We start from the raw sequence: 224362 nt of genomic DNA, 5'->3' as shown, positions 1-224362 counted from the left end.
AACCGTCCTGCCGCGAGTGAGGGCTTCGATGGTGGGGGGCTGGGCCGCCGCCAGGGCGGCGGGCGCCATCAGGCTCGCGGCCACGCCGGACGCCAGAGCGTCACGCCGGCTGATCATCCGTGTTCCCCCCAACCCCGTGGCGAGGTTGGGACAAAGCCGCAGATGGCGTCAACCTTCGTAGGCTGGACAGCTAGCCGAAGCTCTTCGCGATGAAGTCGCCCGCGCGGGTCAGGACCAGCTTCCAGGTCTCGGGCGACCAGTTGGCGTGGCCGGCGTCGGGCAGTTCGGCGAATTCGACGGGCTTGCCGGCGGCCACGAGCGCGGCCTGCATCATCTTCGACTGACGGGGCTGGACCACCTGGTCGTCGGAGCCGTGCAGGAGCAGCACCGGGGCGGCGATGTGGGCGGCCTGCAGGCGGGGGGAGGCGGCGCGCAGGGCGCCGGCGTCCACGTTCGGGTCGCCCACGGTGCGCACCCAGTAGCGGTAGGAGGGGCTGTCGAGCCCGTCCTCGCGTTCGTCCTTCAGCATCTCCAGCAGGTCGGACACCCCGGCGATCGCCACCACCGCCTTGTAGAGGTCCGGCCGGCGCACCGCGCCCTGAAGCGCGGCATAGCCGCCGTAGCTCGCGCCGCAGATGGCGATGCGGCCGGGGTCGGCGAGGCCAAGCGCGACCATCTCGGCCACCGCGTCCTCCACGTCGGCCTGCATCAGGTCGCCCCAGCGCCTGCGGCCGGCGTCGGCGAAGGCCTTGCCGTAGCCGCCCGAGCCGCGGAAGTTCGGCTGCAGGACCAGCCACCCGCGGGCGGCCAGCGCCTGGGTCATCAGGTCGTAGTCGTAGTAGTCGCGGATCTCCGGCCCGCCGTGCGGCAGGACGACCATGGGCACCGGCCGTCCGTCCGGCGCGCCGGCGGGCACGCTGAGGTAGGCGGTCAGCTCGGCGCCGTCACGCGTCCGGATCCGGAAGGTCTCCATCCTGGCGAGCCGGGCGGGCTCCAGCCACGGCCGGGTGGTGGCGATCAGGTGCAGCCGCTTCGTGTCGCGGTCGTAGAGGTGGAAGGCGCCCGGCTCCTGCGGCCCGGTGGCCTTCAGCAGCAGGCGCTGGTGGTCGAGGCTGATGTCGTAGAGCCGGACGTTGGCGACGTTCTTGAGCGCGCCGTTCACCGCCTTGTAATGCGCCGCGAGGTTCGGGTCGGCGAACTGGTAGTCCAGCCGGTCGGCGCGCGACGAGGTGGCGACGAGCTTCAGGTTCTCGTCGATCACCGCGCTCTCCATGTCGTGGGCCGGCCGGTCGCCGACCACCGGTCCGAAGGAGAGCGTCTTGATGTCGAAGGTGCGGATCGCCTTGGTGTCCTCGCCCTCGTCGCGCATGGAGACGAGGAACACGCCGGGCTCGGGCGTCGCGCCGACCACGTCGAAGTCGGGCAGCTTCTTCAGCTCGTCCCTGCGCGACCGCCGGATCAGCTTCCACTCCGTCTCGCCGGGCGCGCGGGCGAACACCGAGACGACCGTGCCGCGCCGGTTGGAGTCCATCCTGAGCATCGGCACGCCGCGCTGGGTCAGCCAGAAGTCGGTGGTGGGCGGCCCGCGCTCCACGACCTCGGCGCGGCCGGAATAGACGTCGACCTTGTAGAGGCTGAAGGCGCCGCGGAAGGCGTCCCAGGTCTGCATCAGGACAAGACGCTCGTCGTCGTGCATCAGGTCGACGATGCGCGCGGCGTCGAACGCCCGGCGCAGCATGGCCTTCTGGTCGGCGAACAGCACGATGGGGTCGCGGCCGTCGACGCCCACCGAGATCACCCGGCGCACGGGCATGGGGATCAGGACGCCGCTGACCCAGACGCCGGTCGGTCGGCCCTTGTCGTCCTCGCGGACGGCGACCCAGATCAGCAGCCGGTCATTGGAGGCCCACTCCACCTGCTCGACCTCGTAGTCGCCGAGGCTGACCGGCGCAGGCGTCGCCTCGAGGTCGTCGAGGCGGCTGATCATCACGATGGCGGTGCGGTGCTCATCACCGCCGCGCTCGCGCAGCACGGCGAGCTGGCGGCCGTCGGGCGAGATGGCGGCGTCGCGGACGACGGGGGCGCGGAGCAGGTCGTCGAGCGTGTGCGGCTTCAGCGGGGCCTGAGCCGGCGTCGCCCACGCCATGCCCGCGCGGCCCAGCAGCGGGGCCATCAGGGCGGCGGCGAGAGCGGACCTGCGGGTGGGCGCCGGCATGGGCCTTCCGGTGACGGTGTTCGGCCAAGCTTTCGCCCTCCGGGCCGGGCGCGTCAATCGTGTGTCACAGGCGAGACGGGCGCAGCCGTGGCGCAGGTCAGAGCATCTGCGGCAGGACGCGGTCGGGGGGCCGGTGGCCGTCCATCCAGGTCTTGATGTTGATGATCACCTTCTCGCCCATGTCCACGCGCGCCTCGACGGTCGCCGAGCCCAGGTGCGGCAGGAGAACGGCGTTGGGCAGGCCCAGCAGCTTGGGGTTCACGGTCGGCTCGAACTCGAAGACGTCGAGGCCGGCGCCGGCGATGGCCCGGGATTTCAGCATCTCGGCCAGGGCGTCCTCGTCGATGATCTCGCCGCGGGCGGTGTTGATGACGATGGCGTGCGGCTGCAGCAGCTTCAGCCGCCGGGCCGACAGCAGGTGGTAGGTGGCCGGGGTGTGCGGGGAATGGACGGTGATGATGTCCATCCGGGCCAGCATCTGGTCGAGGCTCTCCCAGTAGGTGGCCTCCAGTTCGTCGGCGATGCGGGAGCTGACCGGCTTCCTGTTATGGTAGTGGATCTGCAGGCCGAAGGCGCGGGCGCGGCGGGCGACGGCCGTGCCGATCCGGCCCATGCCGATGATCCCCAGCCGCTTGCCGGTCACCCGCCGGCCCAGCATCCAGGTCGGGGTCCAGCCCTTGAAGTCGCCGGCCTGGACGACATTGGCCCCCTCCACGATGCGGCGCGAGACCGACATCATCAGGGCCATGGTCAGGTCGGCGGTGTCCTCGGTCAGCACCCCGGGCGTGTTGGTGACCGTGATCCCCCGGGCGTTGGCGGCGGACACGTCGATGTGGTCCACGCCCGCGCCGAAGTTGGCGATCAGCTTCAGCTTCTCGCCGGCCTTCTCGAGCAGGCCGGCGTCGATCCGGTCGGTGATGGTGGGGGCGATGACGTCGGCGCGGCCGACTGCGTCGATCAGCGCCTCGCGCGACATCGGCTGGTCGGTCAGGTTCAGTTCGGTGTCGAACAGCTCCCGCATCCGGGTCTCGACCGAGTCCGGAAGTTTACGCGTGACGATGACTTTCGGCTTGCGGGCGGCCATGTGCGAACTGAAAAGGGGACGTTTCCTGATGCGCCGCGGGCCGGCGCCTCGTTGAGAACGACCTGTAGCAAAGGGTCCATGGGCGGCCAAGGCGAGGCGGTGCGAATGACGCGTGCGGAAGCGAAGGCGCCGAAATGGGCCGCGCTGGCGCTCGGGCTCGCCTGCCTGGCGGGCGGAACCGCAGAAGCCGCCGAGCGGCAGACGCCGTCCGGCCTGCCGGTGCCGCGCTGGGTGACCCTGAAATTCTCCGAAGTGAACGCCCGCAAGGGGCCCGGCGACGACCACCGTCTGCTGTGGGTCTATCGCACCCGGGGCCTTCCGGTGCAGGTGGTGGCCGAGACCAGCGAGTGGCGCCGGGTCTGCGATCCGGACGGCGGGCTCGCCTGGGTGCACAAGCGCACCACCGACGGGCGCCGCAATCTGATGAACCCGCGCCGCCAGCCGCTGGCCCTGCAGCGGAGCCCGAAGCCGGCCGCCAAGCCGGCGGCCTACCTCGCGCCCCGGGCGTTCGGGCGCCCTCGTCCGCTGCGACAAGGGCTGGTGCAAGGTGAAGGCCGGGGGCGCCTCGGGCTGGGTTCCGGAAGGCGGGGTCTGGGGGACGCAAACCGCCCCGCAATGCCGCTGACCGCGCGCTCGCGTCCCCCTGGGGCAGGGACCTTAAGGGTTCTCTCGCCCGTTGAGCCCCCTGGCGGGCTCTGCTAGGGCCTGACCCTCTCTACGCGACGGGACGAACCAGATGAGCGTCAAGGCCAAGAACCAATACAGTCAGGAAGAGCTGCTGGCCTGCGCGCGCGGCGAGATGTTCGGCCCGGGCAACGCCCAGCTCCCGGCCCCGCCGATGCTGCTGTTCGACCGCATGACCCACATCGACGACACCGGGGGCGACCACGGCCTGGGCTATATCGAGGCCGAGTTCGACATCGACCCGAGCCTCTGGTTCTTCGACTGCCACTTCATCGGCGATCCCGTCATGCCCGGCAGCCTGGGCCTCGATGCGCTCTGGCAGCTCGTCGGCTTCTACCTGGGCTGGATCGGCGGCAAGGGCCGCGGCCGGGCGCTCGGCTGCGGCGAGGTGAAGTTCGCCGGCGAAGTCACGCCCGACATCAAGCTCGTGACCTACAAGATCCACATGAAGCGGGTGATCAACCGCCGCCTCGTGATGGGGATCGGCGACGGGGTGCTCGAAGCCGACGGAAAGCCTATCTACACGGCCAAGGACCTGCGGGTCGGTCTGTACCAGCGGGCGTAGATCCGCGAACCCAACCGGGAAGGAAACATGCGTCGCGTCGTCGTCACGGGGATGGGCATCGTCTCGTCCATCGGCAACAACACCAACGAGGTGCTCGCCTCGCTGCGTGAAGCCAAGTCGGGCGTCATCGCCGCCCCCGAATATGCCGAGCTGGGCTTCCGCTGCCAGGTGCATGCGGCGCCCCAGATCGACTGGGAGGCGATGGTCGACCGCCGCGCCGCCCGCTTCCTCGCCCAGGGCACGGCCTATGGCCACATCGCCATGGAGCAGGCCATCGCCGACGCCGGCCTCACGGAGGCCGAGGTCTCCAACGAGCGCACCGGCCTGGTGGTCGGCTCCGGGCGGGCCGTCGACCCGGGTGATCGTGGAGGCCGCCGAGACCACCCGCACCAAGGGTCCGAAGCGGATCGGCCCGTTCGCGGTGCCCAAGGCGATGAGCTCCGGCCCGTCGGCGGTGCTCGCCACCTGGTTCAAGATCCGCGGCATCAACTATTCGATCAGCTCGGCCTGCGCGACCTCGGCCCACTGCGTGGGCAACGGCTACGAGCAGATCGCCATGGGCAAGCAGGACATCGTCTTCGCCGGCGGCGTCGAGGAGCTGGACTGGACGTTGTCGAACCTGTTCGACGCCATGGGCGCCATGAGCTCGAACTTCAACGACACGCCGGCCAAGGCCAGCCGCGCCTACGACAGGGACCGCGACGGCTTCGTGATCGCCGGCGGTTCGGGGATGCTGGTGCTCGAAGAGTACGAACACGCCAAGGCCCGTGGCGCGAAGATCTACGGCGAGATCGTCGGCTATGCGGCCAATTCCGACGGCTTCGACATGGTCGCGCCCTCGGGCGAGGGCGCGGTGCGCTGCATGAAGCTCGCCATGGCCACCACCGGCGGCCGCACCATCGACTACCTGAACCCGCACGGCACCTCGACGCCGGTGGGCGACATCAAGGAGATGGAGGCGGTGCGCGCCGTGTTCGGCGACAAGGCCCCGCTGATCTCGTCCACCAAGTCGCTGACCGGCCACAGCCTGGGCGCGGCGGGCGTGCAGGAGGCGATCTACAGCCTGCTGATGCTCAACAACGGTTTCGCCTGCGAGAGCGCCAACATCGAGAACCTCGACCCGGCGTTCGAGGACCTGCCGATCGTGCGCCAGCGCATCGACCGCGAGCTGGAGACGGTGATGAGCAACTCCTTCGGCTTCGGCGGGACCAACGGCTGCCTGGTGATGGCGCGGGTCTAGCCTTGGCCGACGTCATCCCCCGGCCACCGGAGGAGCCGACGGACGACATGTGCTGCCACCGCGGCTGCGATCCCTGCATCTTCGACTACTACGAGCGCGCGCTCGAGCGCTGGGAGTCCCGCGTCCGGGCCCTGGGCCACGACCCCGCGGCGCTGCTGGCGAAGTCAGTTGCTCCCCCCATCAGGGGAGCTGTCCCGAAGGGACTGAGGGGGTCGTCCCCACCGCTTCGGCGGACCCCCTCCACCGCTTCGCGGTCCCCCTCCCCCGATGGGGGAGGAACTTTCGCGGCTTGCCCTTCCCCTTCCTCCCCGCCAAAACCACCCCACAGAACCGACGGGAGACGCCACGTGGCCGACGATTACGAGATGCCGAAGGGCGACCTGATGAAGGGCAAGAAGGGGGTCGTCACCGGCGTGGCGAACCACCAGTCCATCGCCTGGGGCATCGCCCGCCAGCTCGCCGCCCAGGGCGCCGAGATCGCCTTCCTCCACCTGCCGGGCATGGAGCGCCGGGTGCAGCCGCTGGCCGACGAGATCGGCGTGAAGGTGGTGGCGCCGGTGGACGTGACCGACGACGCGGCCATGGACGCCGCCTTCGGGACCGTGAAGGCCGCCTTCGGCCAGATCGACTTCTTCGTCCACGCCATCGCCTTCGCCAACAAGGACGAGCTGAAGGGCTCATTCGTGGACAACACCACCCGCGAGGGCTTCCTTCGGGCCATGAACATCTCGGCCTTCAGCTTCGTGGACTGCGCCCGCCGCGCCGCCGAGCTGATGCCGGAGACCGGCGGCTCGATCATCACGCTCACCTACATGGGCTCGGAGCGGGCGATCCCGAACTACAACACCATGGGTGTGGCCAAGGCGGCGCTGGAAGCGGCCGTGCGCTACGCCGCCCGCGACCTGGGGCCGAAGGGCATCCGGGTGAACGCGCTGTCGCCGGGGGCCATGAAGACCCTGTCGCTGGCCGGCATCTCCGGCGGCCGCGGGATGCTGGCCAAGGGCCGGTCGCTCAGCGCCATGAAGGAGGACACCTCCATGGAGGGCGTCGCCGGCGCGGCGCTGTGGCTGGCGTCCGACCTCGGCAAGTCGACCACCGGCGAGGTGATCCACATCGACGCCGGCTTCCACATCATGGGCTTCTCGGACGACGAGGAAGCCTAGGCCGCGTAGGCCTTGAGGAACCGGGCGGCCGCCTCGGTGGCGATGCGGTCGACCTTGGCGGCGTCGAGGCCGCGGTCGACGCCCAGCAGGGCGGCGGTCTGGTAGCTGCCGATCACCATGCCGGCGTAGAACTCCGCCGCCTCCATGGGGTCGGGGCAGGCCAGGCGGCCGGCGCGGGTCTCCAGTTCCAGGAACTCGGCCAGCCGCTGGCGCGACTGCCGGGGCCCGGCCTCGTAGACCGCCTTGGCGACCTCGGGAGCTTCCGCGGCGCCGAGGATCGCGGCCCGGAAGAACCCCCGGCCAAGCGCGCCTTCCAGCAGCTTGGCGAGCAGGATGCGGCCGAAACCGGCCAGGGCAAGCTCCGGATCGGCCTGGCCCTCCGGCGTTTCCAGCGGCGCGACCATCTCGTGGACCCGGCGGTCGACCATGGCGCGGACGAGCTCGGCCTTCGAGCCGTAGTGATTGTAGATCGTCTGCTTCGAGACGCAGGCGCGCCGCGCGATCTCCTCCATGGAGGCGGAGAGCCCGCGTTCGGCCAGCACCTCGACGGCGGCGTCCAGGATGGCCTCGGTCTTGGCCAGGTCGATCTGTCCGGCGACGCGGGGCATCAGTGGCCTCCCGAAGGGCCGGCCGTCGGCTGGCCGGGCTTGGCGAAGAAGGCCAGGAACATGGCCGCCCAGCAGCCGAGCGCCAGGAAGGCGAAGGCGTCGCCGAACGACAGGACGGCGGCCTGCTTGTGCATCATGCCGCCGATCGCCTTGGCCGCGGCGCCCTCGGGGTTCGGCGCGCCGCCGGCGGTCATCATGCCGACGAGGGCGTCATAGAGCGCGCTGCTCTGCGGGTTGGCCACGCTGGCGGCGGCGGTGATGTCGGCATAGTGCACGGCCGTCTGGTGGCTGAGGATGGTGGTCAGGACCGCCAGCCCGATGGCCCCCGCCACGTTGCGGATCAGGTTAATCAGCCCCGACGCGTCCTTCATCATGCTGACCGGCAGGGTCGAGACGCTCATCTGCTGGGCGGCGATCATGGCGACCATGGTGCCGAGGCCGCGGGCGACCTGCAGGGTGAAGAACTCCCAGAAGCCCCATTCGTCGGTCACCCGGACGCCGAGCTGGATGCCCCAGGCGGTCAGCGCGAAGCCCAGCACCATGGCGATCCGCGCGTCGACCATCCGGACCACGCGCCCGGCGATCGGCGCCGACAGGAACATGGTCAGCCCGGACACCAGCATGGTGTTGCCGACCTCGGCCGATGAGAAGCCGCGGATGTTGCCGAGGAAGATCGGCATCAGGAAGGTGCCGCCGAACAGGCTGACGCCCGTCACGAAGGTCATGACGATGCCGAGCGAGAAGTTGCGGTCCCGGAACGGCTTCAGCGAGACGATCGGCTGCCAGTAAGTGAGCTGCCGCCAGATGAAGATCACCCCGGAGAAGCCCGCCAGCACGGTGAGCCAGAGGATCAGGTCGTCGTCGAACCAGCCCTCGCTCGAGCCCTCCTCCAGCACGTACTGCATGGCGAGCAGGAAGACGGTCATCAGCACGAGGCCCGTCCAGTCGATGCCCTTGGAGAGGCTGGGATCGCCCTTGTCGAAGTTGGCGTAGCGGCCGACCAGGAAGACCACGAGCAGGCCCACGGGCACGTTGATGAAGAACAGCCAGCGCCAGGACAGCGCGTCGGTCAGGTGGCCGCCGAGCGTCGGGCCGACGGTGGGGGCCAGGGTGACGATCAGGCCGACGATGACGTTGGCGGTGATCCGGCGCTCGGGGGGAACACCGTCATGGCGGTGGCGAAGATCGGCGGGGATCATTGCGCCGGCGAAGACGCCCTGCGCCGCCCGGAAGAAGATCATCATGCCGACGCTGGACGACAGGCCGACGGCGACGGAGGTGATCATGAAGCCCACCACCGCGATCACGTAGAAGGACCGCGTCCCCCACATCTTGGTCAGGTAGGCCGTGAGCGGCATGATCACCACCTCGGCCAGCAGGTAGATGGTCTGGACCCAGCTGATCTCGTCGGCCGTGGCGCCGATGCCGGCCTGGATCTGGGTCAGCGAGCTCGCCACGATCTGGATGTCGAGCATGGCCATGAACTGGCCGATGACCATGCCGCCGAAGCCGAGGAAGACCTTTCCCCAGTCGACCGGCCGGCCGGCGGCGTCCAGCTCCGGCGCCTTCGCCGCCCCGGCGGGCGGCGGCGTGGATGTGGCGACGGCGTCGCTCACGGAGGCGCCTTCCGCCCCTTACTGGGCCTGGCCGCGGCGGGCGAACCGCGAGGGCAGGATGCCGGCCTCGGCGAAGCTCGGGCCGGTGTTCTCGGTCACCGAGACCTTCACATCGACCGAGAGGCCGGGGCGGAGCGCCCCGGCCAGCGGCTGCGAGCGGTCCACGGCGATCTTCACCGGCAGGCGTTGGGCGATCTTGGTGAAGTTGCCGACCGCGTTCTCCACCGGGATCAGGGCGAATTCTGCGCCGGTCGCGGGGGCGAAGCTGTCGATCCGCCCCTTCAGGGTCTGCTTGCCGAAGGCGTCGGCCCGGATCTCCACCTCCTGGCCGATCCGCAGGCGGGAGACCTGGGTCTCCTTGAAATTGGCGATCACATAGGCGTCGCCCAGCGGCACGACGCTCATCATGGCTCCGCCGGGGCGGACGTACTGGCCGACCCGCACACCGCGCGCGCCGACCACGCCGGCGACGGGGCTGCGCACCTCGGTGCGGGAGAGGTCGATGCGGGTCTGCTCGACGGCGGCGCGGGCCGCGTCGGCCTGGGCCTGGGTCTGGGCGCGGGCCGAGCCCAGGGCGGCGGCGGCGCGCCGCTCGGCCTCCAGCGCCGCCTGGGCCTGGGCGACGGCGGCGGTGGCCTGGTCGTGGGCGGCCCGGGCGGTCTGGGCGCGCTGGTCGGACACCCAACCCTGCCGGGACAGCTGGGCGTAGCGGTTGAGCTCCGCTTGGGCGAGGCCGGCTTCGGCGTGGGCGCTGGCCACCCCGGCCGCCTTCTGGGCGATCATCGCCTGTTCGAGGCGCACCTTGTCGTCCACCTGGGCGACGCCCGCCTGCAGGGCCGCGGCGTTGGCCTCGGCCTGGGCGAGGCGGGCCTTGATCGTGGCGGGATCGATGCGGACCAGGAGCTGGCCCGCCTGCACGGGCTCGTTGTCGCCCACCAGCACCTCGGCGACATAGCCGTCGACGAGCGGGGCCACGGTCACCTTGTCGGCCTGGACAAAGGCGTTGTCGGTCGCCTCGAACCTCTGCTTGTCGATCCACCAGGCGGTCCCGCCCACGGCGAGACCCAAGACGGCCACGCCGCCGACCATCAGAGGAACCAGACGCTTCTTCGGAAGCCCCGCCATCGGCCAAACCCCAGGACTCGGGAAAACTGGACGTGAGAGTCCACCGTTCACCAACGAGCTAGGCCGCGCACCTGTAAAGCGCAAGTGAAGATTGGACGGAGGCGTCCATTTTTTCGTGGATGGCTGGACGAACCCGCCCCGATCGTGGCGTATCCGCCGCATGGCCGAACTCGACCGGGACGTGATCATCGCAGGCGCCGGCATCGCGGGCGCGACCCTGGCGCTGGCGCTGAGCCGCGCGGGCCTGAAGCCGATCCTGATCGATCCCGTGGTGTTCGACGCCCAGGTGGCGCCGACCTTCGATGGGCGGGCCTCGGCCATCGCGTTCGCCGCCTACCGCCAGTGGCGCGCGCTGGGCGTGGGCGAGGCGCTGGATCCGCACGCCCAGCGGATCGAGCAGATCCTGGTCACCGACGGCCGCTCGCCGGGGGCCGCCGTGGGCGCCGCGGGGCCGTTCTGGCTGCGGTTCGACGCCGCCGAGATCGCCGACCGCGTCGAGGGCGAGCCGCTGGGCTACCTGCTGGAGAACCGCCACATCCGGGCGGCCCTGGCCGCTGCGGTCGAGGGCCGCCGGCATCGAGGTGCTGGCTCCGGCGCGGGTGGCCGGCGCGGAATTCTCACCGCGGGCCGCCACGGTGACGCTGGCCGACGGCCGTACGCTGTCCGCCCCGCTGGTGGTCGGCGCAGAGGGCCGCGGCTCGGCCGTGCGCGAGGCGGCGGGGATCGGCACCTTGGGCTGGGACTACGCCCAGGTCGGCGTTGTGGCCACCGTCCGGATGAGCCGGCCGCACGGCGGCGTGGCCCACGAATATTTCCTGCCCGAGGGGCCCTTCGCCATCCTGCCGCTCACCGGCGACCGGGCGAGCCTGGTCTGGACGGAGAGCCGCAAGCGCGCCGAGGCCCTGAAGTCGGCGAGGCCGGAGGTCTTCCACGCCCACCTGCAGCGCCGGTTCGGCGACCACCTGGGCGAGGCCGTGGTGGAGGGCCAGGTGTTCACCTATCCGCTCAGCCTGCAGCTCGCCGAGCGCCTGACCGGACACCGCGTGGCCCTGCTGGGCGATGCGGCCCACGGGGTGCATCCGATCGCGGGACAGGGCCTGAACCTCGGCCTAAAGGGCGCGGCGGCCCTGGCCGAGGTGATCGTCGAGGCTTCCCGGCTGGGCGAGGACTTCGGCTCCGAGGCGGTGCTGGAGCGCTACGCCGCCTGGCGGAGGTTCGATACCGTCAGCCTCTCGGCCGGCATGGACGCCTTCGTCCGCCTGTTCTCGAACGACAATCCGGCGGTGCGGCTGGCCCGCGGCGCGGGCATGGCGGTGGTGAACCGCATCGGCCCTGCCCGGCGGTTCTTCATGCACCAGGCCGGCGGCGCGGTGGGCGACCTGCCGAAGCTGCTGAGGGGCGAGAGGCTGTAGAAACGCCGCTCACCCCGGCGAAAGCCGGGGCCCATTCGGCGTCGCGGTTGCATCGGATTCAGCTTGGGTCCCGGCTTTCGCCGGGATGAGCGGAATTATTCGGACAACTCGCGGGCCTCTTCCGGCAGCATGATCGGCACGCCGTCGCGGATCGGATAGGCGAGCTTGGCGCCCTTGCTGATCAGCTCGCCGCGGGCGCGGTCCAGCTCCAGCGGACCGTGGGTCACCGGGCAGACCAGGACCTCCAGCAGGCGCGGGTCGACGTCGACCTCGAAGGTGGGGACGGCGGTGTCGGGCTTATCGCTCATGGCCGTGGCCTTTACTGCACCGAGTGGGCGCCGTCATCGCCGTCCTCGAGGGCGTCGATCTCCAGCAGGGTCGTGAGCGCGTCGAAGCGGACGTTCAGGTCCTGGGCCTCCAGGAGCGCCTGCTTCTCGGCCGGCTCGAACGGCAGGCCCATGGAGAGGCTGTTGACCAGGGCCTCCAGCGGCGCGGCCGCGGCGGTCTCCCAGTCGATGTCGAGCTCGCGGCGGTTCAGATAGCGCTTCAGCGCCTTGGCGAAGCGGTTGCGGGCCTCCTCCGCGGCGTCCGCCTTCTCCTCCTCGCTGAGGTCGGCCTCGAAGCGGTCGTAGTGGGCGCGGAGTTGCCGGTAGGGTGTCTTGAGGTTCAGCTCCTCGCCGGGCTCGAAGCGGCAGACGCCGGTGAGCGTGATCAGGTAGCGCCCGTCCGAGGTCTCGGCGTAGCTGGTGATCCGGCCGACGCAGCCGACGGCGGCGAGGTTCGGGCGGGAGCGGTCGCCGCCCGGCTTTGTCTGGATCATGCCGATGACCCGGTCGCCGGCCATGACGTCGTCGATCATGTTGAGGTAGCGGGGCTCGAAGATCTGCAGCGGCAGGTCGCCGCCGGGCAGCAGCATGGCCCCATCCAGCGGGAACACCGGGATCACCTGCGGCAGGTCCGCCGCCCGCCGGTAAGGCGCCATGGTCTTCCCCTTGCGGCTCAACTGAACAGGATCGCCGACAGCCTGCGCCGGCCGGTCTTGGCCACCTCGGACGCGTGGCCGGCGGCCTCGAAGATGGTCAGGAGCTGCTTGCGCGCCGCCTGATCGTTCCACTCCCGGTCCTTTTCGATGATCGACAGGAGGTGGTCGACGGCCTCCTCCATCCGGCCCCGGCCGGCCAGCGCCTTGGCGAGCTCGAGCCGGGCCTCATGGTCGTCGGCGTCCGCGGCCAGCCGCTGCTCGAACTCGGCGGTCTCGGCGTCGCCCTCGGCAGCCAGCGCCAGGGCCGCGCGCACGCTGTCGAGCTCGGGATCCTTGGCGCCGGCCGGAACCATGGCCAGCACCTCGTTGGCGCGGTCCATGTCGCCGGACGTCAGGTAGATGCGGGCGAGGCCCGCCATGGCCTTCACGTTCTGCGGGTCGTGGCTCAGCGCTTCCGCAAAGGCCTGGGCCGCCCCGCCGAGGTCGCCGAGCTCCATGGACTCGCGCGCCATGTCGAGCAGGTCGTCCACCGGCGAGGTCCCGCCCTGGGCTTGCTTGGCGAGGCGTTCGACGAACGCCTTCACCTGGCTGTCAGGCAGCGCCCCCATGAAGCCGTCCACCGGCCGGCCGTCCACGAAGGCGAACACCGCCGGGATCGACTGCACACGCAGCTGGCCCGCGTAGGCCGGGTTCTTGTCGATGTCGATCTTGACGAGCTTCACCGCGCCCTTGGCGGCGGCGACCGCCTTCTCGAGCGCCGGGCCGAGCTGGCGGCACGGGCCGCACCAGGTCGCCCAGAAGTCGACGATAACCGGCGTCTCCTTCGAGGCTTCGATCACGTCGGCGACGAAGCTGGCGTCGGTCGCGTCCTTGATGATGTCGCCCGCCGGCTTGCCTGCGGTGTCCCCGATCAGGGTCATGAAAAGTCCCTCGGCTCGTCTGGTCTAACGTCTCGCGGTCCAAGATGGTCCCGCGGGGCCGCGTCTTCAACGCGCAGGCTCAACCACGGCCATGGCCTGGAAGTCCACCACCATCGGCGTGATCCCGATGGCGGCGAGGAAACGGAAGAAGCCGTCGCGGCTGATCGTCGTGGTGGCGGTGTTGGTCAGGGGATGGAAATTCACCGCCTCGGCCTCCGCGAGCGTCCGGTCGAGGACGAACCGGATCCGCCGGCCGGTGTCGTTCACCAGGCCGAGCGCCGTGACCGACCCCGGCGACACGCCGAGCGTCTGGGCCATCAGGATCGGGTTGCCGAACGAGAGGCGCGCGGACCCGATCACATGGTGCAGCTTCTTCAGGTCGATCGTCGCATGGCCCTCGGCCGAGATCAGCCAGAGTTGGTCCTTGGCGTCCTTCAGGAACAGGTTCTTGGTGTGGGCGCCGGGGATCTTCGCCTTGATCTCCTCGCCCTCCTCGACCCGGAACACCGCCGGATGCTCGTGGGTCACGGCGTCCACGCCGATCTCGCGCAGGAGCGAGAGGAGGCTGTCCTTGTCCTTCATGGGCTTCTGATAGCGGAACTGGACGCCGGGGCCACCCGGGCCTTAAGGGTCGGCTGAAGTCAGAATGCGAGCTGGTCCATGGAACTCGAGTGTTTCCCCGTCACCGACCGTCCGCCGGAGCTGGTGCCCGGCCGGCCGCAGCGGGCCTGGATGGACCATTTCTCGGCCCGCCATCCCTACCGCTGCCTGCCGCTGTCCATGGCCAACTCCTCGGGCTGGGAGCTGCTCTCCCCAGTGGGCTTCACCGCCGAGTGGAACGGCGGGAACATGCAGCAGGACATCACGCTCCGCCCCGACAACCCGCACCCGGACTTCCACAAGCTGGCGTCCAGCCACTTCAGCCACGGGGTGCTGACCTTCCACGCGGGCTACCTGTTCCGCACGCCGCCCGGCTGGTCGATGATGGTCATGGGCGCGCCGAACCACATCAAGGACGGCATCCAGCCGCTGGCCGGGGTGGTCGAGACCGACTGGCTGCCCTTCCCCTTCACCATGAACTGGCTCTTCACCCGGCCGGGCCGCGTGCGGTTCGAGAAGGGCGAGCCCTTCTGTTTCATCACGCTCCTGCAGGACAAGACGCTGCACGAGATCCAGCCGGTGATCCGGCGGATGGATTCGGATCCGGAGCTCCGCCACCAGTACGACGTCTGGGAGAAGCACCGCTCGGAGTTCAACCAGAAGATCTTCCGCGGCGACCCGGAGGCCACCAAGGAGGCCTGGCAGCGCTACTACTTCAAGGGCGAGTTCCCCGAGGAGGTCGCCGCCCCGGCTCCGGCCGGCCACGTGAACAAGCGCAGATTGAAGGCGCCGAAATTCGGCTGAAGACCCCGCTTGCAAACCCTTGGGCCGTCTGCCATAAGCCGGCCTCTCGAATTTCGGGGCGGCCCCACGGGCGGTTCCGGAACGGAGTGCGGGCGTAGCTCAGGGGTAGAGCACAACCTTGCCAAGGTTGGGGTCGGGCGTTCGAATCGCCTCGCCCGCTCCATATTCGGGAACCCCACGAAGGCCGCCCTCCGGGGCGGCCTTTTGCGTTTCGGGGCCTAGGGCGTCAGGGCCCGCAGCCGGTCGCGGACCTTCTCCCAGGCGCTGGGCGCAGGCGCGTCGGCGGGTTTGCGGCCCCAGACCTCGTCCTGCCAGTGGGGCACGATCTCGCCGCGGCCCCAGCGGCCGTGACCGATCTCGGCGAGCGTCAGCCCGGCCCTGGGATAGGCCTCGCGCAGAAAGGCCTCCTCGTAGGCGATCGCCGCCTCGGGCACGTCCGGCACGCTGATCCGGCAGCCCGACGGGCCCGGCAGGCCGTAGGGCAGCTCGGGCCGCGCGATCCCGGCCTCGACGTTGGCGCGGCTGACGTCGTCCAGCACGAAGTAGGTGGCGATCACCCGGCCGCCGGGCTTCAGCACCCGGGCGATCTCGCGCAGGTAGTTCTCCAGGCCGTCGGGCAGCATGTGGGTGAAGACCGAGCCCAGGAAGACCACGTCCACCGAGGCGCTCCTCACCGGGAAGCGGTAGCTGGCGGCGCTCGTCCGGGCCTTGGCGTTGTAGCGCGCGCTGAACAGGTCGGCGTGGTGGAAGCGGAAGTTCGGATAGTCGGCGAAGGCCTGGCGGCACCAGGCGATGCAGGCCGCGCCGATGTCGATGCCGATGTAGCCGCCGCCGTCGCGCAGGTAGCGGGTCAGCGGCCGGGCGATCTTCGCGCAGCCGCACCCCAGGTCGAGGATCGTCTGGCCCGGCTGGAGCGCCGCGGCGTAGATCAGGGTGTTGGCGACGATCTCCTCGCCCATCGCCAGGTAGGTCGCCCGGTCGATGCCGCCCGAATGCTCCCGGATCATCTCGTCCGGCGGAACGGGCAGCTCTTTCCCTGACGCGGCGGACATGCAGGCGGCTCCCCCCACAGCGCTGACCTTGCGTGCATAGCAGGTCGTCCACGGATCGTCATTCGGCGAACGCGTTCGCCGGAGTGCGCGCGCCTTGCTTTCCGCCCGCCCGGGGCTAAGGGAAGCGGTCCCGCGTTCCCGGAGTTGGCCATGGCCCTGTTCACCCGCCGCACCCTGATGACCGGCGCGGCCGCGCTGTCGCTGGCAGGTCCCGCCCTGGCCCAGAGCCGCGCGGACCGGCGGAAGGTGGCCCCGATCCTGACGACCGCCGACGCCGTCGACAGCCGGTCCTACGCCCGGCCCCGCGACGCGCGCGTGACCCACGTGGACCTCGACCTGGAGGCCGACTTCGCCCGCAAGGTGATCGGCGGCAAGGCGACGCTGGACATCCTCGCCCGCGACGGCGTCGACGAGGTGGTGCTCGACGCGCTGGACCTGAAGATCGCCTCGGTCACCGACGCCCGGGGCCGGCCCCTGCAATGGATCCTGGGCGAGAAGGACGGCGACAAGGGCTCGCCGCTGAAGATCCGGCTGGGCGGCGCGAAGAGGCTGGTCATCACCTATGAGGCGAGCCCCGGCGCCACCGCGCTCCAGTGGCTGGCGCCCGAGCTCACCGCCGGCAAGGTGAAGCCCTTCCTCTACAGCCAGGGCCAGGCGATCCTGAACCGCAGCTGGTTCCCGACCCAGGACAGCCCGGGCGTGCGCCAGACCTGGAGCGCCCGCCTCGTCGTGCCGGCGGACCTGGTGGCGGTGATGAGCGCCGAGCGGCTGACGCCGAAGGGCGAGCCGGCCGGGCCCGGCAAGCGCGCCTGGCGCTTCCGCATGCCCCATCCGGTGCCGACCTACCTCGTGGCGCTCGGCGTCGGCGACCTGGCCTTCCAGCCGCTCGGCGCGCGGACCGGCGTCTATACCGAGCCCGCGATGATGGCGAAGGCGGCCTATGAACTGGCCGACACCGAGAAGATGGTCGAGGCGGCGGAGCGCCTCTACGGCCCTTACCGCTGGGGCCGCTACGACGTCCTCGTCCTGCCGCCGGCCTTCCCCTACGGCGGCATGGAGAACGCGACGCTGACCTTCCTGACGCCGACCTTCATCACCGGCGACCGGGCCAATGTCAGCCTGGTGGCCCACGAGCTGGCGCACAGCTGGTCGGGCAACCTCGTCACCAACGCCACCTGGCCCGACGTCTGGCTGAACGAGGGCTTCACCTCCTACGTCGAGAACCGGATCATGGAGGCGATCTACGGCCGCGAACGCGCGGTCATGGAGGCCGATCTCGCCTGGGACGGGCTGCAGAGCGACATCAGGGAGCTCGGCGGGCCGGCCGATCCGCGGACAAGGCTCTACGGCGAGCCCGGAGGCCAGATCGACTACTTCAAGGGCGAGACCTTCCTCAGGACGCTCGAGACCCTGCTCGGGCGGGACTGCTGGGACGGCTATCTGCGCGGCTACTTCGACCGCCACGCCTTCCAGCCGCAGACCACGGCGGGCTTCCTCGCCGACCTGCGCCGGGAAGTGGTGAAGGGCGACGCCGCCCTGGAAGCGAAGCTGAAGCTCGACGAATGGGCCTACGGCCCGGGCCTGCCGGCCAATGCGGTGCACAACGCCTCGGCCCGCCTGGCCGAGGTCGACCGCTCCGTGAAGGCCTTCACCGAGGGCCGGCCGGCGGCCTCGCTCCCGGCCAAGGGCTGGACCACCCAGGAGTGGCAGCGGTTCCTGAACAACCTGCCCCGCCAGCTCCAGGCGGCCCAGCTCGCCGACCTCGACCGGACCTTCCAGCTCAACGCGTCCGCCAACGGCTACGTCCGCTCGGCGTGGCTGGAGCTGGCGATCGCCAACCGCTGGGAGCCCGCCCTGCCGTCGCTGCGCGCCTTCCTGACCAGCGTGGGCCGCGGCCTGTTCGTAAACCCGCTCTACACCGGCCTGACCCGCCAGGGTGACTGGGGCAAGGCGCTGGCCCGGCAATACTTCGCGGAGGCCAAGGGCGGATATCACCCGAGCCTCTCGGACGGGATCGCCCGGCGGCTGGCTTCGGCGGGCTGACCGCGCTCGCAGTCATACCGGAGCCCAGTCAATAGAATCTGGTCATACCACCCGAGTCATACTCAGGAATTTGCGCGACGATTTGATGAAGTTCTGTCTATTGCAACTTTGATGATCTAGATAACCATTCTACACATCGTCAATGCTGACAGTTCGTCGCATCTATTCTACGCATTCAGAACTGATTAACCAACGCGACCGAGTTTGCCCCTGCGATATTCACGGGGGAAGTCTGTGCGTGTTCCGAACTGTCTGAGCCGAGTCTGGCTCGCCGGCGCCGTCGCTGCGATGATCACGACCGTCCCGGCGCTCGCCGCCGAGGCCGATGCGCCTCTGGCCACGGCGCCCGACGCACATGTTCTGGCGCAGGCCGCGGCCGCCGACCCCGGCGCGGCGCTCGCCGCCCGGCTCGACGCCCTGGAGGCCCGCAACAGGGCCCTGGAGGCGCAGGTCGAGGCCCTGACGGCGAAGGCGCAGGCCCCCGCGCCCAAGGCCGATCCGGCGGCGACCAAGGTCACTCTCGGCAACGGCCGCCCGAGCATCGCCACCAACGACGGGCGCTTCACGGCGTCCTTCCGGGGCGTCTTCCAGCTGGACGCCGCCCACTACGACCAGCGCGCCCCCGGCCCGCTGGCCACCGACTTCCGCCGCGGGTCCTACGGCGACGCCTCCGAGGCCGACCGCGCCCGCGATCTCGGCGACGGGGCCAACTTCCGCCGCGCCCGCTTCGGTCTCGAGGGCAAGGCGTTCGGCGACTGGGACTACAGCTTCCTCTACGAGTTCGGCGGCACCGGCGTGGAGAACGGCGGCTCGATCAACCAGGCCTGGCTGCAGTATTCCGGCCTGAAGACCGCCAAGCTGCGCGTCGGCGCCTTCGCGCCGCCCGCCAACCTGGACGACGTCACCTCCACCTCGGGCTCGCTCTTCCTGGAGCGCTCGGCGGTCGCCGAGATGGTGCGCGGCCTCGCCGCCGCCGACGCCCGCACGGCGGCGGGGGTGCTGGCAAGCGGCGAGCGCTGGACGGCGTCGGCCGCGGTGACCGGCGCCACGGTCGGCCAGCAGAGTTTCGACGAACAGCTCGGCTTCGTGGCCCGGGCGAGCTTCGTGCCGGTGAAGACCAAGGACACCCTGGTCCACCTGGGCGTCAACACCTCGCAGATCCTCAATCCGCCCGCCTCGGGCCCGGACGTCGCTCCGGCCGGCGCGGTCACCAACGTCCGCTTCCGCGAGCGCCCGGAGAACCGGGTGGACGGCACGCGTCTCGTCGACACCGGCAACATCGACGCCGACAACGCCTCGGTCTGGGGCCTGGAAGCGGCCGCCCAGCACGGCAAGTTCCATGTCCAGGGCGAGTACTTCGGCATGAAGGCCGAGCGGCGGACGGGATCGCTGTCGGACCCGAAGTTCGCCGGCTGGTACGTCCAGGCCGGCTGGACGCTGAACGGCCCGGCGCGCAAGTACAAGGCGGACACCGGGGCCTTCGACGCCCCGAAGGTCGAGAAACCGTTCAACCCGAAGACCGGCGACTGGGGCGTCTGGGAAGTGGGCGCGCGCTATTCCGAGCTCGACCTGAACCACAAGGCCGGCGCCCGCGGGCTCCGCGCCCGTCGCCGACGCGGTGCGGGGCGGCAAGCAGGAGGCGCTGACGCTGGGCGTCAACTGGGCGCCGAACAACACCATCCGCTTCCAGGGCCAGTTCCAGGACGTCAAGGTGGACCGCCTGTCTCCGGGCGGCACGGCCTGGGGCGCGGGCGCGCTGACCCCGCCGGCCGGGGCCCAGGTCGGTCAGAACCTGAAGATCTGGACGGTGCGGGCCCAATACGCCTTCTAGCCTTCTGATCCTGCCGGCGATGCGCTACGGCCCTCCGTCATGACGGGGGGCCGTATGCCGTTGTCGACCAAGCCAGCCACGCTGCTCCTGCCGCTGCTCGCCTGCGTCGCGGCCACCGCCTGCTTCCAGATCGGCGCGGCCCTGGCCAAGGGCCTGTTCCCGCATGTGGGCGCGCCGGGCGCGGCGGCGCTCCGCCTGGTGCTGGGCTCGGCCATGCTGCTGCTCTGGGCCCGGCCCTGGCGGAACTGGCCGGAGAAACCGCAGCTCGGCCTGCTGCTGGCGCTGGGCGCCGGGGTCGGCGGCGCCATCCTCTTCTTCTACCTGGCGATCGCGCGGCTGCCGCTCGGCATGGCCATCGCTCTGCAGTTCCTGGGGCCGCTCGGCGTGGCGGTGCTGGGCTCCAGGCGACCGGTCGACCTTGTCTGGGCGGTGCTGGCGGCGGGCGGCGTCTGGTCGCTGGTCGGGGCGGGCGAGGGGATTGGGGCCCTGGACCCCTGGGGTCTGGCCGCCGCGCTCGCCGCCGCGGCCTGCTGGGCCGGCTACATCCTGGTGGGCCGGGCGGCGGCCAACGCCTTCGGCCGTTCGACCTCCGCGCTGTCGGCCAGCGTCGCGACCATCCTCGTGCTGCCGGTGGGCGTGACGCACGCCGGAACGGCGCTGCTCGACCCGGCGCTCCTGCCGCTGGCCGCGGTGGTCGCCCTGGTGGCGGTGGCGATCCCGTTCTCGCTGGAACTCTACGCCCTGCCGAGGCTGCCGGCCCGGACCTTCGCGGTGCTGACCAGCACCGAGCCGGCCTTCGGCGCGCTGTTCGGCTTCCTGGTGTTGCACGAGCGGCTGGCGATGAGCCAGCTCGGCGGGGTCGCCGCGGTCATCGTGGCGGCGGCCGGCGCCGCCTGGTCGAGCACCCGCGAGCTCCCGAAGGAGATCCCGCCGGCCTGAAACGGAAAAGGGCCCCCGGCGTCGCCGGAGGCCCCTTCGTCGTGTCTGTCGCCGCCGGTCAGGACGTGGGGTACTGGATGCGCGGCCGCAGGTTTTCGATCACCGCCCGGGCGTCGAAGGCCCGCGGGTCGTCGGCCGGCTTCGGGCCCTTGCCGAGGACGATCTCCGCCGAGGCTTCGAAACGGTCGACGGTGCGCACGTCCACCCGGTCGCCCCAGAACGGATCGCCCCAGTAGGGGCTCCAGCCGCGCCAGCCGTAGCCCGCGCCGTAGTAGCGCCAGGACGGCCGCCAGTAGCCGTAGCCCGGGCCGTACCAGGGCGAGTAGAACGGATCCGGGTCCACGTAGGTGCGGACTTCACGGTCGGTCTGGCGATCGAGGATGGAGAACCAGTCGTAGCCGTTCTGCACCGTCAGCTCGGCGGCGCGGTACAGCAGATAGCCTTCGACGGTCTGCCGCGAGGTCAGGGTGTTGCCGGAGAAGGTCACCCGGAACCGGTTTTCCTCGACCCGCAGCTCGGAATATCCGCCGGAAACCTTCTGGCCCGGGATGTTGGGCTGGTATGGCGTGGCGGTGGTGCACGCCGTCAGCCCGGCCGCCAAGGCCAGCGCGGCGGCGATAGCGGCGTATCTCTTTGACATTCTAGGTCCTACGCGAACGGAACGTCCCTCGAACAGACGTCTATCCCTCTGAACTCTCAGCTTCAATCGCGGTTTCCGAAAACCGTATCTGCAAAGTCTGGCGGCTTTCCGACGGATCAGCCGATCGTCAGGTAAATGTAGACCGCCCGGCCAAGCGCTCCGAACAGCAGGACGCCCGCCGCCAGCGCCTGGATCAGGAAGCCGATTTCGCGCTTCTTCGGGTCCGCCATGTAGCCCATGGCGTAGACGATCCGCCCGAGAATCCAGACGACGCCCAGGCCGGCGGCCCAGACGTCGTTCCAGTAGAGGGCGAAGAGCCACAGCGACGGCAGGAAGATCGGCAGCCATTCGAGCGTGTTCGCCTGAACGCGTATGGCGCGCTCCAGCATGGGGTCGCCGGTCATCTGCGGCGCATGGATGCCGGTCTTCGACCGCGCCCGGGCCACGTTCAGGCCGAGCGCGAAATAGACGATGAGGGCGGCGAGCGTGACGATCGCCACGAGCGCGTGGGTCTGCATGGGTGTTCCTCCCCGAACGGCGGAAAGGTTGGCATGCTTTCGGGCGGTTAGGGAACCGGCGCCATAGGGATGCGCGTTGCGGTTGCGAACGTCCACAAGGACTCACCGGCACGTGCCTTCCACCGCGATCCGCGCCATCCACTACGACGTCCGGCAGCAGCGCCTGCAGGTCCGCTTCGTCAGCGGCCAGCGCTATGAGTACGAGGGCGTGCCGCCTCGCGTCCACCAGTCCTTCGTGGCCGCCGGCTCGAAGGGACAGTTCTTCCAGGCGGAGATCCGGGACCACTACCCGTACCGCCGCCTGGAGAGCTGAAGCCGGCTATTCGCCGGCCACCCGCTTGTCGCGCTTGGCGCCGACCCGCAGGCGCAGCGCATTGAGCTTGATGAAGCCCGCCGCGTCGCGGTGGTCGTAGGCGACCTTGCCTTCCTCGAAGGTGACCAGTTCCTGGTCGTAGAGCGAGTAGGGGCTGGTGCGGCCGATGACGGTGACGTTGCCCTTGTAGAGCTTCACGCGGACCTGGCCGGTGACGTTCTTCTGCGACAGGTCGATGGCCGCCTGCAGCATCTCGCGCTCCGGCGCGAACCAGAAGCCGTTGTAGATGAGCGACGCGTACTTCGGCATCAGCTCGTCCTTCAGGTGCATGGCCCCGCGGTCGAGCGTGATGGATTCCATGCCCCGGTGAGCGTGCAGCAGGATCGTGCCGCCCGGGGTCTCGTAGACGCCGCGCGACTTCATGCCGACGTAGCGGTTCTCCACCAGGTCGAGGCGGCCGACGCCGTTGGCGTGGCCGAGCTCGTTGAGCCTGGTCAGCAGGGCGGCCGGCGACAGCTTCTGGCCGTCGATGGCCACCGGATCGCCGTGCTCGAAGTCCAGGGTGAAGACGGTCGGCTTGTCGGGCGCGTCCTCCGGGGCGATCGTGCGCATGTGGACGAACTCGGGCGCCTCCACGGCCGGGTCCTCCAGCACCTTCCCCTCGGACGAGGAGTGCAGGAGGTTGGCGTCGACGCTGAACGGCGCCTCGCCGCGCTTGTCCTTGCTGATCGGGATCTGATGCTTCTCGGCGAAGTCGAGCAGGGCTTCGCGGCTCTTGAAGTCCCACTCGCGCCAGGGGGCCACGACGCGGATGTCGGGCTCCAGGGCATAGTAGGCGACCTCGAAGCGGACCTGGTCATTGCCCTTGCCGGTGGCGCCGTGGGCGACGGCGTCGGCGCCGATGCGCCGCGCGATCTCGATCTGCTTCTTGGCGATCAGCGGCCGGGCGATGGAGGTGCCCAGCAGGTACTGGCCCTCATAGACAGTGTTGGCCCGGAACATCGGGAACACGTAGTCGCGCACGAACTCTTCGCGCACGTCCTCGACGAAGGCGTACTCCGGCTTGACGCCCAGGGTGATGGCCTTGTGCCGCGCCGGCTCGATCTCCTCGCCCTGACCCAGGTCCGCCGTGAAGGTCGCGACCTCGGCGCCCAGCTCCGTCTGGAGCCACTTCACGATGGTGGAGCTGTCGAGGCCGCCGGAATAGGCGAGGACGACCTTCTTGGGCTTGTCGGCCATGTGGGAGGGAGCCTTCGGTAGGAAATGAGAAGTCGCGGGCCTTAAAGGGCCTAAGGCCCGCGGGTTCAAGGTCTAAGCGCGCTTCTGGATCGTGCTGAGGTGCAGGATGGCGAAGAGGGACGCCAGCAGCGCCCGGGCGCCGACCACCACGCCGGCCTCCACCGCGTCGGTGGGCCAGGTGCGCGCCACATAGCCCAGCGGGAAGCTCACCAGGACGGCGATCGCCGGCAGGGCCCAGATGCGCAGGCGGCTCGCGGACGGATCGGCCCGGTGGATCGCCAGCGACAGGCTGAACATGATCGAGAGGGCGAGCACCGACAGGGCGTCGCCCACATAGGCGAGGATGCCGGCCACCTTACACCGTCACCTGGGTGCCCATCTCGACCACGCGGCCGGGAGGGATCTTGTAGAAGTCGGTCGGGTTGGCGGCGTTCTTCATCAGGTAGATGAACAGCCTGTCCTGCCAGAGCGGCATGCCCGACTGAGCGGACGGGACCACCGAGCGGCGGCCCAGGAAGAAGCTCGTGGCCATGATGTCGAACTTCAGGCCGAGCTTCCGGCAGAGCCCGAGCGCCTTGGGCACGTTCGGGCTCTCCATGAAGCCGTAGGTGATGATCAGCTTCTTGAAGTCGTCGTTCACCGGCTCGATGCGCACCCGCTTGTCCTCCTCGACCCGGGGGTCTCCGCCACGGCGATGGTGAGGATGATGTTCTTCTCGTGGAGCACCTTGTTGTGCTTGAGGTTGTGCATCAGGGCGACGGGCGAGGTGTCGGGGTCCGACGTCAGGAAGATCGCCGTCCCGGGCGCGCGGTAGGGCGCGCGGGCCTTGAGGATCTCGGCCAGCTCGGCGAGCGGCACGCTGTCGCGCCGGGTCTTGTCGGTGAGGATCTGCGCGCCACGGTTCCAGGTCCACATGATCACCACCAGGCCGCCGCCGAGCACGACCGGCAGCCAGGCGCCCTGAGGGATCTTCAGCAGGTTCGACGAGATGAACACCACGTCGAGGAAGCCAAAGGCCGCCGAGGCCAGGCCCGCCTGCCACACTGGCCGCTTCCACATGTAGCGGACGATGTAGAAGAACAGCAGGGTGTCGACGAACATCGCGCCCGTGACCGCGATGCCGTAGGCGGCGGCCAGGTTCGACGAGGTCCGGAACATGAACAGCAGGACCAGCACGCCGACCATCAGGAACATGTTCACCTGCGGCACGTAGATCTGGCCAGCCTGGGTCTCGCTCGTGCGCCGGATGTCGATGCGCGGGAAGAGCCCGAGCTGCACCGCCTGCTGGGTCATGGAGAAGGCGCCGGTGATCACGGCTTGACTGGCGATCACCGTGGCCGCGATCGAGAGCAGCCAGACCGGCCAGTAGACCAACTCGGGGACCATCTCGAAGAACGGGTTCCTGGCCGTCTCCGGGTGCGCCAGCACCATGGCCCCCTGACCGAGGTAGTTCAGGACCAGGGAAGGAAGGACGAGGTAGACCCAGGCGGCGCGGATCGGGCCTTTCCCGAAGTGGCCCATGTCGGCGTAGAGGGCTTCCGCCCCCGTCACCGCCAGGAACACGCTGCCCAGGATGACGAACCCCAGGAAGCCGTTGTCGAGCAGGAAGACCACGCCGTAGTGGGGGAGAGCGCGCGGAACACCGAAAGGTCGTCCGCGATGTGGTAGAGTCCGAGGGCGCCCAGCACCAGGAACCAGGCCGCCGTGATCGGGCCGAACAGCTTGGCGACGCTGGCCGTGCCGCGCGCCTGCACGAGGAACAGGGCGACGAGGATGACCGCTGTCGCGGGCACGACCGCCGGCGCCAGGCGCGCGCCCACGCCGGGCAGTTCCTTCATGCCCTCCATGGAGCCGAGGACCGACACCGCCGGCGTGATGATGCCGTCGGCGTAGAACAGCGCGGCGCCGGCCACGCCGAGTGCGAAGATGATCGCCGAGCGCCGACCCGGGCTGACCCGCTGGGCGAGCGCCATGAGCGCCAGCGTGCCGCCTTCGCCCTTGTTGTCGGCGCGCATGAGGAAGATGACGTACTTGACCGTCACGATCAGGACGAGCGCCCAGATCACCAGGGAGACAACCCCCAGCACGGCGAGCTCGCTCGTGCCGCCGCCCCGCGCATGGTGCAGCGCCTCGCGCATGGCGTAGAGCGGGCTGGTCCCGATGTCGCCGAAGACGACGCCCACCGAGCCCAGGGCCAGGGCCCAGAACTTCTCCTTGGGCGCGTGGTGTGCCCCTTCCGCCCCCTCACCAGGGGCGCCGGCCGGATCAGCCATCCATCATCTCCGGGGACATAGAGGCGGCAGGTCCCCTTGGGCGGCCCGATGCCGTCACGCGGGCGGCGCGATACACCCAAACGTGAGGCCGTTCAATGCCGCGGTCCAGCCGGGACATCCCGGAGACGGCGGATGCTTGCAACCCGGGCCGCGGGGCCTAGTTTCGGGCGGTCACAGGGGAAAGACGCTCCATGGATCGCAGACTGGCGCTGGTCACGGGCGCCTCGGCCGGCATCGGGGCGGCCTTCGCCCGGATCCTGGCGGGGCACGGCTACGACGTGGCGCTCACCGCCCGGCGGGCCGACCGCCTGCAGGCGCTGGCCGAGGAAATCCGCCTGCGATCGGGTGTCGAGACGCTCACCGTCGCCGCCGACCTCGCCGACCCCGAGGGTCCCGGCCATATCCTCGACCATCTGACCGCGCACGGCCGCACCGTCGACTTCCTGGTCAACAACGCCGGCTACGGCCTGCCGGGCGCCTATGCCGAGACGACCTGGACCGACCAGGCGGCCTTTCTGCAGGTGATGCTCACCGCGCCCTGCGAGCTGGCGCACCGAGTGCTGCCCGGCATGGTCGCCCGCCGGTTCGGGCGGATCGTCAACGTCGCCTCCCTGGCGGGCCTGATTCCCGGGGCGGCGGGCCATACGCTCTATGGGGCGTCGAAGAGCTTCCTCGTGAAGTTCTCCCAGAGCCTGCACCTGGAGACCCGCGACGAGGGGGTCCATGTCTCGGCGCTCTGCCCGGGCTTCACCTACTCCGAGTTCCACGACGCCAACGGCACCCGGGCGATGGTCAACGCCTCGACCCCACCCTGGGCCTGGATGGGGGCGGACGAGGTGGCCGCCGCGGGCTACGAGGCGGTGGAGGCCAACCGGGCGGTCTGCGTCCCGGGCGCGCCCAACAAGGCGGTGGCGGCCTTCGCCAAGCTGATCCCGGACGACTGGGGCCTGGCGATCCTGTCGAGCCAGAGCTCCCGCTTCCGCCAGGCCTAGGACCTCACTTGCCGTAGGGCGCGGCCGCCTCGGGCTGGATGATGCCGATGGTCGAGTCCGCCAGGCCGGCGAGCAGGAACTGCACGGCGAGCGCGCACAGGATCAGCCCCAGCACGCGGACGACGATGGTCAGGCCGATGCGGCCGAGGATCCGGGTGATCACCGGGGTCGCCAGGAACGCCAGCAGGGTGGCGATGGCCACCAGCACGATCACCGTCACACCCACCGCCGCGCCGGCCAGGCCGTAGCCGCGGGCCTGGTCGGCGTAGATCACCACGGTGGAGATCGCGCCCGGACCGATCAGCAGGGGCATGGCGAAGGGCACGATCATCCGCTCGAAGCGCTTGCGGGCGAAGGTCCGGCCGCCCTTGCGGGCCTCGTCCGGGTCCGCGGCGTCGGCATAGGTGGCGGTGAAGTCGTCGCGGGCCATCTCCAGGCCCAGCATGAACAGGATCACCCCGCCGGCGATCCGGAACGCCGGCTGCGAGATCCCGAAGAAGGTCAGCAGGCTGAGGCCGGTGAAGTAGAAGAAGGTGAGAAAGCCCACCACGAACAGCGAGATGTAGAGGGCGATGCGCGCGCGGTCGCGGCTCAGCACCCCGGCGGTGGCGGCGGCGAACACCGGCACGTTGCCGATCGGATCCAGCAGCGCGAAGAGCGCCACGAAGAAGTTGACCGCGAAGTCCCACTGGCTCATGCGTAGGTCTTAGCCCAAATCGCCCTCGCCGGACCACCCATGGCCCGGCTTGTCCGGAGCCTTTGCCATGGCCGCCGCTGCGCCCGCTCACGTCCTGACCCGCGCCGACCCCCGGCTGATCGTCGCGCTCGACTTGCCGACCGCCGCGGAGGCCCGGGCCATGGTCGAGGCGCTGGGCGACTCGGTCAGCTTCTACAAGGTGGGCCTGGAGCTGTTCGCCAGCGACGGCATGGCGCTGGCGCGCGAGCTGAAGGACCAGGGCAAGCAGGTGTTCCTCGACTGGAAGCTGCACGACATCGGCACGACGGTGCAGCGGGCCGCCGCGGTGCTCGCGGGCTCCGGCTGCGATTTCCTCACCGTGCATGGCGAGCCGCAGGTGATGGCCTCGGCGGTGCGCGGACGTGGCGCTTCCGGCCTGAAGATTCTGGCGGTGACCGTGCTGACCAGCCTGAACGACGAGGATCTGGCGGAGATGGGCTATGCCGAGGGCGCCCGGGCGCTCGTGGAGCGGCGGATCCACCAGGCGATCGCCGCCGGGGTCGATGGCGTCGTCGCCAGCCCGCACGAGGCGGAACTGGCCCGCCGGCTGGGCGGCAGGGACTTCCTGGTCGTCACCCCCGGCGTAAGGCCGTCCTGGTCGGCGAAGAACGACCAGGCCCGCGCCGCGACGCCGCTCGACACCCTGAAGGCCGGCGCCAGCCACATCGTCTGCGGCCGCCCGATCACCGCCGCCAACGACCCGCAGGCCGCGGCGCTCCGCGTGGCCGCGGAGATGGCGGGGGCCTGAGGGAGGGTTCCTCCCCCATCGGGGGAGGGGAACCACGAAGTGGTGGAGGGGGGCCGCTCAAACGGCGGGGATGACCCCCTCAGTCGGCTTCGCCGACAGCTTCCCCGGAGGGGAGCAACTGGACTCTAGAAGTCGACGGCGATCCCTTTCCGCTCCCAGTCGCCGAAACGGGTGGGCTCGGGGCCCTTGGGGCCGCCCTGCTCGGCGGCGCGCTCGGCTTGCGCCGTGGCCAGGCGGCGGGCCTCGGCCTCCTCCAGGGCGCGCCGCGCCTCGGGGCTGAGTTCCTTGCCGGGGGCGGCGTTGGGGGGCAGGTCGGACATGGTCCCCATTTAGTGTGTGACAGGGGTCACGTCCAACCGGCGGTCCCCTCTGGCAAACGCGCCCTCCACTCAAGTCGGAGGGACTAAACATGCCGCGGATCTCCACCGCATTCTTCGCCGCCGCCGTTCTCTATGCCCTGTGCGGCATGCTGATGGGCATGATGATGGGCGCGACCCAGGACTTCACGCTCAGGCCGCTTCACGCCCACATCAACCTGCTCGGCTGGGCGACGCTCGGCCTGATGGGCGCCTATTTCGGCGTCGCCGGCGAACGCGCGCCGAAGCGGCTCGGCTGGACGGTGTTCGCCATGTCCAACATCGGCAACCTGATGCTGCTCTCCATGCTCTACCTGATCGTCACGGGCGGAAAGCCGGTGCTGCCTATCCTCCTGAGTGGCGAGGTCCTGGTGGTCGGCGGCATGGCCCTGTTCGGCGCCACGGTGCTGCTGGCCGGCCGCGGGCCGCGTCCGGTGGCGCTCCGTGAAAACCAACCCTTGCGCCGGGCCGCCTAAGGGGGCATCGCCCCGCGGGTGAACGATATCCGCACCCAAGACCCGGCCGGCGGCGCGCCCGGCCTCCCGGCTCGCGCCGCCGCCCTCGACCTGCTGACCGCGGCCCTCTCCCGCCGCGCCGGCCTCGACGAGGGGCTGGCGCACCCGGCGCTGAAGGCGCTCAGCCCCCGCGACCGCGCCTTCGCCCGGGCGCTGGTCATGGCGACGCTCCGCCGGCTCGGCCCGATCGACGCCGCCCTGCAGGCGAAGCTCGCCAAGCCGCCGCCGGAGCGCGTGGTCAACATCCTGCGGCTCGGCGCGGCCCAGCTCTTCGTGCTCGGCACCCCGGCGCACGCGGCGGTCGGGGCGACCGTCGACCTCGCCGCCGCCGACAAGCAGGTCCGGACCTTCAAGAACCTGGTCAACGCCGTGCTCCGCGGCCTGACCCGGGAGCCGCCGGATCTCTCCGACCCCGAGCTCTTTGCGCCCACCTGGCTCTACGCCCGCTGGCGCGCCGCCTATGGCGAGGCGGAGGCCCGGGCGGTCGCCGCCATGATCGCCGAGGAGCCGGCCACCGACCTGTCGGCGAAGACCGAGGCCGACGCCGCCGCCCTGGCCCCCCGAACTCGAGGCCACGCTCCTGCCGGGCGGGACCCTGCGTTCGGCCCTGAAGGGCGAGGTCTCCGCCTGGCCGGGCTTCAAGGAGGGCCGGTGGTGGGTGCAGGACGCCTCGGCCGCCATCCCGGCCCGCCTCCTGGGCGTCACCGAGGGCCAGACCGCGCTGGACCTCTGCGCCGCGCCGGGCGGCAAGACCCTGCAGCTCGCCGCCCTTGGGGCGCGCGTCACCGCCGTCGACAAGTCGGCGCCCCGCCTGAAGCGCCTGACCGAGAACCTCGCCCGCACCGGCCTCTCCGCCGAGGCGGTCGCCGCCGACGCCGCAGGGTGGAGCGATCGCCGGCGGTTTGACGCCGTGCTCCTCGACGCGCCCTGCTCGGCCACCGGCACCTTCCGCCGCCATCCCGACGTGCTGTGGGCCGCCAAGCCCTCGGACGTGGCCAGCCTCGCGGAAGTTCAGAGCCGGCTGCTCGACGCCGCCGGCCGGCGGGTGAAACCCGGCGGGCTGCTGGTCTATTGCGTCTGCTCGCTCGAGCCCGAGGAGGGCCAGCCGCAGATCGACGGGTTCCTGGAGCGCGCGCCGGAGTTCAGCGTCGAGGCGATCACGCCCGGCGAAGGCGGTTCGCCCGAGGCCAGCCTGACCCCGCAGGGAACGCTCCGCATCCTGCCGCACCACCTGGAAGGCGGCTGCGACGGCTTCTTCATCGCCAGGCTGCGGCGGGCGGGGTGATCGCGGGCGCCTGTTCCAACCGCACCCTCTGGTCGTAAGCGCCGCATCATATTAAGCGGGTTCCATGGCGGGCCCGTCGACCATCATCGCCCCTTCGATCCTTGCGTCGGACTTCTCGAAGCTCGGCGAGGAGGTGCGCGCCATCGAGGCCGCCGGCGCCGACTGGGTGCATGTGGACGTGATGGACGGCCACTTCGTGCCGAACATCACCATCGGCCCGGACGTGGTGAAGGCGCTTCGGCCGCATTCGAAGCTGCCGTTCGACGTCCACCTGATGATCGCCCCCGTCGATCCGTTCCTGGAGGCGTTCCGAGCCGCGGGGGCCGACATCATCAGCGTCCACCCGGAGGCGGGTCCGCACCTCAACCGCACGCTCCGCCGCATCCGCGAGCTGGGGGCCAAGGCGGGCGTGGTGTTCAACCCCTCGACCGACCCCTCGGCGATCCAGTGGATGCTCGACGACGTGGACCTCGTCCTCGTCATGTCGGTGAACCCCGGCTTCGGCGGCCAGAGCTTCCTGTCGTCCCAGCTCCGCAAGGTCGAGGCGCTCCGGAAGATGATCGACGCGTCCGGAAAGGACATCATCCTCGAGGTCGACGGCGGGGTGACGCCGCAGACCGCGCCGCAGTGCATCGCGGCAGGGGCCACGGCGCTGGTGGCGGGCAGCGCGGTCTTCAAGGGCGGGCCAACCGCCTACGCCGGCAATATCTCGGCGCTGCGGGGCGGCTAGCGGGCATGGGGGGTGGGGCCGGGTCGTTCGCCAGCCTGCCCGGCCGCAATGCTGTCGTCGCCGCAGGCGTCGCCGTCCGCCGCCAGCTCGCGGCCGAGTGGCGGGGCTCCCCGCTGCACCGCTGGAACCTCTCCAACCCGAAACCCGAGGGCCTGGCCGCCCAGCCCCGCGACCTGCGCCCGGTCGATGACGAGAACGGCGGCCCGCATCCTCGCCGGCGCCTTCGTGCTGGCCGGCGCGACGCTGACGGTCGGCCCGCGGGGCGATCCCTGGGACCGGCCGAGCCCCGACCGGGCGTTCGCCGTCGCGCTCCACCGGATGGGCTGGCTGAAGGACGTCGTCGCCGCCGGCGCGCCCGGCCCGGCGGAAGCGCTCCGGCTGGTGCTGGAATGGCGCCGCGCCTTTGGCCGGTGGAACGGCTTCTCGTGGAATCCCGAGGTGCTGGAGCGCCGGGTGTTCAACCTCGCCTGCCAGGCCCGCGCCATCTGCGCCCGCGCGTCCGAGGCGGAGGCCGCCCACGTGGCCCTCGACCTCGCCCGCCAGGCCCGCTTCCTGCTCCGGGCGTCGGAAGGTCCGGTGCGCGCCGCCGAGCGGTCCGCGGCCGCCGCGGTGGCGGCGACGGCGCTCGGCGGCCGGCCGGGCGAGCAGTTGCTGAGCGCTGCGCTCCTCAAGCTCGAACGCACCCTGCCGGTCACCGTCCTTCCCGACGGCGGCCACGCCACCCGCAGTCCGCAGGCGGCGCTGGAGCTCCTGTTCGACCTGCTGACCCTCGACGACGCCCTCGTGCAGCGCGGCGTCGCTCCGCCCGATGAGGTGATGCGCGCCATCGACCGCCTGGCCGGCGCGGTGCGCTTCTTCACCCTGGCCGACGGACGGCTGGCCGCCTTCCAGGGCGGCGAGGAGCTGCAGCCGGCCTATGTCGCCGCCGCCCGGGCCCGGGACGAGGGGGAGGCGCGCGCCATTCCGGCGGCGCGGAACGGCTACCAGCGGCTGGAGGCCAGGTCCCTGCAGGTGGTGGCCGACGCCGCGGCCCCCGCCGCCGGCCCCTGGAGCGTGGCGGCCTGCGCCCAGCCGTTGGCCATCGAGGTGCTGGCCGCCGGCCGCCGGCTGATCGTCGGCGCCGGCTGGTCGCCGGACGCCCAGGGTCCCCAGGCCATGCGGCTGGTGGACGCCGCTTCCACCGCCTCGCTCGGCGACGCCCCGATCGGCGAGCCCCTGCGCGGGGTGTCGGCGCGGGTGCTCGGGCCCCGGCTGACCGGCGCCATCGACACGGTCGAGGCGCGCCGCCACGAGGCCGACGGCGCGCTGTGGCTGGAACTGGCGCACGAGGGCTGGTCGAAGCGCTTCGGACTGAGGCACGAGCGCCGGCTCTATATCGACGTCGAGGCCGACGAGCTGCGCGGCGAGGATCGGTTCAGCCCTGTCGGCCGCGGCGCCGGGGGCGCAAGTTCGTGCCCTTCATGGTCCGCTTCCATCTCCACCCTCAGGTCCAGGCCCTGATCGCCCGGGACAGGAAGAGCGTGCTCCTCAAGCCCGAGGGCCTGGAGCAGGGCTGGTGGCTGCGCAACGACGCCATCGAGGTCGCCATCGAGCCCAGCGTCCACTACCAGGACGGCCAGGCGCGGCGCTCCCAGCAGATCGTGCTGCGCGGCCAGGCCCGCTTGGAGCAGGGCGCCCGCATCCGCTGGAAGCTGAGCAAGGCGGAACAGCGCTGAGGCGTCGCGTTGACGCCGCCGCCGGGCGCGCGTAGCAGACCGCCATCTCCGTGTGACTGGCGATCGAGGTGGGTGACCACCGGGGAGCGCGGAGGCCATATCCCGCCGCTCGCCTGGGCATCTCTCAATCTCTCACAAGAGGAGAATGCCGTGCCCGCCGCTCCCGACTTCCCGCCCGCCCCCGATCGCGTCCCGGTCCGCCGCGCCCTGATCTCAGTCTCCGACAAGACCGGCCTGATCGAGGCCGCCCGCACGCTCGCCGAGCTCGGCGTCGAGCTGGTCTCGACGGGCGGCACGCGCAAGGCGATCGCCGACGCCGGCCTGGCGGTGAAGGACGTCTCGGACCTGACCGGCTTCCCGGAGATGATGGACGGGCGCGTGAAGACCCTGCACCCCATCGTCCACGGCGGCCTGCTCGGCGTCCGCGACGCCCCGGAGCACAGGGCGGCCATGGAGGCGCACGGCATCGGCGCCATCGACCTCGTCTATGTGAACCTCTACCCGTTCGAGCAGACCATGGCGTCCGGCGCGGACTACGAGACCTGCGTCGAGAACATCGACATCGGCGGCCCGGCGATGATCCGCTCGGCGGCCAAGAACCACGGCTATGTGGCGGTCTGCACCGAGCCTTCCGACATGGCCGAGGTGCTGGAGGCGCTGAAGGCCGAAGGGGCCACGTCGCTCTCCCTGCGCAAGACCCTGGCGGCCCGGGCCTATGGCCGCACGGCGGCCTATGACGCCGCGATCTCGGCCTGGTTCGCCGCGACCCTGGGCGAGAGCGCCCCGAAGCGCCTCGCCTTCGCCGGCGAGCTCGTCCAGACCATGCGCTACGGCGAGAACCCACACCAGGCGGCCGCCTTCTACCGCTTCCCCCGACCCCCCGCACCGGCGTCGCCACGGCGCGACAGCTGCAGGGCAAGGAGCTCAGCTACAACAACATCAACGACACCGACGCGGCCTTCGAGCTGATCGCCGAGTTCGACCCGGCGCAGGGCCCGGCCTGCGCGATCATCAAGCACGCCAACCCCTGCGGCGTGGCGACGGGCGTCAGCCTCGCCGAGGCCTACGACCGCGCGCTGGCCTGCGACCCGACGAGCGCCTTCGGCGGCATCGTCGCCCTGAACACGCGGCTCGACGCGGCCACCGCCGCCAAGGTGCTGGAGATCTTCACCGAGGTGGTGATCGCCCCCGACGCCGACGAGGACGCCGTCGCCCTGTTCCGCAAGAAGAAGAACGTCCGCCTGCTGGTGACCGGCGGCCTGCCCGATCCCACCGTCATCGGCCCGACCTTCAAGTCGGTGGCCGGCGGCTTCCTGGTCCAGACCCGCGACACCTCGCGGCTGACGCCGGCCGACCTGAAGGTGGTGACCAGGCGCGCGCCCACCGACCACGAGGTCCGCGACATGCTCTTCGCCTTCACCATCGCCAAGCACGTGAAGTCGAACGCCATCGTCTATGCGAAGGCCGGCCAGACCCTGGGTGTGGGCGCGGGCCAGATGAACCGCAAGGACTCGGCCCGCATCGCCGCGCTCCGCGCCGCCGACTTCGGCCTCGACCTGTCGGGCTCGGCCTGCGCGTCCGAGGCCTTCTTCCCGTTCCCGGACGGCCTAATCCAGGCGGCCGACGCCGGCTGCACCGCGGTGATCCAGCCCGGCGGCTCGATCGGCGACGACAAGGTCATCGAGGCCGCCAACGAACGCGGGATCGCCATGGTGTTCACCGGCGTGCGCGTGTTCCGGCACTAGGGCAGAGCCAATTGCTCCCCTTCGGGGGAGCTGTCGGCGAAGCCGACTGAGGGGGGTCCGCTCAAACGTCTGAGCTGGCCCCCTCCACCACTTCGTGGTCCCCCTCCCCCGATGGGGGAGGAACTGCGCGCTACCGTCGCTTGCGCCCGGCCGCCTCGGCGAGCTCGCGGAGCGCCGCATTGGCGATGGTGAGCTTGGCGAAGGTCCAGGCGCCGCCGGCGGCCTCGATCTCCTCGATCACCCGCTTCGCCGCGCCGGCCTGCTCGCGGCGGAGCGCCGCCCACGAGTCCACCGCGTCCTTGGCATGTTCGGCGTCGTCCCCGGCCTGCTGGCCGCCGGCGAAGTCCATCACCGCGCGGGTGAGCTGGGCCTGCTCGGCCAGCATGTCCTCGATCAGGCGGCGGAGCGCCGTCCGTTCGAAGGCGTCGCCGACCCGGTAGGCGCCGGCCGCGGCCCGCACCCGGTCGAAGGCGAAGGCCGCCCCCGCCGCGCTGTAGAGCCTCGCCACGTTGGGCAGCTTCCAGCTCGACGCCTCGGCCAGGTCCACCAGGTCGGCGGCGATGGTCAGCGACTGCAGGATGGCCACCTGGCGGGCGAGGGCCTCGGGCGCGCCCGCCGCGGTCAGGGCGTGGGCCCGCTCCTCGATCGCGGCCCGGTCGACCGGGCTCGCCACCTCGGCGATCAGGCTCTTCAAGGCCTTGAAGCCGGCGCCGTAGCGGGCCACCAGGCCGGCCACGTCCAGCTTCTCGCGGAAGGCGCGCCGGGCCAGCCAGAAGGTGGCGCCGCGCAACGCGGCGACCATCCGCCGGTAGAGCACCATCTGCGCCCGGGCCGGGATCTTTCCGTCGAGCGCGTCGACCGAGTCCCACAGGGGCTCGATCTCCAGCACGGCCTTCGAGGCCTCGTAGGCCGCCATCAGGGCCGCCACGTCGCAGCCGGCCGCGGCCATGATCCGCGAGGGGAAGCTCGGGCCGCAGCGGTTGACCATGTCGTTGGCGACGACGGTGGCGATGATCTCCCGGCGCAGCCGGTGGCGACGCATGGTGTCGGCCCACTTGCGCAGCGGCTTCGGGAAGTAGCCCTCCAGACGGCGCTCGAAGAACGGGTCGTCGGGGCCGTGGCTCGCCACCATCTCGCGCTTGAGTTCGAGCTTGCCGTAGGCCAGCAGCACCGCCAGCTCCGGCCGGGTGAGGCCGAGTCCCGCTGCCTGGCGCTCGGCGATGGCCGCGGCGTCGGGCAGGCCCTCGACGGCCCGGTCGAGGCGGCCGGCCTGTTCGAGCTGCTGCATGAACCGGGCGTGCGGCTCCAGCTCGCCCGGCGCGTCCATCTCCAGGATCGAGAGCGCCAGCGTCTGGTCGTAGTTGTGGGTCAGCACGAGGGCCGCCACGTCGTCGGTCATCGACTTCAGCAGGGTGTCGCGCTTCTTGCGGGTCAGCTCGCCGGCGCGCTCCTGCATGCCGGTGAGGATCTTGATGTTCACCTCGTGGTCGGAGCTGTCGACGCCCGCCGAGTTGTCGATGGCGTCGGTGTTGATCCGGCCGCCGCGGCTGGCGAATTCGATCCGCCCGGCCTGGGTGAGGCCGAGGTTCGCGCCCTCGCCGACCACCTTGACCCGAAGGTCGGCGCCGTTGACGCGCATGGCGTCGTTGGCCTTGTCGCCGACCTCGCTGGCGCCCTCGTGCCGGGCCTTCACATAGGTGCCGATGCCGCCCAGGTAGAGCAGCTCGGCCGGCGCCTTCAGGATGGCGTTGATCAGGTCGGCCGGCGTCATGGTCTCGGCCGCGACCTCCAGCATGGCGCGGACCTGGGTCGAGAGCGGGATCTCCTTCTGGCTGCGCGGGAAGACTCCGCCGCCCTTGGAGATCTTCTTGCGGTCGTAGTCGTCCCACGACGACCGCGGCAGCTCGAACATCCGCTTGCGCTCGTCCCACGACTTCGCCGGATCCGGGTCCGGGTCGAGGAAGATGTGCCGGTGGTCGAAAGCCGCCAGCAGCTTCGTCTGCTTCGACAGCAGCATGCCGTTGCCGAACACGTCGCCCGACATGTCCCCGCAGCCGACCACCGTGAACGGCTCGGCCTGGATATCCTTGCCGAGCTCGCGGAAGTGGCGTTTCACCGCTTCCCAGGCGCCACGGGCGGTGATGCCCATCACCTTGTGGTCGTAGCCGGCCGAGCCGCCGGAGGCGAACGCGTCGCCCAGCCAGAAGCCGTAGGACTCGGCGATGCCGTTGGCGATGTCGGAGAAGGTCGCTGTGCCCTTGTCGGCGGCCACGACGAGGTACGGGTCGTCGCCGTCATGGACGACGACGCCGGCTGGGTGGATCACCTCGCCGTCGGCCGACAGATTGTCTGTGATGTCCAGCAGGCCCGACAGGAAGGTCGTGTAGGCGCGGATCCCCTCGGCGCGGATGGCGTCCGGCGCGCCGCCCTTGGGCAGTTGCTTCGGGAAGAAGCCGCCCTTGGAGCCGACGGGGACGATCACCGCGTTCTTCACCTGCTGGGCCTTCACCAGCCCCAGCACCTCGGTCCGGAAGTCGTCGCGCCGGTCGGACCAGCGCAGGCCGCCCCGGGCCACCGGGCCGAAGCGCAGGTGGACCCCTTCGACGTTCACGCCCCAGACGAAGATCTCGCGGTAGGGCTTGGGCAGCGGCAGGTCGGCGAGCTCGCCGCTCGCCACCTTGAAGGAGATGTACGGCTTCACGCCGCCGTCCGCGGCCGGCTGGTAGTAGTTGGTGCGCTGGATCGCGCCCACCAGCAGCGCCAGGCGCCGCAGCACCCGGTCGTCGTCCAGGCTCTCCACGAGCTGCAGGGCGTCGGTGATCTTCTTCATCACCGCGCCGGCCTGCTCCTTGCGGGCGGCGAGGTCGGCGCGGATCGCCGGGTCGAACTTGGTGCGGAATAGGTCGAGGATCAGCCGGGCGACGCCCGGATGGTTCGACAGGGCCTCCTCCTGCGCCCGCTGCGTCGGGTCCAGGCCCGACTGCTGGCGGTAGCGGGCGAGCGCGCGGATCAGCGCCGCCTCGCGCCAGGGGATCGCCAGCTCCAGGACCAGGCGGTTGAAGCCGTCGTTCTCGGTGAGGCCGCTCCAGACCGCGGCGACGGCGGCCTCGAAGGCCTCCTTCACCTCGGCGAACACCAGGTGGCCGCCGCGCGGGTCCATCAGCCGGAAGTCGTGCACCCAGACCGGCGGCTCGCCGGGCCGCTCGATGTCGAAGCCGGCCTCCTCCATGGCCTTCAGGCCCATGGACTCCAGGATCGGCATGACGTCGGCCAGCGGCGCGGGCTCGCCCGCGCGGTAGAGCTTGAAGCGGAACTCCAGCGGCCCGTCGGCCGGCCGGCGGTAGGCGCGCACGCCGATCGCCGCGTCGCCCAGCCCCTCGATCTCGGCCACGTCCTCCAGCGCCTCGGTCGCGTCGAAGCGGTCGCGGTAGCCGGGCGGGAAGGCGTCGCGGTAGCGGGCGACGGTCTCGGCGACCGCCTCGGGCTCGCGGCCGCTGGTCCGCACCGCGGCGTCGAAGCGGTCCTCCCAGGTGCGCGCCGCCTCGGCGATCTCGGTTTCCAGGGCGCGCAGGTCCGGCCAGGCGTGCTGGCCGGGCGTGAAGCCGATGATGTAGTGCACGCGGGCCAGCGGGGCGTCGGGGAAGCTCGGGTAGTAGGCCGAGAGCCGGCCCCCCGTAGGCCTTCGCCAGAATCTCGCCCGCGCGCCGGCGCAGGTCGGAATCGTAGCGGTCGCGCGGCACGAACAGCAGGACGGAGACGAAGCGGTCGAACGGGTCCCGCCGCTCGAACAGGCGGACGCGCGGCCGGTCGTAGAGGTGCAGCACGCCCAGCGCCTGGGCGAGCAGGTCGTCCTCGGTCATCTGGAAGAGCTCGTCGCGAGGATGGTTCTCGACGATGTTCTTCAGCCGCTTCTCGTTGTGGCTGTTCGGGGCGGCGCCGACGCGTTCCAGCACCTTGGCGAGCTTGGCGCGGATCAGCGGCACGTTGCTGGCGGGCTGGTCGTAGGCCTCGGCGGTGAACAGGCCGACGAAGCGCACCTCGCCCGTCGGGCGGCCGTCGTCGCCGTAGCGCTTGACGCCCACGTAGTCCATGTAGCCGCGGCGGTGCACGCGGCTCTTCACGTTCGACTTGGCGACCGTCAGCGCCGGGTCGGAGACGATCCGGTCCTTGACCGCGGCCATCAGGATCGCCGGCTCGCTGGCCCGGCGCAGCACGGTGCGCTCGGGATCGCGCAGCACGCCCAGGCCGTCCTTCGCCCGGTAGAGCGGCTCCTCCGGGGCGTATTCGCCGTTCGGCAGCTTCGGGTATTCGTAGACCCGGGCGCCCAGGAACACGAAATGCTCCTTGTGCAGCCAGGAGAGGAAGGCGAGCTCCTCGTCGGTGGCGCGGCCCTTGTGGCCCTCCAGTTCCACGATGGTCCGGCCCATCAGCTCGAGCATGGCCGGGAAGTCGTCGACCGCGTCCCGGACGTCGCCCAGCGTCTCCTTCACACCCTTCACCAGGGCCGCCTCGCGGTCGGCGCCGATCGGGTCGAGGATCACCTGGATCATGGATTCCCGGCGCGGCTGCCCCGTCTCGCCGCGCACGCCCGCGCGGTCGCGCTGGACGGTGACGAGCGGGTGGAACATGGCGCGCACCGACAGGCCCTGGTCGGCGATCTCGCCCATGACCGAGTCCACGAGGAACGGCGCGTCGTCCTGGACGATCTCCAGCCGGTCGAGCCCTGCGTGCTGGCCGCCCTCGACGGGGACGATGCGGACCTGCGGGCCCCGGCCGCGGCGGCGTTCGCCGAAGCGCCAGAAGTCGGCCAGGTTGGCGGCGATGTCGGTCGCCGACAGTTCGGGGACCTCGTCGGTCAGGGCGTCGGCGGAGGCCTGTTCGGCGAAGGCGCGGGCCGCGTCGGCCTGGGGCTCCTGGCCGATGGCGGTCAGGATGGCGCGCACGAGGCGGCTGTTCGGCTTCACCGACGGGCTGCGGGCGGGCTTGCTCACGGCTGGATCCCCCGGGATGCGAGGACGCCGCCGGAGGAGAGAATCCGGCGGCGTGTGGCTCCGCCGCGGGGGGGTCGACGAAGCACTTTCTACTCGCGGCGTCCGCGGGCTTGGGGAGCGGACGCACCGGCCGGAGGCGTCTTCGCTCCGGCTCAGCTTAGATAGGAACTGCAAGCTCAAGTTTAAGTCCTCTCGGAACGTTTCCGTCGCTTCGCCGGCTCTTCGGCGGCGATAGCGTGGTCGAGCGCCTTGGGCGGGTGCTTCTCGTGGCGGGCGCGAAGGGGGTCGCCGTCCTCGCTGAGCAGGATCGCGATCCATCGCGAGCTCGGGAACTGCGCAAGGATCACCATCGCCATCACGGTCAGCGGCGTGGACAGGAACGCGCCCGTGACGCCCCAGATCGCGGTCCAGAAGGCCAGCGACAGCAGCACCACCACCGGGTCGACGTTCAGGCTGCGGCCCTGCATCCGCGGATAGATCACGTTGCCGACGACCAGCGTCACGGTCTGCAGAACGGCGAACAGCACGATCGCCTGCCAGAGGGTCTCGAACTGGACGAGGGCCATGATCGGCGGCACGGCCACGCCGATGATCCCGCCGATCACCGGGATGTACGTCGTGATGAAGATCAGGAAGGTCCAGAAGACCGCGTTCTCGAGCCCGACCGCGACCATGGCGACATAGGACACCGCGCAGATCATCAGGCCGGTCACGGTCTGGACCCACAGGTACTGCTCCACCCCGTCCCGGATGCGCAGGAAGGTGGCCATGGCCTCCTGCCGTTCCTCGCGGTGCGGGAAGAGGTTCACCACCTTCCGCTCCCAGCCGTGGCGGGAGGCGATGATGAAGCCGAGGTAGACCAGCACGAAGCCGGCGGTGGCGGTGAAGTTCTGCAGGGAGCGGGCGACGATTCCCAGGAACCGCGTCGGATTGAGCTCCTCGATCAGCTGGTCGACGGTGGGCGGCACCTGCATCCCGGCCATGGCCGCGAACCGCGCGAGCAGGCCGTCCAGCCGCGCCTCGTAGCCGCCGAGCTGGCCGGCGAAGCTGCGCGCGTTCTCGGCCACCACATAGGCCGCGCCGCCGAACAGCAGGATCGAGATGACGACCGCCAGGGGCAGGGCCGCGCGCTTGGTGACCAGCGGCAGGCGGTGGTGCAGCACCCGGCCGAAGCCGTCGATCATCACCGCCAGGAAGACGGCGAGGGCCAGCGGGGTGAGGATGCCGGAAAGCCACTTCAGGGCGGCGCCGGTGGCGATCACCGCCAGGATGGCGAGCGAAACGCGGATGAGCGGCGACTCGGTGGCGCGGACGGGCATCAAGGGAGCTTTCGCGGGTATGCGGAGGCTGACTGTCCCCGGCGGCAGGGCCGCCGTCAATGCGGCGGTCTCTACCCGGCTTCGCCGCGGTTGGGGAGTGAATTTGCCCTCTCCAGGCGAAAAATCGGCACGAACTTGACTTCCCCTGTCGGGAGAGTTCGCCGGCTGGCGCCGCCGGGCCTGGGCGACTAGCTTCGCACCGTACAGCCCCGAGGAGTTCCGCATGGCCGATGACGGCGTCCTGATCGGCAAGGCCGACCATCCCGAAGTCCTCCGGCTCGACCGCGCCAACCGCCACGGTCTGGTGGCCGGCGCCACGGGCACGGGCAAGACGGTGACCCTGCAGATCCTCGCCCAGGGCCTCTCCGACGCCGGCGTGCCGGTCTTCGCCGCCGACGTGAAGGGCGATCTGTCCGGCATCTCCCAGGCCGGGACGCCCAACGAGAAGATGCTGGCCCGGGCCCAGTCCATGGGCCTGACGCTCAACCCCGTCGCCGCGCCCACCATCTTCTGGGACCTGTTCGGCGAGGAGGGCCATCCGATCCGCGCCACGGTCTCGGAGATGGGCCCCCTGTTGATCGCCCGCATGCTCGAGCTGAACGACGTGCAGGAGGGGGTGCTGACGGTGGTGTTCCGGGCCGCCGACGAGGAGGGGCTGCTGCTCCTCGACCTCAAGGACCTGCAGGCGGCCCTGACCTACGCCGCCGAGAACGCCAAGGACCTCGGCCAGCGCTACGGCAACATCTCGCCCGCCACCGTCGCCACCATCCAGCGCAAGCTCCTGATGCTGGAGGAGCAGGGCGGCGCCAACCTGTTCGGCGAGCCGGCGCTGGCGCTCTCCGACATCATGCGCACCGACGGCTCGGGCCGCGGCTACATCTCTCTGCTGGCCGCCGACAAACTGATCGCCGCGCCCCGGCTCTACGCCACCTTCCTGCTCTGGCTGCTCAGCGAACTGTTCGAGGAGTTGCCGGAGGTGGGCGATCCGGAGAAGCCCCGTCTCGCCTTCTTCTTCGACGAGGCCCACCTGCTGTTCCGCGACGCGCCCAAGGCGCTGCTGGAGAAGGTCGAGCAGGTCGTGCGCCTGATCCGCTCCAAAGGCGTCGGCGTCTATTTCGTCACCCAGAACCCGGCGGACATCCCGGAGGTCGTGCTGGGCCAGCTCGGCAACCGCGTGCAGCATGCGCTCCGGGCCTACACGCCGGTCGACCAGAAGGGCCTGCGGGCGGCGGCGCAGAGCTTCCGCCCGAACCCCGCCTTCGACACCGCCGAGACCATCCAGGCGCTGGGCGTGGGCGAAGCCCTGGTCTCGGTGCTGGACGAGCGCGGGGCGCCCACCGTGGTGGCGAAGACCCTGATCCGGCCGCCGGTGTCCCGCCTCGGCCCGGTGACCCCCGCCGAGCGCCAGGCGGTGATGGGCGCGAGCCCCGTGCGCGACCTCTACGACGAGGTGCGCGACCGGGAGAGCGCCTACGAGATGCTGCAGAGGAAGGTCGCGCCGCCCGAGCCCGCGCCGGGGCGCGAGCCTGAGCGCCGGGCGCCGGCGCCCCGCGCCTCGAACCGCCAGGGCATGGGCGAGGCCTTCGCCAAGTCCATGCTGCGGACCCTCGGCAGCCAGGTCGGCCGCGAGATCATGCGCGGGATCCTCGGCGGCTTGGCCGGCAGCACGAGGACGCGGCGGCGGCGGTATTAGAACCCCGAGAAGGCCCAAAGACGCGAAAAGGGCCGCGGGCGGCTGTCGCCCACGGCCCTCGCTGCACATTCGTGCTCGTGTCTTTCGTGGTTCGCTTACCGCGGCGCCATCCGGATCGAGCCGTCCAGGCGGACGTCCTCGCCGTTGAAGTAGCCGCACTCGATCATGGTCATCGCGAGCTGGGCGTACTCGGCCGGCTTGCCGAGGCGCTTGGGGAACGGCACCGAGGCCGCCAGGCCCTGCTTCACCGCCTCCGGCGCGAACTGCATCAGCGGGGTGTCGAAGATGCCCGGCAGGATGGTGTTCACCCGGATGCCGTCGCCCGACAGGTCGCGGGCGATGGGCAGGGTCATGCCGACCACGCCGCCCTTGGACGCCGAATAGGCCGCCTGGCCCATCTGGCCGTCCTCGGCCGCGACCGAGGCGGTGTTGATGATCACGCCGCGCTCGCCGTCTTCCAGCGGCTCCAGGTCCAGCATGCCCTTCGCCGACTTGGCGATGCAGCGGAAGGTGCCGACGAGGTTGATCTGGATGATGAAGTTGAAGGCGTCGAGCGGGAAGTGCTTGGTCTCGCCCGACTGCTTGTCGCGGCTGGCGGTCTTGATGGCGTTGCCGGTGCCGGCGCAGTTCACCAGGATCCGCTCCTGGCCGTGCGCCGCGCGGGCCTTGGCGAACCCGGCGTCGACGTCTTCCTCGGAGGTGACGTTGACCTTGCAGAACACGCCGCCCACGTCGGCGGCGACCTTTTCGCCCTTCTCTTCGTTCATGTCGAAGATGGCGACCTTGACGCCCTTGGCGGCCAGCGCGCGGACCGTGGCCTCGCCGAGGCCGGAGGCCCCGCCCGTGACGACCGCGGCGACGGATGAATTGAGTTCCATGGACGCTTTGCTCCCGCTCCCGTTAGATGGCTTCTCCAGCAAGGCCTTAACCCGATGAGCGCAGGCGCAAAAGACTCACCCGACGTCACCTTCGACCCCCGCACGCCGATCGATCCGAGCCGGGCCCTCGTCCCCTCGGTCGTGAAGCTGAACGAGGAGCGGGTGAACCGCGGCTTCTGGCCGAAGATCCGCCGGACCGTGGCCAAGGTTCCGTTCGCCGCCGAGGCGCTCAGCGTCTGGTACTGCGCCAAGGACGACGAGACGCCGACCGCCGCCAAGGGGATGATGCTGGCGGCGCTGGCCTACTTCGTCCTGCCCACCGACGTGATCCCCGACTTCATCGCTGGCCTCGGCTACACCGACGACGCGGCGGTGTTCGCCGCCCTGATGACCATCGTCGGCAAGAACCTGAAGCCCCGGCATCGGCAGGCGGCGAAGAAGGCCGTGCTCAGGCTGCGCGACAGCTAGGCGTCCGGTTCGGCGGTCAGCCGCGCCGAGCGGGCGAGCTGCTGTTCCCTGAGCGTGATGAAGAGGGTCGAGGCCACCACGATCGCCGCGCCGGCCAGGGTCCAGGCGCCCGGGACCTCGTGGAACACGAAGAAGCCGATGGCCGCGGTGAACACCAGCCGGGTGTAGTCGATCGGGGCCATGGCGCCCGCATCGCCCAGCGACATGCCCTTGATGTAGCAGGCCTGGTTGGCGGTCGCGATCGCGCCCATGGCGGCGAGCAGCAGGAAGTCGGGCAGGGTCGGCAGCCGCCAGGTGAAGATCGCCCCGGGGATCGAGAGCACGAAGCCCAGCACCGCCGACCAGACCAGGATAACGGTCGTCGAGTGATCCCGCGTCAGCACCTTCATGCCGGTCACGGTGAAGGCGAACAGGAAGGCGGACGCGAGCATGGCCAGCGCCGGCAGGCCGATCGCGAAGTCTCCCCCCACGCTCGGCCGGATCATCACCACCACGCCGATGAAGCCGAACACCGCCGCGCCGATCCTCAAAGGTCCGACCTTCTCGCGGACCACCAGGGCGGCCAGGGGCACCAGCCAGAGCGTGCGGGTGAAGGAGAGCGCGTTGGCGTCGGCCAGCGGCATCTTCTGGAAGGCGTAGAACGACAGGATCATCCCGATCGTGCCGGCGAGCGCCCGGAAGATCAGGATGCCCGGCCGGTGGGTCGCGAAGGCCGCGCCGCGGTGGCGGATGATGATCGGCGCCAGCACGACGAGGCCCGCCGCTTGCCGGTAGAAGGTCTGCAGCGCCGCCGGATAGTCGTCGCCCAGGAACTTGATCAGCGTGGTCATGACCGCGAAGGTCGCGGCCGACGCCAGCATCCAGAGCGCGCCCTGGGTGTTGCGCGACAGGCGGGGTTCCCCCGCCCCGGTCACGACTGCGCGGGCTGTGGGATGAACTCGCCCAGCAGTTCGGCGAAGGGCGAGGGGCCGCTGGGGTCCCAGGCATGCCGCCCGCCGACCGTGATGCCGCCGTCGACCACCAGGTGGGTTCCCGACACGAAGGCCGAGGCGTCCGACGCCAGATAGAGCGCCGCCTGGGCGATGTCGTCCGGCAGGCCGGCCTTTGGCACCGGCTGGACCCGGGGCGCGAACTCCACCACGCGGGCGGCCATCTGGTCGGCGACCTCGCGCGGCAGGCCCATGGAGGCGCCGAAGATCGAGGTGGCGATCAGGCCCGGGCAGATGGCGTTGACGCGGATCTTCTGCGGGCTGAGCTGGGCCGCCGCGCACTTCGTCATGTGGATGACCGCGGCCTTGGCCGAGGAGTAGGCGATGGGACCCCAGCCGGCCTGCAGCCCGGCGATGGAGGCGGTGTTGACGATCGCGCCGCCGCCCCGCTCCAGCATCAGCGGAACGGCGTGCTTCATGCCGAGCGCCGGCCCGCGGACGAGGACGTCGTAGATCCAGGTCCAGGTCTCGGCCTCGATCGCCGGGATCTCCCGCATGGCGTCGGAGATGCCGGCGTTGTTGAACAGGATGTCCAGCCCGCCGAACTCGGCCTTGGCCGTCTGCATCATCGCCGCGATGTCCGCCTCCGAGGTCACGTCGCAGTGGGCGTAGGCGACCTTTCCGGGAAAGCGCTGCGCCAGCATCTTCCCCTTCTCGTCCTGGATGTCGGCGGCGACGACGCTCGCGCCCTCGGCCACGAACAGCTCGACGGTCCCGAGCCCGATCCCCGACACGCCGCCGGTGATCACGGCGACCTTGCCCTCCAGACGTCCGGCCATGGCGGCCCTCCCCCGTTATGTTTGGTTATCGCCGATCACTAGAGACCCGGCCGGCGGCGCTGACAACGCCAATCACCGCCGGAGCGAGCGCCGTCAGTCGATGGTGACGACGACCTTGCCCATGGCCTTGCGGCTGGCCAGGTGCTTGATCGCGTCGGCGGCCTTCGCCAGCGGGAAACGCTCGGAGACGTGGGGCTTGATCTTGCCGTCGGCGTACATCTGCAGCAGCTCCTGCACGCTCTCCTGGTGGCGCTTGGGGTTCTTGCCCACCCAGGCGCCCCAGAACACGCCGACGATCTCGCAGCCCTTCAGCAGCGCCAGGTTCAGCGGGATCTTCGGGATCTCGCCGGCCGCGAAGCCGACCACCAGGTACTTGCCCTCCCAGGCGATCGAGCGCAGCGCGGGCTCGGCGTACGCATCCCCGATCGCGTCGTAGATCACGTCCGCGCCGTCGGGGCCGGTGGCTTCCTTGAACGTCGCCCCCAGCGCCTTCTGGCCTTCCTTGTCGAAGGGCCCCTTGGGATAGACGACGCCCGAGTCGGCGCCGCGGCTCAGGCAGAGGTCGACCTTCTCCTGGCTCGAGGCCGCGGCGATCACCCTTGCGCCCATCACCTTGCCGAGCTCGACGGCGGCCAGGCCCACGCCGCCGGCCGCGCCCAGCACCATCAGGCTCTGGCCGGGCTTCAGCTGCGCCCGGTCCTTCAGGGCGTGGTAGCTGGTGCCGTAGGTCATGATGAAGGCCGCCGCGTCGTCGAACGGCATGTTGTCGGGGATCTTCACCAGCCGGGCGGCCTCCAGGGCCAGCTCCTCGGCCATGCCGCCCCAGCCGGTGTTGCCGAGCACCCGGTCGCCCGGCTTCACGTGGGTCACGCCCTCGCCGACGCTCTTCACGATCCCGGCGATCTCGCCGCCCGGCGCGAACGGCCGCTGCGGCTTGAACTGGTACTTGTCCTCGATGATCAGCACGTCGGGGAAGTTCACCCCGACCGCCTTCACCTGCACGACCGCGAAGCCCGGCTTGGCCTCCGGCGAGGGCACGTCCTCCAGCACGAGCGTGTCGGGCCCGCCGACTTCCTTGCTGAGCAGCGCTTTCATGGGGGGGTCCCTCCGGTCGATCTGGAATTTGAGGCGCGACGCTAGCCCACTCGAACGCTTGTTTGAAGACGTGGCGTCGCAGGGATTTGGAAGGCAGCCGCCTCTAACCTATATTCCGCGGCTCTCTGGAAGGATCTCCACTTGGGCGTGACCCTCGACCTCAGCCGCGCGCCGGCCCAGCCGCTTGCGCCCCCCCTGGCCAAGCCGGCGCTCGCCAACCTGACCGGGTTGTCGCGGACCGAGCTCGCCCAGGCCCTGGTCGAGGCCGAGGTCGTGCGGCCGGACAAGGCGAAGATGCGCGCCAGCCAGCTCTGGCGCTGGATGCACCACTACGGCGTCACCGATTTCGCCCAGATGACCGACGTGGCGAAGGAGACCCGCGCCGCGCTGGCCGAGACGTTCACGCTCGCCCGTCCGGAGGTGGTGGAGCGCCAGGTGTCGAAGGACGGCACCCGCAAGTGGCTGATCCGCATGGCCCCGGGCATCGAGGTCGAGACCGTCTACATCCCCGACGTCGGCCGGGCCGGCGCGCTCTGCGTCTCGTCCCAGGTCGGCTGCACGCTGAACTGCACCTTCTGCCACACCGGCACCCAGGCCCTGGTCCGCAACCTGACCGCCGCCGAGATCGTCGCCCAGGTGCAGATCGCCCGCGACGACCTGGAGGAATGGCCCTCGCCCAAGGAGGACCGCCGGCTCTCGAACATCGTGTTCATGGGCATGGGCGAGCCGCTCTACAATCTCGACCACGTGGCCCAGGCGATCGACATCATCGCCGACAACGAGGGCATCGCGATCTCCAGGCGGCGGATCACCGTCTCGACCTCGGGCGTCGTGCCGCAGCTCGAGGCGCTGGGGACCCGGACCCAGACCATGCTGGCGATCTCGCTGCACGCCACCAACGACGAATTGCGCGAAAAGCTCGTGCCGCTGAACCGGAAATACCCGCTGGCCGAGCTGATGGCCGGCATCCGCGCCTATCCGGGCCTGTCCAACGCCCGGCGGGTGACGTTCGAATACGTCATGCTGAAGGGCGTCAACGACAGCCCGGCCGAGGCCAAGGCCCTGGTCCAGCTCCTCAAGGGCATCCCGGCCAAGATCAACCTGATCCCGTTCAACAAGTGGCCGGGGTCGGAATACGAGTGCTCGGACTGGAAGACGATCGAGGCCTTCGCCGCGATCCTCAACCGCGCCGGCTACGCCTCGCCGATCCGAACCCCCCGCGGCCGCGACATCCTCGCCGCCTGCGGCCAGCTCAAGAGCGAGAGCGAGAAGCTCCGCGCCAGCGCGCGCCGGAAGCTGGACGCGCCGCAAGACGCCCCGTAATCCGCTCATCCCGGCGAAAGCCGGGACCCAAGCGGCCTGTCCGCCGATCCGATCTCTGCTTGGGCCCGGCTTTCGCCGGGGCGAGCGGAAGGGGGTAGCTGCGCATCCGGCCTGCCGCATGCTAAGCCACGCGCCTCAACAGGGGGCGCGCCAGATGCCGACACAGATCCAGTCGCCGGAGATCCAGGCCTTCGCGCAGGGGTTTCCGATCACCCTGCTGCATGCCGGCGTGACCATCCTCATCCTGTTCGTCGCCGCGACGCTCTACGTGCTGCTGACCCCGCACCGCGAGATCACCCTGATCCGCGAGGGCAACACCGCCGCCGCCGTCTCCATGGGCGGCGTGCTCGTCGGCCTCGCCATCCCGCTGGCGGTGTCACTGAACGCCTCGACCAACCTGATCGAGATCGGCCTGTGGGGCGTCGCCACCGTGGTGCTGCAGCTCCTCGTCTTCCGGCTGGTCGACCTCGTGCTGCGCGGGCTGCCGCGCCGCATCCAGGAGGGCGAGATGAGCGCCGCGGCCATGCTGGTCGGGGCGAAGCTTGCCAGCGCCATCATCATCGGGGCCGCGGTCTCCGGCTGACATGCATTTCCCGCGACTTCCGGACTGGCTGATCTACGCCTGCGTGGTGGTGGCGCTCTTGATCGCCGCCATCGGCCGGCAGGAGCGCGCCGACGCGCCCGAGCCGCCGCCGCCCACGCCGGAGGTGGAGGGCGAGATCCTCGGGCCGTCGTCGCCCTTCGACCCCTCTGTGGTGGTCGACGTGCCGGACGAGACCGGACCCGCCACGGGGACCGCCTTCTCCATCGCCGAGTCCGGCGTCTGGCTGACCGCGCGGCATGTGGTCGAGGGCTGCCGGACGACGGCCATCGTGGTCGGCGAGGGCCAGGGCGTCACCGCCCGGGTGACCATCGACCCGAAGGGCGAGGCGGCGATCCTGACCACCGACGGCGGCGCCCCGCCGCTGCCGCTGGCGCTGGCCGCCGGCCTGCACCGGGGCGAGCGCGCCTACCACCCCGGCTTCCCGCAGGGCGAGCCGGGCGAGGCGACATCGAAGCTGATCGGGCGTGAGAACCTGGTGGTGCGCGGGCGCGGCGCCCGCTCCGAGCCGGTGCTGGTCTGGGCCGAGACCGGCCGCACCGAGGGCCTGGACGGCTCGCTTGGCGGGCTCTCCGGGGCGCCGGCGCTGGACAACCAGGGCCGTGTGATCGGCGTGACCATCGCCGAGAGCCCGCGCCGGGGGCGGATCTACACCACGGCGCCGGAAACCGTGGAGGCGACGCTGGCCTCGACCCGCCGGCGTTTCGTGGCGCCGCCGCTGAACGCCAGCCTCAATCCCGAGAACTACTTCCGGGTCGCCGACAGCCTGCGCCGCGACCTGCGCGTCGCCCAGGTGGTCTGCCTGACGACCTAGGGCGCGGCCGTTTCGGCCGGTTTCGGCTGCCGCGCGGCGACGATGAAGGCCAGGACGATGGCGGCTGCGCCGATCAGCGCCGAATAGAGGAAGAAGACCACATAGCCGGAGCCCAGCGCCGCCGGCGTCACGCCGGACTTCGCCGCCCCGGCCGCATAGGCCTCCGGCGGCAGGCGGCTGAACAGGCCCATCAGCGGCGCGAACGTCCCGCCGGCTTCGGCCGCCGCCGCCGAACTCTCCACGATCCGCCCCGACTGCGAGGCGATCAGCTTGCCGGGCAGGGCGTAGAGCGAGGAGAACAGGGCGTACTGGGTGGCCGTGAATCCCGCCGAGGTCAGGCTCGACATGTAGGCGATCAGGCAGGTGCCGCTGAAGCCGGAGGCCACATTGTCCACCCCGATGGCGATGAACAGGGCCGGCAGGTCGGCGCCCTGCAACGCCAGCCAGGCGAAGACGAGGTTCGACAGCGGGCCCGCGAACGCACCGATCACCAGCGAGCGCATCAGCCCGAGCTGCGCCACCGCCCAGCCGCCGACGCCGACGCCCAGCACGGTCATCACCACGCCGAACACCTTCCGGACCTCGGCGATCTCGGTCTTGGTGTAGCCGAGGTCGGCGTAGAACGGGTTCATGATGTTCAGCACGAAGTCCGACAGCCGGTAGACGCAGATCAGGGCCAGGATCAGCGCTGCGACGCCACGGTAGCGGACGAAGAAGTCGCGAAGGGGTTCGCCGAGCGCAGCGCCGAGATAGACGCCGGGCCGGGTCTTCGCGCCGGGGATCGGGCAGGCGGCGAGCACGATCACCGTCAGGCCGACCGCGACCGCGGCGAGCTGGGCATAGACGCCCTGCGGCCGCATCTCCCAGAGTGCGGTCACCGCCTCAGCGGCGCCGTGGAGGCCAAGGCCGTTCAGCCCGGCGGCCAGGATGGAGGCGTTGGCGGCGAGGCCCGAGCCGAGGATCAGGGGCGCCCAGGGCGAAGAGCGCCAGCCTGGCCAGCCATTCCGGCAGCTCCAGCGCGGGGCGCGACGGGGTCCCCTCCGCATGGATCGGCCGGATCGCGTGCTCCCGCTCCTTCGGCGCGGCCAGCGCCCCGCCGAGGCCCACCGCCATCAGGCCGGCCATCACGGCGTAGGAGATGTTCCAGTTGAACTGTTCGGCGAGCAGCAGCGGGGCGGCGCCTGCCGTGATCATGGCGATCCGGTAGCCCCACTGGTAGGCGGCGGCCATGGCGCCCTGCTTCTCGACCTCGGCGGCCTCGATCCGCCAGGCGTCGATGACGATGTCCTGGGTGGCGGCGGTGAAGCCGACGAACACCGCGAAGGCGGCCATCAGGCCGAGGCTCGCGGCCGGATTGGTGCCGGAGATCAGCCACAGGCCGAGCATGACCAGCAGTTGGGTGACCACCATCCAGGAGCGCCGGTGGCCCAGCCAGCCGGTCAGCAGCGGCACCTTGGTGCGGTCGACCAGCGGCGCCCACAGGAACTTCATGGAGTAGGCGAGGGTGGCGAGCGCGAACACCGAGATCACGCTCAGCGACAGCCCGGCCTCGCGCAGCCAGAGCGACAGGGTGTCGAAGATCAGCAGGTTCGGCAGGCCTGACGCGAAGCCCAGGGCCAGCATGACCAGCGCCCGCCGCTCGAAGAAGACCTTGATGCCCGCCAGGGCGCCTTTGCGCGGCTCGGCGGCTTCGGCGGTCATTCAAGTCTCCGGTGGTTGGCCCCTAAGCCTTCCGGACCTTGGCGCGCGCCGCGAATTCCGTCCAGTCGCCGCGGGTCCAGCGGGCGAGCGCGGCGCGCAGCGCGTCCGGCGACAGCGGCTTGACCAGGAAGTCGTCCATGCCGGCGGCCAGGCAGGCCTGCCGGTCGTCGTCGAAGGCGTTGGCGGTCAGCGCGACGATCGGCGTGCGCAGGCCCTCGGCGCGGAGCTGGCGGGCGGTGTCCTCGCCGGAGAGGCCGGGCATCCGCATGTCCATCAGGATCAGGTCGTAGGCGGCGACCTTCACCGCGGCGATCGCCTCAGTGCCGTCGTTGGCGTGGTCCACCTCGCAGCCTTCGCGGCCCAGCAGGGCCTTGGCCAGCAGGGCGTTGATCGGGTTGTCCTCGACCAGCAGGATGCGCGCGCCGGGCGCGACGGCCGCGGCGATGCGCTCGTCCTCGGGCGCGGCGGCCGCCCGGTTGGCGGCGCCGGCGGCGATCAGCACGCGCTCGGCAAGCGAGGCGCGGCGCAGCGGCTTGATCACATAGCCGGCGAAGCCCGCACGCTTGTAGCGGTCGATCCGGTCGCGCTCCTCCGGCGCCAGCAGGACGATCCAGGGCTGCTTGTCGCGCTTGCGGACGATGCCGCCCTCGGGTGCGAGCGCGTGGTCGACCAGCAGGACGTCGCCGGGATCCGTGCGCTCCACCAGGCTCTGAAGGTCGGGCGCGCTGACCGCCCGGCCGCCGGAGGCCTGGATCTGTCGGCGCGCCGCCTCGCGGATGATCGGACTTGGCGAGGCGACGCCTACCGTGCGGCCCTCGAGCGGCAGGTCTGCGTCGACCGGGGCGACTTTCGCGAAGCTGGCCTCGAACCAGAAGGCCGCGCCGCCGAGCCTCGCGCCCGCCACGCCGACCTCGCCGTCCATGGCCTGGGCGAGCCGCCGCGCGATGGCGAGGCCGAGGCCCGCGCCGCCGAGCTCAGCCCGGGCGACCTCGGTCTGGGCGAAGGCTTCGAAGATCCGGTCGCGGTCGCCGGTCTTCACGCCGGGACCGGTGTCCTCGACGGTGAAGCGCAGGCGTCCTTCGCCCGTCTCCTCCACGCTGAGCAGGACGCCGCCGGACGGCGTGAACTTCACGGCGTTGCCGGCGAAGTTCAGCAGCACCTGGCGCAGCCGGCTCTCATCGGCGCGGATCCGGCCCATACCGGCCGGCGCGGCGCAGGCGATCTCGAGGCCCTTCTCGCGGGCCCTCGGTGACAGCAGCTCGCAGACGCCCTGCAGCAGGGCCTCCACGTCGACGGGGTGCGGATGCAGCTCGATGGCGCCCTCTCCCAGCTTGGCGAAGTCCAGGACGTCGTTGACGAGGTTGAGCAGGTGCTCGCCGCTCTCGCGCAGCGCCGACGCATAGGCGCGCTGCTCCGCCGTCAGACGCGTGCCCTCCAGCAGGCGCGCCATGCCCAGCACGCCGTTCAGGGGCGTACGGAACTCATGGCTCAGGGACGCCAGCTGCTCGGCGCTGATCTGCGCCCGCTTGGGACGCCGTGTCGAAAGAGGTCGGAGCGGTCGACGCATGGGACGCGGACTATGGCCGCTATCGTTTAACGCGAGGTCAAACGCCGATTCAGCGATCGGTGACCATTTCCTTGGCGAGCGCGACGAGGGCGGCGCGGGCCCGGGCGTCGGCGATGCCGTCGAAGGCCTTCAGCAGTTCCAGGGCGCCCGGCCGGGCCAGCGCCCGGAAGATCTCGTCGTCGCCACTGTCGCGGCCGCTCGGGTCTTCGCCGACCAGCGAACTCACTGTGGCGCCCAGCGCCTCGGCGGCGGCGATCAGGGTGGAGGCCGCCACGCGGTTGGCGCCGCGCTCGTACTTCTGCACCTGCTGGAACGACACGCCGAGCTTCTCCGCGAGGTCCGTCTGGGACAGCCCGAGCTGCCGCCGGCGCGTGCGGATTCGGGCCCCGATGGCCAATTCCAGCGCGGCTGTCCGCCCGGCGTCCTTGGGTTGCATGGAAATGCCTCCCTTGAAGGGAGAATAATCTTAACGGCAAAAGGGTTTCGCCTTAAAGTAGACGCCGGCCCAATCTGGTCGTTTACTCAGCTAACCATGCCCACGCGCGCTGACCTCGCCAACGACCCGCTCGAGCTGCTGACGCAGCGCGAACGCGAATGCCTGCGCCTCGTGGACCAGCACCTCAGCTCGAAGCAGATCGCCCGCGAGCTGGGGATGTCGAAGACGTCCGTCGACACCTACTGCGACCGCGCCCGGCGGAAACTGGGCGTCCCCGATCGGTACGAGGCCGCCCGCCTGCTCCGTCGCGGCGACGTTAACCCTGTCCCGATTGGATCAGGACAGGACGCGATCAGGACAGACGTCCGCCCCGAACCTTGGCTCGATGAGCCGGTCATTCGGGAGGAGCAGTTCCATGGGCGACTGGCAGAACTTCGACAATCGCGCGGTGATCGGCAGGGCGCTCCGGCTTCGTCGGGAGATCGACGACTTCCAGGCTCGCTGGCCGACGCCGGAGACCCGGGAAGAGGCGATCCCGCACTTCACCTGGGATCAGCTGGAACGACAGCTCGTCGATCTGGCGGCTACCCCGCAACAGGCCTCCATGGCGAAGCACCTGGTTTCCGCGACGCGGAAGCTGGCGCCTTTCAAGCCTTCGGAGATGGTGCTGAGGGAGATCCTCTGCATGACCTGGGTGCTGCTCGACGAGAACTTCAAACCCGATCCCGAGGGCTCGGCAGAAATGATCTGAGTCCCGTCGCCCGGCTTGGGGCGATTGTTGGGGTCGCGGTCATCACCGCCCTGGCTTTCGGGGCAATGCTGGCGGGCCTCCACGCGCTCCAGGATCTGGCGACGAATTTCGTCCGGGCCTGAACGGTCCCGAAACCATAACCCTGTTATTTGCGATGCGGGCCGCCCGAAGAAGCGGCCTGCAGGAGACAACTCATGCTTAAGCAACGTCGGATGGTGGCGGAACAAATCGCCGGTGCGCTCTTCGAGGCCGAGGCGGCCATCGATGCGGCCATCAGCAAGACCGCGATACTCACAAGCGTCATGCCGGCGCTCCGCAAGGACGCCGGCGCCTCGGCCCTGATCGGCCAGGATGCGGTGGAACGCGCCAGCCAGGCCATCATGGCCCTGGCGGAAGCCCGCCGGGCGATCGTCGAGACCCACAAGGAGCTCAGCGTCGCCCAGGAACAGATCGGCCTCGGCGCCGTGATGGTGGGCGACCCGGGCGAGAAACCGTCCCCGGCGGTCGGCGCCCTCGTTCGCGGCCGCCGACTTCGCGAGGTCGCAGCCGCCTAACGCGGCTAGGAACGTCCACGCGTCTTTGGCATGTTGGCCCTCGGCAACCCCGGGGGCCTTCGTCTTGGACCATGCGTGGGAATTCCCGTCGATCCTCTGGGCGGCCACCGTCGTCGGGGTGTGCGCCTTGGCGCTCTGGCGCGGCGGCCCCGACGAGAAGCTTGCCGCAGGCGGGCTCCTTGTCGGCTGGACGCTCACGCGCACGGTGTACCAATTCAAGGGCGAGCAAACCGAATGGGGTATCGCCGGGGTCGACCTCGCGCTCCTGGCGCTGCTCGTCTACATCGCCCTTCGCAGCCGCCGGTACTGGCCTCTCTTCGCTGCCGGCTTCCATCTGCTGGCCGTGGTGACACATCTCGCCCGCGGCCTTGATCCCAGGGTCGGCGGCTGGGCCTACATCACCGCCGAGATCATCTGGGGCTATCTACTCGCCATCACGATCGGACTCGGCGCCTGGAAGGCGCGGGAGCGTCAGCTCGCCGCCGAGACGCCCGCCATCGCCGATCCCGGCGCCACGCGGCGGTAGATCAGCGCCTCGGCCACGTGCACGCGGCGGACCGCGTCGGCGTCCTCCAGATCGGCGATGGTGCGGGCGAGGCGGAGCGTTCGGGTCCAGCCGCGGGCGGTGATCCCGCCGGTCTCCGCCGCCCGGCTGAGCAGGGCGCGGCCCTGGGCGTCCAGGGCGCAGATCTCCTCCAGCCAGTCGCCGTCCGCCTGGGCGTTCAGCGTCGCGACGTCGCGTCCCGCCGCCCGCGCCTGCTGGCGCGCGCGGGCCCGCAGCACCCGCGCCGCGGCGTCCGCCGTGCCCTCGGCCGGCGGCGGCAAGGCCAGGTCGGCCGGCGTCACCGGCGGCACCTCCACCTGCAGGTCGATGCGGTCGATCAGCGGGCCGGAGATCTTCGACTGATAGGTGGTCTGGCAGAGCGGGGCGCGCCCGCAGGCCCTCGTCCCGCACCGCCGTGGCCGCAGCGGCAGGGGTTCATGGCCGCCACCAGCTGCACCCGCGCCGGATAGCGCACATGGGCGTTGGCCCGGGCGACGATCACCTCGCCGGTCTCCAGCGGCTGGCGCAGGCTGTCCAGGGCCTGGGCGCCGAACTCCGGCAGCTCGTCGAGGAACAGGACGCCGTTGTGCGCCAGGCTGACCTCGCCCGGCTTGGCCTTGAGCCCGCCGCCGGTCAGCGCCGCCATGCTCGCCGAATGGTGCGGCGCGCGGAACGGCCGCGCGCGGCTGAGCTCGCCCCGGGCGATCAGGCCGGCCACCGAATGGACCATGGACGTCTCGAGCAGCTCCTCGGACGTCAGCGGCGGCAGGAGGCCCGGCAGCCGCTGGGCCATCATCGACTTGCCCGAGCCCGGCGGGCCGACGAACAGCAGGTTGTGGCCGCCGGCCGCGGCGATCTCCAGCGCCCGCTTGGCGTTCTCCTGGCCCTTCACGTCGCGCAGGTCGGGGACGCGCTCGGCCCCGAGCATCCGGCCCGGCTTCGGCGGGGACAGCACCTGCGTCCCGCGGAAATGGTTGACGATGGCGATCAGCGACGGCGCGGCGAGGATGCGGGTGTCGCCGGCCCAGGCGGCCTCCGCCCCGCAGGCTTCCGGGCAGATCAGGCCGAGCCCCAGGCCGCCGGCCGCCACCGCCGCCGGCAGCGCCCCGGCCACCGGCGTGACCCGTCCGTCCAGCGACAGCTCGCCGACCGCCGCCCAGTCGGCCAGGGAGTCGGGCGGGATCACCCCCCATGGCCGCCATGATCGCGAGCGCGATCGGCAGGTCGTAGTGGCTGCCCTCCTTGGGCAGGTCGGCGGGGGCCAGGTTGGCGATGATCCGCCGGGCCGGCAGCGACAACCCCAGGCCCGAGAAGGCGGCGCGCACGCGCTCCCGGCTCTCCGAGATCGCCTTGTCGCCCATGCCGACGAGGAAGAACTTCTGCTCGCCGCCGGTGAACTGCACCTCGACGTCGACGCGCACCGCCTCGACGCCCCGGAACGCCACGGTCACCACCCGCGCGGCCATGCTCAAGCCCTTGTGCTCAAACCCGTGTTATCCACAAGGCGTCGCACATGGCGAAGGCTGGATCAAGAACATTCGGGGAACAGAGCGGGAAAGCATGAACCTGCCGTGTCACCCGCTGTGGGCGGTCACGCCGCCCGGATCGCCTCGATCCGGTCCCACAGCGCCTCGGTGGCGTCGATCCCGGTGAAGGCCTTGAGCGCCACCGCGCCGGTCGGCGAGGTGACGTTGATCTCGGTCAGCCACTCGCCGATCACGTCGATGCCGACGAACAGCAGGCCGCGCGCCTTCAGCTCCGGACCGATGGTGGCGCAGATCTCCCGGTCGCGGGCCGTCAGCTCGACGGCCTCGGCCTTGCCGCCGACCGCCAGGTTGGAGCGGATCTGGCCCTTGGCCGGCACCCGGTTGATGGCGCCCACCGGCTCGCCGTCGACCAGCAGGATGCGCTTGTCGCCCTTCACCACCCCCGGCAGGAACTTCTGGACGATCACCGGCTCGCGGTCGATCTGGGCGTGCAGCTCCAGCATGGCGTCGATGTTCGGGTCGTCGGCCAGGTGGCGGGTGACGCCGGAGCCGCCCCGGCCGTTCAGCGGCTTCATGACGATGTCGCCGTGCCTGGCGCGGAACTCGTAGATCGCGTCGCGGTCGGCGGTGATCAGGGTCGGCGGCTGCAGGCCCGGGAACTGGGTGACGAACAGCTTCTCCGGCGCGTTCCTGACCTCGCGCGGATTGTTCACCACCAGCGTCTGCGGGTGCACCTTCTCCAGGAAGAAGGTGGTGTCGATGTAGTGCATGTCGAACGGCGGGTCCTGGCGCAGCAGGACGACGTCGAAGTCCGAGAGCTCCGCCTTCCGGTATTCGCCGAGCGTGGCGTGCCCGCCCTTCACCCGCTGCACGGCGACGTCGCGGCCGCGGACGAAGACGCGCCCGTCCTCCATGGCCAGGGTGTCGGTGGTGTAGACGAAGAGGCTGTGCCCGCGGGCTTGCGCGCTCTCCATCATCAGGAAGGTGGTGTCGCCCTCGATGTTGATCCCCTCGATGGGGTCCATCTGCACCGCGACCTTCAAGCCCATCCGCCCGCTCCCGACTGCTCAGGCAAGCGACATAGGCCGCACTCTCACCGAGCGCCAGCCTTCCGCCGTATTGCGGCGCCGGCCCAAACGAAAGTCGTGAGAATCTCCGAGCCGCGAGCGTTCCACGGCCCGCGGAGGCGCAGGACCTCCTCCTCGGTTCTGATCACAATAATCTCCATGCACCACCAATTGGCGGCAAACAGCTCCGCAGAGAGGATCTTCTCCACCGGGAGGTGCCTGCGTCGGCGGCCAAGCAGCGTGATCTCGCCCTTAACTACATCAATCTCTTCGGCGTCGAAGGCTAGCCAGTAGATGAAAACAACGCATCCAACGAGGCCGGCGAAGACAAGCCACACGACGGAAGGGTCGCCGAGGATCCCGAATACAAAAGCTGAAAGGTGGGAGAAGATCGTCACGCCCAGGGCGAAGACAAGCCACTTCCGTACGCCCGTAAGTCGGGCGAAACGAAAGCCAAGGTCCCAGAGCTCCGGCGTCAATTGAGCCTCAGCCTCACCCGCTCGCGCTGGGCCCGCGCCGCCAGCGCCGCGCCGCCATCCAGGGTCGTCGCCCGCGCCAGGGCCTCCAGGGGCGCCGGCGAGCGCGCCCTGGCCTTCGCGGGCGGCGGCGACGTCCAGCCAGGGGCGGTGGTCGGTAGGGTCGAGCAGGGCGCGGCGCAGGGCGGCGCGCTCGGCGCGGGGAAGTCCCGGACCGCCGAGGCCCGGGCATAGATGGTGTTCTGCAGGCGCACGAGGACGGCGCGGTCGGTGACCGGGGCCATCAGCCGGTCCAGCCGGTCGGCGACGTTGGGCGTCAGGCCGGCGTGCAGCGCCCGGCGGGTCAGCTCCGAGGGCAGCACCACCCGGCCTTCCGAGAACGGATCGAGCGCCAGCGGCCCCTCCTCGGTCTCGATGCGCAGCAGGAAGTGGCCCGGGAAGTCGACGCCCTGGACGGTGAGCCCGCACTTGCGCGCCACGTGCAGGTAGAAGACGCCGAGCGCCGCGGCGATGCCCTTCCGCCGCTCGCTGACCGAGATGATGTCGGCGTTCTCGGGGTCCTCGGCGGTGAAGAGGTCCCCGCCGAGCCGAAGGTCGCCGGCCATGCTCTCGGCCAGCGCCTCCTCGGCGCTCTCGCGCTTCAGCCGCTGGGACAGGCGCTCCACGCCGTTGGCGGCCAGGTCCCGGGCCGGCTGCGGGTCGCGGCTGGGATCCTCGTGGATCGCGCACGCCACCGCCGCCTCCAGCAGCGGGAAGCTCCCGTCCTCGGCCGCACCGGCCTCGAGCAGGAAATCCTCGGCGTCCTCGCGCGTCATCGCAACCCCAGTGGGCGCCCCCGTCAGGCGCCTTTCCAAGCGTCGGGAATATGCATGGGAAGCCGGCGGGGTGCGAGCGCCACCAGATCGAGACGAACCGTCGCATCCCTCAAGGCCGGCCGGCTGGCGGCCAGTTGAGCGCCGGCGCGCCGCAGACGGTCGCGCTGGTCGAAGGTCACGGTCTCCAGGGCGTCGGCGAGATTGGCGCGGCGCTTCACCTCGACGATCGCCAGCGTCCGCCCCCGGAGCGCCACGAGGTCCATCTCGGCGATGCGGGTCCGCAGCCGGAAGCCCAGGATGCGGTAGCCCTTGAGCATCAGCCAGCCGGCGGCGATCACCTCGCTGCGGCGGCCGGAGAGCCGGGCTGCAGCCCCTCGCGCCTGGCGGGCTCCGCTCACGCCTCGACCCTCACCGGGCCCGAAGCTCCATGGCGCGCCGGTAGAGGTCGCGGCGCGGCAGGCCCAGGGCCTTGGCCACCTCCCCGGCGGCGTCGGCGGGCTTCAGCCGCTTCAGGGCGTCGACCAGCGCCGCGTCGGCGTCCGCCGCCGTCGCCTCGGTCTCGCGGCCGGGCCCGACCAGCACCACCAGCTCGCCCTTCGGAGCCTCGAAGGCGGGGTTGGCGGCCAGCTCGGACAGGCTGCCCCGCGTCACCGTCTCGTAGAGCTTGGTCAGCTCCCGGCAGATCACCGCCTCCCCGGTCGCCCAGCACCGCGGCCATGTCGGCGAGGCTGTCGGCGAGCCTGGAGCCGCCCTCGAAGAAGACGAGCGTGGCCCGAATGCCGGCCAGCTCCTCCAGGAAGGTCCGCCGGGCGGCGCTCTTCGGCGGCGGGAAGCCCGCGAACAGGAAGCGGTCGGTGGGCAGGCCCGCGACGCTCAGGCCGGCCAGCAGGGCCGAGGCCCCGGGGATCGGGAACACCTTGTGCCCCGCCGCCGCCGCCTCGCGGACCAGCCGGAAGCCCGGGTCGGAGACCAGCGGCGTGCCCGCGTCTGACACGATCGCCACCCGCTGGCCCTCGGCCAGCGCCGCCAGGACGCGCGGCCCCGCCTGGTCGGCCACATGTTCGTCGTAGCGGAGGAGCTGCGCCTTCAGCCCGAAGGCCGAGAGCAGCTTGCCGGAGACCCGGGTGTCCTCGGCCAGCACCAGGTCGGCGGCGTTCAGCACGTCGAGGGCGCGCAGCGTGATGTCGCGCAGGTTGCCGATCGGCGTGGCCACCACATAGAGCCCCGGCGCCAGCGGCGCGTCGTCCAGTTGCGGCGTCGGAAGATGGCGGCCCATGGGCGGAGGGTTCGCCGGTCGGCGAGGCAAACGCAAGCCCCTGGCCCTCTCCCTCTCCGCTTCGCGGGGGAGAGGCGTGGAGCTGAGGCGCTCGGGCCATCACCTCCTCTCCCCCGGGCGAAGCCCGAGAGGGAGAGGGTAGGGAGAGGGCCCTGGGCCTTAGGTGAGGAGCTCCCGCGTCACCGCATCCAGCACCAGCCGGCCGGCCCGCGTGGCCCGGATGCGCTCGGGATCGTCGGCCAGCAGGCCCAGCTCCACGAGCCCCGCGATCTTCGCCGGGTCGAGGTCCAGCACCGCGACCTCGTCCCGCCCGACGCCGGCGTCGATCCGCAGGCCCGACAGCAGCCGCTCCGCCGCCGCGTCCTCCGGGCTCAGCATCTCCCGCGTCGCGAACCCGAACCCCGTCTCGCCCACCGTTCGGATGTAGTCCCCGGGCCGCATGGCCCCGACCGTCGCCTCGCGGGCGCCCGCCCGCGTGATCCGCCCGTGCGCGCCGGGGCCGACGCCGACGTAGTCCTGGCCCCGCCAGTAGACGAGGTTGTGCCGCGAGCGGGCCGCCTCGCCGCGGGCGTGGTTGGAGACCTCGTAGGCGTCGAAGCCCAGGCCCTCCAGCGTGCCTTGCGTGGTCTCGAACAGCGCCGCGCCCGCGTCCTCGCCGGCCGGCGCGATCCGCCCGCGCTTCACCGCCCGGTCGAAGGCGGTGCCTTCCTCGACGGTGAGCTGGTAGGGCGAGACGTGCTCGGCGCCCAGGCCGACGGCCCGGGCCAGCTCCTCGGCCCAGGCGTCGGGCGCCTGGCCGGGCCGGGCATAGATCAGGTCCACCGAGAGACGGGGAAACAGCCGGGCCGCGGTCTCCGCCGCCCGGATCGCCTGGCCGGCGTCGTGGTTGCGGCCGAGGAAGCCCAGCGCCGCGTCGTCGAGCGCCTGCAGGCCGAGCGAGAGGCGGTTCACGCCGGCGGCCGCGAAGCCTGAGAACCGCTCGGTCTCCGCGTCGGTCGGATTGGCCTCCAGGCTGACCTCCAGGTCGGCGGCCGGCGTCCAGAGCCGTTTCGCCGCCGCGACGATCTCCGCCGCCCAGGGGGCCATCAGCGACGGCGTGCCGCCGCCGAAGAACACCGAGACCAGGTCCCGCGGCCCGGTCAGCGCCCTTTGCGCCTCGAGGTCGGCGACGATGGCGCGGGCGAGCTGCGCCTGCTCGTCCGTCCGACCGCGGTCGCGATAGACGTTGAAGTCGCAGTAGGGGCAGATCTTCGCGCAGTAGGGCCAGTGGACATAGACCCCGAGCGGCGCGGGCGTCGGTGTCACAAGAGCGCCGCCTTCAGCTTGGCGAAGGCGCGGGCCCGGTGGCTCATGCCGTCCTTCTGCAGGGCCTCCATCTCGCCGAAGGTTTGCCCGTGGCCCTCCGGCTGGAAGATCGGGTCATAGCCGAAGCCCTTGTCGCCCCGGGGCGGGAAGACCAGCGTCCCGTCGATCCGGCCCTCGACCACCACCGCCGGCCCGTTCGGCCAGGCCACCGCCAGGGCGCTGGTGAACCAGGCCGAGAAGTCCTCGGCGCCGGCCTCCTCCAGCCGCTCCTCGACCTTCTTCATGGCGACGGTGAAGTCCTTGTCGGGTCCGGCCCAGCGGGCTGAATAGATCCCCGGCTGGCCGTCGAGGGCGGCCACCGAGATTCCGCTGTCGTCGGCGATGGCGACGAACCCCGTGGCGTCCGCCGCCGCGCGCGCCTTCAGCAGCGCATTGCCGACGAAGGTGCTCTCGGTCTCGTCGGGTTCGCTCAAGCCCATCTCGCCCGCCGTCACCAGCTCGAAACGGTTCTCCAGGATCTCGGCCAGTTCGCGCACCTTGCCGGGGTTGTGAGTGGCGACCACCAGCCGCTGGCCGGGCTCGAGGGTCAGGGGGCATGGGCTGTGGCTCCTTCAGCTTGCAGGCGGGCGGACCATAAGCGCCGCGCCCGGCTGTTGCATTGCGAAAGTTTAATATCGTTACTCGATATTCATTTGATCGAGAAACGATGCGGCCATATCGTTATTCACATCGGGACGCGGAATTGTCCGGCCCGCCACGCTGCACCGCAGCAAGACCGGAGATGTGAAATGCTTGCCTCGATGATGTCGACCTTCGACCGCTACGCCCTGGTGTTCTTCATGGCGCTGGCCGTCACCCCGCTCGCGGCTGTCGCCGCCGGCGCCCGCGATCTAATAGGGTCGCGGAAGACATGGGGTTCGCCCGACCCGCGCCGGACCGAAGAGCCCGGCCGGGTTTCGGCGTCGGAGGGGTGCAGATGCGCGCGTTGGGTCCAGGCTCGGTCTCGAGCTTCCTGAAGATCATCCTGGATGTCGTCTACGCCGCGCTCTGGGTCGGCGTGGCCGCGGTGGTCGTGCTGGCGTTCCTGGCGCTCCTGATGGGCTTCAACCCCGAGTTCCTGCGCAGCCTGAAACTGAACGGCGACTACGGCGCCATCGACGACCCCGTGCCCGTGGTGGCCGGAGGTCTGGCCGCCGGCGCGCTCTACCTTTCCGGCATCCTGGCGATCGTCTGGTCGCTGCGCCGGATCTTCGCCACCCTCACCGCGGGCGACCCGTTCCATCCCGACAACGTGCCGCGGCTGCGGTTCATCGGCCTGATCCTGGCGGGCCTCGAGCTCGGCCGCTACGCCGTCTGGGGCGTCTCCCAGTGGCTGCTGGCCGACGTCATCCGCAACGAGCCCAACTTCAGCCTCACCGCCTGGTTCTCCGTCCTCGTCGTCTTCGTGCTCGCCGAGGTGTTCCGCGAGGGCGCACGCCTGCGCCGCGAAGCCGAGCTGACGATCTAGGACGCCTTTCCAAATGCCGATCCGCGTACATCTGGACCGCGTCCTGCTCGAACGGCGCATGTCCCTCACCGAGCTCGCCGACCGCGTCGGCGTGACCATCGCCAACCTGTCGATCCTCAAGACCGGCAAGGCCCGCGCCGTCCGCTTCTCCACCCTGGCCGCCCTCTGCCGCGAGCTCGACTGCCAGCCCGGCGACCTGCTGCTCTACGAGCCGGGACCCGACGACGGCCCGGACGAGGAGGAGGGGTAGCGCTCCACCCCGGCAAGAGGTCTCATCCCTCCCCTTCAGGGGAGGGAAAGATCGCGCAGCGATCCGGGTGGGGGAGTCGCGTTCAAATCCTGAGGCCGGGTCTGGCCCACACTTCCCCACCCTGGCCGCCTTCGCGGCCTGCCCCTCCCCTGAAGGGGAGGGATGGGTGAGGGAATGCTGCACCGCACCCGCCCCTAGTGCGACGCTTCGCCCCTCGGCAGCGCAATTCCTTGCGCGATGAATTCGCCATTCCTATATGCACTGCAGCATCGCGGGCTCGCCGCTTTGCAGCAAGAGGAGTGTCGACGCCATGCTGGCCAAGATCGAACGCTTCCTGGACGCCATGTTCGCGCCGCTGGCGCGCGAGCTCGGCCGCCTTCCGCCCCAGGCGGTCCGCGGCCTGTTCGGCGGCTTCTAAGGCAAAGCTGAACGCGGGCGGCTGGGTTCAGCCGCCCGTCGCTTCCTTCTGCATCACGACAAGTTCGCCGATCCCCTTGCGGGCCAGGCTGAACAGCGCCTCGAATTCGCCTTCCGAGAAACCCCGCTTCTCGCCGGTCGCCTGGATCTCGACGATGTCGCCCCGGCCGGTCAGCACGAAGTTGGAATCCGCCTCCGCATTGCTGTCCTCCTCGTAGTCGAGGTCCAGCACCGGCACGCCCTTGAACACCCCGCACGAGATCGCCGCCACCTGGTCGAGGATCGGGTCCTGGGTGATCAGCCCTTCCTCCAGCAGGTAGCGGGTGGCCAGCCTGAGCGCGACCCAGGCGCCGGTGATCGCCGCCGTGCGCGTGCCGCCATCGGCCTGGATCACGTCGCAGTCGAGGCTGATCTGCCGCTCGCCCAGCGCCTTCATGTCCACCACGGCGCGCATCGAGCGGCCGATCAGTCGCTGGATCTCCTGGGTGCGGCCCGACTGCTTGCCCTGCGCCGCCTCGCGCCGGCCGCGGGTGTGGGTGGCGCGCGGCAGCATCCCGTACTCCGCCGTCACCCAGCCCTGGCCCCGGCCGCGCAGGAACGGCGGCACGCTCTCCTCCAGGCTGGCGGTGATCAGCACCCTGGTGTGGCCGAAGCTGATCAGGCACGAGCCTTCCGCATAGCGGTTCACCCCCGTTTCGATGGTGACGGGCCGCAGCAGGTCGGGGGCGCGCTCGGACGGACGCATGGGCGGGGGAACTCCGGAGGGTTTGGGCGCCTTGCGCCGACAGAGGCCGCGCTTATCCTAGATCGGCAAGGCTCCGTCCATGGTGCGTCCAGAGACCCGGTGACAAGCTAAGGTGAGTAGTCCCTTCCTGGCCCGCGGCCCCTCCCTCGCCGAACTGGACGAGCGCGCGCGGGATATCTTCCGCCGTATCGTCGAGAGCTATCTGGAGACCGGGGAACCGGTCGGCTCGCGCACCCTCTCCAAGAGCGGCGTCACCCTGTCGCCCGCCTCGATCCGCAACACCATGCAGGACCTGACCCAGCTCGGCCTGCTGGGCGCGCCGCACATCAGCGCCGGGCGGCTGCCGACCCATGCGGGCCTGCGCCTCTTCGTCGACGGCCTGATGGAGATCGGCGACGTCGCCGCGGAGGAGCGCCGCTCCATCGAGGCCCGCCTGCGGGCGCACGGCCGCAACTACGAGGAGGCGCTGAACGAGGCGTCCGCCATCCTCTCGGGCCTGGCCGGCGGGGCGGGCGTGGTCGTCACCCCGATCCGCGACGCGGGCGTCAAGCACGTGGAGTTCGTCTCGCTGGGCGTCGAGCGGACCCTGGCCATCATGGTCTTCGAGGACGGCACGGTGGAGAACCGGCTGATCCGCCTGCCGGCCGGGGTCACCCCTTCGGCGCTGACCGAGGCCGCCAACTTCCTGAACGCCCGCCTGCGCGGCCGCACCCTCGTGGAGGCCAAGGCCGACCTGCGCCAGGACCTCGACCGCGCGCGCCGCGAGCTCGATGTGACCGCCGCCCGCCTGGTGGAGGACGGCCTGGCCGCCTGGGGCGGCGGGGAGGGCGACGACCGGGCCCTGATCGTGCGCGGCCGCGCCAACCTGCTGGAAGCCCGCGAGGCGGCCGACGACCTGGAGCGCGTCCGTTCGCTCTTCGAGGACCTGGAGCACAAGGAACAGCTCATCCAGCTCCTCGACGGGGTGCGCGACGGCCAGGGCGTGCGCATCTTCATCGGCGCGGAGACGCGTCTGTTCTCGCTTTCGGGTTCCGCCGTGATCGCGGCGCCCTATATGACGGGCTCCCAGCGCGTGGTCGGCGCCATCGGCGTCATCGGCCCCGCGCGACTGAACTATGCCCGGGTCATTCCGTTGGTGGACTACACCGCCCGCGTGCTTGGCCAGGTGATGAACGCTTAAGGGTCGAATTCGAGAGATGTCCGAAGACAACAAGCCGGCCGACGAGAACGCAGCCTTCGACTTCGCCGACGGGGACGCCGCCGAGCTGGCCGCCCTCAAGGCCGAGGCCGCGGGCCTGCGCGAGCAGGTGCTGCGCTACGCCGCCGACATGGAGAACACCCGGCGCCGGGTCGAGCGCGAGGCCAACGACGCGCGCGCCTACGCCATCCAGAAGTTCGCGGGCGACCTGCTGAAGGTCGCCGACTACCTGGCCATGGCCACCAACCATGCGCCGGCCGACCAGTCCGACAGCGTGGTGAAGAACTTCGTGGTCGGCGTGCAGATGACCGAGAAGGAGCTGCTGGGCGCCTTCGAGCGGAACGGGCTGAAGCAGATCGCGCCGAAGCCGGGCGACAAGTTCGACCCGCACAAGCACCAGGCCGTTTCCGAAGGCCCCGCCGAGGGCGGCGTGGCGCCGGGCGCGGTGCTGACCCTGATGCAGCCGGGCTACGAACTGCTGGGCCGCCTGGTCCGTCCGGCCACCGTCGTCGTGGCGGCCAAGGGCGCGGCCGCCGGCCCGGCGCCGTCCGGCGGCGCCTATGCGGCGGGCGAGGACCCCGCCCAGGGCGGCGGCGCGGTGGATACGCGGGCCTGATCCCTCCCTTAATGGGGAGGGTCGACTCGCCGGAGGCGAGCGGGGTGGGGGGAGTCACGCTCCAGCGCTGAATCAGTGTCTGACCCACGCTTCCCCACCCGTCCGGCGCTGCGCGCCGTCCACCCTCCCCATTAAGGGAGGGAGGACCTTTGCGCAGCACATCCAAAAGACCCGCGCCGACCCGCGCCGGCCCTCTTCCCCGGCCAACGAAAATGGCTAATGTCGCAGGTCCCTTCCTAATCGGGGGCGCGGGGCGTCGGTTCGCCCTTGGCGCAATGAGGTCCGGGACCAAGGCATGAAGCTGACGATCGAGCGCGCGGCGCTCCTAAAGGCGCTGGGGCATGTGCAGAGCGCCGTGGAGCGGCGCAACACCATCCCCATCCTGTCGAACGTGCTGCTGTCGGCCGAACGCGACCGGCTGACCTTCTCGGCCACCGACCTCGACATGGAGATCATCGACGAGGCCCTCGCCCAGGTGGACCAGCCGGGCCAGATCACCGCACCGGCCCATACACTTTACGAGATTGTACGGAAGCTGCCCGAGGGCGCCGACGTCTCCCTGTCGTTCACCGGCGAGGATCCCCGCCTGACGGTGGCCGCCGGCCGCTCGCGCTTCAACCTGCCCGTCCTGCCGGCCGGCGACTTCCCGGTGATGAGCTCCGACGGGCTGTCGGCCCAGATGACCGTCGACGTCACCGACCTGATCCGCCTGATCGACAAGACCCGGTTCGCGATTTCCGCCGAGGAGACGCGCTACTACCTGAACGGCCTCTACGTCCACACGGTCACCGAGGGCGGGGTCCAGAAGCTGCGCGCCGTGGCCACCGACGGCTCGCGCCTGGCGCTCGCCGAGATGCCGGCTCCGGAAGGCGCCGCGGGCATGCCGGGCGTCATCGTGCCCCGCAAGACGATCAACGAGGCCCGGCGCCTGCTCGACGACGCCGGCGAGAACGTCGACCTGCAGCTCAGCCCCCCAGAAGGTGCGTTTCGAGCTGAACGGCGCGGCCCTGACCTCCAAGGTCATCGACGGCAACTTCCCCGACTACGCGCGCGTCATCCCCAAGGACAACAATCGCACGGTCATGGTCGACGCCAAGCTGTTCGCCCAGGCGGTCGACCGCGTGGCGACCATCTCGGCCGAGAAGAGCCGCTCGGTCCGCATGGCCATCGAGAGCGGCCGCGTGGTGCTGACCGTCCGCAACATGGAAGCCGGCCAGGCGGTCGAGGAGCTGGAGATCGAGTACGACGGCGAGCCCTTCGAGCTCTCCTTCAACGCCCGCTACCTGCTGGACATCACCGACCAGATCTCGGGCGACACCGCCGAGCTCCGGTTCGGCGGCCCGAACGACCCGGCCCTGGTGCTCGACCCGGGCGACGCCGACGTCCGCTACATCCTGATGCCGCTGCGCGTCTAAGGGTCCGGGCGTGGCGACCGTCTTCGTCGTCACCCACCCGGAGGTCGTGCAGGACCCGGCCGTCCCCGTGCCGCTCTGGGGCCTGAGCGAGGTCGGCGTCGACCGGATGCAGGCCTTCGCCGGCTCGCCCGCGGTGGCGAAGCTCGCCGCCCTGTGGAGCAGCGGCGAGACCAAGGCCCTGGAGTCCGCCGCCATCCTCTCGGCGGCGCTGTCGCTCATCGCCCGCGTCGACGCGGACCTGCACGAGAACGACCGCAGCGCCACCGGCTACCTGCCGCCGCCCGAGTTCGAGGCCACGGCCGACGCCTTCTTCGCCGCGCCTGAGGTCAGCATCCGCGGGTGGGAGCGGGCGGTGGACGCGCAAGCCCGGATGGCCGCGGCGGTCGAGCGCTGCCTCGCCGCCTCGCCGCCCGGCGACGTGGCCATCGTCGGCCACGGCGGGGTGAGCGCGCTCCTGCTCTGCAAGCTCTCCGGCGCGCCGATCAGCCGGACCTACGACCAGCCGTTCGCCGGCTGCTACTGGACCTTCGACCGCGAGACCCGCGCGGTCACGTCAGGCTGGAAGCCGATCGCGCCCCGGTAGCCTCAGTGCCCGTGGGAGCCTTCGTAGACGCCGGGGGCGAGCTGTTCGCTCTCCAGGCCCTCGACGCCGGCCGCGAGCTGGAAGCGGCGGTCGCAGTAGGGGCACTCCACGAAGTCGGCCTCGCCCATCTCCAGATAGACCCGCGGATGGCCCAGCGCACCGCCGACGCCGTCGCAGGCGACGCGCTTGGACCGCACCGTGATCACCTCCGGCGCGGGGCCGGGCGGGGTCAGGGCGGGCTTGGCCGGCGCGGGCTCGACCCGCTTCTGGGCGCGGGCGGCTTTCGGCTTCGACGGGATGCGGGCCATGGAACGGAGAACCTCTCATTGCCGCGAGCGCGGCGCGCGCTTAGCTACTGGACCACGGCTTTCGCCGTCAATCGACTGGATGGTTATGGATCTCCCCGAGTACGCGATCGAGGCGAAAGGCCTCATCAAGACCTATGCCGCCACCAAGACGACGCCCGAGATGCGGGCGCTGAAGGGGATCGACCTCGCCATTCCGCGCGGCTCGATCTTCGGCCTGCTGGGGCCGAACGGGGCCGGCAAGTCGACCTTCATCAACATCCTGGCCGGCCTGACCAAGAAGACCTCGGGGACCGTGAAGATCTGGGGCCGCGACATCGACGAGCGCCCGCGCGACGCCCGCGCCGCCATCGGGGTGGTGCCGCAGGAGATCGCCGCCGACCCGTTCTTCACCCCGTTCGAGGCGCTGGAGGTGGCGGCCGGCATGTACGCGGTGCCGCCGAAGGAGCGCCGCACCGTCGAGCTGCTGACCGCGCTCGGCCTCGCCGACAAGCAGAAGGCCTACGTCCGCCAACTCTCCGGCGGGATGAAGCGCCGGCTGATGGTCGCCAAGGCCATGGTCCACAATCCGCCGGTGCTGATCCTCGACGAGCCCACCGCCGGCGTCGACGTGGAGCTGCGCCGCCAGCTCTGGAACTACGTCGTCGAGCTGAACCGCCAGGGCGTGACCATCGTGCTCACCACCCACTACCTGGAAGAGGCCCAGGAGCTCTGCGACCAGATCGCCATCGTCAACCGCGGCCTGGTCGTCGCCTGCGAGCCGACGCCGAAGCTGCTCAGCCGCATGGACACCCGCCACGTCCTGGTGACGCCCGAGGAGCCGGTGACGGCGGCCCCGGATCTCCCGGGGTTCGAAACGAAGCTCATCAAGGCCGGCGGCTTCTCGGTCAGCTATCGCACCGGCCAGTCGAGCGTGGAACAGGTCCTGGCCGCGATCCGCCAGTCCGGCCTGCACATCAAGGACATCTCGACGGAAGACCCCGACCTGGAGGACGTGTTCGTCAGCCTGACCTACGCCGCCCCCCGAGGCGGCGGAGGTCTAGGCCTACCCCGTCACATCCCGGATATCCGCCCACCGGTACGCGACCTCCCAGAGCAGCGTTCCCCCGGGACCCGGCTCGCGCCGGGCGGGCTCGGCCTCGCCGCCGAGGTGCTCGTAGAAGCCACGCGCGTGGAAGTTCTCGCGCAGCACGGAGATCACCAGGGACGTCGCGCCCTGGTCGCGCAGCGCCCGCGCCGTGCGGGTCAGGAGTTCGCGGCCCACGCCCCGGCCCTGGGACGACGCCAGCACATAGAGCACCGAGATTTCGGCCTCGTCGGCGACGGCCCGCCGCGAGGGTCCGCCCGAGGCATAGCCGACCACGCCGAAGCGGTCGGCGGCCACCAGCGTCAGGGGCCCGTCCGGCCTGGTCAGGTCCCGGCGGAAGCGCCGGGTGAAGCCGGGCACGCTCATCCGGGCCAGGAAGGCGTCCGGCAGCAGTCCCCTGTAGGTCTCGCGCCAGCTCGTCACATGTACGTGGGCCAGGGCCTCCGCGTCGGCGGGGCCGGGCGGGAAGATCAGGACGGAAGACGACGCGCCGCGGGCCTGTGACATCCATCCACAGCTTGGCGCTCGCCTGCGACGGTTCAAGGGCTCCCGATTAGTGATTCGTTAAGTTAGCGTCGCCCGTTCCATGAACGCCCCATCGCCCACCGCCGTCCCAGATCCCGCCGCCGGCGCTTCGCCGGTGATGGCGCAGTTCTTCGAGGCCAAGGCCCGCCAGCCGGACGCGCTGGTGTTCTTCCGCATGGGCGACTTCTACGAGCTGTTCTTCGAGGACGCCCAGAAGGCCTCGGCCGCGCTCGGCATCACGCTCACCGCCCGCGGCCAGCACGCCGGCCAGCCAATCCCCATGGCCGGGGTCCCGGCGCACGCCATGGAGGCCTATCTGGCCAAGCTGGTCCGCGCCGGCTTCAAGGTGGCGCTCTGCGAACAGCTCGAGGACCCGGCCGAGGCCAAGAAGCGCGGGTCGAAGTCCGTGGTCCGCCGCGACGTGGTGCGGGTCGTCACGCCGGGCACCCTCACCGAGGACGGTCTGCTCGACGCCCGCGGCGCCAACCGCCTGGCCGCCGTCGCCGTCCGCGCGGGTTCCGCCGCCGTGGCGTCCGTCGAGCTCTCCACCGGCGAGGTGGAGGTGCTGGCGACGGGCGTCTCCGGCCTCGCCTCGGCGCTCGCCGCCCTGGGCCCCTCCGAGGTCCTGGTCCCCGACCGCCTGTTCTCCGACGAGGCGGTGAATGCGGCCCTGAAGTTGGCCGGCGGCTTCGTCCAGCCGCTGCCGCAGGCGCTCGCCGAGCCCTCGGCCTCGGAGGCCCGGCTGAAGCGGCTTTACGGCGTCGACACCCTGGACGGCTTCGGCCAGCTCTCCGGCGCCGAGATCTCCGCCCTCGGCCTGATCGCCGCCCACCTGGAGACCACCCAGGCCGGCAAGCTGCCGGCGCTGTCGGCTCCGCGCCGCGCCGGCGAGGCCGACGTCATGGCCATCGACCCGGCCACCCGCGCCAGCCTTGAGATCGAGAAGGCCCAGTCGGGCGCCCGCGACGGTTCGCTGCTCTCCGCCATCGACAGGACTGTGACGGCGCCCGGCGCGCGCCTGCTCGCCGCCCGCCTCGCCCGTCCGCTGCTCGACCCCGCCGCCATCGACGCCCGGCTCGACGCGGTCGCCTGGTTCTGCGAGCAGCGCGGCCAGCGTCAGCGCCTGCGCGAACAGCTCAAGGGCCTGGGCGACATGGCCCGGGCGCTCTCCCGCCTGGCGCTCGGCCGCGGCGGTCCGCGCGACCTCGGCTGCCTGCGCGACGGCCTGGTCGCCGCCGAGGCGGTCGTGGCGCTCTTCGCCCAGACCCGCGATCCGCTGATCAACCCGCCGGCCGAGATCGCGGGCGCCCTGGCCGCCCTGAACCCCGACCTGCACGCCGACCTCCTGGCCTACCGCGACCTGCTCTGCGCCGGCCTTGGCGCCGACCTGCCGGCGCTCGCCCGCGACGGGGGCTATGTGGCGCCCGGGGTCCGGCCCGAGCTCGACCAGGCCCGGGCGCTCCGCGACGACAGCCGCCGCGTCATCGCCCAGCTCGAGGCCCGCCTCGCCGAGGAGAGCGGCGTGGCCCTGAAGGTCCGCCACAACGCCGTCCTCGGCTACTTCGTCGAGTGCACGGCCAAGGCCGCCGAGCCGCTGATGCAGGCGCCGCTGAACGCCACCTTCATCCACCGCCAGACGCTCGCCAATCAGGTCCGCTTCACCACCGTCGAGCTCGCCGAGCTGGACGCGAAGATCGCCCAGGCCGCCGAGCGGGCGCTCGCCATCGAGGTCGAGACCTTCGAGGCCTGGCGCGAGGCCGCCTGCCGGATCGCCGCCGACATCCAGGCCGCCGCCGCCGCCGCAGCGTCGCTCGACGTGGCCGCGGCCAACGCCGAATGGGCCGACGACGTGGGCGCGAGCCGTCCGGTGGTCGACCGCTCGACCGCCTTCGAGGCCGAAGCGGCCCGCCATCCGGTCGTCGAGATGGCCGTCCGCCGCGCCGGCGAGCCCTTCACCCCCAACGACTGCCGCCTGGACGGCGCGGGCGCGGTGGCGGCCCGGCTCTCCATCGTCACCGGCCCGAACATGGCCGGTAAGTCGACCTTCCTGCGCCAGAACGCGATCCTCGCTGTGCTCGCCCAGTCCGGCTGCTTCGTGCCGGCGAAGAAGCTCCGCCTGGGCGTCGTCGACCGGCTGTTTAGCCGCGTGGGCGCCGGCGACGACCTGGCCCGCGGCCGCTCGACCTTCATGCTGGAGATGGTGGAAACCGCCGCCATCCTCACCCAGGCGACGCCGCGCAGCCTCGTCATCCTCGACGAGATCGGCCGCGGCACCGCCACCTACGACGGCCTGGCCATCGCCTGGGCCTGCGCGGAGGCCCTGCACGAGGTGAACCGCTGCCGGGCGCTGTTCGCCACCCACTACCACGAGCTCGCCGTGCTCGAAGGCCGCCTCGCCTATGTCGCCAACCTCAGCCTGAAGGCCAAGGAGTGGAACGGCGACCTGATCTTCCTGCACGAGGCCGGCCCGGGCCCCGCCGACCGCTCCTACGGCGTGCAGGTCGCGAAGCTGGCCGGCGTGCCGCCCGCCGTGGTCTCCCGGGCGAAGGACGTTCTGGAGCGCCTCGAACGCGAGGCGGCTGGCCCCGCCAAACTCGACGACCTGCCGCTCTTCGCCGCCGTCGCCGAGCCGGAGGCCACGGGCCGCTTCGGCCCCAGCGCGGTCGAGGATGCGCTGAAGGCTCTGGACGTCGACGGCATGAGCCCGCGCGAGGCGATGGACGCCCTCTACCGGCTCAAGGGGCTGCTGTAGTTTCTCAACATAGGGCCTATATCCTCAGGCCATGCCCCCCGCCTTCGCCCGACCCGCCTGGAGTATGTCGTCGACGGCGTGAAGCTGCGCTCGCAGCTCTCGGCCGCCGCCCTCGAGCAGGCCGGCAACGAGGCCGCCCAGCGCAAGGCGGCGCTGGAGATCCTGAAGGCCGCGCTGTTCCGGGGCCGGATGATCGCCAAGGAGCGGCTGGAGAACGGAGCCGGCGGCATCGAGACCGCCCGCCTGCTTTCCGGCGTCACCGACGAGGTGGTCTCCGCGCTCTGGGACTTCACCACCGTCCACGTGTTCCGCGCCCGTAACCCCACCGAGGGCGAGCGCCTGGCGCTGATGGCGGTCGGCGGCTACGGGCGGGGCACGCTGGCGCCCTTCTCCGACATCGATCTGCTGTTCGTGCGGCCCTACAAACAGACGGCGCACGCCGAGAGCGTCATCGAGTACATGCTCTACGCGCTCTGGGACCTCGGCTTCAAAGTCGGCCACGCGTCCAGGACCATCGACGAGTGCGTGAAACTCGCCCGCGAGGACTTCACCATCCGCACCTCGATCCTCGAGGCCCGGCGGCTGGCCGGCGACGAGCAGCTCGCCGCCGACCTGATCCGGCGCTTCCAGGCCGAGGTGGTGAAGGGGACGGGCGCCGAGTTCGTCGCCGCCAAGCTCCGCGAACGCGACGAGCGCCACGCCCGGGCCGGCGCCAGCCGCTACATGGTCGAGCCCAACGTCAAGGAGGGGAAGGGGGGCCTGCGCGACCTCAACACCCTCTTCTGGATCGCCCAGTACCTGCACCCCGGCGAGAGCATCGAGCGCGTCCTGCAGCTCGAGATGTTCGAGGGCCGCGACGTGCGCAGCTTCGTCCGCGCCTTCGACTTCCTGTGGGCGGTGCGCAGCCACCTGCACTTCACCACCGGCCGGCCCGAGGAGCGGCTCTCCTTCGACCTGCAGCCGGAGATCGCCCGGCGGATGGGCTACGGCGACCGGGCCGACAACCCCGCCGTCGAGCGGTTCATGCGGCGCTACTTCCTGATCGCCAAGGAGGTCGGCGCGCTCACCCGGGTGTTCGCCGCCAAGCTGGAGGCCGAGAAGGTGAAGAGCCGGCCGACCGGCATCTCGCGCCTGCTCCCCAACCGCCCGCCGAAGCGCAAGCCCCTCGACGAGCCCGGCTTCCACGAGATCGGCGGGCGCCTCGCCATCGACGGGATCGGGACCTTCGAGGCCGACCCGATCAACCTCCTGCGGCTGTTCCGCATCGCCGACCAGCGCAACCTCGACCTGCACCCGGACGCCTTCACCGCCGCGTCGCGCTCGGCGGGCCTGATCACCTCGGCCGTCCGCCGCGACCGCCATGCCGCCAAGGTGTTCCTGGACATCCTGGCCCGCGGCCGCGACCCGCAGCGCACGCTGGGCCTGATGACCGAGGCGGGCGTGCTCGGCCGGTTCATTCCCGAATACGGGCGGATCGTCGCCCAGATGCAGTTCAACATGTACCACTCGTACACGGTGGACGAGCACACGCTCCGGGCCGTCGGGGTGATCGCCGACATCGCCGCCGGCCGCCTCGCCGAGGATCACCCCTTGTCGGCGCAGATCATGCCGCTGATCGACGATCGCGAGGCCCTGTTCCTGGCGATGCTGCTGCACGACACCGGCAAGGGCGGTGTCGGCGGCCAGGAGAAGGCCGGCGCCCGCGCCGCCCGGCAGGCCTGCGAGCGCCTGGGCTTGGAGCGCAGCAAGATCGAGCTCGTGGCCTGGCTGGTCGAGCACCACCTCGTGATGAGCGACTACGCCCAGAAGCGCGACGTCTCCGACCCGCGCACCGTCGCCGACTTCGCGCGCATCGTGGAGAACCCGGAGCGCCTGCGCCTGCTGCTGGTGCTGACCGTCGCCGACATCCGCGCCGTCGGCCCCGGCGTCTGGAACGGCTGGAAGGGCCAGCTCATGCGCGAGCTCTACGGCGCGACGGAAGCCGTCTTCCGCGGCGGCCGTGGCTCCGACGCCGCCGCGGCGCTGAAGCGCCACTACGAGAACGCCGCCTACGACGCCCGCGTGGCGCTGGCCAAGGCCGACCCGGCCGCCGAGCCCTGGGCCGACGCCATGGAGGACGCCTATTTCTCGGCCTTCACCGAGGATGAGGTCCGCCGCCACGCCGCGCTCGCGAGGCGCGCGTCGAACGGCGCCGCCGCCGAAGGCCGGATCCGCGCCGACCGCAACGCCGCCGAGGTCGCCGTGGCCGCCGCCGACCGGCCGCGCCTGTTCGTCGACCTGGCCGAAGCCATCACCGCCGCGGGCGCCAACGTGGTCGGCGCCCGCGTCTTCACCTCGCGCACCGGCCAGGCGCTGGACGTCTTCTCGGTGCAGGACGTCACCGGCCAGCCGTTCGGCGCCGACAACGCCCGCGCGCTGACCCGCCTCGCCGAGAGCCTGGAGGCCGCCGCGCGCGGCGAGCCCCTGCCGCGCGAGCCCACCCGCAAGGCCGACCTCGGCCGCGCCGCCGCCTTCGCCATCACGCCCACCGTCATGCTCGACAACGACGCGTCGGAGACCTCGACGGTGGTGGAGGCGTCGGGCCGCGACCGGCCGGGCCTGCTGGCCGCGCTCGCCCGCACGCTCTCGGACTCGGGCCTCTCGATCGTCTCGGCCCACATCGACAGCTACGGCGAGCGCGCCGTCGACGCCTTCTATGTGACCGACGCCGAGGGGCGGAAGCTCACCGATGGTAGGAAGCGCAATGCGCTCAAGGCCGCGCTCACCACGGCCCTGACCGCCGGTGAGGACGAGGGCGCCGCCCGCCGCGGCAACCTCCAGCGCGCCCGGGCCAGCGTGGCGCGGTAATCCACCGCCTGTCCCCCGGACCTCCACCGCCGCGGCGCCTGGACCGCTTGACGCCGGCCCCGACCCAGCCGACCAAGCAGGCGTGACCGACAACCCCGCCACCAATCCGACACCCAAGCGCGGCGGGCTGATCCGGTCGTCCGCGATCTTCGCAGGCCTGACCCTGGTCAGCCGGGTCATGGGCCTGGCCCGCGACCTGGTGATCACCGCCCGCCTGGGCGCCAGCCAGACCATCGCGGCCGACGCCTACTATACGGCGCTGGCCTTCCCGAACCTGTTCCGGCGGATCTTCGCCGAGGGCGCCTTCGCCGCCGCCTTCGTGCCGAGCTATTCGCGCAAGCTCGCCGCCGAGGGCGAGGCCGAGGCCGACCGCTACGCCGCCGACGCGCTGGCCACCGTCGCCGCCGCCACCGTGGCCCTGACCATCGTCTGCCAGCTCGCCATGCCGTGGCTGATGTACGTCATCAACCCCGGCTTCGCGGACGATCCGGCCAAGTTCAAGCTGGCCGTCATCCTCACCCAGATCACCATGCCCTATCTGCCGTGCATGGCGATCGCCGCCCTGTTCTCGGGCGTGCTGAACGCCCATGGCCGGTTCATCGTCTCGGGCTTCTACCCGACCATCCTCAACGTGGTGATGCTGGCCGCGGTGATCCCGCAGCACGATCCGGTCGCCGCCGCCTATGCGGCGTCCTTCGGGGTGATCGTCGCCGGCATGGGCCAGGCCGCGCTCTGCTGGTGGGGCGCGCGACGCGTCGGCGGGCGCGTCCGCCTCGTGCGGCCGCGGCTCACGCCCGAGATGAAGGCGATGATCAAGCTGGCCGTTCCCGCCGCCATCGCCAACAGCGCCACCCAGATCAACATCTTCATCTCGGGCATCCTGGCGTCCCAGGTGGACGGCCTGCGGGTCTGGATGAACGTCGCCGACCGGCTCTATCAGCTCCCCATGAGCCTGGTGGGCGTGGCCATCGGCGTGGCCCTGCTGCCGAGGCTCTCGGCGGCGCTCCAGAAGGACGACCACGCCGACGCGCGAACCGCCATGGACCAGGGCCTGGTCTGGGCGCTGGCGCTCAGCCTGCCCGCCGCCGCCGCGCTCATGGCCATGCCCGTCTATCTGATCGACGGCTTCTTCACCCGCGCCGAGTTCGTGAAGGCCGACGCCGTCGCCACCGGGCAGCTCCTCTTCCACTACGCCTGGGGCGTCCCGGCCTTCGTCCTGCTGCGCATCCTGCAGCCAGCCTTCTTCGCGAGGCAGGACACCAAGACGCCCATGCGCTTCTCGCTGATCAGCGTCGGCGTGAACATCGTGCTCGGCGTCGCCCTCTTCTACCTCGTGGGCTTCTGGGGGATCGCCGCGGCCACCTCCATCGCCGCCTGGGTGACGGTGGTCCAGATGTGGTTCGCGCTCCGCCGGCAGGGGGGTCTACGAGCCGAGCGCCACCGCCCTCTTCAAGATCGGCCGTGTCGCCGCCGCCAGCCTGGTGCTGGGCGCCATGCTCGCCGTCGCCGCCCATTTCCGCCCCGAGCTGGAGGCGCCGCTGATCGCCGCCCGCCTGCCGGCCAAGGAGATCATGATCTTCGTCCTGAGCGGCGTCGGCCTGGCGATCTACCCGGTCCTGCTGTTCGCCTTCGGCGGCGTCACCCCCTCCGAGGCGAAGGCCCTGCTCCGCCGTCGCAAGGGCGACCCGGCGCCCCCGGTGGACCTGCTCTAGACCGAGGCCCTCTCCCTACCCTCTCCCTCTCTTCGCTACGCTCGGGGGAGAGGAGTGAGGCAGGGAGCCGAGGCATACCCCCTCTCCCCCGCGAAGCGGAGAGGGAGAGGGTAGGGAGAGGGCCAGCGGCAGACGCCACCCCAAGCTTGCCTCGCGCAAATTGAAGCTCTATCCCGCTCCCATGCTTCGGACGACCGACACCTGGCGATGGCGCTGATCCGCTGACCCGCGAAACCGGGGCCCCCTTGCGCCCGCCCGTTCCTTCCGTTCAGAAGCCTCCCATCATGACCGACCAGCCTCCTGCCCAGTACGCGGGCCCCAAGCGCGTGCTCTCCGGCGTGCAGCCGTCCGGCGACCTGCATCTCGGCAACTATCTCGGCGCGCTCGTGAAGTTCGCCAAGCTGCAGCACGAGACGCCGACCCTGATCTTCGTCGCCGATATGCACGCGATCACCGTGTGGCAGGACCCGAAGAAGCTGAAGACCCAGGTCCGCGAGATCGCCGCGGCCTACCTGGCCACCGGCCTCGATCCGAAGATCGCCACCATCTTCCCGCAGTCGGCCGTGCCCGAGCACGCCGAGCTCGCCTGGGTGTTGAACTGCGTCGCCCGCCTCGGCTGGCTCGACCGGATGACCCAGTTCAAGGACAAGGCCGGCAAGCACAAGGAGCGCGAGAGCGTCGGGCTCTACACCTATCCGGTGCTCCAGGCCGCCGACATCCTGGCCTACAAGGCGACCCACGTGCCGGTGGGCGACGACCAGAAGCAGCACCTCGAGCTGACCCGTGACATCGCCCAGAAGTTCAACAACGACTTCGACGCGGCTGGCTTCTTCCCGCTGCCGGAGGCGCTGACCCAGGGGCCGGGCGCGCGGGTGATGAGCCTGCGCGACGGCTCGGCGAAGATGTCGAAGTCCGATCCGTCGGACAATTCGCGGATCAACCTCACCGACGACGCCGACGCCATCGCCAGCAAGATCCGCAAGGCCAAGACCGACCCCGAACCGTTGCCCGAGACCATGGAGGCCCTGGCCGAGCGGCCCGAGGCGAAGAACCTGGTGGCGATCTACGCCGCGCTGGCGGGCCGTCCGGAGGCCGAGGTGCTGGGCGAGTTCGCCGGCCAGGGCTTCGGCGCCTTCAAGCCGAAGCTCGCCGACCTCGCCGTCTCGGTGATGGGCCCGATCGGCGGCGAGATGCGCCGCCTGCTGGCCGATCCGGCGGAGATCGACCGCATCCTCGGCGATGGCGCCGCCCGCGCCCGGGAGATCGCGGCGCCGACCATGGCCGAGGTGAAGCGGCTGGTCGGCTACTGGGCCGGCTAGGGCCGCCTTGCGCGGGGAGCCGCTTGGCTCCACCGTTCCGGCCATGACAGCGTCGCAGCGCAAGTTCCTCGTCGTCTCGGACGATACGCCGGAGTTCCAGGCGGCGCTGAAGTTCGCCTGCCGCCGGGCCCGCTCCACCGGCGGCCACGTGGCGATCCTGCGGGTCATCGAGCCGGCGGTCTTCGAGCACTGGAGCGGCGTGCGCGAGGAGATCGAACGCCAGACGCGCGACGAGGCCGAGGCCGTGCTGCAGGAAGTCGCCGGCTTCGTCCAGGACGAGACCGGCTTCCCGCCGGAGTTCCTGATCGTAAATGCCGACAGCCCCCGGGCGGGCCTGAAGAAGGTCATCTCCGAGGACCCGGCGATCAAGATCCTGGTGCTCGCCGCCGCGGTTGGCGGCCGCGGCCCCGGCCCGCTGGTCGCCTCGCTGGCCAAGGACGGCGTCAAGGGGGCGCCCGGAAGGTCCCCGTCACCCTCGTCCCCGGCGACCTCACCGACGACGAGATCCTCGATCTGGCGTGAGGTCACGATCATCCCTCCCCTTCAGGGGAGGGATTGCCATCGCACTTCGCCAGGCCCACATCTCGCCCATGTTCATACAGACCGAGCCGACCCCGAACCCCGAGGTCCTGAAGTTCCTGCCCGGCCGCGCGGTCATGGGTGAGGGCACGCGCGACTTCCGCGAGGCGGGCGAAGCCGCCGTCTCGCCGCTGGCCGCCGATCTCTTCGACATCGAGGGCGTCCAGCGCGTCTTCTTCGGCCCGGACTTCGTGACGGTGGGCAAGCATCCCTCCTCGGACTGGCCGCACCTGAAGGCGCCGATCCTCGCCGCCATCATGGACCACTTCACCTCCGGCCGGCCGCTCTTCGCCGACCAGGGCGACGCGGCCGCCGGCGGCCATGACGAAGGCGTCTACGAGGGCGAGACCGCCCAGATCGTCGCCGAGATCAAGGACCTGCTCGACACCCGCATCCGCCCGGCCGTGGCCCAGGACGGCGGCGACATCCTGTTCTCGAAGTTCGACGAGAAGACCGGCGTGGTCTGGCTCAATATGCGCGGCGCCTGCTCGGGCTGCCCGTCCTCGACCGCCACGCTCAAGGCCGGCGTCGAGAACATGCTGAAGCACTACGTCCCGGAAGTGACCGCGGTCGAGCAGACACTCGGCTGATGGGCGGCTAGCCCTATGCGCGCCGCCCGGGATCGTCTAACCGGCGCGGCGTGATCGTCCTTGCCCTCGACACCTGCCTGAACGCCTGCTCGGTCGCCGTCTCGGACGGGGATCGCGTGCTCGCCCATGCCTCCGAGGTCATGGCCCGCGGCCACCAGGAGCGCCTGGCGCCCATGGCCCAGGCGGTGATGGCCGAGGCGGGGCTCGGCTTCGACCGGCTGGACCGCATCGGCGTCACCGTCGGCCCGGGCTCGTTCACCGGCCTGCGCGTCGGCGTCGCCTTCGCCAAGGGGCTCGGCCAGGCCCTGGGCGTCCCCGTCGTCAGCGTCGGCACGCTGGAGGCGCTGGGCGGGGAGGGCGACAGCCTGGTCTTCGCCGCCATCGACGCCCGCCGCGACCAAATCTACCTCCAGGGCTTCGAGGGCGGCCGGGCGCTGATGGCCCCCGACGTCCTGCCCGTCCCGACCGCCGTCGCCCGCCTGGTGGAACTGGCCCAGGGCCGGCCGCTGACCCTCGTGGGCTCGGGGGGCCTCTGTTGGCGGACGCCGCGCCCGGCGCGACCCTCATTCCGGCGGAGGGCGCCGACGCCCGGATCGTGGCCCGGATCGCCGCGGCCAGGCCGCTGACGCCCGTGAAGCCCCTCTACCTGCGCGCGCCCGATGCGCGCCTGCCGTCTTGAGGCTGGATTGGGCCACCGCGGACGACGCGGAAGCGCTCGCCGCGGCCCACGCCTTCGGCTTTCCCCATCGGTGGGACGCGAAGGCCTTCGCCGATCTTTTCGACGGCCCCGGCGTCTTCGGCCTCATGATCCGGGACGGCGAGGATCTCGCCGGCATGGCGCTCTGCCGCACCGTGCTTGGCGAGATGGAGGTCCTGACCATCGCCGTCGATCCCCAGCGCCGCCGCCGGGGGCTCGCCCGCGCCCTGATGACCGCCGCTCTCGGGGCCGCCCGAGAGGCCGGCGCCGAGGCCTGCTTCCTGGAGGTCGCCGCCGACAACGCGGCCGCCGAGGCGCTTTACCGGGCGCTCGGGTTCCGCGATGCGGGATTGCGCAGGGCCTATTACGACCGCGGGCCGGCGGGACGTGTGGACGCCCGCGTCATGCGCCTCGACCTTACATCCGACGCCGCTTAGACCTATCCTCTAGTCGACCAGGGAGAGCTGGAGCCTTGTCAGTGCCGGACCGCATCGAGAAGCTGTGCATCGAAAAGGGCATGCGCATGACCGAGCAGCGCCGGATCATCGCGCGCGTGCTCTCCGAGGCCCATGACCACCCGGATGTCGAGGAGCTGCACCGCCGGGCGCACGCCATCGACCCGCACATCTCCATCGCCACGGTCTACCGGACGGTCCGCCTGTTCGAGGAAGCCGGCATCATCACCCGCCACGACTTCCGCGACGGCCGCTCCCGCTACGAGGAGCATCCGGACCAGCACCACGACCACCTGATCGACATGAAGACCGGCAAGGTCGTGGAGTTCATGGACCCCGAGATCGAGGCCCTGCAGGAAGCCATCGCCAAGAAGCTCGGCTACAAGCTCGTGGACCACCGCCTCGAGCTCTACGGGATGCCCATAGAAGAGTAGTCGGCGAAGCCATCCCTCCCCCTTCAGGGGAGGGACAGGCCGCTTCGCGGCCGGGGTGGGGAAGTCGCGTTCAGGCGTTGAGCCTACGGTCTGGCCCAGACACCCCCCACCCGGCGGCGCTTCGCGCCGACCACCCTCCCCTGAAGGGGAGGGATTGCACCGCCCCCTCCGGACCCCCCATAAACCCGACCCATGTCCGGGACCGCGCCTCAGAAGCGCCTCTACATCAAGACCTACGGCTGTCAGATGAACGTCTATGACAGCGAGCGCATGGCCGACGTGCTGGGCGCCGCTGGGCTATGGCGTCACCGACACGCCCGAGGGCGCGGACCTGGTGGTGCTGAACACCTGCCACATCCGCGAGAAGGCCACAGAGAAGGTCTATTCCGAGCTCGGCAAGCTCCGCGAGCAGCGCGAGACCCAGGCCGAGGCCGGCGGCCCGCGCCTCGGCATCGTCGTCGCCGGCTGCGTCGCCCAGGCCGAGGGCGAGGAGATCATGCGCCGCCAGCCGGCCGTGGACCTGGTGGTCGGACCGCAGGCCTATCACCAGCTCCCCGAGCTGATCGCCCGCGCACACCGGGCCCGCGGCGAGCGGCTGGCCGCGGACTTCGCGCCCGAGGAGAAGTTCGACGCGCTCACCGCCGCGCGAAATCCGACCGGGGTCACCGCCTTCCTCACCGTGCAGGAGGGCTGCGACAAGTTCTGCACCTTCTGCGTGGTGCCCTACACCCGCGGCGGCGAGTGGAGCCGGCCGGCGGACGCCATCGAGGCCGAGGCCCGGGCGCTCGCCGAGAAGGGCGTGCGCGAGGTCACCCTGCTCGGCCAGAACGTCAACGCCTATGAGGGCCAGGGCGGGCTCGCCGGCCTCGTGAAGCGCCTGGCCAGGATCGAGGGCCTCGACCGCATCCGCTATACCACCAGCCACCCGCGCGACATGGACGACGCCCTGATCGCCGCGCATGGCGAGGTGCCGGAGCTGATGCCCTACCTCCACCTGCCGGTGCAGGCCGGCTCGGACAAGGTGCTGAAGGCCATGAACCGGGCCCACACCGCCGAGAGCTACGTCAGGCTGATCGAGAAAATCCGCGCCGCCCGGCCCGACATCGCCATCTCCGGCGACTTCATCGTCGGCTTCCCGGGCGAGCGCGACGCCGACTTCGAGGCGACCCTGCAGCTCGTCCGCGAGGTCGGCTATGCGGCGGCCTTCTCGTTCAAGTATTCGCGCCGTCCGGGGACGCCGGCGTCCGCCATGCCGGCCCAGGTCGCCGAGGAGGTGAAGGACGAGCGCCTCGCCCGCCTGAACGCACTGCTCGACGAACAGGCCCGCGCGTTCAACGACGCCCAGGTCGGCCGCGAGCTGCCGGTGCTGTTCGAGAAGCCCGGCCGCCACCCGGGCCAGCTCGTCGGCCGCAGCCCCTATCTGCAGGGCGTGCACGTGAGCGCCCCGGATCGTCTGCTGGGGCAGATCGTTACGGTGAAGATCGGGGACGCCAGCCGCAACAGCCTGGCGGGGACCCTGGTCGGATCTGGGGAACTGGAGCCCGTTTGAGCCGCGCGCCCGAATTCATCACCCTCTCCGACGCCGCCGCCCGCGCGGTCGCCGGGGCCAACTCACGCCACGCCGCCCTGATCGAGGACGCCTTCGGCGTCCTGGTGGAGACCCCCGGCGGCGGCGTCCAGCTCTCCGGCGACGCCAAGGCGCGGGGCCAGGCGAAGAAGGCCGTCCAGGCCATCGCCGAGCGCGCTGATCAGGGGCTGGAGATCACCGAGGCCGACGTCCGGGTCGCCATCGGCAACGCCCGCACGGGCGTCGGCGGCGCCCAGGGCTCACTGCCGGTCGGCCGCCGGGGCCAGGTGGCGCCGAAGACCGCCACCCAGGCCGAGTACCTGCAGGCCCTGGCCAAGTGCGAGCTGGTCTTCGGCCTCGGCCCCGCCGGCACCGGGAAGACCTTCCTCGCCGTCGCCCATGGCGCGGGCCTGCTGCTGCGCGGCGAGGTCGACCGCCTGGTCGTCTCGCGTCCCGCCGTCGAGGCCGGCGAGCGCCTGGGCTTCCTGCCGGGCGACATGAACGAGAAGGTCGACCCCTACATGGCCCCGGTCTGGGAGGCCCTGACCGACATCCTGGGTGCCGACCAGCTTCGCCGGCGCCGGGAGAAGGGCGAGATCGAGGTCGCCCCCCATCGCCTTTCTGCGCGGCCGCACGCTCAGCCACGCCTTCGTGATCGTCGACGAGGCGCAGAACGCCACCCGCCTGCAGATGAAGATGGTCCTGACCCGCCTGGGCGAGGGCGCCCGCATGGTGGTCACCGGCGACCCCAGCCAGGTCGACCTCGTCAACACGCGCGACTCGGGCCTCGCCCATGCGGTCGGCCTGCTGGAAGGCGTGAAGGGCATCGGCGTCGTCCGCTTCTCCACCGCCGACGTGGTCCGGCATCCGCTCGTGGAGCGCATTGTCCGGGCCTACGACGCCGACGCGGCCCGGAGCCGGGGCGACAAGGGTCCCGACGACCGGTGAGCCCGCCGCTGATCGATATCGAGGTCGAGGACGACGCCTGGACGGCGGCGCAGCCTGACGCCGAGGCCCTCGCCCATCGCGCGGCCGAGGCCGTGCTGCTCTCGGAAGGCGCCGACGGCGAGCACGTCACCCTGCTGTTCACTGACGACGAGACCGTCGGTGACCTCAACGCCCGCTTCCGGGGCCGCGACAGCGCCACCAATGTGCTCAGCTTCCCGGCGCCGCCGAACCCGGAGAAGCACCTTGGCGACGTGGCGCTCGCCTATGGCGTCTGCGCGCGCGAGGCTCGCGAACAAGGCAAGCCGCTCGGCCATCACCTGCAGCATCTGGTGGCGCATGGCGTGCTCCATCTGCTGGGCTATGATCACATGACCGACGCGGAGGCCGAGGCGATGGAAAGCCTCGAACGCGTCGTCCTGGCCGGACTGGGGGTGCCCGATCCCTACGCGGCCGGCGAGGGAGACCATGACCGACCCTGACCCTGCGAGTAGTCCCGAGCCCGGCGGGCTCCTCCGACTCTTCAGCATCTTCAAGAAGCCCCAGCCGCAGGCCGCCCAGGCCTCCGAGCCGGCCACCCAGGCCACCGGCGAGCTGGTCTCCCAGGCCCGGGCCTTCCAGGATCTCCGCGTCGCCGACGTGATGCAGCCCCGCGCCGACATCATCGCCGTCGACCGGTCCTCGACCTTCGCCGAGGTGACGGCGCGCTTCGTGGAGGCCGAGCATTCGCGGATGCCGGTCTTCAAGGAGACCATCGACGACCCCTGTGGCGTGGTCCACGTGAAGGACGTCTTCAAGCTGCTCGCGCGCAAGACCCGCAAGCCGAAGCCCGAGGACCAGATCCTCATGGGCCGCTACAACATGGTCCGCCCGGTGCTCTATGTGCCCGCCTCGATGCGCGCCGCCGAGCTGCTTGCCATGATGCGCAACCGGCACACCCACATGGCCCTGGTGATCGACGAGTTCGGCGGCACCGACGGCCTCGTCACCCTCGAGGACCTGCTGGAGACCCTGGTCGGCGAGATCGAGGACGAGCACGACGAGGAGGGCGACGAGGGCTTCGCGCCCATCGTCCACGACGAGCAGGGCTGGGTGGTCGACGCCCGCACCCCGCTGGAGGAGCTGGAGGAGGCGATCGGCGACGGCGTCGACCTCGCGCCCGAGGAGGTCGACGAGGAGATCGACACAATGGGCGGCCTGGTGAACACCCTGACCGGCCGCGTGCCCCAGCGCGGCGAGCGGATCGAGCATCCCGGCGGCTTCGTCATCGACGTGCTCTCGGCCGACCCGCGCCGGGTGAAGCGGCTGCGCGTGCGCCGCGTCGCCCCCCGCCGCTCCGCTCGTCGACGTGCAGGGCAAGTGATCTCGAAGCTCAATCCGTGGGCCGTGCGGCTGTGGGCGCTCGCCGCCGGCCTGGCCGCGGGCCTCGCCCATCCGCCGTTCGGGGTGCTGCCGGGCCTGCTCGGCTACGCGCTGATCCTGGCGATGCTGGACGCCGAGGCGCCGCGGCCGCTGCGCTCGGCTTTCTTCCGCGGCTGGCTGGCCGGGCTCGGCTATTTCGCCATCGCCGTCTGGTGGGTGGTGGAGGCCTTCCTGGTCGACGCCGCCGCCCACGGATGGATGGCGCCCTTCGCCCTCGTCCTGCTGGCCGGCGGGCTGGCGCTGTTCTGGGGCGCCGCGGCCGTGCTTTACCGCTGGCTGGCCCCGCCCGGCATGCTCCGCGTCCTGGTGTTCGCCGGCGCCTTCGCCGGGGCGGAGTGGGTGCGCGGCCACATCTTCACCGGCTTCCCGTGGAACCTGCCCGGCGAGACCTGGGCGGCGGGCTCCGCCCCGTCGCAGGCCGCCGCGGCGATCGGCGCCTACGGTCTCACCTGGGTGACGCTGGCGCTCGGCGCGGCCCCCGCCGTGCTGTTCGACAAGGCCGACCGGCGCTGGCGCGTGCTGGCCGGCGCGCTCGCCGCCGGCGCCCTGGCCAGCCTCTACGCCTTCGGCCTCGGCCGGCTCTCCCACGCCGTCCCCGTCGCCGCGGACGCGCCGCAGATCCGGGTCGTCCAGGCGATGATCGACCAGAAGGAGAAGTGGCGGCCCGAGAACCTCCGGCTGATCTTCCAGACCTATGTCCGCCTCTCCCAGCGGCCGAGCGTGCGCCCGCCGGAGATCGTGGTCTGGCCCGAAGGCGCGCTGCCGGCGGTGATCGACGACCTGCTGGCGCCCTCGTCCGACTACGGTCCGGCCCTGGTGGCCGCGTTCGGCGACGGCCAGACGCTGCTGATGGGCGCCAACCGCGTGGAGGTCGGCGCGGACGGCGACGTGAAATACTTCAACAGCCTGGTGGCGCTGCGCCGCGAGGCCGCGGGCCTGCGGGTCACCGGGGTCTACGACAAGCACCGGCTCGTCCCCTTCGGCGAGTTCCTGCCGTTCGGCGACCTGGCCACGAAGCTCGGCGTCCGCAGCCTTGTGCACATGCCCGAGGATTTCACCGCCGGCCCGCCGCCGGTCCCGGTCGCGCCCTGGGGCGTGCCGGCCGTCCAGCCGTTGATCTGCTACGAGGCGCTCTTCCCGGGCTTCACCCGCGCCGCGGTGAAGCGTTCCGGCATCCGCCCGGCCTGGATCCTCAATGTCTCCAACGACGCCTGGTTCGGCCAGACCAGCGGCCCGCTCCAGCATCTCAATCTCGCCAGCTACCGGGCGATCGAGGAAGGCCTGCCGATCGTCCGCGCCACTCCCACCGGCGTCTCCGCGGTGATCGACGCCTACGGACGGGTCATGCCCGACGCCAGGCTCGGGCTAGGCCAGCTCGGAGTGGTCGACGCGCCCCTGCCGCCGGCGCTGCGTCCCACCCTCTACGGCCGGGTGGGAGACTTGCCTTTCGCCTTGTTATTGCTAGCTTCCGCGCTCCCAGTTTTGGCGTATCGCGTTCGTCGACCCCGCTGATATCGCGTCGTCGTCGTTCCCATCACCGACAGAAACTTCGGTACGGACACTGCATGGACAAGTTCGCTGACTTCGATCGCGGGCCCAATCCGATCGACCGCCACGTGGGCCTACGCATCCGGATGCGGCGCAAGGAACTGGGCGTCAGCCAGGAGAAGCTCGCCGAGTCCATCGGCCTGACCTTCCAGCAGATCCAGAAGTACGAGCGCGCCGCGAACCGGGTCAGCGCCTCGAAGCTATGGGAGATGGCCCGCGCGCTCTCCACCTCGGTGGCCTATTTCTACGAAGGCCTGGCCGGCGAGACCGCCCAGCCGGCGGCGCCCCGGGAAAGCGCGCGTGATTTTCTCCTGACGCCGGAGGGCATGGAACTGGCCTCCGCCTTCCCGCGGATCGGCGAGGCCCGCGTGCGCCGCAAGATCCTCGAACTGGTCCGCGCCATGGGCGAGGAAGACGGTTCGGCCGCAAGCTGAGCTCCCGGCGGGCCCCGAACCGCGGTCTTGGGTCGCGTCCCGCCACCTCGCGCTTGGCGGGACATAAAGATTTCTTTATAGGCTTTGCGCACTCGTAGCGAAGCGTCCGCCGGGGGCGGCGCCTTTCAGTTCCTGCCGGAGCCCGCCCTTGAGCCGTTCCAACTACATCTTCACGTCCGAAAGCGTTTCGGAAGGCCATCCGGACAAGGTCGCCGACCGGATTTCCGACACCGTCGTCGACGCCTTCCTGAGCGTCGAGCCGGAAGCCCGCGTCGCCTGCGAGACCCTGGTCACCACCAACCGCATCGTGCTGGCCGGCGAAGTCCGCGCCGGGCCCGGGCGCCTCAAGGCCGAGAACAAGGCGCTGACCAAGGAGATCGTCCGCAGCCTGGAGCCGAAGGTGCGCCAGGCGGTGAAGGACATCGGCTACGAGCAGAAGGGCTTCCACTGGCAGAAGGCGAAGTTCGCCTGCCACCTGCATGAGCAGTCCGCGCACATCGCCCAGGGCGTCGACGCCTCCGACAAGAAGGAAGAGGGCGCCGGCGACCAGGGGATCATGTTCGGCTACGCGACCGACGAGACGCCAGAGCTGATGCCGGCGACCCTGCAGTACAGCCACAACATCCTGCGCCGCCTCGCCGAGGCGCGGCACTCCGGTGAATGCGCGGTCCTCGAGCCCGACGCCAAGAGCCAGGTGACCATCCGCTACGAGAACGGCCGTCCGGCCGAGATCCTGCAGATCGTCGTCTCCACCCAGCACAAGAAGCGCATCGGCCTGCACTCGGCCACGCCCAAGCGCATCGAGGCGGAGATCAAGCCGTACATCCTGGGGATCATCCCGGAAGGCCTGATCACCAAGAAGACCAAGTGGCACGTGAACCCGACGGGCCGCTTCGAGATCGGCGGTCCCGACGGCGACGCCGGCCTGACCGGCCGCAAGATCATCGTCGACACCTACGGCGGCGCGTCGCCGCACGGCGGCGGCGCGTTCTCGGGCAAGGACCCGACCAAGGTCGACCGTTCGGCCGCCTATGCCTGCCGCTATCTGGCGAAGAACGTGGTGGCCGCTGGCCTCGCCAAGAAGTGCACCATCCAGATCAGCTACGCGATCGGCGTCGCCGACCCGCTGTCGTTCTACGTCGACCTGCACGAGACCGGCGAGGTCGACCCGGCGAAGCTGGAGCTGGCGCTGCCCGAGCTGATCGGCGGGGCCACGCCGCGCGCGATCCGCGAGCACCTCGGCCTCAACAAGCCGATCTACGCCCGCACCGCGGCCTACGGCCACTTCGGCCGCAAGCCCGACAACGAGGGCGGCTTCTCCTGGGAGCGCACCGACCTCGTCGACGAGCTGAAGAAGCTGGTCTGATGCATCGCCTGCGGTCGTGGGCGCGCACGCTCAAGCGTGACGCCCACGCCGTCTGGCTCTGTGCGCGCGACCCGCGCACGCCGTGGGCGGCCCGCCTTTTCGCCATGGCCGTGGCCGCCTACGCCCTCTCGCCGATCGACCTGATCCCGGATTTCGTGCCGGTGCTCGGCTACCTGGACGACCTCCTCCTCGTGCCGATCGGCCTGTGGATCGCCCTGCGGATGATCCCGCCCGCCCTGCTCGCCGAGCACCGCGCGGCAGCCGAGGCCGCCGCCGACCGGCCCGTCAGCCGCGCCGCCATCGCCGTGATCGTCGCGGTCTGGATCGCTGTCGCGCTCGCCGCGGCGCTCGCGCTCGCCGCCGCACTGCGCTAGAGGGCGCCCCCCATGTCCGACGCCCACCCGCCGCTCCGCTCCTACGGCCGCCTCAAGTCGCGGCCGATCAAGCCGCGCCAGGCGGCGCTGATGGACACCCTGCTGCCCTCGATCCGGGTCCCCGGCGAGCCGTTCGACCCGCGCACGCTGGTGCCGGCGGCGACGGCGGTGTGGGTGGAGATCGGCTTCGGCGGCGGGGAGCACATGGCCGCCCAGGCGGAACGCCATCCCGGGGCCCTGATCCTCGGCGCCGAGCCCTTCCAGAACGGGGTGGCCAGCGCGCTGCGCCATATCGACGAGCGAGGCCTGACGAACGTCCGCGTCAAGGACGGCGACGCCCGCGAGATGCTGGCCCACCTGCCTGCCGCCTCGGTGGACAGGATCTTCGTGCTGTTCCCCGACCCGTGGCAGAAGGCCCGGCACAACAAGCGCCGGCTGGTGCAGACCGACACCGTGGCCGAGTTCGCCCGGGTGCTGAAGCCGGGCGGAACCCTGCGCTTCGCCTCCGACTGGGCGGACTATGTGGACTGGGCGCTGGAGCGCCTCACCGCCAGCCCGGCCTTCCGCTGGACCGCCGACCGGGCCGACGACTGGCGGGTCCCGCCGGCCGACCACGTCACCACCCGCTACGAGGAAAAGCGCCTCGGCGACTGCCCGCCCTCGTTCCTGGATTTCGTGAGAATCTAATTCCTCCCCTTCGGGGGGGGGGACCGCCGAAGGCGGTGGAGGGGGTCCGCCCAACCGGTGAGTGACCCCCTCAGTCAGCTTCGCTGACAGCTCCCCCGGAGGGGAGCAACTTGGCGCCTACCCGTTCTTCGCGGCGTAGGCGTCGATCGAGGCCTTGATCAGTTCGGCGGCTTCGGCGGCGTCGGCCCAGCGGACGATCTCGACGCTCTTGCCCTTCTCCAGGTCCTTGTAGTGCTGGAAGAAGTGGGCGATCTGCTCGGTCAGGATGGTGGGCAGCGAGCGCCAGGAATCCACGCCCAGGTAGAACGGGTGGAGCTTGTCCACCGGCACGGCCAGGATCTTCTCGTCGCCGCCGGCCTCGTCGCGCATGATCAGCGCGCCCACCGGGCGGCAGCGGATGATGGCGCCCGGCACCACGGGCGTCGGGCCGACCACGATCACGTCCATCGGGTCGCCGTCGTCGGCGAGCGTGTGCGGGATGAAGCCGTAGTTGCCCGGGTAGAACATCGCGGTGTGCAGGAAGCGGTCGACGAAGATCGCGCCGGACTCCTTGTCCAGCTCGTACTTCACCGGCTCCCCGCCCTGCGGGATCTCGATGACGGCGTTGACGTCGTACGGCGGGTTCTCGCCGACGGGAATCTTGGAGAGGTCCATGGGGAGTGGCCTTTGGAGGATTGCACGACACACAAAGTCGGCGCGCTCTGTGGACCATCCGGGGCGCTCAGGAAAGAGGGCATGATCCCTGCCTCCCCCGCGAACCAGGTCTCGCCGCCACCCCTGGATCTGCTTCGCCACCGAGGGCAGGCTGAAGCGACACGACTGAGGGGCTGACAAGCCCCTGATCGATCGCTATATTCCCCCAACATCGCTGATCGCGCTGGATAGCGCCTTCAAGCGGCGGGCTGCGGCCCGGCCGCTTTTTTCTTTGCCGGAGGAACGGCCAAGCCATGCGCGGGAAGACCGCAGAAGACGCCAGGCTCCTGGAGCTGCTCGACCCCGTCGCCGAGGCCGCGGGCTACGAGATTGTCCGCATCCGCCTGATGGGCGGGAGCGAGCAGCGGCGGCTTCAGATCATGGCCGAGCGTCCCTCCGACGGCGACATGAACGTCGAGGACTGCGCCCGCCTGTCGCGCGCCATCTCCGAGGTCATGGACGCCGCCGACCCGATCTCCGGCGAATATCTGCTGGAGGTCTCCTCGCCCGGCGTCGATCGGCCGCTCACCCGGCTGAAGGACTTCGAGACCTTCGAGGGCTACGAGGCCCGCCTCGAGCTCGACCGCCTCGCCGAGGGCCGCAAGCGCTTCAAGGGCGTTCTGGCCGGCGTCGAGGGCGACAGCATCGGCATCGATCTGGAGGGCGAGGACGAGACCGCCATGGTCCCGTTCGCCTGGATCACCGACGCCAAGCTCGTGCTCAGCGACGAACTCATGAAGCGGGGCGCCGACATCCGCGCGGCCCGCCTCGCTTCCGAACAACAACAGACATCCGACTAGAGGGATCAGACCCCATGAGCCTGACCGGCATTTCGGCCAACCGGCTTGAACTCCTGCAGATCGCCGAGGCGGTCGCCCGCGAGAAGTCGATCGACAAGGAGATCGTCATCGAGGCGATCGAGGAGGCGATCCAGAAGGGCGCCCGCTCGCGCTACGGCGCCGAGCACGACATCCGGGTCCGCATCGACCCGAAGACCGGCGAGACCATCGTGAAGCGCGTCGTGACCGTCGTCCCCGACGACGCGACGTTCGGCTTCACCGAGGCCGAGGACGGCAGCGAGGTCCCGGCGGAAGAGCCCGCCGGCATCCTGCGCCTCTCCGACGCGCTTCGCACCGACAAGGACGCCGTCGTGGGCAAGACCTACGAGGAGATCCTGCCGCCCTTCGAGTTCGGCCGCGTGCAGACCCAGATGGCCCGCCAGGTCGTCACGGGGAAGGTTCGCGAGGCCGAGCGCGAACGTCAGTACGAAGAGTACAAGGACCGGGTCGGCGAGATCGTCAACGGCACCGTGAAGCGGGTCGAGTACGGCAACGTCGTCGTCGACCTGGGCCGCGGCGAAGGCATCATGCGCCGCGACCAGTCGATCCCGCGCGAGAACTTCAACATCGGCGACCGGATCCGCTGCTACATCTACGACGTCCGCCGCGAGACCAAGGGCCCGCAGATCCTGCTCAGCCGCGCGCACGGCGGCTTCATGGCCAAGCTGTTCGCCCAGGAAGTGCCGGAGGTCTATGACGGGGTCATCGAGATCCGCGCCGTGGCCCGCGACCCGGGCAGCCGCGCCAAGATGGCCGTGGTCTCCAACGACAGCTCCATCGACCCCGTCGGCGCCTGCGTCGGCATGCGCGGGTCGCGCGTGCAGGCCGTCGTGGCCGAGCTGCAGGGCGAGAAGATCGACATCATCCAGTGGAGCCAGGACGAGGCGACCTTCATCGTCAACGCGCTCGCGCCCGCCGAAGTCTCCAAGGTCGTCATGGACGAGGAGGACGAGCGCGTCGAGGTCGTGGTCCCCGACGAGCAGCTGTCGCTGGCCATCGGCCGCCGCGGCCAGAACGTCCGCCTCGCCTCCCAGCTGACCAGCTGGCAGATCGACATCATGACCGAGAGCCAGGAGAGCGAGCGCCGCCAGCGCGAGTTCACCGAGCGCACCGCCCTCTTCCAGGAAGCCCTGGACGTGGACGAGGTCATCGCCCAGCTGCTGGTCACCGAAGGCTTCGCCACCGTCGAGGACGTGGCCTACGTCGACTCCTCGGAAGTGGCCGCCATCGAGGGCTTCGACGAGGACACCGCCGAGGAGATCCAGGCGCGCGCCCGCGACTACCTGGAGAAGGAAGCCGCCGAATACGACGCCAAGCGCCGCGAACTGGGCGTCGAGGACGCCGTGCTCGAGATCGAGGGCGTCACCCTGCCGATGGCCGTCGCGCTCGGCGAGGGCGGCATCAAGACCGTCGAGGATTTCGCCGGCCTGGTGCCCGACGACCTGCGCGGCTGGTTCGAGACCAAGAACGGCGAGCGTGTGCGCGAGGCCGGCATCCTGGAGAGCTTCGGCCTCGACCCGCAGGACGCCGAGACCCTGATCATGCGCGCCCGGATCGCCATGGGCTGGGTGGAAGCCCCGCCCGAGCCGGAGGTCGAGGACGCGCCCATCGAGGACTCGGAAGCCTATGCCGAGGCCGAGATGGAAGGCGAAGCCCGCGACGCGTAAGGACCGCTGATCTTGGCCGCCTCCCCCCGCCACGCTAGCCGAAGCCGCCCGTGAGCGGCGGGACATCGTCTCCGGCGAGGTGATGGAGGAGGCGCGCCTGATCCGCTTCGTGGCCGGGCCGGACGGGACCGTCGTCCCGGACCTGGCCCGCAAGCTGCCGGGCCGCGGCCTCTGGGTCGCGGCCGACCGCGCCTCCGTCGAGACCGCCGCGAAAAAGGGGCTGTTCTCGCGGGCCGCCAAGGCGAAGCTCCAGGCCCCGGCGGACCTCGCCCAGCAGGTCGAAGCCCTGCTGCGGCGGCGGGTTTTGTCGTCGCTCGGCCTTGCACGGAAGGCCGGCGACCTTACATCGGGCTTCGAAAAGGTTTCGGCCGCGATCGTCGCGGGCAAGACCGCGTGGCTGATCGAGGCGTCCGACGGCGCCGCCGACGGCCGGCGGAAGCTCTCGGCCCAGGCCCGCAAGCAGTCCCGACCGCCCCGCATCCTCGGCGTCTTCACGGCGTCCGAATTGGGTTTGGCCTTGGGGCTGGAGAATGTGATACACACCGCCTTCCTTGCGGGGCGAGCCGCCGACCGGTGGACGCAGGACGTCGACCGGCTGGCGGGTTTCAGCCCGCTCCTTCCTGAGAGTTGGCGCGAGGAGCCTTGAGGCGAACGGGGTCTTTCGGGACCCCGGGCGCCTCTATTCGATTATCCGATGGGCCGGATCCGCCGGCCGATGAGTAAAGCGAGCGCATGAGCGACGAGAACAACAACGGCCGCAACTCCGCCCCCCGGCGGACGCCAGCCCCTGACCCTCAAGCCCCGTGGGGCCGGATCGGTCAGCGCCGGCACGGTGAAGCAGAGCTTCAGCCACGGCCGTTCCAAGACGGTGGTCGTCGAGACCAAGCGCCCGCGCACCCATGCGCCGGCGAGCGGCAACCTGGCCGCACCGTCTTCGGCCGAGAAGCGGGTCTTCGACACCCGCCCGCCGCAGTCGGGCGGTCCGTCCGCACCGCGCCCGGCGGCTCCCGCCGGCGGCGCCGGCGACGGCCTTTCCGCCGAGGAGCGCGCCGCCCGCGCCCGCGCCATCGAACTCGCCCGCCAGCAGCAGGCCGCCCAGGACGCCGAGCGCCGCGCCCGCGAGGACCAGGCCCGCGCCGAGCAGGAAGCCGCCGCCCGCGCCCGCGCCGCCGAACAGGCCCCGCCCCCGGCGCCCGCCGCGCCGCCCGCGGCTGCGCCCCCTGCCGCCACTGTTCCGACGGAGCCAACTCCGGCCGCGCCGGCGCCGGTCGCCCAGGCTCCCGTGACGCCGCCTCCGGCCCCAGGCCCCGGTCGCCCGGGCTCCGGCCGCGCCGCCGCCGCAGGCCGCCGCGCCGCCTTCCGCGCCGCGTCCGTCCGCCGACGGCGCGCGCCACGCGGGCGGCCAGACCCGCACCTACCAGCCGTCGCCGGACCGCCGCGACGACCGGCCGAGCACCACCACCTACCGTCCCGAGCGCCCTGCCGGCCGCTTCGAGAACGCCAATTTCGGCCAGCGCGCGCCGCGCAACGACGGCCCCCGGCCGCCGCGCGATGACCGTGGTCCGCCGCGTCAGGGCGCCGATCGCCCGCCGCGTGACGACCGCGCGCCGCGTCCCGAAGGCGGCACCGTCCGCTATTCGGCGCTCGCCCCGCGTCCGGCTCCGGGCGCGCCCCGTGGCCCCGGCGGCCCGGGCGGTCCTCGCGGTCCGCGCGTCGCGCCGAACGCGCCGCCGGCCACGCCGGAAGTCCAGCGCGCCGCCCGCCAGGCGCCGCGTCCGGGCGGCTCGGTCATCGATCGCCGCGACGACGACGATCGCCGCCGCGCCAGCGATCCCGGGAAGGGCGCCATCAGCCGCGCCAAGGGTGCGCCGACGCGCCGCGAAGGCCGCCTGACCATCCAGACCGTGGCCGGGGACGCCGACGGCGCCGAGCGGATGCGCTCGCTGGCCTCGGTGCGCCGCGCCCGCGAACGCGAGCGTGAGAAGCGCAAGGGCGGCGTCCAGGAACAGGCCCGGATCGCCCGTGAAGTGGTCATCCCCGACGTCATCACCGTGGGCGAGCTCGCCAACCGGATGGCGACCCGCGGGGTCGAGGTCATCAAGTTCCTGATGCGTCAGGGCGTGATGCTCAAGATCAACGACGTCATCGACAACGACACCGCCGAACTGGTGGCCACCGAATTCGGCCATACCGTGAAGCGTGTTTCCGAAGCCGACGTCGAAGAAGGCTTCATCGGCGCCGAGGACATCGACGATCACCTGGAGCCGCGGCCCCCGGTGGTCACCGTCATGGGCCACGTCGACCACGGCAAGACCTCGCTGCTCGACGCGCTCCGTTCCACCGACGTGGTGGCCGGCGAGCACGGCGGCATCACCCAGCACATCGGCGCCTATCAGGTGCGGCTGGAAAACGGTCAGGCCGTGACCTTCCTGGACACGCCCGGCCACGCCGCCTTCTCGGCGATGCGGATGCGCGGCGCCAACGTCACCGACATCGTGGTCCTGGTGGTCGCGGCGGACGACGGCGTGATGCCGCAGACCGTCGAAGCCATCAACCACGCCCGCTCGGCCGGCGCGCCGATCATCGTGGCGATCAACAAGATCGATAAGCCGGGAGCCGATCCCACCCGGGTGATCAACGAGCTGCTGCAGCACGAGATCGTCGTCGAAAGCCTCGGTGGCGACACCCAGGCGATCGAGGTCTCCGCGACCCAGAAGCTGGGCCTCGACGACCTGATCGAAGCCATTCTGCTGCAGGCCGAGGTGCTCGACCTGAAGGCCAATCCGGACCGGACGGCCGACGGGGTGGTGATCGAGGCCAAGCTCGACCGCGGTCGCGGCGCGGTGTCCACCGTGCTCGTGAAGCGCGGCACGCTGAAGCGCGGCGACATCGTCGTGGCCGGCGACACCTTCGGCCGGGTCCGTGCGCTGCTCAATGAGCGCGGCGAACAGCTCGACTCGGCGGGTCCGTCGGTGCCGGTGGAGGTCCTTGGCCTCGATGGCACGCCGGCGCCTGGCGAACCCTTCGCCGTGGTGGAGAACGAGGCCCGCGCCCGCGAGCTGACCGCCTACCGCGTCCGCGTGAAGCGCGAGAAGTCCGGCTCGCCGGTCGCCGGCGCGTCGCTGGCCGACATGATGGCGAGGCTCGCCGACAAGAAGGTCTCCGAGCTGCCGCTGGTCATCAAGGCGGACGTGCAGGGTTCGGCGGAAGCCATCGTGGGTTCGCTGGACAAGCTCGCCACCGACGAGGTCCGCGCGCGGATCATCCTGTCGGGCGCTGGCGCGATCAGCGAAAGCGACGTCATGCTGGCCAAGGGCGCCGGCTCGCCGATCATCGGCTTCAACGTCCGCGCCTCCAAGCAGGCGCAGGCGCTGGCCGAACGCGAAGGCGTCGAGATCCGCTACTACGCGATCATCTACGACCTGATCGACGACATCAAAGGCGTGCTCTCGGGCATGCTGGCGCCGATCCAGCGCGAAACCTTCCTCGGCAACGCCGAAGTCCTGCAGGTCTTCGACATCACCAAGGTGGGCCGCGTGGCCGGTTGCCGGGTCACCGAAGGCGTGGTCCGCAAGGGCGCCCGCGTCCGGATCATCCGTCAGGACGTGGTGGTCCTCGAACTCGGCACCCTGCAGACGCTCAAGCGCTTCAAGGACGAGGTCAACGAGGTCAACGCGGGCCAGGAGTGCGGCATGCACTTCGGCTTCCAGGACATCAAGGTCGGCGACACCATCGAGTGCTTCACGCTCGAAGAGGTCAAGCGCAGCCTCTAGGGCCCGCGCCACCGCCAAGACGTTCGAGGCCCCGGAGCGATCCGGGGCCTCTGCTTTTCAGGGCCGCTCCAGGACGTAGAGCGCGCTCATCCCGCCGAGGCCGAGATCCTCGTCGCCGGTGTGGCGCATGCCGATCCGCTCAAGGACACGCCGTGACGGCAGGTTCTCCACCGCGGTGAAGCCGTTCAGATGGCCGGCGTCGCTGAGCTGCCAGAACCGGTCGCGAACCGCCTTCGCCGCCTCCGTCGCCAACCCCTGTCCCCAGGCCGCCCGGCGCAGGCTGTAGCCGATCTCGAACCCGCCGTTCCTGGACCAGAGCGACACGCCGCACCGGCCGACGAAGGTCCCGTCCCTGAGGAACACCTTCCACTTCGAGAAGCCGTACCGCGCCTGCTCGGCGACGTAGGCGTCGAGCCGCCCCTGGATCGCCTCGCGCGTCCAGGCGCCTCCGATATACCGCTGCACCTCCGGATCGGCGTGCAGCTCGGCCAGCAGAGGGTAGTCATCCGGCGTGAAGGGATGGAAGACCAGCCGCTCGGTCTCGAGGATGGGATCGGGCACGGGCGCTCCGCGTCAGGCCGTGAACTCGCCCCCTTTCTCGACTATCTAGGCGGCAAGTCCAACCGGAGCCCGCCCGCATGCGTCTCGCCGTCCCCCGTCTCGCAGTCCTGGGGCTCGCCGCGCTCGCCCTGACCGCCTGCGCCACCGGCCAGAAGCTCGATGCAGCCAACGACGTGCACGCGCTGCTGCTTTCCATCCGCGACAACGACCAGGCCGCCTTCGACGCCCATGTGGACCGCCAGGCGCTGAAGACCGAGATCCAGGCAAGGCTGGTGGCCGAGGGCAGGAAGGACGAGCGCTTCGGCGGGCTCGCCGCGGTGCTCGCGCCGGGTCTGGCGGAGCTCGCCGGCGAGACCCTGGTTCAGCCCCGGGTCTTCCGCCTCGTCGCCGAGCACTATGGCTACACGCCTCAGACCAAGATCCCCGGTCCGATCCTGATCTCCCAGTCTCTGAAGACCCTTCCCGACGGCCGGGTCTGCGCGACCCGGGAGAAGCAGGGCGCCTGCCTCCTGACCTTCACCAAGGTCGATGGAACCTGGAAGCTCACCGGTTTCGAAGGCGGCCTTTCGGAACTGAAGATCTAGGCGCTAGGCTGCCGCCGGGACGGGAGGCGGCCTTGACCTACGAAGCGGCGCTGGCGGCGTACGAGAAGTCCGAGTTCAGCGCCGGCAGGTGGACACGACCGGTCTACCGGCGTGGCGCGGGTCCGGCGGTGATCGTGATCCACGAGATGCCCGGCCTGCATCCGGACGTGATCCGCTTCGCCGACCGCGTGGCCGAAGCCGGCCTGACGGTCTTCTGTCCGAGCCTGTTCGGCGAGCCTGGCCGTTCGGTGACCCCCGGCTACGGGGCCCGGGAGATCCTGAAGGGCATCTGCATCCGCCGCGAGTTCGACGTCTGGGCGACCGACCGCTCCAGCCCGATCGTCGAGTGGCTGCGCGCGCTGGCCCGCAAGGCCCATGCGGAGTGCGGTGGGCGCGGGGTCGGCGCGGTCGGCATGTGCTTCACCGGCGGCTTCGCGCTCGCCATGATGACCGAGCCGGCGGTGGTCGCGCCGGTGGTCTCCCAGCCTTCGCTGCCGCTGCCGATCCTGCCGGGCAAGGCAAAGCGCGCCCGGTCCATCGACCTCTCCGCCGCCGAGATCGCCTGCGCGCGGCGGCGGTTCGCGGAGGAAGATCTCAACGCCATCGGCCTGCGCTTCGAGGGCGACCCCGTCGTGCCGCGCGAACGCTTCGACCGTTACGAGGCCGAGTTCGGCGACCGGTTCGAGCGGTGGGACATCGACCCCGCGGAGGCGAGGCCCGGCGGCGGCCTCCCCCACCCGCACTCGGTCCTGACCATCAACCTGCGCGAGGACGGCGAGACCAAGCGCGCCGAGCAGCGGGTGATCGCCTTCTTCAAGTCGCGCACCGCCGCGGTGTGACCTCGGCGCTGGACTTCGCGGCGTCGCGCGACTAGAAGCCCGCCCTTCCCCTGCGGGAGGCGTCCGATCCGCGCCCCAGGTCCCAGAAGGCTACGAAAATGTCCCGTCATTCCCATCACAACAAAGGGGCGCCCCAGGGGCCGACCCAGCGCCAGCTGCGCGCCGGCGAACTCATGCGACACGCCCTGGTCGAGGTCCTGCGCGAGGAGGACATCACCGACAGCGCCCTTGAAGGCGTCTCGGTGACCGTCACCGAGATCCGCATGAGCCCGGACCTGCGCCACGCCACGGTGTTCGTCGAGCCGCTGGGCGGCGGCCATGCGGAGGAGGTGGTCGCCGGCCTGAACCGTCACGCCAAGTTCCTGCGCGGCCGCCTCGGCAAGCACATCGACATGAAGTTCACGCCGGACCTGCGCTTCCTCCACGACGAGAGCTTCAACGAGGCCGCCCGGATGAACCGCCTGTTCGCCGATCCGCGCGTCGCCCAGGATCTCCGGCCGCAGCCGCCGTCGGACTCCTGGAAGGACGAGGACTGATGGCGCGACGCCGCAAGGGGAGACGCGGTCTCCGGCTGGGTGTGCCTGGACAAGCCCCTACGACCTCACGTCCACCCACGCGGTCGGCCGCATCCGGCGGATCTTCAACGCCCAGAAGGCCGGTCACGCCGGCACCCTCGATCCGCTGGCCACCGGGGTGCTGCCGATCGCGCTCGGCGAGGCGACCAAGACGGTCCCGTTCATGATGGACGCCGACAAGGCCTACCGCTTCACCATCGCCTGGGGGCGGACGACCGCCACCTACGACCGTGAAGGCGAGACGATCGCCTCTTCCGACGTGCGGCCGACGCTGGCCCAGGTCGAGGCCGTCCTGCCGCGGTTCGTCGGCGAGATCAGCCAGATCCCGCCGGCCTATTCGGCCATCAAGGTGGACGGCGAGCGCGCCTACGACCTGGCCCGGGCAGGCGAGACCGTGGAGTTGAAGGCCCGTCCGGTGACGATCCACTCGGCCCGCGTCGCCGACGCCCAGAACGCCGATCACGTGACGCTCGAGATCGAGTGCGGCAAGGGCACCTATGTCCGTGCGCTCGTCCGCGACATCGCCGATGCGCTGGGGGCCTGCGGGCATGTCAGCGAGCTGCGCCGGACGCGCGTGGGGCCGTTTACCGAGCAGTCCGCGGTAACGCTGGAATTGCTTGAGGATTTAGGGCATAAGGCCCGCCAGCTGGAGGCATTGCTTCCGGTCGAGACCGCGCTGGACGACATCCCGGCGCTGGCCGTGACCGATGAAGACGCCTTCAAGCTGAAGCAGGGACGGTCGATCGTTCTCGTTCCCCGACAGGTCGAAGCGGTGAAAGCCGGGCTCAAGCCGGGCTCGCGCACCGTTTCAGCCATGCGGGACGGTTCGGTCGTCGCCCTCTGCGAGATGCGCGCGGGCCGGCTCGAACCCTCGCGGGTCTTCCATCTTGAAAAGAGCGGAGACTAACCCGATGTCGATTACGGCCGAACGCAAAGCCGAAGTCATCAAGACCCATGCCCGCGGTGAAGCGGACACGGGCAGCGCCGAAGTCCAGGTGGCGATCATGTCCGAACGGATCGCGAACCTCACCGAGCACTTCAAGACGCACAAGAAGGACAACCACTCGCGCCGCGGGCTCCTGAAGCTCGTCTCCGCGCGCCGGTCGCTCCTGGATCACCTGAAGAAGTCCGACGCGGCTCGCTATCAGAAGCTGATCGAGACCCTGGGCCTGCGCCGCTAGGTTCACGCCAAGTTGCCCGCCGCCCGGTTGTGAAAACCGGGCAGGCGGGTCTTAAGAAGCTACGCCGCTCCTCCGCAACAGGCCGGGGGACCCGATGCGGCCCCGGAGACCCCGTCGGGACTCCACACACGCCGAGGGTTCGACAGAAATCCTCACCCCGCCTGTTCGAATGGAGAGGATTTCGGAAAGCCGATCCCTGTCCGCCCCCGCCTGGGAATACGCCCGCGGGACGAGAAAGAAGCGAAAATGTTCGATATCAAACGCAAGACCATCGAGTGGGGCGGCAAGACGCTCACGCTCGAAACCGGCCGCATGGCCCGTCAGGCCGACGGCGCCGTCCTGGTCACCTACGGCGAGACCATGGTGCTCGCCACGGCGGTGTTCGCGAAGTCGCCCAAGCCGGGCCAGGACTTCTTCCCGCTGACCGTGAACTATCAGGAGAAGTTCTACGCCGCGGGCAAGATCCCGGGCAGCTTCCCCCGCCGCGAGGGCGCGCCCTCGCAGAAGGAAACCCTCACCAGCCGCCTGATCGACCGTCCGATCCGTCCGCTGTTCGTGAAGGGCTTCAAGAATGAGGTCCAGGTGGTCACGACCGTGCTCGCCCACGACCTCGAGAACGATCCCGACATCGTCGCCATGGTCGGCGCGTCCGCCGCCCTGGTGCTGTCCGGCGCTCCGTTCATGGGCCCGATCGGCGCCGCCCGCGTGGGCTTCATCGACGGCGAATACGTGCTGAACCCGACTCTCGACGAGATGAAGGAAAGCAAGATGGACCTCGTCGTCGCGGGCACGCACGACGCGGTGATGATGGTCGAGTCCGAGATCCAGGAACTGTCCGAAGCGGAAGTCCTGGGCGGCGTGACCTTCGCCCACAAGGGCATGCAGCCGGTGATCGACGCGATCATCGAGCTCGCCGAGCACGCGGCCAAGGAGCCGTTCGACTTCCAGCCGGACGACACCGACGCCATCAAGGAAAAGGTCAAGGCCGCGATCGGAGCCGACCTGCGCGCCGCCTACGAATTGACCAAGAAGTCCGACCGTCACGCGGCGCTGAGCGCGGCCAAGGACAAGGCGATGTCCACCTTCGCCAAGTCGGACGCCAATCCGGACGGCTATGACAGCAACAAGCTGGGCGGCGTCTTCAAGGAGCTCGAGGCCGACATCGTCCGCCGCGCGATCCTCGACACCGGCAAGCGGATCGACGGCCGTTCGGTCGACCAGGTCCGGCAGATCGTCTCGGAAGTGGGCGTGCTGCCCCGGGCCCACGGCTCGGCGCTGTTCACCCGCGGCGAGACCCAGGCGCTGGTCGTGGCCACCCTCGGCACCGGCGATGACGAGCAGCTGATCGACGCCCTCGAAGGCAAGTACTTCGAGAAGTTCATGCTGCACTACAACTTCCCGCCGTTCTCGGTGGGCGAGACCGGCCGCATGGGCGCGCCGGGCCGTCGTGAAGTCGGCCACGGCAAGCTGGCGTGGCGGGCGATCCGCCCGATGCTGCCGAGCGCCGAGGAGTTCCCCTACACGATCCGCCTGGTCTCCGAGATCTTCGAGTCCAACGGCTCGTCCTCGATGGCCTCGGTCTGCGGTTCATCGCTGGCCCTGATGGACGCGGGCGTGCCCCTGACGAAGCCGGTCTCCGGCATCGCCATGGGCCTGATCCTCGAGTCCGACGGCTTCGCCGTGCTCTCCGACATCCTGGGTGACGAAGATCACCTGGGCGACATGGACTTCAAGGTCGCCGGCACCGCTGACGGGATCACCTCCCTGCAGATGGACATCAAGATCGCCGGCATCACCGAGGAGATCATGAAGAAGGCCCTCGAACAGGCGAAGGGCGGTCGTGAGCACATCCTCGAAGAGATGAACAAGGCCATGGAGGCGCCCCGCGCCGAACTGGGCGAGTTCGCGCCGAAGATCGAGACCATCAAGATCCCGGTCGACAAGATCCGGGAAGTGATCGGCTCGGGCGGCAAGGTGATCCGCGAGATCGTCGAGAAGACCGGCGCCAAGATCGACATCGGCGAAGACGGCACGATCAAGATCGCGGCCGCCGAGGCCTCGAAGATCGAGGCCGCCAAGGAGTGGATCAAGTCCATCGCTTCCGAGCCGGAAGTGGGCCAGATCTACAACGGCAAGGTCGTGAAGATCGTCGACTTCGGCGCCTTCGTGAACTTCTTCGGCGCCAAGGACGGCCTGGTTCACGTGAGCCAGATCTCCAGCGAGCGTGTGAACAAGGTCTCGGACGTGCTGCAGGAAGGCCAGACCGTGAAGGTCAAGCTCCTGGGCTTCGACGACCGCGGCAAGACCCGCCTCTCCATGAAGGTCGTCGACCAGGAGACCGGCGAGGACCTGTCGAAGAACGAGAAGGCCGAAGAGACCGCCGACGCCTAAGCGTCGCGCCTCTCAAGGCTCGAAAGATCAGGGCGGCCGGAGCGATCCGGCCGCCCTTTTTCGTTGCGGCGACGAGCGGCCCCGCGAAACTGGGCGCGTGACGGACCCTGCCGATCGCCTGCCCTGGATGGCCGCTGCCCGGCGCGCGGCGCTGGGCCTGCAGGCCACGACGCGGGGCCGCCGGGGGGCGAAGCACGCGCTCTATGTCGTCCTGCTGGAGGATCGCCGTCGGGTGTGCCGCCACGGGCTCTACGTCGGCCAGACCTCGCGGGATCCGGACCTGCGGTTCGACCAGCACAAGAGCGGCTACAAGGCGAGCCGCTACGTGGCGCGGTTCGGCGTGACCCTGCTTCCGGAGCTCACCGCACACCTCAATCCGCTGCGCGCCTGGGAAGCCCTGGAGCTGGAGGCGGCGCTCTTCGAGGAACTGGTGCGGGCTGGCGTTCCCTGGGTTGAGGGCGGGCACTGACGCCAAACGAGAAGAGGCCCGCCGTCGCCGGCGGGCCTCCCGTCTCTCTTTGAGGTGTCGCTTCCGACTAGAAGGCGTAGCGCAGGGTCGCCGACGCGGTGCGCCCGCTATAGGCGCGGCCGAGGACCACGCCGCTCGCCGGGATGCTGGCCTGTTCGACGTCCGCCAGGGCGAGCTTGTTGAACAGGTTGTTGACGTTCAGCATCAGCTGCACCCGCTCCGTCGGGCGGATCTGCAGGAACGCGTTGACCAGGGTGTAGCCGGGCAGCTTCAGCTGGTTCGTGTCCTGGGCGTAGCTGCTGGTCGTGCCGATCACGTTCGCGCCGAAGGTCGCATACTTCAGGTCGACCTGCGGGGTCACGGCGAAGATCAGATCGGCCTGGTGGCGCGGCTTGTTGCCGACCAGCTCGGCGCGGGTCGCGTCGCTGGCGATCTTGGCGTCCGTGTAGGTCGCCCCGCCGCTGACGCTGAACGGACCGTGGCGAACCGCCGCCTCGAGCTCCACGCCCTTGGCTTCGTAGCCCCGGATGATGTTCTCGACGCGGATCGAGCCGTCAGGCGCGCTGTTGACCTGGACGTTCTGTTCGCCGGTCTTGGCCGAGAAGCCGGTCACGTTCACGGTGAGGCCCGAGATCCGGTACTTCAGGCCGAGCTCGGCCTGCTTCACCGTATCGTAGGCGCTGTCGTTGTCGACCAGCTTGCCGGTGTTGTAGTCCACCGCCGGCGTGAAGAGGATCTTGTCGGCCGAGGCGCGACCGCCGCGGCTGTAGCGACCGAACACCGCGAGCTGCTCGGCGATGCGATAGTTCACGCCGGCAGAATAGCTGAGGTACTTGTAGTCATAGTCCACGCGGCCCGGCGCACCGAGCGGCAGCGTCGCGACCTTGGTCTCGGGCAGCGAGATCTGGCCGTTGCCGTTCATGTCGACCGTGGTGACGCCCACGCGCCCGCCGCCGAGCTCAGACCCGTACAGCGTGCCCTTCACATCGCCCATGTCGTAGCGGAGGCTGCCGCCCACCGCGACCTTGCCGAGGTGGTAGTTGATGGACGCATAGGGGGCGGTGACGCCGTAGTTGACGTCGTAGCTGCGGTGATAGAGCCCGCCGCCGATCCCGTAGGACAGATAGCCGCCCTGGGTGGTCGGAACGCCGGCCGCGGTCTTCACGTCGATCAGCGCCGAGTCGCCGTCGCCGCGGACATCGGTCAGCACGTTCAGGAACGACCAGAAGGCGTTGTAGTCCTGGGACGACATGTAGAGGCCGGCCGTCGTCGTCAGATTGCCGCCGCCGACCTTCCAGACCCGGCTGGCGCGCAGGTCGTTGGTCAGGTTGTCCAGGCTGTCGAGATCGGTGTCGATCAGGACGTTCGAGGTGAGCAGACCGTTCCCGTTCAGGGCGGACGGACTGGGTATGGCCTGGCCAGCCTGGGGGCCCGTGGCGTAGCTGAGCGTGCCGCCGGGGCCGCCGTAGGCGAACGCGAGCGCCGCCGCCGGCGCCACCGCGATCGGCCTGATGTTCATGTGGCCGCCGGAGATCGCGGCGAAGCGGAACTTTTCGCTGATCGTCCAGCCGCTGACATCGAACTGGCCCTCGAGGCCCACGGACTTCACGATGGCGTGCTGGCCCTCGCGGATGTCCTCGGTGGTGATGCTGTTGTCGCGGCCGAGCGTCAGGATTCCGCTGTTGTTCGGCGACAGGAGCGAGTCGGACTTCAGGTTGAAGTTGGCCGGGCTCTCGAACGTCGGGTCGGAGTTTGACCCGGTCACACGGATCGGCACGAACTGGTATGACGGCGTACGATCATCCAGCCACTTGCCGTAGATGCGCACGAAGCCGTTATCGAGCTGCTTCGTCAGGTTGGCCTTGATCTGACCGCCCTTGTACGCGGTATAGCCGACGTCCCGCGGACCTTCGCCTTCGCGATAGAAGCCCCCCGACGTGGAAGCGAAGCGTGTCGGTGAGCTTATGGCCGTAGGCCGCATCAACCCGCTTCTCGTCATAGTCGAGGCCATACGTGCCCTGGATGGCGCCGCCTTCGGCGTCGCCCGTCTTGGAGATCAGGTTGATCACGCCGCCCGGCGAGTTCGACGCGAACGTCGAGGCCGAACCGCCGCGGATCGCCTCGATCTGCGAGAGATTGAGGTCGCTGCGCATGAACATGTCGGAGGTGAACTGCGACATGTCCCCAAACTCGAGGACCGGCAGGCCGTCTTCCTGGAGCTGCATGAACTTCGAACCGGTGCCGGAAAGGGGCAGGCCGCGGATCGAGTAGTTCGCGTTGCCTTCGCCGCCGGCATATTCGACGCGGATCCCGGGGATGTTCCGCAGGACCTCGCCCAGCGAGCGGGCGCCGAAGGTCTCCGCGTCCGACGCGCGCAGCGCGCTCGTGGACGTCGCGCTGTCCAGCCGGTCGCGGCCTTTCGCGACGCCGGTCGAGAAGACCGCCTCGCCGCTGGCCTTTGCGCCGACGCTCTGAACCGCCTTGTCCGCGGAAGGCTTGGCCACCTCGGCGGCGGTGGCGTTCGGCGTTTCGGCCATCGCCGGCGAAAACAGCAGCAGCGGCGCAATGGCCGTGGTGAGGAAGAGGCGTGTCATGCGAGGAGCTCTTGTGGATCCTGTGTAATGTGGAGTGTCGGACATCATAATGCGGTGTCGAGTATAGCTAATGCGTAAATACAGATGGGTGTACAGGCGGTCCAAAGTGCGACATTATGTCGTGAATACTTGCTCGGCACATAATTCCGCTCATTCCATTACTGCGCACCCTCAGGTGAGGGCACGCTTCGTCCCGATGCGGGCGACGCGCGTAAACAAAAGCGCGCCGCCCTGATGAGGGCGGCGCGCTGCCTGCCGAAGATGCTGTGGAGAGTGCCGGGGTGCGGGTTAGCGCCCGCCGGCGCCGGCCGCCTTCAACGGGACGACCTCGGACCCGAGGTCCGTCACGGGGCTGCTGTCCGCCTGGCGCAGCCGGAAGCGGGCGACCAGGGTCGCCAGTTCATCGGCTTCCGTGGCCAGGCTTCGCGCGGCCGCGGTCGCTTCCCGGACCATCGCCGCATTCTGCTGGGTCATGCTGTCCATACTGGCGACAGCGCTGCTCACCTGCTTCAGGTTGTCGGCCTGGGTTTCGGTGCTCTGCGCGATTTCGTTGATCAGCGTGTTGGTGTCGCCGATCTTCGTTCCGATGAGGGTGAGCATCTGACCGGTGTCGCCGACGCGGCTCACGCCGCTCTGCACCTGCTCCGAGGATGTGCTTATGAGCGCCTTGATGTCGCGCGCCGCGTCCGAGGAGCGCTGGGCGAGCGCGCGGACTTCCGAGGCGACGACGGCGAAGCCCTTGCCGGCGTCCCCGGCCCGGGCGGCCTCCACCCCGGCGTTCAGCGCGAGCAGGTTGGTCTGGAAGGTGATGGCGTCGATCAGGCTGATGATCTGACTGATTTCTTCCGAGCTCGTCTGGATGGCGTCCATCGCCGTGATGGCCTGGGTGACGATCGCGCCGCCGTCCATGGCGTTGCCGTTGGCGACCTCGATCGCTGTCCTCGCATCGGACGCCCGCTGGGCGGTTTCGCCCACCATCGCGCTGACCTGCTGCGTGGCGGCGCTGGTCTCCTGCAGGCGCGAGGCCTGCTGCTCGGTGCGGCGTGAGAGGTCCTCGGACGCGGCGTAGATGTCGGCCGCTCCCGAATGCACGGTCTTGGCCGAGCGGGCGACGCCGGAAATGCTCTCTTCGAGCCCTTCGACGGCGCTGTTGAAGGATTGCCGAAGGCGTTCGTACTCCGGTTCGAATGGCGTGGTGATCGTGTGGGTCAGGTCGCCCGAGGCCAGGGCGGCCAACGCGGTGTCCAGGGTCTCCACCACCCGCCGCTGCGCCGCCTCGGCGCCCAGCTTCTGGCGGTCAGCCTCGGCCTTGGCCTCGTCTGCGGCCGCCTTGGCGCGATCGGCTTCCGCCTTGGCGATCGCCGCGTCGCGGAAGACGAGGACGGCGCGGGCCATGTCGCCCAATTCGTCGGCGCGCTCCGAGTCGACGGCGATCTCATTGTCCCCCGCGGCCAGTTGATTCATCGCCCCGGTGAGGGTGGTGATGGGCCTTGCGATGGAGCGGCTCAGCATGCGCGACAGGAACATGGCGATCGCGATCAGGGCGATCCCGCCGATCACGAGCGCGGCGACGGCCGTGATGATCGCGGTCTGTTGGCGCGCGCCGTTCTCGGCGATCTTCTCCACTTGAACATCGCGGATCTCGCGGAGCGGCAGCACGGCGTCGCTCACCAACACCCTCTTGCCCGCGTCACGAACCTCCTGCTGGGCTGCATCGCGCTGTCCGGCCTTGACGACCTCGATCAGCCGATCGCCCCAGTCCTTGCGCCAAGCGAGCGTGGCAACGCGAGAATGCTCGATGTGCTGGAGCATGGCGGGGTCGCTGAGGGTCGACTTCAGTCTTTGCGAGACCTCGTCGTACTCGTCGCGACCCTCATAGTAGGACTTCAGGTAGCTCTTATCGCCCGTGACCAGATAGCCGCGGAACTGACTGTTCTGCCGCAGGATCGCGGTCTCGAGCGCGAGCGCGTCTGCGTGGATGGCCTGGCTGCGGTTATTGCTCTCCGTCGAAGCGCGGATCATCAGAATGGTCGCCAGCAGGACGACCATCATGACCGCTGCGGACACGCAGATGCAAACGAATGCCAAGCTAAGCTTTTTCGGAATATTCATTGCAGCCATCATCATTCCATTAGCATACGATCTAGTATCTCGCAGCGCGGGAAGCGACATTCGACCCGTCCGGTATAGTCACCGAACGCGCTGAACCTGGCTCCTGCAGCCGATGACCAGAGCTAGATAACGTTGATTGCCTACGAATTAATGGCGTTTCGGCCCCTGCACCTCCCAGGCGCGACAAATAGTCTCTGTCGGGACTATCCGCGATTTAGATCACCTTAAGGGCCGCCGGCGTTCAGTGCCCCACCGCAGGGCGAGACTATTGTCAGCCGTTACTCAGGCCCCCGCTCCACCCTGCGAGACTACAATCGACCTCTCCCAATTCATGGGACGCGGTGCTCGTTCGGAATGTAGCTTGATGAAGATGCTTGCGAGGTCTGACGCTAGTCATGCGTTTGTGCGTCAGGCCGAAAACTGCCGCTCGACAGGCTCGTCGTTCGTCGCGTCGGTGCTGGAAGCTGTCCACCGCCAGCTATCACTTGCTCCTCGGACCTGCGAGATGGTGCGCACCTGGACGGGCGATCCGGCCGCCGCGGCTGTGGCGCTGCGCGTCAACGGCGCGCTCCACGCCCTCGCCCGACGGGGAAACCTTCAGCATCTGACCGACCTCTATCGCGGCGAGCACGACGACTTCGATGGCTCGATCGCCGAGGCCTTGGCGCAGGAAGACGCCTTCATCGCCGACTGGATGCGCTATCCGACGCAGACCAACGAGGTCGCCCGCGGTGCGGCGATCATCTCGGCGCTGATGGCGATCGCCGAGCTGCGGCCCATGCCTTTCGAGCTCCTAGAGCTCGGCGCCAGCTGCGGGCTCAATCTGAACCTTGGCCGCTACGCCTACCACCTGGGCGGCGTGAGGGCGGGCGACATCTCCTCGGCCGTGCGAATCCGGCCCGAGTGGCGCGGCGAGGACCCGCCCATGGCGCCCGTGGCGATCGCCGCCGCGCGAGGGGTGGATCTCAGTCCGTTGAGCGCGGATGATCCTTCGCATCGCGAACGGCTGCTGTCCTTCACCTGGGCCGACCAACCTGCCCGCTCGCAGCGGCTGGAGGCGGCCCTGGAGATCGCCGTCGCGCATCCTCCCCGGGTGCACAAGGGGGACGCCAGGCTATGGCTCGCCCAACGGCTGGCCGATCGCCAGCCGGAAGGTGTTTGCCGGGCCGTGGTCCACACGATGTTCCTGCAGTACCTGGGTGAACGGGATCGGCGGGACATCGCCACCATGATCGCGGCGGCCGGCGCCGGCGCGACGGCCGAGCGTCCCCTCGTCGAGATCGGTCTCGAGTGGACGGCGGATCGCCGCGAAGTCCAGCTGCGCTGCACCCGTTGGCCAGAGGGCGAGAGCGCGGTGCTGGCGACCTGCCATCCTTACGGCGACTGGGTGGAGTGGCGCGGCTTCGGCGGCCGCGACCGAGCGGGCGATCCTCGCGCCGGCTGACCCGGTTGCGGCCCGGCGTTCCGCTGGGACCAGACGCCCTGCGAGACGGGCTCAAAGGAAGAAGGCCCGCCGTCGCCGGCGGGCCTCCCAAGCCTCGTCTCTCCTCGAAGCTGAACTCTAGCCGCGCAGCTTTGCGCAGCAGGACGTCAAGGTCGCGGGCGATCGCCGCGTCCTCGGCCTTCAGCGCCTCGATGCGACGCACGGCGTGCAGGACGGTGGTGTGGTCGCGCCCGCCGAACCGGCGGCCGATGTCCGGCAGCGACCGGGTGGTGATCTGCTTGGCCAGCCACATGGCCACCTGGCGCGGGCGGGCGACTGCGCGGGCCCGGCGCTCGCTGATCAGGTCGGCCTGCTTCAGGTTGTAGTGCTCGGCGACGGCCTTCTGGATCATGTCCACCGTGACCTTGCGCTCGTTGCAGGACAGGTGGGGCCTAAGGATCGACTGGGCCTCGTCGAGCGTCAGGCGCGCTACGTCGGCCCCCACGCGGGCCACCAGGGTGTTCAGGGCGCCTTCCAGCTCCCGCACGCTGTCGGTGAAGCGGTCGGCGAGGAACTGCAGCACCTCGGGGCGCGCGGACGGCACGAACCTGCCCTGCTGGGCCAGGGTCGCGAGCTTACGCTCGAGGATGCCCATGCGCAGCGACCGGTCGGCCGGCTCGATGCCGCAGACCAAGCCGGCCTGCAGGTGCGAGCGGAGCCGGGGCTCCATCTCGGCCAGCTCGTTGGGCGAGCGGTCGGCGGTCATCACCACCCGGCGGCCGTCCTCGACGAGGGCAATCAGGGTGTGAAACAGCTCCTCCTGGGTGGTCGGCTTGCCGGCGACGAAGTGGACATCGTCGATCAGCAGCAGGTCGGCGTTGCGCAGTTCGTCCTTGAAGGCCTGGGTCTGCCTGTCCTGCAGGGCCTTCACGAAGGTCGTCGTGAACCGCTCGGCCGTCAGGTAGACGACCCGCTTGCTGGGATCGCTGCGCATGGCTTCCCAGGCGAGCGCGTTCAGCAGGTGGGTCTTCCCGAAGCCGTAGGGGCCATGGAAGACGACCGGGTTGAAATGGCCGTCGGCCCAGGACGCCACACGGCGGGCGACGGCGAAGGCGAACTCATTGGCCGGGCCGGGCACAAAGCTCTCGAACGAGAAGCGCTCCTGCAGGCCCTGCATGCGGCCCTGCTTGGCGGCGACCTGGGGAACCGGGGCGTCGACCTCGAACACCTCCGGCGCGGCGGACGGCGCATTGGCCGCCACCGGCGTCACGGCCGGCGGGGGCGAGACCGCGCCGGCGGAATCCATTTCCATGCGGGACTTCAGGTCGAGCCTCCGGCCGAGCGGGTCGTTCTGCGCCCACAGTTCGCCGATACGCCGCCACGCATGGCGGCGGATCCAGTCCCGCGCCACGCCGGTCGCAGCCACAAGGCACACTTCGTCCCCGGTCTCGCGAAGCGCAGCCTGGCCCAGCCACGAGCCGAAGGTCGCTTCACCCAATTCACGCTTCAGGACTTGGCAGGTCTTGGACCAAACCGCACCGACCGGGGCCTCAGCCATAGCTCCCGCAACCCCCCCCGTTCATCATCCTCACGAAACCCCGCCCTCTCGGCCTTGGCCCCACGCCTTGGCCGGCCCATTTCTTCAACACGCACAAGCTCTTACCCGGCGAATGCATGAGCTCCGCCGGCGTCCCGATTAGCCCGAGATCGAGTGGAAGACGCCTGTAAGAACTTTGAGATTAGTCGGGGTCAGACGGGGGTCAACGGCGATTCTTCGCGGTTTCTAGCGATATTTTCGTTGACTCCCGGAGACCCCCTGAACGGCCTAGGGAAACGCGATTTTGGCCCCACCGGCTTGTGCAAATCTGCCGCAGGAGTCGCATAGCCGACCAACTTTTGCGCACGAAAAAGCAGCGCTCCTAAGGAGCGCTGCTGAAGGGAATTCCCATCGGAAAAGTGGGCCGTGCGGAGGGTTCTCCGCCCGGCCCGGAAGCGTGGCCTTAGGCCGACAGCTTCTTCAGCTGGGCGGCGAGGCGCGAGACCTTCCGCGAGCCGGTGTTCTTGTGCACGACGCCCTTGGTGACGGCGCGCATCAGCTCCGACTGGGCCTTCACGAAGGCCGCGGTCGCCGCGGTCTTGTCGCCCGAGGTCAGGGCCTCCTGGAACTTGCGGAGGTAGGTGCGCACGCGCGAACGGCGGGCGGTGTTGACTTCGGTGCGACGGGCGATCTTGCGAACCGCCTTCTTGGCGCCGGGCGTGTTGGCCATTCTAAATGCTCTTCAATACGGATCGCGCCCGGCGGAGGGCCGGGCGGGCAAATTGGAGGCGCGGATATACGGGAGCAGGCTCCCGGGGTCAATGCCGCGCCGGCTGAATCTAAGACATCCCGGTGAACGTCCGCCAGGCCGGGTGCGCGGCGACCAGATCGGCCATCCGCCCGTAGCCGCCGGCCCCCGGATGCGCGCCGTCGATCGTCTCGGCTTCGCGGTTCCAGAGGCCGTCGGCGAACAGCGGCCGGAAGACGTCGATGAAGGGAACCTGCAGCCGTCCGGCCAGGGCCTTGAGGTGCTCGTTGAGGGCCTCCAGCCGGGCGCAGATCCCGGGATCGGGCATGGGCGGCGGCCCGACCAGCAGGACCGGGCCGAGCTTCCCGGCCTCGGTCAGCAGGCTGCGCGCATTGAGCAGCGTCTGCGCCGGCGCCACGCGGGGAGACCCGCCCTCCAGCGCGCTGTCGTTGGCCCCGAACGAGAAGACGAAGGCGCATTCGCCCGGACGAAGGCGCGCCTCGGCCTCCGCCCGCCAGCGGCGTACGATGTCCGCACTGGTGTCGCCCCGGACGCCGAGGTTGTAGAGCGTCACCTCGCTGCGGCCCAGGAGCGCACGGCCGATCCAGCCCAGGTGGTCGGGATCGCCCTGGCCCAGGACGAAGCTGTCGCCGAAGGCGAGGAGCCGCACGAACTACCGGCCCGTGAAGCTCGGCTTCCGCTTCTCGACGAAGGCGGCCATGCCCTCCTTCTGGTCGTCGAAGGCGAAGAGGGAGTGGAAGAGGCGCCGCTCCAGCGCCACGCCGGCGGTCATGGTGGTCTCGTAGGCGGCGTCCACCAGCTCCTTGGCCATGGCCACGGCGAGCGGCGACTGGCCGGCGATCTTCGCCGCGGCGGCCATCGCCTCCTCGACCAGCTTGTCGGCCGGCACGACGCGGCTCACGAGCCCCGCGCGCTCGGCCTCGGCCGCATCCATCATCCGGGCGGTCAGGATCATGTCCATCGCCTTGGACTTGCCGACGAAACGGGTCAGCCGCTGGGTGCCGCCGATGCCGGGCACGACGCCGAGGTTGATCTCCGGCTGGCCGAACTTGGCGGTATCGGCGGCGATGATGAAGTCGCAGAGCATGGCGAGCTCGCAGCCGCCGCCCAGGGCGTAGCCCGCGACGGCCGCGATGATCGGCTTGCGGAAGCCCTCGATCTTCTGGGCCGCGGGCGCCGAAGAAGTTCTGGGTGAACATCTCGGCATAGGACTTGTCGCTCATCTCCTTGATGTCGGCGCCGGCGGCGAAGGCCCGCTCCGAGCCGGTGATCACCACGCACCGCACCGCGTCGTCCGCCGCCGCCGCGTCCAGCGCCTGGCCGAGCTCGCCCAGCAGGGTTGAATTCAGCGCGTTGAGCGCTTCAGGCCGGTTCAGCCGGACGAGCGTCACCCCATCCTTCGTCTCGACGATCAGGGTCTCGTAGCTCATCGGCGCCTCCGCTGGTCCTTGAGCGCGGGCTTAAGGCCCCTTCACGGAATAGCCAAGCGCCCGCAGCCGGGCCGGCACGCCTTCCGGGCCCACCAGGTGACCGAGGCCGACCACGACCACGGTGCGGCCCTCGCCCTTCAGGCGGCCGTCGAGCGTGGCGGCCCAGCGGGCGTTCCTCTCGACGACCAGCCGGCGGTAGAGCGTGGGCGCGGACGTCTTCAGCGGCGCGATCGCCAGCCGGTCGATGGCGGCGAGGTCGCCGTCCATCCACGCCTGAACGAGAAGGGCGAACTCGTCGGGGTCGGTCTCCATCTCCCGGACCGTCTGGTTCAGGGGAGGCGATCTGCTCGTTGAGCGGGACATTGGCGAAGAAGCCGATCTGTTCGGCCGGGGTCTCGAAGGCGCGCCGCTGGGTCTCCGGCCGCGCGGCGGCGGCGAGGGTCTCCTCCACACCGTGAGCGTCCGACGCCTGGGCCCGCCGGTAGGCGGCCCCGGCCAGGGCCTGCTCGGCCATCCAGGGCCGGAAGGCCTCCAGCATGGCCGGATCGACATCGTAGGCCATGGCCACCCTGGCCAGGCGCTGGGCGTCCTCGGGCGTCAGCAGCTTGGACAGCGCCTGGCCCTGCGGCAGCAGGCCGGCGCGGAGCGCGAGCCGCGCGCTCTCGTCGGCCACGCCCGGCGTCATCGGCAGCTCGAACCAGATGTCGTCGGCCCGCTTCACGGCCCGGTCGAGCGCGGCGGACCGCCAGTCCAGACCCGGCGGCAGCACGTGCACCGAGCCGAAGATCACCATCTCGGAGTCGCGGTCGGTGACCGTCCAGACAGGCGGTTCGGCCCGCGCGCAGCCGGCCGCGAGGCCCGCCACGGCGATCAGGAGCGCCGCGATCCGCCTCACTTCTGGCAGACCGGGCAGAAGAAGGTGGAGCGGCCGGCCTGAACCTTCCGGGAGATCACGCCTCCGCAGCCTTCGTTCGGGCAGGGCCGGCCTTCGCGGTCGTAGACCCGGAACCGGTGCTGGAAATAGCCGAGCGCGCCGTCGGTGGAGGCGAAGTCCTTCAGCGAGGAGCCGCCGGCCGCGATCGCCTCGGCGAGCACGTCCTTGACCGCCTGCGCTAGCACCTCGAGCCTCGGCCGCGTGATCCGCCCGGCCGGCTTGAACGGAGAGATCCGCGAGCGGTGCAGGGCTTCGCAGACATAGATGTTGCCGAGGCCCGCCACGATCCGCTGATCGAGCAGCAGGGTCTTGGGCCCCTGCCTGCGCCCGGCGAAGGCTTCCTTCAGCCGGCGCGCGTCGAAGGCGTCCGACAGGGGCTCCGGGCCGATCCCGGCGAACCAGGGATGCACGTCCAGCAGGGCGGTGTTGACCAGGCCCATGTAACCAAAGCGGCGCGGGTCATAGTAGGTGACGCGGTCGCCGGCGTCGGTCTCGAAGACGATGTGGGCGTGCTTCGGGTCCGGGTCGGCGGCGTAGTGGAACTCGCCAGGCCGCACGGTCCCCTCGGGCCGGGCGATCTCGAAGCGGCCGCTCATGCCCAGGTGCATGACAAGCGTGTCCTCCCGGTCGAGCCGGGCCATCAGATATTTCGCCCGCCGGGTCAGGGCGACGATGGTCGCGCCGGTGAGCTGCTGGACGAAGTTCTCGGGCAGGGGAAAGCGCAGGTCGGGACGGCGCGCCTCGACGCGGGCGAGCCTGTGGCCCACCAGCACGGGCGCCAATCCTCCGCGCACGGTCTCGACCTCTGGAAGCTCGGGCATGTCGCAGGCTTGGCACGGGCGGAGTGGCGCGCCAAGGCCTGGGCGTCTAATAGGCGTCGCATGACCGGACCCGCCGCCACCTTCGGCTTCCAGGACGTGGACCCCAAGGCCAAGCCCGGCCTGGTCCGCGGCGTCTTCGACCGTGTGGCCCGCCGCTACGACCTGATGAACGACCTGATGAGCGGGGGCGTGCACCGGCTCTGGAAGGACGCCGTCGCCGCCCGCCTCAATCCGCAGCCGGGCGAGACGATCATCGACTGCGCGGGCGGCACCGGCGACATGGCGCGCCGCTTCGCCCGCATGGCCCGCCGCGCCCAGGAACGCCGGGGCGGCGAGGACGCCCGCGTGTTCATCGTCGACTACAACGCCGAGATGATCGCCGCCGGCCGCGAGCGCGGGTTCGAGCCTGAGATCGCCTGGGCGGTCGGGGACGCCCAGGCCCTGCCGCTGCCGGACGCCTGCGCCGACGCCTATGTGATCTCGTTCGGCATCCGCAACGTCACCGACATCTCCCAGGCGCTCCGCGAAGCGCGCCGGGTGCTGAAGCCGGGCGGCCGGTTCCTGTGCCTGGAGTTCTCCCGGCCGACGACCGAGGCGCTGCGCGCGGCCTATGACGCCTGGTCCTTCAAGGTGATCCCGGAGATCGGGGCCCGTGTGGCCAACGACCGGGAGAGCTATCAGTACCTGGTGGAGAGCATCCGCCGCTTCCCGGACCAGAAGCGGTTCGCGGCCATGATCGGCGAGGCCGGGTTCGCCTGCGTCGGCTACACCAACTTCACCGGCGGCGTGGCGGCGCTGCACACCGGCCGGGCGATCTAGCGGATGGGCGGACCCGCGGCCTTCGGGCGGCTGATCGGCGCCGGCTGGAGCCTCATCCGCAACGACGCCCTGCTGCCCCGCGAGCTGGAGCCGCTCTACGGCGGCAGCGTGCTGACGCTCTCCAGGGTCCTGCGTATCTTCGCCGGCCGCGGCGCACGCCAGGGCCGGCCCGGCCAGCGGCTGGCGCATGCGCTCGAGAACCTCGGGCCGGTGGCGATCAAGCTCGGCCAGCTCCTGTCCACCCGGGCCGACATCTTCGGCCGGGAGTTCGCCGAGGACCTCGCCCGGCTGAAGGACCGCCTGCCACCGTTCCCGACCTCGGTGGCGAGGGCCGAGGTGGAGCTGGCGCTCGGGCGGAGCGTGGAGAGCCTGTTCGCTGCGTTCGGCGACCCGGTGGCGGCCGCCTCGCTGGCCCAGGCCCATGACGCCACCCTGCTCGACGGCCGCCGGGTGGCGGTCAAGGTGCTGCGCCCGGCGATCGCCCGACGGGTGGCCGAGGATCCCGAGGTCCTGGCGCTGGCCGCCCGGCTCGTCGACCGCTGGGTCCCGGCGGCCCGGCGGCTGGAGCCCCGGGGCTTCGCGGGCGCCGTGATCCGCGCCACCGAGCTCGAGCTCGACCTCAGGCTCGAGGCCGCCGGCGCCGACGAGCTCGGGGAGGTCATGGCCAAGGACGGCTACATGACCACGCCCAAGGTCGTCTGGGAGGGCGTCGGCAAGCGGGTCTTGACGCTGGAGTGGGCGGAAGGGCATCCGCTGTCGGACGCGGCGGCCCTGACCCAGGACGGCCTCGACCGGCCCGGGCTCGCCGACAACCTGATCCGGGCCTTCCTGGCCCAGGCCCTCGACCACGGCGTGTTCCACGCCGACCTGCACGAGGGAAACCTGTTCGTGGCGGCGCCGGCGAAGATCACCGCGGTGGACTTCGGGATCATCGGCCGGCTGGGCGCGCCCGAGCGGCGCTACCTCGCCCAGATCCTCTGGGGCTTCCTGAACCGCGACTACGACCACGTGGCCCAGGTGCATTTCGACGCCGGCTATGTGCCCCCGCATCACAGCGTCGCCGCCTTCGCCCAGGCGCTCCGGGCGGTGGGCGAGCCGATCTTCGGCCGGGCGGCGGCGGACGTGCCGATGAGCCGGGTGCTGACCCAGCTCTTCGAGATCACCGCCCTCTTCGACATGCGGCTCCGGCCCGAGCTGGTGCTCCTGCAGAAGACCATGATGACCGTCGAGGGCGTCGCCCGGCGGATCGACCCGGACCATGACATCTGGGCCGCGGCCGATCCGGTGGTCCGCCGCTGGATGACCCGGGAGCTGTCGCCGGCGACCCGGGTCCGCCGGCTGGCCGCCGAGGTCGAGACCGCCCTGCGCAACCTCGCCCGGCTGGCGGAGAACCCGCCGGCGCCGACCGCGGTGGCGGTGGTGGAGCAGCGCCGGTCGAGCCCGTTCCTGTGGTTCGCGCTCGGCGCGGTGACGGCGGGCGCGGCCTTCCTCGCGGGCCTGCTGCTCTAGGTCTCGTCATCGTCCGAGGCGCGGCGCTCGCGGCTGGCGACGCGGCGGGCCTCGCGGCTCTTCTGTTCCTCCCAGTAGGCCATGCCCTCGTCGGGCTTGAACATGGTCCGGGGCGCGCCGGCCTTGCTGGCGACCGCGAAGACGTTGCCCTTCGGGTCGTAGAACAGGATGTCGCCGTTGGCGCGGGTCAGCGTCAGCGTCCCGGCCGGCGGATGCTCCACGAAGGCGTGGGCCTTCTTCACGAACTGGTCGAGGTTGCGGGCGCCGAAGGCCTCGCCGTTGCGTTCGAAGGCGCGCCGCGCGTTCTCCTCGGCGGAGTAGCGGCGCGAGGCGGACCACATGGGGCGGCCGTCGACCAGCTTCACCGGATCGTCGCGGTGATCGGCGCGCGGCTCGCGCGCCGAAGTTGGCGCCGTCGGAATAGAGTCCGACCGGGTCGCCATCTGGGTCCCGGCCGCCTGGGGCGCGGTGGCCACCGCCGAGGGGCCGTTGTCGCAGGCGGCGAGCAGGGCGAGCGCCGCGGAGGTCCCGAGCGCCGTCGTCAGCGCCCACTTCAAGCCGGCCATCCTGTTGTCTCCCTGGAAAGGCTTAGCTGGAACAAAGAAAGAACACAGGTCCGCGGGTTTGTCGAGTCCGGCCGCATCGGGTAGAGCGGAGCCTCCTTTCACGGGGGCGCACGCGCCTTGGACGGCAAGAGAATCCTGCTGATCGTCGGCGGCGGCATCGCGGCCTACAAGGCGCTGGAGCTGACCCGGCTGTTCCGCAAGGCGGGCGTCGGCGTGCGGCCGATCCTCACCCAGGCGGGCGCGGAGTTCGTCACGCCGCTGTCCCTCTCGGCGCTGGCCGAGGACAAGGTCTATCGCGACCTCTTCTCGCTGACCGACGAGGCGGAGATGGGCCACATCGAGCTCTCGCGGTCCGCTGACCTTGTCGTCGTGGCCCCGGCCACCGCCGACCTGATGGCCAAGGCGGCGAACGGGCTGGCCAACGACCTGGCGTCCACGACCCTGATGGCCACCGACAAGCGGGTGCTGATGGCGCCGGCGATGAACGTGCGCATGTGGGACCATCCGGCGACCAGGCGGAACCTCGGGCAGCTCCAGGCCGACGGCGTGCTGTTCGTGGGACCGGACGAGGGCGCCATGGCCTGCGGCGAGTTCGGCTTCGGCCGGATGGCGGAACCGGAGGCGATCTTCCAGGCGGCCATGGCGGCGCTGTCGACCGGGCGTGCGCTGGCCGGCAAGCGGGCGATCGTCACGGCCGGGCCGACCGCCGAGCCGATCGATCCGGTGCGCCTGATCACCAACCGGTCCAGCGGCAAGCAGGGCTACGCCATCGCCAAGGCGCTGGCCGACCTGGGCGCCGAGGTGACCCTGGTCAGCGGACCCACGGCCCTTCCGGCCCCGGCCGGCGTGACCCGGGTGGACGTGGAGACGGCGCGCGAGATGCTGGCGGCGTGCGAGGCGGCCCTGCCGGCCGATATCGCCGTCTGCGTGGCGGCCGTCGCGGACTGGCGGCCGGAGACCACGGACGGCCAGAAGATCAAGAAGGGCAAGGAGGGGCCCGCCGCCGATCGCCCTCGTCGAGAACCCCGACATCCTGGCGACGCTGTCGAAGGCGCTTCGGCGCCCCAGGCTGGTGGTCGGCTTCGCCGCCGAGACCAACGACGTGGAGGCCCACGCCAAGGCCAAGCTCGCCCGCAAGGGCTGCGACTGGATCGTCGCCAACGACGTCAGCGTCGAGGGGACCATGGGCGGGGACGAGAACGCCGTGGCCATCGTCAGCGAGGGCGGAATCGAGCGATGGGAGCGCATGGCCAAGGGCGAGGTCGCCCAAAGGCTCGCCCGCCGCATCTCCGAGGAGCTGAAGTGACCGCCGCGCCCGTGATCCCCATCGTCCGCCTGCCCCACGCCGAGGGCCTGCCGCTGCCGGCCTACGAGACCAGCCACGCCGCCGGCATGGACCTGCGCGCCGCCGTGCCGGACGAGGACCCGATCACGCTGAGGCCCGGCGCGCGGTTCGCCGTGCCCACCGGCCTTTCCATGGCCATCCCGGCCGGCTTCGAGGGCCAGGTGCGGCCGCGCTCGGGCTTCGCGCTCAAGCAGGGCGTGACCTGCCTGAACACGCCCGGCACCATCGACGCCGACTACCGCGGCGAGGTGAAGGTCATCCTGATCAACCTCGGCGAGGAGGACGTCCACATCCGCCGCGGCGACCGCATCGCCCAGCTGATCATCGCGCCGGTGGTGCAGGCGGCGTGGGCGGAGGTCGAGAGCCTCGACGAGACCGCGCGCGGCGCGGGCGGTTTCGGAAGCACGGGGCAGTAGGGCCCTCTCCCTACCCTCTCCCTCTCCGCTTCGCGGGGGAGAGGAGTGGAGCTGAGACGTTGAGCCATAGCCTCCTCTCCCCCGACCCCGGCGCAAGCCGGGGGAAGAGAGGGAGAGGGTAGGGAGAGGGCTAGCGGCCCAACCCCAGCACGTCCTGCATGTCGTATTCGCCGGGCTTCTGGCCGGCGACCCACTTCGCGGCGACGGCGGCGCCCCTGGCGAAGAGGCCGCGGTCGCGGGCGGAGTGAAAAGCGTGAGGATCTCGTCCTCGGCGGCGAAGGTGACGCTGTGCTCGCCGACGATGCCGCCGCCGCGCAGGACGGAGAAGCCGATCTCGCCCTCGTCGCGGGGGCCGGTGATCCCGTCGCGGGCGCGGCGTCCGGCGCTGGCCAGGTTGACGCCGCGGCCCTCGGCGGCCGCCTCGCCGAGCATCAGGGCGGTGCCGGACGGCGCGTCGACCTTGCGGCGGTGGTGGGCCTCGAAGATCTCGATGTCGTAGTCGGCGGCCGGCAGCGCCTTCGCCGCCTGGCGGACCAGGCCGATCAGCATGTTCACCCCGAGCGAGAAGTTGCCGGCCCGGACGATGGCGACGGTCTTGGCGGCCTCGGCGATCGTCGCCAGCTCGGCGTCGGAGAAGCCCGTGGAGCCGATCACCAGCGCCGGGCCGCCGCGGGCGGCGCAGGCGGCGGCGAGCTCGGCCGACGCCGCGCCGGTGGTGAAGTCGATGACCACGTCGCAGGCGGCCAGCGCGGCCTCGCGGCCCATGAGGCCGTCGGCCTTGGTCCCCGGGCGGTCGAAGGCGGCGGCGAGGATCAGCTCGTGGTTGGCCTCCACGGCGTCGGCCACGGCGCGGCCCATGCGGCCGTTGGCGCCGGCGATGGCGATCCTGATGGGGCTGGTCAGCGGGGTCTCTCCCGTCTCGATGAGGGCCGCAGTCTCGCCAGACGGCGGCGCCGGTCAATGGCCGGGCCAGATACGCCGAAATCCCGCGCGGTCGTAGTCACCTTCGACTAAAGCGGGCGCGGCGCGGGGCTAAGCTGGGCCGCAAGGGGCGTTTGCTGGAGATTTCGATGCGTCATCTGGTTCTGGCCGCGGCCGCGGCGCTCGTCGTCATGGGTGGCGGCGCGCGGGCCGCCGAGCCCCGGGCAGTGGTCGGCCGCGTGGCCGACCAGATCGCCGCCAACTACTACGATCCGGCCCGGGGGCCGAGATCGCCGCCGGGCTCAAGGCCGACGCCGCCAAGGGGACCTTCGACCGCTACGCCGCGCCCCTCGACCTCGCCGAGGCGCTGACCGCCCGGCTGAAGCCCCTGGACGCCCATTTCCAGGTCCAGTGGTCGGCGGCCCCGCCGGCCCAGGGGGCGGCTCCGATCCTTGGGCCCGTCCGGCAGGCCGGCTACGATTCCGACGCGCGGACCGCCTCGGGCTTCCACCGGGTGGAGATGCTGCCGGGCGCCATAGGCCTGATCGACATGCGCTATTTCGCAGGCTTCCAGGCGGCGGACGCCGCGGCCCGGGCCCGCGCCGACGCGGCCATGACCCTGGTCTCCGGGGCGGACGCGGTGATCGTCGACCTGCGCGACAACGGCGGCGGGTCTCCGGCCATGGTCGGCTACCTGGCGAGCTACTTCGTCCCGAAGGACGCACCGATCTACAACACCTTCAAGAGCCGGGGCCCGGACGCCCACGAGACCCCGCCCTTCGAGGTGCGCGGCGAGCGGATGCTGCGCGCCCCGCTCTACATCCTGACCAGCGGGCGCACGGGATCGGCGGCGGAGGCGTTCGCCTACACCCTGCAGGCCGCCCGGCGCGCGACGATCGTCGGCGAGGCGAGCGGCGGGGCGGCCAATCCCGGCGGCTTCCGCCCGGCCGGCAACGGCTTCCGGGTGTTCGTGTCCGACGGCCGCCCGGTGAACCCGATCACCCGGAGCAACTGGGAAGGGACGGGGGTGCAGCCGGACGTGGCGGTCCCGGCCGGTCAGGCGCTGGTCCGCGCCCAGGCGCTGGCGCTGGCCGAGATCCGCAGGTCGGCGTCGGGCGTCGCCGCCACCGAGGCGGAGTGGGCCCATGCCGCGCTGAGCCCCGGGCGGGCGGGAAGCCCAGGCCCTGGGGGCCTATGTGGGCGACTACGGCTCGCGGAAGGTCGTGCTCGAGGACGGCCGGTTGGTGATCCGCAACGGCCGCCGCCCGCCCGTCGTGCTGCAGCCGCTGGAGGGGGACCTGTTCTTCGTCGACGGCGCGGCGACGCCGGTCAGGATGCGGTTCGAGCGCGACGGCGCGGGCAAGGTCACAGGGATGCTGATGCTGACACCCGGGGGCCAGACCAGCCGGTTCGCACGGGTGGGGTAGGGGCGCTTTCCGCGCTTTCACCTCCCCCAGCGCGGAGCGATGGCGGAGAGGGGGACCGCCGGCCGAGCGCAGCGTAGAGCCGGTGGTGGAGGGGGCAAGCGGCGGGCAGTGCGTGAGGCTTGCCCCTCCACCATCCGCTCTCCAGCCAGCGAGCTGGCTTCGGCGGACGGTCCCCCTCCCGCCGCTGCGCGGGGGAGGTGAAGCGGCAGCTTACGGTTTCCCCCTGCGGAAGTTTCGGGTTCCCGCCAAGGCAAAGGTTGTCCACACCCCCTCGCTTTGTAGGTTGCCGGCCCTTCAAGACGACCCGTTTCCCAAGGACCAGCGCCCCGGATGAGCGACGACCGCCGCACCTTCACCGACGAGGAGGCGCTGAGCTTCCACCGCGATCCCCGCCCCGGGAAGATCGGCATCCAGGCCACCAAGCCGATGGCGACCCAGCGGGACCTGTCCTTGGCCTATTCGCCGGGCGTGGCGGTGCCGGTGCTGAAGATCGCCGAGGATCCGGAAGCCGCCTACGACTACACGTCAAAGGGCAACCTGGTGGCGGTGATCTCCAACGGCACGGCGATCCTGGGCCTCGGCGACCTCGGCGCGCTGGCGTCGAAGCCGGTGATGGAGGGCAAGGGCGTGCTCTTCAAGCGCTTCGCCGACGTGGACGCCATCGACGTGGAGGTGGTCTCCAAGGACGCCGACGAGATCATCACCGTCGTCAAGAACATCGGCGTCACCTACGGCGGCATCAACCTCGAGGACATCAAGAGCCCCGAGTGCTTCCGGATCGAGACCGAGCTGCAGGAGCTGCTCGATATCCCGGTCTTCCACGACGACCAACACGGCACGGCGATCATCACCGCGGCCGGCCTGATCAACGCCTGCGAGATCACCGGGCGGCGGATCGAGGACGTGAAGGTGGTGCTGAACGGCCCGGGCGCGGCGGGCATCGCCACCCTGGAGCTGATCAAGGCCATGGGCGTGCGCCACGACAACGTCATCGCCGTGGACCGCAAGGGCGTCCTCTATCGCGGGCGCGCCGAGGACATGAACCAGTGGAAGTCGGCCCATGCGGTCGACACCGACAAGCGGACGCTGGCCGAGGCGCTGGACGGCGCCGACGTGTTCATCGGCCTGTCGGCAAAGGGCGCGCTGTCGGGCGAGCTCGTGAAGACCATGGCCGACCGGCCGATCATCTTCGCCATGGCCAATCCCGATCCGGAGATCACGCCGGAGGAGGTCCATGCGGTCCGCTCGGACGCCATCGTGGCCACCGGCCGGAGCGACTATCCGAACCAGGTGAACAACGTCCTGGGCTTCCCCTACATCTTCCGCGGCGCGCTCGACGTGCGCGCCCGGCGGGTGAACATGGAAATGAAGATCGCCTGCGCCAACGCCCTGGCCATGCTGGCCCGCGAGGACGTGCCGGACGAGGTGGCCGCGGCCTACCACGGCAAGCAGCTGAAGTTCGGGCCCGAGTACATCATTCCGACGCCGTTCGACCCGCGGCTGATCTGGTACATCCCGCCGTTCGTGGCCCAGGCGGCGATGGACACCGGTGTCGCCCGCAAGCCGATCGACAACATGGACGCCTACCGGGCGTCGCTCGCCCAGCGGCTCGATCCGACGGCGGCCTTCCTGCAGAAGGTGCAGGGCGCGGTGCTCGCCGCGCCGCAGAAGAAGATCGTCTTCGCCGAGGGCGAGGAGCCCAGCGTGATCCGCGCGGCCTACGCCTTCCAGACCGGGGGCCTGGGCCAGGCGATCCTGGTGGGCCGCGAGGAGCTGGTGCACGAGAACATGCGCCTGGTCGGGCTCGACCCGGGCGAGGCCAAGCTGGAGATCGTCAACGCGCGGTCGTCGCATTGGAACGAGGCGTTCGTGGACCATCTCTACGAGCGCCTGCAGCGCGAGGGCTACCTGCGCCGCGACGTCCAGCGGCTGATCAACCAGGACCGCAACTCCTTCGCCGCCTCCATGGTGGCCATGGGCCATGCGGACGGCATGGTCACCGGTGTCACCCGGAACTTCGACCAGGTGCTGGAGGAGGTGCTGCGGGTGATCGACCCGGCCGAGGGCGGCCGGATCATGGGCATGAGCGTGGTGCTGACCAAGGGCCGCACCCTGTTCATCGCCGACACCAACGTCACCGAGATGCCCGAGGCGGAGGACCTGGTGGAGATCGCCGTCGAGGCGGCCAACGCCGTGCGCACCCTGGGCTACACGCCGCGGGTGGCCTTCATGAGCTACTCGACCTTCGGCAACCCGATGGGCGAGCGGAGCGAGAAGGTGCGGGAAGCCGTGGCCATGCTCGACGAGTACGACGGCGTCGACTTCGAGTACGAGGGCGAGATGCCGCCGGAGATCGCCCTGGAGCCGGCCAGGCGGGGCAACTACCCGTTCATGCGGCTCTCGGGCCCGGCCAACGTCCTGATCATGCCGGCCATCCACTCGGCGGCGATCTCCACCCAGCTCCTGAAGTCGCTGGGCGGGGCCACCGTGATCGGGCCGATCCTGCTTGGCATGTCGAAGTCGGTGCAGATCGCCCCGCTCTCGGCCTCGGTGAGCCGGATCCTGCACATGGCGACCATGGCGGCCTACGACCAGCCGCTGGTGGAGGCGGAGTAGGGGCGCTCCGCTTTGCTCCCCCCTCGGGGAGCTGTCGCCGAAGGCGACTGAGGGGGTCAGAACCGCGGTCTGGGCAGACCCCCTCCACCGCTTCGCGGTCCCCCTCCCCCGATGGGGGAGGAACGTGCTATCTGGCGCGCCCCTCCCTGACGCCGCCCCCTGGAGCCTGCGATGACGGCCGCCTTTACGCTCGGCATCGACTTCGGGACGACCAATACGGTGGTGGCGCTCGCCGGGCCGGACGGGCCGGCGCACCTGGTGAAGTTCCCCGCCCCTGAGGGGGAACTCTTCGCCTTCCGCTCCTGCCTGTCGTTCCACGCGCCGCCGGAGCATCCGCAGGACCGGACGATCGCGGCCGGGCCCTGGGCGATCGAGGCCTATGTGGAGGATCCGGCGGAGACCCGGTTCATCCAGAGCTTCAAGAGCTTCGCGGCCCAGGCGAGCTTCACCGAGACCCAGATCGCCGGCCGGCGCTACCGGTTCGAGGACCTGCTCTCGACCTTCCTGCTGAAGGTCCGGGAGTATGCGGGGCCCGAGATGGCCGACCTGCCGGCCCGGGTGATCGTCGGGCGGCCCGTGACCTTCGCCGGCGGCAGCCCCGACGAGGCGCTGGCGCTGTCGCGCTACGAGACGGCGTTCCGGCGCATGGGCTTCGAGGACATCCTCTATTCGTACGAGCCGGTGGGGGCGGCGTTCTTCTTCGCCCGCGAGCTCGACCACGACGCCACGGTGCTGGTGGGCGACTTCGGCGGCGGCACGAGCGACTTCTCGATCATCCGCTTCGAACGGTCGGGCGGGGAGATCACGTCGACGCCGCTCGGCCGCTCGGGCGTGGGCGTGGCCGGCGACGCCTTCGACTACCGGATCATCGACCGGCTGGTGTCGCCGGAGTTGGGCAAGGGATCGAGCTACGAGAGCTTCGGCAAGATCCTGCCGATCCCCAACCGCTACTATTCGGCCTTCGCCCGCTGGGACCAGCTCGCCCTGATGCGGGCGAGCCGCGACATGCGCGAGATCCGCAAGCTGGAGCGCGAGGCGGTCGAGCCCGAGAAGATCGCCCGGCTGATCGAGGTGCTGGACGAAAACTACGGCTATCGCCTCTACCGGGCGGTCTCGGACCTGAAGGTGGCGCTCTCCAGCGCCGAGCGGGCGGAATTCCGCTTCGAGGCCGGGTCGATCTCCATCGTCCGCGAGGTGACGCGGGCCGAGTTCGAGGGCTGGATCGCGCCGGAGCTGGAGGCGATCGAGGCGGCCGTCGACCGGGCGCTGGCCGCCGCCGGCCTGCCGCCGGAGGGGATCGACCGGGTGTTCCTCACCGGCGGCTCGTCCCTGGTGCCGGCGGTGCGCGCGATCTTCCACCGCCGGTTCAACGCGGAGCGGATCGAGACCGGAGCGGAACTGGAATCCATCGCCTCCGGTCTCGCGCTCATCGGCCGCGAGCGGGATCTCGCGCGGTGGACGGGAACCGCCGCCTAGGGCTTCCGCAGGCTCGACGAGTCCGGGTCGAACTTGTCGGCCGGGATCACCTCCAGGTTCGGCAGCCTGACCTTCAGTTCCTTCTCGAAGGCCTTGGCGTCGCCGGCCACGATAACGCTGGCCTGGGCCGGGTCGAGGACGCGCCGGGCGAAGTCCTGCACCTGGGCCGGCTGCACCGCCTCCACCTTGGCCGTGTAGGTGGTGATCTCGTCGAGCGGCAGGTCGTAGAGGGCGAGGTTTCCGAGGATGTCGGCGAGGCCTCCGGAGGTGGCGAGCTCGCGGCCGTAGGCGCCGACCAGCACCGACTTGCGGGCTTTGAGCTCGTCCGCGCCCGCGGGCGCGGCGGCCAGCTTGGTCATCTCGGCGTTGATCAGGTCGAGCACCTCCGGGGCGCTCTCGTTCTTGGTCTGGGCCGTGCCGCGGAACGAGCCGGTGGTGCGGGCCGTCGAGAGGCCGGCGCGGGCGCCGTAGGAGAGGCCGCGCTTGATGCGGATCTCCTGGTTCAGGCGGGCGGAATAGCCGCCGCCCAGAACGGTCGTCGCCACGATGCCCGGATAGTAGTCGGCGTCGGTGCGGGCGATGGCCGGCTTCACGACATTGACCGAGGCCTGGCCGGTGCCGGGGACATCGATGGCGATGGCGCGGGGCTTCGACGAGGGCCGGATCTCCGGGGCGGGCGGGGGTTGGCGCCGCGGCGCCAGCCCCCGAACGCGCGCTCGGCATAGGCGAAGCCCTGCTCCGGGGTGATGTCGCCGGTGAGCACAAGGATGGAATTCTGGGGCTGGAAGTCCCGGGCGTGCAGGGTGGCGAGGTCAGTCCGCTTCAGCTTCGGGAGCGAGTCCGGCGTGCCGCCCGGCGCGTGGCCGAAGGGCGTGCCGGCGTAGACCACCGGGGCGGACGCCATGGCGGCGAGCTGGCCCGGCTGCTGGTAGGCGACCTGCAGGCCGTCGAGGGCCTGCTGGCGCTGGCGCTCCAGCTCCTCGTCGGCGAAGGCCGGGTTCATGGCCACGTCCGCCATGATCGCCAGCGCCTCGGTCAGCTTGTCGGGCATGACGTTGAGGGTGACGGAGGAGGACTCCAGGCCGCCGCCGGAGGCGAGGCTGGCGCCCAGCGCCTCGGTCTGGCTGGCGATCTGCTGGGCGGTACGGGTCTTCGTGCCCTCGGTCAGCATGCCGGCGGTCATCGAGGCGGTGCCCGAGAGGCCGGCGGGGTCGGCCCAGGCGCCGGTCTTCACGGTGAGGTCGGCGGTGACCAGCGGCAGGTCGGACGAGCGGGCGACGATGACCCGCAGGCCGTTCGCCAGCGTCTTCTCCGCCGGCTTCGGCAGGACGGGCTGGACCGGCTCCGAGAGCGGCGGCGGGGCGACGCGCTGGCCCTCGGGGGCCAGGGTGACGATCGGGCCGGTGTAGGTGGCGACGGTCTTCGGCGGGGGCGGCTTCGCCGGGTCCTTCTGGCCGGCGGGACGCTCGCTTTCGGCGCGGTACCGGATGGTCATCCGGGCGTTGTCGGCGAGGTAGGTCCGCGCGACCCGCTGGACCTCGGCGGCGGTCACCGCGGCCAGGTCGGCGAGCTCGGTGTTGGCGCGGGCCGCGTCGCCGGTGAGCATCAGGGCCTGACCCAGCGCGAAGCCCCGGCCGTCGATGGTCTCGCGCTCGCGCAGCCTGTCGGCCAGGAGCTCGTTCTTGGCCTCGGCGAGTTCGGCGGCGGTGGGCGGGGCGTCGCGGAGCTTCTTCACCTCGGCCAGCAGGGCGGCCTCGCCCTCCTCGATGGTGTGGCCGGACGCCATGACCGCGCCGACCATGAACATGCCGTTGTCCTCGGGGAGGTCGGCGTTGGACATGGCCTCGGCGGCGATCTGCTTGTCGTAGACGAGGCTGTTGTAGAGCCTCGACGACTTGCCGCCGGAGAGGATGGCGTCGAGCACGGTCAGCGCGGCGGCGTCCTTGCTGGCGGCGTTCGGGCCCTTCCAGGTGATCGCCAGCGCCGGCAGCGGCACGTTGGGGCCGTAGCCCTCGAAGACGCCGGGCCTGGTCCGCGGCGGCTCCTTCGCCGTGATCACCGGCATGGGCTCGGCAGGCTTCTTCAGGGGACCGAAGTACCGGTCGACCCAGGCGTTCAGCTTGGCCTCGTCGAAATTGCCGACGACGATCAGCGAGGCGTTGTCCGGCCGGTACCAGGCCTGGTGGAAGGCGCGCACGTCGTCGATGGTGGCGGCGTCCAGTTCCTCGATGTTGCCGATCCCGGGGCGCTTGTACGGATGGACGTCGTAGCTGGCCTCCTGGATGTAGAGACCGAAGAGGCGGCCGTAGGGCTGGGAGAGGTAGTTCTGGCGGAACTCCTCTTTCACCACGTCGCGCTCGGACTTGAAGTTGGTCTCGTCGACGACGAGGGAGCCCAGCCGCTCGCTCTCCACCCAGAGCAGGCGCTCCAGGTGATTGGCCGGCACGACCTCGTAGTAGTTGGTGAAGTCGTCCCAGGTGGAGGCGTTGTTGAAGCCGCCCACGTCCTCGGTCATGCGGTCGATGCTCTCGGCCGGCAGGTTCTTCGTGGCCTTGAACATCATGTGCTCGAAGAGGTGGGCGAAGCCCGAACGGCCCTGCGGATCGTCCTTGGAGCCGACGCCGTACCAGACCTGGACCGTGACGTTGGGCGTCGAGCGGTCCAGCGAGGTGAACACCTTCAGGCCGTTGGGAAGCATCCGCTGCTTGAAGGCGATCGGCGGCACGTCCGCCGCCTTCTGGCCCCTGCGCCGCCGCGGGCTGGGCGAGGGCGGCGGGCGCGAGCGCCGAGGTCGCGAGAAAGAACGCGAGGCCGGCAGTCCGGAAGGTACGCAGCATGGGGCTTCCCGAATGATTGAGCCCCACCCTTAGCACCCGCCGGGGGCGGAGGAAGCTTACGGGAATGTCATGGAGCGCTCAGGCTGCGAGGCCCTCGGGGGCCAGGAACTCGGCCATGAAGTCGGCGAGGTCGAGCTGGAGGAGGCACAGCAGGCCCGTGCGGTCGAGGACGTCGGCGCCTTCGGCGGCGGAGATCAGGGTCTCCAGGGCGACCAGGGCCCCGAAGGCCTCGCCGAGGCGGCCGGCCATCTCCTCGAGCCGCTCGCGCAGCTCGGCGAGCACCATGGCGGTGGCGAGCGCGTCGGTTGCGTCCACCGCGCCCAGGCGCGTCATCAGGCGGCGGAGGTCGCGGCCGGACGGACGAGCGGAGGCGGCAGGCGTCATTTCGGGGCTCCTTCCGGCGGCGGGGAGACCGGCGGTTGTGGTTGGGAAGCGCTACCTAAGGAAATCGCGGCCCGGTTGTGGTGACCGCCGTCACGCACCGACGGGGCCTGTGACCTGCGGCACAGTCGGAGCGGGCGCTGATACCGGATGAAGCCCGGCCGAGCCATCAGCGCTCTTGCAGTGCGGTTCTGCATAACCGCAGAATGGGTAACCATGTTCGATTGGAACGACCTCAAGGCCTTCCTGGCCGTGGCGCGCGGCGGCTCGACGCTGGGCGCGGCCAGGGCGCTGGGCGTCAACCAGACCACGGTGGCGCGCCGGATCGAGAGCCTGGAGAGCGCGCTGACGCTGAAGCTTTTCGAGCGCGGCCAGGCGGGCAGCCGGCTGACCGAGGCCGGCCGCGACCTGCTGGCCGAGGCCGAGAAGGTGGAGCGCGCCGCCGAGACCTTCGGCACCCGGGCCCAGGCGCACCGCCGCGGCCTGGCCGGCGCCATCCGCCTGACCGCCACGGAGATCGTCTCCAACACCGTCCTGATGCCGGCGCTGGCCGAGTTCCGGCGGCTCTATCCGGACGTCCAGGTGGACCTGCTGATCAGCGACAAGGCGCTGGACCTCAACGCCGGCGAGGCCGACGTGGCGATCCGCTCGGGCCAGGCCCTGCCGGACTCCGACCTCGTGGCGCGCAAGCTCCACGACTACCACTTCGCCCTCTACTGCAGCCGCGACTACGCGCTCAGGAAGGGCGCCCAAGCCGGGTGGAGGAACTGGCCCAGCACGACCTGATCGGCGGCGACGGCGAGATCGGGACCTGGTCGGGCATGACCTGGATGTTCGAGAAGGCCGGCGGCCGTGCGGCGGTGGCCCGCTCGTCCAGCATGGCCAACCTGCTGCCGGCGGTGCGCGCCGGCCTCGGCATCGCGCCGCTGGCCACCCTGTTGGGCGACGCCCACCGCGAGCTGGTGCGGTGCTCGGACGACATCGCCGAGGCCAGCGGCTCCTCGTGGATCATCACCCGTCGGGAGCTGCGCGACACGCCGCGGATGCGGGCTTTCATCGACTTCCTGGTCCCGCACTTCCAGGCCGAGATGAAGCGCATGGAGGAGATTGCCCGGGCCATGCGCGAGCGCAACGCCGACAACGATCCGACCCCGATCGCGCTGGATACCAGCGCCTAAAAAAACGGCCCGGGATCGCTCCCGGGCCGTTCGGTTTCAGGCGGCTTGCCGACTACTTCTGGAAGAGGTCCGACCAGCGGCGCTTGCGGCGCGCCTTGTGGGCGCCGTGGTGGAAGGCGTTGGAGGCGATCATCGGCACCACGGTGGTGGCTTCCGCGAACACCATCTGCTCCCAGGTCACGTCCACCTTGCCCCAGGAGCAGGCCTCCTTGAGCGTCGAGGACGAGCAGGCGCCGTCACGCACGTCGGCCACCGTGATCTGGATGGCGTACTTGTGCATGTCCACCTCGTGGCCGAGGATCTCGGCGCAGACGACGGTGTCCTGGGCGAAGTTCTTCGGCACCCCGCCGCCGACCATGAAGAGGCCGGTGGCGCCCGCCTTCAGCTTGATCTCGGTGAGCTCGCGGAAGTCGGCCACGGCGTCGATGGTGAGGTAGGGCTTGCCCGCCTTCATCCGCTCCACCTGGTGCTTCACGAGGCCGAAGCCGGCGGACGAGTCCACGAAGGCGGGGCAGAAGATCGGCACGCCCTCGCGGTACGCCACCTCGATCAGGCTGTCCGGCTTCTTGGCGTTGCCGGCGGCCAGCCACTTGCCCATCTCCCAGATGAACTCGCGCGACGAGTACGGACGCGGCTCCAGGATCTCGCAGATGTCGTAGATCGTGGCGTCGCAGGCCTGCAGCTCTTCCTCGTCGATGTAGGTGTCGTAGATGCGGTCGATATACATCTCGCGCAGCTCGCGGTCGTCGACGCTCGAGTCGGCCTGGTAGTGCTTGAAGCCGAGGGCCTCGAAGAAATCCATGTCGACGATGGAGGCGCCGGTGGCGACGATGGCGTCGATCATCCCGTGCTGGACCATGTCGCGGTAGATGTGCATGCAGCCGGCCGCGGACGTGGAGCCCGCGAGCGTCAGCCAGGTGGAGCAGTCGGCGTCCTCCAGGCTCATCTTCCAGATGTCGGCGGCACGGGCCGTGTCGCGGCTCGTGAAGCTCATCCTGCGCATGGAATCGATGATCGGCCGGGCGTCGTACTGGTCGATCGCCACGTGCTCGACGGTGTTGGCCAGCAGCTCGGCCTTGCGGTTGGTGTTCTGAACGGGAGCGTTCATCGTCGGAAGTTTCCCTCTGAAGGTGATCGCCCGTCAGCTTGCGCGGTCAGGCGAAGTGGACACCGGTTCGCCGCTCGGACCGCGCAATCCCTTAGCGGGGCGGGGTTCGGGCGGAAAACCGAAATCACTTTTCCTAACCCCGCCTCGAAAAGGCGCGACCGGGACGGAGCGACCGGCCGCGCCTATAACACTTTCAATGTGTCGGTTTTAGCGCCGACGACCCTTCTTGCCGGCCGCGCCCTTCGGGCGGGACAGGCGGACGACCTTGCGCTCCTCCTGCTGCTGCTCGCGCGGCAGACGGATGTGGCGGCCGGCCAGGCCGTACATGGAGGCCATGGGGGCGTCCGACACCGCCACGGTCTCGGCGTCGCCGAAGCCGTTGAAGCGGGTGTTCATGGCGATCCCGTAGGCGCCCAGCATGCCGATCTCGATGTAGTCGCCCTCGCGGACGTCCTCCGGCAGCCAGAACGGACCCGGCATGTGGTCGATCGAGTCGCAGGTCGGACCGTAGAAACGAAAGGGCTTTAGCGGCCCTTCCACTTCCTCGCCCGCGCCGTCCTCGCCCCGGTAGAGCTTCACCGGGAACGGCCACTTGGAGTGGGCCGCGTCGAACAGCGAGCCGTAGCTGCCGTCGTTGAGGTAGAGCGCGTCGCCCTTGCGGAGCTCGACCTTGGTCAGCACCGAGGAGGCCTCGGCCACCAGCGCCCGGCCGGGTTCGGCCCAGAGCTCGGTGTCCTTGTGGACGCTCATCTCGGCGAAGCCGCGGTGGATCGAGTCCACGTAGTCGCTGAGGTCCGGCGGCACCATGCCCGGGTAGACGGACGGGAAGCCGCCGCCGACGTCGACCACGTCGACCATGACGCCCGCGCGCAGGATCGCGCGGTTGGCCTGGGCCATGGCCGCCTGGAAGGCGGTCGGCCGCATGCACTGGCTGCCCACATGGAAGGAGACGCCCATGCGGTCCTGGGTGGCGCGGCGGGCGGCCAGCAGCAGGGCCGGCGCGTGGTGGCTGTCCACCCCGAACTTGCCCGACAGCGAGTAGGCCGCGCCTTCCGCCGACACCCCGAGCCGCACGATCAGCGAGAGGTCGTCGGCGTTGCCGGTGGCCTCGATGATCTTCTGCAGCTCTTCGTGCGTGTCGAAGGAGAAGGTCTTCACGCCATGGTCGAAGTAGGCCTGCGCGATGGCGCGCCGGCTCTTCACCGGGTGCATGAAAGCCATGCGCGAGCCCGGCGCGTGCTCAGCGACCAGCTCGATCTCGGGGATCGAGGCCACATCGAAGGACGCCACACCATTCGCCGCGAGGGTTTCGATCACCCACGGCGAAGGGTTCGCTTTGACAGCGTAGAAGACGTCGCCTTGAAAACTATCCTGGAACCAGCGCGCCGCTACGGCCACCACGCCCGGCCGCGCAAAGGCGACTGGACGCTCCGGGGACCGCTCACGGACCAGGTCCAGGGGCGTATGGTACGTCTGCACCTCACGCAACCCCCAACGGATTGTTGAACCCAGACCGGCGTTAGCAGCGCTTTTTAGGACTTCGGGTCCGCCGGAAGCCGCGCAAATAGGGTCTTCCGACTCGCATGTAAAGGGGCAATGTCCCCCCCCGCGTCCCGTCTGCACTCGGAACGTTGGCGCCCAAGGTGGGCGCGGTGTGGATCTGCAACAGCCCAAACGCCCGGCCACGCTTTTTCGATCCGGAACCCTACAGCGGCGCTCGCGCGCTCGGACCGGCCGCGGCTTTCGCCGAGGGGTGCAGCGCTCAGGCGCCTGACGCCGCTGGACCTTTTCCCGAACCTCGTGTCATGAAGCGGTCGCAAGGCCCGGCGAATTTCGCCCGCTTGCGCGCGCAACCTTGGGAAATTTCGCCGTTCATGCCTGACGCCGCCGTTCTGTCGATACGGAACGTGTCCAAGACCTTCGGCGCCCGGCGCGCTTTGGACAAGGTTTCCCTCGATGTCGCCAAGGGTGAGATGATCGCCCTCATCGGACCTTCCGGGTCCGGCAAATCGACGCTGCTGCGCTCGATCAGCGCGCTCCAGACCATCGATGGCGGCGAAGGCCGCATCGAGGCCTTTGGCGGGCCCGTGCAGCAGAACGGCAAGATCGCGTCGGACGTGCGCAAGACCCGCACGCGGATCGGCATGATCTTCCAGCAGTTCAACCTGGTGGGCCGGCTCAGCCTGTTCTCCAACGTGGCCCTCGGCTCGCTCGGCCGGATCGATCCGGTCCGTGGTCTGTTCGGCGTCTGGCCGGCCGAGACCAAGGCCGCGGCCATGGCGGCCCTGCAGCGGATGGGCGTCTCCGACTACGCCGCCCAGCGCGCCAACACCCTTTCCGGCGGCCAGCAGCAGCGGGGCGCGATCGCCCGGGCGCTGGTCCAGAAGGCCAAGATCATCCTCGCCGACGAGCCGGTGGCCAGCCTCGATCCCGTCTCCGCGCGCCGGGTGATGGAGAGCCTGCGCACGCTCAACCGGGAGGATGGGCTCACCGTCGTGGTGACCCTCCACCAGGTGGACTATGCGCTGCGCTACTGCGACCGCGTGGTGGCCCTGAAGGCCGGCAAGATCGTCTATGACGGCCCCTCGGGCGGCCTGAAGCGCGAGCAGCTCATCGACATCTACGGGCCGGAGTTCGAGGACGTGTTCTGGGAAGGAGCCCCGCAATGATCGGCCGCCGTATCCTGACCGGTCTGTCGCTGACAGCGATCGCGGGGGCCGCCCTCGTGAGCCTGGCGGCCTGCGGGGACAATCCGAGCACCCAAGCGGGCGACAAGCCCAAGGAGCTGACCTTCTCGATCCTGTCGGCGGAGAACCAGCAGTCGATGGGTCCGCTGTGGCAGCCCCTGCTGGACGACATGTCGAAGCAGATCGGCGTGCCGGTGAAGCCCTACTTCGCCACCAACTACACGTCGCTGATCGAGGCCATGCGCTTCAACCAGGTGCAGGTCGGCTGGTTCTCGGCCCTGCCGGCGCTGGAGGCCACGCGCCGGGCCGACGCCCAGGTCCTGGGCCGCGTGGTCGACGCCGGCGGCGAGGACAGCTACCGCTCGGTGCTGATCGTCCGCAAGGGCTCGGGCATCACGCTCGACAAGGTGCTGGCCTGCGACAAGACCCTGACCTTCGGGATCGGCGACGCCAAGTCGACCTCGGGCACGCTGGCCCCGATGACCTACCTGTTCACGCCGCGGAACATCGAGCCCGCCGCCTGCTTCAAGGCGGTGCGCGCGGCCAACCACCAAGCCAATGTCTTCGCGGTGGCCAACGGCCTTGTGGACGTGGCGACCAACAACACGGTGGGCCTGCTGTTCGCCGGCCGCCAGAACCCGCAGATCGCCGAGAAGGTCGAAGTGATCTGGCGCTCCCCGCCGATCCCGGAAAGCTCCATCGTCGCCCGCAAAGACCTCGATCCGGCGGTGAAGGAGAAGATGCGGCAGTTCTTCCTGACCTACGGCACCGGCCAGGGGCCCGAGGCCGACCGCCAGCGCGAAGTGCTCAAGGGGCTGGCCTACGGCGGCTTCCGCGCCGCCGACGACAGCTACCTCGATCCGATCCGCGAGATGGAGGCCGCCCAGACCCTGGCCGACGCCAAGAAGGGCAAGAACGAGGCGGCGATCGCCAAGGCCCAGGCCGAGTTCGACAAGATCCGCGCGGCCGCGGCCCAGAAGCGCGCCATGGAGCCGGACGTCTGATGTCGATGGTCGATCCGGTCCCGGCGTCGCCGGCGCTGCTGCCGCCCACCCGCTCGCTGGCCCAGCGCGCGCCGGACGTCCTGGTCTGGGGCGCGGTGATCCTGCTCCTGATCCTGGCCTTCGGGCCGGTGGAGATGCGCAACTTCGGCCGGATCTTCACCAACGCCGAGAACATGCGGATCTACGGCCGCCAGCTCCTGCAGCCGGAGTGGGGCAACCTCGGCCTCTACATCAAGCAGATGTGGCTCACGATCCAGATCGCGCTATGGGGGCACCTTCCTCGCGATCATCGTGGCCATTCCGTTCGGCCTGGCCTGCTCGCGCAACATCGCGCCGGCCTGGCTTCAGCAGCCGATGCGGCTCCTGATGAATCTGCTGCGCTCGATCCCGGACCTGGTGATCGGGACCATCTTCCTGGTGGCCGTGGGCCTCGGCCCGTTCGCCGGCGTCATGGCCCTGGCCATCGCCACTACCGGCGTGCTCGCCAAGCTGTTCTCGGAAGCCGTGGAATCCATCGACAAGGGTCCGGTGGAGGGCGTCCGCGCCACGGGCGCCAACCGGCTGCAGGAGATCGTCTGGGGGGTGATCCCGCAGGTCGCGCCCCTGTGGACCAGCTATGCGCTCTACCGGTTCGAGAGCAATTCGCGCTCGGCCACGGTGCTCGGCCTGATCGGGGCCGGCGGCATCGGCCAGGTGCTGTTCGAGAGCCTCAACGCCTTCAACTACGGCGAGCTGTCGGCGATCGTCGTGGTCATCGTGGTGGCGGTGAGCCTGATCGACCTGCTCAGCCAGGCGATGCGCAGCCGGCTGCTGTAGCCGGATCGTCCCTCCCCTGGGGAGGGATCAGGCCGCCTGGGGCCTGCGTCGGACCCGCGCCAGTCGCCTGAGCCTGCGCCAGAACCTCGTCTTCTCAGGCTCGGGGTAGGGCTGGAGGTTCTTCACGAAGTCCTCGGCGCAGGCGCGCCAGGAGAACTTCTCTGCGAAGGCGCGGACCTGCTTGCGGTCGAGCTTCAGGCAGTCGAGGCAGGCCTCGCGCAGACCCTCGGTGGCGCTGGCGGCCAGCGCGCCGGCGCCCGAGTTCGGGATGATGTCGATGGGGCCGGGGGCCGGATAGGCCGCCACCGGCGTGCCGGACGCCATGGCCTCCAGGATCACCAGGCCGAAGGTGTCGGTGAGGGAGGGGAAGACGAAGACGTCGGCGCAGGCATAGGCGTCGGAGAGCTCCTTGCCGGACTTGGAGCCGGTGAACACCGCGCCGGGGTACTTGGCCTTCAGCTCGTCGAGCTGCGGGCCAGGGCCGACCACGACCTTGGTTCCGGGCAGGTCGAGGCCGAGGAAGGCCTCGATGTTCTTCTCCACCGCCACGCGGCCCACATAGAGGAAGACCGGCCGGGCGAGCCCCTCGAACACGTCCGGCTCGTCGGCCAGGCGGGGGCGGAAATGCTCGGTGTCGACGCCGCGCGACCAGGCCGAGATGTTGCGGAAGCCGTGGGCGGTCAGCTCGTCGCGCATGGTCGGCGTGGCGACCATCAGCCGGCCCGACGGCTTGTGGAACCACTTCATGTAGGCGTAGCCGGCGGCCAGCGGCAGAGGCAGTCGCGCCGAGACATATTCCGGGAAGCGGGTGTGGTAGCTGGTGGTGAAGGGCAGCTTCCACTCCACGCAGATGCGCCGCGCCGCCAGGCCGATGGGCCCCTCGGTGGCGATGTGGATAGCCTCGGGCTCGAAGGCCTTGAAGCGCTCCTGCACCGGCTCGTAGACGCCGATCGCCACCTTGATCTCGGAATAGGTGGGAAGCGGGAAGGTCTTGAACTGGCCCGGGTGGATCACCTCCACCGTGTGGCCCATGTCCATGAGCTCCCGGTGGACACGGGTCAGGGTGCGGACCACCCCGTTCACCTGCGGCTCCCAGGCGTCGGTGGCGAGCAGGATGCGCATCGGCCGCTGGGCGTCGCGGGCCGCGGTGATCGCCTCGCGGACGCGGGGCATGGCCCGGGGCCGGGGGCGCTCCGGGGCGGCGGAGACCGCCTGGTTCTGCATCCAGGCCCAGAAGGCGCCCAGCAGCGCCTCCTTGGTCGGGAAATAGCGGTAGACGGTGCGCTCGCCGAGACCTGCGTCGCGGGCGATCTCGGCGAAGCTCAGGTCCTCGAGCGCGGCGCCGCTCTCGAGCTGGCGGCCGACGGCGCGGAGGATCTGCTCGCGCGTCTCCGCCCGCTGCCGGTCGCGCAGGCTTGGGGGCATGGGCGGTTTCATGGCAGCGGCACTGTCATCAATTCGGCTGCGCTGTCAAACCGACCGGCGTTACGCCGCGAGCGGCGGAGCCTGGATCTCCGGCGCGGCGGGCGCGCGGTCGAGCACGGACCAGTGCCGGAGCTTGGCCCATTCGAGGATCTCCAGCCGGCCGTCGGGGTGTTCCACCAGCGCCGTGCAGCTCTCCACCCAGTCGCCGTCGTTGACGTAGGTGATGCCGTCGATCTCGCGCATCTCGGCCTTGTGGATATGACCGCAGATCACCCCGTCGACACCGCGCCGGCGGGCCTCGTCGGCGACCGCCTGCTCGAAGTTCTCGATGAAGTGCAACGCGTTCTTCACCCGGGTCTTCAGGAAGGCCGAGAAGCTCCAGTAGCCGAAGCCGAGCCGCCGCCGGAGCCGGTTGGTCAGCGTGTTGGCGGCGAGGAGCGCGCGGTAGGACCAGTCGCCCAGGAAGGCCAGCCACTTCGCGTGCTGGACGACGCCGTCGAACTCGTCACCGTGGGTGACCAGGAAGCGCCGGCCGTCGGCGGTCTCGTGGATCGCGTCCCGGGCCACCACCACGCCGCCGAAGTGGACGCCGCAAAAGTCCCGGACGCGGTCGTCGTGATTGCCGGGGACGTAAGTCACGGTCACGCCCTTGCGGGCCAGGCGCAGGACCTTCTGGACCACGTCGTTGTGGCTTTGCGGCCAGTACCAGCCGCTCTTCATCTTCCAGCCGTCGACAATATCGCCGACGAGGTAGAGGTGGTCGCACTCCATGTGCCGGATGAAGTCGAGCAGCAGTTCGGCCTGGCAGCCGCGCGTGCCGAGGTGGATGTCGGACAGGAACACCGTCCGATAACGTCGGATTCCAGGATCGCTCACTTTGCGCCCCCAACGCCTGGATTTTGACCAGTCGCTAGGCTGATTGCATGTCGGTTTCGTGAAACCTTCCACCGCGACCTTGAAGCTGTGGCGAGACGTCCCACTGTCCTGATAGGAATTGGCGAGACAGCAGACCCTCCCCAGGTCGCCCGAACATTTGGCCTTGATGGACGCGAGAACCTATCCGGCAAAGGCGACGCCGAAGTCGCAGCGTACGCGCGCGCGGATACTGGATGCGGCCATGCGGCTGTTCGCAGACGTCGGCTACCACGCGGCCACCAACGCCATGATCGCCGACGCCGCCAAGCTGACCCGTGGGGCCATGCTCTACCACTTCGCCAGCCGGGAAGAGCTGGTGGAAGCCGCCGTGGCGCACATCGAGCTGGAGCGGGCGAGGCTGTTCGAGCAGGCCGGCTCCCAGCCGCATCCGCCGGGCGTGGACGCCGCCGAGCACGCCATCGACGCCTACTGGGCCCTGCTGCATGAGACGCCCTTCGTGGCCTTCGCCGAACTGGAGGCTGCGGCCCGCACCGACCCCATGCTGCGCGAGCGGCTGTCGGCGGCGCAGAGCGCCTTCGACCACGCCCAGGTGGGCGCGAGGTTCGGGGCCATGGTCCAGGCCGGCGCCGACCCGCGTTTCCAGACCAGCCGCGACCTCGGCCGCTTCCTGCTGGAGGGCATGGCCCGGGGGGCCATGACCTATGACGAGGTCCAGCGCCGGCAGCGCCTGCTGGCCGTGGTCAAGCGCGCCGTGCGCGCCCTGAACCGCAAGGGCGACATGCAGGACCTGTGGGTGGAGTAGCGGCTAAGCAGGCCCTCTCCCTACCCTCTCCCTCTCTTCCCCCGACTTGCGCCGGGGTCGGGGGAGAGGAGGTTATGGCTCGGACTCCCGGCTACCCTCCTCTCCCCCCGCGAAGCGGAGAGGGAGAGGGTAGGGAGAGGGCGAATTAGCCCGCCAGCACGTCCTTGGGGTCCGCCAGGTTCAGCAGGTCACGACCCTCGACGAACCGCTGCAGGTTCTCCGCGAAGAGGGCGTCGTTGCGGGTGTGCTGGCCGGTGGTGATGCCGGACGAATGCGGGGTGAGCGTCACCCGCGGGTGATCCCAGAACCGGCTCTCGGCGGGCAGCGGCTCCACGGCGAAGACGTCCAGCAGGGCGTGCTCGGGCTTGCCTGCGTCGAGGGCGGCGAGGAGCGCATCCTCGTCCACCAGGCCGCCGCGGCCGACGTTCACCAGCACTGAGGCCGTCTTCATGGCGGCGAAGAAGCCGGCGTCGGCCAGGTGGCGGCTCTCCGGCGTCAGCGGGATCGACAGCACCACCACGTCGGCCTCAGGCAGCAGGTTCGGCAGGTCGGCGATCGGCGCGATCGCGTCGGCGGCCGGATGCGGGGCCTGGTTGCGGCGCACGCCGGTCACCGTGGCGCCGAAGGCCCGGGCCCGCTGGGCGACGTTCTGGCCGATGGCGCCGAAGCCGATCACCAGCCAGTTGGAGCCGTTGATCTCCCGGAAGGGCAGGCGGTCCCACGCGTGCTTCGCCTGGGCGGCGCGCCGTCCCGGCCCGTTCTGGAAGTGGTCGAGCACGCCCCCAGAGGACGTATTCGCTCATGCCCACCGCCTGCCCATGGCTGGTGGAGAGCCGCACGCCCTTCTGCACGAGCTGGCCGAAGACCGGGTTGTCGAAGCCGGCGGCCCCGCTCTGCACCCAGGCAAGGTCCGGCGACTTCAACAGCGCGATCATGTAGGCGCGCGCCGCCGGCGAGAAGAAGACGTCGGCGTTGGCCCAGCCGGCGACGGCGCCGGCGGCCTCTGGCTCCACCTCGCGCCCGTCGAGGCGGAGCTTGCCGTCCTCGCCCATGAGAACGGGCTCGACCCCCTTCGGAATCGAGCCCGCCAGCCTCCGCCAGGAGGGTTCGTAGATCATCAGCCTGGTCATCCCGGCCTTTATGGCCGGGAGCCAGGGGTTCGGCTAGCGCCCGCCCGGAGAAGGGGCCGGCGGCATGGCCGCGTTCTCGGTGCTCGACCGCCGGCGACCGCCCAGCATCTGCTGCACGACCGCGAACTCGGCCTTGTCGATGCCGCCGTCGGCGTTCTTGTCGACCTGGGCGAAGTACTGGCCGATCCGCGCGCCGAGCTCGCCCTTCAGCTCGGCCTTCTGGATCTTGCCGTCGAGGCTGTCGTCGAACATGCCCAGCAGACGGGTCTGGTGGAGCGCCTCGTCATAGTCGACGAAGTTCTTCGAGTTCTCGTCGACCCAGCGATAGCGGATCGCCGTGTAGAACATCTCCTCCCAGGACTGGTCGCCCCAGACGATCTGCTTCGACGGGTCCGGGTTGGCCGGGTTCCGCTTGGAGTTGTCGTAGATGTAGTGGGCGATCAGCTTCGAGCCCGCCGGCACCTTCACCGGCTCGGCGAAGGTGTAGTGCCGCTGCCAGTTGAAGTCGTACCTCGGCAGCGCCAGGAGCAGCTTCTTGGAGCCGTCCGGATACTGGATCCACAGGTCCGAGGCGTAGCCGCGGTAGTGGGCGTGCGGGAAGGCCGAGTAGAGCAGGGCGTCCTTCGGGAAGGTGAGGTAGGCCACCTCCTTGTGGCGCGCCGCACCCGGCGGGATGACGATGGTGTTGTCGACCACCACCGAGTTGCGCATCACCAGGTCGGGGGTCTTGTCCTTGTCGTAGAAGTAGAGGGCGATCTGGCTCTTATCGACCTCCTCCTTGCCGAAGGGGGTGTAGTGGGCCTGGATGCCGATGGCGCCGCCCGGCGGCAGGTAGGTGCCGGCGTTCTCGGGCGCGATCTCGCTCTCCGAACCGACGGCGTAGCCGCCCACGGATGCGCCCCAGCGGCTCTCGTTGGCCGGGCCGGTCGGGATGTCCTTCAGGTAGCCGGTGAGGATGTGGTGCACGCCCTGGCGGGCGGTGACCTTGACGGTCGAGGCGCGGATCCAGCGCCCCTCGGTCAGCGGATTGACGATGTGCGGCCGCTGATAGTCGACGACGCCCGAGGCCGGGATCTTGTAGGCCGGGACGTCGAGGATCAGGTCTGGCTTGCCGAGCGGCCATTCGGGGGCCCTGCGGTCCACGGAGGCCAGCGGGTCCGGCCCGTCGCCGCGCGGCGCGCCGGCTTCGATCCAGTGGACGATGGTCTTGATCTCGGCCGACGTCAGGTTGCGGTTGTCCGCGAACTTGTTGACGTGCGGATCTGCGTTGTAGGGCGGCATCCGGTCGGTGCGCAGCACCTCGCGGATCATCGGCGAGAAGCCCTTCACCATCTCGTAGCTGGTCATCGAGAACGGGCCGATGGAGCCGGGCTGGTGGCAGGCCACGCAGTTCTGCTCGAGGATCGGGGCCACGTCGTGGGCGTAGGAGATCTTGGCGTGCTGGGCCTTCTTCGCCCGCTCGGGGAAGTCGATCAGGCAGCCCTTGGTGTGCATGGACGCCTGCTGCACGGCGCCGCCGGCCAGCACCGCGTCGAGCGCATTGGCTGCGAAGGGCTGGACCTTGGCCTTCTGGGCGCCGCCGTAGTCGATGCGGTCATCCAGCGGGCCGCGGTAGACCACCTGCCAGGTCTTCGGGTTGATCACGTAGACCTCGGCCGTGCGGGTCACGCCCAGGCTCTCGCCGACGAGCTGGTTGGAGTCCATCAGGATCGGGATGTCGATCCCGAACTCCTGGGCCTCCTTCTGGACCGCCTCGCGGCCGTCCTGCAGGGCGGAGTTCAGCAGCAGGAACTCGACGCCCTTGGCCTGGTAGGCGTCGCGGAGCTTCTTGAGCTCCGGCGTCATGGCCCGGGCGATCGGGCAGCCGTTCATGGTGGTGACGATGACGATCGCCTTGGCGTCGGCCAGGCGATACAGCTCGTGGGCCTCCAGGTTCTGGTCGACGAGCATGAAGTTGTCGACCTGGGCCGGGAGGGCGGCGACCTGGGTCGCCGTCTTCGCCGCGGCGTCATTGCCGCTGGCGAGCGCGCTGGGCGCGCCGTCGGTGGTGCAACCGAACAGGAGCATCGAGCCCCCGATGGCCGCGAGCACGGAAATGCGTGCAGATTGCATGATCAAATACCTCCCAATCCCCTCTGGTCCTGTCTCACCGCAAGCGGGGCGGACCTACGCATAACTTAACGTCGTTCATCGGAACGATCCAGCATAGCGACGTTGCGTCAATATTTCGATGACGCGCGCGTCACCTATTTTGTTCGGCGACGATCCAGGCGCCGATCCGGGCTTCGAGGATGTCCATGGGCAGCGGTCCGGCGAGCAGGACGGCGTCGTGGAAGCGGCGAATGTCGAACTTGTCGCCCAGCGCCGTCTTGGCCTTGCCGCGCAGCTCGACGTATTTCCGCTCACCGATCTTGTAGGCGAGCGCCTGACCCGGCCAGGAGACGTAGCGGGCGAGCTCGACCTCGATGTTCAGGGGGCTGAGCGCCGTGTTGTCGGTGAAGCAGGCGCGGGCCTGATCGAGGCTCCAGCCCATCCAGTGGATGCCTGTGTCGGCCACGAGCCGGCAGGCGCGCCACATCTCGTAGGAGAGCTGGCCGAACCGCTCGTAGGGCGTGCGGTAGATGCCCATCTCGCCGGCCAGCCGCTCGGAATAGAGACCCCAGCCCTCGCCGAAAGCGGTGTAGTAGCTCTCGCGCCGGAAGGCCGGGGTCTCCGGCATCTCCTGGGCGAGCGCGATCTGCAGGTGGTGGCCCGGGACCGCCTCGTGGGCGGTGAGCGCCGGCAGCTCGTGCAGGCCGCGCTGGTCCAGCGCATAGGTGTTGACCATGTAGCCGCCGGCGACGCCGTTGGTGGGCGAGCCGCCCCAGTAGCGGCCGGTGGTGTAACCCTGCTCCAGCTCCTTGGGCACAGGACGCACGCCGTACGGCAGCCGCGGCAGGGTCCCGAAATAGCCCGGCAGCTTGTCGTCGAGCCGCTTGGCGATCTCCGACGCCTTCTCCAGCAGGTCCTCACGGCTCGTGGCGTAGAACTTCGGGTCCTTGCGCAGCGTGGCGATGAAGCCCGCCAGGTCGCCGGTCCAGCCGGCCTCCTTCATGGCCACGTCCATCTCGGCGCGGATGCGGGCGACCTCGCTCACGCCCAGCGCGTGGATCTGCTCGGGCGTCATGTTGGTGGTGGTGTGGTCGCGGACCACGAAGCGGTAGTAGGCCTCGCCCCCCGGCGCGGAGCGCACGCCGAGCCCCGGCCGGGCGGCGGGCAGATACTCCGTCTCGAGGAACTTCAGGAAGGCGCGCTGCTCGACGCGGATGGCCTCGACCGCCCTGACGGCGCGGGCGCGGACGGCGGCCCGGTCGGCGGAGCCCATGGCCTCGGGCAGCTTGGCGAGCGGCCGCAGCAGCGGGTCCTGATCCACCGGTACGGCGACCATCCCGCCCACCTGCCTGATCACCGCCTCGACGGTGGACCTCGGCTGTGTGAAGCGGGTCTTCACGCCCCGGCGGGTGTTTTCGGTGTTGTCGCGCCAGTCCTTCGCCCCGGCCTCCAGCCGATCGGCCCAGGCGCGGGCGTCGTCGGCCGTGCGGATCGGGGTCGACGCGGCGAGGTAGCCCAGGGTGTCGAAGAAGCTCCCGTCGCTGGAGATCTGGATGCGGGCCTGATCGAAGCCGAGGTAGCCGAGCCTGCTCTCGAGGGTCCAGGCCAGCAGGTCGCGGTTGAGCTTCGCGGTCTCCGAGAGGCCGGCGTCGGGGATCGCCCTGGCGCGGGCCTGGAATGCGGTCAGAGCGGCCTTGCGGCGGGCGTCGGCGGCGGGGGTGACGTCGGCGAGCTTCGACAGCGCCGCGCGGACGCCGAGGTTGCCGGCGGTCACCGGATCGTCGCCCAGCCACCAGGCCTCGTAGTCGGCGACCAGCTTCCGGACGGCGTCGTCGTCGGCCCAGGCCGGCTGGGGAAGGGCCGGCGCCGCCGCAAGCGCCAGGGCGGCGGCCAGGATCAGGTGACGCATGCGGACAACTCCCCTCCGATCAGCGCGGCCAAGCTGGCGCCTCGACGGGCCGGCGCCAAGGCCATCCGAGCGGCCTTGTCGGGGCCTCCCGGCGCGGGCAATGGTGGCGCTGATCCGGGAGGGCCGACACATGAGTTTCGTCACGCGCAGGAAGCCTGTGGAGGCCGCCGCCCACGCCGAGGGCGCGCATCGCCTGAAGCCCACGCTGGGCTGGCCGCATCTGGTGGCGCTGGGGGTCGGGGCGATCATCGGCACCGGCATCTACACGCTCACCGGCGTCGCGGCGGGCCTCGCCGGGCCGGCGGTGATCCTGTCCTTCGCGGTGGCCGGCGCGGTCTGCGCCTTCGCCGCGCTCTGCTACGCCGAGATGGCGAGCCTGACGCCCCAGGCCGGCAGCGCCTACACCTACGCCTACGTCAGCCTCGGCGAGATGGTGGCCTGGGTGATCGGCTGGAGCCTGATCCTCGAGTACACCTTGGTCTGCAGCGCGGTCTCCGTCGGCTGGGCGGGCTACGCCTCCGGGCTGATCCAGCAGGCCGGCTGGCCGATCCCCGCGGCCCTGCTGGCCGGGCCCGAGAGCGGCGGCATCGTCAACCTGCCGGCGGTGTTCATCGCCCTGGTGGTGACCGGCCTGCTGCTCGTCGGGACCCGCGAGAGCGCGACGGTGAACTTCATCCTGGTGATCGTGAAGCTGGTTGCCCTGGCCGGCTTCGTGGCCCTGACCCTGCCCGCCTTCGACGCCAACCACTTCGAGCCGTTCGCCCCGTTCGGCTTCGGCGCCCTGACCGCCGAGGACGGACGCAAGTACGGGGTGATGGGCGCGGCGGCGATCATCTTCTTCGCCTTCTACGGCTTCGACGCCATCTCCACGGCTGCCGAGGAGGCCAAGGACCCCAAGCGCGACCTGACCATCGGCATCGTCGGCTCCATGGCGCTGTGCACCCTGATCTACATGGTGGTGGCGGCCGCGGCGCTAGGCGCCATGCCCTACGACGTCTTCTCCAAGACCGCCGAGCCCCTGGCCTACATCCTGCGCGAACTGGGTCGGCCGGCCGCGGCCTCGGTCATCGCCGGCGCCGCGGTGATCGCCATGCCGACCGTGATCATGGTCTTCATGTTCGGCCAGAGCCGGGTGTTCTTCGCCATGGCCCGCGACGGCCTGCTGCCCCGCCGGCTGGCGACGGTCAGCGGCCGCGGCGTGCCGACCGCCGTGACCCTGCTCACCGGCCTGATCGCGGCCCTGATCGCCGGCGTCGTGCCGCTGGACGAGATCGCCGCCCTCGCCAATGCGGGCACGCTCGCCGCCTTCATCGCGACGGCGGTGGCGGTGATGGTGCTGCGCCGGGAGCGGCCGGACCTGGCGCGGCCGTTCCGGACCCCCGCGGTCTGGGTGGTCGCCCCGCTGGCGGTGGCCGGCTGCCTCTACCTGTTCACCAGCCTGACGGTGAAGACGATCGTCTTCTTCTTCGCCTGGAATGCGGTGGGCGTGGTGGTCTACCTGGTCTGGAGCCGGAGGCAGAGCCGGCTGGCTTAGGGCAAATGGGTCCCTCCCTTAATGGGGGAGGGACAGCGCGCAAGCGCGCAGGGTGGGGAAGTGCGGGCCTCATGGAGAGTCAGGGTTTGAACCACACCCCCCACCCCGCTCGCCTCGCGGCGAGTCGACCCTCCCCATGAAGGGGAGGGATGATTACTCCGCCGGCTCCTCGCTGCTGGGCGGCTTGTCGGCGAGCTCGCGCAGGTACTTGCCGTACTCGCTCTTGGCCAGGCGCGTGGCGGTGGCCAGCAGCTGGTCGCGGTCGATCCAGCCGTGGTGGTAGGCGATCTCTTCCAGGCAGCCGATGCGGAGGCCCTGGCGCTGCTCGAAGGTGCGGATCAGCTCCCCGGCCTGGATCAGGCTGTCGTGGGTGCCGGCGTCCTCCCAGGCGAAGCCGCGGCCGAGCAGTTCCACATGCAGCTCGCCGGCCTCCAGGTAGAGCTGATTGAGCGCGGTGATCTCCAACTCGCCGCGCGGCGAGCGGCTGAGCGTCTTGGCCATCTCGCTGGCCCGGCCGTCGTAGAAGTAGAGCCCCGTCACCGCATAGTTGGACTTGGGCTCGGCCGGCTTCTCGACGATGGAGAGCGCCCGGCCGTCGGGGCTGAGCTCGACCACGCCGTAGCGCTCCGGGTCGTGCACCGGATAGCCGAACACCGTCGCCCCGTGGGTGCGGGCATGCGCGTTGCGCAGCATGTTTCCGAAATTCTGGCCGAAGAAGATGTTGTCCCCGAGGATCATCACCGAGGGCTCGCCGGCGACGAACGCCTCGCCGAGGATGTAGGCCTCGGCCAGGCCGCCGGGGGTCGGCTGGACCACATATTCGAAGCGCACGCCGAGCTGGGAGCCGTCGCCCAGCAGGCGCTTGAAGCCCTCCTGGTCCTCCGGCGTGGTGATGATCAGGATCTCGCGCACGCCGGCCAGCATCAGGACCGACAGCGGGTAGTAGATCATCGGCTTGTCGTAGACCGGCAGCAACTGCTTGGAGACCGCGATGGTCAGGGGTGCAGCCGGGTGCCGGCGCCGCCGGCGAGGATGATCCCGCGCCTCATGCGACGGCTCCTTCAGTCTTCAATTCTGCGACGATCTCGGCGAGCGCCGCCGGCCAGGGGCGCGGCGTGACGCCGAACACCTGCTCGAGGCGGCCGGTGTCGAGGACGCTGTAGGCCGGCCGGCGCGCGGGCGTCGGGAACTCGGCGGTGGCGATCGGCTCGACGGCCTTGGCGACGCCGGCCTCGGCGAAGATCGCCTCGGCGAACCGCCGCCAGGTGACCTCGCCGGCGTTGGCGAAGTGGAAGACGCCCCACTCCGGCGCCCCTACCGGCGCCGCGGCCAGGCGGGGCGCCTGGGCGAGGATGAGGCCCGCGATGTCGGCGGCGGCGGTGGGCCGGCCGAGCTGGTCGTCCACCACGCGCAGGGGCCGGTCGCCGCCGGCCAGGCGCAGCATGGTCTTCACGAAATTCTTGCCGTGGGCCGAGACGACCCAGGAGGTGCGCAGAACGAGGGCGCGGGCGCCGCTCTCCAGCACCGCCTGCTCGCCGAGCGCCTTGGACCGACCGTAGGCGCCCGCGGGCGCGATGGGGTCGTCCTCGCGGTAGGGCTGGCCCTTGTCGCCCGCGAAGACATAGTCGGTGGAGATGTGCACGACCGCGGCGCCGGCGTCCCGGGCGGCCCTGGCGATCGCGCCCGGCGCCTCGCCGTTGACCACATCGGCCGCGGCGGTGTCGCTCTCGGCCTGGTCGACAGCGGTGTAGGCGGCGGCGATCACCACCAGGTCCGGCGCGGCGGCGCGCACGGCGGCGGCGCAGGCGGCGGGGTCGGCGAGGTCGGCCTGGGCGCGGCTGAGGGCGGTCAGGGCCACGTCGTGGCAGGGCGCCTGCCGCAGGAGCTCGATCCCCACCTGGCCGGTGGTTCCGAACTGCAGGATACGGACGGTCACGACGCCTTCACCAGCCCCAGCCGCTCGGAGTGGAAGCCGCGCTGGCGGATGCCCTCGATCCAGTCGCGGTTGTCCACGTACCAGCGGACGGTCTCGTCGAGGCCGGCCTCCAGCGAGGTCTTCGCCTCCCAGCCCAGCTCGGCCTTCAGCTTCGAGGCGTCGATGGCGTAGCGGAAGTCGTGGCCCGGCCGGTCGGTGACGAAGGTGATCTTCTCGGCGTGCGGCGTGTTGGCCGGAGCGTACTTGTCGAGCGCGGCGCAGAGAATCTGGATGATCTCCAGGTTGCGCCGGTTCGGCGTGCCGCCGATGCAGTAGGTCTCGTCGAGGCGGCCCTTCTGCAGGACCAGCAGCAGGGCGTCGGCATGGTCGTCCACGTGCAGCCAGTCGCGCACCTGGCGGCCATCGCCGTAGACCGGGATCGGCTTCCCTTCCAGCGCCCGGGTGATCACCGTCGGGATCAGCTTCTCGGGAAACTGGTAGGGGCCGTAGTTGTTGGCGCAGTTGGTGATGACGACGGGCAGGCCATAGGTGCGGCCCCAGGCGCGGACCAGGTGGTCGGAGCCGGCCTTCGACGCCGAGTAGGGGAGTTCGGGTCGTAGGGCGTGGTCTCGCTGAAGGCGCCGTCCTCGCCCAGGGCCCCGAACACCTCGTCGGTGGAGACGTGGTGGAAGCGGAAGGCGGACTTCGCGGGCTCGGCCAGACCGTTCCAGTGCTCGCGGGCGGCCTCCAGCAGAACGGCGGTGCCGACGACGTTGGAGCGGACGAAGTCCAGCGGGCCCTCGATGGCGCGGTCGTTGTGGCTCTCGGCGGCCAGGTGCATGACGGCGTCGGGGCGATGCTTCGCGAAGATCTCGCGCATGCGGCCCTGGTCGCAGATGTCGGCCTGCTCGAAGGCGTAGTTCGGGTGGTCCGCCACGGACGCCACGTTCTCGAGGTTGGCGGAGTAGGTCAGGGCGTCGAGGTTCACCACCTCGTGGCCATCGGCGATCGCCCGGCGGACAACGGCGGATCCGATGAACCCGGCTCCGCCCGTAATCAGGATCTTCATGCGGTCTTTCTAGTCTTCTTCGCGGCCCCAGCCGCCACGGCGGTCGACCATCCCCCGCGCCCTCTTACAGCGAAACGCCGCGCGCTCAACCCTGGGGACTGACCGCGCGTTTCGGCCGCACGGGTTGAACGGGGGGCCCGGCGCCTCCTAGAACTGGTATGGGAACCCCCGGCGTGCGGGGACGCGAGGGGAGCGTGGCGTGACGGGGCAGGGAGCGGCGACCGGCGGCCGGCCGGGGGTGAGCCGGAAGGGGCCCGACCTCACCGCCGGGCCGATCGGCAAGACGCTGATCCTGTTCGCGCTTCCGGTGCTGGGCACCAACATCCTGCAGTCTCTGAACGGCTCGGCCAACGCGATCTGGGTCAGCCACGTCCTGGGCGAGACGGCGCTCACCGCCACCGCCAACGCCAACCAGATCATGTTCCTGATGCTGGGCGCGGTGTTCGGCGTCTCGATGGCCTCGAACATCCTGATCGGCCAGGCCGTAGGCGCCGGCGACGAGGCGCTGGCCAGGAAGGTCGTGGGCACGTCCACGGCCTTCTTCATCGTGCTGTCCCTGAGCGTGGGGGCGCTGGGGGTCACGCTCACCCCGCACATCCTCGACGCCATGGGCACGCCGGCCGACGCCCGGGGCGACGCGATCGCCTATCTGCGAGTGATCTTCACGGCGATGCCCTTCATGTACTTCTTCTCGTTCGTGATGATGGCCCAGCGGGGGACGGGCGACAGCCGCACGCCGTTCTACTTCTCCCTGCTCACCGTCGGCCTCGACGTGATCCTGAACCCGCTGCTGATCATCGGGCCCGGACCGCTCCCCACCCTGGGCATCGCCGGCTCGGCCACAGCCACCCTGGTCGCCCAGACCACGACCCTCCTCGCCATGCTGATCCACCTTTATCGCAAGGGCTCGATCCTGGTGATCCGGCCCTCGGAGGCCCGGCTGCTGATCCCGGACCTGGCGATCCTCCGCGCGCTGGTGCTGAAGGGTCTGCCTATGGGCTTCCAGATGATGGTCATCAGCCTGGCGGCGGTGACCATGATGGGTCTGGTCAACCAGTACGGCTCGCATACGGCGGCGGCCTATGGGGCGGCGGCGCAGCTCTGGACCTATGTCCAGATGCCGGCCATGGCGCTGGGCGCCGCGGTCTCGTCCATGGCCGCCCAGAACGTCGGCGCCGGCCGCATGGACCGGGTGGAGCAGGTGGCCCGGCGCGGCGCGCTCTTCGCGCTTCTCTTCACCACCGCGCCGGTGGTCGCGCTCTTCTTCGCCGACCCGTTCGTGCTGCGGCTGTTCCTACCGGGGGATAGCCCGTCCCTGCCGATCGCGCTGCACATCAATTCGATCGTGCTGTGGGGCTTCATCCCGTTCGGCATCGCCTTCATCTTCTCGGGCGTGGTGCGGGCGACCGGCGCGGTCTGGCCGCCGCTGCTGGCGATGATCATCTCGCTGTGGGTCGTGCGGATCCCGCTCGCCAACCTGCTGGAGCCGCACATCGGCGCCGACGCCGTCTGGCTGAGCTTCCCGATCGGCAGCTTCACGACCCTCGCCCTGGCCGGCGGCTACTATCTCTGGGGCGGCTGGCGGAAGGCGAAGATGCTCGACGCGCCGCCCACCTCCGACGCGCCTGATACGGGCTTCGGCCAGCCGGTCATCGAGGAGGCGGAGGCCGTGGCCGGCGCTAGCCGTTCGTCTCCGTCAGCGCCGCATAGGTGAGCGTCCGGAGCTCGCGCCGGATCGGCCAGGTGGAGGACGGGATGAGCTGGGTCATGAAGACCGCGGTGACCTCCTCGACCGGGTCCACCCAGAAGGCGGTGGACGCCATCCCGCCCCAGTAGAATTCGCCCTCAGAGCAGGGGATCAGGGTCTTCGGCGGGTCGAATACCACCGCGAAGCCCAGGCCGAAGCCGACGCCGGCGTTGGTGCTCTCGCTGAACAGCGAGCGGGAGATCTGGGTCAGGTCCTGGCCGCCCGGCAGGTGGTTCGAGGCCATCAGCCGGATGGTCTTGGGCGCCAGGATGCGCGCGCCGTCGAGCTCGCCGCCGCGGACCAGCATGTTGGCGAAGCGCATGTAGTCGGCTGCGGTGGACACGAGGCCGCCGCCGCCGGAGAGCAAGGACGGCGGGGCGAGGTACGGGCTCGTCTGCGGGTCGTCCTGCAGCTTCGGCCGGCCGCCCGGGACGTGCTCGTAGCAGGCGGCGAAACGGCCCCTCTGGTCCTCGCGGACGTGAAAGCCGGTGTCGACCATCTTCAGCGGCCGGAAGATCCGCTCGGCCAGGGCCTCGTCCAGCGGCTTGCCGGAGACCTTCTGCACCAGGTAGCCGACCACGTCGGTGGAGACCGAGTAGTTCCAGGCCTCGCCGGGCGAGAACTCCAGGGGCAGCCTGGCGAGCTGGGCGATCATGCCCTCGAGGTCCGTCCCGCCGTGCATCTGCTCGAGTTTCAGCTTGCGGTAGGCGGCGTCGACGTTGGTGCGGTTCTGGAAGCCGTAGGTCAGCCCGGACGTGTGGCGCATCAGGTCGACGACCTGCATGGGCCGGGCCGGCGTCCGGGTCAGGAACGGATCGATCCCGGCCTCGAAGACGCCGAGCTTGCTCCACGCCGGGATCCACTTGGCGACCGGGTCGTCGAGCGCGATCAGGCCCTCCTCGACGAGGGTCATCAGCGCCACCGAGGCCACCGGCTTGGTCATGGAATAGATGCGGAAGACCGTGTCCTCGGCGAGGGGAACGCCGCGCTCCGGATCCTGCTGGCCGACCACGCTCTGGTGGACCACCTGCCCCTGCCGGGCGAGGAGGAACTGGGCCATGGGATACTTGCCGGCGTCGACGTAGCGCTTCAGGTGGGCGTCGATGCGCGACAGCCGCTCGCCCGAGAATCCTAGGGTCTTGGCGCGGGTGATCTGGTCCATGGGCGGCTCCTTGCGTCGGGGCATTTGCGCCCGGTGACGGGGCGGGGGCAAGGCCGCCTACCGCGCCAGCTCGCTGAAGCTCACGTTGCCGATGCCGTAGTCGCGCCAGTCCTTGTGGTCGAAGTGCCACCACTCCTGCGGATAGACGGCGAAGCCCTCGGCCTCCATGGCGGCGCGCAGCAGGTCGCGGAGCGCGCGCTGGCGCGACGTGCCGCCGACGAAGTCGGGATAGGAGCGCAGGCTCATCTCGTCGTAGCGGCCGGGCATCTCCACCGCCTTGCCGGTCTTGAGGTCGTAGAGCGTCAGGTCGACGGCCGCGCCCCGGTTGTGGCGCGAGCCCTGGGCCGGATCGGCGACAAAGCCCCGGGCCTCGGGCGGGGTGGCCTCCCAGAACATCCAGGTCACCGACCAGGGCCGGTAGGCGTCGTGGATCATCAGGCCGTAGCCTTCGGCCTTCAGGCGTTGCGCGGCGCGGGCCAGCGCCTCGGCGGCGGGCCGCTGCAAATACGCCTCCGCCCGCTCGTAGAGCGGGACGCCCATGAAGTTGTTGGTGGTCGCATAGCGGATGTCGAGCTTCACGCCCGGCAGGCCGCGCAGGCTGACGAGGTCGGCGGCGCGCTTCGGGGTCTCGGCGGGCGGGGTCGCCGCGGCGGCGCGGGCGCGCAGCGCCTTGGGGTCGGCGCGGACCTTCGACTGGATGGCAGCGGCGGTCTCGGCCCCGAAGTCGCGCTTGGCCACCGGGAGGCCGCCCACCTCGGCGCCCTCGCCGAACAGGATGGCGCGGGGATCGCCCGCGTCGGTGACGTAGAAGTCTCCGGTCACCTGCCGCAGCGGCTGGGCCTTCACCCCCGCGCCGTCGGCCCAGAGCCGGCCGTCCTTCTCATAGACCACCAGCGGCGCGTCCGGCGTCCCGTAGAGGCCGATGTGCTGGCGGATCGCCTTGGGCGGCTCGGGCGGCAGGTCGAAGGCCAGGAGCGCGGTGGGGGCCAGGGCGGCCAGGCCGGCAAGCGCGGCGATGAGGCGTCTCGTCATGCGCCCGAGCTTCCGGCGCGCGGCGCGGCCTGACAAGCGCCGTTGCGCTGACCTTACGTCGGCCTAATAGTGTGGACGTACCGGACCTACGAAAAAGAACCGGCCCGCGGGAGGACCATCATGGCGTGGGATTTCGAGACCGACCCCGACTTCCAGAAGAAGCTCGACTGGATCGAGGACTTCATGCGCGAGGAGGTGGAGCCGCTCTCGCACCTGGGCCTCGCGGTCTATTCCTCGGAAGGGCGCAAGCGGTTCATCAAGCCGCTGCAGCAGAAGGTGAAGGACCAGGGCCTGTGGGCCTGCCACCTGGGCCCCGAACTGGGCGGCCAGGGCTATGGCCAGGTGAAGCTCGCCCTGATGAACGAGAAGCTGGGCCGCAACGGCCTCGCCCCCTCGGTGTTCGGCTGCCAGGCGCCGGACTCGGGCAACGCCGAGATCATCGCCCACTACGGCACCGAGAAGCAGAAGGAGCAGTACCTCTGGCCGCTGCTGAACGGCGACATCCGCTCGGCCTTCTCGATGAGCGAGCCCACCGGCGGCTCCGACCCGCTCACCTTCCGCACGACCGCCGTGCTCGACGGGAACGAGTGGGTGATCAACGGCGAGAAGTGGTTCTCCACCAACGCCAAGCACTCGAAGGTGCTGGTGCTCTATGCGGTCACCGACCCGGACGCGAAGGACCCCTACCGCCGGACCTCGATCTTCCTGGTGCCCACCGACACGCCGGGAGTGGAGATCCTCCGCAACGTCGGCGTCGGCGCCGGCGGCGAGATCGGCGGCGGCAACGAGGGCTATGTCCGCTACAATAATGTGCGCCTGCCCTATGACGCCCTGCTGGGCGAGCGGGGCGCCGCCTTCGTCATCGCCCAGGTGCGGCTGGGCGGCGGGCGCGTGCACCACGCCATGCGCACGGTCGGCGCCTGCAAGAACGCGCTCGACCTGATGTGCCGCCGCGCCGTGTCACGCACCACCCGCGACGGCCGGCTCTCGGACCTGCAAATGGTCCAGGAGCAGATCGCGGACTCGTGGATCCAGCTCGAGATGTTCCGCCTGCTGGTGATGCGCACCGCCTGGCTGATCGACAAGCACAAGGACTACCAGAAGGTCCGCAAGGACATCGCCGCGATCAAGGTGGCCATGCCCAAGGTCTACAACGACATCGCCACCAAGGCGGCGCACCTGCACGGGGCGCTGGGCGTCTCCAACGAGATGCCGTTCATGCATATGGTGACCTCGAGCCTGGTCATGGGCATCGCCGACGGGCCGACCGAGGTCCACAAGGTGACGGTCGCCAAGCAGGTCCTGAAGGACTACGCCCCCGACAACGACCTCTTCCCCAGCTACCACATCCCGAAGCTCCGCGAGGAGGCCGAGAAGCGCTACGCCAAGGAGCTCAAGGAGATCCGGGCGCACTACGCGGGCCGGCGGGAAAAGAACGCCGAACCGGCGTGACGAGATAGGCTAATCACTGTCATCCCGGACGGCCGCGAGGCCGATCCGGGACCCAGGGGCGGTGCGCACGGCTCCCGGGTCCCGGCTCTCCGCCGCGCGCCGGCCGCGATGACAATCGTTATTCTGGAGTGGATTCCGTGCCCGAGACCTGGCCCGTGATGTCGATCGCCGAGGCGCACCGCCTGCTCACCCAACCCGGCTCACGCCTGGAGATCGAGGAGAAGGTGATCCGCGGGATCCCGACCAAGGTCTGGAAGAACGCCCCGCCGACCCTGCGCGACGTGTTCCTGAACGCCCGGGCGTTCAAGGACCGCGAGTTCCTGGTCTACGAGCACGACCGGGCGACCTACGAGGCCTTCGCGCGGGCGACCATCGCGCTCGCCCACCAGCTCCAGGCCGACGGCGTGAAGAAGGGCGACCGGGTGGCGGTGATCATGCGCAACCTGCCGGAATGGCCGGTGGCGTTCTTCGCCGGCATCCTCGCGGGCGCCATCGTCACGCCGCTGAACGCCTGGTGGACCGGCGCCGAGCTCGAGTACGGCCTGGCCGATTCCGGGACCAAGGTCGCCATCGTCGACGACGAGCGGCTGGAGCGGCTGGGCCCGCACCTGGACAACCTGCCGGAGCTCTCCCGCATCTATGTCTCGCGGCTGGCGGCCGAGCCGGTGGACGGGCGCGTCCGCCGGCTGGAGGACGTGATCGGCAAGGTGAACCAGTGGGGCGAGCTGCCCGACCGGCCGCTGCCGGACGTGGACCTCGACCCTGAGGACGACGCCACCATCCTCTACACCTCCGGCACCACGGGGAAGCCGAAGGGGGCGCTAGGCACCCACCGCAACATGACGTCCAACATCGGGGCGGGCGGCATCTCGGCGGCGCGCAACTTCCTGCGGGCCGGCGAGCCCCTGCCGGAGAGCGATCCCCACAAGCTGCCGCAGCGGGTGACCCTGCTGGTCGTGCCGCTCTTCCACGCCACCGGCCTCTCGGCGACGCTCGGGCCCACCATGAACGCCGGCGGCAAGCTGGTCTTCATGCGCAAGTGGGAGGCCGAGCCGGCCATGAAGATCATCGAGGCCGAGAAGGTGAACAGCACGGGCGGCGTGCCGACCATCGCCTGGCAGCTCATCGAGCACCCGGCGCGGGCCAGGTACGACCTCTCCTCGTTGCAGGCCGTCACCTATGGCGGCGCGCCCTCGGCGCCGGAGCTGGTGCGGAAGATCGCCGAGACCTTCCCCGGCTCCCAGCCCGGCAACGGCTGGGGGATGACCGAGACCACGGCGACCTTCACCTCGCATCTCGGCCGCGACTACGAGAACCGGCCGGACAGCGCGGGCCCCGCCGCGCCGGTGGGCGAGATGCAGATCCGCGATCCCGCGGACGGCAGGACCGTGCTGCCGCCGAACGCCGTGGGCGAGCTCTGGGTGAAGGGGCCGCAGGTGGTGAAGGGCTACTGGAACAAGCCGGAAGCGACCGCCGAGACCTTCGTCGACGGCTGGCTGCGCACCGGCGACCTGGCCAGGATCGACGAGGAAGGCTTCCTGTTCATCATCGACCGGGCCAAGGACATGCTGATCCGCGGCGGGGAGAACATCTACTGCGTAGAGGTCGAGAACGTCCTCTACGAGCACCCGGACGTGATGGACGCCGCCATCGTCGGCATCCCGCACAAGACGCTGGGCGAGGAGCCCGGGGCGGTGGTGCACCTGAAGCCCGGCGGCCAGGCGACCGAGCAGGAGCTCAAGGACCTAGTGCGGTCCAAGCTGGCGGCCTTCAAGGCGCCAGTGAAGGTGGTGTTCTGGCCGGAGCCCCTGCCGCGCAACGCCAACGGCAAGATCCTCAAGACCGAGCTGAAGAAGGTGTTCGCCGGCGAAGGCGAGACCGCCTGAGGGGTGGCGCGGCCGCGTTTGCGCGCTTACAGCTTCGGCCATGAGCACCTCCCGCCCCCGGATCGTGGGCCTCGGCGGCACGATCCGACCGGGCTCCACAAGCGAGAAGGCCCTCCTCCGATCGCTGCGCACGGCGGAAGCCGCCGGCGCCGACGTCTGCCTGCTGGGCGGCGAGTTCATGAGCCGGCTGCCGGTGTTCGATCCCAGGCCCGGCGAGGTCACCGACGCCCAGCGTGAGCTGGCCGAGGCGGTGCGCGGCGCCGACGGGATCATCGTGGCGACGCCCGGCTACCACGGCTCCATGTCGGGCATCGTCAAGAACGCCCTCGACACCCTGGAGCTGACCCGCAGCGACCCGCAGCCCTACTTCTCCGGCAAGCCGGTGGGCGTGATCGTCACCGCCGACGGCTGGCAGGCGGCGGGCACGACCTTGATGGCGGTTCGGGCGATCATACATGCGCTCAGGGGTTGGCCGACGCCGTTCGGCGCGGCCCTGAACGCCACCACCGGCCTCTTCGACGAGGCCGGCGAATGCCTGGTCGACAAGGACGCCTGGCAACTCGCCACCGTGGCCGAGCAGGTCATGGACTTCGCGCTTATGAAGGCCGCCTCGCGATGAAACGCCCCTATCTCGTCACCCCGGGTCATGGATCGAAGGAGGAGGACTCCGTGTCGTCCGCCATCAGCCCCATCGAGGACATCATCGAGGACGCCCGCAACGGGCGGCCCTACATCCTGGTCGACGCCGAGGACCGGGAGAACGAGGGCGACGTGATCATCCCGGCGCAGTTCGCCACGCCGGACCAGATCAACTTCATGGCCAAGCACGCGCGCGGCCTGATCTGCCTGTCGATCACCAGCGAGCGCGCCCGCCAGCTCCGCCTGCCGCCCATGGCCACCGACAACCAGTCCGGCCACGGCACCGCCTTCACCGTCTCGATCGAGGCCCGCGAGGGGTGACGACCGGCATCTCGGCCCACGACCGGGCGCATACGGTGGCGGTCGCCATCGACCCGACCAAGGGCGCCGACGACGTGGTCTCGCCGGGCCACGTCTTCCCGCTGGTCGCCAAGGACGGCGGCGTGCTCGTCCGCGCCGGCCACACCGAGGCGGCGGTGGACATCAGCCGAATGGCCGGCCTCAACCCGGCCGGCGTGATCTGCGAGGTGATGAACGACGACGGCTCCATGGCCCGCCTGCCGGACCTCGTCGCCTTCGCCCAGCTCCACGGCCTGAAGATCGGCACGATCGCCGACCTGATCGCCTACCGTCGCCGCACGGAACGCCAGGTGGAGCGCGTCCTGGAGACGCCGTTCGACAGCGCCTTCGGCGGCCGCTTCCGGATGATCGTCTACCGCAACGTGCTGGACCAGACCGAGCACGTGGTGCTGACCACCGGCCGGATCGACCCGGACAAGCCGACGCTCGTGCGGATGCACCGGGTGGACATGGCCGCCGACATGCTGGGCGCCTCCGAGGCCCGCCGCGAATACGTGCCCCGCGCGCTGAAGGCGCTCTCCGAATACGACGGCGCCGGGGTGGCAGTGTTCATCCGCGACTCCAACCCCCCACTGGCTGTCCGAGCGCTACGGCCAGCCGCAGGCCGACCACTCCCACAATGTGCTGCGGGACTACGGCATCGGGGCGCAGATCCTGCTGGACCTCGGGGTCCGCGACATGCGGCTGCTGACCTCCTCGGCCACTGTCCTGCCGGGCTCGGCGGGCTACGGCCTGAAGATCGTCGGGCGCGTGCCGCTCGACTGATCTGCCCCCTCTCCGACGTCGGCGCGGAAGCGGCGGGGCTGAGTCCCGCCGCGCGGGAATTGCGAACGCTGGTCCTCATCCGGGCCTGCGGTGACGCGCCGCGGCTCCTGCCGATTGTCGGCGTTAACCTATTCCTCTAAGGAAAAGAAGGGGATGGGTTGGCGAGAGTAGCTTGCGATGCCCGAAACCCACCTCACCGACCGCCTGTCGTTCAAGCTTGAGCACGGCGCGACGGCGCCCGTCGGCGGCGGGGTCGAAGGCCTCGCCCAGGGCTGCCGCTGCCCGGTCTGCGCCGGTCAGGCGGTGGTGGTCGACGACGCCGATCTCCGGCCGCAGTCCTATCTGAACGCCGACCAGCGCGACGGCGTCGCGACCAACGGCAAGCCCAGCTACTCCATCGACGAGGCCGCCTGGCAGCTTGTGCGCGGCGAGCCCGGCTGGTCGTCTTCGCTCGGCCAGGCCTTCACCGTGAGCTACGCCTTCCGTTCGACAGCCCCGACCCGGATGCCCGACGAAACCGGGGGCTTCTCGCGGTTCAACGCCGCCCAGATCACCCAGGCCGAACTGGCCCTGAAGGGTTGGTCGGACGCGGCCAATATCCGCTTCGTGCGCGTGGGCTCCGGTGTCGAGGGCGAGGCGGCCTATTCGAACAGCGCCGCGATCCTGTTCTCGAACTACAGCTCGGGCGCGGCCGGCGCCTCGGCCTTCGCCATGTTCCCCGGCTCGACCTCGTCGGGCAGTGCGGCCGGCGACGTCTGGATCAACTCGACCATCGGCTACAACGTCGGCCCGACCACCGGGAACTACGGCGGCATGGTGCTGGCCCATGAAATCGGCCACGCGCTCGGCCTCGCCCATCCGGCGGACTACGACGCCAGCGACGGCGGCACGATCACCTATTCGGCGAACGCCACCTATTACGAGGACAGCCGCCAGTACACGGTGATGAGCTACTTCGGGGAGTCCAACACGGGGGGGGAACCTCGGCGGCTTGTACTCGGCTGCGCCCCTGCTCGACGACATCGCCGCCATCCAGCTTGAGTACGGGGCCAACATGGCGACGCGGACGGGCGACACCGTCTACGGCTTCAACGCGACCGCCGACCGGCCCTGGTTCGTGGCGTCCACCTACGGCAAGGTGGTGTTCGCGGTCTGGGACGCCGGCGGCAACGACACCTTCGATTTCTCCGGCTATAGCCAGAACCAGGTCATCGACCTGCGCGAGGGCTTCTTCTCCAACGTCGGCGGCCTGGTCGGCAATGTGGCGGTGGCGAAGGGCGCGGTGATCGAGAACGCCATCGGCGGGACCACCGCCGACAAGATCACCGGCAACGCCGCGGCCAACAGCCTGCTCGGCGGTCCCGGCAACGACACCCTCGACGGCGGCTCCGGCGGCCAGGACTTCCTGCGCGGCGAGGCGGGCAACGACTCGCTGTCCGGCGGCACGGAGTTCGACGACCTGCACGGCAACCAGGGCAACGACACCGTGGCCGGCGGCGCCGGTGACGACTGGGTGGTGGGCGGCCAGGACCAGGACCGCCTGTTCGGCGACGACGGCGCCGACATCGTCTACGGCAACATGGGCGAGGACCAGCTGTGGGGCGGGGCCGGCGCCGACCTGATCCGCGGCGGCCAGGGCGACGACGTCATCTACGGCGAGGCCGGCGACGACTGGCTGTCGGGCGACCGGGGGAACGACACCCTGATCGGCGGGGCGGGCGCTGACATCTTCCACGGCTGGGGCCAGTCGGCGATCGACCGGGTGCTCGACTTCAACGCGGCGGAAGGCGACCGCATCCAGCTCGATCCGGGAACCATCTATTCGGTCCGCCAAGTGGGCGCGGACACGGTGGTGGACATGGGCGGCGGCTACATCACGCTCGTGAACACCCAGCTCTCCTCGCTGACCGGGAACTGGCTCTTCGTGGCCTGATCGGCCGCATTGCGGCGCCTGCCGGACGGGCCTTAGACTGACCGTTCCGGGAGCGCGTGGTGATGTCCGAAGGTCTTGTTTCCGCCGATCCGGCGTCGCCGCCCGGCCTGGTCAACGCCGACCAGCGCGGCGAGGGGATGATCGGCGGCAAGCCGAACTTCTCCATCGACCGCGCCGCCCTGCAGATGACCGGCTTCGATGAGGTCCGGCAGCCGGACGGCACGATCGTGCTGCAGGCGGCGCCCGGCTGGTCGGCGCAGGCGGGGCTGCCCTACACGGTGACCTATGCCTTCCGGGCCACCGCGCCCGCGACGATGCCGGACGACGCCGCGGGCTATCAGCGCTTCAACGCCGCCCAGATGGCCCAGGCCGAGCTCGCCATGCGCGCCTGGTCCGACGCCGCCAACATCACCTTCGTGCGGGTGGGGACCGGAACCGAGGGCGAGGCGGCCTATTCGGACGAGGCCTCGATCCTGCTCGCCAACTACCGCTCGGGCGTCGACGGCGCCTCGGCCTTCGCCTACTACCCGGGCAACCCGGCCTTCTCGGCCCGATCGGGCGACGTCTGGGTGAATTCCACCATCAGCTACAACGCCAATCCGACGGCCCTGAACCGCGGCGGCTACGTCCTGGTCCACGAGATCGGCCACGCCATCGGCATGGCGCATCCCGGCGACTACGACGCGGGGGACGAGGGCGGGCCCATCACCTACGAGAAGGACGCCGAGTACTACCAGGACTCGAGCCAGTACACGGTGATGAGCTACTTCCGGGAGACCAACACCGGGGCGGACTATTCGGGACGGTATCCGGCGGTCCCGATGCTCGACGACATCGCCGCCATCCAGGTCGAGTACGGGGCCAACATGACCACCCGCACCGGGGACACGGTCTATGGCTTCAATTCGACGGCCGACCGGCCCTGGTTCGAGGCGACTTCCCCGACCACCCGGCTGATCTTCGCGGTCTGGGACGCCGGGGGCACGGACACCTTCGACTTTTCCGGCTTCTACCAGGACCAGGTGATCGACCTCAGGGAAGGCTTCTTCTCCAATGCCGGGGGCGCGATCGGCAATGTGGCGGTGGCCAAGGGGGCGGTGATCGAGAACGCCATCGGCGGCTCCGGACCCGACCAGATCAACGGCAACGCCCAGGCCAACGCCCTCTATGGCGGCGCCAGCGCCGATACGATCCAGGGCTTCTCCGGCCAGGACTACCTGCGCGGCGACGACGGGGCGGACTCGATCTCCGGCGGCGCGGACTTCGACGACATCAACGGCAACATGGGCGACGACACCGCCGCCGGGGGCGCCGGCGACGACTGGGTGGTGGGCGGCAAGGACCAGGACCGGCTGTTCGGCGACGAGGGCGGCGACATCGTCTACGGCAACCTCGGCGACGACGCGCTGTTCGGCGGGGCCGGCGCCGACCTGATGCGTGGCGGCCAGGGGAACGACGTCCTGGAGGGCGGCGAGGGCGACGACTGGCTCTCGGGCGATCGCGGCGACGACACCATCACCGGCGGGGCCGGGGCGGACATCTTCCACGGTTCGCAGGACGCCGGCCTCGACCGCATCCTCGACTTCGCCTACGCGGCGGGCGACCGGGTGGTGCTGGACCCGGGAACGGCGTTCAACCTGCTGCAGCAGGGGGCCGACGCGGTGCTCGATTTCGGGGCCGGCCACCGCATGGTGCTGGTCGGGGTGCAGCTCACCGACCTGGGCGGCGACTGGCTGCTGGCCTGAGTCTCCACGCGCCCCGCGGATTTCCGTTTTCTCAGGCCCGGAACCGGCCTATATGGGAACCCTCACCGCCCGGCCGAAAGGCCGGGCGCCTTCATTTCCGGACGACCATTTCCGGACGATCCGCAGGACGTGATTATGACCGAAATCCTGATGCCGAAGGCGACCGCCGTCTGGCTGGTGGACAACACCTCCCTGACCTTCGACCAGATCGCCGACTTCTGCGGCCTGCACCCGCTCGAGGTGAAGGGGATCGCCGACGGCGAGGTGGCGCGCGACATCCGCGGCGCCGACCCGATCGCCAACGGCCAGCTGTCGCGCGACGAGCTCGACCGCGCCGAGAAGAACGACAAGTACCGCATGGTCGCCCAGAAGAGCCGCCACGCGGAGCTCCTGAAGCCGGTGAAGAAGGCCCCGCGCTACACGCCCGTGTCGCGCCGCCAGGACCGCCCGGACGCCATCGCCTGGTTCGTGCGCAACCACCCGGAAGTGCCGGACAGCCAGGTCGCCCGCCTGCTGGGCACCACCAAGGCCACCATCGAGCAGGTGCGCAACCGTCAGCACTGGAACTCGGCCAACATCAAGCCGGTGGATCCGGTGACGCTGGGCCTCGCCAGCCAGCTGGAGCTGGACGCCGTGGTGAAGAAGGCCGCCGAGAAGAAGGCCAAGGACGACGCCCGTCGCGGGATCACCGACCCGGACGGCCCGACCCTGCGCCCGGCCTCCGAGACCGGCGTGATCGAGCCCGAAGCCGAGGTCGAGGACGAGGCGCCGGCCCGGCGTTCGGACCTGACCGCCGCCGACGTCTGGGCGAACCAGGGCGACGCGGACCACGACGACGAGGATTGATCGGGACCATCCCTCCCCTTCGGGGGAGGGCGGACGGCGCACCGCGCCGGGACGGATGGGGGGTTGACGTTCAGGCGCGGCGCCTGGTCCCGACATCCCCACCCGGTCGCGTTTCGCGACGATCCCTCCCCTGGAGGGGAGGGATTGCGTGGCGCCCTAGTGCATCTGCTCGCGCAGGGCTTCCATCTCTTCCTTCAGCTTCAGCTTCTGTCGCTTGAGTTCCTTCAGCTTGAGGTCGTCGGAGGCGGGCCTGCGCAGCTCTTCCTGGATCGCGAGCTCCAGGGACTGGTGGCGAGATCCGAGTTCACGGATCCGGGCTTCCACGGCCATGACGGGTGGTCTCCTCGCTGTTGACAGCCTTGAAGTGAACACCCGCTTTGCGCGCCTGTCAGATCACATATGTTTGCTGGCGGCTCAGCTGCATCCTTGCGGCGTGTTCGGGCGTTGGGGGCCCTTCTCATGACGAGAGTTGAACGGCCAAGGCTGGTGGTCGGCGTCTCCGGCGCCTCGGGGATCGTCTACGGTCTGCGCGCGCTCGACGCCTGCCGCGAGCTGGGCGTCGAGAGCCACCTGGTGGTCTCCAAGGCCGCGGCCCTGACGCTCGCTCAGGAGACCGATCTCTCCGTCGCCGACCTCAACGCGAAGGCCGACGTGGTCCACAAGGTCTCCGACGTGGGCGCGGCCATCGCCTCGGGCTCGTTCCAGACGCTCGGCATGATCGTGGCGCCGTGTTCGGTCCGGACCATGAGCGAGATCGCCACCGGCGTGACCTCGTCGCTGCTGACGCGGGCCGCCGACGTGGTGCTAAAGGAGCGCCGGCCGCTGGTGCTGATGGTCCGCGAGACCCCGCTGCACCTCGGTCACCTGCGCACCATGGTCCGGCTGGCCGAGATGGGGGGCGGTGATCGCCCCGCCGATGCCGGCCTTCTACGCGAAGCCCGCCAGTCTCGAGGCCATGGTCGACCAATCGGTGGGCCGGGCGCTGGACCTCTTCGGCCTGTCATGGAGCCCGGTTAAGCGATGGGGCCGGGACGTGGGTCCCGCGCCGGCGGAGGGCTGAGCCTTGGGGATCTGGGACTGGGCGCTGGAGGCCTACGCTCGCGAGGGCGTGCCCGACGCCTGCCTGGCCCTGCAGGACGAGCACGGCCAGAACACGCCCTATCTGCTCTGGGCCGTGTGGGCCGAGGCGCAGGATCCGGAGCTGCTGCGGACCGCGGCGGACGCCGCCCGCCGCTGGGACGCCCAGGCAGTCTCACCGCTCCGCGCCGTGCGACGAGCGATCAAAGCGCCTTGCCCGCCGGTGGACGACGCGGCGCGCGAGGCGCTGCGCGAGGACGTGAAGGCCGCGGAATTGCGCGCCGAGCGTCTTCTTTTGGAAACCTTGGCCGGGTTATCCCGGGGCGAGCTCGGCGGGGCCCCGGCGCTCACCGCGCTGAAGGCCGCCTCCCGGGCCTGGGGAAGACCCGCGCCCGACGCTGCGCTGGCTGCGCTGGCGGCGGCCTTGGGATAGGTTGAGGGCGATGAACGACGACCAGTTCCAGTCGGAGGAAGTGCTCCAGGCCAGGCTCACGGAGCTGCGCCAGGACCACGCCGACTTCGACGCGGCCATCCAGGCGCTGTCGGCCTCGCCGCTGCCCGACATGATGCTGATCGGCCGCCTGAAGCGGAAGAAACTGGCCCTCAAGGACGAGATCGCCCGCCTCGAGGACATGCTGACCCCGGACATCATCGCCTGAGATCAGTTGCTCCCGTCGGGGGAGGAATCAGAACGGCCGCCCCGCTTGCGCGCGTACATCGCCCCGTCAGCCGCAGCCAGCAGGGCCTCCGGGTCGAGGTCCGGGTCGATGCGGCTGACGCCGAAGGTGAGGCGGGGCTGGGCCTGGCCGCCCTCGAAGCTCACCGGCAGGCGCTCGACCGCCGTGGCCAGCGCCTGGGCCTTGGCCTCGGCGGTCGCGGGCTCGGCCTGCACCAGGATCACCGCGAACTCGTCGCCCCCGAGGCGTCCCACGATGTCGCTCTCGCGGACCTGGGCGGCCAGGCGCTCGGCCACCGCCTTCAGGGCGGCGTCGCCCGCCGCGTGGCCGAAGCGGTCGTTGACCGCCTTCAGCCCGTCGAGGTCGAAATAGACCAGGCTGGCGTCGGCGCCGTAGCGCTGGACGAAGGTCTGGATGCGGGAGAGCTCGCGCACGAAGGCCCGGCGGTTCAGGACCGGGGTGAGCGCGTCGCGGTCGGCCAGGCCCTCGGTCTCGGCGAGCCGCGCCTTCAGGCGGGCGATCTCGGCCCGGAGATCGTCGATCTCGGTGAGCAGGGTCCCCATGGCCGCCTGGACCTGGGGCGTCAGGTCCGCCTCGGTCAGGCCCAGGAAGTCGGTGGCGTCGGAACCGCGCCGGGGCGCGGCGCCGCGCGGCACGCCAGCCGCCTTGCCGCTCGCGGCCGGGCGGCGCTGGGCGGGCAGGGGTTCGTTGCGCGCGCCGAAGATCTTCATCGCGTCCTCCGCCGGGATGGCAGGCCAGAATCGGCAGGACTCACGGGCACTTAAGCGAAAGCCTAAGCCACTCGGTTGCGGGCGCAAGGCCGGCGCCTATACTCCGCCGCCTTCCGGGCCGGGGCCCGCCCAGGGAATCGACGACACATGAGCGCCGCACCGCCCGTCGCCATCATCATGGGCAGCCGGTCCGACTGGCCGGTGCTCAAGCACGCCGCCGCCATGCTGGACGACCTGGGCGTGACGTACGAAGCCAAGGTGGTCTCCGCCCACCGCACCCCTGACCGGATGTACAGCTTCGCCAAGGGCGCCAAGGCCGCGGGCTTCAAGGTGATCATCGCCGGGGCCGGTGGGGCCGCCCACCTTCCGGGGATGACCGCCTCGCTCACCGAGCTGCCGGTGCTGGGCGTGCCGATCGAATCCAAGGCGCTGAAGGGGATGGATAGCCTCCTCTCCATCGTCCAGATGCCCGGCGGCATCCCGGTGGGCACGCTGGCGATCGGCGAGGCCGGCGCCAAGAACGCCGGCCTGATGGCCGCCAAGATCCTGGCGCTGGCGGACGCGCACCTGGCCGGGCGCCTTGCCGACTTCACCGCCCGCCAGACGGACAGCGTCTCCGAGAGCGTCGAGTAAGGACCGCCCATGCCGAGCTTCCCCTTAGCCCCGGGCTCGACCATCGGCATCCTCGGCGGCGGCCAGCTCGGCCGGATGCTGGCGCTCGCCGCCGCCCGGCTGGGCTTCGACGTGGCGATCCTGGAACGCGACGCCGACAGTCCGGCGGGCCGCTCGGCGACCCAGCTCATCGTCGGCGCCTATGACGACGAGGCGGCGCTGGCCAGGCTCGCGGAGCTGACCGACGTGGTCACCTACGAGTTCGAGAACGTGCCTGCGGCCTCGGTGGAATGGCTGGCGTCGAAGGGTGTCGACGTGGCCCCCGGCGCCCGCGCGCTCGCCGTCGCCCAGGACCGGATCAACGAGAAGACCTTCCTGAACGGCCGGGGCGTCGCCACCGTCGCCTTCGCCGCCGCCGACAATCCGGTGTCCGCCGTGGAGGCCGTGGAGCGGATCGGCGCGCCGGCCCTGATGAAGACCCGCCGGGAGGGCTATGACGGCAAGGGCCAGAAGTGGGTCGAGCACGCCGCCGACGCGGCGCGCATCTTCCAGGAGCTGGGCGGGGTTCCGGTGATCGTCGAGGCGCCGGCCGACTTCGTGCGCGAGCTGTCGGTGATCGCCGCCCGCGGCCGGGACGGCGAGATCGCGGTCTATCCCCTGGGCGAGAACCACCACGAGCACGGCATCCTCCGCCGCACCCTCGCGCCCGCCAACGCCTCCCAGAGCCTGGCCGACCAGGCCGAGAAGATCGCCCGCCAGGTCCTGGACGGCCTGGGCTATGTCGGCGTCATCGGCATCGAGCTCTTCGAGTTGAAGGACGGCCGCCTGCTGGTCAACGAGATCGCGCCGCGCGTGCACAACACCGGCCACTGGACCCAGGACGGCTGCGAGGTCGACCAGTTCGAGCAGCACATCCGCGCCGTCGCCGGCTGGCCGCTCGGGCCGACCGCCGCCCGCTCGCGGGTGGAGATGCTGAACCTGCTGGGCGAAGAGGCGCATGGCTGGCGGAAGCTGGCGTCCGAGCCGGACACCCGCATCCACCTCTACGGCAAGCGCGAGGCCAAGCCCGGCCGCAAGATGGGCCACGTGAACCGCGTCCGGCCGCTCGGGAGCTGAGCGGTGAGCATCGGCTTCTACGACGAGAACGCCGAGGACTTCTTCCAGCGCAGCGCCAGCGCCGACATGGCGCCGGCCTACGGCGACTTCCTGAGCCATGTTCCGCCGGGCGGGCGGATTCTCGACGCCGGCTGCGGCTCGGGACGCGACGCGCTGGCCTTCCACCGGCGCGGCTTCCGGGTCACCGCCATGGAGGCCGCCCCGAACCTCGCCGAGCTGGCCCGCGCCCATACCGGCCTGCCCGTGGAGGTCATGACCTTCGCCGACGTCGCCTGGCGGGAGCAGTTCGACGGAGTCTGGGCCTGCGCCTCCCTGCTCCACGTGCCCGCCGCCGACCTGCCGGACGCCGTCGGCCGGCTGCGCGACGCGCTGAAGCGCGGCGGCGTGTTCTGGATGTCCTTCAAATACGGCCGGGCCGAGCGGGACGCGAACGGGCGCCGCTTCACCGACCTCGACGAGGCGGCCGGACGGGCGCTGGTGGTCGAGACGGGCGGCCTGGATCTGCTGTCCGTGAAAATCACCGAGGACGTCCGGCAGGACCGCCCAGGCGAGCGATGGCTAAGCCTGCTTGCGAAGCGAATGTAAGGTTGACCTTACAGCTCCTTGATGTAAGGTTTTCCTGACATCACGTGGGGAGAGCCGCATGTTCGCCAAGACGCCGGAAGGCCGCTACCACCTCCGCACGACGCTCTTCTTCCTCGGCTATGGCAGCCTGAACGTTGCCGCCATCTTCGGCGCTTTCGACGACATCACGCGGCCAGGCGCCTGGCTTTTCGCGCTGGCGGTGGCTGCCCCAGTGGCCGGCCAGATCTGGGCGGCGCTGGAGCTGATGCGCGAAAGCGACGAGTTCGTGCGCGCGCTGATGGCCAAGCGGTTTATCGTGGCCTCCGGCCTGGCCATGGCGCTTTTCAGCGCGTGGGGCTTCGCGGAGAGCTACGCCGACGCGCCCCACGCGCCGGGCTGGCTCATCTACCCCCTGTTCTGGATCTGCTTCGGCTTCGCGTCCTGCACCGTGCGGACCAGCCGGGCGTGAGGAACCGGCTGCGCGAGCTCAGGTCGGCCCGGGGCTGGACGCAGGAGGAGCTGGGGAGGCGCCTCGGCGTGTCGCGCCAGGCGGTGATCGCGCTGGAGACCGACAAGCACGATCCATCGCTCGACCTCGCCTATCGGATCGCCGCCCTGTTCGGCGAGCCGGTGGAAGCGATCTTCGAGAACCCGCACGCCGCAGGCTAGGGCGCGTCGGTGAAATCCGGCTTGGGCGCGGTGCGGTAGCGCATCTTGCCCAGCGCCTGGGCGACGCCGGTCACGAAGGCCGACGGCCGGAAGGTGGTGGTCGCCTTCCATTTCTCGAAGCGCATGACGTCGTCGATGCGGCGGTCGACGTAGCGGAGCGCCTCGCCGCGGCCCTCGGCGATGCGGATGGCGAGGGCCGAGGTCAGGATGCCGGCCAGGATCGCGCGCTTGGTATAGTGGTTCTCGTCCGTGGCCGCGTCGCCGGCCCAGCGCCACAGCACATCGGCGCTCTCCCAGGCGAGGCGCGCGCCCAGCGCCAGGTTCAGCGGCAGGGCGAGGTAGCCCGCCCAGCGGCGGGTGGCCGGCTCGTCGGCGGCGCCGGCGTCGAGCCTCGCCTCGACCGCGCAGCGGATCCGCTCGCGGATCTTCAGCGCCTCGGGGTCCACGGCCTCGAGCAGGACCAGCGCCCGGGCGTCGTGGCGGCGGGAGAACAGGGCCGCGAGGTCGGCCGGGCCGTGCGGGACCAGGAGTTCGGTCTCGCCCTCGGAAAAGCCGCAGGCCTGGCCCGCCAGCCTGGCCATGCGCGCGGTCCAGCCCTCGCGGGGCGCGAGCTTGATGGCCTGGGCCAGGATCTGCTGCTCGGCGTCGGCCGCCCAGTCGTTCGTCATGGCGGCAACTTAGCGGGCGCGGAACCCAAGAGCCACACCACGCGCTTTGGCGCCTTCATGGCGTGGACATCCCCCTGGGGTTCTGGTATCTGCCCGCCCTCAAACCTGGATGGCTCGCCCGTCCGGGCACGATTTTTTGTTCGCTCGCCGCCGCCCCAACCGGGTTCCGGGCGCCGGGCGGTGTAGCGATCGACAGGAGAGAGACCTCTGGTTCAGATTTTCGTCCGCGACAACAACGTCGACCAGGCCCTCAAGGCGCTGAAGAAAAAGATGCAGCGCGAAGGCTCGTTCCGCGAGATGAAGCGCCACGTCCATTACGAGAAGCCGTCCGAGAAGCGCGCCCGCCAGAAGGCGGAAGCCGTGCGCCGGGCCCGCAAGCTGGCCCGCAAGCGCGCCCAGCGCGAAGGCCTGATCGCGGCGCCGAAGAAGCCTTCCCGGTAAGGGCTGACTTCCGCCACATCGGCATGCTTTACGAAGGCCGCGCCACCAGGCGCGGCCTTCTGCATTTTACGGCCAAGGCGAGGCCATCGGTCGCGTATCGACCGGCTCCGCTGGTGGAACGGTGTTTGGCTGCCTATCTTGACGGGGAAAGCCCGTAATCCTTCTGCGAGACGGTCCTAGCTTATGAATCTGCGCAATCTCGTCATCTGGGGCGTCATCGTCGTCGTCCTGGTCGGCCTCTACAGCATGATGACCGGTGGCGGCCGCGCCGCCGGCCAGAGCGAGATCACCTACTCGCAGCTCCTCAACAAGGTGAACGCCGGCGAGGTGAAGCAGGCGGTGATCCGCGGCGCCGCCGTGGAAATCCGCGACCAGTCCAACAAGACCTTCACCGCGGTGACGCCCAACAACCAGGACGACCTGGTGAAGCGGCTGGAATCCCAGGGGGCCGACATCGCCGTGAAGCCGGCGGCCGGTCCGGGCTGGCTGGGTTTCCTGCTGAACGCCCTGCCGATCCTGCTCCTGATCGGCGTGTGGATCTTCTTCATGCGCCAGATGCAGGGGGCGCGCGCGGCGCCATGGGCTTCGGCAAGTCCAAGGCGCGCCTGCTCACCGAGAACAAGAACCGCGTGACCTTCGACGACGTCGCCGGCGTCGACGAGGCGAAGGAGGAGCTCCAGGAGGTCGTCGACTTCCTGAAGGATCCGCAGAAGTTCCAGCGGCTGGGCGGCAAGATTCCCAAGGGCGCGCTGCTGATCGGCCCGCCCGGCACGGGCAAGACGTTGATCGCCCGCGCCGTGGCCGGCGAGGCCGGCGTGCCGTTCTTCACCATCTCGGGCTCGGACTTCGTGGAGATGTTCGTCGGCGTCGGCGCGAGCCGTGTGCGCGACATGTTCGAACAGGCCAAGAAGAACGCGCCCTGCATCATCTTCATCGACGAAATCGACGCCGTGGGCCGGCACCGGGGCGCGGGCCTCGGCGGCGGCAACGACGAGCGCGAGCAGACCCTGAACCAGCTGCTGGTCGAGATGGACGGGTTCGAGGCGAACGAGGGGATCATCCTGATCGCCGCCACGAACCGGCCGGACGTGCTGGACCCGGCCCTGCTGCGTCCCGGCCGTTTCGACCGCCAGGTCGTGGTGCCGAACCCCGACATCAACGGCCGCGAGCGGATCCTGCGCGTGCACATGAAGAACGTGCCGCTGGCCGCCGACGTGGAAGTGAAGATCGTCGCTCGCGGCACGCCGGGCTTCTCGGGCCGACCTCGCCAACCTGGTCAACGAGGCCGCCCTGATGGCCGCCCGGAAGAACCGCCGCATGGTCACCATGCGCGACTTCGAGGACGCCAAGGACAAGGTCATGATGGGCGCCGAGCGCCGGTCGATGGTCATGACCGAGGACGAGAAGAAGCTCACCGCCTACCACGAGGGCGGCCACGCCCTGGTGGCCCTGAACGTCCCGGCCACCGATCCGGTGCACAAGGCGACGATCATCCCGCGCGGCCGCGCGCTGGGCATGGTGATGCAGCTTCCCGAGCGGGACCGCTTCTCCATGTCCTACGAGCAGATGACGTCGCGGCTGGCGATCCTGTTCGGCGGCCGGGTGGCCGAGGAGATCATCTTCGGCAAGGAGAAGATCACCTCCGGCGCCTCGTCCGACATCAGCCAGGCCACCAAGCTGGCCCGGGCGATGGTCACCAAGTGGGGCTTCTCGGACAAGCTGGGCTCGGTCGAGTACGGCGAGAACCAGGAGGGAGGTCTTCCTGGGCCACTCCGTCGCTCGCAACCAGAACGTCTCCGAGGACACCGCCCGGATCATCGACGAGGAGACCAAGCGACTGGTCACCGCCGGCGAGGCGGAAGCCAAGCGCATCCTGACCGAGAAGATCGAGGACCTGCACGTCCTGGCCAAGGCGCTGCTGGAGTACGAGACCCTGAGCGGCGACGAGATCGTCAACGCCCTGAAGGGCGTGCCGCCGGTGCGCGAGGAGTCCGAGGCCAAGCGCCCGGCCGGCCCCGCGGTCGCCGTGCCGATCTCGCCCCGGCCCGATCCCGAGCCGGCGTGATCGGAGCGACACAGAGTTGAAGAGGGCCGTCCGGGCGACCGGGCGGCCCTTTTTCTAGGCCCCGAAGATCCACTCGCCGGTGAGCGAGCTCATCTGGACGCCGACCAGCAGCATGCGGCCGCCGCCGGGCATGTCGATGTGCACGCCCTCGCTCGCCTGGGTCACGACATAGGTCTGGCCGGGCAGGAGCTGGACGCGGTCGCCCTGGGCGCGGTTGAAGTCCGTCACGCGGTCCAGGCCGGCGTCGCCGAAGGTGTGGAAGATGTCGGCGCCAGCCCCGCCGGCCACGGTGTCGTCGCCGCGGTCGCCGCTGATCCAGTCGTCGCCCTCGCCGCCGGTGATCTGATCGTCCGCCTGGCCGCCGCGCAGGAGGTCCGCGCCCGCGCCGCCGTCGATGGTGTCGGCGCCGAGGTTGCCGTAGCCGATGTCCGCCCCGTCGTCGCCGAACAGGCGATCATTTCCCTGGCCGCCGACCACCCAGTCGTCGCCCTGGCCGCCGTGGACGGTGTCCTGGCCCTGGTTGCCGTGCAGGTCGTCGAAGGCGAGGCCGCCGTAGATCACGTCGTCGCCCTCCTCGCCGCGGATGTAGTCCGAGGCGTCGCCGGCCGAGGCCCGCGGGGTCAGCCGGTGGATGTCGCCGTCGAGGCCCACGATGTAGAGCCGCCCCCTGGCCGTCCACGGCGAAGGAGGCGATCTGGTCGATGTCGCCGCCGCCGTGGACGACGATCTGGGCGTTGCGGTTCAGGAAGTCCTGGGCCTGGCCGTCCCTGACGCTGACGCTCCAGACGTGGCCCCGGGAGAAGTCGCCGAACCAGTAGAGCCCGTTTCCGCCGCCGGGGCCGTGATAGACGTAGCCGCCGGTCACCGCGACGCCGGAGTAGAGCGGGGTCGTGTGGTCGTAGTCGAGCACCGGCGCGGTGAGGCCGGCCGGAGCCTGGCCGCTATAGGGCTGGCTCCCCTCCATGAACCGCCAGCCGAGATTCAGTCCGCTCTGGCCGGCGGGGATGAAGTTCACCTCCTCGCGGGCTTCCCTGACCCACGTCGCCGATCCACAGGTCGCCGGTCGCGGAATCGAAGCTGGCCCGCCAGGGGTTGCGCAGGCCGTAGAGCCACACCTCGTCCGCGCCGGGCACGGCGCCGGCGAAGGGGTTGCCGGCGGGGATCGCGTAGTTGCGCGCAGCGTCGGCCGGGAAGGCGTCGCCACCCACGTCGATCCGCAGGATCTTGCCCAGGAGGCTGTCGAGGTTCTGGGCATTGTTGTTCGGGTCGCCGCCGCCGCCCCCGTCGCCGGTGGCGATGTAAAGGTACCCGTCGGGCCCGAAGGCCAGCCAACCGCCGTTGTGGTTGGTCTGGCCGGGGTGGGGGACGGTCAGGATCGTCCGCCCGGAGTTCGCGTCCGCGTGGCCCGCGTCGAGGCGGGTGTATTCCCTGACCTCGATGTCGCCCGCTGTGTTGGTGAAGTGGATGTAGAAGCGCCCGGTGGCGGCGTAGTCGGGCGCGAACGCCAGGCCCAGCAAGCCCTGTTCGCCGCCGGTGGCGAAGCCGCCGTCCGGCAGGTCGAGAAACGGATCGGCCTGCACCTGGCCGGAATTCAGGTCGAGGATGCGGATGCGGCCGGTCTGCTGCTCGACGATGAACAGCCGGTCCGGGTCGCCGGGCGGCGAGGCGGCGAACAGCGGCGACGACAGGCCCGAGGCGACGCGCTGGGCGTCGATCAGCGTGGTCGCCGGGTCGGGGTCGGAGGCGCCCTGGCCGTAGAGGATGTCGTCGCCGGCTCCGCCGAAGAGGGTGTCGGACCCGTCGCCGCCCGACAGCACGTCGGCGGAGGTGGTCCCATTGAGGGTGTCGCGCGCGCTCGTCCCGACAAGGTCGGCCATGTGCCGCTCCGTGACTGCCCAGCCAGAACTCTCAACGCACGCGCGGAGCAGGCGTTCAGACCCGGCTGCGGAGCAGCTTGATGGCCTCCCCGCAGCACCGCGCGGCCCCAGGTGGTGGTCTGGGCGTCCGTGAGCTTCGCCGCGGCGACCGTCAGGGCCTGGTCGCCGTGCCGCCGGCGCAGGTGCTGCGCCTCGTCGAGCGCGTCCCGTTTGAGGCGGCGCCGACGCCGCCAAAGGCGAACCGGATTCAGGGTCATCCCCGTCCCCATCCAGGAATGCTGGTCGCATCGACGTGCGATCGCTTACTAAGCAACGCAACGCCTACTGGCCCCCCGTCACCCCCTATCAGGAAGGCGACACCAGCTTGACCATAAACCCCGCGGTGCGCGTCATGGGCGTGACAAACGTCACACCTGACAGCTTTTCCGACGGCGGCCGATGGTCGGCGCCTGCGGATGCGCTCGCCCATGCCCGCCGGTTGATCAGCGACGGAGCCGACATGATCGACGTGGGCGGCGAGTCCACGCGGCCGGGCGCCGACCCGGTCCCCGAGGCCGAGGAGATCGCCCGGGTCGTCCCGCTGATCCGGGCGCTGGCCGAGGAGACCGACGTCCCGATCTCGATCGACACCATGAAGCCCGCCGTGGCCCGGGCCGCGATGGCGGCCGGCGCGACCCTGTGGAACGACGTCACGGCCCTGCGCTACGCTCCCGACGCCCTGGATACCGCCGCCGAGCTCGGCTGCGACGTGGTGCTGATGCACATGCAGGGCGACCCCCGGACCATGCAGGCCGAGCCGCACTACGACGACGTGGCGGGCGAGGTGGCGGACTTCCTGGCGGCCCGGGCCGAGGCGGCCGTGGCGGCCGGCGTGGCGCGCGCGCGGATCTGGCTCGATCCCGGCGTCGGCTTCGGCAAGCACATGACCCAGCACAACCTGCCCCTCCTGGCCCGTCTGGACCAAGTCGTCGCCATCGGCTTTCCGGTTCTTCTGGGCGTCAGCCGCAAGAGCTTCATCGGCGCCGTGGACGGCGGCGGCCGGCCGCCGGAGGCGCGGCTGGGCGGCTCGATCGCCGCAGCCCTGGCCGGCGCGGCGGCGGGGGTGGCGGCGGTGCGGGTCCACGACGTGCGCGAGACGGTCCAGGCGCTGCGGGTCTGGACGGCGATCCAGGCCGCGCGCTAAGGCCGGGGCCATGAGCGCCCCCTCCCGTCTGTCCCTGGGCCGAGTCCTGATCATCGCCGGGTCCGACTCCGGCGGCGGGGCGGGCATCCAGGCCGACATCAAGACCGTGACGGCGCTGGGCGGCTACGCGGCCACCGCGATCACCGCGGTGACGGTGCAGAACACCCTGGGCGTCACGGGCGTCCATCCCATCCCGCTGGACGTGGTCGCCGCCCAGGCCCGTGCGGTGCTGGACGACATCGGGGCCGACGCGCTGAAGACCGGCATGCTGGGCGACACCGCAGCCGTGGAGGCCGTCGCGGCCATCCTCGACAGCGCGGCTGGCGTCCCCGCCGTGGTCGATCCGGTGATGGTCGCCAAGGGCGGCGCGGCCCTGCTGGCCGCCGACGCGGTGGAGGCGGTGAAGGCCCTGATGATCCCGCGCGCGGCGCTGCTGACGCCCAACGCGCCGGAGGCCGAGGCCCTGACCGGGATCGCCATCGCCGACGCCGACGACCTGCGCCGGGCGGGCGAGGCGCTGCTGGCCATGGGCGCGGCGGCGGTGCTGATGAAGGGCGGCCACGTGGCCGGCGAGCGGGTCGTCGACGTCCTGATGACCCCGGCGGGCGAGACCGTCTTCGAGGCTGAACGCCGGGCGACCCGCCATACCCACGGGACCGGCTGCACCCTGGCCTCGGCCTGCGCCACGGGGCTCGCCCAGGGGCTGCCGCTGACAGAGGCGGGGGCCCGCGCCTGGGCCTATGTGCAGGAGGCCATGGCGCGGGCGCCGGGACTGGGGAAGGGCCACGGCCCCCTCGACCACGGCTGGACGCTCCGATGAGCCTCGCGGCCCGGCTGGAGGCCATCGTCCGCGCGACGCCCGGCCTGATGCAGGTGCTGGAAACGGCCCGCGAGCTGGCCCTGCCGGACTGGATCGTGTTCTCGGGCGCGGTCTATCAGCCGGTGCTGAACCACCTGACCGGCCGACCGGCCGACTACGGCATCAAGGACTACGACCTCGGCTACCACGACGCCTCGGACATCTCCTACGAGGCCGAGGACGCGGTGATCCGGCGGGTGGCCGAAGCCTTCCAGCCGCCCGTGCGCGAGATGGTCGAGGTGCGCAACCAGGCGCGCGTCCATGTCTGGTTCGAGGACAAGTTCGGCGAGCCCTATGCGCCGCTGCCGGACACCGCCACGGCGCTGGAGCGGTTCGTGAGCCCGCTGTTCGCCGTCGGCGTCCGGCTTGAGCGCGACGACCGGCTGATGGTCGTGGCGCCGTTCGGGCTGGACGACCTCTTCGCCCTTCGCCTGCGACCCAATCCGCTGAGGCCCGGGAACAGGGGCTTCGTCCGCGCCTCGGCGTCGGCCAAGGCCCGCTGGCCCGAACTCGAGATCGTCGAGCCCTAGCGCCGGTAGACGTCCGGGTCGCGGATTTCCATCCAGCGGTCGCCGCCGGTGAGCGGACCGAAGCCGAAGCGGGCGTAGAGCCCGTGGGCGTCGCGGGTCGCCAGGTGCAGCCGCCGGAAGCCCTGCAGGTCCGGATGAGCCTTGAGATAGGCCATCAGCTTCTTGCCGAGGCCCGCGCCGCGGGCCCCTCGTCGACGAAAACGTCGCAGATCCAGCCGAAGGTCGCCCGGTCGGTGACGACCCGCGCCATGGCCACCTGGCATCCGTCGGGATCGTAGGCGCCGACGGTCAGGCTGTTGGCGCAGGCCCTGGCGAAGGTCTCGAGCGGAATGCCCTCGGCCCAGTAGCTCTCCCCGCCGATCCACTGATGCGCGCGGGCCACATCGAAGCGCGCGGGATCGTCGCTGAGCAGGTATCCGTCGGGTTCGCGGGTGTCGTGGGGCATCCGGGCTCCTATCTGGAGCTTCGCCATAGGAGACCTTGCCGACATGCGCCAGTGGACCGTCGATGCGTTCGCCCCGGAGGCCTTCAAGGGCAATCCCGCCTGCGTGGTGGAGCCCTTCGACGCCTGGCCGGACGCCGGCTGGATGCAGAAGCTGGCGGCGGAGAACAACCAGGCCGAGACCGCCTTCCTGCTGAGGACGGACGATCCCGCCCGCTTCGGCCTGCGCTGGTTCACGCCGGCGCTGGAGGTGCCGCTCTGCGGCCACGCCACCCTGGCCTCGGGCCACGTCCTATTCGAGGAACTGGGCCTGGACGCCGACCTTATCACCTTCGACACCCAGTCCGGGCCGCTGACCGTGCGCCGGGCGGGCGAGCTCTACGAGATGGATTTCCCGGCCCAGCCGCCGCAGCGCTGCGAGGTCGCGGGCCTAGCCGAGGCGCTGGGCGTCGCGCCCGTGGAGGTCTGGGCTTCGAACTATGTGATCGCCGTGCTGGCCGACGAGGCGGCGGTCCGCGCGGTCGCGCCGGACCTGATGGCGCTGGAGAAGGTCGCCGGCGCCCATACCGGCAGCCGGGGCAATGTGGGCGTCGCGGCGTTGGCCGACGCCGGCAGGCCCTACGACGTGGTCGACCGGTTCTTCGCGCCCGGCTCAGGCATTCCGGAGGATCCGGCGACGGGCTCGCTGCACTGCATTCTGGCGCCGCTGTTCGCGGAGAAGCTGGGCCGCCCCCGGGTGGTGTTCCACCAGGCCTATCCGGGCCGCGGCGGCGACCTGGACTGTGAGCACCGGGGCGACCGGGTCCTGCTGCGCGGCCGGGCGACGACGGTGGTCGACGCGACCCTGCGGATCCGCCCCTGACATGACGACGCCCCCGGATCGCTCCGGGGGCGCGGACCTTGTTCAGGTCGAGCCGTTAGCGGCGGGGCCCGTAGCCGTAGCCGTAACCGTAGTCGCGGTCGCGGCGCTCGAAGCGGATCTGGGCCGCGAGGCGATCGAAGCGGCGATCGAGGTCGGCGCGCTCCCAGCTCGACAGGCCGTTCACCCGGTAGCGGGCTTCGAGGCGGGAAAGCTGCCGGAACTCGCGGTGGAGCCGGTTGGCCTCCGCGCGGGTCAGGTCGCCGCGGGCCACGCCGCGGTCGATGCGCTGCTCGAGCTGCATCTGGCGCTGGTTGATGTTCTGCCAGCCGCCGTAGGGCTGGGCCGCCGCGGCGCCGGCGGAGACGGCCAGGGCGGTCGCGGCGCCGGCCAGGGTGAGGGTCGTCAGCTTCTTCATGGTGTCAGTCCTTCCGGCTGAGAGGGGTGGTTTTCGTTGGGCGAGGCTCCCCGCCCGCGGCCGGGCGGCCGCAGGCGGGGGCTTTGGGGGCTATCGGCGCCAGTCGCGGCCGTAGCCGTTGTCGTAGCGATCGTCGTAGCGGCTGTAGCGTTGCGACCGCTGGAGCGTGGTCTCGATGCGGTTCATGGCGTTCATGACTCGCTGACGTTCCCAGCCGCTGGCCCGGCCGCTCTCGACGCGCCACGCCAGGGGGCTGGGCGTCACGCCAGATCGAGAGCAGTTGACGGGCCTCGCTGCCGGAGATGCGGCGCTCGCGGGCGGCGTTGTTGATCTGCCACTCCAGGGCGTCGTAGCGGCCGGTGAAGCGCTGGCCTTCGTAGCGGTCGTGACCGCGGTGGTCGTCGCCGCGCCAGGGCTGGGCGGCGGCGGGGATGGCGGTCGCGCCGAGCGCGGCGACGGCGGCCATCGAGAGCAGGATCTTCTTCATCTGGTCCTCCTCGAACCATGTGTTGGGCCGGAGATCCGGCCTTCCATGGTCCGAAGAAACCACACCGCGCCTGACGCCCGTCTGAGCCGGGCGTTGTTTTCGGTTCAGGTTGGTGACCGGCCGTTCAGCGGCCTCAGGGCGCTCAGGCGGCCTGGGTCTTGGTCGCCTGTCCGCCGCCGGTGGCGGCGGCGTTCAGGGCCGAGCTGATCGCCTCGTAGAGCTTGGCGATCTCGATCGGCTTGGCCACGTGGCCGTCCATGCCGGCGGCCAGGTACTCGGCGATCTGGTGGCTCAGCGCATTGGCGGTGAGGGCGACGATCGGGGTGCGGGGCCGCTTCATCTTCTTCTCGGCGGCGCGGATTTCGCGGGCCGCCTCGATGCCGTCCATGACCGGCATCTGGATGTCCATCAGGATCAGGTCGTAGCCGCCGATCCGCCAGGCGTCGACGCAGGCCTTCCCGTCCGGGACGATGTCTATGTCGATGCCGAGCGAGTTCATCACCGCGGTCAGCACCTGGCGGTTGGTCGGGTTGTCCTCGGCGGCCAGCAGGCGGATGCCGCTGTCGTGGTTCGGTCCGGCGGGCTCGGCGGCGTGGCTGGCCTCGCCCTGCTGCAACGGCAGTTCGACGGTGAAGGCCGACCCCTTGCCCTCGCGGCTCTCCACGTCGATGGAGCCGCCCATCATCTGGGTCAGCTCGCGGCAGATGGCGAGACCGAGGCCCGTGCCGCCGAACCGGCGGGTGGCCGAGTTGTCGGCCTGGGTGAACTTCTCGAACAGCGCGGGCAGCTTCTCGGGCGCGATGCCGACACCGGTGTCGCGCACGACCAGGCGCAGCGCGCCGGTGGTCGCGTTGACACCGATGACGGCGTGCACCGAGCCCGCGGGGGTGAACTTCACCGCGTTGGAGAGCAGGTTGCCCAGCACCTGGCGCAGGCGATCGGGGTCGCCGCGCCACCAGCCCGCCGCCGCGGGCTCGATCGCCATCTGGAACTCGAGCCCCTTGGTCCGGGCCTGGACGGCGTAGGTTTCGCGGGTGGCGGCGATGACGCTCTCGAGCTCGAAGTCCTCTTCGACGAGGGTCAGCTTGCCGGCCTCGATCTTGGAGAGGTCGAGCACGTCGTTCAGCACCGCCAGCAGGACGTTGCCCGACTGGCGGATCACGTCGAGGCGGTCGCGCTGGGTGGCCGCGAGTTCGCCCATGGCCATCACCTCGGCCATGGCCAGCACGCCGTTCAGCGGCGTGCGGATTTCGTGGGACATGTTGGCCAGGAACTGGGTCTTCAGCACATTGGCGGCGTTGGCCTCGTCGCGGGCCTTCTCCAGCTCGCGCATGGCGCCCTTCAGGTCGTCCTCCCGTTCGCCGAGCTTGCCCAGCAGGTGGTTGAAGCTGTCGTTCAGGCTCTGGAAGAGCTCGTCCTGGGCCTCTACCTCGACGGGCGCGAAGCTGCCGCCCGCGGCCACCTCGTGCATCGCCTCCGAGAGGCGTTCCACCGGCGAGATCACCCGCTTGGCGAGGCTGCGGGCCAGGAACAGGGCCACGCCGATGCCGCCGAACAGCAGAGCGAAGGTGAGCGCGATGAACTGGGGCAGAAGCGGGGTGAGCGCCGGCGTCTCCACCGTCATCCTGAGCGTGCCGACCCGCCGGCCATGATCGACGACCTCGGCCTCGACCTGTTGCGCGGGGGTCTTCGAGGCGCCTTCCGGGCGCCGATAAACTGCGATCGGCCTGCCGGCCATGTCGGTCAGGTTGGCCGAAACCACGCGCTTGCTGGCTGATAGCGCGGAGAGCGGCGACTGCACGTGCTTCATGTCGCCGTCGGCGATGGCCGCGGCCGCGCTCTGGGCGGTGATCTGAGCCAGCGACTGGTGGATCTGGTGCGACTGCGTCTTCGCCACCGCCCACTGCTGCAGCATGAAGGTCAGGCAGGCGGCCAGCAGGACCACAAGCGTCGTGATGAGGCCCACGCTCGCAACGCGGGCGTGGAAGCTGGCGACGGGGGCCCGGGCATTCTGGCCGGAAACTTGGGTCATGGCGCTCTTCGAGGCCGCGGGGAGGACGTCGGGTTTACCGTGATAATCCTAACGGATCGCTTCCAGCGTGCGCGCGCACCTCACGGTTGCTCGCGCGGCGGCTGAAAAGGCTCGCGCCGGCGGCGCAAGCGCTCCCCTGACGGGCGAATACGTGTCCTGCCGGCCACGATACAGCCCCCGGTGGAGAGAATTATGGTCAACAACTCATGAACAGGCTGGCGATAGCTTCACCGTTTGTTTACCCTGCTACCGTGGGTTTTCTCGCGGAATAGGGGTGCTGGATGGAAAAGGTCTTCGTGGCCCAGAAGGTGGCGAACAAGCTGTTCGCGACCGAGGCGGCGGTCGACGGCGCGCTGGCGGAAGCCGCCGAGCTGATGAGCGTGATGCTCGCGGCCCGCAAGGACGTGAACACCTCCATGGTGTTCGCCGACGACGCCCAGGTGAAGCTGATGGAGGCCATGAAGGCCCTCAGCGAAGCGCGCACCGCCATGGTGGGCGTGCACAACGAGCTGAACGACGCGAAGCTGCGTCTCGGCATCCGCACCAAGATGAGCGGCGCGGACAAGCCGGCGGTCGTGGCCCAAGCCGAAGGCCTGCGCGAGGTCGTCTGACCTCTTAAGGTTGCAAGAAATTAACTGGTGTCGCGCCTCTAGTATCCACTAGGGGCGCGATATCATGTCCAATCTACCCTTCGGCCTGCTCGTCGACGTCTTCCTGATCGTCGGGGCGCTGTTCGCCATCTGGAAAGGTGGCGCGCCCGAGCGGACCGCCGCGGCCGTCGTCCTGCTCAATGTCGCCATCGGCCGGTCCACCAGCTGGTGGATGGTGGAAAACCGGGACCTGATCTGGCTCTGCAACGACGGCCTGGCCGCCCTGATCCTGCTCTTCGTGACCGTCCGCTTCGCCGCCCCCTGGATGGGCGGGATGATGCTGTTCTTCGCAGCCCAGTTCACCCTGCTGGCCTACTACATGGTCACCATGCAGCCGACGTTCGACTACACCTACTCCCTGATCAACAACATCAACTGGTCCGGGATCACCTGGTGCCTGATCCTCGGGACGGCGATGGCCTGGCGGGGCCGGATGCGGGCGCGCCGCCTGGCCGCCGCGACCTAGACCTTGACCCGTTCAGGCGGTCCGCCCGAACGGGAAAGAAGGGTCTATCTTCAAGGTGGGAGCGCGTCGGCCGCTTGAACCGGCGTCCCCTTCAAGCTGACGCGCTCCAGCGCCGCTGAACCCGCCTTCAGAAAACTTTCTCTTGCGCCGCAGCACGAACCCGGGCTTTTGAGCGGCGGGCCACGCCCTCCCAACGGGGCGCTGCCCATCTGCAAGGATGGGAGACATCGCAGTGACCACGACTCCGCCGAAGCCGGCCATGCGCCCGGCTCGTCCCGAATTCTCGTCCGGCCCGTGCGCCAAGCGCCCCGGATGGAATCCCGAAAACCTCTCCAACGCAGTGCTCGGGCGGTCCCACCGTTCGAAGCTCGGCAAGGCGCGCCTCAAGGAGGCGATCGACCGCACGCGCGAGGTGCTGGAGGTTCCCGACGACTATCTGATCGGCATCGTGCCGGGCTCGGACACGGGCGCCGTCGAGATGGCCATGTGGTCGATGCTGGGCCCCAAGCCCGTGCAACTCCTGGCCTTCGAGAGCTTCGGCAAGGACTGGGTCACCGACGTGACCAAGCAGCTCAAGCTGGAGGCCGAGGTGCTGTCGGCGCCTTACGGCCAGCTCCCCGACCTGAGCCGCGTCCGCAAGGACGCCGACCTGGTGTTCACCTGGAACGGCACGACGTCCGGGGTGAAGGTCCCGAACGGCGAATTCATCGCCGCCGACCGTGAGGGCATCACGATCTGCGACGCCACCTCCGCCGCCTTCGCCCAGACGCTGGATTGGGCGAAGCTCGATGTGGTGACCTTCTCCTGGCAGAAGGCGCTGGGCGGCGAGGGCGCGCACGGCGTCCTGATCCTCGGTCCCCGCGCGGTGGCGCGCCTCGAGAGCTACACCCCACCGTGGCCGATGCCGAAGCTCTTCCGCATGACCAAGGGCGGCAAGGTCAGCCTCGACATCTTCGAGGGCGCGACGATCAACACGCCCTCCATGCTGTGCGTCGAGGACTACCTCGACGCGCTCAAGTGGGCGCAGAACATCGGCGGCCTGCAGGAGATGAAGCGCCGGGCCGACGCCAACCTCGCCGTGCTGGAGGCCTGGACGCAACGCGCGCCCTGGGCCGCCTTCCTGGCCGAGGACGAGGCGATCCGCTCCAACACCTCCGTCTGCATCAAGGTGATCGACGCCCGCGTGACGTCGCTGCCCGAGGACGCCCAGGCCGACTTCGCCAAGAAGCTGGCCTCGGTGCTGGAGAAGGAAGGCGTGGCACTCGACGTGGGCGGCTACCGCGACGCCCCGCCGGGGCTCCGGATCTGGTGCGGCGCCACCGTCGACACCGCCGACCTCGACGCCCTGACGCCTTGGCTCGACTGGGCCTTCGCCACCGTCGCCTCCGAGCTGCAAGCCGCGGCCTAAGCGCCGTCCGCCCACCCCCATGACGAGCCTCCCGTGACTGCACGGGAGGACTCCCTCTCCTGAAGGAGATCAGAATATGCCCCGCGTGCTCATCGCCGACAGCCTGTCGCCCGCCGCCGTCGCCATCTTCAAGGAACGCGGCGTCGACGCCGATGTGAAGACCGGCCTCTCCAAGGACGAGCTGCTGAAGATCATCGGCGACTACGACGGCCTGGCCGTCCGCTCCGCCACCAAGGCCGACAAGGACGTGCTCGCCGCCGCGAAGAAGATGAAGGTCATCGGCCGCGCCGGCATCGGCGTGGACAACGTCGACATCCCGGCCGCCACCGCCGCCGGCATCGTCGTGATGAACACCCCCTTCGGCAACTCGATCACCACCGCCGAACACGCCATCGCCATGATGTTCGCGCTCGCCCGCCAGCTCCCCGCCGCCGACGCCTCCACCCAGGCCGGCAAGTGGGAGAAGAACCGCTTCATGGGCGTCGAGCTCTACGGCAAGACGCTGGGTCTGATCGGGGCCGGCAACATCGGCGGCATCGTCGCCGACCGCGCCAACGGCCTGAAGATGCACGTGATCGCCTACGACCCGTTCCTGTCGCCGGAGCGCGCCGTGGAGATCGGGGTCGAGAAGGTCGAGCTCGATGAGCTGCTGAAGCGCGCCGACTTCATCACCCTGCACACGCCGCTGACCGAGAAGACCAAGAACATCCTCTCGGCCGCCAACCTGAAGAAGACCAAGAAGGGCGTGCTGATCGTCAACTGCGCCCGCGGCGGCCTGGTCGACGAGGTGGCGCTGCGCAAGCTGCTGGACGAGGGCCACGTGGGCGGGGCGGCGTTCGATGTCTTCGTCCAGGAACCCGCCAAGGAGAACCCGCTGTTCGGGGCCCCGAACTTCATCGCCACCCCGCACCTCGGCGCCTCGACCAACGAGGCCCAGGAGAACGTGGCCCTGCAGGTCGCCGAGCAGATGAGCGACTACCTGCTCACCGGCGCCGTCACCAATGCGCTGAACAGCCCCTCGGTCACCGCCGAGGAAGCCCCTCGCCTGAAGCCCTTCGTGGCGCTCGCCGAGAAGCTGGGCGCCCTGGCCGGCCAGATGGTCGACTACGGCATCAAGGGCATCGACATCGCCTACGAGGGCCAGGTCGCCAACCTGAACACCAAGCCGATGACCGCCGCGGCGCTCGCCGGGATCATGCGGCCCATGCTGGCCGAGGTGAACATGGTCTCCGCCCCGGCCATCGCCAAGGAGCGCGGCATCTCGGTCTCCGAGAGCAAGCAGGAGGACTCGCCGATCTACGAGAGCCTGATGCGGATCGTCATCGAGACCGAGAAGGGCCGCCGCGGCTTCGCCGGCTCCGTGCTCGCCGGCGCGCCGCGGATCGTCGAGGTCAAGGGCATGGACCTCGACGCGCCGTTCTCGCCGCGGATGCTCTATGTCAACAACGCCGACAAGCCGGGCTTCATCGGCGCGCTGGGCAACCTGCTTGCCGACGCGGGCGTGAACATCGCGACGTTCAACCTCGGCCGCGTCACGGTGGGCCAGGACGCCATCGCCATGGTCGGCGTCGACCAGGACGCGTCGCAGGAGCTGCTGGGCAAGATCCAGGCCCTGCCGCACGTCAAGGAAGCCCGGCTGCTGCGGTTTTAAAGGTCCCGCGGGCCCTCTCCCCTACCCTCTCCCTCTCGCGCTTCGCGGGGGGAGAGGAGGTGATGGCGCCGCCCTCTCTGCTCCACTCCTCTCCCCCGGGCGAAGCCCGCGAGGGAGAGGGCAAGGGAGAGGGCTTTGCGGGCCTAGCCCCCGCTCAGCGCCCCGAAGATCAGCAACTCGTCGCCGGCCCGGAGGGCGGTGCGAATGTCCCGTGTCTCGTCCATGCCGACAAAGAGGCGCATGTGCTTGCGCACCCGGTCCTGCTCGTCGACCACCCGGAACTTCAGGCCGGGAAACTGCCGGTCGACGTCGTCCAGCACGGCGTCGACGGTGGCGCCCATGGCCTCGATCCGTGTCTCGCCGCCGGTGTAGGCGGTGAGCTGCGAGGGGATCATCACCCGGATCATCGAACCGGCGCCGCCACCACGGAATAGATCTCCGGCAGGTGGGCGGCGATCTGGCGCCAGCTCCCGCCCTCGTCGCCGCTCATCCAGATCTCGCCGCCGGTGGTGCCAAGGTAGAGCCCCATGGGGTCGGCGGCGTCGCCGCAGAAGGCCTGGCGTTTGACGGTGAACCAGCCCTGCTCGGCGGGGAATCCCCTGTCCTGCCGCTCCCAGCTCCCGCCGCCGTCGCGGGTGCGGTAGACCGCCGGCTTCCCGCCCGGGCTGACCCTGGGCCAGACGTCCGTCCCGTCCATCGGGAACACCCAGGCGGTGTCGGCGCAGCGGGCGTGCGGCACGATGGAGAACCCGATGTCGCCGACCTCCCTCGGCATGGCGTTTCCGATCCGCTCCCACTCCTCCGACGGCCGGTCCAGGCGGTAGATGCCGCAGTGGTTCTGCTGCCAGATCCGGTCGGGATTGCTGGGGGCGAGTGCGATCTGGTGGGCGTCCTGGCCGTATTCCGGATATGGGTCCGGCAGGAAGCTCGCCTCGACGTTCCTGTTGAGCGGCCGCCAGGTCTCGCCCTGGTCGGTGGTCTCCAGCACGCCGGCGGAGCAGGTGGCCAGGTACATGTGCCGGGCGTCCCGCGGGTCGATGCAGATTCCCGCAACGATGGCCCCGTCGGGCGTGCCGCCGTCGGGCGGCAGCCAGTCCATGATCTTCGGGTGGTCGTTGAGGCCGCTCACGCCCTCCCAGGTCGCGCCGCCGTCGGCGCTGCGGAACAGGGCCGGCGGCGAGGTGGCGGCCCACCAGACGCCGGGCTCGTCGGCGTGGCCGGGTTCAAGCCAGAAGGTGTGGTTCACCGCGCGGCCGTGGGCGTCGCCCTTCGGGAAGGCCGGCGGCTGGGCCGCCTCGGCCCAGGTTTCTCCGCCGTCCGTTGACCGGAAGATCGTCGGTCCCAGATGCCCCGTGGACGCGGCCATGAGCAGGGTCGTCCCGTCGCGCGGATCGAGGACGAGATGGTTGACGATGGTCCCCAGGAAGATCGGGCCCTGCGCCCGCCAGCCGCTCCGGCCGTCGTCGCTGCGGTAGATCCAGGCGCCCCCTTCCGGGTGCCCACGAGAAGTTGGACAGCTTGGGTCATGAGGTCCTCCCACCCCAGGACGTCCGGCGCCCGCCGCTTCCGACATCGCCGTCCGGTGAGGATTCCCTTGCGCAGCAGCCTCGTCAAATCCCGGCGAAAGGTGACCGATCCTTAAGTTGCCCGATCCGCCGTCGGCGGACGAAAAGCTCCGCAAGCTTGACTGCGTCCTTGCCAGGGCGGGCGCGGCAGGCCATCGTATTACAAATGTAGTTTTCAGAGGTCTCGTGAAGAATCATCTGTTCGTCCTGGCCTCGCCCCTCGTGCTGCTCGCGAGCGGGGCGCTGGCCCAGCCCGCGTCCCCGCCGACGGCCAAGCCGGCCCAGGCCGCCCCGCCGGCGGAGGGCAAGACGGTCGGCGAGGTGGTAGTCTCGGGCGCCGCGCCGGACGTGCGGACCTCGATCGACCGGACCAGCTACAACGTCGCCAAGGACCTGCAGGCCACCACCGGCTCGATCGGCGACGCCCTCCGCGGCGTGCCGTCCGTCGAGGTGGATGTGCAGGGCAATGTCGCCCTGCGCGGCGATCCCAACGTCACCATCATGATCGACGGCAAGCCCAGCGGCATGTTCAAGGGCGAGGGCCGCGCCGCCGCCCTTCAGAGCCTGCCCGCCGACCAGATCGAGCGGGTGGAGGTGATCACCAACCCAACGGCGGCTTTCGATCCCGAGGGCGGGGCCGGCGTCATCAACCTGATCACCAAGAAGACCCGCAAGCCCGGCTATTCCGGCTCTCTGCGGGCCAACTACGGGAGCGAGGGCCGCGCCAATGTCGGCGGCAGCGCCGGCTACAACTCCGCCAGGCTCACCGTCACCGCCGACGCCGCCTACCGCACCGATCCGCAGAAGTTCTGGCTGACGAACGAGCGCGAGGTCCTCGACGCGACGGGCGCGACGGTCCTGACCAGCCGCGAACGCGACATCTCCCGCGGCGATGGGCGGATCTACAATGGCCGGCTCAGCGCCGATTACGACGTCACCGCCGCCGACCGGCTTTCGGGCGAGCTGCGCTTCATCGACATGAAGCCATCCGTGGCCACCTACGAGCACTACGAGGCGCAGGACGCAAGCGGCGCCCTGACCCGCGTGTTCGACCGCACCGGCGAGCAGGACTTCCAGCGTCGGAATGGGGAAATCTCCGGGACGTGGCGGCGCAAGCTGGAGGGCCAGGACCACGAGCTGGTGGTGAATGGCAGCCTCGAGCGGACCGACCTCACCGGCGACCGCGACCAGGCGCTCGTCACCAGCCTGCCCGAGCCGCCGCTGCAGGCGAGGGAACGGTTCAGCCAGGACACGCGCCTTGATCAGGTGGAGCTGAAGGTCGACTACACCCGGCCGATGCCGGACGAGGCCAAGCTGAAGGCCGGCTACGTCCTGCAGATCGACGAGAACGACTACCTGAACACCGCCGCGCGCGGCCTGGCGGGCGGGCCGCTCGTCCCCGACCTCAACTTCTCAAACCGCTTCACCTACGACCAGACGGTCCACCAGGCCTACGCCACCTACGAGCGGCCGTTCGGCGACTTCACGGTGCTGGCGGGCCTTCGGGTGGAATCGGTCGAGATCGACATCAACCAGATCACCACCAACATCCAGGCGACCAACGACTACACCGAGGCCTATCCGAGCCTGCACCTGGCCTATCAGCTGGGCGAAGGCGAACGTCTCTCGGCGAGCTACAGCCGGCGCGTCCAGCGACCGAACGCCAACGACCTCAACCCCTTCCTGGTCTATATCGACCCCGCCAACTACCGGCGCGGCAATCCCGACCTGAAGCCGCAGATCACCGACAGCTTCGAGGCCGCCTGGCAGAAGCGCGACGGCGGCACGCTCTACATCGGCACGCTGTTCTACCGGGTGAGCCACGACGGGGTGATCGACGTCACCGAGGACATCGGCCAGGGCATCCTCGTCACCACCCGCGAGAACGCCGGCCAGGTGCGGACCGCGGGCCTGGAGCTGGTCGCCAACGGCCGGCTGAGCAAGACCATCACCTACAATCTCAGCGGCAATGTCGGCTGGCAGGAGTTGGACGCCGGCGACCTCGGCTTCGCGGAGACGCGCGACGGCTTCACGGTGGGCGGCCGGGCCAACCTCAACTGGCAGGTGACGTCGAAGGACTTCATCCAGCTCAACGGCTTCGTGAACGGCGAGCGGCTGACCGCCCAGGGCTACCGCAAGGCCTCCGGCCTCCTGAACCTCGGCTACCGCCACAAGTTCAGCGACAAGGTCTCCGGCGTCGTCACGGTCCAGGACGTGCTCAACACCTTCAAGGACGTGCAGGTGATCGACACCGACACCCTGCGCGACCGCACGGTACGAGACGGCAACTTCCGCGGCGTATTCGTCGGCCTGACCTGGACCTTCGGCGGCCAGGGCAAGGCGGCCCGGGACCCGGGCTTCGACTTCGGCGGCGGGGGCGGCCCGCCGGGCTAGGCCCTTTACGCCGGCGTGCTGACCTGGGTGACCGACTTGATGTCGGTGAACTTGGCCACGTCGGCGAACACCTCGCCGGCGCGCGGGCCGGTGAGCGAGGCCTGCAGGGCGCCGGCGTCGGCGAAGGTCAGGTGAGCGATGCAGACGAAGGGGGCGGGCCCGCCGCCGGCCGCCGAAACACCGTGCAGAACCTGGACGTCGGTCAGTCCCGTGGCGCTGAAGGCGTCCTTCACCAGCGGGATGTGGGTGGCGTCGTAATAGGCCTTGTCGAACTTCGCCCCCTTCGGTGGCGGGGTAGAGGACGCTGAAGATCACGGCCATGGCGGGCTCCCTTGCGGCCGCCTCGACCGGCGGGCGGCGTTCGCGGAAACCAAGCACGGCCGGCTTTGCCGCGCCACGCCGAAGAGGCGCTTTCCTTCCGGTGCGTCAGCGTACGCGGCCCCACGGAACTTGACTCCGGGCCTCATGAGTTCCAGAACAAAACTGGAACGAACGGAGTCCGCAATACCATGTCCGGATCTCGCTCAGGAGCGCTCGCCGCGCTCAAGGCGAAGGTCGCCGCCCTCGAGGCGGGCGGACGGCCGGACTCCGAGTCCCTCCCCTTCGGCGCGCCCGACATCGACCTGTGTCTGCCCGGCGGCGGCCTCCCGCTCGGCCGCTGGCACGAGCTGGTCGCCGACGGGATGGAGCTGGAGACCGCCGCCGCCGCGGCCGCCGTCGCCGCCTTGATGGCCGCGCCCCTGGCCAGGCGGGGCGAGGCGGTCTGGGTGCTGCGCCGCGACGACCTCTGGGCGCCCGGCCTGCTGGGCCTCGGCTTCCCGCCGGAGCGGCTGATCCAGGTCTGCGCCCGCGACGAGGCCGAGGCGCTCTCGGTGATGGAGGACGCGCTGTCCACCGTCGGCGTCTCGGCGGTGTTCGGGGAGGTGGAGGCGGTCGATCTCACCGCCGGGCGCCGGCTGCAGCTCGCCTGCGAGAAGATGGGGGCAACGGGCTTCGTGATCCGTCGCCGGCCCTATGGCGGAACGGCGAAGAAGGAGGCCGCGGGCTCGGCGGCCACGACCCGCTGGCGGGTGGCCTCGGCCCCCTCCGAGCCGGCGATGGGCGAACTTGGTCTCGGCGCCCCGCGCTTCCGGCTGGCCCTGGAACGCTGTCGCGGCGGCCGGACCGGCGCCTGGTTCGTGGAAGCGAGCGGGGCCTATTCCATGGAGGCAGGCGATGTCGCGCATCCTCTGCGCCTGGTCGCCGATGTGGGCGATCTCGGCGTGGCTCCGGCGCCATCCGAACGACGCGCCGCCTGACGACCAGCCCTTCGCCCTGCTGGAGACCGTGCGCGCCGTCCGCCGGCTCTCGGCCGTCAGCGCGGCGGGCCTGCGCCTGGGCCTGCGCCCCGGGCAGAAGGCCACCGACGCCATGGCCATCGCGCCGGAGCTGGTCACCGCCGACGCCGAACCGGAGGCGGACGCCGAGGCGCTGACCGCGCTCGTGGACTGGTGCGTGCGCTTCTCGCCGGCGGTGGCGGCCGACCGGCCCGACGGCCTCTTCCTCGACATCACCGGCGTCGACCACCTGTTCGGCGACGAGGCCGGGATGATGGCCGACCTCCAGGCGCGGCTGGCCCGCAACGGCCTGCCGTTCCGCTGCGCCGTGGCCGACACGCCGGGCGCGGCCTGGGCGCTGGCCCACTTCGGCGAGGACGGGACCATCGCCCCGCCGGGGAGCAGGCCGACCTGCTGGCGCCCCTGCCGCCCGCCGCGCTCAGGCTGGAGCCCGAGGCCGCCGCCCAGATCGAGCGGCTGGGCCTCCGCAACCTCGGCCAGCTCATGGCCCTGCCGCGCGGCCCCTTCACCCGCCGGTTCGGCAAGGCCGCCATGATGCGCCTCGACCAGGCGCTGGGCCGCACGAAGGAGGCGCTCACCTTCCGCCGGCCGCCGACCCCCTGGTTTTCCAGGCTGGCCTTCTTCGAGCCGATCAGCGCGCCCGACGACATGGCGCGCGTCGCCCGCGACGTGCTGGAGACGCTCTGCGCCCGGCTGGAACAGGAGGGCCAGGGCGCCGCCGGTTCGAGGTCTGCTACCACCGCCTCGACGGCCAGGCCCTGCCGGTGGCCGTCGGCCTGTCGTTGCCCGGCCGCGACGCAGGCCGCATCGCCAAGCTGGTGGCGCCCAAGCTGGAAACGGTCGATCCCGGCTTCGGGATCGAGGTGGTCACCGCCACGGCCTGGGACGTGGAGCCGGTCTCCGGCCGCCAGGCGAAGCTCGACGCCCGGCGCGACCCGGCGGTGGAGGACGGGCTCGGTCCGCTGGTCGACCGGCTGGTCAACCGCCTGGGCGAGGACCGGGTCTGGCGCGCCGCGCCGGTGGAGAGCCACGTCCCCGAACTGTCGGTCGGCAAGGCCAAGGCGTTGGGCGGCCCGCCGTCCGAGGCCCGGCCCTGGGATCCGGAGGCGCCCCGGCCCGTACGCCTGTTCCGCCGCCCCGAGCCGCTGGAGGGCGTCATCGCCCTGACCCCCGACGACCCGCCCAACCAGTTCCGCTGGCGCGGCCGCACCCATCGCGTCCGCCGCGCCGAGGGCCCCGAGCGGATCGGCGAGGAATGGTGGAGGGGCCTGATCGAGGACGTCTCGGTCGGCCACGTGCGCGACTACTACCGGGTCGAGGACCAGGACGGCGGCCGCTTCTGGGTGTTCCGCTCGGGCCTCTACGAACCCGGCCAGCCGGCCCAGTGGTGGCTCCACGGGCTGTTCGGATGACCCGCTACGCCGAACTGCAGGCGGCCACCAACTTCTCGTTCCTGCGCGGGGCTTCGCATCCGCACGAGCTGGTGGGGGGAGCCGACGCCCTGGGGATGGCGGCGGTGGGGATCTGCGACCGCAACTCCCTGGCCGGGGTGGTGCGCGCCTGGTCGGCCCAGCAGACGCTCCGGGAAGGGGGCTCGGAGATCCGCGCGCTCACCGGCTGCCGCCTGGACTTCGCGGACGGGACGCCCAGCCTGCTCGTCTATCCCTCGGACCGGGAGGCCTATGGCCGTCTCACCCGCCTGCTCACCGTCGGCCAGCGGCGGGCGGAAAAGGGCGAATGCGAGCTCCATTTCGGCGACTTCCTGGACCACGCCGAGGGCCAGCTCGTGCTTGTGGTCCCGCCCGAGCGGCTGGACGACGGCTTCGAGACCGACCTCCGGCGGATCGCCGGCGAGCTGCCGGACGTCTGGCTGGCGGCGGCCCGGCGCTACGGCGCGCGCGACCTCAAGCGGCTCTCGCGGCTCCAGGCCCTCGGCCAGGCGCATGGCGCGCCCATGGTCGCCACCAACGACGTGCTCTACCACGGCCCCGAGCGGCGGGCCCTGCAGGACGTACTGACCTGCATCCGCGAGGGCTGCACGGTCCACGAGGCGGGGCTGAAGCTCGAGGCCAACGCCGAGCGCCACCTGAAATGGCCGGAGGAGATGGCCCGGCTGTTCGCGAAGTTCCCGGGCGCGGTGGAGCGCAGCGTGGAGATCGCCGGGCGCGTCGGCTTCGACCTCTCCCAGCTCCGCTACGAATACCCCGACGAGCCGGTGCCGCCCGGCAAGACCGCCATCCAGCACCTGCGCGACCTCGCCTGGGCGGGCGCGGCCTGGCGCTATCCGGACGGCGTGCCGGACAAGGTGACGAAGCTGGTCGCCGAGGAGCTCGATCTCATCGAGCGGCTCGACTACCCGAACTACTTCCTGACGGTGCACGACATCGTGCGCTGGGCCCGGGAGGAGCGCGGCATCCTCTGCCAGGGCCGCGGGTCGGCGGCCAATTCCTGCGTCTGCTTCTGCCTGGGCGTCACCGCGGTCGATCCCACCAAGCCGGACCAGGACCTGCTCTTCTCCCGGTTCATCTCGGAGAATCGCAACGAGCCGCCGGACATCGACGTCGACTTCGAGCACGCCCGGCGCGAGGAGGTGATGCAGTACGTCTATGAGCGCTACACCCGCGACAAGGCGGCGATCGTGGCCACCGTCATCCACTACCGGCCGCGCATGGCGATCCGCCAGGTCGGCAAGGCCCTGGGGCTTACCGAGGACATCACCGCGGCGCTCGCCGGCACGGTCTGGGGCTCCTACGGCGATGGGGTGCCCGATGAGCACATCCGCCAGTGTGGCCTCGACCCCGACGCGCCGGAGATCCGCCGGGCGACGGCGCTGGCCCAGGAACTGCTGGGCTTCCCGCGCCACCTGTCGCAGCACGTGGGCGGCTATGTCCTGACCAAGCGCCGGCTCGACGAGACCGTGCCGATCGGCAACGCCGCCATGCCGGAGCGCACCTTCATCGAGTGGGACAAGGACGACATCGACGCGCTCGGCCTGATGAAGGTCGACATCCTGGCGCTCGGCATGCTGACCGCGCTGAAGGAGAGCCTGGACCTCCTGGGCATCCCCGACATCGCCGACATCCCGCAGGAGGACCCGGAAGTCTACGAGATGCTCTGCCACGCCGATTCCGTCGGCGTGTTCCAGGTGGAAAGCCGGGCGCAGATGTCGATGCTGCCAAGGCTGAAGCCCCGGAAGTTCTACGACTTGGTCATCGAGGTGGCGATCGTCCGCCCCGGTCCGATCCAGGGCGACATGGTGCATCCCTACCTGCGCCGGCGGGACGGCCTCGAGCGCGCCGACCTGCCCGGCCCGGGCGAGGGCCACGGCGATCCGAACGAACTGCGCGACATCCTCGGCAAGACCATGGGCGTGCCGCTCTTCCAGGAGCAGGCCATGCGGATCGCCATCGAGGCGGCGCGGTTCACGCCGAGCGAGGCCGACGGCCTGCGCCGCTCAATGGCCACCTTCCGCCACTACGGCACGGTCGGGACCTACGGCGTGAAGTTCGTCGAAGGGATGATCGCCCGCGGCTACGACCCGGCGTTCGCCCAGCGCTGCTTCCACCAGATCGAGGGCTTCGGCTCCTACGGTTTCCCGGAGAGCCACGCGATCAGCTTCGCCCTGCTGGTCTATGCCTCAGCCTGGGTGAAGCATCGCCACCCGGACGTCTTCCTGGTCTCGCTGCTGAACGCCCAACCCATGGGCTTCTACCAGCCGGCCCAGCTCGTCCGTGACGCCCGCGAGCACGGCGTGGAGGTGCGTGCGCCGGACGTGCTGTTCTCCGACTGGAACTCCACCCTGGAAGCCAAGGACGACCCGCGCCTGCCGACGAGCCCGGTCCGACTGGGGCTGCGGCAGATCAAGGGGCTGAAGGAGGACGAGGCGAAGCGCATCCCCAAGGCCCGCGCCGCCGGAGCCCTCACCCTCGAGGACTTCGCGCTCCGGGCCGGGCTCTCGCGCCGGTCGCTGGAGCTGCTGGCCGAGGCCGACGCCTTCCGCTCCCTGGGCCTCGACCGCCGCGCGGCGCTGTGGGCGGTGAAGGGTCTGGCCGACGAGATCGGGGCGGAGACGAAGGCGCCGCTGCTGGCCGGCGGGATCCGCGAGCAGCAGGTGGAGCTGCCGTTCATGAGCCTGCCCCGGCAGGTGGCCGAGGACTACCGGACGACCAGCCTGTCGCTGCGCCAGCACCCGGTCTCGTTCTTCCGCCAGGACCTGGCGCGCCGGCGCGCCGTTCCCTGCGCCGCGCTGAAGACCCTCCCGGACAAGCGCCATGTGGCGGTGGGCGGCCTGGTGCTCGTCCGCCAGCGGCCGGGAACGGCCAAGGGCGTGGTCTTCCTGACGCTGGAGGACGAGACCGGCATCGCCAACATCGTGGTCTGGAAGGACGCCTTCGAGGCCCACCGCCGGACGGTGATGAGCGCCTCCTTCCTGCTGATCGAGGGCCAGCTCCAGAAGGAGGGCGAGGTGGTCCATCTGGTCGCCCGCAAGTTCACCGACCTGTCGCAGAAGCTGGGCGAGATGCGCGACGACGAGGGTGCGCCGCCCGAAGTCCGCAGCCGGGTCACCGGCCGCCTGATCCGCAGCCGGGATTTCCATTGACCCCGGGCGCGCGGCCGTGGCGTCCTCGCGCCACAGCCCTGGGGAGCCCGACCATGCTGCGCCATCTTGCCATCGCTGCGGCCCTGCTGTTCGCCGGTACGGCTCAGGCCCAAGCCGTGAAGGTGAAGGTCGATCAAGGCGTCCTGGTCGGCGAGGCCAACGACCGGGCCAACGTCTTCCGCAACATCCCGTTCGCCGCAGCGCCGGTGGGCCCGCTGCGCTGGAAGCCGCCGCAGCCGGCCGCCGCCTGGAACGGAGATCGCGACGCCGTGAAGGCGGGACCGTCCTGCCCGCAGCCGATGAACGCCGACGGCACGCCCAACAGCGGCGGGGCCAACGGGCCCACGTCCGAGGACTGCCTGCAGCTCAACGTCTTCGCCCCCGCCACGCTGAAAAAGGGGGCGCGAAAGCCGCGCCGGTGATGGTCTGGATCCACGGCGGCGCGCACCGCACGGGGGCCGGCTGGATCTACGACGGCTCGAACTTCGCCCGCGACGGCGTGGTGCTGGTCTCCATTAACTACCGGCTGGGTGCGCTGGGCTACTTCGCCCATCCGGCCCTGACCGCCGGGGCCGGTGCCGAACCCACCGGCAACTTCGGTCTGATGGACCAGATCGCCGCCCTCCAGTGGGTGCAGAGGAACATCGCGGCGTTCGGCGGCGATCCGGCCAACGTCACCGTCTTCGGCGAGAGCGCGGGGGCGTGTCGACCCTCGCCCTGCTGGCCACGCCGAAGGCCAAAGGGCTTTATTCGAAGGCCATCGTCCAGTCGGGCCTCGGCTGGTTCGAGCCGACGACGCTCACCAAGCAGGAGCAGGCGGGTGTCGAGGCGCTGGCCAAGGCCGGGATCACGGCGTCGACGTCCGAGGAACTTCGCGCCGTGCCGGCCGACAGGCTCGCGGCGGTGAACATGAGCTACGGACCCTTCCCCGACGGGCGGCTGATGACCGAGACGGCGACCCAGGCGCTCGCCGCCGGTCGCTTGGCCGACGTGCCGCTGATCATCGGCTCCAACTCCGGCGAGGACTCCCTGATGGGCCCCGGTCCGATCCCGACAGCGCGCCTGCCGCAGGTCCCGGCGGTGGCGCGGGCCATCTACAGGGAAGAGGCCGCCGCCGGCGACGAAGCGCTGGCCCGCGCCCTCTTCACCGACCGCGTCTTCACCGCCCCCGCCCGCTGGGTGGCGGCCAAGGCCGCGCCCGGCCAGCCCGCCTGGCTTTACCACTTCTCTTACGTCGCCACGCGCATGCGCCCGGCGATCACCCGCGCGGCGCATGCCGCCGAGATCCCCTATGTGTTCGAATATTGGGGCCGGCGCACGCCGGTGAGCTTGGTGTCGGACGAGGACCGGGCCATGGCGACCCTGATGCACGCCTGCTGGGTCAGCTTCGCCAAGTCCGGGGCGCCGCGGTGCGGCGAGGCGGCCTGGCCCGCCTACCAGCCGCAGGCCGACCAGCTCATGGAGTTCGGGGCCGAAAGCGGGGTGAGGACGAACTTCAGGAAGGCGCGCCTCGACGGCCAGCAGATGGTCGCCCTCCCGACGCTCGGCCTCGGCGCCGCGAAGTAGGCGGAAGGCACCGAACTGATTCGCTCGGCGGCGCGTTCCGGAGTCTCCAAGGGGATTCCGGAGACCGGCATGGCCACGCGTCCGACATGGCAAGGCTACCTGCGCCTCAGCCTCGTGAGCTGCCCGGTGGCGCTCTACACGGCCACCTCGCGGAGCGTGAGGTGCACTTCAACATGCTCCACAAGGAGACTCACAACCGCATCCGGATGATCCCGACGGATCCGGAAAGCGGCCCGGTCGACCGGTCGGAGATCGTCAAGGGCTACGAGATCGAGAAGGGCCACTACGTCGTCGTCACTGACGAGGAGATCAAGGCGGTCCGTCTCTCCACCACCCGGACGCTCGATATCGAGCGGTTCGTCGGCGAGGACGAGATCGACCGGCTCTACTGGAACGACCCCTATTTCCTCGCCCCGGACGGAGACATGGCCGTCGAGGCCTTCTCGGTGATCCGCGACGCCATGAAGAAGGCTGGCCGGGTGGCGCTCGGCCGCCTGGTGATGCACCAGCGCGAGCGGCTGATGGCGCTGGAGCCCCGCGACCGCGGCATCCTCGCCTACACGATCCGCAACCAGCGCGAGGTCAAGAAGCCCGAGGAGGTGTTCTCGGGCATCCCTGCGTCCAAGCCGCCGGCCGCCATGGTCGAGATCGCCCGCAAGATCATCGATCAGCTGGAAGGATCCTTCGATCCCACCCAGTTCAACGACCGCTACGAGGACGCCCTGCGGAAGCTGATCAAGGAGAAGGAAAAGGGGGCGAAGATCGCCACGCCGAAGGAGCCCAAGGAGGCCGAAGTCGTCGACCTCATGGAGGCGCTGCGCCGCAGCCTCGGCGAGGGCGGCGCGGGCGAGCGGCGCAAGCCGGCCGCCAAGAGCTCGGCCGGCCGGGCGAAGGCCGCGACCCGCAAGACCCCGGCCAAGAAGGCGCCCGCCAAAAAGCGCGCCTGACCGTTTCTTTAGAGTGGAGAGAGACCCCCATGCGTAACGTCCTGATCTTCGCCGCCGGCGCCCTGGCCATGGGCGGCCTGCTGACCGCCTGCGATCAGTCCCCCCAGAACCGCGACGGCGCGACGGCGGCGGGCGATCCCGGGACCGCTGCGGCCACGGGCGGGACCGGCATGGCCGACACCGGCCGCGACACCGGCCAGGGTCCCGGGGTCGGCGCCTCCGGCGAGGTCGGCGCCCCGGTCGCCACGGGCGACCTCGGACCGGGCTCCACCGGCGTCAATGCGGCCGGCACCGCCCCGACGGCGACGCCCGCGCCGGCGAGCGGCGCGCCCAACTAGGCCTCAGGCGGCTTCCGGACTTCGCCGGTCGTGGAGGCGGCCGAGCCGGAAGCCGACCACCGCCCAGCCGGCCGCGATCACCGCGCCGGCCAGCGGCACCGCCGGGCCAGAGCCCAGCGCGGTCAGCGCCGTGTTCAGCCAGGCGCTGGCCACGTCGCCGCCGCGGTAGACCACGGTGTCGATGGCGTTCTTGGCCTTGTACTTGGTCTCGTTGTCGACGGTGGTGAACAGCATCTCGCGGCCCGGCCGCACGAGGGCGTATTCGCCCACCCTGCGGACGACCATGGCCACCGCCAGCACCGGGAAGGTATAGACCGCCGCCAGGGCGCCGAACGCGAACACGGTGGCGATCGGCACCGCGGTCAGCAGCACCGTCACGCCCAGCCGCCTGGCCAGCCGGCCGGTCAGGAAGATCTGCACGCCGATGGTCAGCGCCTGCACCACGGCGTCGATGCCCGCGAACACCTGGGTCTGCTGGGCGCGGTCCTGGAAGGTGGCGTCCACCAGCCTCGCCTGCTCGAAGTAGAGGAAGGTGGTCACCGCCGTGAGCAGCAGCACGAAGAGGGAGATCACCAGCAGGTAGGGCGAGCGGAAGATCAGCGTCAGCCCGGCGATGATGCTGCCGCCGATCGGCTGGCGGGACTCCGCCGACGCAGCCTGGGCCTGGGGCCGCCGGTCGCGCCAGCGGAGCACATAGGCCACGGGCAGCAGGCTGCCGAGCAGCAGGATCGCGGCCAGCAGCAGCAGGCCGCCCTCGCCGATCGGCTCCACCAGGGCGCCGGCCATCAGCGGCCCGGCGAGGCCGCCCAGGCTGGCGCCCGCCGCCATCTGGCCGAAGAGGCGCTTGGCCTGGCCGGGATTGAAGACGTCGGCCATCAGGCTCCAGGCGAGCGAAACGACGAACAGGTTGAAAACCGAGTGCCAGATGTAGAAGGCCCGACCGACCCAGACGTTCTCCGGCGACTGCCAGAGGCTGACCGCGAAGCCCACGAAGCTCAACGCGAAGAAGGCGTAGGCGAAGGGCAGCAGCCGCCGGCGCGCCACCTTGGAGCTCAGCCAGCCGTAGAAGGGCGCCAGCGTCAGGGTGGCGATGAACGTCCCCAGGAACAGCCACTGGAGATTATCGACCCCGCCCGCCACCCCGAAGGTCTCGCGCACCGGCCGCAGCATGAAGTGGGCGGCGAACAGCAGCAGGAAGACGAAGAAGCCCGCGACGACCGCCGGGACCTCGTCCGGCTCGGCGATCACGACGCGGGAAAGGGCGGGCGCCCAGGCCGCCCCGCGGCTTCGCCTCAGAGGCTGTCAATGAACTGCTCCATGCGGGTGCGCATCGCGGCGTCCGGCATCCGGCCGCGCGCGGCGCCCAGGTTGTCGTCCACGTACCTGGCCTGCGCCATGCCGGGGATGGCGGTGGTCACCGCCGGATGGCTCACCACGTACTTCAGGAACACCTGCGCCCAGGTCGTGCAGTCGATCTCCTTGGCCCAGTCCGGCAGGGGCCGCCCTTGCGTCGCCTGGAACAGTCGGCCGCGGCCGAAGGGCAGGTTGACCCAGACCGCCATGCCGCGGTCGCGGGCCAGCGGCAGGATGCGGTCGGCGGAGCCGCGGTTGTCCAGCGCGTAATCCACCTGCACCACGTCCAGGGTCTCGCGGCGCATCATCGCCTCGAAGTCCGCGTACTGGTTGTCGAAGGAGGTGGTGGCCCCGACGTATCGGATGCGGCCGGCCTGCTTCAGCCCCCGCAGCGTGGCCAGGGCGGCGGTGACGTCGCGCAGGTTGTGGACCGCGATCAGGTCGATCCTCTCGGTCTTCAGCTTCTGGAACGAGGCTTCGATCTGCGCCTTGCCGGCCTCGGCGTTGTCGGCGCCGACCTTGGTGGCGAGGAAGAGGCCCGGCCGGATCTTCAGCTCGGAGACCAGATCGCCGACCACGGTCTCGGCCTGGCCGTAGGAGGGCGCGGTGTCGATCACCTTGCCGCCGAGGTCATGGAAGCGCTTCAGCGTCTCGCGCAACGGAGCCTTCTCGGCCTCGGTGGGCGCGGAGTCATAGCGGCGGGCGGTGCCCACGCCGATCAGCGGGAGCTGTTCCCCGCTCGAAGGGATCGACTTGGTGATCAGCTTCGGGGCCTGCGCGAAGGCCGGTAGCGGCAGGGCGCTGGCGGCGGCGGCGGCGAGCAGGCTGCGTCGGGTGGCATTCACGGCGTTTCCTCCAAAGTCAGCGACCCTAGAGCAAAGCCGTTGGAAATCGCGAGCATGTGTCGGACTTTCGCCGCCCTGAAACAGCGTGCGGAGGGTTCGGCATGACCGCCTACATCATCAACGAGATCTGGATCACCGATCTGGAGGACTTCCAGACCTACGCCGTGCAGGTGCCGCCGATCATCGACAAGTACGGCGGCCGCTACGTCGTCCGCGGCGGCCCGGTGGTCATGGTCGACGGCGAGCCGGAGCCGGACCGCGTGGTGGTGCTCGAGTTCCCGTCCGTGGAGCAGGCCAGGGCCTGGCGGACCTCGCCCGAGTACACCGCCGTCCTGCCGATCCGGAACCGGTCGTCCACGTCGCGCGTGTTCATCGTCGAAGGCTACAAGCCCTGACGGTGGGTCAGCCCTTCTTCTTGGCCAGCATCTGGACGCCGAGCACGACGGCGAGCACGACCACCGCGGCCCAGGCGATGGCGCGGATCGCATCGACGAGGAATCCCACCACCACGCAGGCGACGATGACCGCCAGCAGGATCGCGATCCACTTGCTCATTTGGCCCCCAGCTTCTTGATCGCGGGGCCCAGCGGCCGCTCGCTGTCGAAATAGTCAGCCCAGGCGTCGGTCTTCTTCAAGAGGGCCGGGGCTGTACGGATGGTCCACTTCTTCGGATCGAGCTTCGGCGTCACCTGGTCCCAGGTGAGCGGGAAGGACACCGGCGCCCCCGGCCGGCCGCGGGGCGACAGCGGGGCGACCGCCGTGCTCATCCGGTCGTTGCGCAGGTAGTCCAGGAAGATCCGCCCGACGCGCTTGGCCTTGGCCATGTTGACCACGTACTTCTCGGGCTCGTCGCGGGCGATGGCGAGGCAGACGTCCTGGGCGAACTTCTTGGCCGTCGGCCAGTCGATCTTGCCCTTCCCGCCGGCGAGCGGCGTGACCACGTGCAGGCCCTTGCCGCCCGTCGTCTTGCAGAAGGCCACGAGGCCCAGCTCTTCCAGCTTGGCCTTCACCTTCAGGGCGCCTTCGACGACCCGGGCGAACGGGATGCCCTCGTCCGGGTCGAGGTCGAAGACCAGCCGCCCGGGGGTCTCCGGATCGAAGGGCTGGCAGTTCCAGGGGTGGTATTCCAGCGCCCCGATCTGGGCCATGGCGGCGAGCGCCTCGATGCGGTCGAGCTGCAGGTAGGGCTTGTGGTCGCCGAACACCTCCACCTCGGTGACGAGGGCGGACGATCCCTTGCCCGCATGGCGCTGGAAGAACTTCTGTTCGCCGTCAATGCCGTCCGGCATCCGGATGATCGAACAGGGCCGGCCCTCGATGTGGCACATCATCCAGGGCCCCACCTCTTCCAGGTAGCGGGCGAGATCGAGCTTGGTCACCGGCTTGCCGTCGCCGGCGTCCGGCCAGAGCGCCTTGTCGGGACTGGAGAGCCGCACGCCCATGACGATGGGCGGTTCGGTCTTCGCGGCCTTGGCCTTGCCCTTCAGCGCCGCCTTGGGCGCCGGTTCGGCCAGGTCGGTGGACAGCGGCGCGGGCGTCTCGGCCTCGACCTCGGACGCCGGCTTGTCCTCGCGCAGCGCCTTGAAGGCGCCCTGGCGGACCATGCCGGAGCCGGTGAAGCCGGCGAACTCGATCTCGGCGACCAGCTCGGGCCGGGCCCAGTGGATGTCGGCGGCCTTGCGCGGCGCGCCGGGTCCGGTGAACGGGCTCTTCTCCGCCTCGGCGGCCTGGAGCCGCGGCAGCACGCGGGCCACCTTCTCGCGGCCGAAGCCCGTGCCGACCTTGCCGACGTAGACGAGCTTGCCGTCGCGGTGCACTCCGACCAACAGGGAGCGGAGCTGGCCCGTCTCGCCGCGCCAGCCGCCAATCACCACCTCATGGCCGGCCCGGCACTTGGACTTCACCCAGTCCTCGCCGCGGCCCGAGCGGTACGGGCTGTCCAGCTTCTTGGAGACGATCCCTTCCAGGGACATGCGGCAGGCCGATTGCAGGACCGCCTCGCCGGCGGTTTCGAAGTGGTCGACATAGCGGATGCGCCTGGCGACCCGCTTCCCCGCAGACTGCAGCACCTCGGCGAGCCTCGCCTTGCGATCGCTCAAAGGCAGGTTCCGGAGGTCCTCGCCCTCCAGGAAGATGGCGTCGAAGGCGAAGAAGATCAGGTTGCCGGTCTTGCCGTCCGACAGCGCCGCCTGCAGCGCGGGGAAGTCCGGCGAGCCGTGATCGTCCAGCGCGCAGGCTTCGCCGTCGTATAGCCCGTCGGGCAGGTGCGCGGCGTCGGCGGCGATCTCCTTGAACTTCGCCGTCCAGTCGAGGCCCGAGCGGGTCTTGATCACCGCCGCCTTCTTCTCGACGCGGACCTGGAGCCGGTAGCCGTCGAACTTGATCTCGTGGCCCCAGCCGGCGCCCGGCGGGGGCCGGTCGACCGACTTGGCCAGCACCGGCGGCACGAAGGCCGGGAGCGCCGACGCCTTCAGCTTCGGGGCCGGCGCCGTCTTCAGAGCGGCGGACTTCGGCGCGTCCTTGCTGGCGCGGTTCGACTGCCACACGTCCTTGCTGGAGGCGCGCGCGCGGCCGCCCGTCATGAAGGGTTTCGGCCCCTTCCCCTTGCCGGCGGCGATGTCGTCCATGGACCGGCCCGACGCCACCGAGGTCGTCTCGTCCTCCACGGGGCCCACCTCATCCAGCTCCAGACCGTCATGGTGCTTGATGAGCAGCCAGTTGTCCTTCTTCTCGAACTCGCGGCGCTTCATCCGCACGAGCACGAAGCTGCCCTTCAGCCGCTCGCCGTCGAGGGTGAACTTCAGGTCGCCCGTCTTCAGCATGGCGTGCGGATCGCCTTCGGGCTCCCAGTAGCCGCGGTCCCACAGCATCACCGTGCCGCCGCCGTACTGACCCTTGGGGATCGTCCCCTCGAAGTCGCCGTAGTCGAGGGGGTGGTCCTCGACCTCCACCGCCAGGCGCCGGTCGGCGGGGTTCATCGACGGGCCCTTGGTCACCGCCCAGGACCTGAAGACCCCGTCGAGCTCGAGCCGGAGGTCGTAGTGCAGGCGCGTGGCGGCGTGCTTCTGGATCACGAAGCGCAGGCGGTTCGAGGCCTTGACCGGCTCCGCGCCGCTGGGCTCGGCGGTCTTCGAGAAGTCCCGCATCGACTGGTACTTGGCGAGCTTCTTCGCAGCCATGGACAGGTCCTAGCTCGCGAGCGCGGTGCGCCTCGGCTCCACGCCGGCCAGTTCGCTCACGAAGGCGTCGCGCCAGGCGGTGACGTCCTCCTTCTGGACGTTCTCGTTCAGCGCCCGCCAGCGGCGGACACGCTCGGCCTTGTCCATGGCCAGCGCGCGCTTCATGGCGTCGGCCAGCTCCTCGGGACTGTTCGGATTGACGAGCAGCGCCTCCTGGAGCTGGCGCGCGGGCGCCGGCGAAGCGCGAGAGGATCAGCACGCCCGGATCGTCCGGATTCTGGGCGGCCACGAACTCCTTGGCCACCAGGTTCATCCCGTCGCGGAGCGGGGTGACCAGACCGACGCGGGCCACCGAATAGAGCCCCGCCAGCTCGTCGCGGCGGTAGTTTTTGTTCACATAGCGGAACGGCTGCCAGTCCACGTCGGCGAACTCGCCGTTGATCCGGCCCGACAGGGTGTCCAGCCGACCGCGGATCTCCTGGTAGGCCTCGACGCCCTCGCGGCTGACCGGGGCGATCTGCAGCATCAGGATCTCGCGGCGCAGATCGGGATTGTCGGCCAGCAGGCGCTCGAAGCCGAGGAACCGCTCCTCCAGCCCCTTGGAATAGTCCAGGCGGTCGACGCCGACGATGAGCCGCCGGAAGACCGTGCAGGCGGTCATGATGTCCCGCATGCGGCGCGCCTTCGGCGACTGCGCCATCCGGGTGAAGTCGGCGGCGTCGATGCCGATCGGGAACGAGCCGACCTGCAGCGTCCGGCCGAACGCCTTCAGCCGTCCGGGCCCGAGGTGCTCGCCGCCCGCCTCGGCGGTGACGTACTCCTCGAAGGCCTGCTGGTACTCGGGCACCTGGAAGCCGACGAGGTCGTAGTCGAACATCGCCTGCACGAGCTGGCGGTGGCCGGGCAGGGTGGTGACGAGCTGGTGCGCCGGCCAGGGCACATGGGTGAAGAAGCCCATCCGGTTCTTCAGGCCCAGCTTCCGGAGCTCCCGGCCGAGCGGGATCAGGTGGTAGTCGTGGACCCAGATCAGGTCGTCGGGCTCGACCAGCGGCCGCAGCGTCTCGGCGAAGCGGGCGTTCACCCGCGCATAGCCCTCGCCGTAGGCCCGGTCATAGGCGGTCAGGTCGGTGCGGTAGTGGAACAGCGGCCACAGCGTCTTGTTGGCGTAGCCGTTGTAGTACTCGTCGTAGTCGGCCTCCTCGAGGTCGATCGTGGCGGCGGTGACGCCGTCGATCTTCTGCATCGACAGCTGGCCGGTGAACTTCGGCGTCGTCTTGCCGCTCCAGCCGAACCAGAGGCCGGAATATTCACGCAGCGCCGCGGCCAGGGCCATGGCGAGTCCGCCGACGCTCTCGTCGCCCTTGCCGGTGGGCGGCTGGACGCGGTTGGAGATGACGATCAGGCGGCTCATCCTACTTCGCTCCCTGTCGAAGCTTGGAAGGATGGGCGACGGCCCTGCGGAGGATTGGCGAAGCGGGGCTCACAGGGCGGCCTCCAGCCAGGCCAGGACCTCGTCGACGCCCGCCAGGCGGCAGGTCGCGCCGGAGAGCCGCGTGGGGCCCACGAGGACGCCCAGGCCGCCGGCCTCGCGCGCCGCCTCGAACCCGTGCTCGTCGGTGGCGTCGTCGCCGATGAAGATCGGCCGCGAGCCCAGGAACGGCGGCTGGGCCATGAATGCGTTCACGCTGTCGCCCTTGGTGGGGCCCGGCGTACGCAGCTCCTCGACCATGTCGCCGTCCTGGAGGGTGAGCCCCGTCTCCTGGGCGATCTCCTCGGCGAGCCGGCGGGCGGCCTGGGCGTGGTGGCGGGCGAGCCGGAAGTGCAGGGCGAGGCTCAGGCCCTTCTCCTCGACGATCAGCCCGGAATCGCTGGCCGCGAACTCCCGCAACCGGGCGGCGGCCATCGGCAGGGCCGGATGGGGAGCGAGCTCATGGACGGCGCCGTCGGGTTCGCGCCGGACAAGGCCATGGACGGCGGCCACCGCCATCACCTTGCCTTCCAGGATGCGGTCGATGTCGGCCAGGGTTCGTCCGCTGACCACCGCGAGGCGGCCGTCGAGGCGGTCGGCCAGGCGTTCCACCAGTCGCGTTCGACGGGCCTCGGGGCGGACGTCCTGCGGCCGGGCGGCGATCGGCGCCAGCGTGCCGTCGAGATCCAGGAACAGGGACGCATCGCGCAGCAGAAGGGGCTTCGGCGCCGGAAGTGCGATGGTCAGATCCTCGATACTCATAAATTCCCGCCCCGGGTCCGACACGACAACGCACGAAGGCGCCTGCGCGATCCGGCGGATGCGCTTTTGACATGCTCACAACTCGCGAAGGGCCTTGACGTTTCATAGCGCAATCGTCGGTATGCCGCCCCTAATCCCATCCCTTGACCTAACGAGAGGCGCCAGATGCCTGACACCCCGCAGGCCGATGTGATCGTGCTGTTCGGCGGGGCGGGCGACCTCGCCCGGCGGATGCTGCTGCCGTCGCTCTATTTCCTGGACGCCGACGGCTTCCTGCCCGACGGCTTCAAGGTGGTGGCCACCGCGCGCGGCGACATGACGCGCGACGAGTTCCTGGAGATGGTCAAGTCCGACCTCACCGCGCGGCCGGAGGGCCTGGACGCGGCGGTCTGGAAACGGTTCGCCGCGCGGACCGACTATGTCGCCGCCGACGCCACGACCGAGCAGGGCGCCGCGGCGCTGAAGCCGCATCTGGAGAAGGCCAAGGCGCCGATCTTCTACCTGGCGCTGTCGCCCAGCCTCTATGGCCGCGTCTGCGTCGCCCTGGCCGCCGCCGGCCTGGCGACCGACGAGAGCCGGATCGTGCTCGAGAAGCCGATCGGCCGCGACCTGGAAACCTCGCGCCTGATCAACGTGTCGGTCGGTGCGGTGTTCGACGAAGAGCGGATCTTCCGGATCGACCACTACCTGGGCAAGGAAACCGTCCAGAACCTGATCGCGCTGCGGTTCGCCAACACTCTGTTCGAGCCGCTCTGGAACAACCTGACCGTCGACCACGTGCAGATCACCGTCGCCGAGACCGAAGGCGTGGGCGACCGCTGGCCTTACTACGACGAGTACGGCGCGCTCAGGGACATGCTGCAGAACCACATGCTGCAGCTCCTCTGCCTCGTGGCCATGGAGCCGCCGGCCGACATGGAGCCGGACTCGGTGCGCAACGAGAAGGTGAAGGTGCTCCGCTCGCTGCGCCGGTTCACCCGCGCCGACGTGCTGAACAATTCGATCCGCGGCCAGTACACGCCGGGCGTCGTCGGCGGGAAGCAGGCCGACGGCTACGAGCAGGAGCGCGGCCAGGCCTCGAACACCGAGACCTTCGTGGCGCTCCGGGCCGATATCGACAACTGGCGCTGGGCGGGCGTGCCCTTCTTCCTGCGCACCGGCAAGCGGCTGCCCGAGCGGCGGACCCAGATCGCCATCCAGTTCAAGGGCGTGCCGCACTCGATCTTCGGCGGGGCGGCCAAGGACGACCTGATGGCCAACCGGCTGGTCATCGACCTGCAGCCGGACGAGGACATCGAGCTGCTCCTGATGAACAAGGCGCCGGGGCTGAGCCATGGCGGGATCCGGCTGCAGTCGCTGCCGCTCTCGCTGTCGCTCGCCAAAGCCTACGAGGGGCCGGGTTCGCGGCGGCGGATCGCCTATGAGCGTCTGCTGCTGGACGTGATTGCCGGCAATTCCACCCTCTTCGTCCGCCGCGACGAGGTGGAGGAAGCGTGGCGCTGGGTCGACGGCGTCGCCGACGCCTGGCGGGAAGCCGGCCTGACGCCAAAGCCGTATGCCGCCGGCTCCTGGGGCCCGGCCGGGCGCCTTCGCGCTTATCGAGCGCGCGGGGCGCGCCTGGTACGACTGATCAGCCGGTGTGTCCGGGCCGGCTCAGCGGCGTGGGTTCGCCCACCCGGTGCGGATCGCGGCCGAGCGCCATGCGGACGGTGGTGATCTCCGGGGAGGTCTCCAGGAGCTGGACAAGCTCGTAGAAGCCCTCCGCCTCGTCGATCTCGCCGGTCCGCGCGAGCCGGTCGGCGATGGCTTCCTGCAGGCGGCTGATCAGGGCGTCGGCGGCCTCCGTCGCGCGGCGCAGTTCCTCGGGGCTTCCATGCTCGGTCATGCGGATTCGACGCACGGGCCCGGCGGAAGGTTCCCTAGCGCGCGCTGGTCCACGGCCGTGACAGCAGCGACGCGCAGTTGATCAGCCCGACCAGGGAGTAGGTCTGGGGGTAGTTGCCCCAGAGCTCGATGCCGTCGAACGAGATGTCCTCCGACAGCAGGCCCGCCGCCGTGCGGCGGCCGAGCATCTCCTCGAAGAGCTCCCGCGCCTCGTCCGTGCGGCCGGAGAGGTGCAAGGCCTCGATCAGCCAGAAGGTGCAGAAGTTGAAGGCGGTCTTCGGCTCGCCGAAGTCGTCGGGGATGGCGTAGCGCAGCATGAAGGGGCCGCGGCGCAGGCCCGCCTCCACCGCCGCCATGGTCGCCTGCATCTTCGGGTCGTCGGGCGAGGTGAAGCGCACGTCGATGAGCTGGAGCAGGGAGGCGTCGAGCTCGTCGCCGCCGAAGGTCGCCGCATAGCGGCCGAGCTCGGGGTTCCAGGCGCGGGTCTCGATGGCGTTGCGCACCGTCGCGGCCCGGTCGTTCCAGTAGGCGGCGCGGTCGGTCAGGCCGAGCTTGGCCGCGGCGTTGCCCAGTCGGTCGCAGGCCGCCCAGCACATGACGCTGGAATAGGTGTGCACCGCCTCGCGGCCGCGGAATTCCCAGAGGCTGGCGTCGGGCTTGTCGTGCAGCTCGAAGGCCCGCTCGCCGATCGGCTCCAGGGCCTTGAAGTCCTCGACGGTCGCCGGCCGGAACAGCCGCTCGTCGAAGAAGGCCTGGACGGTGGAGAGCACGATCTGGCCATAGACGTCGTGCTGCAGGTGCTCGTGCGCCTGGTTGCCGACCCGCACGGGGCCCATGCCGCGGTAGCCTGGCAGGTGGGGCGCGATCCACTCGGTGAGCACCGGCTCCAGGCCCACGCCATAGACCGGCTGGACGTGGCCGGCCTTGGTGGTGTCGGCGATCGTGGCGGGCCCGAGCCCGCCCGCGCCGGCTGCGCCATAGACCGGCGCCTGGTCGCCCCTTGCGCGCCTGGTCCACCAGGTTGCGAAGATAGACGAGGTAGTTCTCCAGCATGTCCGCCGCGCCAAGCCGGTTCAGCGCCTGGACGACGTAGTAGGCGTCGCGCAGCCAGCAGTAGCGGTAGTCCCAGTTGCGGGCCTTGCCGTCGTCGTCCGCATGTTCGGGGATCGAGGTCGTCAGCGCCGCGACGATGGCGCCGGTCTCCTCGTACTGGCAGAGCTTCAGGGTGATCGCCGCGCGGATCACCGCCTGCTGCCACTCCAGCGGCACCGACAGGGTCCGCACCCAGGTGCGCCAGTAGTCGGTGGTCTCGCGCAGCATGCGAGCGGCGGTGGTGGCGACATCGGCGTCGAACCCCTCGTCGGGGCCCAGGAACATGGCGATCGGCTCTTCCAGCCGGAAGGTCCGTTCCTCCTTGATGTGGCTGACCGGGGCGTCGGTCGTTAGCCGCAGCGTCGTCTCCGCGCCGATGAAGCGCAGGTGGTTCGAGCCCATGGTCGTGGGCATGTCGAACTCGCCGTAGTTGCTGGTCGGCCGAAGGCGGATGCGGATGCGCGGCGCGCCCGCCAGAGGTCGCAGGATCCGGATGAAGGCCAGGGGGCGGTAGACGCGGCCGAACTGCCGGTAGCGCGGGCAGAAGTCGATGATCTCGAAGCGGCCGCCGGCCTTGTCGGACACCTCGGTGCGCAGGATCGGCGTGTTGCGCAGGTAGGCCTGCGTCACCTCGGCCTCGTCCTCCGTCTGGACGTCGAACAGGCCGCGCGCGTTCTCCCGCGCCGGGATCGCGGCCGCCCAGCAGGGCGGAGAAGAACGGGTCCCCGTCGACCCTGGGGGCGCAGGCCCAGACGAAACGGCCCGTGCGGTCGATCAGCGCGCTGGCGGCGCAGTTCCCAATGGGGAACAGGTCAAGGTTCTGGGCCAAGACGTTCCGATCCCTCTGTCGTTGAAGTCGATGTCGGCGCCCGCCCCGTTTCCGCTCGACGTGGGCTTAACGCCGCTTGATAAGCTTGGTGCCGGAAGCTGTGCGAGTCGCTTGTGCGTTCTTGCCGGAAGATCCCGACAGACCAAGACGGAAGAGAGCCCGGATGATCCGCGCCCGCAGAGCCCGCATAGTCGCCACCTTGGGTCCCGCAAGCCGCAACCGGATCGCCGAGCTGGCGCGCGCCGGGGCCGACGTATTCCGCGTGAACTTCAGCCACGGCGCCCACGCCGACCATGCCCGGACGATCCAGCTGGTCCGCGAGGCCGAGGCCGAGGTCGGTCGGCCGCTGGCGGTGCTCGCCGACCTGCAGGGGCCGAAGCTCAGGCTTGGCAAGTTCGCCGACGGGGTGATCCGGCTGAAGGCCGGTCAGGACCTGCGCCTCGATCTCTCCACCGCGCCCGGCGACGCCTCGCGGATCGGCCTGCCGCATCCGGAGATCTTCGCCGCCCTGCGCAGCGGCGCCACGGTGCTGATGGACGACGGCAAGGTCCGTCTGCGGGTCACCAGGCACGGCCCCGACTTCGCCGAAACCATCGTCGAGGCCGGCGACCAGCTCTCGGACAACAAGGGCGTCAATCTTCCCGGCCTGGCCATCCCGATCCCGGCGCTGACCGAGAAGGACCGCAAGGACCTGGCCTTCGCCCTCGACCAGGGCGTCGACTGGGTGGCGCTCTCCTTCGTGCAGCGGGCGTCGGACATGGCCGAGCTTCGCCGGTTGGTGAACGGCCGCGCCGCGGTCCTGGCCAAGATCGAGAAGCCGGCGGCGCTGGAGGTGCTGGATGAGATCCTCGACCTCTGCGAGGCGATCATGGTCGCCCGCGGCGACCTCGGCGTGGAGCTGAACACCGAGGACGTGCCGGTCGTCCAGAAGCAGCTGATCCGCGCCGCGCGCCTGCGCGGCATCCCGGTGATCGTCGCCACCCAGATGCTGGAATCGATGATCCACGCCCCGACGCCGACCCGGGCCGAGGCGTCCGACGTGGCCGGCGCGGTCTATGAGGGCGCCGACGCCGTGATGCTTTCGGCGGAGAGCGCGGTCGGCGACTATCCGCTGGAAGCGGTCTCGATCATGGACCGCATCATCACCCGCGTGGAGCACGACCCGCGCTGGCCCGAGCTGATGCGCGCCGAATATCCGGTGGACGACCACGACGCCGACGCGCTGGTGGCCGCGGCGCGCCGGGCGGCGGAGGCGGCCTCCACCGCCTGCCTCGCGGCCTTCACCACCACGGGCCAGACGGCGCTGCGGCTCGCGCGCGAGCGGCCGCTGCAGCCGACCCTGGCGCTGACCCCGCTGCTCGCCACCGCGCGGAAGCTGGCGCTCGCCTGGGGTGTCGAGAGCGCGGTGATCCCGGAGCTGTTCGATCCCGAGGACCTCGCCCGGGTGGCGGTCGAGCAGGCGGTCCGCAAGGACCTCGCCCCGCCCGGTGACCGGGTGGTGATCCTGGCCGGCCTGCCCATGGGCTCGCCCGGGGCCGCCAACATCCTGCGGCTGGCCCATACGCCGCGGCGCTAGCGGCGCCGGACCCTGATCGTCGGGTCGGCGGTGTGGCTCTTCACGTGCACCAGGCGCCCGGCGCGGTCGAACTTCAGGCTGACGCGCGCGTCGCCCACCGCCAGGTTGTCGATCCGCAGGTGGTCGATGCCGACGGGCAGGTGCGGGTCGCGGATCCTCACCTCGTGCGCCGCGCCGTCGACGGTCACGCCGAGGCAGGCCTGGAGCAGCATGAAGACCGAGCCCGCCGCCCAGGCCTGCGGCATGCAGGCCACCGGGTAGGGCACGGGCGGCTCGCCGGCGCTGCGCGGGAAGCCGCAGAACAGCTCGGGCAGGCGCATGTCCATCTGCACCGCCGCCTCGAACAGCGCCGCGGTGATCCGGGCCGCGCCGTCGCGGTCGCCATAGCGCGACAGGCCCATGGCGCAGAGCGCCGTGTCGTGCGGCCAGACCGAGCCGTTGTGATAGCTCATCGGATTGTAGCGGGCCTGGCCGGTGGCGAGCGTGCGGACGCCCCAGCCGGAGAAAAGTCCGGCGACAGCAGCGCCTCCGCGACCCGGATCGCCCGCTCGGGCGCGGGCAGGCCGGTGAACAGCAGGTGGCCGGGGTTCGAGGCGCGCACGCGGCAGAGGTTCCCCTGGCCGTCGACGGCGATGCCGTAGAAGCCCTCTTCCTCCATCCAGAACATCTTCTCGACCGTCTGACGCATCCGCTCGGCGCGGAAGGTCCAGTGGTCGATGGCCTCCAGGTCGCGGCGCTCGGCGGCGAAGCCGGCCATGGCCCGGTAGGCGGCGTAGGCATAGCCCTGCACCTCCACCAGGCTGATCGGCCCGGGCGGGAACTGGCCATCGGCGTGGAAGACGCTGTCGCCTGAATCCTTCCAGCCCTGGTTGGAGAGGCCGCTCTCGGCGCCGCGAGCATAGTCCAGCAGGCCCCAGCGGTTGTTCTCGGCGCAGCGGACGATCCAGGCCGCGGCGCGGTCCAGCGCCGGCCAGAGGCTGTCGATCAGCTCCCAGTCGCCGGTCCGCTCGAAATAGGCGCCGGCCAGCGCCACGAACAGCGGCGTGGTGTCGACCCCGCCGTAGTAGCGGCCGAACGGCACCTCTCCCAGGGCCGACATCTCGCCCCGCCGGGTCTCGTGCATGATCTTGCCCGGCTGGCTGTCGCGGAAGGCGGAGACCGTCTCGGCCTGATGGGTGGCGAGGTAGGTGAGCACGCCCCGGGCGAGGCTGGGATCGAGCCAGAGCGCCTGCCAGGCGGTGATGATCCCGTCGCGGCCGAAGGCCGTGGAGAACCAGGGGATGCCCGCATAGGGATAGGGGCCGGTCTCCATGGGCGTGGTGAGCAGCGCCAGGTCGGCGCGGCTCTTGTCGATCCAGCTGTTGAACAGCCGCCCCGCGGTCCTGAGACGGGCCCCGCGGCGGCGCGCGCGCATGGCGAAGCGGGCGCGGGCCGCGGCCGCCCGGTAGCGGGCGCGCGAGGGCGGCGGAGCGATCGAGGCGCCGACCTCGATGAACAGGTCGACCTTGCCTTCGCCCTTCAGCGAGAGGGAGAACTCGGCGCGGCGTTCCGTGAGCCTAGCCGGCGCCTCCGTAAAGGCGATGACGCTCGACCGCTCCACCCCGTCCAGGCCCTCGTACCGGAAGCGCACCTCGCGCTCGGCGACCTCGGGCAGGTGGAACCGTCCGCGCCGCCGCCGACGCGCGCCGCGCACCTCGAACATGTCGCGGAAGTCGGCGTCGAACTCGAAGGCCAGCGGCAGCACCACGGGGACGGCGCTGTAGTTCACGACGCTGACCCGGGTGTAGAGGCGGTCCTCCCAGAGGAAGTGGGCGCGCTCGATGTGCAGGACGCCCGGCGGCGGCTCGGTCGGCCCGGGCGCCGGGATCGCCTTGTTCAGGCCGTGGAACGTGAAGACCACGTTGTCCTCGGTGATGGCCCCGGCGAGCAGGGTCGGCGGCCGCGGCCCGAGCGACATCCTCCAGAGGGAGAGGATGCGGGTGTCGTCGTGGAACAGGCCATCCCCCGCGCCCAGGATGTCGCCGTAGGTGTCGGCCACCAGGAAGGTGTCGCGGTCCTTCAGCGGGAACAGGCGCTGCGGGAAACGCGGCTCCTCGACTTCTCCCCACTCGACGGGGGCGTCCAGGTCCGGGGCAAGGTCGTCCGCGGACATCAGGCCAGCGCGTCCGCGGTCGCGGGGAGGATGTCCGAGGGGTTGAGGCGCTCGTAGAGGGTCAGGTAACGGCGGGCCATCGCCGTGGCCGAGAAGCGCTCGACGAACCGGCGCCGCACGGCCGCCCGGTCGAGCCGGCCGATGCGGGTCACCGCCTGGAAGGCCTCCTGATCGGAACGGACGATGAAGCCGGTGACCCCATCCTCCACCACCTCGCGGACCGAGCCGCAGTCGTAGGCCAGCACCGGCGTGCCGCAGGCCATGGCCTCGATCATCACCAGGCCGAAGGGCTCGGGCCAGTCGATGGGGAAGAGCAGGGCCTCTGCGCCGCCCAGGAACGCCGACTTCTCGGCGTCGCCGATCTCGCCCACGAACTCGACGAGCGGGTGGTGCAGCAAAGGCTCGATCTTCTCCTCGAAATAGGTCTGGTCGACCTTGTCCACCTTGGCGGCGATCTTCAGCCGCTTGCCGGCCGCCACGGCGATGCCGATCGCCCGGTCAGGCCGCTTCTCGGGCGAGATCCGGCCGAGGAAGGCGAGATATCCCTCGCTGGACGGGCTGAAGCCGTAGAGGTCGGCGCTCAGGCCGTGATGGACCGTCGCCGCCCAGTTGGCGAACGGCAGGGGGCGGCGCTGCGAGTCGCTGATCGAGACCAGGGGGAACTGCGGCCAGCGGGCGTAGGCCTCGGCCAGATCCTTGAGGTCCAGGCGGCCGTGCAGGGTGGTGACCGTCCGCTCAGCCATCGTCTCGAAGAACGGGAAGTGGAGCATGTCGGTATGGAAGTGGACGACGTCGAACTCCGACGCCCGGCGGCGCACCTCGGCGATCTGGCTGAGGTGGGCGGCGAGATCGGACTTCAGCGGGGCCGGGTCCAGCCGGATCGCCTGGTCGCGGACGGCGGCGAGCCTGCCCTTGGTATGGGCCTCGGCGCTGGCGAACAGGGTCACGTCGTGCCCGAGCTCGACGAGCGCGTCGGTCAGATGAGCGACCACGCGCTCGGTGCCGCCATACAGCTTCGGCGGCACGGCCTCGTACAGAGGCGAAACCTGGGCAATCTTCATGGACCCTACCACTCACTGGCGCGCCGCAAGCTCCGCCTGCGGCGCGATGGGTCCCCGACCTGACGCCTGAGATCACTGACGCCGGAATTCGGGCCGGTCAATGGCGCAACGCGGGTTCCATGGCCTTTGATAAGTTTGCCTTCTTGTTGAGCTTGAGCGCGCGCGCCGGACAGGCATTAAGGAGCCGATGCTGGAAACCTATCCGAACACCCACGCGCTCGCCGAGGCTGCCGCCCACGGGGTCGAGGTCTGCCTGGCTCAGGGGCTGAAGACCCGGGGCCGCGCCTCGCTCGTCGGCACCGGCGGCCGTTCGCCCGGCGAGGTCTATGACCGCCTGCGGGACGCCCGCATCGACTGGGCGCGGGTGATCGTCACCCTGTCGGACGAACGCTGCGTCGCCCCGGACGCGCCGGAGGCCAATGTCCGACTGCTGCGCGAGCGGCTGATGCAGGGTCCGGTGGCCCGCGCCCACGTCCTGCCGCTCTGGCCCGAGCCGGAGGCGGCGGCGCTGAAGGCGCTGCTGCCGTTCGACGCCGTCCTCCTGGGCATGGGGGAGGACGGCCACATCGCCTCCCTGATTCCGGGCGATCCGGACCTGGCCCTCGGGCTCGATCCGGCCGGCGCCGCGCTCACGCGCCCCGTGCCCGCCGGACTCGGAAAACCGCCCGTGGCGCGGATCACCCTGAGCCTTTCCGCGCTTCTCCAGTCGCGCGCCGTCTTCCTTCTGGTCGCCGGGGAGGCTAAGCGCGAGGTGATCGCCCGCGCGCAGGCCGGGGCGGACCTTCCGGTCCGGTCCATCCTGGCCCAGGACCAGGTTCCGGTCCGCGTGCTCTGGGCGCCCAGTCACTGAGGCCGAAGTCACCGAGGTAAGCCGCATGCATCCGGTCACCCACGAGGTCACGCAGCGCATCGTCGAGCGCAGCCGCGCCGACCGCGCCGACTACCTGGAGCGGATGGAGGCCGCCCGCTCGGCTGGGGTGGGCCGGGCCAAGCTGTCCTGCGCCAACTTCGCCCACGCCTTCGCGGCCGAGAGCCCCGCCGACAAGCTGCGGATGCGCGATCCGACCGCGCCCAACGTGGCCATCGTCTCCAGCTACAACGACATGCTCAGCGCCCACCAGCCGCTGGAGCGCTTCCCGGCGATCATCAAGGCGGCGGCCCGCGAGGCCGGGGCGACGGCCCAGTTCGCCGGCGGCGTGCCGGCCATGTGCGACGGGGTCACCCAGGGCCGCCCGGGCATGGAGCTCAGCCTGTTCTCCCGCGACGTGATCGCCATGTCGACCGCGGTGTCCCTGACCCACGACGCCTTCGACGCCGCCCTGATGCTGGGGATCTGCGACAAGATCGTGCCGGGCCTGACCATGGGGGCGCTGAGCTTCGGCCACCTGCCGACCATCTTCGTGCCCGGCGGACCGATGACGTCCGGCATCTCCAACGCCGAGAAGGCCCGCACCCGGGCGCTCTACGCCGAGGGCAAGGCGACCCGCGAGGAACTGCTCGACTCCGAGATGAAGTCCTACCACGGGCCGGGCACCTGCACCTTCTACGGCACGGCCAACTCCAACCAGATGATGATGGAGATGACCGGTCTGCACCTGCCCAACTCGGCCTTCATCACGCCCAACACGCCGCTGCGCGACGCGCTGGTGGCCGCCGCCGCCCGCCGGGCGGTGGAGATCCGCGACGGGACCAACGACTACACGCCGATGGCGCGCGTTTTCGACGAGAAGGCCGTGGTGAACGCCCTGGCCGGACTGCTCGCCACGGGCGGCTCGACGAACCACACCCTCCACCTCGTCGCCATGGCGCGGGCGGCGGGCATCCGCATCACCTGGGAGGACTTCGACGACCTTTCCCGGGTCACGCCGCTGATCGCCCGGGTCTATCCGAACGGAACCGAGGACGTGAACGCCTTCCACGCGGCCGGCGGCATGGCCTTCGTGATCCGGGAGCTGCTGAAGGCGGGGCTGGTCCACGCCGACGTCACGACGGTCGCGGGCCAGGGCCTTGGCCGCTACACCGCCGAGCCCTTCCTGGACGGCGACCGGCTGGTCTGGCGCGAGGGCGCCGAGGTCTCGCTGAACCGCGACCTGCTCCGTCCCGTGGACGACGCGTTCCAGGCCGAAGGCGGCCTGCGGCTGCTCAAGGGTCCGCTCGGCCGGGCGGTGATCAAGACCAGCGCCGTGAAGCCCGAGCATCACGTCATCGAGGCCCCGGCCCGGGTGTTCGATGACCAGGATCAGCTGCTGGCCGCCTACAAGCGCGGCGAGCTCAACCGCGACTTCGTGGCGGTGGTCCGTTTCCAGGGCCCGAAGGCCAACGGCATGCCCGAGCTGCATTCGCTCACGCCGCCCCTGGGCGTTCAGCTGGACAAGGGGTATCAGGTTGCCCTCGTCACCGATGGGCGGATGTCCGGCGCGAGCGGCAAGGTTCCGGCGGCCATCCACGTGACGCCGGAGGCCGCCGACGGCGGTCCGCTGGCGCATGTGCGTGACGGGGACATCATCCGGCTGGACGCCGAGACCGGGGAGCTCGCCATCAAGGTGGAGACGAACGAACTGATGAGCCGGCCGCCGGCTGTCTGCCCGCCTTCGGGCCACGGCTACGGCCGTGAGATGTTCGGCCTGATGCGCCGCGTCGCAGGCCCGGCCGACGCCGGCGCCTGCAGCCTGTTCGAGGCCGCCTAGGTGAAGGTCAACTACGCTGGCCTCGTGGGCGATGTGGGCGGCACCAACGCCCGCTTCGCCGTGGTCGACGCCCAGGGCCATGTCCGCAATCCCAGGATCTTCCCGGCCAAGGACTACGCCAACATCAACGAGGTGATCGGCGAGTACCTGGAGACCACCTGCGGCCGAAAGCATCCGGCCCGGGCGGTGATCGCGGTCGCCGGTCCGGTGGTGGACGGGGCGATCGAGTTCACCAACCTGGACTGGCAGATCTCCGAGGGTGAACTGATCGCCGACTTCAGTTTCGAGGCGGTGAAGCTGCTCAACGACTTCGCGGCCCAGGCGCTGGCGGCGCCGAGGCTTGACCCGGAAGAGCTGAGGCCGATCGGGCCGAAGCTGCGCGGCGCGGAGGACTGCCCGATGGTGGTGCTGGGCGCCGGCACCGGCTTCGGGGTCTCGTGCCTGGCGCGCGGCGACCGCGGCGACATCGCCATCGCCACCGAGGGCGGCCACGCCGCCTTCGCGCCGACCGACGAGGTGGAGGTCGAGGTCTGGAAGCGGCTGAAGGCCGAGTTCGGCCGGGTGTCCATCGAGCGCCTGCTGTCCGGCCCCGGACTGCACGACCTCTACCGGGCGCTCGCCGACATCGAGGGGGTTCCGGCTCCGCTCGCCGATCAGAAGGTGGTGACCGAGGCCGGCAACGCCGGCGATCCGCTGGCGGGCCGCACGCTGGACCGCTTCTGCGCGATCATGGGCTCGGTGGCCGGCGACATCGCCCTGACCATGGGCGCCCGCGGCGGGGTGTTCATCTCGGGCGGCATCGCGCCTCGCCTGGCCGATCGCCTGGAGTCCGGCGGTTTCCGCGCCCGGTTCGAGGACAAGGGCCGGCTGTCGGACTACGTGAAGGAGATCCCCACCTCCCTGGTGCTGCATCCCTATCCGGCGATCATCGGGGCGGCGCGCGAGCTGGAGCAGATGGAACGCCTATGAAGATCGAGGACATCCTCACCCGCGCGCCCGTCATCCCGGTCCTGATCATCGACGAGGTGGCCGACGCCGTGCCGCTCGGACGCGCGCTCGTGGCCGGAGGCCTGCCGGTGCTCGAGATCACCATGCGCACGCCGGTCGCCGCCCAGTGCATGGAGAAGATGGCCGCCGAGGTGGAGGGCGCGATTGTCGGCGCCGGCACGGTGCTGAACGGCAAGATGCGTAAGGCCGCCGCCGACGCGGGCGCCCAGTTCGTGGTCAGCCCCGGCCTGATCGAAGGCGAGACCGCCGAGGGGCCGTGCCCGCTGCTGCCCGGGATCGCCACGGCCACCGAGCTGATGGCGGGCCTCGCCGCCGGCTTCCGCTGCTTCAAGCTGTTCCCGGCCAACATCGTCGGCGGGGCCGGCGCGCTGAAAGCCTACGCCAGCCCCTTCCCGCAGGCGAAATTCTGCCCGACCGGCGGCGTCAGCGCCGCCAACGCCGGCGAATACCTGGCGCTGCCCAATGTGCTCTGCGTGGGCGGCAGCTGGGTCGCCCCCACCGAGGCGGTGAAGGCCGGCGACTGGGGCCGGATCACCGCCCTGGCCCGCGAGGCCGCGGCGCTGGGCCAGCGGGCGGCGGCGCCCGTCGAAGGCTGACGGGGGCGGGAGATGAGCGCCGGCAACGAGCAGCTCCGCTGGCTGGTCACGGCCCGGGCCGAACCCGGCGAGCCCGGCTCGGCGACGGTCAGCGTGCTGGCCCGCAACGCCCTGGTCCCCGAGCTCGCCTTCGACATGTCCGTCGACTGGCACCCGGGCGCCGAGGCCGCCGACGTGGAAGGCCGCGCCCTGATCATCCTCTCGCTGCTCTGCAAGGAGCTGGCGGCGGAGTGCGAACGCGCGGCCGCCGAACGGTTCAGCGAGGGGGTAGGCCCCAAGCCCTCTCCCTACCCTCTCCCTCTCGTCGCTGCGCTCCCGGGGTAGAGGAGGTTCCGGCTCGGCCTCACAACCTCACTCCTCTCCCCCCGCGAAGCGGAGAGGGAGAGCGCCGACAGGCCCTACCGCCCCACGAACACCCCCGGCCGGCGCTCGTTCACCGCCCGAACGCCCTCGGCGAAGTCCGCCGTGGCCCGCAGGATCGTCTGCTGCTCGTGCTCGTGCGCCATCTGCGCCCTCACGGCGGCCAGCAGGCCGTCGCGCGAGGTCTTGCGGGTGGCGAGCACCGCCAGCGGCGCGTTCTCGGCGATCTCGCGGGCAAGGGTCAGGGCGGCGGCCCTGAGCTCGTCGGGCGCCACGATCTGGTCGACCAGGCCCCAGGCCAACGCGTCCTCGGCCTTGATCCGCCGGGCGGTCATGAACATCAGGTGGGCCTTCTGCGCGCCGATCAGGCGGGGCAGGGTGTGGGTCAGGGCGAAGCCCGGGTGGAAGCCCAGCTTCACGAAGTTGGCCGAGAACCGGGCCTCGGGCGTGGCGATCCGGAAATCGCAGGCCACCGCCAGGCCGAGGCCGGCGCCGACGGCCGCGCCCTGCACGGCGGCGACGATCGGCTTCTCCACCGCGAACAGCCGCGCCGCCTGCTTGTAGAGCGCGGAGACGCCGTCCATCCCCGCGGCCACCCGGTCGTCGGAGCGCGCCAGGTCGGCGCCGGCGCAGAACGCCTTGCCCTCGGCCTGCAGCACCATGGCCCGGACGTCGTTCGACACATCCGCCGCCTCCAGCGCGTCGGCCAGGTCGCTGATCAACTCCACCGAGACGAAGTTGGTGGGCGGCCGGTCGATCGTGACCACAGCCACATGCCCGTCCCTCGTCGCCGTCACGTGCTCGCCGAACCCTGACTTCATCACTTGCCCATTCTCACTTTCGGGTGCCCAGAAGATTGCGGGCCACCACCCATTTGTGGACCTCGGTGGGCCCGTCGTAGATCCGCATGGTGCGCAGCTTCGCCTGCATCAGCGAGAGCGGCAGCTCCTTGGTCATGCCCATGGCCCCGAAGGCCTGCATGGCCCGGTCGACCACCTCATAGGCCATCTCCGTAGCGTACCACTTGATCATGCTGATCTCGTTGCGCACGTCGCGGCCCTGGTCGAGCTTCCAGGCGCAGTCGTAGGTCATCAGGCGGGCGGCGTGGATCTTGGTCGCCGCCTCCGCGATCCAGAACTGGATGGCCTGCCGCTCCGAGAGCGGGGTCCCGAAGGTCTTCCGCTGCGGGGCGTACTCGATGACCATCTCCATGGCCCGCTGCGCCATGCCGATGGACCAGGCGGCCATCTGGATGCGCCGGGTGCCGAGCCGGGTCTGCATGGGCGCGAAGCCCTGGCCCTCCTGGCCGAGCAGCTTCCAGCCCTCGACCCGGCAGTCCTCCAGCGCCACCTCGTAAGTGTACTGGCCGCCGACCATCGGGATCTTGCGCAGCACGTTGAAGCCGGGCGCGCCCTTGTCGACCAGGAAGGCGGTGATCCCGCCGCGGGCCTTCTTCTCCGGGTCGGTCACCGCCATCAGGATGGTGAAATCGGCGTCCGCCGCCCGGCTGATCCAGATCTTTCGGCCGTTGATGATCCAGTCGTCGCCGTCGCGGACCGCCCGGGTGGTCATGGCGGCCGGATCGGAGCCGGCGCCCGGTTCGGAGATGCCGATCGCCGAGATGGTCTCGCCGGCCACATAGGGGGCCAGATAGGCCGCCCGCTGCCGTTCGTTCACCGTCTGCATCAGCATCCTGAGGTTCGGGCTGTCCGGCGGCAGGGTGTAGGGCGTGACGCAGCGGCCGATCTCCTCCTCCACGCCGACCATGGCGACCATCGGCAGGTCCGAGCCGCCCACGTCCTCCGGCGCGTCCAGGCCGAACAGGCCGAGTTCGTGGGCCTTCCTGTCCAGGTTGGCGTGCTCTTCGGGCGCGAGGCCCAGCCCCTTGCCCTCGGCCTCGCGGGCCATGACGCCGGCCTCCAGCGGCATCAGCTCGTCGCGGACGAACCGGGCGACGAGGTCCTTGAGCATGCGGTGCTCTTCGGAGAGTTCGAAGTCCACTGGCTTTCCCCCGCGTCCTGTTCTGTCTTATCGACGATCATAGCCGGCGCAGACCGTGAGGGGAGTGGAGACGTGGCGGAAACCCGCAAACTGGAGACCAAGGCCACCGGACCGCTGGCCGGCATCCGCGTGCTGGACCTGACCAGCGTGGTCAACGGCGCCTACGCCACCCAGATCCTCGCCGACCAGGGCGCGGACGTGATCAAGCTGGAGGACCCGGGCTCGGGCCGCGGGCGCCGGCGGCGACATCATGCGCTGGGCCGGCCACGTGCCGGAGGGCGCGCCGCGCGACATGGGTCCCATCTTCCTGACCATCAACCGCAACAAGCGCTCCGTGGTGCTGGACCTCAAGCAGGAGAGCGCCAGGCGGGCGATCCGCCGGCTGATCCGGTCCTGCGACGTGTTCGCCGCCTCGGTCCGCTACGAGGGCCTGAAGCGGCTGGGCCTGGGATACGAGGACGTCGCCGCCATCCGCCCGGACATCGTCTATGTCCACGCTGCCGGCTACGGCTCCGACGGTCCCTATGCCGGGGAGCCGGCCTACGACGACCTGATCCAGTCGGCCTCGGGCTTCGCCGACGTCCTGCCCCGCACCGATGGCAATCCGACGCCGCGGATCCTGCCGACGCTGGTGGCCGACAAGGTTTCCGGCCTCTTCATGGCCCAGGCCGTGACCGCCGCCCTCCTGCACCGCGCGCGGACCGGCGAGGGCCAGTTCGTCGAGGTTCCGATGCTGGAGTGCGTGACGAGCTTCCTGCTGGTCGAGCACCTCTACGACCACACCTGGGAGCCGCCGATCGGCCAGTTCGGCTACCAGCGGGTGATCAACCCGTACCGCAAGCCCTTCGCGACGAAGGACGGCCACATCGGCCTGCTCCCCTACACCGACCGCCAGTGGGACCAGTTCTTCGAGGCCGCCGGTTTCGGGGAGCAGATCAAGTCCGACCCCCGCTTCGCCGACTACGCCACGCGGGCGAAGCATACCCACGAGCTCTACGCCCTGGTCGAGGAGGCCGCCGCCACCAAGACCACCCAGGAATGGCTCGACCTCCTGAAGCCGCTCTCGATCCCAGTTGTGAAGACCAACCGGATGGACGACCTGCATGACGAACCGCACCTGAAGGCCGTGGGCTTCTTCCAGACCTACGAGCATCCGGAGGCCGGGACCTACCGGCTGATGAAGCCGCCGGTGAAGTTCTCAAAGAGCCCCGCCAACATCCGCCGCCATCCGCCAAGGCTCGGCGAGCATACCGACGAGGTGCTCGCGGAGGTGAGCGAGGCCCAGGACGCCTGACGTGCGCGTGGTCGTCATCGGCAGCTCCGGCTCGGGGAAGTCGACGTTCGCGCGCCGGCTGGCGCAGGCCTGCGACCTCGCCCACGTGGAGCTCGACGCCCTGAACTGGGGTCCGGACTGGACGAACCGCTCGGCCGACGACGCCGAGCTCTTCCTGCGCCTGGTGGGCGAGGCGACGGCGGGCCCGCGCTGGGTCACCTGCGGCAACTACCGTGCGGCCATGGCGGCGAACCTCCCTCGGGCGACCCACCTCATCTGGCTGGACTATCCGCGCCCCCTGGTCATGGCCCGGGTGATCCGCCGGTCCTTCGGCCGCGCGGCGGGGCGCAAGGAGCTCTGGCCCGGCACCGGCAACCGCGAGGACTTCCGCCGCTGGCTCGACAGGGACCACCCGATCCGCTGGGCGTGGGACACCTACGCGCGCCGCAAGCTGCAGTATGCGGCGCTGTTCGCCGACCCGCGCACGGGCCATCTCGAAACGCACCGCCTAACCCGGCCCCGCGAGGCCCAGCGCCTGATCGCCAAGCTGGCGGCGGACACGCTGCTTACGCCCCCGCCCCCCTCTGCCGCTCTTCCCGGCGAAGGCCGGGACCCAGGCTGACCGGGACAGGCGAAGCGCTGCATGGGCCCCGGCTTTCGCCGGGGTGAGCGGTCTATTTCAGAGGCGCGAACACCGGGACCGGCGGGCCCCCCCTCGGTGGGCTGGAACTTCACCTTCACCCGCTGGCCGATGGAGAGGTCCTTCGGGCCCACCTCCACGAAGTTGGTCAGCACGGCCGGACCCTCGTCGAGGGTCACGTAGCCGATGGCGTAGGGGCCGGTCGGCGACTTGTACATCACCGAGTAGCTGTAGATCACGCCCTCGCCCGGGCTCTCCTCCCAGACGGTGTCGGCCGACAGGCAGAAGGGGCAGATGGCGCGGGGGGTACCAGTGGGCCTCGCCGCAGGCGGTGCAGCGCTTGATCAGGAAGCGGCCTTCCTTCGCCGCCTCCCGAAGGGCTGGCTTTCGATGGTCACCGGCGGGGCCGGGATCGGGCGGGTCATGACGCCAGAGGACGACTCTTGGGACATGGTTCTCAGGCCTCCCGCTCGAGGATGACGGTCGCGGCGCCGTGGCGGATGCCGAGCGAGCCGCCGGTGCCATGCGCGATGGCGAGGTCGCAGTTCGGCACCTGCACCTTCGGGTGGGCCTCGCCGCGGAGCTGGCGCACCGCCTCGATCACCTTGGTGATGCCGCCGCGGTTGGTGGGGTGGTTGTTGCAGAGTCCGCCGCCGTCGGTGTTGAAAGGCAAACGTCCGACGCCTGAGATCAGATTGCCGTCAGCCACGAACTTGCCGCCCTCGCCCTTCCTGCAGAAACCGAGGTCCTCGAGCTGCATCAGCACGGTGATCGTGAAGCTGTCGTAGATCGAGGCGTACTTGATGTCGGCGGGCGTCACGCCCGCCTCCTCGAAGGCCCGCGGGCCGGACCAGACGGCGCCGGAGTGGGTGAGGTCGAGGCCGCGGCCGCCCATCAGGCCCTTGGGCGCCTCGCCGGCGCCGATCACCTTCACCTTCGGCCGGTTCAGGCTCCTGGCCACTTCCGGCGAGGTGACGATCAGGGCGCCGCCGCCGTCGGTGACCACGCAGCAGTCCAGCCGGTGCAGCGGGTCGGCGATCATCGGGGAATTCAGAACGTCCTCGACGGTCACCACATTCTTGAGGAAGGCGTGCTCGTTCCACTGGGCGTGGTGGCTGGCCGCCACCTTGATCCAGGCGAGCTGCTCCGAGGTGGTGCCGTACTCGTACATGTGGCGCATGGCGCACATGCCGTAGGTGTTCTGGGTCGAGCCGCCGTAGATGTGCTCGTAGCCGGCTTCCGGCGGGCCATCGGTGAGGCCTCCGCCCGAGGGGCCGCCCCGCATGCTGGCGCCCGGCCGGTTGCCGCCGTTGCGCGGCCGGCCGGCGAGCGTGATCAGCGCCACGCTGCACTTGCCCGCCGCGATCGCCTGGGCCGCATGGCCCACGTGGGCGATGTAGGACGAGCCGCCCATCTCGGTGGAGTCCATGTGCCGGACGTTCCTAAGGCCCATGTAGTCGATCATCGACAGGGGCCCGAAGCCCGGCGCGTCGCCGGCGCAGAAGTAGCCGTCCACGTCGTCCGAGGTCAGGCCGGCGTCCTTCAGGGCCCAGGGCGCTCTCGGCGTGGAGCTGCGGCGTCGACTTGTCGGGCGCGTCGCGCGTCGGGTGCTCGAAGGCGCCCATCACATAGGCGCGGCCCTTGATGCTCATGCGGAGTTCCAAACAACTGTTCGAACGGACGTCCGCCTTAGCAGGCGTGACGCGGCGGTAGGAAGGCCGAGTTGGCTCAGGCCGGTTCGCGCGCCTTCAACCGCGCCTCGCGGAGCGCCGAGCGGCGGACCTTGCCGGCGTCGTCACGCAGCGCCTCGTCGACGAACTCGTAGGTCCGGGGCTGCTTGTAGGTGACGAGGCGGTCCTTCAGGTGAGCGCGCAGCTCGTCCTCGCTGACCGGCGAGCGCGCCTGCACGATGGCGTGGACATGGCTGCCGAGGTCCTCGTCCGGCAGGCCGATAACCGCCACGGACTGCACGGCGGGATGCTCCTCCAGCGCGCTCTCGATCTCCGCCGGATAGACGTTGGAGCCGCCCACCAGGATCATGTCGGCGCGCCGGTCGGCCAGGTAGAGGTAGCCGTCCTCGTCGAACCAGCCGAGGTCGCCCAGGCTCTCCCAGCCATCTGGCAGGGTCTTCGCGGTCGCGCCCACGTACTTGTAGGTCGCGGGCGAGCCCGGCGGGCGGCGCATGTAGATCTCGCCGGTCTGGCCGGCAGGCAGGCGTTGGCCGTCCTCGCCGAAGATCGCCATCTCGCCGATCTGCACCTGGCCGACCGAGCCGCGGTGCGCCAGCCACTCGGTGCCGGTGATGATGGTCACGGCCTGGGCCTCGGTGCCGGCGTAGAGCTCCATCACCTCGCCGGGCGCGATCCAGTGGATGAAGGCCTCCTTCAGCCAGGCGGGGCAGGGCGCCGCCATGTGCCAGAGCGTCTCCACGGACGAGAGGTCGTACTTCGCCCGGGTCTCCTCCGGCAGCCGCCAGATCCGGCTCATCATCGTCGGCACCAGATAGACCCAGGTGGCCTTCCGCCGCTCGATCTCGGCCAGGGTCTGTTCGGGATCGAACCGCGGCATGACGACGACGTGGGCGCCCAGCGCGGTCGCCTGCATCATCATGCCGAAGGGGGCGTTGTGGTACATCGGCGCCGGGATCAGCGCCGTCTCCATAGGGCGCAGGCGAAAGCCGCCGGCTTCCGGCGTCTCCGCCGGCGTGACGCCCGGCTGGCCGGCGAGGATCAGCTTCGGCCGGCCGGTGGAGCCGCCA

General features: G+C 70.5%; 187 protein-coding genes, 1 tRNA gene, 43 pseudogenes and 1 riboswitch (2 of these 232 only partly in view). Of the genes and pseudogenes, 133 read left to right on the top strand and 98 right to left on the bottom strand.

Features of this window, described 5'->3' with window-relative positions; all coding sequences use genetic code 11:
• A protein-coding gene (locus LRS04_RS06890; protein ID WP_257815727.1) for a hypothetical protein crosses the window boundary here: on the top strand, positions 1–20 show its 3' end. Its footprint begins 895 nt before the window's first position; 20 of the gene's 915 nt are visible here — the last part of the coding sequence; its start codon lies off the left edge, out of view; the stop codon is at positions 18–20.
• A gap of 170 nt (positions 21–190) precedes the next feature.
• Here the strand turns inward: LRS04_RS06890 and LRS04_RS06885 are convergent, their stop codons facing one another.
• The gene (locus LRS04_RS06885) at positions 191–2215 is read right to left on the bottom strand and encodes a S9 family peptidase (protein WP_257815725.1); all 2025 of its coding nucleotides are present in this window, start codon (positions 2213–2215) and stop codon (positions 191–193) included.
• Positions 2216–2312: 97 nt separating this feature from the next.
• A complete protein-coding gene (locus LRS04_RS06880; RefSeq protein ID WP_257815724.1) occupies positions 2313–3299 on the bottom strand; it encodes a D-glycerate dehydrogenase in 987 nt (328 codons plus the stop codon).
• Positions 3300–3377: 78 nt separating this feature from the next.
• On the opposite strand from LRS04_RS06880, the pseudogene LRS04_RS26655 reads away from it, so the two are divergent.
• The 6 genes and pseudogenes from LRS04_RS26655 to LRS04_RS06860 form a co-directional block, all read left to right on the top strand.
• Positions 3378–3650: pseudogene (locus LRS04_RS26655) on the top strand (SH3 domain-containing protein); the annotation flags it as partial.
• Positions 3651–3846: 196 nt separating this feature from the next.
• Positions 3847–3924, top strand: coding sequence for a hypothetical protein (locus tag LRS04_RS26650; protein ID WP_308238294.1), 78 nt, complete (start codon positions 3847–3849; stop codon positions 3922–3924).
• Positions 3925–4035: 111 nt separating this feature from the next.
• Positions 4036–4548: a 3-hydroxyacyl-[acyl-carrier-protein] dehydratase FabA gene (fabA, locus tag LRS04_RS06870; protein ID WP_257815723.1), complete on the top strand. Its 513-nt coding sequence runs from the start codon at positions 4036–4038 to the stop codon at positions 4546–4548.
• Between the two features lie 27 nt (positions 4549–4575).
• A pseudogene (fabB, locus tag LRS04_RS06865) lies at positions 4576–5788 on the top strand (beta-ketoacyl-ACP synthase I).
• Between the two features lie 2 nt (positions 5789–5790).
• Positions 5791–5904, top strand: a pseudogene (locus tag LRS04_RS27700) (oxidoreductase-like domain-containing protein); the annotation flags it as partial.
• A gap of 231 nt (positions 5905–6135) precedes the next feature.
• Positions 6136–6951, top strand: coding sequence for an enoyl-ACP reductase (locus tag LRS04_RS06860; protein ID WP_257815722.1), 816 nt, complete (start codon positions 6136–6138; stop codon positions 6949–6951).
• Here LRS04_RS06860 and LRS04_RS06855 read toward each other — a convergent pair.
• The 3 genes from LRS04_RS06855 to LRS04_RS06845 are packed head-to-tail and all read right to left on the bottom strand — an operon-like array spanning position 6948 to position 10300.
• The gene (locus LRS04_RS06855) at positions 6948–7559 is read right to left on the bottom strand and encodes a TetR/AcrR family transcriptional regulator (RefSeq protein ID WP_257815721.1); all 612 of its coding nucleotides are present in this window, start codon (positions 7557–7559) and stop codon (positions 6948–6950) included. The two genes, LRS04_RS06860 and LRS04_RS06855, sit on opposite strands and share 4 nt — an antisense overlap.
• Entirely contained in the window at positions 7559–9175 is a 1617-nt protein-coding gene (locus LRS04_RS06850; RefSeq protein WP_257815720.1) for a DHA2 family efflux MFS transporter permease subunit, read from the bottom strand. The genes LRS04_RS06855 and LRS04_RS06850 overlap by 1 nt, the downstream gene beginning before the upstream one ends.
• Before the next feature lie 18 nt (positions 9176–9193).
• Positions 9194–10300, bottom strand: a complete 1107-nt coding sequence (locus LRS04_RS06845; protein WP_257815719.1) for an HlyD family secretion protein — start codon at positions 10298–10300, stop codon at positions 9194–9196.
• A gap of 160 nt (positions 10301–10460) precedes the next feature.
• Between LRS04_RS06845 and LRS04_RS06840 the strand changes: the two are divergent.
• A pseudogene (locus tag LRS04_RS06840) lies at positions 10461–11712 on the top strand (UbiH/UbiF/VisC/COQ6 family ubiquinone biosynthesis hydroxylase).
• 95 nt (positions 11713–11807) lie between these two features.
• On the opposite strand, the gene LRS04_RS06835 reads toward LRS04_RS06840, so the two are convergent.
• The 4 genes from LRS04_RS06835 to LRS04_RS06820 all read right to left on the bottom strand — a co-directional run bounded on the left by LRS04_RS06835 (position 11808) and on the right by LRS04_RS06820 (position 14196).
• The gene (locus LRS04_RS06835) at positions 11808–12020 is read right to left on the bottom strand and encodes a Trm112 family protein (RefSeq protein ID WP_257815718.1); all 213 of its coding nucleotides are present in this window, start codon (positions 12018–12020) and stop codon (positions 11808–11810) included.
• An 11-nt stretch (positions 12021–12031) separates the two neighbouring features.
• Positions 12032–12694: an LON peptidase substrate-binding domain-containing protein gene (locus LRS04_RS06830; RefSeq protein ID WP_257815717.1), complete on the bottom strand. Its 663-nt coding sequence runs from the start codon at positions 12692–12694 to the stop codon at positions 12032–12034.
• A gap of 17 nt (positions 12695–12711) precedes the next feature.
• Positions 12712–13614 carry a co-chaperone YbbN gene (locus LRS04_RS06825; protein WP_257815716.1) on the bottom strand — a complete coding sequence of 301 codons (903 nt, stop codon included), beginning with the start codon at positions 13612–13614 and terminating at the stop codon, positions 12712–12714.
• Positions 13615–13680: 66 nt separating this feature from the next.
• Positions 13681–14196, bottom strand: a complete 516-nt coding sequence (locus LRS04_RS06820; RefSeq protein ID WP_257815715.1) for a prolyl-tRNA synthetase associated domain-containing protein — start codon at positions 14194–14196, stop codon at positions 13681–13683.
• Between the two features lie 78 nt (positions 14197–14274).
• Here LRS04_RS06820 and LRS04_RS06815 point away from each other — a divergent pair, with 78 nt between their 5' ends.
• Entirely contained in the window at positions 14275–15018 is a 744-nt protein-coding gene (locus LRS04_RS06815; protein ID WP_257815714.1) for a DUF6065 family protein, read from the top strand.
• Between the two features lie 88 nt (positions 15019–15106).
• Positions 15107–15181, top strand: a tRNA-Gly gene (locus LRS04_RS06810).
• A gap of 55 nt (positions 15182–15236) precedes the next feature.
• On the opposite strand, the gene LRS04_RS06805 is transcribed toward LRS04_RS06810, so the two are convergent.
• On the bottom strand, positions 15237–16070 hold the full coding sequence (locus LRS04_RS06805) for a class I SAM-dependent methyltransferase (RefSeq protein WP_257815713.1): 834 nt from the start codon (positions 16068–16070) through the stop codon (positions 15237–15239).
• Between the two features lie 150 nt (positions 16071–16220).
• On the opposite strand from LRS04_RS06805, the gene LRS04_RS06800 reads away from it, so the two are divergent.
• The 3 genes from LRS04_RS06800 to LRS04_RS06790 all read left to right on the top strand — a co-directional run bounded on the left by LRS04_RS06800 (position 16221) and on the right by LRS04_RS06790 (position 20883).
• Complete coding sequence (locus tag LRS04_RS06800; RefSeq protein ID WP_257815712.1) at positions 16221–18113, top strand: M1 family metallopeptidase; 1893 nt, start codon at positions 16221–16223, stop codon at positions 18111–18113.
• Between the two features lie 288 nt (positions 18114–18401).
• Entirely contained in the window at positions 18402–19952 is a 1551-nt protein-coding gene (locus LRS04_RS06795; RefSeq protein WP_257815711.1) for an OprO/OprP family phosphate-selective porin, read from the top strand.
• A gap of 52 nt (positions 19953–20004) precedes the next feature.
• Positions 20005–20883 (top strand): DMT family transporter, encoded by an 879-nt coding sequence (locus LRS04_RS06790; protein WP_257815709.1) that lies wholly within the window; start codon positions 20005–20007, stop codon positions 20881–20883.
• Between the two features lie 58 nt (positions 20884–20941).
• Here LRS04_RS06790 and LRS04_RS06785 read toward each other — a convergent pair whose 3' ends face one another.
• The gene (locus LRS04_RS06785; protein ID WP_257815708.1) at positions 20942–21523 is read right to left on the bottom strand and encodes a hypothetical protein; all 582 of its coding nucleotides are present in this window, start codon (positions 21521–21523) and stop codon (positions 20942–20944) included.
• Positions 21524–21639: 116 nt separating this feature from the next.
• A complete protein-coding gene (locus LRS04_RS06780; protein ID WP_257815707.1) occupies positions 21640–22041 on the bottom strand; it encodes an MAPEG family protein in 402 nt (133 codons plus the stop codon).
• Between the two features lie 112 nt (positions 22042–22153).
• On the opposite strand from LRS04_RS06780, the gene LRS04_RS06775 reads away from it, so the two are divergent.
• Positions 22154–22354 (top strand): KTSC domain-containing protein, encoded by a 201-nt coding sequence (locus LRS04_RS06775; RefSeq protein WP_257815706.1) that lies wholly within the window; start codon positions 22154–22156, stop codon positions 22352–22354.
• 6 nt (positions 22355–22360) lie between these two features.
• Here LRS04_RS06775 and LRS04_RS06770 read toward each other — a convergent pair whose 3' ends face one another.
• From LRS04_RS06770 to LRS04_RS06760, 3 genes and pseudogenes are all read right to left on the bottom strand, one after another.
• Positions 22361–23593, bottom strand: a complete 1233-nt coding sequence (locus LRS04_RS06770) for an argininosuccinate synthase (protein WP_257815705.1) — start codon at positions 23591–23593, stop codon at positions 22361–22363.
• 72 nt (positions 23594–23665) lie between these two features.
• Positions 23666–23947, bottom strand: a complete 282-nt coding sequence (locus LRS04_RS06765; protein ID WP_257815704.1) for a hypothetical protein — start codon at positions 23945–23947, stop codon at positions 23666–23668.
• Position 23948: 1 nt separating this feature from the next.
• A pseudogene (locus LRS04_RS06760) lies at positions 23949–25866 on the bottom strand (potassium transporter Kup).
• Positions 25867–26057: 191 nt separating this feature from the next.
• On the opposite strand from LRS04_RS06760, the gene LRS04_RS06755 reads away from it, so the two are divergent.
• Positions 26058–26858: an SDR family oxidoreductase gene (locus tag LRS04_RS06755; RefSeq protein ID WP_257815703.1), complete on the top strand. Its 801-nt coding sequence runs from the start codon at positions 26058–26060 to the stop codon at positions 26856–26858.
• Positions 26859–26862: 4 nt separating this feature from the next.
• Here the strand turns inward: LRS04_RS06755 and LRS04_RS06750 are convergent, their stop codons facing one another.
• Positions 26863–27555 carry a MarC family protein gene (locus LRS04_RS06750; protein WP_257815702.1) on the bottom strand — a complete coding sequence of 231 codons (693 nt, stop codon included), beginning with the start codon at positions 27553–27555 and terminating at the stop codon, positions 26863–26865.
• 67 nt (positions 27556–27622) lie between these two features.
• On the opposite strand from LRS04_RS06750, the gene pyrF reads away from it, so the two are divergent.
• A complete protein-coding gene (pyrF, locus tag LRS04_RS06745; RefSeq protein ID WP_257815701.1) occupies positions 27623–28342 on the top strand; it encodes an orotidine-5'-phosphate decarboxylase in 720 nt (239 codons plus the stop codon).
• 125 nt (positions 28343–28467) lie between these two features.
• Here pyrF and LRS04_RS06740 read toward each other — a convergent pair whose 3' ends face one another.
• A complete protein-coding gene (locus LRS04_RS06740; RefSeq protein ID WP_374574929.1) occupies positions 28468–28662 on the bottom strand; it encodes a DUF1674 domain-containing protein in 195 nt (64 codons plus the stop codon).
• An 89-nt stretch (positions 28663–28751) separates the two neighbouring features.
• On the opposite strand from LRS04_RS06740, the gene LRS04_RS06735 reads away from it, so the two are divergent.
• The 7 genes and pseudogenes from LRS04_RS06735 (at position 28752) to purH (ending at position 34688) form a co-directional block, all read left to right on the top strand.
• Positions 28752–29174: a hypothetical protein gene (locus LRS04_RS06735; protein WP_257815699.1), complete on the top strand. Its 423-nt coding sequence runs from the start codon at positions 28752–28754 to the stop codon at positions 29172–29174.
• Positions 29175–29192: 18 nt separating this feature from the next.
• Positions 29193–29543: pseudogene (locus LRS04_RS06730) on the top strand (transcription antitermination protein NusB); the annotation flags it as partial.
• Between the two features lie 328 nt (positions 29544–29871).
• Positions 29872–30498 (top strand): RsmB/NOP family class I SAM-dependent RNA methyltransferase, encoded by a 627-nt coding sequence (locus LRS04_RS06725; RefSeq protein WP_257815698.1) that lies wholly within the window; start codon positions 29872–29874, stop codon positions 30496–30498.
• A 64-nt stretch (positions 30499–30562) separates the two neighbouring features.
• Positions 30563–31228: a ribulose-phosphate 3-epimerase gene (gene rpe, locus LRS04_RS06720; protein ID WP_257815697.1), complete on the top strand. Its 666-nt coding sequence runs from the start codon at positions 30563–30565 to the stop codon at positions 31226–31228.
• A gap of 186 nt (positions 31229–31414) precedes the next feature.
• Positions 31415–32728 carry a heparinase II/III family protein gene (locus tag LRS04_RS06715; RefSeq protein WP_257815696.1) on the top strand — a complete coding sequence of 438 codons (1314 nt, stop codon included), beginning with the start codon at positions 31415–31417 and terminating at the stop codon, positions 32726–32728.
• Positions 32689–32943: a heparinase II/III family protein gene (locus tag LRS04_RS06710; RefSeq protein WP_257815695.1), complete on the top strand. Its 255-nt coding sequence runs from the start codon at positions 32689–32691 to the stop codon at positions 32941–32943. The genes LRS04_RS06715 and LRS04_RS06710 overlap by 40 nt, the downstream gene beginning before the upstream one ends.
• Positions 32944–32985: 42 nt before the next feature.
• A riboswitch (ZMP/ZTP riboswitch) is annotated at positions 32986–33069 on the top strand.
• Positions 33070–33093: 24 nt separating this feature from the next.
• A pseudogene (gene purH / locus LRS04_RS06705) lies at positions 33094–34688 on the top strand (bifunctional phosphoribosylaminoimidazolecarboxamide formyltransferase/IMP cyclohydrolase).
• A gap of 130 nt (positions 34689–34818) precedes the next feature.
• On the opposite strand, the gene LRS04_RS06700 reads toward purH, so the two are convergent.
• The 3 genes and pseudogenes from LRS04_RS06700 to LRS04_RS06690 all read right to left on the bottom strand — a co-directional run bounded on the left by LRS04_RS06700 (position 34819) and on the right by LRS04_RS06690 (position 40998).
• A complete protein-coding gene (locus LRS04_RS06700) occupies positions 34819–38307 on the bottom strand; it encodes an NAD-glutamate dehydrogenase (RefSeq protein WP_257815694.1) in 3489 nt (1162 codons plus the stop codon).
• Positions 38308–38419: 112 nt separating this feature from the next.
• A pseudogene (locus LRS04_RS06695) lies at positions 38420–39631 on the bottom strand (NAD-glutamate dehydrogenase); the annotation flags it as partial.
• Positions 39632–39861: 230 nt separating this feature from the next.
• On the bottom strand, positions 39862–40998 hold the full coding sequence (locus LRS04_RS06690) for an AI-2E family transporter (protein WP_257815693.1): 1137 nt from the start codon (positions 40996–40998) through the stop codon (positions 39862–39864).
• Positions 40999–41221: 223 nt separating this feature from the next.
• Here LRS04_RS06690 and LRS04_RS06685 point away from each other — a divergent pair, with 223 nt between their 5' ends.
• A complete protein-coding gene (locus tag LRS04_RS06685; RefSeq protein WP_257815692.1) occupies positions 41222–42691 on the top strand; it encodes a DUF853 domain-containing protein in 1470 nt (489 codons plus the stop codon).
• Between the two features lie 95 nt (positions 42692–42786).
• Here the strand turns inward: LRS04_RS06685 and LRS04_RS06680 are convergent, their stop codons facing one another.
• The gene (locus tag LRS04_RS06680; protein WP_257815691.1) at positions 42787–43569 is read right to left on the bottom strand and encodes an SDR family NAD(P)-dependent oxidoreductase; all 783 of its coding nucleotides are present in this window, start codon (positions 43567–43569) and stop codon (positions 42787–42789) included.
• Positions 43570–43623: 54 nt separating this feature from the next.
• On the opposite strand from LRS04_RS06680, the gene LRS04_RS06675 reads away from it, so the two are divergent.
• Positions 43624–44037 carry a YkvA family protein gene (locus LRS04_RS06675; protein WP_257815690.1) on the top strand — a complete coding sequence of 138 codons (414 nt, stop codon included), beginning with the start codon at positions 43624–43626 and terminating at the stop codon, positions 44035–44037.
• Here the strand turns inward: LRS04_RS06675 and LRS04_RS06670 are convergent.
• From LRS04_RS06670 to LRS04_RS06660, 3 genes are all read right to left on the bottom strand, one after another.
• Positions 44034–44897, bottom strand: coding sequence for a DMT family transporter (locus tag LRS04_RS06670; protein WP_257819001.1), 864 nt, complete (start codon positions 44895–44897; stop codon positions 44034–44036). The genes LRS04_RS06675 and LRS04_RS06670 overlap by 4 nt on opposite strands.
• 50 nt (positions 44898–44947) lie before the next feature.
• Positions 44948–45805, bottom strand: a complete 858-nt coding sequence (locus LRS04_RS06665; RefSeq protein ID WP_257815689.1) for an SDR family NAD(P)-dependent oxidoreductase — start codon at positions 45803–45805, stop codon at positions 44948–44950.
• Between the two features lie 93 nt (positions 45806–45898).
• Positions 45899–46900, bottom strand: a complete 1002-nt coding sequence (locus LRS04_RS06660) for an NADPH:quinone oxidoreductase family protein (RefSeq protein WP_257815688.1) — start codon at positions 46898–46900, stop codon at positions 45899–45901.
• Positions 46901–47041: 141 nt separating this feature from the next.
• Here LRS04_RS06660 and rlmN point away from each other — a divergent pair, with 141 nt between their 5' ends.
• The 3 genes from rlmN (at position 47042) to LRS04_RS06645 (ending at position 49638) form a co-directional block, all read left to right on the top strand.
• Positions 47042–48223 carry a 23S rRNA (adenine(2503)-C(2))-methyltransferase RlmN gene (gene rlmN, locus LRS04_RS06655; RefSeq protein WP_257815687.1) on the top strand — a complete coding sequence of 394 codons (1182 nt, stop codon included), beginning with the start codon at positions 47042–47044 and terminating at the stop codon, positions 48221–48223.
• Between the two features lie 154 nt (positions 48224–48377).
• Positions 48378–48806 carry a DUF350 domain-containing protein gene (locus tag LRS04_RS06650; protein WP_257815686.1) on the top strand — a complete coding sequence of 143 codons (429 nt, stop codon included), beginning with the start codon at positions 48378–48380 and terminating at the stop codon, positions 48804–48806.
• A 1-nt stretch (position 48807) separates the two neighbouring features.
• Complete coding sequence (locus tag LRS04_RS06645) at positions 48808–49638, top strand: serine protease (protein WP_257815685.1); 831 nt, start codon at positions 48808–48810, stop codon at positions 49636–49638.
• Here LRS04_RS06645 and LRS04_RS26645 read toward each other — a convergent pair.
• Genes LRS04_RS26645 through LRS04_RS06630 form a run of 4 tightly spaced genes read right to left on the bottom strand, consistent with a single transcriptional unit; the run spans position 49635 to position 53342 of the window.
• Positions 49635–50516, bottom strand: a complete 882-nt coding sequence (locus LRS04_RS26645; protein ID WP_308238087.1) for a hypothetical protein — start codon at positions 50514–50516, stop codon at positions 49635–49637. The two genes, LRS04_RS06645 and LRS04_RS26645, sit on opposite strands and share 4 nt — an antisense overlap.
• A 4-nt stretch (positions 50517–50520) precedes the next feature.
• Positions 50521–51339: an MFS transporter gene (locus LRS04_RS26640; RefSeq protein ID WP_308238086.1), complete on the bottom strand. Its 819-nt coding sequence runs from the start codon at positions 51337–51339 to the stop codon at positions 50521–50523.
• A gap of 22 nt (positions 51340–51361) precedes the next feature.
• Entirely contained in the window at positions 51362–52906 is a 1545-nt protein-coding gene (locus tag LRS04_RS06635) for a response regulator (RefSeq protein ID WP_257815684.1), read from the bottom strand.
• 49 nt (positions 52907–52955) lie between these two features.
• On the bottom strand, positions 52956–53342 hold the full coding sequence (locus LRS04_RS06630) for a helix-turn-helix domain-containing protein (RefSeq protein WP_257815683.1): 387 nt from the start codon (positions 53340–53342) through the stop codon (positions 52956–52958).
• 96 nt (positions 53343–53438) lie between these two features.
• Between LRS04_RS06630 and LRS04_RS27695 the strand changes: the two are divergent.
• The 4 genes and pseudogenes from LRS04_RS27695 to LRS04_RS06615 form a co-directional block, all read left to right on the top strand.
• A pseudogene (locus LRS04_RS27695) lies at positions 53439–53630 on the top strand (response regulator transcription factor); the annotation flags it as partial.
• A 127-nt stretch (positions 53631–53757) separates the two neighbouring features.
• Complete coding sequence (locus LRS04_RS06625) at positions 53758–54093, top strand: hypothetical protein (RefSeq protein ID WP_257815682.1); 336 nt, start codon at positions 53758–53760, stop codon at positions 54091–54093.
• A 194-nt stretch (positions 54094–54287) separates the two neighbouring features.
• Positions 54288–54647, top strand: coding sequence for a hypothetical protein (locus tag LRS04_RS06620; RefSeq protein ID WP_257815681.1), 360 nt, complete (start codon positions 54288–54290; stop codon positions 54645–54647).
• A gap of 64 nt (positions 54648–54711) precedes the next feature.
• Entirely contained in the window at positions 54712–55173 is a 462-nt protein-coding gene (locus tag LRS04_RS06615) for a hypothetical protein (protein ID WP_257815680.1), read from the top strand.
• Here the strand turns inward: LRS04_RS06615 and LRS04_RS06610 are convergent.
• The 8 genes and pseudogenes from LRS04_RS06610 to rdgB form a co-directional block, all read right to left on the bottom strand.
• Positions 55119–56657 (bottom strand): annotated as a pseudogene (locus LRS04_RS06610) (YifB family Mg chelatase-like AAA ATPase). The gene LRS04_RS06615 and the pseudogene LRS04_RS06610 sit on opposite strands and share 55 nt — an antisense overlap.
• Positions 56658–56782: 125 nt before the next feature.
• On the bottom strand, positions 56783–57727 hold the full coding sequence (gene gshB, locus LRS04_RS06605) for a glutathione synthase (protein ID WP_257815679.1): 945 nt from the start codon (positions 57725–57727) through the stop codon (positions 56783–56785).
• Positions 57728–57771: 44 nt separating this feature from the next.
• Positions 57772–58224 carry a hypothetical protein gene (locus tag LRS04_RS06600; protein ID WP_257815678.1) on the bottom strand — a complete coding sequence of 151 codons (453 nt, stop codon included), beginning with the start codon at positions 58222–58224 and terminating at the stop codon, positions 57772–57774.
• Positions 58221–59036: pseudogene (locus tag LRS04_RS06595) on the bottom strand (transglutaminase family protein). The gene LRS04_RS06600 and the pseudogene LRS04_RS06595 overlap by 4 nt, the downstream one beginning before the upstream one ends.
• 23 nt (positions 59037–59059) lie before the next feature.
• On the bottom strand, positions 59060–59434 hold the full coding sequence (locus tag LRS04_RS06590) for a YraN family protein (protein ID WP_257815677.1): 375 nt from the start codon (positions 59432–59434) through the stop codon (positions 59060–59062).
• Positions 59435–59444: 10 nt separating this feature from the next.
• Positions 59445–60312 (bottom strand): annotated as a pseudogene (rsmI, locus tag LRS04_RS06585) (16S rRNA (cytidine(1402)-2'-O)-methyltransferase).
• Positions 60313–60471: 159 nt separating this feature from the next.
• Positions 60472–61617: a radical SAM family heme chaperone HemW gene (gene hemW, locus LRS04_RS06580; RefSeq protein ID WP_257815676.1), complete on the bottom strand. Its 1146-nt coding sequence runs from the start codon at positions 61615–61617 to the stop codon at positions 60472–60474.
• Entirely contained in the window at positions 61614–62207 is a 594-nt protein-coding gene (rdgB, locus tag LRS04_RS06575) for an RdgB/HAM1 family non-canonical purine NTP pyrophosphatase (RefSeq protein ID WP_257818998.1), read from the bottom strand. The genes hemW and rdgB overlap by 4 nt, the downstream gene beginning before the upstream one ends.
• 386 nt (positions 62208–62593) lie before the next feature.
• Here rdgB and LRS04_RS06570 point away from each other — a divergent pair, with 386 nt between their 5' ends.
• Both LRS04_RS06570 and LRS04_RS06565 read left to right on the top strand, forming a co-directional pair.
• Positions 62594–63124: a DUF2975 domain-containing protein gene (locus LRS04_RS06570; RefSeq protein WP_257815674.1), complete on the top strand. Its 531-nt coding sequence runs from the start codon at positions 62594–62596 to the stop codon at positions 63122–63124.
• Between the two features lie 13 nt (positions 63125–63137).
• On the top strand, positions 63138–63374 hold the full coding sequence (locus tag LRS04_RS06565) for a helix-turn-helix transcriptional regulator (protein WP_257815673.1): 237 nt from the start codon (positions 63138–63140) through the stop codon (positions 63372–63374).
• A gap of 445 nt (positions 63375–63819) precedes the next feature.
• Here the strand turns inward: LRS04_RS06565 and rph are convergent, their stop codons facing one another.
• Complete coding sequence (gene rph / locus LRS04_RS06560; RefSeq protein WP_257815672.1) at positions 63820–64536, bottom strand: ribonuclease PH; 717 nt, start codon at positions 64534–64536, stop codon at positions 63820–63822.
• A gap of 112 nt (positions 64537–64648) precedes the next feature.
• On the opposite strand from rph, the gene hrcA reads away from it, so the two are divergent.
• The 4 genes and pseudogenes from hrcA to LRS04_RS06540 all read left to right on the top strand — a co-directional run bounded on the left by hrcA (position 64649) and on the right by LRS04_RS06540 (position 68348).
• A complete protein-coding gene (gene hrcA / locus LRS04_RS06555; protein WP_257815671.1) occupies positions 64649–65716 on the top strand; it encodes a heat-inducible transcriptional repressor HrcA in 1068 nt (355 codons plus the stop codon).
• Between the two features lie 16 nt (positions 65717–65732).
• Complete coding sequence (gene grpE, locus LRS04_RS06550; RefSeq protein WP_257815670.1) at positions 65733–66350, top strand: nucleotide exchange factor GrpE; 618 nt, start codon at positions 65733–65735, stop codon at positions 66348–66350.
• A gap of 295 nt (positions 66351–66645) precedes the next feature.
• Positions 66646–67765: pseudogene (gene dnaN / locus LRS04_RS06545) on the top strand (DNA polymerase III subunit beta).
• 10 nt (positions 67766–67775) lie between these two features.
• Positions 67776–68348 carry a histidine phosphatase family protein gene (locus LRS04_RS06540; RefSeq protein WP_257815669.1) on the top strand — a complete coding sequence of 191 codons (573 nt, stop codon included), beginning with the start codon at positions 67776–67778 and terminating at the stop codon, positions 68346–68348.
• A 2-nt stretch (positions 68349–68350) separates the two neighbouring features.
• Here the strand turns inward: LRS04_RS06540 and LRS04_RS06535 are convergent, their stop codons facing one another.
• Positions 68351–68656 carry a zinc-finger domain-containing protein gene (locus tag LRS04_RS06535; protein ID WP_257815668.1) on the bottom strand — a complete coding sequence of 102 codons (306 nt, stop codon included), beginning with the start codon at positions 68654–68656 and terminating at the stop codon, positions 68351–68353.
• An 85-nt stretch (positions 68657–68741) separates the two neighbouring features.
• Here LRS04_RS06535 and LRS04_RS06530 point away from each other — a divergent pair.
• Positions 68742–69677 (top strand): annotated as a pseudogene (locus tag LRS04_RS06530) (ABC transporter ATP-binding protein); the annotation flags it as partial.
• Between the two features lie 21 nt (positions 69678–69698).
• Here LRS04_RS06530 and LRS04_RS27690 read toward each other — a convergent pair.
• Entirely contained in the window at positions 69699–70106 is a 408-nt protein-coding gene (locus tag LRS04_RS27690; protein WP_374577124.1) for an N-acetyltransferase family protein, read from the bottom strand.
• 220 nt (positions 70107–70326) lie between these two features.
• Between LRS04_RS27690 and mutS the strand changes: the two genes are divergently transcribed.
• From mutS to trmB, 18 genes and pseudogenes are all read left to right on the top strand, one after another.
• Positions 70327–73017, top strand: coding sequence for a DNA mismatch repair protein MutS (mutS, locus tag LRS04_RS06525; RefSeq protein ID WP_257815667.1), 2691 nt, complete (start codon positions 70327–70329; stop codon positions 73015–73017).
• An 18-nt stretch (positions 73018–73035) separates the two neighbouring features.
• Complete coding sequence (locus LRS04_RS06520; RefSeq protein WP_257818997.1) at positions 73036–75864, top strand: [protein-PII] uridylyltransferase; 2829 nt, start codon at positions 73036–73038, stop codon at positions 75862–75864.
• Between the two features lie 82 nt (positions 75865–75946).
• Positions 75947–77740: a murein biosynthesis integral membrane protein MurJ gene (murJ, locus tag LRS04_RS06515; protein WP_308238085.1), complete on the top strand. Its 1794-nt coding sequence runs from the start codon at positions 75947–75949 to the stop codon at positions 77738–77740.
• A 120-nt stretch (positions 77741–77860) separates the two neighbouring features.
• On the top strand, positions 77861–78895 hold the full coding sequence (gene trpS, locus LRS04_RS06510) for a tryptophan--tRNA ligase (RefSeq protein ID WP_257815666.1): 1035 nt from the start codon (positions 77861–77863) through the stop codon (positions 78893–78895).
• A 43-nt stretch (positions 78896–78938) separates the two neighbouring features.
• The gene (locus LRS04_RS06505) at positions 78939–79559 is read left to right on the top strand and encodes a universal stress protein (RefSeq protein ID WP_257815665.1); all 621 of its coding nucleotides are present in this window, start codon (positions 78939–78941) and stop codon (positions 79557–79559) included.
• A complete protein-coding gene (locus tag LRS04_RS06500) occupies positions 79486–80064 on the top strand; it encodes a NifU family protein (RefSeq protein ID WP_257815664.1) in 579 nt (192 codons plus the stop codon). The genes LRS04_RS06505 and LRS04_RS06500 overlap by 74 nt, the downstream gene beginning before the upstream one ends.
• 50 nt (positions 80065–80114) lie before the next feature.
• The gene (gene tsaB / locus LRS04_RS06495) at positions 80115–80690 is read left to right on the top strand and encodes a tRNA (adenosine(37)-N6)-threonylcarbamoyltransferase complex dimerization subunit type 1 TsaB (protein ID WP_308238084.1); all 576 of its coding nucleotides are present in this window, start codon (positions 80115–80117) and stop codon (positions 80688–80690) included.
• Positions 80691–80739: 49 nt separating this feature from the next.
• Positions 80740–81198 (top strand): GNAT family N-acetyltransferase, encoded by a 459-nt coding sequence (locus tag LRS04_RS06490; protein WP_257815663.1) that lies wholly within the window; start codon positions 80740–80742, stop codon positions 81196–81198.
• An 80-nt stretch (positions 81199–81278) separates the two neighbouring features.
• On the top strand, positions 81279–81650 hold the full coding sequence (locus tag LRS04_RS06485) for a Fur family transcriptional regulator (RefSeq protein WP_257818995.1): 372 nt from the start codon (positions 81279–81281) through the stop codon (positions 81648–81650).
• Positions 81651–81842: 192 nt separating this feature from the next.
• Positions 81843–83199: pseudogene (gene miaB, locus LRS04_RS06480) on the top strand (tRNA (N6-isopentenyl adenosine(37)-C2)-methylthiotransferase MiaB).
• A pseudogene (locus tag LRS04_RS06475) lies at positions 83196–84165 on the top strand (PhoH family protein). Before miaB ends, LRS04_RS06475 begins: the two co-directional pseudogenes overlap by 4 nt.
• Before the next feature lie 8 nt (positions 84166–84173).
• Entirely contained in the window at positions 84174–84644 is a 471-nt protein-coding gene (gene ybeY / locus LRS04_RS06470) for an rRNA maturation RNase YbeY (protein ID WP_257818993.1), read from the top strand.
• Positions 84631–85425 (top strand): annotated as a pseudogene (locus tag LRS04_RS06465) (CBS domain-containing protein); the annotation flags it as partial. The gene ybeY and the pseudogene LRS04_RS06465, both read left to right, overlap by 14 nt.
• A 96-nt stretch (positions 85426–85521) precedes the next feature.
• Entirely contained in the window at positions 85522–87096 is a 1575-nt protein-coding gene (lnt, locus tag LRS04_RS06460; RefSeq protein ID WP_257815662.1) for an apolipoprotein N-acyltransferase, read from the top strand.
• Positions 87097–87149: 53 nt separating this feature from the next.
• Complete coding sequence (locus LRS04_RS06455) at positions 87150–87566, top strand: helix-turn-helix domain-containing protein (RefSeq protein WP_257815661.1); 417 nt, start codon at positions 87150–87152, stop codon at positions 87564–87566.
• 148 nt (positions 87567–87714) lie between these two features.
• Complete coding sequence (metK, locus tag LRS04_RS06450) at positions 87715–88932, top strand: methionine adenosyltransferase (RefSeq protein ID WP_257815660.1); 1218 nt, start codon at positions 87715–87717, stop codon at positions 88930–88932.
• Entirely contained in the window at positions 88932–89306 is a 375-nt protein-coding gene (locus LRS04_RS06445) for a YkvA family protein (RefSeq protein WP_257815659.1), read from the top strand. The genes metK and LRS04_RS06445 overlap by 1 nt, the downstream gene beginning before the upstream one ends.
• Before the next feature lie 12 nt (positions 89307–89318).
• Complete coding sequence (gene trmB / locus LRS04_RS06440) at positions 89319–89993, top strand: tRNA (guanosine(46)-N7)-methyltransferase TrmB (protein ID WP_257815658.1); 675 nt, start codon at positions 89319–89321, stop codon at positions 89991–89993.
• 117 nt (positions 89994–90110) lie between these two features.
• Here trmB and ppa read toward each other — a convergent pair whose 3' ends face one another.
• A complete protein-coding gene (ppa, locus tag LRS04_RS06435; RefSeq protein WP_257815657.1) occupies positions 90111–90647 on the bottom strand; it encodes an inorganic diphosphatase in 537 nt (178 codons plus the stop codon).
• A 293-nt stretch (positions 90648–90940) separates the two neighbouring features.
• On the opposite strand from ppa, the gene rimP reads away from it, so the two are divergent.
• The 4 genes and pseudogenes from rimP to infB all read left to right on the top strand — a co-directional run bounded on the left by rimP (position 90941) and on the right by infB (position 96965).
• On the top strand, positions 90941–91486 hold the full coding sequence (rimP, locus tag LRS04_RS06430) for a ribosome maturation factor RimP (RefSeq protein WP_257815656.1): 546 nt from the start codon (positions 90941–90943) through the stop codon (positions 91484–91486).
• Between the two features lie 14 nt (positions 91487–91500).
• On the top strand, positions 91501–93192 hold the full coding sequence (gene nusA, locus LRS04_RS06425) for a transcription termination factor NusA (RefSeq protein ID WP_257815655.1): 1692 nt from the start codon (positions 91501–91503) through the stop codon (positions 93190–93192).
• Between the two features lie 25 nt (positions 93193–93217).
• Positions 93218–93838 (top strand): annotated as a pseudogene (locus LRS04_RS06420) (RNA-binding protein); the annotation flags it as partial.
• 86 nt (positions 93839–93924) lie between these two features.
• Positions 93925–96965: pseudogene (gene infB, locus LRS04_RS06415) on the top strand (translation initiation factor IF-2).
• 57 nt (positions 96966–97022) lie between these two features.
• On the opposite strand, the gene LRS04_RS06410 reads toward infB, so the two are convergent.
• Positions 97023–97526: a GNAT family N-acetyltransferase gene (locus tag LRS04_RS06410; protein ID WP_257815654.1), complete on the bottom strand. Its 504-nt coding sequence runs from the start codon at positions 97524–97526 to the stop codon at positions 97023–97025.
• 77 nt (positions 97527–97603) lie between these two features.
• On the opposite strand from LRS04_RS06410, the gene LRS04_RS06405 reads away from it, so the two are divergent.
• From LRS04_RS06405 to LRS04_RS06375, 7 genes and pseudogenes are all read left to right on the top strand, one after another.
• Entirely contained in the window at positions 97604–98110 is a 507-nt protein-coding gene (locus LRS04_RS06405) for a DUF2939 domain-containing protein (RefSeq protein ID WP_257815653.1), read from the top strand.
• A gap of 32 nt (positions 98111–98142) precedes the next feature.
• The gene (locus tag LRS04_RS06400) at positions 98143–98949 is read left to right on the top strand and encodes a dienelactone hydrolase family protein (RefSeq protein ID WP_257815652.1); all 807 of its coding nucleotides are present in this window, start codon (positions 98143–98145) and stop codon (positions 98947–98949) included.
• Between the two features lie 98 nt (positions 98950–99047).
• Positions 99048–99485 (top strand): 30S ribosome-binding factor RbfA, encoded by a 438-nt coding sequence (rbfA, locus tag LRS04_RS06395; RefSeq protein WP_257815651.1) that lies wholly within the window; start codon positions 99048–99050, stop codon positions 99483–99485.
• A pseudogene (truB, locus tag LRS04_RS06390) lies at positions 99485–100431 on the top strand (tRNA pseudouridine(55) synthase TruB). Before rbfA ends, truB begins: the two are co-directional and overlap by 1 nt.
• 4 nt (positions 100432–100435) lie before the next feature.
• The gene (rpsO, locus tag LRS04_RS06385; protein ID WP_257815650.1) at positions 100436–100705 is read left to right on the top strand and encodes a 30S ribosomal protein S15; all 270 of its coding nucleotides are present in this window, start codon (positions 100436–100438) and stop codon (positions 100703–100705) included.
• 246 nt (positions 100706–100951) lie between these two features.
• Complete coding sequence (gene pnp / locus LRS04_RS06380) at positions 100952–103096, top strand: polyribonucleotide nucleotidyltransferase (protein ID WP_257815649.1); 2145 nt, start codon at positions 100952–100954, stop codon at positions 103094–103096.
• Positions 103097–103193: 97 nt separating this feature from the next.
• Complete coding sequence (locus LRS04_RS06375; protein WP_257815648.1) at positions 103194–103565, top strand: hypothetical protein; 372 nt, start codon at positions 103194–103196, stop codon at positions 103563–103565.
• Positions 103566–103632: 67 nt separating this feature from the next.
• On the opposite strand, the pseudogene LRS04_RS06370 reads toward LRS04_RS06375, so the two are convergent.
• Positions 103633–106159: pseudogene (locus LRS04_RS06370) on the bottom strand (TonB-dependent receptor).
• Positions 106160–106447: 288 nt separating this feature from the next.
• The gene (locus LRS04_RS06365; protein ID WP_374574887.1) at positions 106448–108331 is read right to left on the bottom strand and encodes a methyl-accepting chemotaxis protein; all 1884 of its coding nucleotides are present in this window, start codon (positions 108329–108331) and stop codon (positions 106448–106450) included.
• 304 nt (positions 108332–108635) lie between these two features.
• Here LRS04_RS06365 and LRS04_RS06360 point away from each other — a divergent pair, with 304 nt between their 5' ends.
• Positions 108636–109715, top strand: coding sequence for a DUF2332 domain-containing protein (locus LRS04_RS06360; protein WP_257815647.1), 1080 nt, complete (start codon positions 108636–108638; stop codon positions 109713–109715).
• A 121-nt stretch (positions 109716–109836) separates the two neighbouring features.
• Here LRS04_RS06360 and dnaA read toward each other — a convergent pair.
• The 7 genes and pseudogenes from dnaA to mutM all read right to left on the bottom strand — a co-directional run.
• Positions 109837–111252, bottom strand: a pseudogene (gene dnaA, locus LRS04_RS06355) (chromosomal replication initiator protein DnaA); the annotation flags it as partial.
• A gap of 442 nt (positions 111253–111694) precedes the next feature.
• On the bottom strand, positions 111695–111961 hold the full coding sequence (gene rpsT, locus LRS04_RS06350) for a 30S ribosomal protein S20 (protein ID WP_257815646.1): 267 nt from the start codon (positions 111959–111961) through the stop codon (positions 111695–111697).
• 109 nt (positions 111962–112070) lie between these two features.
• Positions 112071–112649, bottom strand: a complete 579-nt coding sequence (locus tag LRS04_RS06345; RefSeq protein WP_257815645.1) for a GDSL-type esterase/lipase family protein — start codon at positions 112647–112649, stop codon at positions 112071–112073.
• Positions 112650–112652: 3 nt separating this feature from the next.
• Positions 112653–113430, bottom strand: a pseudogene (locus LRS04_RS06340) (enoyl-CoA hydratase).
• A 30-nt stretch (positions 113431–113460) separates the two neighbouring features.
• The gene (locus LRS04_RS27685) at positions 113461–113742 is read right to left on the bottom strand and encodes a TraB/GumN family protein (protein WP_374577118.1); all 282 of its coding nucleotides are present in this window, start codon (positions 113740–113742) and stop codon (positions 113461–113463) included.
• Between the two features lie 37 nt (positions 113743–113779).
• Positions 113780–114295: pseudogene (locus LRS04_RS27680) on the bottom strand (TraB/GumN family protein); the annotation flags it as partial.
• A 26-nt stretch (positions 114296–114321) separates the two neighbouring features.
• On the bottom strand, positions 114322–115185 hold the full coding sequence (mutM, locus tag LRS04_RS06330; RefSeq protein ID WP_257815643.1) for a bifunctional DNA-formamidopyrimidine glycosylase/DNA-(apurinic or apyrimidinic site) lyase: 864 nt from the start codon (positions 115183–115185) through the stop codon (positions 114322–114324).
• 60 nt (positions 115186–115245) lie between these two features.
• Here mutM and LRS04_RS06325 point away from each other — a divergent pair, with 60 nt between their 5' ends.
• Positions 115246–116004, top strand: coding sequence for a class I SAM-dependent methyltransferase (locus tag LRS04_RS06325; protein ID WP_257815642.1), 759 nt, complete (start codon positions 115246–115248; stop codon positions 116002–116004).
• A gap of 3 nt (positions 116005–116007) precedes the next feature.
• Positions 116008–117513, top strand: coding sequence for a 2-polyprenylphenol 6-hydroxylase (gene ubiB / locus LRS04_RS06320; RefSeq protein ID WP_257815641.1), 1506 nt, complete (start codon positions 116008–116010; stop codon positions 117511–117513).
• On the opposite strand, the gene LRS04_RS06315 is transcribed toward ubiB, so the two are convergent.
• Positions 117510–118079: a hypothetical protein gene (locus tag LRS04_RS06315; protein ID WP_257815640.1), complete on the bottom strand. Its 570-nt coding sequence runs from the start codon at positions 118077–118079 to the stop codon at positions 117510–117512. The two genes, ubiB and LRS04_RS06315, sit on opposite strands and share 4 nt — an antisense overlap.
• Before the next feature lie 117 nt (positions 118080–118196).
• Between LRS04_RS06315 and coaBC the strand changes: the two are divergent.
• Together coaBC and dut are read left to right on the top strand one after the other, a co-directional pair.
• Positions 118197–119385: pseudogene (gene coaBC / locus LRS04_RS06310) on the top strand (bifunctional phosphopantothenoylcysteine decarboxylase/phosphopantothenate--cysteine ligase CoaBC).
• Positions 119382–119840, top strand: a complete 459-nt coding sequence (gene dut / locus LRS04_RS06305) for a dUTP diphosphatase (protein ID WP_257815639.1) — start codon at positions 119382–119384, stop codon at positions 119838–119840. Before coaBC ends, dut begins: the two are co-directional and overlap by 4 nt.
• A 130-nt stretch (positions 119841–119970) precedes the next feature.
• Here the strand turns inward: dut and dapB are convergent.
• A pseudogene (gene dapB / locus LRS04_RS06300) lies at positions 119971–120743 on the bottom strand (4-hydroxy-tetrahydrodipicolinate reductase).
• A 167-nt stretch (positions 120744–120910) separates the two neighbouring features.
• Between dapB and LRS04_RS06295 the strand changes: the two are divergent.
• The 4 genes from LRS04_RS06295 to LRS04_RS06280 all read left to right on the top strand — a co-directional run bounded on the left by LRS04_RS06295 (position 120911) and on the right by LRS04_RS06280 (position 126280).
• Positions 120911–121132: a hypothetical protein gene (locus LRS04_RS06295; RefSeq protein ID WP_257815638.1), complete on the top strand. Its 222-nt coding sequence runs from the start codon at positions 120911–120913 to the stop codon at positions 121130–121132.
• Between the two features lie 149 nt (positions 121133–121281).
• Complete coding sequence (locus LRS04_RS06290; RefSeq protein WP_257815637.1) at positions 121282–122265, top strand: S41 family peptidase; 984 nt, start codon at positions 121282–121284, stop codon at positions 122263–122265.
• A gap of 253 nt (positions 122266–122518) precedes the next feature.
• The gene (locus tag LRS04_RS06285; protein WP_257815636.1) at positions 122519–124804 is read left to right on the top strand and encodes an NADP-dependent malic enzyme; all 2286 of its coding nucleotides are present in this window, start codon (positions 122519–122521) and stop codon (positions 124802–124804) included.
• A 171-nt stretch (positions 124805–124975) separates the two neighbouring features.
• On the top strand, positions 124976–126280 hold the full coding sequence (locus LRS04_RS06280) for an Hsp70 family protein (protein WP_257815635.1): 1305 nt from the start codon (positions 124976–124978) through the stop codon (positions 126278–126280).
• Here LRS04_RS06280 and LRS04_RS06270 read toward each other — a convergent pair.
• Together LRS04_RS06270 and LRS04_RS06265 are read right to left on the bottom strand one after the other, a co-directional pair.
• Positions 126277–128978: pseudogene (locus LRS04_RS06270) on the bottom strand (M16 family metallopeptidase). The gene LRS04_RS06280 and the pseudogene LRS04_RS06270 sit on opposite strands and share 4 nt — an antisense overlap.
• A gap of 217 nt (positions 128979–129195) precedes the next feature.
• Positions 129196–129501, bottom strand: a complete 306-nt coding sequence (locus LRS04_RS06265; protein ID WP_257815633.1) for a hypothetical protein — start codon at positions 129499–129501, stop codon at positions 129196–129198.
• 147 nt (positions 129502–129648) lie between these two features.
• On the opposite strand from LRS04_RS06265, the pseudogene LRS04_RS27675 reads away from it, so the two are divergent.
• A pseudogene (locus LRS04_RS27675) lies at positions 129649–130676 on the top strand (LysR family transcriptional regulator).
• Positions 130677–130728: 52 nt separating this feature from the next.
• On the opposite strand, the gene LRS04_RS06250 reads toward LRS04_RS27675, so the two are convergent.
• Both LRS04_RS06250 and LRS04_RS06245 read right to left on the bottom strand, forming a co-directional pair.
• Positions 130729–131784, bottom strand: a complete 1056-nt coding sequence (locus LRS04_RS06250) for a deoxyhypusine synthase (protein ID WP_257815630.1) — start codon at positions 131782–131784, stop codon at positions 130729–130731.
• A gap of 207 nt (positions 131785–131991) precedes the next feature.
• On the bottom strand, positions 131992–133263 hold the full coding sequence (locus LRS04_RS06245; protein WP_257815629.1) for a type III PLP-dependent enzyme: 1272 nt from the start codon (positions 133261–133263) through the stop codon (positions 131992–131994).
• A gap of 395 nt (positions 133264–133658) precedes the next feature.
• Here LRS04_RS06245 and phnC point away from each other — a divergent pair, with 395 nt between their 5' ends.
• From phnC to phnE, 3 genes and pseudogenes are all read left to right on the top strand, one after another.
• Complete coding sequence (gene phnC, locus LRS04_RS06240; RefSeq protein ID WP_257815628.1) at positions 133659–134453, top strand: phosphonate ABC transporter ATP-binding protein; 795 nt, start codon at positions 133659–133661, stop codon at positions 134451–134453.
• On the top strand, positions 134450–135475 hold the full coding sequence (phnD, locus tag LRS04_RS06235) for a phosphate/phosphite/phosphonate ABC transporter substrate-binding protein (RefSeq protein ID WP_257815627.1): 1026 nt from the start codon (positions 134450–134452) through the stop codon (positions 135473–135475). The genes phnC and phnD overlap by 4 nt, the downstream gene beginning before the upstream one ends.
• Before the next feature lie 5 nt (positions 135476–135480).
• A pseudogene (phnE, locus tag LRS04_RS06230) lies at positions 135481–136291 on the top strand (phosphonate ABC transporter, permease protein PhnE).
• A gap of 27 nt (positions 136292–136318) precedes the next feature.
• Here phnE and LRS04_RS06225 read toward each other — a convergent pair.
• The 3 genes and pseudogenes from LRS04_RS06225 to LRS04_RS06215 form a co-directional block, all read right to left on the bottom strand.
• Complete coding sequence (locus tag LRS04_RS06225) at positions 136319–137413, bottom strand: glycosyltransferase family 1 protein (RefSeq protein WP_257818989.1); 1095 nt, start codon at positions 137411–137413, stop codon at positions 136319–136321.
• Between the two features lie 126 nt (positions 137414–137539).
• A pseudogene (locus LRS04_RS06220) lies at positions 137540–137716 on the bottom strand (TetR/AcrR family transcriptional regulator); the annotation flags it as partial.
• 60 nt (positions 137717–137776) lie between these two features.
• A complete protein-coding gene (locus tag LRS04_RS06215; protein ID WP_257815626.1) occupies positions 137777–138592 on the bottom strand; it encodes a UDP-2,3-diacylglucosamine diphosphatase in 816 nt (271 codons plus the stop codon).
• A gap of 166 nt (positions 138593–138758) precedes the next feature.
• Between LRS04_RS06215 and LRS04_RS06210 the strand changes: the two genes are divergently transcribed.
• Complete coding sequence (locus tag LRS04_RS06210) at positions 138759–139394, top strand: TetR/AcrR family transcriptional regulator (RefSeq protein WP_257815625.1); 636 nt, start codon at positions 138759–138761, stop codon at positions 139392–139394.
• A 145-nt stretch (positions 139395–139539) separates the two neighbouring features.
• Here the strand turns inward: LRS04_RS06210 and LRS04_RS06205 are convergent, their stop codons facing one another.
• Entirely contained in the window at positions 139540–140172 is a 633-nt protein-coding gene (locus tag LRS04_RS06205) for an NAD(P)-dependent oxidoreductase (RefSeq protein WP_257815624.1), read from the bottom strand.
• Between the two features lie 23 nt (positions 140173–140195).
• Between LRS04_RS06205 and LRS04_RS06200 the strand changes: the two genes are divergently transcribed.
• The gene (locus LRS04_RS06200; protein ID WP_257815623.1) at positions 140196–140333 is read left to right on the top strand and encodes a hypothetical protein; all 138 of its coding nucleotides are present in this window, start codon (positions 140196–140198) and stop codon (positions 140331–140333) included.
• A 224-nt stretch (positions 140334–140557) separates the two neighbouring features.
• Here the strand turns inward: LRS04_RS06200 and LRS04_RS06195 are convergent, their stop codons facing one another.
• Both LRS04_RS06195 and LRS04_RS06190 read right to left on the bottom strand, forming a co-directional pair.
• Positions 140558–142636, bottom strand: coding sequence for a redoxin family protein (locus tag LRS04_RS06195; protein WP_257815622.1), 2079 nt, complete (start codon positions 142634–142636; stop codon positions 140558–140560).
• A 130-nt stretch (positions 142637–142766) separates the two neighbouring features.
• Positions 142767–144524, bottom strand: coding sequence for a DUF885 family protein (locus LRS04_RS06190; RefSeq protein ID WP_257815621.1), 1758 nt, complete (start codon positions 144522–144524; stop codon positions 142767–142769).
• A gap of 130 nt (positions 144525–144654) precedes the next feature.
• Here LRS04_RS06190 and LRS04_RS06185 point away from each other — a divergent pair, with 130 nt between their 5' ends.
• A complete protein-coding gene (locus LRS04_RS06185) occupies positions 144655–146058 on the top strand; it encodes an amino acid permease (RefSeq protein WP_257815620.1) in 1404 nt (467 codons plus the stop codon).
• A 153-nt stretch (positions 146059–146211) separates the two neighbouring features.
• Here the strand turns inward: LRS04_RS06185 and rfbA are convergent.
• From rfbA to rfbB, 3 genes and pseudogenes are all read right to left on the bottom strand, one after another.
• Positions 146212–147107 (bottom strand): annotated as a pseudogene (gene rfbA / locus LRS04_RS06180) (glucose-1-phosphate thymidylyltransferase RfbA).
• Positions 147104–147994 carry a dTDP-4-dehydrorhamnose reductase gene (gene rfbD / locus LRS04_RS06175; protein WP_257815619.1) on the bottom strand — a complete coding sequence of 297 codons (891 nt, stop codon included), beginning with the start codon at positions 147992–147994 and terminating at the stop codon, positions 147104–147106. The pseudogene rfbA and the gene rfbD overlap by 4 nt, the downstream one beginning before the upstream one ends.
• Positions 147991–149042 (bottom strand): annotated as a pseudogene (gene rfbB, locus LRS04_RS06170) (dTDP-glucose 4,6-dehydratase). The gene rfbD and the pseudogene rfbB overlap by 4 nt, the downstream one beginning before the upstream one ends.
• 199 nt (positions 149043–149241) lie before the next feature.
• Here rfbB and LRS04_RS06165 point away from each other — a divergent pair.
• On the top strand, positions 149242–150756 hold the full coding sequence (locus tag LRS04_RS06165) for an MATE family efflux transporter (protein WP_257815618.1): 1515 nt from the start codon (positions 149242–149244) through the stop codon (positions 150754–150756).
• Here the strand turns inward: LRS04_RS06165 and LRS04_RS06160 are convergent.
• Together LRS04_RS06160 and LRS04_RS06155 are read right to left on the bottom strand one after the other, a co-directional pair.
• The gene (locus LRS04_RS06160) at positions 150722–151951 is read right to left on the bottom strand and encodes a serine hydrolase (protein ID WP_257815617.1); all 1230 of its coding nucleotides are present in this window, start codon (positions 151949–151951) and stop codon (positions 150722–150724) included. The genes LRS04_RS06165 and LRS04_RS06160 overlap by 35 nt on opposite strands.
• A 57-nt stretch (positions 151952–152008) precedes the next feature.
• Complete coding sequence (locus tag LRS04_RS06155; protein WP_257815616.1) at positions 152009–152983, bottom strand: M15 family metallopeptidase; 975 nt, start codon at positions 152981–152983, stop codon at positions 152009–152011.
• Between the two features lie 120 nt (positions 152984–153103).
• Between LRS04_RS06155 and LRS04_RS06150 the strand changes: the two genes are divergently transcribed.
• From LRS04_RS06150 to LRS04_RS06110, 10 genes and pseudogenes are all read left to right on the top strand, one after another.
• Positions 153104–154435 carry an acyl-CoA dehydrogenase family protein gene (locus tag LRS04_RS06150; RefSeq protein WP_257815615.1) on the top strand — a complete coding sequence of 444 codons (1332 nt, stop codon included), beginning with the start codon at positions 153104–153106 and terminating at the stop codon, positions 154433–154435.
• Positions 154436–154593: 158 nt separating this feature from the next.
• Positions 154594–156321 (top strand): class I adenylate-forming enzyme family protein, encoded by a 1728-nt coding sequence (locus tag LRS04_RS06145; RefSeq protein ID WP_257818987.1) that lies wholly within the window; start codon positions 154594–154596, stop codon positions 156319–156321.
• Between the two features lie 40 nt (positions 156322–156361).
• On the top strand, positions 156362–156940 hold the full coding sequence (locus LRS04_RS06140) for an NADPH-dependent FMN reductase (protein ID WP_257815614.1): 579 nt from the start codon (positions 156362–156364) through the stop codon (positions 156938–156940).
• Positions 156941–156990: 50 nt separating this feature from the next.
• Complete coding sequence (locus tag LRS04_RS06135; protein ID WP_257815613.1) at positions 156991–157281, top strand: 3,4-dihydroxy-2-butanone-4-phosphate synthase; 291 nt, start codon at positions 156991–156993, stop codon at positions 157279–157281.
• Positions 157278–157820 (top strand): annotated as a pseudogene (locus LRS04_RS06130) (3,4-dihydroxy-2-butanone-4-phosphate synthase); the annotation flags it as partial. The gene LRS04_RS06135 and the pseudogene LRS04_RS06130, both read left to right, overlap by 4 nt.
• Before the next feature lie 121 nt (positions 157821–157941).
• Positions 157942–158085 carry a hypothetical protein gene (locus tag LRS04_RS06125; RefSeq protein WP_257818985.1) on the top strand — a complete coding sequence of 48 codons (144 nt, stop codon included), beginning with the start codon at positions 157942–157944 and terminating at the stop codon, positions 158083–158085.
• 177 nt (positions 158086–158262) lie between these two features.
• Entirely contained in the window at positions 158263–159126 is an 864-nt protein-coding gene (locus tag LRS04_RS26635) for a M12 family metallo-peptidase (RefSeq protein WP_308238083.1), read from the top strand.
• Complete coding sequence (locus tag LRS04_RS26630) at positions 159077–160018, top strand: M10 family metallopeptidase C-terminal domain-containing protein (protein ID WP_308238082.1); 942 nt, start codon at positions 159077–159079, stop codon at positions 160016–160018. The genes LRS04_RS26635 and LRS04_RS26630 overlap by 50 nt, the downstream gene beginning before the upstream one ends.
• Before the next feature lie 62 nt (positions 160019–160080).
• Positions 160081–161763 (top strand): M10 family metallopeptidase C-terminal domain-containing protein, encoded by a 1683-nt coding sequence (locus LRS04_RS26625; RefSeq protein ID WP_308238081.1) that lies wholly within the window; start codon positions 160081–160083, stop codon positions 161761–161763.
• A gap of 135 nt (positions 161764–161898) precedes the next feature.
• Positions 161899–162609: a DUF1013 domain-containing protein gene (locus tag LRS04_RS06110; protein WP_257815612.1), complete on the top strand. Its 711-nt coding sequence runs from the start codon at positions 161899–161901 to the stop codon at positions 162607–162609.
• Between the two features lie 156 nt (positions 162610–162765).
• On the opposite strand, the gene LRS04_RS06105 is transcribed toward LRS04_RS06110, so the two are convergent.
• A complete protein-coding gene (locus tag LRS04_RS06105; RefSeq protein WP_257815611.1) occupies positions 162766–162939 on the bottom strand; it encodes a YdcH family protein in 174 nt (57 codons plus the stop codon).
• Between the two features lie 129 nt (positions 162940–163068).
• On the opposite strand from LRS04_RS06105, the pseudogene LRS04_RS06100 reads away from it, so the two are divergent.
• The 3 genes and pseudogenes from LRS04_RS06100 (at position 163069) to LRS04_RS06090 (ending at position 164345) form a co-directional block, all read left to right on the top strand.
• Positions 163069–163669: pseudogene (locus LRS04_RS06100) on the top strand (UbiX family flavin prenyltransferase).
• 3 nt (positions 163670–163672) lie between these two features.
• Positions 163673–164119 carry a TIGR02444 family protein gene (locus LRS04_RS06095; RefSeq protein WP_257815610.1) on the top strand — a complete coding sequence of 149 codons (447 nt, stop codon included), beginning with the start codon at positions 163673–163675 and terminating at the stop codon, positions 164117–164119.
• A gap of 10 nt (positions 164120–164129) precedes the next feature.
• Entirely contained in the window at positions 164130–164345 is a 216-nt protein-coding gene (locus LRS04_RS06090; RefSeq protein WP_257815609.1) for a YdcH family protein, read from the top strand.
• 2 nt (positions 164346–164347) lie between these two features.
• Here the strand turns inward: LRS04_RS06090 and LRS04_RS06085 are convergent, their stop codons facing one another.
• Entirely contained in the window at positions 164348–165094 is a 747-nt protein-coding gene (locus tag LRS04_RS06085; RefSeq protein ID WP_257815608.1) for a GGDEF domain-containing protein, read from the bottom strand.
• A 147-nt stretch (positions 165095–165241) separates the two neighbouring features.
• Here LRS04_RS06085 and purE point away from each other — a divergent pair, with 147 nt between their 5' ends.
• From purE to LRS04_RS06060, 5 genes are read left to right on the top strand one after another with little or no spacing between them, the layout of a single operon-like run.
• Entirely contained in the window at positions 165242–165727 is a 486-nt protein-coding gene (gene purE / locus LRS04_RS06080) for a 5-(carboxyamino)imidazole ribonucleotide mutase (protein ID WP_257815607.1), read from the top strand.
• A gap of 9 nt (positions 165728–165736) precedes the next feature.
• Positions 165737–166822 carry a 5-(carboxyamino)imidazole ribonucleotide synthase gene (locus LRS04_RS06075; RefSeq protein ID WP_257815606.1) on the top strand — a complete coding sequence of 362 codons (1086 nt, stop codon included), beginning with the start codon at positions 165737–165739 and terminating at the stop codon, positions 166820–166822.
• A gap of 3 nt (positions 166823–166825) precedes the next feature.
• A complete protein-coding gene (locus LRS04_RS06070) occupies positions 166826–167407 on the top strand; it encodes a bifunctional 2-polyprenyl-6-hydroxyphenol methylase/3-demethylubiquinol 3-O-methyltransferase UbiG (RefSeq protein WP_257815605.1) in 582 nt (193 codons plus the stop codon).
• 58 nt (positions 167408–167465) lie between these two features.
• Positions 167466–167855 (top strand): hypothetical protein, encoded by a 390-nt coding sequence (locus tag LRS04_RS06065; protein ID WP_257815604.1) that lies wholly within the window; start codon positions 167466–167468, stop codon positions 167853–167855.
• Entirely contained in the window at positions 167852–168055 is a 204-nt protein-coding gene (locus tag LRS04_RS06060) for a helix-turn-helix transcriptional regulator (protein WP_257815603.1), read from the top strand. Before LRS04_RS06065 ends, LRS04_RS06060 begins: the two co-directional genes overlap by 4 nt.
• Here LRS04_RS06060 and LRS04_RS06055 read toward each other — a convergent pair.
• Positions 168052–168723, bottom strand: a complete 672-nt coding sequence (locus LRS04_RS06055; RefSeq protein ID WP_257815602.1) for a COQ9 family protein — start codon at positions 168721–168723, stop codon at positions 168052–168054. The genes LRS04_RS06060 and LRS04_RS06055 overlap by 4 nt on opposite strands.
• A 207-nt stretch (positions 168724–168930) precedes the next feature.
• On the opposite strand from LRS04_RS06055, the gene rpsU reads away from it, so the two are divergent.
• Together rpsU and ftsH are read left to right on the top strand one after the other, a co-directional pair.
• The gene (gene rpsU / locus LRS04_RS06050; RefSeq protein ID WP_111275467.1) at positions 168931–169164 is read left to right on the top strand and encodes a 30S ribosomal protein S21; all 234 of its coding nucleotides are present in this window, start codon (positions 168931–168933) and stop codon (positions 169162–169164) included.
• Between the two features lie 183 nt (positions 169165–169347).
• Positions 169348–171229: pseudogene (gene ftsH / locus LRS04_RS27670) on the top strand (ATP-dependent zinc metalloprotease FtsH).
• Positions 171230–171283: 54 nt separating this feature from the next.
• Here the strand turns inward: ftsH and LRS04_RS06025 are convergent.
• Positions 171284–171880, bottom strand: coding sequence for a calcium-binding protein (locus LRS04_RS06025; RefSeq protein WP_374574843.1), 597 nt, complete (start codon positions 171878–171880; stop codon positions 171284–171286).
• A gap of 290 nt (positions 171881–172170) precedes the next feature.
• The gene (locus LRS04_RS06020; RefSeq protein ID WP_257815599.1) at positions 172171–173106 is read right to left on the bottom strand and encodes a PQQ-dependent sugar dehydrogenase; all 936 of its coding nucleotides are present in this window, start codon (positions 173104–173106) and stop codon (positions 172171–172173) included.
• 391 nt (positions 173107–173497) lie between these two features.
• Between LRS04_RS06020 and folP the strand changes: the two genes are divergently transcribed.
• Genes folP through LRS04_RS06005 form a run of 3 tightly spaced genes read left to right on the top strand, consistent with a single transcriptional unit; the run spans position 173498 to position 175678 of the window.
• A complete protein-coding gene (folP, locus tag LRS04_RS06015; RefSeq protein ID WP_257818980.1) occupies positions 173498–174289 on the top strand; it encodes a dihydropteroate synthase in 792 nt (263 codons plus the stop codon).
• A gap of 10 nt (positions 174290–174299) precedes the next feature.
• Positions 174300–175109, top strand: a complete 810-nt coding sequence (gene thiD, locus LRS04_RS06010; RefSeq protein ID WP_257815598.1) for a bifunctional hydroxymethylpyrimidine kinase/phosphomethylpyrimidine kinase — start codon at positions 174300–174302, stop codon at positions 175107–175109.
• On the top strand, positions 175106–175678 hold the full coding sequence (locus LRS04_RS06005; protein WP_257815597.1) for a nucleotidyltransferase family protein: 573 nt from the start codon (positions 175106–175108) through the stop codon (positions 175676–175678). The genes thiD and LRS04_RS06005 overlap by 4 nt, the downstream gene beginning before the upstream one ends.
• Here LRS04_RS06005 and LRS04_RS06000 read toward each other — a convergent pair.
• Together LRS04_RS06000 and LRS04_RS05995 are read right to left on the bottom strand one after the other, a co-directional pair.
• Positions 175675–175833, bottom strand: coding sequence for a hypothetical protein (locus LRS04_RS06000; RefSeq protein ID WP_257815596.1), 159 nt, complete (start codon positions 175831–175833; stop codon positions 175675–175677). The two genes, LRS04_RS06005 and LRS04_RS06000, sit on opposite strands and share 4 nt — an antisense overlap.
• Positions 175833–176123: a hypothetical protein gene (locus LRS04_RS05995; protein ID WP_257815595.1), complete on the bottom strand. Its 291-nt coding sequence runs from the start codon at positions 176121–176123 to the stop codon at positions 175833–175835. The genes LRS04_RS06000 and LRS04_RS05995 overlap by 1 nt, the downstream gene beginning before the upstream one ends.
• Before the next feature lie 43 nt (positions 176124–176166).
• On the opposite strand from LRS04_RS05995, the gene LRS04_RS05990 reads away from it, so the two are divergent.
• Positions 176167–176982, top strand: coding sequence for a PhzF family phenazine biosynthesis protein (locus LRS04_RS05990; RefSeq protein ID WP_257815594.1), 816 nt, complete (start codon positions 176167–176169; stop codon positions 176980–176982).
• Between the two features lie 55 nt (positions 176983–177037).
• On the opposite strand, the gene LRS04_RS05985 is transcribed toward LRS04_RS05990, so the two are convergent.
• From LRS04_RS05985 to LRS04_RS05975, 3 genes are all read right to left on the bottom strand, one after another.
• Positions 177038–177397: a hypothetical protein gene (locus LRS04_RS05985; RefSeq protein ID WP_257815593.1), complete on the bottom strand. Its 360-nt coding sequence runs from the start codon at positions 177395–177397 to the stop codon at positions 177038–177040.
• A gap of 4 nt (positions 177398–177401) precedes the next feature.
• The gene (locus LRS04_RS05980) at positions 177402–177884 is read right to left on the bottom strand and encodes a hypothetical protein (RefSeq protein ID WP_257815592.1); all 483 of its coding nucleotides are present in this window, start codon (positions 177882–177884) and stop codon (positions 177402–177404) included.
• A gap of 142 nt (positions 177885–178026) precedes the next feature.
• The gene (locus tag LRS04_RS05975; protein ID WP_257815591.1) at positions 178027–179916 is read right to left on the bottom strand and encodes an ATP-binding protein; all 1890 of its coding nucleotides are present in this window, start codon (positions 179914–179916) and stop codon (positions 178027–178029) included.
• 281 nt (positions 179917–180197) lie between these two features.
• On the opposite strand from LRS04_RS05975, the gene LRS04_RS05970 reads away from it, so the two are divergent.
• The 4 genes from LRS04_RS05970 (at position 180198) to serA (ending at position 184091) form a co-directional block, all read left to right on the top strand.
• Positions 180198–180527: a hypothetical protein gene (locus LRS04_RS05970; RefSeq protein WP_257815590.1), complete on the top strand. Its 330-nt coding sequence runs from the start codon at positions 180198–180200 to the stop codon at positions 180525–180527.
• Between the two features lie 64 nt (positions 180528–180591).
• Entirely contained in the window at positions 180592–181032 is a 441-nt protein-coding gene (locus LRS04_RS05965; RefSeq protein ID WP_257815589.1) for a hypothetical protein, read from the top strand.
• A 232-nt stretch (positions 181033–181264) separates the two neighbouring features.
• Positions 181265–182440: a phosphoserine transaminase gene (locus LRS04_RS05960; protein ID WP_257815588.1), complete on the top strand. Its 1176-nt coding sequence runs from the start codon at positions 181265–181267 to the stop codon at positions 182438–182440.
• A 76-nt stretch (positions 182441–182516) separates the two neighbouring features.
• Positions 182517–184091: a phosphoglycerate dehydrogenase gene (gene serA / locus LRS04_RS05955; protein WP_257815587.1), complete on the top strand. Its 1575-nt coding sequence runs from the start codon at positions 182517–182519 to the stop codon at positions 184089–184091.
• Positions 184092–184234: 143 nt separating this feature from the next.
• On the opposite strand, the gene LRS04_RS05950 is transcribed toward serA, so the two are convergent.
• Both LRS04_RS05950 and LRS04_RS05945 read right to left on the bottom strand, forming a co-directional pair.
• On the bottom strand, positions 184235–184498 hold the full coding sequence (locus LRS04_RS05950; RefSeq protein WP_257815586.1) for a MoaD/ThiS family protein: 264 nt from the start codon (positions 184496–184498) through the stop codon (positions 184235–184237).
• Positions 184495–185631: a sialidase family protein gene (locus tag LRS04_RS05945; protein WP_257815585.1), complete on the bottom strand. Its 1137-nt coding sequence runs from the start codon at positions 185629–185631 to the stop codon at positions 184495–184497. The genes LRS04_RS05950 and LRS04_RS05945 overlap by 4 nt, the downstream gene beginning before the upstream one ends.
• Positions 185632–185842: 211 nt before the next feature.
• Between LRS04_RS05945 and LRS04_RS05940 the strand changes: the two genes are divergently transcribed.
• The gene (locus LRS04_RS05940) at positions 185843–188050 is read left to right on the top strand and encodes a TonB-dependent receptor domain-containing protein (RefSeq protein WP_257815584.1); all 2208 of its coding nucleotides are present in this window, start codon (positions 185843–185845) and stop codon (positions 188048–188050) included.
• Positions 188051–188055: 5 nt separating this feature from the next.
• Here the strand turns inward: LRS04_RS05940 and LRS04_RS05935 are convergent, their stop codons facing one another.
• Positions 188056–188283 (bottom strand): EthD family reductase, encoded by a 228-nt coding sequence (locus LRS04_RS05935; RefSeq protein ID WP_257815583.1) that lies wholly within the window; start codon positions 188281–188283, stop codon positions 188056–188058.
• Positions 188284–188559: 276 nt separating this feature from the next.
• On the opposite strand from LRS04_RS05935, the gene LRS04_RS05930 reads away from it, so the two are divergent.
• The 8 genes and pseudogenes from LRS04_RS05930 (at position 188560) to LRS04_RS05900 (ending at position 196838) form a co-directional block, all read left to right on the top strand.
• On the top strand, positions 188560–189348 hold the full coding sequence (locus LRS04_RS05930) for an ImuA family protein (protein WP_257815582.1): 789 nt from the start codon (positions 188560–188562) through the stop codon (positions 189346–189348).
• A pseudogene (locus tag LRS04_RS05925) lies at positions 189266–190799 on the top strand (DUF6504 family protein). Before LRS04_RS05930 ends, LRS04_RS05925 begins: the two are co-directional and overlap by 83 nt.
• Complete coding sequence (locus tag LRS04_RS05920) at positions 190796–193987, top strand: error-prone DNA polymerase (protein ID WP_257815581.1); 3192 nt, start codon at positions 190796–190798, stop codon at positions 193985–193987. Before LRS04_RS05925 ends, LRS04_RS05920 begins: the two are co-directional and overlap by 4 nt.
• Positions 193988–194040: 53 nt before the next feature.
• A complete protein-coding gene (locus LRS04_RS05915; protein WP_257815580.1) occupies positions 194041–194409 on the top strand; it encodes a carboxylesterase family protein in 369 nt (122 codons plus the stop codon).
• A pseudogene (locus LRS04_RS27665) lies at positions 194409–194962 on the top strand (carboxylesterase family protein); the annotation flags it as partial. The gene LRS04_RS05915 and the pseudogene LRS04_RS27665, both read left to right, overlap by 1 nt.
• Positions 194963–195019: 57 nt before the next feature.
• Positions 195020–195553 (top strand): carboxylesterase family protein, encoded by a 534-nt coding sequence (locus LRS04_RS27660; protein WP_374577114.1) that lies wholly within the window; start codon positions 195020–195022, stop codon positions 195551–195553.
• A 161-nt stretch (positions 195554–195714) separates the two neighbouring features.
• Positions 195715–196500 (top strand): Ku protein, encoded by a 786-nt coding sequence (locus LRS04_RS05905; protein WP_308238079.1) that lies wholly within the window; start codon positions 195715–195717, stop codon positions 196498–196500.
• 29 nt (positions 196501–196529) lie between these two features.
• Positions 196530–196838: a hypothetical protein gene (locus LRS04_RS05900; RefSeq protein ID WP_257815577.1), complete on the top strand. Its 309-nt coding sequence runs from the start codon at positions 196530–196532 to the stop codon at positions 196836–196838.
• A gap of 3 nt (positions 196839–196841) precedes the next feature.
• Here the strand turns inward: LRS04_RS05900 and LRS04_RS05895 are convergent, their stop codons facing one another.
• Both LRS04_RS05895 and LRS04_RS05890 read right to left on the bottom strand, forming a co-directional pair.
• Positions 196842–198086, bottom strand: a complete 1245-nt coding sequence (locus LRS04_RS05895) for an NTP/NDP exchange transporter (protein ID WP_257815576.1) — start codon at positions 198084–198086, stop codon at positions 196842–196844.
• Between the two features lie 44 nt (positions 198087–198130).
• Entirely contained in the window at positions 198131–199036 is a 906-nt protein-coding gene (locus LRS04_RS05890; RefSeq protein WP_257815574.1) for an aldo/keto reductase, read from the bottom strand.
• 101 nt (positions 199037–199137) lie between these two features.
• On the opposite strand from LRS04_RS05890, the gene LRS04_RS05885 reads away from it, so the two are divergent.
• Entirely contained in the window at positions 199138–199431 is a 294-nt protein-coding gene (locus LRS04_RS05885; RefSeq protein ID WP_257815573.1) for a DUF1330 domain-containing protein, read from the top strand.
• A 7-nt stretch (positions 199432–199438) separates the two neighbouring features.
• On the opposite strand, the gene LRS04_RS05880 is transcribed toward LRS04_RS05885, so the two are convergent.
• The 4 genes and pseudogenes from LRS04_RS05880 to otsB all read right to left on the bottom strand — a co-directional run bounded on the left by LRS04_RS05880 (position 199439) and on the right by otsB (position 204445).
• Positions 199439–199591, bottom strand: a complete 153-nt coding sequence (locus LRS04_RS05880) for a hypothetical protein (protein ID WP_257815572.1) — start codon at positions 199589–199591, stop codon at positions 199439–199441.
• Positions 199588–202215, bottom strand: a complete 2628-nt coding sequence (ligD, locus tag LRS04_RS05875; protein WP_257815571.1) for a DNA ligase D — start codon at positions 202213–202215, stop codon at positions 199588–199590. The genes LRS04_RS05880 and ligD overlap by 4 nt, the downstream gene beginning before the upstream one ends.
• Positions 202216–202224: 9 nt before the next feature.
• Positions 202225–203626 (bottom strand): annotated as a pseudogene (locus tag LRS04_RS05870) (trehalose-6-phosphate synthase).
• 69 nt (positions 203627–203695) lie between these two features.
• Positions 203696–204445 (bottom strand): trehalose-phosphatase, encoded by a 750-nt coding sequence (gene otsB / locus LRS04_RS05865; RefSeq protein WP_257815570.1) that lies wholly within the window; start codon positions 204443–204445, stop codon positions 203696–203698.
• A 165-nt stretch (positions 204446–204610) separates the two neighbouring features.
• Between otsB and zwf the strand changes: the two are divergent.
• Positions 204611–206075, top strand: a pseudogene (gene zwf, locus LRS04_RS05860) (glucose-6-phosphate dehydrogenase).
• On the opposite strand, the gene LRS04_RS05855 reads toward zwf, so the two are convergent.
• Both LRS04_RS05855 and LRS04_RS05850 read right to left on the bottom strand, forming a co-directional pair.
• Positions 206076–206330: a hypothetical protein gene (locus LRS04_RS05855; RefSeq protein WP_257815568.1), complete on the bottom strand. Its 255-nt coding sequence runs from the start codon at positions 206328–206330 to the stop codon at positions 206076–206078.
• A 34-nt stretch (positions 206331–206364) separates the two neighbouring features.
• Positions 206365–208250 (bottom strand): annotated as a pseudogene (locus LRS04_RS05850) (glycoside hydrolase family 15 protein).
• Between the two features lie 163 nt (positions 208251–208413).
• On the opposite strand from LRS04_RS05850, the gene pyk reads away from it, so the two are divergent.
• Positions 208414–209826, top strand: coding sequence for a pyruvate kinase (gene pyk / locus LRS04_RS05845; protein WP_257815567.1), 1413 nt, complete (start codon positions 208414–208416; stop codon positions 209824–209826).
• On the opposite strand, the gene LRS04_RS05840 is transcribed toward pyk, so the two are convergent.
• The 3 genes from LRS04_RS05840 to LRS04_RS05830 are packed head-to-tail and all read right to left on the bottom strand — an operon-like array spanning position 209823 to position 213039.
• Positions 209823–210278: a hypothetical protein gene (locus LRS04_RS05840; protein ID WP_257815566.1), complete on the bottom strand. Its 456-nt coding sequence runs from the start codon at positions 210276–210278 to the stop codon at positions 209823–209825. The genes pyk and LRS04_RS05840 overlap by 4 nt on opposite strands.
• A complete protein-coding gene (locus LRS04_RS05835; RefSeq protein WP_257815565.1) occupies positions 210275–211978 on the bottom strand; it encodes a glycogen debranching N-terminal domain-containing protein in 1704 nt (567 codons plus the stop codon). The genes LRS04_RS05840 and LRS04_RS05835 overlap by 4 nt, the downstream gene beginning before the upstream one ends.
• The gene (locus tag LRS04_RS05830; protein ID WP_257815564.1) at positions 211978–213039 is read right to left on the bottom strand and encodes a glycosyltransferase family 4 protein; all 1062 of its coding nucleotides are present in this window, start codon (positions 213037–213039) and stop codon (positions 211978–211980) included. Before LRS04_RS05830 ends, LRS04_RS05835 begins: the two co-directional genes overlap by 1 nt.
• 187 nt (positions 213040–213226) lie before the next feature.
• Here LRS04_RS05830 and pgl point away from each other — a divergent pair, with 187 nt between their 5' ends.
• Genes pgl through LRS04_RS05805 form a run of 5 tightly spaced genes read left to right on the top strand, consistent with a single transcriptional unit; the run spans position 213227 to position 217654 of the window.
• Positions 213227–213889 (top strand): 6-phosphogluconolactonase, encoded by a 663-nt coding sequence (gene pgl / locus LRS04_RS05825; protein WP_257815563.1) that lies wholly within the window; start codon positions 213227–213229, stop codon positions 213887–213889.
• Between the two features lie 25 nt (positions 213890–213914).
• Positions 213915–215726, top strand: a complete 1812-nt coding sequence (gene edd, locus LRS04_RS05820) for a phosphogluconate dehydratase (RefSeq protein WP_257815562.1) — start codon at positions 213915–213917, stop codon at positions 215724–215726.
• A complete protein-coding gene (gene glk / locus LRS04_RS05815; RefSeq protein ID WP_257815561.1) occupies positions 215727–216695 on the top strand; it encodes a glucokinase in 969 nt (322 codons plus the stop codon).
• Positions 216692–217330, top strand: coding sequence for a bifunctional 4-hydroxy-2-oxoglutarate aldolase/2-dehydro-3-deoxy-phosphogluconate aldolase (gene eda, locus LRS04_RS05810; RefSeq protein ID WP_257815560.1), 639 nt, complete (start codon positions 216692–216694; stop codon positions 217328–217330). The genes glk and eda overlap by 4 nt, the downstream gene beginning before the upstream one ends.
• A 12-nt stretch (positions 217331–217342) precedes the next feature.
• Positions 217343–217654 (top strand): hypothetical protein, encoded by a 312-nt coding sequence (locus LRS04_RS05805; protein ID WP_257815559.1) that lies wholly within the window; start codon positions 217343–217345, stop codon positions 217652–217654.
• A 74-nt stretch (positions 217655–217728) separates the two neighbouring features.
• On the opposite strand, the gene LRS04_RS05800 is transcribed toward LRS04_RS05805, so the two are convergent.
• Positions 217729–218511: an enoyl-CoA hydratase/isomerase family protein gene (locus LRS04_RS05800; protein ID WP_257815558.1), complete on the bottom strand. Its 783-nt coding sequence runs from the start codon at positions 218509–218511 to the stop codon at positions 217729–217731.
• A 13-nt stretch (positions 218512–218524) separates the two neighbouring features.
• On the bottom strand, positions 218525–219691 hold the full coding sequence (locus tag LRS04_RS05795) for an acyl-CoA dehydrogenase family protein (RefSeq protein WP_257815557.1): 1167 nt from the start codon (positions 219689–219691) through the stop codon (positions 218525–218527).
• Here LRS04_RS05795 and LRS04_RS27655 point away from each other — a divergent pair.
• The 3 genes and pseudogenes from LRS04_RS27655 to LRS04_RS05785 all read left to right on the top strand — a co-directional run.
• Positions 219665–219871 (top strand): annotated as a pseudogene (locus LRS04_RS27655) (hypothetical protein); the annotation flags it as partial. The gene LRS04_RS05795 and the pseudogene LRS04_RS27655 overlap by 27 nt on opposite strands.
• A 70-nt stretch (positions 219872–219941) precedes the next feature.
• Positions 219942–220985, top strand: a complete 1044-nt coding sequence (locus tag LRS04_RS05790) for a CaiB/BaiF CoA-transferase family protein (RefSeq protein WP_257815556.1) — start codon at positions 219942–219944, stop codon at positions 220983–220985.
• A 1-nt stretch (position 220986) separates the two neighbouring features.
• The gene (locus LRS04_RS05785) at positions 220987–221586 is read left to right on the top strand and encodes an AAA family ATPase (RefSeq protein ID WP_257815555.1); all 600 of its coding nucleotides are present in this window, start codon (positions 220987–220989) and stop codon (positions 221584–221586) included.
• Positions 221587–221747: 161 nt separating this feature from the next.
• On the opposite strand, the pseudogene LRS04_RS27650 reads toward LRS04_RS05785, so the two are convergent.
• The 5 genes and pseudogenes from LRS04_RS27650 to LRS04_RS05770 form a co-directional block, all read right to left on the bottom strand.
• Positions 221748–221822 (bottom strand): annotated as a pseudogene (locus LRS04_RS27650) (DNA-binding protein); the annotation flags it as partial.
• 112 nt (positions 221823–221934) lie between these two features.
• Positions 221935–222129: pseudogene (locus LRS04_RS27645) on the bottom strand (hypothetical protein); the annotation flags it as partial.
• Positions 222062–223120, bottom strand: a complete 1059-nt coding sequence (locus tag LRS04_RS05780; RefSeq protein ID WP_257815554.1) for a thiolase domain-containing protein — start codon at positions 223118–223120, stop codon at positions 222062–222064. The gene LRS04_RS05780 and the pseudogene LRS04_RS27645, both read right to left, overlap by 68 nt.
• Positions 223047–223256: a hypothetical protein gene (locus LRS04_RS05775; protein WP_257815553.1), complete on the bottom strand. Its 210-nt coding sequence runs from the start codon at positions 223254–223256 to the stop codon at positions 223047–223049. The genes LRS04_RS05780 and LRS04_RS05775 overlap by 74 nt, the downstream gene beginning before the upstream one ends.
• Positions 223257–223332: 76 nt before the next feature.
• Positions 223333–224362 carry the 3' portion of an AMP-binding protein gene (locus LRS04_RS05770; protein WP_257815552.1) on the bottom strand. Its footprint extends 287 nt past the window's final position, so only the last 1030 of its 1317 coding nucleotides appear in the window; its start codon lies beyond the right edge, outside the window; its stop codon occupies positions 223333–223335.

This window comes from Phenylobacterium sp. J367 (genome assembly GCF_024699985.1).
Classification (GTDB): Bacteria; Pseudomonadota; Alphaproteobacteria; order Caulobacterales; family Caulobacteraceae; genus Phenylobacterium.
This window is presented reverse-complemented; position numbering and strand designations above follow the sequence as displayed.

Bases quoted from the DNA above. Each gene is read 5' to 3' on its own strand.
- LRS04_RS06885 (WP_257815725.1), bottom strand. From the start codon at position 2,215: ATGCCGGCGCCCACCCGCAGGTCCGCTCTCGCCGCCGCCCTGATGGCC.
- LRS04_RS06880 (WP_257815724.1), bottom strand. From the start codon at position 3,299: ATGGCCGCCCGCAAGCCGAAAGTCATCGTCACGCGTAAACTTCCGGAC.
- fabA (WP_257815723.1), top strand. From the start codon at position 4,036: ATGAGCGTCAAGGCCAAGAACCAATACAGTCAGGAAGAGCTGCTGGCC.
- LRS04_RS06855 (WP_257815721.1), bottom strand. From the start codon at position 7,559: ATGCCCCGCGTCGCCGGACAGATCGACCTGGCCAAGACCGAGGCCATC.
- LRS04_RS06845 (WP_257815719.1), bottom strand. From the start codon at position 10,300: ATGGCGGGGCTTCCGAAGAAGCGTCTGGTTCCTCTGATGGTCGGCGGC.
- LRS04_RS06835 (WP_257815718.1), bottom strand. From the start codon at position 12,020: ATGAGCGATAAGCCCGACACCGCCGTCCCCACCTTCGAGGTCGACGTC.
- LRS04_RS06830 (WP_257815717.1), bottom strand. From the start codon at position 12,694: ATGGCGCCTTACCGGCGGGCGGCGGACCTGCCGCAGGTGATCCCGGTG.
- LRS04_RS06825 (WP_257815716.1), bottom strand. From the start codon at position 13,614: ATGACCCTGATCGGGGACACCGCAGGCAAGCCGGCGGGCGACATCATC.
- LRS04_RS06820 (WP_257815715.1), bottom strand. From the start codon at position 14,196: ATGAAGGACAAGGACAGCCTCCTCTCGCTCCTGCGCGAGATCGGCGTG.
- LRS04_RS06815 (WP_257815714.1), top strand. From the start codon at position 14,275: ATGGAACTCGAGTGTTTCCCCGTCACCGACCGTCCGCCGGAGCTGGTG.
- LRS04_RS06805 (WP_257815713.1), bottom strand. From the start codon at position 16,070: ATGTCCGCCGCGTCAGGGAAAGAGCTGCCCGTTCCGCCGGACGAGATG.
- LRS04_RS06800 (WP_257815712.1), top strand. From the start codon at position 16,221: ATGGCCCTGTTCACCCGCCGCACCCTGATGACCGGCGCGGCCGCGCTG.
- LRS04_RS06795 (WP_257815711.1), top strand. From the start codon at position 18,402: ATGATCACGACCGTCCCGGCGCTCGCCGCCGAGGCCGATGCGCCTCTG.
- LRS04_RS06785 (WP_257815708.1), bottom strand. From the start codon at position 21,523: ATGTCAAAGAGATACGCCGCTATCGCCGCCGCGCTGGCCTTGGCGGCC.
- LRS04_RS06780 (WP_257815707.1), bottom strand. From the start codon at position 22,041: ATGCAGACCCACGCGCTCGTGGCGATCGTCACGCTCGCCGCCCTCATC.
- LRS04_RS06770 (WP_257815705.1), bottom strand. From the start codon at position 23,593: ATGGCCGACAAGCCCAAGAAGGTCGTCCTCGCCTATTCCGGCGGCCTC.
- LRS04_RS06755 (WP_257815703.1), top strand. From the start codon at position 26,058: ATGGATCGCAGACTGGCGCTGGTCACGGGCGCCTCGGCCGGCATCGGG.
- LRS04_RS06750 (WP_257815702.1), bottom strand. From the start codon at position 27,555: ATGAGCCAGTGGGACTTCGCGGTCAACTTCTTCGTGGCGCTCTTCGCG.
- pyrF (WP_257815701.1), top strand. From the start codon at position 27,623: ATGGCCGCCGCTGCGCCCGCTCACGTCCTGACCCGCGCCGACCCCCGG.
- LRS04_RS06740 (WP_374574929.1), bottom strand. From the start codon at position 28,662: ATGTCCGACCTGCCCCCCAACGCCGCCCCCGGCAAGGAACTCAGCCCC.
- LRS04_RS06735 (WP_257815699.1), top strand. From the start codon at position 28,752: ATGCCGCGGATCTCCACCGCATTCTTCGCCGCCGCCGTTCTCTATGCC.
- rpe (WP_257815697.1), top strand. From the start codon at position 30,563: ATGGCGGGCCCGTCGACCATCATCGCCCCTTCGATCCTTGCGTCGGAC.
- LRS04_RS06715 (WP_257815696.1), top strand. From the start codon at position 31,415: ATGACGAGAACGGCGGCCCGCATCCTCGCCGGCGCCTTCGTGCTGGCC.
- LRS04_RS06710 (WP_257815695.1), top strand. From the start codon at position 32,689: ATGGTCCGCTTCCATCTCCACCCTCAGGTCCAGGCCCTGATCGCCCGG.
- LRS04_RS06690 (WP_257815693.1), bottom strand. From the start codon at position 40,998: ATGCCCGTCCGCGCCACCGAGTCGCCGCTCATCCGCGTTTCGCTCGCC.
- LRS04_RS06685 (WP_257815692.1), top strand. From the start codon at position 41,222: ATGGCCGATGACGGCGTCCTGATCGGCAAGGCCGACCATCCCGAAGTC.
- LRS04_RS06680 (WP_257815691.1), bottom strand. From the start codon at position 43,569: ATGGAACTCAATTCATCCGTCGCCGCGGTCGTCACGGGCGGGGCCTCC.
- LRS04_RS06675 (WP_257815690.1), top strand. From the start codon at position 43,624: ATGAGCGCAGGCGCAAAAGACTCACCCGACGTCACCTTCGACCCCCGC.
- LRS04_RS06670 (WP_257819001.1), bottom strand. From the start codon at position 44,897: ATGCTGGCGTCGGCCGCGACCTTCGCGGTCATGACCACGCTGATCAAG.
- LRS04_RS06665 (WP_257815689.1), bottom strand. From the start codon at position 45,805: ATGGCCGGACGTCTGGAGGGCAAGGTCGCCGTGATCACCGGCGGCGTG.
- LRS04_RS06660 (WP_257815688.1), bottom strand. From the start codon at position 46,900: ATGAAAGCGCTGCTCAGCAAGGAAGTCGGCGGGCCCGACACGCTCGTG.
- LRS04_RS06650 (WP_257815686.1), top strand. From the start codon at position 48,378: ATGCCGACACAGATCCAGTCGCCGGAGATCCAGGCCTTCGCGCAGGGG.
- LRS04_RS06645 (WP_257815685.1), top strand. From the start codon at position 48,808: ATGCATTTCCCGCGACTTCCGGACTGGCTGATCTACGCCTGCGTGGTG.
- LRS04_RS26640 (WP_308238086.1), bottom strand. From the start codon at position 51,339: ATGACCGCCGAAGCCGCCGAGCCGCGCAAAGGCGCCCTGGCGGGCATC.
- LRS04_RS06635 (WP_257815684.1), bottom strand. From the start codon at position 52,906: ATGCGTCGACCGCTCCGACCTCTTTCGACACGGCGTCCCAAGCGGGCG.
- LRS04_RS06630 (WP_257815683.1), bottom strand. From the start codon at position 53,342: ATGCAACCCAAGGACGCCGGGCGGACAGCCGCGCTGGAATTGGCCATC.
- LRS04_RS06625 (WP_257815682.1), top strand. From the start codon at position 53,758: ATGGGCGACTGGCAGAACTTCGACAATCGCGCGGTGATCGGCAGGGCG.
- LRS04_RS06620 (WP_257815681.1), top strand. From the start codon at position 54,288: ATGCTTAAGCAACGTCGGATGGTGGCGGAACAAATCGCCGGTGCGCTC.
- gshB (WP_257815679.1), bottom strand. From the start codon at position 57,727: ATGGGCTTGAAGGTCGCGGTGCAGATGGACCCCATCGAGGGGATCAAC.
- LRS04_RS06570 (WP_257815674.1), top strand. From the start codon at position 62,594: ATGCGCGCGTTGGGTCCAGGCTCGGTCTCGAGCTTCCTGAAGATCATC.
- LRS04_RS06565 (WP_257815673.1), top strand. From the start codon at position 63,138: ATGCCGATCCGCGTACATCTGGACCGCGTCCTGCTCGAACGGCGCATG.
- rph (WP_257815672.1), bottom strand. From the start codon at position 64,536: ATGCGTCCGTCCGAGCGCGCCCCCGACCTGCTGCGGCCCGTCACCATC.
- grpE (WP_257815670.1), top strand. From the start codon at position 65,733: ATGTCCGAAGACAACAAGCCGGCCGACGAGAACGCAGCCTTCGACTTC.
- LRS04_RS06535 (WP_257815668.1), bottom strand. From the start codon at position 68,656: ATGGCCCGCATCCCGTCGAAGCCGAAAGCCGCCCGCGCCCAGAAGCGG.
- LRS04_RS27690 (WP_374577124.1), bottom strand. From the start codon at position 70,106: ATGAGCGTGCCCGGCTTCACCCGGCGCTTCCGCCGGGACCTGACCAGG.
- mutS (WP_257815667.1), top strand. From the start codon at position 70,327: ATGAACGCCCCATCGCCCACCGCCGTCCCAGATCCCGCCGCCGGCGCT.
- trpS (WP_257815666.1), top strand. From the start codon at position 77,861: ATGACCGACCAGCCTCCTGCCCAGTACGCGGGCCCCAAGCGCGTGCTC.
- LRS04_RS06505 (WP_257815665.1), top strand. From the start codon at position 78,939: ATGACAGCGTCGCAGCGCAAGTTCCTCGTCGTCTCGGACGATACGCCG.
- LRS04_RS06500 (WP_257815664.1), top strand. From the start codon at position 79,486: ATGTTCATACAGACCGAGCCGACCCCGAACCCCGAGGTCCTGAAGTTC.
- LRS04_RS06485 (WP_257818995.1), top strand. From the start codon at position 81,279: ATGCGCATGACCGAGCAGCGCCGGATCATCGCGCGCGTGCTCTCCGAG.
- LRS04_RS06455 (WP_257815661.1), top strand. From the start codon at position 87,150: ATGGACAAGTTCGCTGACTTCGATCGCGGGCCCAATCCGATCGACCGC.
- LRS04_RS06445 (WP_257815659.1), top strand. From the start codon at position 88,932: ATGCATCGCCTGCGGTCGTGGGCGCGCACGCTCAAGCGTGACGCCCAC.
- trmB (WP_257815658.1), top strand. From the start codon at position 89,319: ATGTCCGACGCCCACCCGCCGCTCCGCTCCTACGGCCGCCTCAAGTCG.
- ppa (WP_257815657.1), bottom strand. From the start codon at position 90,647: ATGGACCTCTCCAAGATTCCCGTCGGCGAGAACCCGCCGTACGACGTC.
- rimP (WP_257815656.1), top strand. From the start codon at position 90,941: ATGCGCGGGAAGACCGCAGAAGACGCCAGGCTCCTGGAGCTGCTCGAC.
- nusA (WP_257815655.1), top strand. From the start codon at position 91,501: ATGAGCCTGACCGGCATTTCGGCCAACCGGCTTGAACTCCTGCAGATC.
- LRS04_RS06405 (WP_257815653.1), top strand. From the start codon at position 97,604: ATGCGTCTCGCCGTCCCCCGTCTCGCAGTCCTGGGGCTCGCCGCGCTC.
- rbfA (WP_257815651.1), top strand. From the start codon at position 99,048: ATGTCCCGTCATTCCCATCACAACAAAGGGGCGCCCCAGGGGCCGACC.
- rpsO (WP_257815650.1), top strand. From the start codon at position 100,436: ATGTCGATTACGGCCGAACGCAAAGCCGAAGTCATCAAGACCCATGCC.
- pnp (WP_257815649.1), top strand. From the start codon at position 100,952: ATGTTCGATATCAAACGCAAGACCATCGAGTGGGGCGGCAAGACGCTC.
- LRS04_RS06365 (WP_374574887.1), bottom strand. From the start codon at position 108,331: ATGTCGCTTCCCGCGCTGCGAGATACTAGATCGTATGCTAATGGAATG.
- LRS04_RS06360 (WP_257815647.1), top strand. From the start codon at position 108,636: ATGAAGATGCTTGCGAGGTCTGACGCTAGTCATGCGTTTGTGCGTCAG.
- rpsT (WP_257815646.1), bottom strand. From the start codon at position 111,961: ATGGCCAACACGCCCGGCGCCAAGAAGGCGGTTCGCAAGATCGCCCGT.
- LRS04_RS27685 (WP_374577118.1), bottom strand. From the start codon at position 113,742: ATGGAGACCGACCCCGACGAGTTCGCCCTTCTCGTTCAGGCGTGGATG.
- mutM (WP_257815643.1), bottom strand. From the start codon at position 115,185: ATGCCCGAGCTTCCAGAGGTCGAGACCGTGCGCGGAGGATTGGCGCCC.
- LRS04_RS06325 (WP_257815642.1), top strand. From the start codon at position 115,246: ATGACCGGACCCGCCGCCACCTTCGGCTTCCAGGACGTGGACCCCAAG.
- ubiB (WP_257815641.1), top strand. From the start codon at position 116,008: ATGGGCGGACCCGCGGCCTTCGGGCGGCTGATCGGCGCCGGCTGGAGC.
- LRS04_RS06315 (WP_257815640.1), bottom strand. From the start codon at position 118,079: ATGGCCGGCTTGAAGTGGGCGCTGACGACGGCGCTCGGGACCTCCGCG.
- LRS04_RS06295 (WP_257815638.1), top strand. From the start codon at position 120,911: ATGCGTCATCTGGTTCTGGCCGCGGCCGCGGCGCTCGTCGTCATGGGT.
- LRS04_RS06290 (WP_257815637.1), top strand. From the start codon at position 121,282: ATGCTGCCGGGCGCCATAGGCCTGATCGACATGCGCTATTTCGCAGGC.
- LRS04_RS06285 (WP_257815636.1), top strand. From the start codon at position 122,519: ATGAGCGACGACCGCCGCACCTTCACCGACGAGGAGGCGCTGAGCTTC.
- LRS04_RS06280 (WP_257815635.1), top strand. From the start codon at position 124,976: ATGACGGCCGCCTTTACGCTCGGCATCGACTTCGGGACGACCAATACG.
- LRS04_RS06265 (WP_257815633.1), bottom strand. From the start codon at position 129,501: ATGACGCCTGCCGCCTCCGCTCGTCCGTCCGGCCGCGACCTCCGCCGC.
- LRS04_RS06250 (WP_257815630.1), bottom strand. From the start codon at position 131,784: ATGAACGCTCCCGTTCAGAACACCAACCGCAAGGCCGAGCTGCTGGCC.
- phnC (WP_257815628.1), top strand. From the start codon at position 133,659: ATGCCTGACGCCGCCGTTCTGTCGATACGGAACGTGTCCAAGACCTTC.
- phnD (WP_257815627.1), top strand. From the start codon at position 134,450: ATGATCGGCCGCCGTATCCTGACCGGTCTGTCGCTGACAGCGATCGCG.
- LRS04_RS06225 (WP_257818989.1), bottom strand. From the start codon at position 137,413: ATGCGCATCCTGCTCGCCACCGACGCCTGGGAGCCGCAGGTGAACGGG.
- LRS04_RS06210 (WP_257815625.1), top strand. From the start codon at position 138,759: ATGGACGCGAGAACCTATCCGGCAAAGGCGACGCCGAAGTCGCAGCGT.
- LRS04_RS06200 (WP_257815623.1), top strand. From the start codon at position 140,196: ATGCCCACCGCCTGCCCATGGCTGGTGGAGAGCCGCACGCCCTTCTGC.
- LRS04_RS06195 (WP_257815622.1), bottom strand. From the start codon at position 142,636: ATGCAATCTGCACGCATTTCCGTGCTCGCGGCCATCGGGGGCTCGATG.
- LRS04_RS06190 (WP_257815621.1), bottom strand. From the start codon at position 144,524: ATGCGTCACCTGATCCTGGCCGCCGCCCTGGCGCTTGCGGCGGCGCCG.
- LRS04_RS06185 (WP_257815620.1), top strand. From the start codon at position 144,655: ATGAGTTTCGTCACGCGCAGGAAGCCTGTGGAGGCCGCCGCCCACGCC.
- LRS04_RS06160 (WP_257815617.1), bottom strand. From the start codon at position 151,951: ATGGACCAGATCACCCGCGCCAAGACCCTAGGATTCTCGGGCGAGCGG.
- LRS04_RS06155 (WP_257815616.1), bottom strand. From the start codon at position 152,983: ATGACGAGACGCCTCATCGCCGCGCTTGCCGGCCTGGCCGCCCTGGCC.
- LRS04_RS06150 (WP_257815615.1), top strand. From the start codon at position 153,104: ATGGCGTGGGATTTCGAGACCGACCCCGACTTCCAGAAGAAGCTCGAC.
- LRS04_RS06145 (WP_257818987.1), top strand. From the start codon at position 154,594: ATGTCGATCGCCGAGGCGCACCGCCTGCTCACCCAACCCGGCTCACGC.
- LRS04_RS06140 (WP_257815614.1), top strand. From the start codon at position 156,362: ATGAGCACCTCCCGCCCCCGGATCGTGGGCCTCGGCGGCACGATCCGA.
- LRS04_RS26635 (WP_308238083.1), top strand. From the start codon at position 158,263: ATGCCCGAAACCCACCTCACCGACCGCCTGTCGTTCAAGCTTGAGCAC.
- LRS04_RS26625 (WP_308238081.1), top strand. From the start codon at position 160,081: ATGTCCGAAGGTCTTGTTTCCGCCGATCCGGCGTCGCCGCCCGGCCTG.
- LRS04_RS06110 (WP_257815612.1), top strand. From the start codon at position 161,899: ATGACCGAAATCCTGATGCCGAAGGCGACCGCCGTCTGGCTGGTGGAC.
- LRS04_RS06105 (WP_257815611.1), bottom strand. From the start codon at position 162,939: ATGGCCGTGGAAGCCCGGATCCGTGAACTCGGATCTCGCCACCAGTCC.
- LRS04_RS06090 (WP_257815609.1), top strand. From the start codon at position 164,130: ATGAACGACGACCAGTTCCAGTCGGAGGAAGTGCTCCAGGCCAGGCTC.
- LRS04_RS06085 (WP_257815608.1), bottom strand. From the start codon at position 165,094: ATGAAGATCTTCGGCGCGCGCAACGAACCCCTGCCCGCCCAGCGCCGC.
- purE (WP_257815607.1), top strand. From the start codon at position 165,242: ATGAGCGCCGCACCGCCCGTCGCCATCATCATGGGCAGCCGGTCCGAC.
- LRS04_RS06075 (WP_257815606.1), top strand. From the start codon at position 165,737: ATGCCGAGCTTCCCCTTAGCCCCGGGCTCGACCATCGGCATCCTCGGC.
- LRS04_RS06065 (WP_257815604.1), top strand. From the start codon at position 167,466: ATGTTCGCCAAGACGCCGGAAGGCCGCTACCACCTCCGCACGACGCTC.
- LRS04_RS06055 (WP_257815602.1), bottom strand. From the start codon at position 168,723: ATGACGAACGACTGGGCGGCCGACGCCGAGCAGCAGATCCTGGCCCAG.
- LRS04_RS06020 (WP_257815599.1), bottom strand. From the start codon at position 173,106: ATGGCCGACCTTGTCGGGACGAGCGCGCGCGACACCCTCAATGGGACC.
- folP (WP_257818980.1), top strand. From the start codon at position 173,498: ATGGGCGTGACAAACGTCACACCTGACAGCTTTTCCGACGGCGGCCGA.
- thiD (WP_257815598.1), top strand. From the start codon at position 174,300: ATGAGCGCCCCCTCCCGTCTGTCCCTGGGCCGAGTCCTGATCATCGCC.
- LRS04_RS06005 (WP_257815597.1), top strand. From the start codon at position 175,106: ATGAGCCTCGCGGCCCGGCTGGAGGCCATCGTCCGCGCGACGCCCGGC.
- LRS04_RS06000 (WP_257815596.1), bottom strand. From the start codon at position 175,833: ATGGCCTATCTCAAGGCTCATCCGGACCTGCAGGGCTTCCGGCGGCTG.
- LRS04_RS05995 (WP_257815595.1), bottom strand. From the start codon at position 176,123: ATGCCCCACGACACCCGCGAACCCGACGGATACCTGCTCAGCGACGAT.
- LRS04_RS05990 (WP_257815594.1), top strand. From the start codon at position 176,167: ATGCGCCAGTGGACCGTCGATGCGTTCGCCCCGGAGGCCTTCAAGGGC.
- LRS04_RS05985 (WP_257815593.1), bottom strand. From the start codon at position 177,397: ATGAAGAAGCTGACGACCCTCACCCTGGCCGGCGCCGCGACCGCCCTG.
- LRS04_RS05980 (WP_257815592.1), bottom strand. From the start codon at position 177,884: ATGAAGAAGATCCTGCTCTCGATGGCCGCCGTCGCCGCGCTCGGCGCG.
- LRS04_RS05975 (WP_257815591.1), bottom strand. From the start codon at position 179,916: ATGACCCAAGTTTCCGGCCAGAATGCCCGGGCCCCCGTCGCCAGCTTC.
- LRS04_RS05970 (WP_257815590.1), top strand. From the start codon at position 180,198: ATGGAAAAGGTCTTCGTGGCCCAGAAGGTGGCGAACAAGCTGTTCGCG.
- LRS04_RS05965 (WP_257815589.1), top strand. From the start codon at position 180,592: ATGTCCAATCTACCCTTCGGCCTGCTCGTCGACGTCTTCCTGATCGTC.
- serA (WP_257815587.1), top strand. From the start codon at position 182,517: ATGCCCCGCGTGCTCATCGCCGACAGCCTGTCGCCCGCCGCCGTCGCC.
- LRS04_RS05950 (WP_257815586.1), bottom strand. From the start codon at position 184,498: ATGATCCGGGTGATGATCCCCTCGCAGCTCACCGCCTACACCGGCGGC.
- LRS04_RS05930 (WP_257815582.1), top strand. From the start codon at position 188,560: ATGTCCGGATCTCGCTCAGGAGCGCTCGCCGCGCTCAAGGCGAAGGTC.
- LRS04_RS05920 (WP_257815581.1), top strand. From the start codon at position 190,796: ATGACCCGCTACGCCGAACTGCAGGCGGCCACCAACTTCTCGTTCCTG.
- LRS04_RS05915 (WP_257815580.1), top strand. From the start codon at position 194,041: ATGCTGCGCCATCTTGCCATCGCTGCGGCCCTGCTGTTCGCCGGTACG.
- LRS04_RS27660 (WP_374577114.1), top strand. From the start codon at position 195,020: ATGGGCCCCGGTCCGATCCCGACAGCGCGCCTGCCGCAGGTCCCGGCG.
- LRS04_RS05900 (WP_257815577.1), top strand. From the start codon at position 196,530: ATGCGTAACGTCCTGATCTTCGCCGCCGGCGCCCTGGCCATGGGCGGC.
- LRS04_RS05885 (WP_257815573.1), top strand. From the start codon at position 199,138: ATGACCGCCTACATCATCAACGAGATCTGGATCACCGATCTGGAGGAC.
- LRS04_RS05880 (WP_257815572.1), bottom strand. From the start codon at position 199,591: ATGAGCAAGTGGATCGCGATCCTGCTGGCGGTCATCGTCGCCTGCGTG.
- ligD (WP_257815571.1), bottom strand. From the start codon at position 202,215: ATGGCTGCGAAGAAGCTCGCCAAGTACCAGTCGATGCGGGACTTCTCG.
- otsB (WP_257815570.1), bottom strand. From the start codon at position 204,445: ATGAGTATCGAGGATCTGACCATCGCACTTCCGGCGCCGAAGCCCCTT.
- LRS04_RS05855 (WP_257815568.1), bottom strand. From the start codon at position 206,330: ATGACCGAGCATGGAAGCCCCGAGGAACTGCGCCGCGCGACGGAGGCC.
- pyk (WP_257815567.1), top strand. From the start codon at position 208,414: ATGATCCGCGCCCGCAGAGCCCGCATAGTCGCCACCTTGGGTCCCGCA.
- LRS04_RS05840 (WP_257815566.1), bottom strand. From the start codon at position 210,278: ATGAGCTATCACAACGGCTCGGTCTGGCCGCACGACACGGCGCTCTGC.
- LRS04_RS05835 (WP_257815565.1), bottom strand. From the start codon at position 211,978: ATGTCCGCGGACGACCTTGCCCCGGACCTGGACGCCCCCGTCGAGTGG.
- LRS04_RS05830 (WP_257815564.1), bottom strand. From the start codon at position 213,039: ATGAAGATTGCCCAGGTTTCGCCTCTGTACGAGGCCGTGCCGCCGAAG.
- pgl (WP_257815563.1), top strand. From the start codon at position 213,227: ATGCTGGAAACCTATCCGAACACCCACGCGCTCGCCGAGGCTGCCGCC.
- edd (WP_257815562.1), top strand. From the start codon at position 213,915: ATGCATCCGGTCACCCACGAGGTCACGCAGCGCATCGTCGAGCGCAGC.
- eda (WP_257815560.1), top strand. From the start codon at position 216,692: ATGAAGATCGAGGACATCCTCACCCGCGCGCCCGTCATCCCGGTCCTG.
- LRS04_RS05805 (WP_257815559.1), top strand. From the start codon at position 217,343: ATGAGCGCCGGCAACGAGCAGCTCCGCTGGCTGGTCACGGCCCGGGCC.
- LRS04_RS05800 (WP_257815558.1), bottom strand. From the start codon at position 218,511: ATGAAGTCAGGGTTCGGCGAGCACGTGACGGCGACGAGGGACGGGCAT.
- LRS04_RS05790 (WP_257815556.1), top strand. From the start codon at position 219,942: ATGCGCTGGGCCGGCCACGTGCCGGAGGGCGCGCCGCGCGACATGGGT.
- LRS04_RS05775 (WP_257815553.1), bottom strand. From the start codon at position 223,256: ATGAGCATCAAGGGCCGCGCCTATGTGATGGGCGCCTTCGAGCACCCG.